The sequence below is a fragment of the Treponema medium genome, from assembly GCF_017161265.1.
GTDB lineage: Bacteria > Spirochaetota > Spirochaetia > Treponematales > Treponemataceae > Treponema > Treponema medium.
This window is the reverse complement of the sequence record NZ_CP031393.1, coordinates 461,371-692,056: the sequence shown is the minus strand read 5'-3', so window position 1 is coordinate 692,056 and position 230,686 is coordinate 461,371. Positions and strand designations below refer to the sequence as shown.

220 protein-coding genes, 10 tRNA genes, 1 other RNA gene and 2 pseudogenes (1 of these 233 cut by a window edge) are annotated in these 230,686 nt (G+C 44.2%); 140 read left to right on the top strand and 93 right to left on the bottom strand.

Features of this window, described 5'->3' with window-relative positions; all coding sequences use genetic code 11:
• The 24 genes and pseudogenes from rplB to DWB79_RS03030 all read left to right on the top strand — a co-directional run.
• Positions 1-411: the end of a 50S ribosomal protein L2 gene (gene rplB, locus DWB79_RS03145; protein ID WP_016522595.1), read on the top strand. Its footprint begins 411 nt before the window's first position; only the last 411 of its 822 coding nucleotides appear in the window; its start codon lies off the left edge, out of view; its stop codon occupies positions 409-411.
• 10 nt (positions 412-421) lie between these two features.
• Positions 422-712 carry a 30S ribosomal protein S19 gene (gene rpsS / locus DWB79_RS03140; RefSeq protein ID WP_016522594.1) on the top strand — a complete coding sequence of 97 codons (291 nt, stop codon included), beginning with the start codon at positions 422-424 and terminating at the stop codon, positions 710-712.
• Between the two features lie 18 nt (positions 713-730).
• Positions 731-1,087, top strand: a complete 357-nt coding sequence (gene rplV / locus DWB79_RS03135; RefSeq protein WP_156831536.1) for a 50S ribosomal protein L22 — start codon at positions 731-733, stop codon at positions 1,085-1,087.
• Between the two features lie 2 nt (positions 1,088-1,089).
• Complete coding sequence (rpsC, locus tag DWB79_RS03130) at positions 1,090-1,830, top strand: 30S ribosomal protein S3 (protein WP_016522592.1); 741 nt, start codon at positions 1,090-1,092, stop codon at positions 1,828-1,830.
• A 3-nt stretch (positions 1,831-1,833) separates the two neighbouring features.
• Positions 1,834-2,253: a 50S ribosomal protein L16 gene (gene rplP / locus DWB79_RS03125; protein WP_016522591.1), complete on the top strand. Its 420-nt coding sequence runs from the start codon at positions 1,834-1,836 to the stop codon at positions 2,251-2,253.
• A 15-nt stretch (positions 2,254-2,268) separates the two neighbouring features.
• Positions 2,269-2,475: a 50S ribosomal protein L29 gene (gene rpmC, locus DWB79_RS03120; protein ID WP_016522590.1), complete on the top strand. Its 207-nt coding sequence runs from the start codon at positions 2,269-2,271 to the stop codon at positions 2,473-2,475.
• Positions 2,476-2,485: 10 nt separating this feature from the next.
• Positions 2,486-2,758, top strand: coding sequence for a 30S ribosomal protein S17 (gene rpsQ, locus DWB79_RS03115; protein ID WP_006188379.1), 273 nt, complete (start codon positions 2,486-2,488; stop codon positions 2,756-2,758).
• Positions 2,759-2,779: 21 nt separating this feature from the next.
• A complete protein-coding gene (gene rplN / locus DWB79_RS03110) occupies positions 2,780-3,148 on the top strand; it encodes a 50S ribosomal protein L14 (protein WP_016522589.1) in 369 nt (122 codons plus the stop codon).
• A 15-nt stretch (positions 3,149-3,163) separates the two neighbouring features.
• Positions 3,164-3,478, top strand: a complete 315-nt coding sequence (gene rplX / locus DWB79_RS03105) for a 50S ribosomal protein L24 (protein ID WP_006188381.1) — start codon at positions 3,164-3,166, stop codon at positions 3,476-3,478.
• Complete coding sequence (gene rplE, locus DWB79_RS03100; RefSeq protein WP_006188382.1) at positions 3,478-4,029, top strand: 50S ribosomal protein L5; 552 nt, start codon at positions 3,478-3,480, stop codon at positions 4,027-4,029. The genes rplX and rplE overlap by 1 nt, the downstream gene beginning before the upstream one ends.
• 11 nt (positions 4,030-4,040) lie before the next feature.
• Complete coding sequence (locus tag DWB79_RS03095; RefSeq protein ID WP_081984397.1) at positions 4,041-4,226, top strand: type Z 30S ribosomal protein S14; 186 nt, start codon at positions 4,041-4,043, stop codon at positions 4,224-4,226.
• Between the two features lie 10 nt (positions 4,227-4,236).
• Positions 4,237-4,636, top strand: a pseudogene (rpsH, locus tag DWB79_RS03090) (30S ribosomal protein S8).
• 9 nt (positions 4,637-4,645) lie between these two features.
• Positions 4,646-5,188 carry a 50S ribosomal protein L6 gene (gene rplF, locus DWB79_RS03085; RefSeq protein ID WP_016522588.1) on the top strand — a complete coding sequence of 181 codons (543 nt, stop codon included), beginning with the start codon at positions 4,646-4,648 and terminating at the stop codon, positions 5,186-5,188.
• A gap of 11 nt (positions 5,189-5,199) precedes the next feature.
• Positions 5,200-5,562: a 50S ribosomal protein L18 gene (gene rplR / locus DWB79_RS03080; protein WP_016522587.1), complete on the top strand. Its 363-nt coding sequence runs from the start codon at positions 5,200-5,202 to the stop codon at positions 5,560-5,562.
• Between the two features lie 8 nt (positions 5,563-5,570).
• Entirely contained in the window at positions 5,571-6,092 is a 522-nt protein-coding gene (gene rpsE, locus DWB79_RS03075) for a 30S ribosomal protein S5 (protein WP_016522586.1), read from the top strand.
• Positions 6,093-6,095: 3 nt separating this feature from the next.
• A complete protein-coding gene (rpmD, locus tag DWB79_RS03070) occupies positions 6,096-6,281 on the top strand; it encodes a 50S ribosomal protein L30 (RefSeq protein ID WP_006188388.1) in 186 nt (61 codons plus the stop codon).
• Positions 6,281-6,733, top strand: a complete 453-nt coding sequence (gene rplO, locus DWB79_RS03065; RefSeq protein ID WP_016522585.1) for a 50S ribosomal protein L15 — start codon at positions 6,281-6,283, stop codon at positions 6,731-6,733. The genes rpmD and rplO overlap by 1 nt, the downstream gene beginning before the upstream one ends.
• Positions 6,734-6,750: 17 nt before the next feature.
• Positions 6,751-8,070: a preprotein translocase subunit SecY gene (gene secY / locus DWB79_RS03060; protein WP_016522584.1), complete on the top strand. Its 1,320-nt coding sequence runs from the start codon at positions 6,751-6,753 to the stop codon at positions 8,068-8,070.
• 42 nt (positions 8,071-8,112) lie between these two features.
• Positions 8,113-8,226: a 50S ribosomal protein L36 gene (gene rpmJ / locus DWB79_RS03055; protein ID WP_002672206.1), complete on the top strand. Its 114-nt coding sequence runs from the start codon at positions 8,113-8,115 to the stop codon at positions 8,224-8,226.
• A 16-nt stretch (positions 8,227-8,242) separates the two neighbouring features.
• Positions 8,243-8,608 carry a 30S ribosomal protein S13 gene (gene rpsM / locus DWB79_RS03050; protein WP_016519026.1) on the top strand — a complete coding sequence of 122 codons (366 nt, stop codon included), beginning with the start codon at positions 8,243-8,245 and terminating at the stop codon, positions 8,606-8,608.
• A gap of 16 nt (positions 8,609-8,624) precedes the next feature.
• Positions 8,625-9,008 carry a 30S ribosomal protein S11 gene (gene rpsK / locus DWB79_RS03045; protein WP_006188392.1) on the top strand — a complete coding sequence of 128 codons (384 nt, stop codon included), beginning with the start codon at positions 8,625-8,627 and terminating at the stop codon, positions 9,006-9,008.
• A gap of 15 nt (positions 9,009-9,023) precedes the next feature.
• Positions 9,024-10,079: a DNA-directed RNA polymerase subunit alpha gene (locus tag DWB79_RS03040; protein ID WP_016522583.1), complete on the top strand. Its 1,056-nt coding sequence runs from the start codon at positions 9,024-9,026 to the stop codon at positions 10,077-10,079.
• Positions 10,069-10,512, top strand: coding sequence for a 50S ribosomal protein L17 (rplQ, locus tag DWB79_RS03035; RefSeq protein ID WP_016522582.1), 444 nt, complete (start codon positions 10,069-10,071; stop codon positions 10,510-10,512). Before DWB79_RS03040 ends, rplQ begins: the two co-directional genes overlap by 11 nt.
• 3 nt (positions 10,513-10,515) lie before the next feature.
• Positions 10,516-10,704, top strand: coding sequence for a hypothetical protein (locus DWB79_RS03030; protein WP_006188395.1), 189 nt, complete (start codon positions 10,516-10,518; stop codon positions 10,702-10,704).
• 698 nt (positions 10,705-11,402) lie between these two features.
• Here DWB79_RS03030 and DWB79_RS03025 read toward each other — a convergent pair.
• Positions 11,403-13,493 (bottom strand): methyl-accepting chemotaxis protein, encoded by a 2,091-nt coding sequence (locus DWB79_RS03025; RefSeq protein WP_016522581.1) that lies wholly within the window; start codon positions 13,491-13,493, stop codon positions 11,403-11,405.
• Positions 13,494-14,366: 873 nt separating this feature from the next.
• Between DWB79_RS03025 and DWB79_RS03020 the strand changes: the two genes are divergently transcribed.
• On the top strand, positions 14,367-15,587 hold the full coding sequence (locus DWB79_RS03020; protein ID WP_016522580.1) for an SAM-dependent methyltransferase: 1,221 nt from the start codon (positions 14,367-14,369) through the stop codon (positions 15,585-15,587).
• Positions 15,588-15,665: 78 nt separating this feature from the next.
• Here DWB79_RS03020 and DWB79_RS03015 read toward each other — a convergent pair whose 3' ends face one another.
• The 4 genes from DWB79_RS03015 to DWB79_RS03000 all read right to left on the bottom strand — a co-directional run bounded on the left by DWB79_RS03015 (position 15,666) and on the right by DWB79_RS03000 (position 20,074).
• Positions 15,666-16,943, bottom strand: a complete 1,278-nt coding sequence (locus DWB79_RS03015) for an S-methyl-5-thioribose kinase (protein WP_016522579.1) — start codon at positions 16,941-16,943, stop codon at positions 15,666-15,668.
• 76 nt (positions 16,944-17,019) lie between these two features.
• Entirely contained in the window at positions 17,020-17,757 is a 738-nt protein-coding gene (locus DWB79_RS03010; protein WP_016522578.1) for a WecB/TagA/CpsF family glycosyltransferase, read from the bottom strand.
• Positions 17,739-18,563 (bottom strand): RsmE family RNA methyltransferase, encoded by an 825-nt coding sequence (locus DWB79_RS03005; protein WP_016522577.1) that lies wholly within the window; start codon positions 18,561-18,563, stop codon positions 17,739-17,741. The genes DWB79_RS03010 and DWB79_RS03005 overlap by 19 nt, the downstream gene beginning before the upstream one ends.
• Positions 18,564-18,580: 17 nt before the next feature.
• Positions 18,581-20,074 (bottom strand): S41 family peptidase, encoded by a 1,494-nt coding sequence (locus DWB79_RS03000; RefSeq protein ID WP_016522576.1) that lies wholly within the window; start codon positions 20,072-20,074, stop codon positions 18,581-18,583.
• 82 nt (positions 20,075-20,156) lie between these two features.
• On the opposite strand from DWB79_RS03000, the gene DWB79_RS02995 reads away from it, so the two are divergent.
• Together DWB79_RS02995 and DWB79_RS02990 are read left to right on the top strand one after the other, a co-directional pair.
• Positions 20,157-20,378 (top strand): hypothetical protein, encoded by a 222-nt coding sequence (locus DWB79_RS02995; protein ID WP_040858977.1) that lies wholly within the window; start codon positions 20,157-20,159, stop codon positions 20,376-20,378.
• A gap of 169 nt (positions 20,379-20,547) precedes the next feature.
• Entirely contained in the window at positions 20,548-20,988 is a 441-nt protein-coding gene (locus DWB79_RS02990) for a Dps family protein (RefSeq protein ID WP_016522575.1), read from the top strand.
• Between the two features lie 73 nt (positions 20,989-21,061).
• Here DWB79_RS02990 and DWB79_RS02985 read toward each other — a convergent pair whose 3' ends face one another.
• The 9 genes from DWB79_RS02985 to DWB79_RS02950 form a co-directional block, all read right to left on the bottom strand.
• Positions 21,062-21,508, bottom strand: a complete 447-nt coding sequence (locus tag DWB79_RS02985; protein WP_245541288.1) for an alpha/beta hydrolase — start codon at positions 21,506-21,508, stop codon at positions 21,062-21,064.
• A gap of 174 nt (positions 21,509-21,682) precedes the next feature.
• Entirely contained in the window at positions 21,683-22,681 is a 999-nt protein-coding gene (locus DWB79_RS02980; RefSeq protein ID WP_206181039.1) for an alpha/beta hydrolase, read from the bottom strand.
• A gap of 18 nt (positions 22,682-22,699) precedes the next feature.
• Positions 22,700-23,299 (bottom strand): flavodoxin, encoded by a 600-nt coding sequence (locus DWB79_RS02975; RefSeq protein WP_016522572.1) that lies wholly within the window; start codon positions 23,297-23,299, stop codon positions 22,700-22,702.
• 28 nt (positions 23,300-23,327) lie between these two features.
• A complete protein-coding gene (locus DWB79_RS02970; protein WP_016522571.1) occupies positions 23,328-24,122 on the bottom strand; it encodes a prolyl oligopeptidase family serine peptidase in 795 nt (264 codons plus the stop codon).
• Complete coding sequence (locus DWB79_RS02965) at positions 24,122-24,601, bottom strand: flavodoxin (protein WP_016522570.1); 480 nt, start codon at positions 24,599-24,601, stop codon at positions 24,122-24,124. Before DWB79_RS02965 ends, DWB79_RS02970 begins: the two co-directional genes overlap by 1 nt.
• Positions 24,602-24,637: 36 nt before the next feature.
• Positions 24,638-25,252, bottom strand: coding sequence for a flavodoxin (locus DWB79_RS02960; RefSeq protein ID WP_252722493.1), 615 nt, complete (start codon positions 25,250-25,252; stop codon positions 24,638-24,640).
• Positions 25,228-26,328: an alpha/beta hydrolase gene (locus DWB79_RS02955; RefSeq protein ID WP_016522568.1), complete on the bottom strand. Its 1,101-nt coding sequence runs from the start codon at positions 26,326-26,328 to the stop codon at positions 25,228-25,230. Before DWB79_RS02955 ends, DWB79_RS02960 begins: the two co-directional genes overlap by 25 nt.
• 19 nt (positions 26,329-26,347) lie before the next feature.
• Complete coding sequence (locus DWB79_RS12305) at positions 26,348-26,695, bottom strand: aldo/keto reductase (RefSeq protein ID WP_245541287.1); 348 nt, start codon at positions 26,693-26,695, stop codon at positions 26,348-26,350.
• Complete coding sequence (locus tag DWB79_RS02950; RefSeq protein WP_016522567.1) at positions 26,611-27,204, bottom strand: aldo/keto reductase; 594 nt, start codon at positions 27,202-27,204, stop codon at positions 26,611-26,613. The genes DWB79_RS12305 and DWB79_RS02950 overlap by 85 nt, the downstream gene beginning before the upstream one ends.
• Positions 27,205-27,320: 116 nt before the next feature.
• Here DWB79_RS02950 and DWB79_RS02945 point away from each other — a divergent pair, with 116 nt between their 5' ends.
• The gene (locus DWB79_RS02945) at positions 27,321-28,184 is read left to right on the top strand and encodes a LysR family transcriptional regulator (RefSeq protein ID WP_016522566.1); all 864 of its coding nucleotides are present in this window, start codon (positions 27,321-27,323) and stop codon (positions 28,182-28,184) included.
• A 43-nt stretch (positions 28,185-28,227) separates the two neighbouring features.
• Here DWB79_RS02945 and DWB79_RS02940 read toward each other — a convergent pair whose 3' ends face one another.
• From DWB79_RS02940 to DWB79_RS02915, 7 genes and pseudogenes are all read right to left on the bottom strand, one after another.
• Positions 28,228-28,548 (bottom strand): hypothetical protein, encoded by a 321-nt coding sequence (locus DWB79_RS02940; RefSeq protein WP_050770891.1) that lies wholly within the window; start codon positions 28,546-28,548, stop codon positions 28,228-28,230.
• Between the two features lie 349 nt (positions 28,549-28,897).
• Positions 28,898-29,833 carry an acyl-CoA thioester hydrolase/BAAT C-terminal domain-containing protein gene (locus DWB79_RS02935; RefSeq protein ID WP_016522565.1) on the bottom strand — a complete coding sequence of 312 codons (936 nt, stop codon included), beginning with the start codon at positions 29,831-29,833 and terminating at the stop codon, positions 28,898-28,900.
• A gap of 114 nt (positions 29,834-29,947) precedes the next feature.
• Positions 29,948-30,322 carry a hypothetical protein gene (locus DWB79_RS02930; RefSeq protein ID WP_016522564.1) on the bottom strand — a complete coding sequence of 125 codons (375 nt, stop codon included), beginning with the start codon at positions 30,320-30,322 and terminating at the stop codon, positions 29,948-29,950.
• A 14-nt stretch (positions 30,323-30,336) separates the two neighbouring features.
• Positions 30,337-30,480, bottom strand: a pseudogene (locus DWB79_RS12235) (radical SAM protein); the annotation flags it as partial.
• Between the two features lie 24 nt (positions 30,481-30,504).
• Positions 30,505-31,113, bottom strand: a complete 609-nt coding sequence (locus DWB79_RS02925; protein WP_016522563.1) for a Type 1 glutamine amidotransferase-like domain-containing protein — start codon at positions 31,111-31,113, stop codon at positions 30,505-30,507.
• A 71-nt stretch (positions 31,114-31,184) separates the two neighbouring features.
• On the bottom strand, positions 31,185-31,748 hold the full coding sequence (locus DWB79_RS02920; RefSeq protein ID WP_016522562.1) for a YbhB/YbcL family Raf kinase inhibitor-like protein: 564 nt from the start codon (positions 31,746-31,748) through the stop codon (positions 31,185-31,187).
• An 83-nt stretch (positions 31,749-31,831) separates the two neighbouring features.
• Positions 31,832-32,323, bottom strand: a complete 492-nt coding sequence (locus tag DWB79_RS02915) for a prolyl-tRNA synthetase associated domain-containing protein (RefSeq protein ID WP_016522561.1) — start codon at positions 32,321-32,323, stop codon at positions 31,832-31,834.
• 663 nt (positions 32,324-32,986) lie between these two features.
• Here DWB79_RS02915 and DWB79_RS02910 point away from each other — a divergent pair.
• Positions 32,987-33,928 carry a hypothetical protein gene (locus tag DWB79_RS02910; RefSeq protein ID WP_016522560.1) on the top strand — a complete coding sequence of 314 codons (942 nt, stop codon included), beginning with the start codon at positions 32,987-32,989 and terminating at the stop codon, positions 33,926-33,928.
• Positions 33,929-33,980: 52 nt separating this feature from the next.
• Here the strand turns inward: DWB79_RS02910 and DWB79_RS02905 are convergent, their stop codons facing one another.
• The 3 genes from DWB79_RS02905 to DWB79_RS02895 form a co-directional block, all read right to left on the bottom strand.
• Positions 33,981-34,616: a HEAT repeat domain-containing protein gene (locus DWB79_RS02905; RefSeq protein ID WP_016522559.1), complete on the bottom strand. Its 636-nt coding sequence runs from the start codon at positions 34,614-34,616 to the stop codon at positions 33,981-33,983.
• Between the two features lie 74 nt (positions 34,617-34,690).
• The gene (locus DWB79_RS02900; RefSeq protein WP_016522558.1) at positions 34,691-35,083 is read right to left on the bottom strand and encodes a GrdX family protein; all 393 of its coding nucleotides are present in this window, start codon (positions 35,081-35,083) and stop codon (positions 34,691-34,693) included.
• 13 nt (positions 35,084-35,096) lie between these two features.
• A complete protein-coding gene (locus DWB79_RS02895) occupies positions 35,097-37,481 on the bottom strand; it encodes an asparaginase domain-containing protein (protein WP_016522557.1) in 2,385 nt (794 codons plus the stop codon).
• 264 nt (positions 37,482-37,745) lie between these two features.
• Between DWB79_RS02895 and DWB79_RS02890 the strand changes: the two genes are divergently transcribed.
• From DWB79_RS02890 to DWB79_RS02840, 11 genes are all read left to right on the top strand, one after another.
• Positions 37,746-39,176 carry an MGH1-like glycoside hydrolase domain-containing protein gene (locus DWB79_RS02890; protein ID WP_016522556.1) on the top strand — a complete coding sequence of 477 codons (1,431 nt, stop codon included), beginning with the start codon at positions 37,746-37,748 and terminating at the stop codon, positions 39,174-39,176.
• A 36-nt stretch (positions 39,177-39,212) separates the two neighbouring features.
• Positions 39,213-41,390, top strand: coding sequence for a polyphosphate kinase 1 (gene ppk1 / locus DWB79_RS02885; protein ID WP_016522555.1), 2,178 nt, complete (start codon positions 39,213-39,215; stop codon positions 41,388-41,390).
• Positions 41,391-41,638: 248 nt separating this feature from the next.
• Positions 41,639-42,568, top strand: a complete 930-nt coding sequence (locus tag DWB79_RS02880) for an NADase-type glycan-binding domain-containing protein (protein WP_016522554.1) — start codon at positions 41,639-41,641, stop codon at positions 42,566-42,568.
• 273 nt (positions 42,569-42,841) lie between these two features.
• Positions 42,842-43,699 carry a hypothetical protein gene (locus DWB79_RS02875; RefSeq protein ID WP_156831492.1) on the top strand — a complete coding sequence of 286 codons (858 nt, stop codon included), beginning with the start codon at positions 42,842-42,844 and terminating at the stop codon, positions 43,697-43,699.
• Between the two features lie 297 nt (positions 43,700-43,996).
• Positions 43,997-44,752 (top strand): CPBP family intramembrane glutamic endopeptidase, encoded by a 756-nt coding sequence (locus tag DWB79_RS02870; protein ID WP_245541286.1) that lies wholly within the window; start codon positions 43,997-43,999, stop codon positions 44,750-44,752.
• 502 nt (positions 44,753-45,254) lie between these two features.
• On the top strand, positions 45,255-47,225 hold the full coding sequence (locus tag DWB79_RS02865) for a formylglycine-generating enzyme family protein (protein WP_016522551.1): 1,971 nt from the start codon (positions 45,255-45,257) through the stop codon (positions 47,223-47,225).
• Positions 47,226-47,400: 175 nt separating this feature from the next.
• Positions 47,401-47,679: a DUF7724 family protein gene (locus tag DWB79_RS02860; protein ID WP_016522550.1), complete on the top strand. Its 279-nt coding sequence runs from the start codon at positions 47,401-47,403 to the stop codon at positions 47,677-47,679.
• Positions 47,680-48,552: 873 nt separating this feature from the next.
• Positions 48,553-48,798 (top strand): type II toxin-antitoxin system prevent-host-death family antitoxin, encoded by a 246-nt coding sequence (locus DWB79_RS02855; protein WP_016522548.1) that lies wholly within the window; start codon positions 48,553-48,555, stop codon positions 48,796-48,798.
• The gene (locus tag DWB79_RS02850) at positions 48,798-49,118 is read left to right on the top strand and encodes a type II toxin-antitoxin system RelE/ParE family toxin (protein WP_016522547.1); all 321 of its coding nucleotides are present in this window, start codon (positions 48,798-48,800) and stop codon (positions 49,116-49,118) included. The genes DWB79_RS02855 and DWB79_RS02850 overlap by 1 nt, the downstream gene beginning before the upstream one ends.
• A gap of 101 nt (positions 49,119-49,219) precedes the next feature.
• Positions 49,220-49,639, top strand: coding sequence for a hypothetical protein (locus DWB79_RS02845; RefSeq protein WP_016522546.1), 420 nt, complete (start codon positions 49,220-49,222; stop codon positions 49,637-49,639).
• An 88-nt stretch (positions 49,640-49,727) separates the two neighbouring features.
• Positions 49,728-50,891 carry a M20 family metallopeptidase gene (locus tag DWB79_RS02840; RefSeq protein ID WP_016522545.1) on the top strand — a complete coding sequence of 388 codons (1,164 nt, stop codon included), beginning with the start codon at positions 49,728-49,730 and terminating at the stop codon, positions 50,889-50,891.
• Positions 50,892-51,007: 116 nt separating this feature from the next.
• Here the strand turns inward: DWB79_RS02840 and DWB79_RS02835 are convergent, their stop codons facing one another.
• Together DWB79_RS02835 and DWB79_RS02830 are read right to left on the bottom strand one after the other, a co-directional pair.
• Complete coding sequence (locus tag DWB79_RS02835; RefSeq protein WP_016522544.1) at positions 51,008-53,335, bottom strand: heavy metal translocating P-type ATPase; 2,328 nt, start codon at positions 53,333-53,335, stop codon at positions 51,008-51,010.
• 347 nt (positions 53,336-53,682) lie between these two features.
• Positions 53,683-54,054, bottom strand: coding sequence for an ArsR/SmtB family transcription factor (locus DWB79_RS02830; protein ID WP_016522542.1), 372 nt, complete (start codon positions 54,052-54,054; stop codon positions 53,683-53,685).
• A 586-nt stretch (positions 54,055-54,640) separates the two neighbouring features.
• Here DWB79_RS02830 and DWB79_RS02825 point away from each other — a divergent pair.
• Complete coding sequence (locus DWB79_RS02825) at positions 54,641-56,176, top strand: leucine-rich repeat domain-containing protein (protein ID WP_016522541.1); 1,536 nt, start codon at positions 54,641-54,643, stop codon at positions 56,174-56,176.
• Between the two features lie 231 nt (positions 56,177-56,407).
• On the opposite strand, the gene DWB79_RS02820 is transcribed toward DWB79_RS02825, so the two are convergent.
• The 3 genes from DWB79_RS02820 to DWB79_RS02810 form a co-directional block, all read right to left on the bottom strand.
• Positions 56,408-56,575: a GNAT family N-acetyltransferase gene (locus DWB79_RS02820; protein ID WP_245541333.1), complete on the bottom strand. Its 168-nt coding sequence runs from the start codon at positions 56,573-56,575 to the stop codon at positions 56,408-56,410.
• Between the two features lie 513 nt (positions 56,576-57,088).
• A complete protein-coding gene (locus DWB79_RS02815) occupies positions 57,089-58,567 on the bottom strand; it encodes a C69 family dipeptidase (RefSeq protein WP_016522540.1) in 1,479 nt (492 codons plus the stop codon).
• Between the two features lie 471 nt (positions 58,568-59,038).
• Positions 59,039-61,135 carry a methyl-accepting chemotaxis protein gene (locus tag DWB79_RS02810; protein ID WP_016522538.1) on the bottom strand — a complete coding sequence of 699 codons (2,097 nt, stop codon included), beginning with the start codon at positions 61,133-61,135 and terminating at the stop codon, positions 59,039-59,041.
• Between the two features lie 145 nt (positions 61,136-61,280).
• Between DWB79_RS02810 and DWB79_RS02805 the strand changes: the two genes are divergently transcribed.
• Both DWB79_RS02805 and DWB79_RS02800 read left to right on the top strand, forming a co-directional pair.
• Positions 61,281-62,417, top strand: coding sequence for a YibE/F family protein (locus DWB79_RS02805; protein WP_016522537.1), 1,137 nt, complete (start codon positions 61,281-61,283; stop codon positions 62,415-62,417).
• 93 nt (positions 62,418-62,510) lie between these two features.
• Positions 62,511-64,421 (top strand): bifunctional metallophosphatase/5'-nucleotidase, encoded by a 1,911-nt coding sequence (locus DWB79_RS02800; protein WP_016522536.1) that lies wholly within the window; start codon positions 62,511-62,513, stop codon positions 64,419-64,421.
• Positions 64,422-64,622: 201 nt separating this feature from the next.
• On the opposite strand, the gene DWB79_RS02795 is transcribed toward DWB79_RS02800, so the two are convergent.
• The 4 genes from DWB79_RS02795 to DWB79_RS02780 all read right to left on the bottom strand — a co-directional run bounded on the left by DWB79_RS02795 (position 64,623) and on the right by DWB79_RS02780 (position 67,251).
• Positions 64,623-64,880 carry a SemiSWEET family transporter gene (locus DWB79_RS02795; RefSeq protein WP_016522535.1) on the bottom strand — a complete coding sequence of 86 codons (258 nt, stop codon included), beginning with the start codon at positions 64,878-64,880 and terminating at the stop codon, positions 64,623-64,625.
• 158 nt (positions 64,881-65,038) lie between these two features.
• A complete protein-coding gene (locus DWB79_RS02790) occupies positions 65,039-66,442 on the bottom strand; it encodes a potassium/proton antiporter (RefSeq protein WP_252722492.1) in 1,404 nt (467 codons plus the stop codon).
• A 133-nt stretch (positions 66,443-66,575) separates the two neighbouring features.
• Positions 66,576-66,908 (bottom strand): helix-turn-helix domain-containing protein, encoded by a 333-nt coding sequence (locus tag DWB79_RS02785; RefSeq protein WP_016522533.1) that lies wholly within the window; start codon positions 66,906-66,908, stop codon positions 66,576-66,578.
• Positions 66,895-67,251: a type II toxin-antitoxin system RelE/ParE family toxin gene (locus tag DWB79_RS02780; RefSeq protein WP_016522532.1), complete on the bottom strand. Its 357-nt coding sequence runs from the start codon at positions 67,249-67,251 to the stop codon at positions 66,895-66,897. The genes DWB79_RS02785 and DWB79_RS02780 overlap by 14 nt, the downstream gene beginning before the upstream one ends.
• A 394-nt stretch (positions 67,252-67,645) precedes the next feature.
• On the opposite strand from DWB79_RS02780, the gene DWB79_RS02775 reads away from it, so the two are divergent.
• The 4 genes from DWB79_RS02775 (at position 67,646) to DWB79_RS02760 (ending at position 71,326) form a co-directional block, all read left to right on the top strand.
• A complete protein-coding gene (locus tag DWB79_RS02775) occupies positions 67,646-68,893 on the top strand; it encodes an OmpA family protein (protein WP_016522531.1) in 1,248 nt (415 codons plus the stop codon).
• Positions 68,894-68,967: 74 nt separating this feature from the next.
• Positions 68,968-69,885 (top strand): tetratricopeptide repeat protein, encoded by a 918-nt coding sequence (locus tag DWB79_RS02770; RefSeq protein WP_016522530.1) that lies wholly within the window; start codon positions 68,968-68,970, stop codon positions 69,883-69,885.
• 25 nt (positions 69,886-69,910) lie between these two features.
• Entirely contained in the window at positions 69,911-70,558 is a 648-nt protein-coding gene (locus DWB79_RS02765; RefSeq protein ID WP_016522529.1) for a helix-turn-helix transcriptional regulator, read from the top strand.
• 60 nt (positions 70,559-70,618) lie between these two features.
• Positions 70,619-71,326, top strand: a complete 708-nt coding sequence (locus DWB79_RS02760) for a tRNA 2-thiocytidine biosynthesis TtcA family protein (RefSeq protein WP_016522528.1) — start codon at positions 70,619-70,621, stop codon at positions 71,324-71,326.
• A gap of 170 nt (positions 71,327-71,496) precedes the next feature.
• Here the strand turns inward: DWB79_RS02760 and DWB79_RS02755 are convergent, their stop codons facing one another.
• The 3 genes from DWB79_RS02755 to DWB79_RS11985 all read right to left on the bottom strand — a co-directional run bounded on the left by DWB79_RS02755 (position 71,497) and on the right by DWB79_RS11985 (position 74,677).
• Positions 71,497-72,354: a hypothetical protein gene (locus DWB79_RS02755; RefSeq protein WP_016522527.1), complete on the bottom strand. Its 858-nt coding sequence runs from the start codon at positions 72,352-72,354 to the stop codon at positions 71,497-71,499.
• 117 nt (positions 72,355-72,471) lie between these two features.
• Positions 72,472-72,996: a DUF1697 domain-containing protein gene (locus tag DWB79_RS02750; RefSeq protein ID WP_016522526.1), complete on the bottom strand. Its 525-nt coding sequence runs from the start codon at positions 72,994-72,996 to the stop codon at positions 72,472-72,474.
• Between the two features lie 76 nt (positions 72,997-73,072).
• A complete protein-coding gene (locus tag DWB79_RS11985) occupies positions 73,073-74,677 on the bottom strand; it encodes a hypothetical protein (protein WP_016522525.1) in 1,605 nt (534 codons plus the stop codon).
• 389 nt (positions 74,678-75,066) lie between these two features.
• Between DWB79_RS11985 and thiD the strand changes: the two genes are divergently transcribed.
• The 3 genes from thiD (at position 75,067) to recJ (ending at position 79,542) form a co-directional block, all read left to right on the top strand.
• Positions 75,067-75,876, top strand: coding sequence for a bifunctional hydroxymethylpyrimidine kinase/phosphomethylpyrimidine kinase (gene thiD, locus DWB79_RS02740; protein ID WP_016522524.1), 810 nt, complete (start codon positions 75,067-75,069; stop codon positions 75,874-75,876).
• A gap of 180 nt (positions 75,877-76,056) precedes the next feature.
• The gene (locus tag DWB79_RS02735) at positions 76,057-77,388 is read left to right on the top strand and encodes a thymidine phosphorylase (protein ID WP_016522523.1); all 1,332 of its coding nucleotides are present in this window, start codon (positions 76,057-76,059) and stop codon (positions 77,386-77,388) included.
• Positions 77,389-77,409: 21 nt separating this feature from the next.
• On the top strand, positions 77,410-79,542 hold the full coding sequence (gene recJ, locus DWB79_RS02730; protein WP_040858968.1) for a single-stranded-DNA-specific exonuclease RecJ: 2,133 nt from the start codon (positions 77,410-77,412) through the stop codon (positions 79,540-79,542).
• A gap of 218 nt (positions 79,543-79,760) precedes the next feature.
• On the opposite strand, the gene DWB79_RS02725 is transcribed toward recJ, so the two are convergent.
• Positions 79,761-80,354: a hypothetical protein gene (locus DWB79_RS02725; protein ID WP_016522521.1), complete on the bottom strand. Its 594-nt coding sequence runs from the start codon at positions 80,352-80,354 to the stop codon at positions 79,761-79,763.
• 167 nt (positions 80,355-80,521) lie between these two features.
• On the opposite strand from DWB79_RS02725, the gene DWB79_RS02720 reads away from it, so the two are divergent.
• From DWB79_RS02720 to DWB79_RS02705, 4 genes are all read left to right on the top strand, one after another.
• Positions 80,522-81,112, top strand: a complete 591-nt coding sequence (locus tag DWB79_RS02720; RefSeq protein ID WP_016522520.1) for a hypothetical protein — start codon at positions 80,522-80,524, stop codon at positions 81,110-81,112.
• Positions 81,112-81,798: a response regulator transcription factor gene (locus DWB79_RS02715; RefSeq protein WP_016522519.1), complete on the top strand. Its 687-nt coding sequence runs from the start codon at positions 81,112-81,114 to the stop codon at positions 81,796-81,798. Before DWB79_RS02720 ends, DWB79_RS02715 begins: the two co-directional genes overlap by 1 nt.
• Positions 81,785-83,191, top strand: coding sequence for a sensor histidine kinase (locus tag DWB79_RS02710; protein WP_016522518.1), 1,407 nt, complete (start codon positions 81,785-81,787; stop codon positions 83,189-83,191). The genes DWB79_RS02715 and DWB79_RS02710 overlap by 14 nt, the downstream gene beginning before the upstream one ends.
• A 335-nt stretch (positions 83,192-83,526) precedes the next feature.
• Positions 83,527-85,899 carry an adenylate/guanylate cyclase domain-containing protein gene (locus tag DWB79_RS02705; RefSeq protein WP_016522517.1) on the top strand — a complete coding sequence of 791 codons (2,373 nt, stop codon included), beginning with the start codon at positions 83,527-83,529 and terminating at the stop codon, positions 85,897-85,899.
• Positions 85,900-86,095: 196 nt separating this feature from the next.
• Here DWB79_RS02705 and DWB79_RS02700 read toward each other — a convergent pair whose 3' ends face one another.
• On the bottom strand, positions 86,096-87,598 hold the full coding sequence (locus DWB79_RS02700; protein WP_016522516.1) for a Do family serine endopeptidase: 1,503 nt from the start codon (positions 87,596-87,598) through the stop codon (positions 86,096-86,098).
• A gap of 945 nt (positions 87,599-88,543) precedes the next feature.
• On the opposite strand from DWB79_RS02700, the gene DWB79_RS02695 reads away from it, so the two are divergent.
• Both DWB79_RS02695 and DWB79_RS02690 read left to right on the top strand, forming a co-directional pair.
• Positions 88,544-89,545 carry a methionine ABC transporter ATP-binding protein gene (locus tag DWB79_RS02695; protein ID WP_016522515.1) on the top strand — a complete coding sequence of 334 codons (1,002 nt, stop codon included), beginning with the start codon at positions 88,544-88,546 and terminating at the stop codon, positions 89,543-89,545.
• The gene (locus DWB79_RS02690; protein WP_016522514.1) at positions 89,542-90,204 is read left to right on the top strand and encodes a methionine ABC transporter permease; all 663 of its coding nucleotides are present in this window, start codon (positions 89,542-89,544) and stop codon (positions 90,202-90,204) included. The genes DWB79_RS02695 and DWB79_RS02690 overlap by 4 nt, the downstream gene beginning before the upstream one ends.
• Before the next feature lie 112 nt (positions 90,205-90,316).
• Here the strand turns inward: DWB79_RS02690 and DWB79_RS02685 are convergent, their stop codons facing one another.
• The 7 genes from DWB79_RS02685 to DWB79_RS02655 all read right to left on the bottom strand — a co-directional run bounded on the left by DWB79_RS02685 (position 90,317) and on the right by DWB79_RS02655 (position 96,792).
• Positions 90,317-90,541 carry a hypothetical protein gene (locus DWB79_RS02685; RefSeq protein ID WP_016522513.1) on the bottom strand — a complete coding sequence of 75 codons (225 nt, stop codon included), beginning with the start codon at positions 90,539-90,541 and terminating at the stop codon, positions 90,317-90,319.
• A complete protein-coding gene (locus DWB79_RS02680) occupies positions 90,538-90,987 on the bottom strand; it encodes a hypothetical protein (RefSeq protein WP_016522512.1) in 450 nt (149 codons plus the stop codon). Before DWB79_RS02680 ends, DWB79_RS02685 begins: the two co-directional genes overlap by 4 nt.
• 173 nt (positions 90,988-91,160) lie before the next feature.
• Positions 91,161-92,045, bottom strand: a complete 885-nt coding sequence (gene lsrF, locus DWB79_RS02675) for a 3-hydroxy-5-phosphonooxypentane-2,4-dione thiolase (RefSeq protein ID WP_016522511.1) — start codon at positions 92,043-92,045, stop codon at positions 91,161-91,163.
• 82 nt (positions 92,046-92,127) lie between these two features.
• Positions 92,128-93,207 carry a substrate-binding domain-containing protein gene (locus tag DWB79_RS02670; RefSeq protein ID WP_016522510.1) on the bottom strand — a complete coding sequence of 360 codons (1,080 nt, stop codon included), beginning with the start codon at positions 93,205-93,207 and terminating at the stop codon, positions 92,128-92,130.
• Between the two features lie 82 nt (positions 93,208-93,289).
• Complete coding sequence (locus DWB79_RS02665) at positions 93,290-94,282, bottom strand: ABC transporter permease (protein WP_016522509.1); 993 nt, start codon at positions 94,280-94,282, stop codon at positions 93,290-93,292.
• 4 nt (positions 94,283-94,286) lie between these two features.
• A complete protein-coding gene (locus tag DWB79_RS02660) occupies positions 94,287-95,291 on the bottom strand; it encodes an ABC transporter permease (protein ID WP_016522508.1) in 1,005 nt (334 codons plus the stop codon).
• Between the two features lie 61 nt (positions 95,292-95,352).
• The gene (locus tag DWB79_RS02655) at positions 95,353-96,792 is read right to left on the bottom strand and encodes a sugar ABC transporter ATP-binding protein (protein WP_252722491.1); all 1,440 of its coding nucleotides are present in this window, start codon (positions 96,790-96,792) and stop codon (positions 95,353-95,355) included.
• Positions 96,793-97,090: 298 nt separating this feature from the next.
• Here DWB79_RS02655 and DWB79_RS02650 point away from each other — a divergent pair, with 298 nt between their 5' ends.
• The 9 genes from DWB79_RS02650 (at position 97,091) to DWB79_RS02610 (ending at position 106,844) form a co-directional block, all read left to right on the top strand.
• On the top strand, positions 97,091-98,017 hold the full coding sequence (locus tag DWB79_RS02650; RefSeq protein ID WP_016522506.1) for a sugar-binding transcriptional regulator: 927 nt from the start codon (positions 97,091-97,093) through the stop codon (positions 98,015-98,017).
• 203 nt (positions 98,018-98,220) lie between these two features.
• The gene (gene lsrK, locus DWB79_RS02645; RefSeq protein WP_016522505.1) at positions 98,221-99,795 is read left to right on the top strand and encodes an autoinducer-2 kinase; all 1,575 of its coding nucleotides are present in this window, start codon (positions 98,221-98,223) and stop codon (positions 99,793-99,795) included.
• A gap of 18 nt (positions 99,796-99,813) precedes the next feature.
• Complete coding sequence (locus tag DWB79_RS02640; protein ID WP_016522504.1) at positions 99,814-100,203, top strand: cupin domain-containing protein; 390 nt, start codon at positions 99,814-99,816, stop codon at positions 100,201-100,203.
• 136 nt (positions 100,204-100,339) lie between these two features.
• Complete coding sequence (locus tag DWB79_RS02635; protein WP_016522503.1) at positions 100,340-102,115, top strand: hypothetical protein; 1,776 nt, start codon at positions 100,340-100,342, stop codon at positions 102,113-102,115.
• Between the two features lie 199 nt (positions 102,116-102,314).
• Positions 102,315-103,619: an ABC transporter substrate-binding protein gene (locus tag DWB79_RS02630; RefSeq protein ID WP_016522502.1), complete on the top strand. Its 1,305-nt coding sequence runs from the start codon at positions 102,315-102,317 to the stop codon at positions 103,617-103,619.
• Positions 103,620-103,870: 251 nt separating this feature from the next.
• Positions 103,871-104,806 (top strand): carbohydrate ABC transporter permease, encoded by a 936-nt coding sequence (locus DWB79_RS02625; RefSeq protein ID WP_016522501.1) that lies wholly within the window; start codon positions 103,871-103,873, stop codon positions 104,804-104,806.
• A gap of 31 nt (positions 104,807-104,837) precedes the next feature.
• Entirely contained in the window at positions 104,838-105,686 is an 849-nt protein-coding gene (locus DWB79_RS02620) for a carbohydrate ABC transporter permease (protein WP_016522500.1), read from the top strand.
• A gap of 566 nt (positions 105,687-106,252) precedes the next feature.
• Positions 106,253-106,561, top strand: coding sequence for a BrnT family toxin (locus DWB79_RS02615; RefSeq protein WP_016522499.1), 309 nt, complete (start codon positions 106,253-106,255; stop codon positions 106,559-106,561).
• The gene (locus DWB79_RS02610) at positions 106,530-106,844 is read left to right on the top strand and encodes a BrnA antitoxin family protein (RefSeq protein ID WP_016522498.1); all 315 of its coding nucleotides are present in this window, start codon (positions 106,530-106,532) and stop codon (positions 106,842-106,844) included. The genes DWB79_RS02615 and DWB79_RS02610 overlap by 32 nt, the downstream gene beginning before the upstream one ends.
• 52 nt (positions 106,845-106,896) lie before the next feature.
• On the opposite strand, the gene DWB79_RS02605 is transcribed toward DWB79_RS02610, so the two are convergent.
• Positions 106,897-108,861, bottom strand: a complete 1,965-nt coding sequence (locus DWB79_RS02605) for a DEAD/DEAH box helicase (RefSeq protein WP_016522497.1) — start codon at positions 108,859-108,861, stop codon at positions 106,897-106,899.
• A gap of 86 nt (positions 108,862-108,947) precedes the next feature.
• On the opposite strand from DWB79_RS02605, the gene DWB79_RS02600 reads away from it, so the two are divergent.
• The 3 genes from DWB79_RS02600 (at position 108,948) to DWB79_RS02590 (ending at position 111,252) form a co-directional block, all read left to right on the top strand.
• Positions 108,948-109,031: transfer RNA gene (locus DWB79_RS02600), tRNA-Leu, on the top strand.
• Between the two features lie 66 nt (positions 109,032-109,097).
• On the top strand, positions 109,098-110,150 hold the full coding sequence (locus DWB79_RS02595; RefSeq protein WP_016522496.1) for an S-methyl-5-thioribose-1-phosphate isomerase: 1,053 nt from the start codon (positions 109,098-109,100) through the stop codon (positions 110,148-110,150).
• Between the two features lie 28 nt (positions 110,151-110,178).
• Positions 110,179-111,252 (top strand): DUF2804 family protein, encoded by a 1,074-nt coding sequence (locus tag DWB79_RS02590; protein WP_016522495.1) that lies wholly within the window; start codon positions 110,179-110,181, stop codon positions 111,250-111,252.
• Between the two features lie 62 nt (positions 111,253-111,314).
• On the opposite strand, the gene DWB79_RS02585 is transcribed toward DWB79_RS02590, so the two are convergent.
• Positions 111,315-112,457, bottom strand: coding sequence for a glycosyltransferase (locus DWB79_RS02585; RefSeq protein WP_016522494.1), 1,143 nt, complete (start codon positions 112,455-112,457; stop codon positions 111,315-111,317).
• Between the two features lie 209 nt (positions 112,458-112,666).
• Between DWB79_RS02585 and DWB79_RS02580 the strand changes: the two genes are divergently transcribed.
• The 8 genes from DWB79_RS02580 (at position 112,667) to DWB79_RS02545 (ending at position 119,171) form a co-directional block, all read left to right on the top strand.
• Positions 112,667-113,551 carry a hypothetical protein gene (locus DWB79_RS02580; RefSeq protein WP_016522493.1) on the top strand — a complete coding sequence of 295 codons (885 nt, stop codon included), beginning with the start codon at positions 112,667-112,669 and terminating at the stop codon, positions 113,549-113,551.
• 12 nt (positions 113,552-113,563) lie between these two features.
• Positions 113,564-117,004, top strand: a complete 3,441-nt coding sequence (locus tag DWB79_RS02575; protein WP_016522492.1) for an immunoglobulin domain-containing protein — start codon at positions 113,564-113,566, stop codon at positions 117,002-117,004.
• 267 nt (positions 117,005-117,271) lie between these two features.
• A complete protein-coding gene (locus DWB79_RS02570) occupies positions 117,272-117,490 on the top strand; it encodes a hypothetical protein (RefSeq protein ID WP_016522491.1) in 219 nt (72 codons plus the stop codon).
• A gap of 2 nt (positions 117,491-117,492) precedes the next feature.
• Entirely contained in the window at positions 117,493-117,984 is a 492-nt protein-coding gene (locus tag DWB79_RS02565) for a hypothetical protein (RefSeq protein WP_016522490.1), read from the top strand.
• Positions 117,977-118,150, top strand: a complete 174-nt coding sequence (locus DWB79_RS02560) for a hypothetical protein (protein WP_156831490.1) — start codon at positions 117,977-117,979, stop codon at positions 118,148-118,150. Before DWB79_RS02565 ends, DWB79_RS02560 begins: the two co-directional genes overlap by 8 nt.
• 38 nt (positions 118,151-118,188) lie before the next feature.
• The gene (locus DWB79_RS02555; protein WP_040858961.1) at positions 118,189-118,401 is read left to right on the top strand and encodes a hypothetical protein; all 213 of its coding nucleotides are present in this window, start codon (positions 118,189-118,191) and stop codon (positions 118,399-118,401) included.
• Positions 118,402-118,609: 208 nt separating this feature from the next.
• Complete coding sequence (locus tag DWB79_RS02550) at positions 118,610-118,927, top strand: BrnT family toxin (protein WP_016522489.1); 318 nt, start codon at positions 118,610-118,612, stop codon at positions 118,925-118,927.
• Entirely contained in the window at positions 118,899-119,171 is a 273-nt protein-coding gene (locus DWB79_RS02545) for a BrnA antitoxin family protein (protein ID WP_016522488.1), read from the top strand. Before DWB79_RS02550 ends, DWB79_RS02545 begins: the two co-directional genes overlap by 29 nt.
• Before the next feature lie 60 nt (positions 119,172-119,231).
• Here DWB79_RS02545 and DWB79_RS02540 read toward each other — a convergent pair whose 3' ends face one another.
• Entirely contained in the window at positions 119,232-120,113 is an 882-nt protein-coding gene (locus DWB79_RS02540; RefSeq protein ID WP_016522487.1) for an Rpn family recombination-promoting nuclease/putative transposase, read from the bottom strand.
• Positions 120,114-120,376: 263 nt separating this feature from the next.
• Here DWB79_RS02540 and DWB79_RS02535 point away from each other — a divergent pair, with 263 nt between their 5' ends.
• From DWB79_RS02535 to DWB79_RS02525, 3 genes are all read left to right on the top strand, one after another.
• Positions 120,377-121,324, top strand: a complete 948-nt coding sequence (locus DWB79_RS02535) for an L-lactate dehydrogenase (RefSeq protein WP_016522486.1) — start codon at positions 120,377-120,379, stop codon at positions 121,322-121,324.
• A gap of 46 nt (positions 121,325-121,370) precedes the next feature.
• On the top strand, positions 121,371-121,691 hold the full coding sequence (locus tag DWB79_RS02530; RefSeq protein ID WP_156831488.1) for a hypothetical protein: 321 nt from the start codon (positions 121,371-121,373) through the stop codon (positions 121,689-121,691).
• Between the two features lie 455 nt (positions 121,692-122,146).
• Positions 122,147-123,646, top strand: a complete 1,500-nt coding sequence (locus tag DWB79_RS02525) for an NAD(P)-dependent malic enzyme (RefSeq protein WP_016522485.1) — start codon at positions 122,147-122,149, stop codon at positions 123,644-123,646.
• Between the two features lie 73 nt (positions 123,647-123,719).
• On the opposite strand, the gene DWB79_RS02520 is transcribed toward DWB79_RS02525, so the two are convergent.
• Entirely contained in the window at positions 123,720-124,130 is a 411-nt protein-coding gene (locus DWB79_RS02520; RefSeq protein ID WP_016522484.1) for a single-stranded DNA-binding protein, read from the bottom strand.
• A 244-nt stretch (positions 124,131-124,374) separates the two neighbouring features.
• Between DWB79_RS02520 and DWB79_RS02515 the strand changes: the two genes are divergently transcribed.
• The 14 genes from DWB79_RS02515 (at position 124,375) to DWB79_RS02450 (ending at position 130,831) form a co-directional block, all read left to right on the top strand.
• Positions 124,375-124,459, top strand: a tRNA-Ser gene (locus tag DWB79_RS02515).
• Between the two features lie 68 nt (positions 124,460-124,527).
• Positions 124,528-124,614, top strand: a tRNA-Ser gene (locus DWB79_RS02510).
• A 74-nt stretch (positions 124,615-124,688) separates the two neighbouring features.
• A tRNA-Arg gene (locus DWB79_RS02505) sits at positions 124,689-124,763 on the top strand.
• 18 nt (positions 124,764-124,781) lie between these two features.
• Positions 124,782-124,856, top strand: a tRNA-Arg gene (locus DWB79_RS02500).
• 18 nt (positions 124,857-124,874) lie between these two features.
• Positions 124,875-124,949, top strand: a tRNA-Arg gene (locus DWB79_RS02495).
• An 18-nt stretch (positions 124,950-124,967) separates the two neighbouring features.
• A tRNA-Arg gene (locus DWB79_RS02490) sits at positions 124,968-125,042 on the top strand.
• Between the two features lie 7 nt (positions 125,043-125,049).
• Positions 125,050-125,134 (top strand) — tRNA-Ser (locus tag DWB79_RS02485).
• A gap of 94 nt (positions 125,135-125,228) precedes the next feature.
• Positions 125,229-125,315, top strand: a tRNA-Ser gene (locus tag DWB79_RS02480).
• An RNA gene (gene ffs / locus DWB79_RS02475) (signal recognition particle sRNA small type) lies at positions 125,316-125,414 on the top strand.
• A gap of 213 nt (positions 125,415-125,627) precedes the next feature.
• On the top strand, positions 125,628-126,794 hold the full coding sequence (gene metK, locus DWB79_RS02470) for a methionine adenosyltransferase (RefSeq protein ID WP_016522483.1): 1,167 nt from the start codon (positions 125,628-125,630) through the stop codon (positions 126,792-126,794).
• Positions 126,795-126,801: 7 nt separating this feature from the next.
• Positions 126,802-128,739: a hypothetical protein gene (locus DWB79_RS02465; protein WP_016522482.1), complete on the top strand. Its 1,938-nt coding sequence runs from the start codon at positions 126,802-126,804 to the stop codon at positions 128,737-128,739.
• Positions 128,740-128,822: 83 nt separating this feature from the next.
• Positions 128,823-129,326, top strand: coding sequence for a Smr/MutS family protein (locus DWB79_RS02460; RefSeq protein WP_016522481.1), 504 nt, complete (start codon positions 128,823-128,825; stop codon positions 129,324-129,326).
• A gap of 288 nt (positions 129,327-129,614) precedes the next feature.
• Complete coding sequence (locus DWB79_RS02455; RefSeq protein WP_016522480.1) at positions 129,615-130,379, top strand: threonine/serine exporter family protein; 765 nt, start codon at positions 129,615-129,617, stop codon at positions 130,377-130,379.
• Positions 130,379-130,831, top strand: a complete 453-nt coding sequence (locus DWB79_RS02450) for a threonine/serine exporter family protein (protein WP_016522479.1) — start codon at positions 130,379-130,381, stop codon at positions 130,829-130,831. The genes DWB79_RS02455 and DWB79_RS02450 overlap by 1 nt, the downstream gene beginning before the upstream one ends.
• A 15-nt stretch (positions 130,832-130,846) precedes the next feature.
• On the opposite strand, the gene DWB79_RS02445 is transcribed toward DWB79_RS02450, so the two are convergent.
• Positions 130,847-132,013 carry an ISAs1 family transposase gene (locus tag DWB79_RS02445; RefSeq protein WP_016522120.1) on the bottom strand — a complete coding sequence of 389 codons (1,167 nt, stop codon included), beginning with the start codon at positions 132,011-132,013 and terminating at the stop codon, positions 130,847-130,849.
• A gap of 154 nt (positions 132,014-132,167) precedes the next feature.
• On the opposite strand from DWB79_RS02445, the gene DWB79_RS02440 reads away from it, so the two are divergent.
• Both DWB79_RS02440 and grdB read left to right on the top strand, forming a co-directional pair.
• Positions 132,168-133,457 carry a glycine/sarcosine/betaine reductase component B subunit gene (locus DWB79_RS02440; protein ID WP_016522478.1) on the top strand — a complete coding sequence of 430 codons (1,290 nt, stop codon included), beginning with the start codon at positions 132,168-132,170 and terminating at the stop codon, positions 133,455-133,457.
• A 10-nt stretch (positions 133,458-133,467) separates the two neighbouring features.
• Entirely contained in the window at positions 133,468-134,757 is a 1,290-nt protein-coding gene (grdB, locus tag DWB79_RS02435) for a glycine reductase complex selenoprotein B (protein ID WP_084762261.1), read from the top strand.
• Positions 134,758-134,866: 109 nt separating this feature from the next.
• On the opposite strand, the gene DWB79_RS02425 is transcribed toward grdB, so the two are convergent.
• Complete coding sequence (locus tag DWB79_RS02425; protein ID WP_016522476.1) at positions 134,867-135,727, bottom strand: PHP domain-containing protein; 861 nt, start codon at positions 135,725-135,727, stop codon at positions 134,867-134,869.
• A gap of 124 nt (positions 135,728-135,851) precedes the next feature.
• Between DWB79_RS02425 and DWB79_RS02420 the strand changes: the two genes are divergently transcribed.
• The 3 genes from DWB79_RS02420 (at position 135,852) to mfd (ending at position 141,516) form a co-directional block, all read left to right on the top strand.
• Positions 135,852-136,853, top strand: coding sequence for a cyclic nucleotide-binding domain-containing protein (locus DWB79_RS02420; RefSeq protein ID WP_016522475.1), 1,002 nt, complete (start codon positions 135,852-135,854; stop codon positions 136,851-136,853).
• Positions 136,846-137,499 carry a Crp/Fnr family transcriptional regulator gene (locus DWB79_RS02415; RefSeq protein WP_016522474.1) on the top strand — a complete coding sequence of 218 codons (654 nt, stop codon included), beginning with the start codon at positions 136,846-136,848 and terminating at the stop codon, positions 137,497-137,499. Before DWB79_RS02420 ends, DWB79_RS02415 begins: the two co-directional genes overlap by 8 nt.
• 417 nt (positions 137,500-137,916) lie before the next feature.
• On the top strand, positions 137,917-141,516 hold the full coding sequence (gene mfd / locus DWB79_RS02410; RefSeq protein ID WP_016522473.1) for a transcription-repair coupling factor: 3,600 nt from the start codon (positions 137,917-137,919) through the stop codon (positions 141,514-141,516).
• A gap of 27 nt (positions 141,517-141,543) precedes the next feature.
• Here the strand turns inward: mfd and pyrE are convergent, their stop codons facing one another.
• From pyrE to DWB79_RS12160, 8 genes are all read right to left on the bottom strand, one after another.
• Positions 141,544-142,221 (bottom strand): orotate phosphoribosyltransferase, encoded by a 678-nt coding sequence (pyrE, locus tag DWB79_RS02405; protein WP_206181037.1) that lies wholly within the window; start codon positions 142,219-142,221, stop codon positions 141,544-141,546.
• A gap of 238 nt (positions 142,222-142,459) precedes the next feature.
• Positions 142,460-143,740 (bottom strand): dihydroorotase, encoded by a 1,281-nt coding sequence (locus DWB79_RS02400; protein ID WP_016522471.1) that lies wholly within the window; start codon positions 143,738-143,740, stop codon positions 142,460-142,462.
• A gap of 156 nt (positions 143,741-143,896) precedes the next feature.
• A complete protein-coding gene (gene pyrF, locus DWB79_RS02395) occupies positions 143,897-144,658 on the bottom strand; it encodes an orotidine-5'-phosphate decarboxylase (protein ID WP_016522470.1) in 762 nt (253 codons plus the stop codon).
• 69 nt (positions 144,659-144,727) lie between these two features.
• The gene (locus DWB79_RS02390; protein WP_016522469.1) at positions 144,728-145,702 is read right to left on the bottom strand and encodes a dihydroorotate dehydrogenase; all 975 of its coding nucleotides are present in this window, start codon (positions 145,700-145,702) and stop codon (positions 144,728-144,730) included.
• A 15-nt stretch (positions 145,703-145,717) separates the two neighbouring features.
• Complete coding sequence (locus DWB79_RS02385) at positions 145,718-146,557, bottom strand: dihydroorotate dehydrogenase electron transfer subunit (protein ID WP_016522468.1); 840 nt, start codon at positions 146,555-146,557, stop codon at positions 145,718-145,720.
• A 12-nt stretch (positions 146,558-146,569) separates the two neighbouring features.
• Positions 146,570-147,028, bottom strand: a complete 459-nt coding sequence (locus DWB79_RS02380; RefSeq protein WP_040858957.1) for an aspartate carbamoyltransferase regulatory subunit — start codon at positions 147,026-147,028, stop codon at positions 146,570-146,572.
• A gap of 65 nt (positions 147,029-147,093) precedes the next feature.
• Complete coding sequence (pyrB, locus tag DWB79_RS02375) at positions 147,094-148,014, bottom strand: aspartate carbamoyltransferase (protein ID WP_016522466.1); 921 nt, start codon at positions 148,012-148,014, stop codon at positions 147,094-147,096.
• Between the two features lie 193 nt (positions 148,015-148,207).
• Complete coding sequence (locus tag DWB79_RS12160) at positions 148,208-148,336, bottom strand: hypothetical protein (RefSeq protein ID WP_276588727.1); 129 nt, start codon at positions 148,334-148,336, stop codon at positions 148,208-148,210.
• A gap of 226 nt (positions 148,337-148,562) precedes the next feature.
• On the opposite strand from DWB79_RS12160, the gene DWB79_RS02370 reads away from it, so the two are divergent.
• Positions 148,563-149,261 (top strand): hypothetical protein, encoded by a 699-nt coding sequence (locus DWB79_RS02370; RefSeq protein ID WP_016522465.1) that lies wholly within the window; start codon positions 148,563-148,565, stop codon positions 149,259-149,261.
• A 126-nt stretch (positions 149,262-149,387) separates the two neighbouring features.
• Here the strand turns inward: DWB79_RS02370 and DWB79_RS02365 are convergent, their stop codons facing one another.
• The 5 genes from DWB79_RS02365 to fabV all read right to left on the bottom strand — a co-directional run bounded on the left by DWB79_RS02365 (position 149,388) and on the right by fabV (position 154,350).
• Positions 149,388-150,320 (bottom strand): acetyl-CoA carboxylase carboxyltransferase subunit alpha, encoded by a 933-nt coding sequence (locus DWB79_RS02365; RefSeq protein WP_016522464.1) that lies wholly within the window; start codon positions 150,318-150,320, stop codon positions 149,388-149,390.
• A gap of 1 nt (position 150,321) precedes the next feature.
• Entirely contained in the window at positions 150,322-151,104 is a 783-nt protein-coding gene (gene accD / locus DWB79_RS02360; protein ID WP_016522463.1) for an acetyl-CoA carboxylase, carboxyltransferase subunit beta, read from the bottom strand.
• Positions 151,104-152,426 (bottom strand): acetyl-CoA carboxylase biotin carboxylase subunit, encoded by a 1,323-nt coding sequence (locus DWB79_RS02355; protein ID WP_016522462.1) that lies wholly within the window; start codon positions 152,424-152,426, stop codon positions 151,104-151,106. The genes accD and DWB79_RS02355 overlap by 1 nt, the downstream gene beginning before the upstream one ends.
• Positions 152,427-152,428: 2 nt before the next feature.
• Complete coding sequence (gene accB, locus DWB79_RS02350; protein WP_040859352.1) at positions 152,429-153,019, bottom strand: acetyl-CoA carboxylase biotin carboxyl carrier protein; 591 nt, start codon at positions 153,017-153,019, stop codon at positions 152,429-152,431.
• A 134-nt stretch (positions 153,020-153,153) separates the two neighbouring features.
• Entirely contained in the window at positions 153,154-154,350 is a 1,197-nt protein-coding gene (gene fabV / locus DWB79_RS02345) for an enoyl-ACP reductase FabV (protein ID WP_016522460.1), read from the bottom strand.
• Between the two features lie 409 nt (positions 154,351-154,759).
• Here fabV and rsxC point away from each other — a divergent pair, with 409 nt between their 5' ends.
• The 7 genes from rsxC (at position 154,760) to era (ending at position 160,976) form a co-directional block, all read left to right on the top strand.
• Positions 154,760-156,136 carry an electron transport complex subunit RsxC gene (rsxC, locus tag DWB79_RS02340; protein WP_016522459.1) on the top strand — a complete coding sequence of 459 codons (1,377 nt, stop codon included), beginning with the start codon at positions 154,760-154,762 and terminating at the stop codon, positions 156,134-156,136.
• Between the two features lie 3 nt (positions 156,137-156,139).
• Positions 156,140-157,153, top strand: coding sequence for an RnfABCDGE type electron transport complex subunit D (locus DWB79_RS02335; RefSeq protein WP_016522458.1), 1,014 nt, complete (start codon positions 156,140-156,142; stop codon positions 157,151-157,153).
• Positions 157,150-157,728 (top strand): RnfABCDGE type electron transport complex subunit G, encoded by a 579-nt coding sequence (locus DWB79_RS02330; RefSeq protein WP_016522457.1) that lies wholly within the window; start codon positions 157,150-157,152, stop codon positions 157,726-157,728. The genes DWB79_RS02335 and DWB79_RS02330 overlap by 4 nt, the downstream gene beginning before the upstream one ends.
• An 11-nt stretch (positions 157,729-157,739) precedes the next feature.
• A complete protein-coding gene (rsxE, locus tag DWB79_RS02325) occupies positions 157,740-158,573 on the top strand; it encodes an electron transport complex subunit RsxE (protein ID WP_016522456.1) in 834 nt (277 codons plus the stop codon).
• The gene (locus DWB79_RS02320; RefSeq protein ID WP_016522455.1) at positions 158,560-159,132 is read left to right on the top strand and encodes an electron transport complex protein RnfA; all 573 of its coding nucleotides are present in this window, start codon (positions 158,560-158,562) and stop codon (positions 159,130-159,132) included. The genes rsxE and DWB79_RS02320 overlap by 14 nt, the downstream gene beginning before the upstream one ends.
• A gap of 18 nt (positions 159,133-159,150) precedes the next feature.
• Entirely contained in the window at positions 159,151-159,993 is an 843-nt protein-coding gene (locus DWB79_RS02315) for an RnfABCDGE type electron transport complex subunit B (protein ID WP_016522454.1), read from the top strand.
• Between the two features lie 95 nt (positions 159,994-160,088).
• Positions 160,089-160,976 (top strand): GTPase Era, encoded by an 888-nt coding sequence (era, locus tag DWB79_RS02310; RefSeq protein WP_040859351.1) that lies wholly within the window; start codon positions 160,089-160,091, stop codon positions 160,974-160,976.
• A 422-nt stretch (positions 160,977-161,398) separates the two neighbouring features.
• On the opposite strand, the gene DWB79_RS02305 is transcribed toward era, so the two are convergent.
• The 3 genes from DWB79_RS02305 to DWB79_RS02295 form a co-directional block, all read right to left on the bottom strand.
• Positions 161,399-162,196 carry a metal ABC transporter permease gene (locus DWB79_RS02305; RefSeq protein WP_016522452.1) on the bottom strand — a complete coding sequence of 266 codons (798 nt, stop codon included), beginning with the start codon at positions 162,194-162,196 and terminating at the stop codon, positions 161,399-161,401.
• A 111-nt stretch (positions 162,197-162,307) separates the two neighbouring features.
• Positions 162,308-163,507 (bottom strand): knotted carbamoyltransferase YgeW, encoded by a 1,200-nt coding sequence (ygeW, locus tag DWB79_RS02300; protein WP_016522451.1) that lies wholly within the window; start codon positions 163,505-163,507, stop codon positions 162,308-162,310.
• A 50-nt stretch (positions 163,508-163,557) separates the two neighbouring features.
• Positions 163,558-164,904 carry a YgeY family selenium metabolism-linked hydrolase gene (locus DWB79_RS02295; protein WP_016522450.1) on the bottom strand — a complete coding sequence of 449 codons (1,347 nt, stop codon included), beginning with the start codon at positions 164,902-164,904 and terminating at the stop codon, positions 163,558-163,560.
• A 450-nt stretch (positions 164,905-165,354) separates the two neighbouring features.
• Here DWB79_RS02295 and DWB79_RS02290 point away from each other — a divergent pair, with 450 nt between their 5' ends.
• Positions 165,355-165,561, top strand: a complete 207-nt coding sequence (locus DWB79_RS02290) for a hypothetical protein (protein WP_016522449.1) — start codon at positions 165,355-165,357, stop codon at positions 165,559-165,561.
• Positions 165,562-165,689: 128 nt separating this feature from the next.
• Here the strand turns inward: DWB79_RS02290 and DWB79_RS02285 are convergent.
• Positions 165,690-165,763, bottom strand: a tRNA-Val gene (locus tag DWB79_RS02285).
• Positions 165,764-166,314: 551 nt separating this feature from the next.
• Positions 166,315-167,442 carry a glycosyltransferase family 4 protein gene (locus tag DWB79_RS02280; RefSeq protein ID WP_016522448.1) on the bottom strand — a complete coding sequence of 376 codons (1,128 nt, stop codon included), beginning with the start codon at positions 167,440-167,442 and terminating at the stop codon, positions 166,315-166,317.
• 332 nt (positions 167,443-167,774) lie between these two features.
• On the opposite strand from DWB79_RS02280, the gene DWB79_RS02275 reads away from it, so the two are divergent.
• The 3 genes from DWB79_RS02275 to DWB79_RS02265 all read left to right on the top strand — a co-directional run bounded on the left by DWB79_RS02275 (position 167,775) and on the right by DWB79_RS02265 (position 171,179).
• Positions 167,775-168,968 carry a DEAD/DEAH box helicase gene (locus DWB79_RS02275; RefSeq protein WP_016522447.1) on the top strand — a complete coding sequence of 398 codons (1,194 nt, stop codon included), beginning with the start codon at positions 167,775-167,777 and terminating at the stop codon, positions 168,966-168,968.
• Positions 168,969-169,206: 238 nt separating this feature from the next.
• Positions 169,207-170,160 carry a beta-ketoacyl-ACP synthase III gene (locus DWB79_RS02270; RefSeq protein WP_016522446.1) on the top strand — a complete coding sequence of 318 codons (954 nt, stop codon included), beginning with the start codon at positions 169,207-169,209 and terminating at the stop codon, positions 170,158-170,160.
• 50 nt (positions 170,161-170,210) lie between these two features.
• Positions 170,211-171,179, top strand: a complete 969-nt coding sequence (locus DWB79_RS02265) for an ACP S-malonyltransferase (protein WP_016522445.1) — start codon at positions 170,211-170,213, stop codon at positions 171,177-171,179.
• A 106-nt stretch (positions 171,180-171,285) separates the two neighbouring features.
• On the opposite strand, the gene DWB79_RS02260 is transcribed toward DWB79_RS02265, so the two are convergent.
• From DWB79_RS02260 to DWB79_RS02240, 5 genes are all read right to left on the bottom strand, one after another.
• Complete coding sequence (locus DWB79_RS02260) at positions 171,286-171,588, bottom strand: hypothetical protein (RefSeq protein WP_016522444.1); 303 nt, start codon at positions 171,586-171,588, stop codon at positions 171,286-171,288.
• 827 nt (positions 171,589-172,415) lie between these two features.
• A complete protein-coding gene (locus DWB79_RS02255) occupies positions 172,416-173,558 on the bottom strand; it encodes a hypothetical protein (protein ID WP_016522443.1) in 1,143 nt (380 codons plus the stop codon).
• A 65-nt stretch (positions 173,559-173,623) separates the two neighbouring features.
• Positions 173,624-175,957, bottom strand: coding sequence for a hypothetical protein (locus DWB79_RS02250; protein WP_016522442.1), 2,334 nt, complete (start codon positions 175,955-175,957; stop codon positions 173,624-173,626).
• A gap of 12 nt (positions 175,958-175,969) precedes the next feature.
• Positions 175,970-176,713 (bottom strand): hypothetical protein, encoded by a 744-nt coding sequence (locus tag DWB79_RS02245; protein WP_016522441.1) that lies wholly within the window; start codon positions 176,711-176,713, stop codon positions 175,970-175,972.
• 67 nt (positions 176,714-176,780) lie between these two features.
• Positions 176,781-177,890 carry a hypothetical protein gene (locus tag DWB79_RS02240; protein ID WP_016522440.1) on the bottom strand — a complete coding sequence of 370 codons (1,110 nt, stop codon included), beginning with the start codon at positions 177,888-177,890 and terminating at the stop codon, positions 176,781-176,783.
• A gap of 276 nt (positions 177,891-178,166) precedes the next feature.
• Between DWB79_RS02240 and fabG the strand changes: the two genes are divergently transcribed.
• The 3 genes from fabG (at position 178,167) to fabZ (ending at position 180,856) form a co-directional block, all read left to right on the top strand.
• Positions 178,167-178,913: a 3-oxoacyl-ACP reductase FabG gene (gene fabG / locus DWB79_RS02235; RefSeq protein WP_016522439.1), complete on the top strand. Its 747-nt coding sequence runs from the start codon at positions 178,167-178,169 to the stop codon at positions 178,911-178,913.
• A 15-nt stretch (positions 178,914-178,928) separates the two neighbouring features.
• Complete coding sequence (gene fabF / locus DWB79_RS02230; RefSeq protein ID WP_016522438.1) at positions 178,929-180,176, top strand: beta-ketoacyl-ACP synthase II; 1,248 nt, start codon at positions 178,929-178,931, stop codon at positions 180,174-180,176.
• 257 nt (positions 180,177-180,433) lie between these two features.
• On the top strand, positions 180,434-180,856 hold the full coding sequence (gene fabZ / locus DWB79_RS02225; RefSeq protein ID WP_016522437.1) for a 3-hydroxyacyl-ACP dehydratase FabZ: 423 nt from the start codon (positions 180,434-180,436) through the stop codon (positions 180,854-180,856).
• Positions 180,857-181,088: 232 nt separating this feature from the next.
• Here the strand turns inward: fabZ and DWB79_RS02220 are convergent, their stop codons facing one another.
• Positions 181,089-181,850, bottom strand: a complete 762-nt coding sequence (locus DWB79_RS02220; protein ID WP_016522436.1) for an alpha/beta hydrolase — start codon at positions 181,848-181,850, stop codon at positions 181,089-181,091.
• A 239-nt stretch (positions 181,851-182,089) separates the two neighbouring features.
• Here DWB79_RS02220 and DWB79_RS02215 point away from each other — a divergent pair, with 239 nt between their 5' ends.
• Complete coding sequence (locus DWB79_RS02215; protein WP_016522435.1) at positions 182,090-183,214, top strand: ISAs1 family transposase; 1,125 nt, start codon at positions 182,090-182,092, stop codon at positions 183,212-183,214.
• 320 nt (positions 183,215-183,534) lie between these two features.
• Complete coding sequence (locus DWB79_RS02210) at positions 183,535-183,792, top strand: hypothetical protein (RefSeq protein WP_040858950.1); 258 nt, start codon at positions 183,535-183,537, stop codon at positions 183,790-183,792.
• 53 nt (positions 183,793-183,845) lie between these two features.
• On the opposite strand, the gene DWB79_RS02205 is transcribed toward DWB79_RS02210, so the two are convergent.
• Positions 183,846-184,685, bottom strand: coding sequence for a hypothetical protein (locus DWB79_RS02205; protein ID WP_016522434.1), 840 nt, complete (start codon positions 184,683-184,685; stop codon positions 183,846-183,848).
• Between the two features lie 110 nt (positions 184,686-184,795).
• Entirely contained in the window at positions 184,796-185,203 is a 408-nt protein-coding gene (locus tag DWB79_RS02200) for a hypothetical protein (protein WP_016522433.1), read from the bottom strand.
• Positions 185,204-185,376: 173 nt separating this feature from the next.
• Here DWB79_RS02200 and DWB79_RS02195 point away from each other — a divergent pair, with 173 nt between their 5' ends.
• The 4 genes from DWB79_RS02195 to DWB79_RS02180 are packed head-to-tail and all read left to right on the top strand — an operon-like array spanning position 185,377 to position 188,800.
• Positions 185,377-185,658, top strand: coding sequence for a type II toxin-antitoxin system RelE/ParE family toxin (locus DWB79_RS02195; protein ID WP_016522432.1), 282 nt, complete (start codon positions 185,377-185,379; stop codon positions 185,656-185,658).
• 11 nt (positions 185,659-185,669) lie between these two features.
• Positions 185,670-185,972 (top strand): HigA family addiction module antitoxin, encoded by a 303-nt coding sequence (locus tag DWB79_RS02190; RefSeq protein ID WP_016522431.1) that lies wholly within the window; start codon positions 185,670-185,672, stop codon positions 185,970-185,972.
• 21 nt (positions 185,973-185,993) lie between these two features.
• Complete coding sequence (locus DWB79_RS02185; protein ID WP_016522430.1) at positions 185,994-187,439, top strand: TldD/PmbA family protein; 1,446 nt, start codon at positions 185,994-185,996, stop codon at positions 187,437-187,439.
• On the top strand, positions 187,436-188,800 hold the full coding sequence (locus tag DWB79_RS02180) for a TldD/PmbA family protein (protein ID WP_016522429.1): 1,365 nt from the start codon (positions 187,436-187,438) through the stop codon (positions 188,798-188,800). Before DWB79_RS02185 ends, DWB79_RS02180 begins: the two co-directional genes overlap by 4 nt.
• Here DWB79_RS02180 and DWB79_RS02175 read toward each other — a convergent pair.
• From DWB79_RS02175 to DWB79_RS02165, 3 genes are all read right to left on the bottom strand, one after another.
• Positions 188,784-189,971 carry an MFS transporter gene (locus DWB79_RS02175; protein WP_016522428.1) on the bottom strand — a complete coding sequence of 396 codons (1,188 nt, stop codon included), beginning with the start codon at positions 189,969-189,971 and terminating at the stop codon, positions 188,784-188,786. The genes DWB79_RS02180 and DWB79_RS02175 overlap by 17 nt on opposite strands.
• A gap of 24 nt (positions 189,972-189,995) precedes the next feature.
• Positions 189,996-191,369 carry an alpha-amylase family glycosyl hydrolase gene (locus DWB79_RS02170; RefSeq protein ID WP_016522427.1) on the bottom strand — a complete coding sequence of 458 codons (1,374 nt, stop codon included), beginning with the start codon at positions 191,367-191,369 and terminating at the stop codon, positions 189,996-189,998.
• A 399-nt stretch (positions 191,370-191,768) separates the two neighbouring features.
• The gene (locus DWB79_RS02165) at positions 191,769-192,353 is read right to left on the bottom strand and encodes a TetR/AcrR family transcriptional regulator (RefSeq protein ID WP_016522425.1); all 585 of its coding nucleotides are present in this window, start codon (positions 192,351-192,353) and stop codon (positions 191,769-191,771) included.
• 185 nt (positions 192,354-192,538) lie between these two features.
• Between DWB79_RS02165 and DWB79_RS02160 the strand changes: the two genes are divergently transcribed.
• The 3 genes from DWB79_RS02160 to DWB79_RS02150 all read left to right on the top strand — a co-directional run bounded on the left by DWB79_RS02160 (position 192,539) and on the right by DWB79_RS02150 (position 197,439).
• Positions 192,539-193,279 (top strand): head GIN domain-containing protein, encoded by a 741-nt coding sequence (locus tag DWB79_RS02160; RefSeq protein WP_016522424.1) that lies wholly within the window; start codon positions 192,539-192,541, stop codon positions 193,277-193,279.
• A 108-nt stretch (positions 193,280-193,387) separates the two neighbouring features.
• Complete coding sequence (locus DWB79_RS02155) at positions 193,388-194,086, top strand: HAD family hydrolase (protein ID WP_016522423.1); 699 nt, start codon at positions 193,388-193,390, stop codon at positions 194,084-194,086.
• 155 nt (positions 194,087-194,241) lie between these two features.
• Positions 194,242-197,439 carry a SpiroCoCo family coiled-coil protein gene (locus DWB79_RS02150; RefSeq protein ID WP_252722490.1) on the top strand — a complete coding sequence of 1,066 codons (3,198 nt, stop codon included), beginning with the start codon at positions 194,242-194,244 and terminating at the stop codon, positions 197,437-197,439.
• A gap of 106 nt (positions 197,440-197,545) precedes the next feature.
• Here the strand turns inward: DWB79_RS02150 and ispF are convergent, their stop codons facing one another.
• Genes ispF through DWB79_RS02135 form a run of 3 tightly spaced genes read right to left on the bottom strand, consistent with a single transcriptional unit; the run spans position 197,546 to position 199,302 of the window.
• The gene (gene ispF / locus DWB79_RS02145; protein ID WP_016522421.1) at positions 197,546-198,019 is read right to left on the bottom strand and encodes a 2-C-methyl-D-erythritol 2,4-cyclodiphosphate synthase; all 474 of its coding nucleotides are present in this window, start codon (positions 198,017-198,019) and stop codon (positions 197,546-197,548) included.
• Between the two features lie 10 nt (positions 198,020-198,029).
• Positions 198,030-198,746, bottom strand: coding sequence for an IspD/TarI family cytidylyltransferase (locus tag DWB79_RS02140; RefSeq protein WP_016522420.1), 717 nt, complete (start codon positions 198,744-198,746; stop codon positions 198,030-198,032).
• Positions 198,706-199,302, bottom strand: a complete 597-nt coding sequence (locus DWB79_RS02135) for a CarD family transcriptional regulator (RefSeq protein WP_016522419.1) — start codon at positions 199,300-199,302, stop codon at positions 198,706-198,708. The genes DWB79_RS02140 and DWB79_RS02135 overlap by 41 nt, the downstream gene beginning before the upstream one ends.
• A 526-nt stretch (positions 199,303-199,828) precedes the next feature.
• On the opposite strand from DWB79_RS02135, the gene DWB79_RS02130 reads away from it, so the two are divergent.
• Positions 199,829-201,538: a methyl-accepting chemotaxis protein gene (locus tag DWB79_RS02130; RefSeq protein WP_016522418.1), complete on the top strand. Its 1,710-nt coding sequence runs from the start codon at positions 199,829-199,831 to the stop codon at positions 201,536-201,538.
• 77 nt (positions 201,539-201,615) lie between these two features.
• Here DWB79_RS02130 and DWB79_RS02125 read toward each other — a convergent pair whose 3' ends face one another.
• Positions 201,616-201,840: a YdbC family protein gene (locus tag DWB79_RS02125; protein WP_016522417.1), complete on the bottom strand. Its 225-nt coding sequence runs from the start codon at positions 201,838-201,840 to the stop codon at positions 201,616-201,618.
• 766 nt (positions 201,841-202,606) lie between these two features.
• On the opposite strand from DWB79_RS02125, the gene DWB79_RS02120 reads away from it, so the two are divergent.
• Positions 202,607-203,071 (top strand): DUF3990 domain-containing protein, encoded by a 465-nt coding sequence (locus DWB79_RS02120; RefSeq protein ID WP_016522416.1) that lies wholly within the window; start codon positions 202,607-202,609, stop codon positions 203,069-203,071.
• Positions 203,058-203,510: a hypothetical protein gene (locus tag DWB79_RS02115; RefSeq protein WP_252722344.1), complete on the top strand. Its 453-nt coding sequence runs from the start codon at positions 203,058-203,060 to the stop codon at positions 203,508-203,510. The genes DWB79_RS02120 and DWB79_RS02115 overlap by 14 nt, the downstream gene beginning before the upstream one ends.
• A gap of 95 nt (positions 203,511-203,605) precedes the next feature.
• On the opposite strand, the gene DWB79_RS02110 is transcribed toward DWB79_RS02115, so the two are convergent.
• Positions 203,606-204,667, bottom strand: a complete 1,062-nt coding sequence (locus DWB79_RS02110) for a helix-turn-helix domain-containing protein (protein ID WP_016522365.1) — start codon at positions 204,665-204,667, stop codon at positions 203,606-203,608.
• Positions 204,668-204,817: 150 nt separating this feature from the next.
• On the opposite strand from DWB79_RS02110, the gene DWB79_RS02105 reads away from it, so the two are divergent.
• The 8 genes from DWB79_RS02105 to DWB79_RS02070 all read left to right on the top strand — a co-directional run bounded on the left by DWB79_RS02105 (position 204,818) and on the right by DWB79_RS02070 (position 211,799).
• On the top strand, positions 204,818-204,967 hold the full coding sequence (locus DWB79_RS02105; RefSeq protein ID WP_206181035.1) for a hypothetical protein: 150 nt from the start codon (positions 204,818-204,820) through the stop codon (positions 204,965-204,967).
• Between the two features lie 216 nt (positions 204,968-205,183).
• Complete coding sequence (locus DWB79_RS02100; RefSeq protein WP_016522414.1) at positions 205,184-206,173, top strand: helix-turn-helix transcriptional regulator; 990 nt, start codon at positions 205,184-205,186, stop codon at positions 206,171-206,173.
• A gap of 401 nt (positions 206,174-206,574) precedes the next feature.
• A complete protein-coding gene (locus DWB79_RS02095; protein ID WP_016522412.1) occupies positions 206,575-206,931 on the top strand; it encodes a hypothetical protein in 357 nt (118 codons plus the stop codon).
• Between the two features lie 246 nt (positions 206,932-207,177).
• Positions 207,178-208,266, top strand: coding sequence for a hypothetical protein (locus DWB79_RS02090; RefSeq protein ID WP_016522411.1), 1,089 nt, complete (start codon positions 207,178-207,180; stop codon positions 208,264-208,266).
• Between the two features lie 28 nt (positions 208,267-208,294).
• A complete protein-coding gene (locus DWB79_RS02085; protein ID WP_016522410.1) occupies positions 208,295-209,146 on the top strand; it encodes a hypothetical protein in 852 nt (283 codons plus the stop codon).
• Positions 209,118-210,062, top strand: a complete 945-nt coding sequence (locus DWB79_RS02080; RefSeq protein WP_206181033.1) for a hypothetical protein — start codon at positions 209,118-209,120, stop codon at positions 210,060-210,062. Before DWB79_RS02085 ends, DWB79_RS02080 begins: the two co-directional genes overlap by 29 nt.
• 1 nt (position 210,063) lies before the next feature.
• Entirely contained in the window at positions 210,064-211,560 is a 1,497-nt protein-coding gene (locus DWB79_RS02075; protein WP_016522408.1) for an AAA family ATPase, read from the top strand.
• Positions 211,557-211,799, top strand: a complete 243-nt coding sequence (locus tag DWB79_RS02070; protein WP_016522407.1) for a hypothetical protein — start codon at positions 211,557-211,559, stop codon at positions 211,797-211,799. Before DWB79_RS02075 ends, DWB79_RS02070 begins: the two co-directional genes overlap by 4 nt.
• Here DWB79_RS02070 and DWB79_RS02065 read toward each other — a convergent pair.
• Entirely contained in the window at positions 211,786-212,136 is a 351-nt protein-coding gene (locus DWB79_RS02065) for a hypothetical protein (RefSeq protein WP_016522406.1), read from the bottom strand. The two genes, DWB79_RS02070 and DWB79_RS02065, sit on opposite strands and share 14 nt — an antisense overlap.
• Before the next feature lie 451 nt (positions 212,137-212,587).
• Here DWB79_RS02065 and DWB79_RS02060 point away from each other — a divergent pair, with 451 nt between their 5' ends.
• The 4 genes from DWB79_RS02060 to DWB79_RS02045 all read left to right on the top strand — a co-directional run bounded on the left by DWB79_RS02060 (position 212,588) and on the right by DWB79_RS02045 (position 217,013).
• Positions 212,588-214,573: an ATP-dependent helicase gene (locus DWB79_RS02060; protein WP_016522405.1), complete on the top strand. Its 1,986-nt coding sequence runs from the start codon at positions 212,588-212,590 to the stop codon at positions 214,571-214,573.
• Positions 214,574-214,620: 47 nt separating this feature from the next.
• The gene (locus DWB79_RS02055; RefSeq protein ID WP_016522404.1) at positions 214,621-215,118 is read left to right on the top strand and encodes a hypothetical protein; all 498 of its coding nucleotides are present in this window, start codon (positions 214,621-214,623) and stop codon (positions 215,116-215,118) included.
• A gap of 10 nt (positions 215,119-215,128) precedes the next feature.
• Positions 215,129-215,956 carry a purine-nucleoside phosphorylase gene (locus DWB79_RS02050; RefSeq protein WP_016522403.1) on the top strand — a complete coding sequence of 276 codons (828 nt, stop codon included), beginning with the start codon at positions 215,129-215,131 and terminating at the stop codon, positions 215,954-215,956.
• A gap of 187 nt (positions 215,957-216,143) precedes the next feature.
• Positions 216,144-217,013, top strand: coding sequence for an RluA family pseudouridine synthase (locus tag DWB79_RS02045; RefSeq protein WP_016522402.1), 870 nt, complete (start codon positions 216,144-216,146; stop codon positions 217,011-217,013).
• Here the strand turns inward: DWB79_RS02045 and DWB79_RS02040 are convergent.
• The gene (locus DWB79_RS02040; RefSeq protein ID WP_016522401.1) at positions 216,979-217,524 is read right to left on the bottom strand and encodes a histidine phosphatase family protein; all 546 of its coding nucleotides are present in this window, start codon (positions 217,522-217,524) and stop codon (positions 216,979-216,981) included. The two genes, DWB79_RS02045 and DWB79_RS02040, sit on opposite strands and share 35 nt — an antisense overlap.
• Positions 217,525-217,576: 52 nt before the next feature.
• A complete protein-coding gene (locus tag DWB79_RS02035) occupies positions 217,577-218,725 on the bottom strand; it encodes a hypothetical protein (RefSeq protein WP_016522400.1) in 1,149 nt (382 codons plus the stop codon).
• Positions 218,726-218,878: 153 nt separating this feature from the next.
• Between DWB79_RS02035 and DWB79_RS02030 the strand changes: the two genes are divergently transcribed.
• A complete protein-coding gene (locus DWB79_RS02030; RefSeq protein WP_016522399.1) occupies positions 218,879-219,313 on the top strand; it encodes a Holliday junction resolvase-like protein in 435 nt (144 codons plus the stop codon).
• Between the two features lie 36 nt (positions 219,314-219,349).
• Here the strand turns inward: DWB79_RS02030 and DWB79_RS02025 are convergent, their stop codons facing one another.
• Positions 219,350-220,210: a sigma-70 family RNA polymerase sigma factor gene (locus tag DWB79_RS02025; protein ID WP_016522398.1), complete on the bottom strand. Its 861-nt coding sequence runs from the start codon at positions 220,208-220,210 to the stop codon at positions 219,350-219,352.
• A gap of 421 nt (positions 220,211-220,631) precedes the next feature.
• Here DWB79_RS02025 and DWB79_RS02020 point away from each other — a divergent pair, with 421 nt between their 5' ends.
• Positions 220,632-220,898 carry a co-chaperone GroES gene (locus tag DWB79_RS02020; protein ID WP_016522397.1) on the top strand — a complete coding sequence of 89 codons (267 nt, stop codon included), beginning with the start codon at positions 220,632-220,634 and terminating at the stop codon, positions 220,896-220,898.
• A gap of 75 nt (positions 220,899-220,973) precedes the next feature.
• Here the strand turns inward: DWB79_RS02020 and DWB79_RS02015 are convergent, their stop codons facing one another.
• The 4 genes from DWB79_RS02015 to DWB79_RS11980 all read right to left on the bottom strand — a co-directional run bounded on the left by DWB79_RS02015 (position 220,974) and on the right by DWB79_RS11980 (position 229,415).
• A complete protein-coding gene (locus tag DWB79_RS02015; protein WP_016522396.1) occupies positions 220,974-221,744 on the bottom strand; it encodes an outer membrane lipoprotein-sorting protein in 771 nt (256 codons plus the stop codon).
• 270 nt (positions 221,745-222,014) lie between these two features.
• Complete coding sequence (locus DWB79_RS02010) at positions 222,015-224,783, bottom strand: efflux RND transporter permease subunit (RefSeq protein ID WP_016522395.1); 2,769 nt, start codon at positions 224,781-224,783, stop codon at positions 222,015-222,017.
• A 107-nt stretch (positions 224,784-224,890) separates the two neighbouring features.
• Complete coding sequence (locus DWB79_RS02005; RefSeq protein WP_016522394.1) at positions 224,891-228,094, bottom strand: AAA family ATPase; 3,204 nt, start codon at positions 228,092-228,094, stop codon at positions 224,891-224,893.
• Positions 228,084-229,415 carry an exonuclease SbcCD subunit D gene (locus DWB79_RS11980; RefSeq protein ID WP_016522393.1) on the bottom strand — a complete coding sequence of 444 codons (1,332 nt, stop codon included), beginning with the start codon at positions 229,413-229,415 and terminating at the stop codon, positions 228,084-228,086. Before DWB79_RS11980 ends, DWB79_RS02005 begins: the two co-directional genes overlap by 11 nt.
• A gap of 280 nt (positions 229,416-229,695) precedes the next feature.
• Between DWB79_RS11980 and DWB79_RS01990 the strand changes: the two genes are divergently transcribed.
• Positions 229,696-230,676 (top strand): metal ABC transporter solute-binding protein, Zn/Mn family, encoded by a 981-nt coding sequence (locus DWB79_RS01990; protein WP_016522392.1) that lies wholly within the window; start codon positions 229,696-229,698, stop codon positions 230,674-230,676.
• Positions 230,677-230,686: the final 10 nt, after the last annotated feature.

The window sequence follows — 230,686 nt, the reverse complement described above, 5'->3', positions numbered from 1 at the left end:
GGTTTTACTGTCCACAATGTGGAGTTGACGCTGGGAAAGGGTGGGCAAATGGCTCGTTCCGCTGGCGCTGCTGCGCTTATCGCTGCAAAAGAAGGTGATTATGTAACGTTGCGCCTTCCTTCAGGTGAGACCCGTTTGGTGCATAAAAAATGCTATGCAACAATCGGTGAGGTTGGAAATGCCGATCACATGAATATCAATTTAGGAAAGGCGGGGCGTGCTCGTTGGCGTGGTATTCGTCCTTCCGTACGCGGTATGGCTATGAACCCTGTCGATCACCCGCTTGGTGGTGGTGAAGGACGCGGAAAGGGGCGTAATCCCGTTACTCCGTGGGGTCAGCCTTGTAAGGGATATAAAACCCGTAAGAAGAAGAATACTTCGGATCGGTTTATTGTTTCACGGCGGAAGTAGGGAGTAGAGAATGTCAAGATCTGTTAAAAAAGGCCCTTTTGTAGAAAAAAGCCTGTACAAAAAGGTTGTTGAAATGAGCAAGACGGGAGATCAGAAAACAAAAAAGATGGTTAAGTCTTACTCCCGGTGCTCCACGATTATACCTGAGATGGTTGGTTTTACTATTTCGGTATATAACGGTAAATCATGGATCCCTGTGTATATCACAGAGGAATTTGTTGGACATAAGCTTGGCGAGTTTGCTCCTACCCGTATTTTCCGCGGGCACGGCGGCTCGGATAAGAAAGCGGCGAAAAAGTAGGTGGAAATAATGGCTGAAATGACTGCAAAAAACGGTTACCGCGCTACGATAAAGTATTTTATTGCTTCTCCGACAAAAGTTCGACCGGTTGCAAATGTGATTAAACGCAAGTCTTATACCGATGCAATGGCGATCTTAGAGCACATACCCAATAAAGGGGCTGCACTGATTTCACAGACGGTTAAGTCGGCTGCCTCGAATGCTTTGAACGGTAATAAAAAATTGGACGAAGATATGCTCTATATTAAAGAGATCCGTATCGATGAAGGACCGAGACTCAAGCGCTTATGGTGCCGCGGCCGCGGACGTGCGGATGTTCAATTAAAACGAATGTGTCACATTACGGTAATAGTTGACGAAAAGGCGGGAGCGTAAGTATGGGACAGAAAGTAAACCCTATCGGGTTAAGACTTGGAATTAACAAAACATGGGCGTCTCGCTGGTATGCAAGTCCGAGAGAATATGCGGATTTATTGCATGAAGACTTAAAGATTCGCGCAATGCTCCAGACGATGCCTGAGTGCAAAAATGCGGATGTTGCCGATATCGAAATTATTCGTCATCCCCAGCGTGTAACGATTGTTATTCATACTGCGCGACCGGGTGTGATCATCGGAACGAAAGGTGCCAATATCGAAAAAATCGGCGCTATTATTCAGAAAGAACTAAATAAAAAAGTTCAGATCAAGATTAAAGAGGTGAAGCGTGCTGAATTGAATGCTTCTCTCGTCGCCCAAAATGTTGCTCGTCAGTTGATGGGACGTACTTCTTTTAGAAAAGCCTTAAAGCAAGGCTGCTTTTCTACGATGAAGGCCGGTGCACAGGGAATTAAAATCCGCGTTTCGGGTCGTCTCGGCGGTGCGGAAATGTCCCGAACCGAAGAAATGAAGGAAGGGCGGATACCCTTGCACACACTCCGTGCAGATATCGACTACGGTTTTGCGGAAGCGCATACCACCTACGGGAAAATCGGTGTAAAAGTTTGGCTCTATAGCGGTATGATGTACGGTAGCGACCAAAAAGATGACGCCGGTTTATTGTTAAAAAAACAGCGCAAGGAACGCGCTCCTCGGTCGGAAAAAGGCCGCGGCGAGCGTGCGGAAGCAGGGAGGGATTAAGCGATGGCTTTAAGTCCTAAGAGAGTAAAATACCGCAAAATTCAGCGCGGTAGAGTTAAGGGAAACGCAACGCGGTGTAATCATATCGACTTTGGTGAATTTGCATTGGTATCGCTTGAACCCTTTTGGCTGACTAATCGCCAGCTCGAAGCTGCTCGTGTTGCTTTAAACAGAAAGGTAAAGCGCGGCGGTAAGTTGTGGATACGTGTATTCCCCGATAAGCCGTATACAAAAAAACCGGCTGAAACACGTATGGGTAAAGGTAAGGGGGCTCCGGAATATTGGGTCGCTGTTGTAAGACCCGGAACGGTGCTGTTTGAGCTTACCGGTATTGATCGCTCGCTTGCGGAAGAGGCTATGCGTTTGGCAGGAAGTAAGCTTCCGTTTAAGACACGCTTTGCCGAGCAGCCGCGCGATAACTAAGATGGAGTTTTCCGAATGAAAAAGCCGAACTATAAAGATTTATCCCTTGCCGAATTGGTGGCAAAGCGGAGCGAACTAAAGCAAAAATATATGGATTTGAGGTTTCAGTTTGTAGTGGGACACGTAGAGAACCCTATGCTGAAACGGTCTATGCGCCGCGAAATTGCAGCGCTGAACACATTTATCCGGCAGAAAGAACTGGCCGGCGTAAGTGCAGAGTAGGAGCAGGCCCGTGGAAGAAACAACGGCAAAAAAGAAATCCGGGAACCGCGAGTTTGTTGGTTTGGTAACCAGCGATAAAATGGATAAAACCATTGTTGTGCAGGTCGCTACCAAGAAACTTCATCGGCTGTATAAAAAGTACGTGCTCAATACAAAAAAGTATAAGGCGCATGACGAACAAAATACAGCTCACATTGGTGATACGGTGCGTATTGTAGAGAACCGTCCGATCAGCAAGGAAAAATGCTGGCGTTTGGCGGAGATTATTGAGCGTGCAAAATAACGAGTAAGGAGCGTCTATATTATGGTTCAAGTAGAAACAAGATTAAACGTTGCCGATAACTCGGGCGCAAAAATTGTAGAGTGTATTAAGGTAATCGGTGGATCTCACCGCCGATATGCCGGTATCGGTGATATTATTGTAGTAGCGGTAAAGGATGCTCTTCCGACTTCTACAATTAAAAAGGGTTCTGTAGAAAAAGCGGTTATCGTTCGCGTTTCTAAAGAATATCGCCGTCCTGACGGGACATATATCCGCTTTGACGATAACGCTTGTGTATTGGTCGATGCGAATAAGAACCCCAAGGGTAAGCGTGTTTTCGGACCTGTCGCGCGTGAACTGCGTGATATGGATTTTATGAAAATCGTATCGCTTGCACCTGAAGTTCTATAAGGAGATTGAGTGTTTATGGAAGGAAAAATCAAGATCCGTAAGAACGATACGGTAGAAGTGATTGCGGGCAGCGAGAAAGGAAAGCGCGGCGCCGTATTGCGTGTTTTACCTGAAAAAAATCAAGTGATTATTCAGGGCATCAATATGGGGAAAAAAGCAATGCGCAAGCGTTCTCAGCAGGATCAGGGCGGAATTGCCGAAATCGAGATGCCGATACATATTTCAAATGTAATGATAGTCGGTAAGAAAAGCGGCGTATCTCGCATTGGATATAAGATGGACGGCGATAAAAAAGTGCGTTTTTGCCGTAAGGGTGGAGAAGTATTATAATGAGCAATTATGTGCCACGGCTTAAGAAAATCTATACGGAAACAATAACGCCTGAGCTTACAAAAGAGTTCGGCTATACTACGGTTATGCAGGTGCCGAAGCTTGTTAAAATCGTACTCAGTATGGGGGTTGGTGAAGCATTGACAAATAAAAAATTGCTTGATGCTGCAGTAACCGATCTCGGTACTATTACCGGCCAAAAAGCGGTAAAAACAAAGGCAAAGAAAAGTATCGCTAACTTTAAACTTCGTGAAGGGCATGAAATCGGGGCGATGGTAACATTGCGCGGTGCTAAAATGTATGAATTTTTGGATCGTTTTATTAATGTTGCGCTGCCTCGTGTTAAGGATTTCCGCGGTGTAAATCCGAACGGATTTGACGGGAGAGGAAATTATTCATTAGGTGTTACGGAACAGATTATTTTCCCTGAAATCGACTTTGATAAAATTGAAAAGATTGCGGGTTTGAATATCAACGTCGTAACGACGGCAAAAACCGATAAAGAGGCACGGGCGCTTCTTTTGAAGTTCGGTATGCCCTTTAGAAAGTAAGAGAGGTTTTCATGGCAACAACAGCAATGATAAATAAGGCAAACAGTACGCCGAAGTATTCCAGCCGCCAATACAACCGCTGCAGAGTATGCGGCCGTCCGCGCGGATATATGAGGAAATTTCAGATGTGCCGTATTTGTTTTCGCAAATTAGCAAGTGAAGGCCAGATACCTGGCGTTACAAAATCAAGTTGGTAGGAGGTAAAAGATGAGCGTTTCAGATCCCGTCGCAGATATGCTTACAAAGATTCGGAATGCAGCGGCAGCCGGTCATGAGAAAGTCGATGTACCTTCTTCAAAGTTAAAACTTGAAATTGTGAAGATTTTAGAAAACCGAAGGTTTTATTAAGAATTTTAAAAGACTTAACGAAGCCGGCGAAAGTACAATCCGGATGTTCTTAAAATATGATGATAATGAATTACCCGTTATCCATGGTATTGAAAAGGTATCTACACCCGGACGTCGCGTATATTCAGGATATAAGATGCTTCCCCGCGTATATAACGGGTACGGTACTCTTATTCTTTCAACTTCAGTGGGCGTTATAACCGGCAAACACGCAAGCGAAAAGCAGGTTGGCGGCGAGCTTATCTGCAAAGTTTGGTAGGAGGCGAGTGTGTCAAGAATTGGAAAACTTCCGGTAGCTGTTCCTGCCGGAGTAAAAGTCAATATTGCCGACGGTTCATTGACCGTTGAGGGTCCCAAGGGGAAACTCTCCCGTACCTATAATTCGCTGGTACAGGTAAAGTTTGAAAACTCCGAGGTTTCCGTAACGCGGGTGAATGAGTCTAAGGAAGCCCGCTCGTTTCACGGGTTGTATCGGAATTTAATTCACAATATGGTCGTGGGCGTCAGTCAGGGCTTTTCTAAAACTTTGATTGTTAACGGCGTCGGTTACCGTGCCGAAGTGCAGGGAAAACTGTTGGTGATGGCTTTAGGCTATTCAAACGATTTTATCGTTTTGATCCCCGAAGGCATCGAGGTAAAGGTTGAACCGCAGGGAAATAAAGTTATTATCTCCGGTATTGATAAGGAAAAAGTCGGCGAATTTGCAGCGCAGATCCGTAAACTCAGATTACCCGAACCCTACAAGGGAAAGGGTATCCGTTATGAAACCGAAGTTATTAAACGCAAAGTCGGTAAGACCGGTGTTAAATAAGGATAGGTACTATGTTTAAAAAGCGAATCGAGAAAGATAGAAAGAGATTTAAGCGTAAAGTTCATATCCGTAAACGGATTTATGGAACAGCTGAACGTCCGCGTATGACTGTGTTCCGCAGTAATAAAAATATTTCGGTGCAGGTTATCGATGATGATGCGCGCATCACCATCGCTTCAGTTTCAACGCTTGAAAAAGATTTTAAGCCGTTGAAGGCAAACACTGAATCAGGAGCAAAGATCGGAGAAGAACTCGGTCGGCGTCTCAAGGAAAAAAATATTACTACGGTTGTTTTTGATCGGAACGGTTATCTGTATCACGGTGTGGTGCAGGCAGTTGCAGACGGCGCCCGGAAAGCGGGAATAAATTTCTAGGAGCGGATATGGATCGTCAGAAAGATTTTAACAGAGACAGTTCGCATCGCGAGAAGGAACTGGTAGAAAAGCTGGTTAAGTTAAACCGGACTGCAAAGGTTGTAAAGGGCGGCCGCCGTTTCTCTTTTTCCGCGTTAACGGTTGTTGGTGATCAGAATGGACATGTGGGATATGGTTTCGGCAAGGCGAATGATGTAAGCCAAGCCATTAAGAAGAGCATTGAAAAAGCAAAAGCTAATATGATTTATATTCCGCTGAAGAATGGCACCATTCCGCATGAAGTGCAGGCTAAGTTCAAGGGTTCTTCGGTATTGCTTCGTCCTGCTCGTTCCGGTACGGGAATTATCGCAGGCGGTACTATTCGTGCGATTATGGAAGCAGCTGGAGCAGCGAATGTTCTTTCAAAATCCTTGGGGTCAAACTCCGCAGTAAATGTCGTGCGGGCAACCTTCGAGGCTGCATCGGAATTAATGGATGCTAAAACGATTGCTAAGAACCGCGGAAAGTCTATTACGGATGTCTGGGGGTAAACTATGGCAAAGAAAATTCGGATTACGTTAGTTAAAAGCACCATTGGACAAAAAAAGCCGGTTCGCGCAACCGTTCGTTCCTTAGGGCTTGGAAAATTGCATTCCGTAGTTGAGCACTCCGCTTCTCCCGCCATCTTAGGTATGGTACGGGCGGTTTCTCACTTAGTTGAAACAGAGGAGCTTGATTAATGTCTGATTTTATATTGAATGCGCCGAAAGGGGCAAATAAGAAAAAGCGCATTGTAGGCCGCGGTTCTTCATCCGGTCGGGGAACGACATCAGGTAAGGGAAACAAAGGCCAGAATGCACGATCCGGCGGCAAAACCTATATCGGTTTTGAAGGCGGACAAATGCCGTTGTATCGCCGCGTTGCGAAAAAAGGCTTTTCTAACTATCCCTTTAAGGAAACATATTCGGTTGTAAATTTATTTATGATCGATGAAAAATATTCCGATGGGGAAACCGTTAATAAAGAAACGCTGAAAGCAAAGGGGCTGCTGAAAAAGCAAACGGCTTTGGTAAAAGTTCTCGCTTCCGGCGATCTTACCAAAAAGTTGACGGTTGATGTAGATAAAGTTTCCGCACAGGCGCAGGCAAAGATTGAAAAAGCCGGCGGGACAGTCGTTAAACAGAACGGCTAAGCAGGCGGGCTTCATACATGGCTAACAATGCACTTGTAAATGTATTTCGGATAAAAGAATTACGCGACCGCATTTTGTTTACGGTTGGAATTTTGATCGTATTTCGCTTGGGATCGGTACTCACTATTCCCGGTATTGATCCCCACGCCTTATCGGCATATTTTCAATCGCAGGTACGGGGAAATGCTTTTGTCGATTATATGGACTTCTTTGTCGGCGGGGCATTCTCCAACTTTTCCGTATTCATGCTTGGCGTTATGCCGTATATCTCAACTCAAATTTTGATGCAGCTTGCGTTATTCGTATTTCCGAGTTTGAAAAAGATTGCGGAAGATGACGGCGGCCGGAAAAAGATACAGGTATGGACGCGAATTCTTACCGTGTTTGTCGCATTGATTCAATCTTATGCGGTAACCTTCTATGCTTATTCGATACCCGGTGCTATCGTGCTTCAAAGCCGGTTTATGTACATCTTTGTTACGATGCTTACCGTAACGACGGGTACCATGATAACGGTTTGGTTGGGCGAGCAGATTACAGCTCGCGGTATCGGAAACGGTATCTCGATGATTATCTTTGCGGGTATTATTGTCCGATTACCCCACGCCGTTTCGCAGATGATCCGGCTGGTGCGGCTTGGTGAATTAAACCTCGTTTTTGTCGTCATCGCATTGATTATGTTTGTCGGTATTATCGTACTGGTTGTTTATGAGCAGCAAGGGCAGCGGAAAATACCGGTGCACTATGCGAAACGGGTTGTAGGGCGGAAAATGTATGGCGGTCAAAACACCTACATTCCGTTTAAGATTAATCCATCGGGTGTTATTCCGATCATCTTTGCATCATCATTTTTGACTTTTCCGATTTCGATTGCGACAACGATAGGGCCGAATGTCCGGTGGCTGAACAGTCTTGCGCATTTTCTGCGTCCGAATGGTTTGTGGTACAATATTTTCTATTTGATCCTTATTGTGTTTTTTGCATATTTTTATACACAGATTTCGTTAAACCCCACAGAAATTGCAAAGCAGATAAGGGAAAACGGCGGATCTATTCCCGGAATTAGAACTGATAAAACCGAGGAATACTTGCAACGGATTTTAAATCGGCTGATTTTACCCGGTTCGTTGTATTTGGCGCTGATTGCCGTCTTGCCGACTGTAATACAGACCATTTTCGGCTTCCCTCAGTCGATTTCGATGCTGATGGGCGGTACCTCGCTTCTCATCTTGGTTGGCGTTGATCTTGATACGATGAGTCAAATCGAAGCGCAGCTTAAAATGCACCATCACGAGGGGTTGGTAAAACGAGGAAAGCTCAGATCACGGAATCTGTAGTATTTCGGGAAAGGTTATTCTTTTGTTAAGGAGAAAAACAATATGAAAGTAAGAACCAGCGTAAAGCCTATTTGCGATAAATGTAAGGTTATTAAACGCAATGGAATTGTGCGGATTATCTGCACTAATCCCAAACACAAGCAGCGCCAAGGCTAATGGAGGAAACTGAAGAATGGCTCGTATTTCTGGGGTCGACCTCCCCAATAAACATGTTAATATCGCGTTGACGTATATCTATGGAATATCTCACTCATCTGCAAAAGCAATTTGCGAAAAATCAAAAATTGATCCGATGCGGATGATCAACGATTTAAATCAGGATGAACTTGCCGCTATCCGTGCCGTTATCGACCAAGATTACAAGGTTGAAGGTCGGCTTCGTACCGAGGTCGCTTTAAATATAAAGCGCTTGATGGATATCGGTTGCTATCGTGGTTTACGACATCGTAAGGGTTTGCCCGTCCGCGGACAACGCACAAGAACCAATTCCCGTACTCGCAAAGGTAAGAAGAAGACCGTTGCCGGTAAGAAGAAGTAATTTTGGAGGATAAGCTGTGGCTACAACTGCAAAAAAACGAAAAGAAAAGAAAAGCGTATATGAAGGAAATGTCTATATTCAGGCAACCTTTAATAATACCATTATTACCATAACCGATTTGAAAGGCAATGCGTTGTCTTGGGCGTCCTCCGGTGGATTAGGATTTAACGGTGCGAAAAAATCGACCCCCTTTGCTGCACAGACGGTCGCAGAAACGGCTGTACAGCGTGTTCAGCAGTATGGATTGCGAGAAGTTCACGTATTTGTGAAGGGACCCGGTGTCGGCCGCGAATCCGCAATCAGAACGCTTGGCGTTATGGGGTTAAAAGTTCGCTCTATTAATGACGTAACTCCTATTCCGCATAACGGTTGCCGTCCCCGCAAGACTCGCCGTATCTAATAAAAAGGAGTTTAAATGGCTCGTAAAAATCTTTTGAAAGGATTCAAAAAACCAAAAGGTCTGGAATTTGCAGCAGATGTCTCAAATGACAGCTATGGTAAGTTTACGGCGTCTCCCTTTGAAACAGGCTTCGGTACAACGATCGGCAATTGTTTGCGGCGTGTTTTGTTGTCTTCAATACAAGGGTATGCTATTTCCGCTGTAAAAATTACCTCTTACGATGCTGATGATGTTCCGCATGGTATCTCAAGCGAGTTTGAAGCAATTCCAAACGTAACCGAAGACACAATGGAAGTTTTGAATAACCTAAAACAAATGCGGCTGCGGCTCCCGAATGAGATTGAACAAGATGTCTTTTTGTTTGATTTTAAAGGCCCCTGTTCTGTTAGTGCGGCCGATTTTGCAAAACCCGGTCAGCTTGAAATTTTATCCGATGATCTCCATATTATGGAGCTGATGGATAATGCTCATGTTGAGATAGAGGTTCAGGTTGATTTCGGCCGCGGTTATGTACCGGCAGAAACGAACGAAAAATATGTCGAAGTTGTCGGGACGATCTCGTTGGATACCATCTTTAGCCCGGTTCGGAAAGTCAGTTATGAAATTCAACCGTGCAGAGTAGGGCAGCGTAACGATTACGACAAGCTTGTGCTTGAAATCTGGACGGATGGCACCATACGACCTGAGGATGCGTTAGCAGAAGCTGCGAAAATTGCGAAAGAACATTTTACCGTTTTTGTCAATTTTAACGAAAATGAATTGATCAGCGATGATGAATCCGATGAAAGCGATGAAATGATAAAGCAATTGCTTGACACACCGATCACCGAACTTGATCTTTCCGTGCGGGCTTCCAATTGTTTGAAAAACGCAAACGTTTCAACAATCCGCGATTTGACAATGATGACCGAGGATGAGATTTCGAAAACTCGAAATGTCGGAAAGAAGAGTTTGCAGGAAATACAAGAAAAGTTGGCGGAACGTAATTTGAGTTTGGGTATGACTGATTACAGTCATTTAAAAAATTCGATCAAGTTATCGAGACAAAAGGAAGAAACAGATGAAGCATAAAAACGGCTTTAATCCGCTTTCACGTACCAGTGCACATCGCCGCGCATTGCATCGTAACATGGTTACATCACTGTTTAAGTACGAGCGGATTACTACGACAAAACAAAAGGCGATGGAGATTCGGAGAACCGCAGAAAAGCTTATTACCCGTGCTAAGGTCGATTCAGTACATAATCGGCGGCAGGCTGCAACCTATATTTGGGATGAGGCAATCTTGAATAAATTGTTCACCGACATCGGTCCGCGTATGAAGGATCGAAACGGCGGATATACCCGCGTGCTTAAATTAGGTTTACGTGAGGGTGATGCCGCACAGGTTGCAATTTTAGAGCTAGTTGACTATACGCTCGATAAGAGCACGAAGAAGTCGGCAGATGCAAAGAAAGACGATGCAGACAAGGGCGCTGCAAAGTCAAAGGCAGCGGAGGGCTAAACTATGTCGAAAGCACATCGCGGAAAGGGAATTAAAAGCGTTCCCAATCATGGGCGGGGGACATGCCCCGTAACCGGCCAAACCGGTGTTAAGCTGTTGTATGAGCAGGAAATTGACGGAAAGAAAGTTAATATCTCAAAAGTCGGCCGTGCAATGCTGAAAAACAAGAAAGCCGCCGAAGCTAAGGCGTAAATAACACTACGCTCTGAACAAAAACGCTCCTTAAAATTCAGCAGCCGAATAAAATATTAATTTTAGAGGATGCTGAATTCGTGCGCGAAAACGCTCGCTCTGCCGAGCGTTTTTTTTATTTTTAGCCGCTCAAATAGTACGTTGGTGATGTCTCAAAAGTTGGTTACTTTTTCGACATCCCCGCGAGTTTAAAATTAAGTCTTTATACAGTAACAACTTAATTTTAAACATTGCATCTAAATCTAAGAAAACTGTCTAAAAACTGTTACGCAATCCGCTTTAGCGGATGTGATAATTCATTTCCTTACAGAAAAAGCCGATAGGCTTTCAGTTTTTGGACGGCCCCTTGCAAGTTTTGCCATGCGGCAAAAACACCGCTATTGCATGGAACCTCCGCCGTCCTTAGCTGTCCTGAAACGCATTTTTCGTAAAAAATCATAATAGCTAAACTTCTGGTTCGGAACTAAGCTCTGGTATCAAAGTGGGTTCTTAGGGCAAAGTCCTAAGCCGTAGTTTTTCTTTTGGGAGTTATAGGGTGTGTTTTCTTTTTATCGGAAAAAACTATTTCCAACGCTTTTGAAAATAGACGGTGTAGACACAAGGAGTTTAGCAAAAGCGAAGCGGAGGCGTACTTGCTGTACGTTGAGCATTCGCTTTTGCGTAACGACGCAGTAGATGCGCCGTATATTTTCAAAAGTCTAGACTTTGAATTTAGACACTTCCTCCGCCAAGCTCTCAATACTCCGCTTATTCTTTTGACTGATCTCATTTACTTCCTGCACGGCATTGCTAATCTGCACCGCGCCGGAGGCCATCTCGTTCATGCTTTCGGTGATGACGCGCGTAAGGTCGTCGAGTTTCCGCATTTCGACTGCAACGCCTTCGCCGCCTTTCAGCATTTCTTCCGAACCTGCCTGTACTTCCACCGTAACGGTGTTGATGCTCTTAATGGCGGTAAGTACCTCTCTGCTGCCGTTTTCCTGTTCCCGCATCGCTTCGGTAAGCCTGTTACTCATATCCTTAACCTGTTCGGCAAGAGTGAAAATCGCATTGAACTTTTCTTCTACCGTTTTTGAAGAAGCGGAGAGGGTTTCGATTTCTCCCGATAAGGTTTTTAGCGTTGTGGTGATGGTTTTACCTTGCGTTGAGGATTCTTCCGCGAGTTTGCGGATTTCGTCCGCAACGACGGCAAAGCCTTTGCCTGCTTCTCCCGCATGAGCCGCCTCAATCGCAGCGTTCATCGCGAGCAGATTGGTTTGAGATGCAATATGCTGAATAACGCTCGATGCTTCCATCAGCGAACCTGATTCTTCTGCAATCTTCTGCGTTACGGTATTGGAGGTAACGAGCGTTGCTTTGCCGTCGCCGGTTGCGGTTGTAAGGCTTTTGATTACGTCGTCGGTTTTGCCGAGCGTCTGTCCGATGGAGGCGATATTCGCAACCATTTCTTCTACAGAAGATGAGGATTGCGCAACGCTCGCTGCCTGCGTTTCGATGCTATTATTCAGCTGCTTAATGGTGCGAACAATTTCTTCGACAGTTGCAGCCGTTTCGGTAACGCTGGCTGCTTGGGTCATTGCCTGCTGCTTTACTCCGTCGATATTGGCGCTGATTTGATTAACGGCGCTGGCCGTTTCGTTCATGTTTGAAGCAAGCTCGTTACCGATATTGGTCATATCTTCACTGCTTTCACCGACGGATTTAATCGCTGCTCCAATTTTTTCAATTGTTTCATTAAAGTATTCCGATAAATCGGTTACTTCGTCGTTGCCGTGCACCGGCAGACGCACCGTTAAATCGCCTTCGCCTTGCGCTATATCTTTGAGGGCGCTAACAACAACATTGATAGGCTTTATCATTGCACGGGCAACAAAAAAGACGATAATCAAACTTACCGCTAAAATGCTGAAACCGATAATAATCATTTCGAGACGCAGCTCGCTTATTGTTCCCATAAACTCTTCAACCGGAGCAGAGATGATTACCGTCCAGCCGGTTGTTTTCATAGTGGCATAGGAGGCTATTTTGCTTATTCCCTTGTATTCATAAAAACCGATTGAAGGCTCGTCGATTTCTACCGCCATTTTTTCAAAGGACGCAATAGATTTGAAAGTCGAATCGGTTTTTACTGTCTCTTGTGCATTCTCCATTTTTTCAACTTCTGTAAAGTCTTTTGAAGCGATGGTCGTTCCCGTAAGACCTAAAATATAACAATATCCTGTTTTGCCAACCACAATATCGTCAATTTGATCGGTGAGCCATAAGCCGTCAACATCGGCACCCAATACTCCGATAATATTCCTATTGTCATCATACACCGGTAAAGAAAAAGTTATAAATATGTTATTTTGTGAATCGATATAGGGTTCCGTCGTATTTTTTTCCCCGTTTATACTTGCTTGAAACCATTTTGTATTATTAAACGCTATCTCAGATCCGTCTAAGTTGTATAAGTTTCCGCTTTTATCGGTGATATATAATTCACTGATAATGGAATTGAATTTTGCTTCTTCGGCAAGTATTGCCATTTTTTCTCTAAATGTAATGGTATTATCGCGCAATACGGGCATTCTGGTTATGCCTTCCAAAAATTGAAAGAATGCATTAACCCGTCCGTCAAGTATTTCGGCAACATCGGTTGCCTTGTCGATAAGGTGTGTTTTTACTTTTTCGGTTACGGCTTTACGTGCTGTACGCACTCCGATAAGCGCAAGAGTGAATCCGGCTACAAAAATCAATGCACCGAATACAAGCATCAATTTGTTCCTAAGTGAAAAGCGATGTTTCATTGTGAACCTCCTTTGTGTAGGGAGCTTTTTTTCTTTTTTTTCGATAAAAAGAAAAAAAGCTCCCTACGACCCTAAAAAAAGAAAAATATCGACCAAAGGGAGTACCCTTTGGAAACCCCTAAAGAATAATATAGAAATGGATTATCCGGAATTGATATTTTTACATCCGTTTATGGATATTTTGATACGTTGAGGATTTTCACCAGCGGCACGGATGCCATCGTTCAGAAATATCCATCCGTGGACATTTCTGAACTTCGAGTTTTTCATAAACGAAAAACTCGATATTGTATGGAACCACTGACATCCTGTCAGAGAAGCGACACAGTAGATGTGCTGTATATTGCGAAAAAAAGTCTTTTGGAAATAGACGATGCAGATGCTAGGAGCGTATAAAAAACACCCGCAGGCATGTTGGACAGCGTACGTCCGTGTACGCTGTCCAACGACAAGTTTTTCTGACGAAAAACTTGCTGCAGCTTGGAACCAGCGGCATCCGTGCCGCTTCTGATACGTCGAGGACTGTTTTTTATGAAGCGACAACGCAGATGCGTCGTATATTTCCAAAAGATGGGGGGGGGGGGTATTATATACATATTTTTCATCTTGTCAATCGTTTTTCCATATAACATAATATTTTTTATGCACATCAACCGTAAACATTGGGTAAAAAAACCGTGTTTACCGACAAATCATTACATAGAAATAATTATACCATGGAAAAGTGCAATCTGCAAGGAAAAATATGTCTATTATTGCAATTTAAGCACTGCATAGTATTTTATGGAATCGCAGACATCTTTCGCCCAAAACGAACAGGGCTGTCCAAAAAGTATAGAGATATGATAGAATCCCAAGCAGCCCAATACTATTATGACGATGGATTTGTGTAAAATTGCCGCTGCAAAACCTTATGGTTCTATTTGTAAGTTAGCCGGTAAGGCATGGATACCGGTAAAAGGTTTTGAATCGCATTTGGATGATGAGTTAGCTTTGCAGGCTAATGGTTTGCCCGGGCGTATGTGGCGTTTTTTTTCCGCTTCCAATGGCTATAGTGATTTTAAGGTGAACAGTGTACCGGTTCAGACAAGCAAGCTTGTGTACTGTGAAGATATACGGCAGGAAGTATTTTGGAAGCAGCTGTGTTGGGAAGAACCGTTTGTGGTGCGGTTCCGCAGTATTGGAGAAGCTGCGGAGCTGTTGCGAGGTATTCAGCGAAATTGGGCGCACTATCCGCTTAACTGTTTTAGGCGGGCGGAATTGATTGGGGCAAAGCTGCCGTATATCAGCAAAAAAGAAAAACCGTTTCCTTATACCGTGCCGCTTGCCGGTATGGGGGTGTGGTCGCTGTTGGATGAACATACCTTGCTTGCGTCTGCAAGAACGTCGTCACCGTTTCCACTTGGCGTTATCCGTTTTACTGAAGACCATCAAAATCCGCCAAGCCGCGCCTATCTTAAATTATGGGAAGCCTTATCCCTGTTGGATTTTTACTATCGGCGCTCTGCCGAAACTCGTGCCACCGAAACCAACTACACTGAAACTCGCATCGCTGAAACACCCGACGCTGAAACACGCAATACCGAAACACACTCCCTGCCTACAAAAGCTGTTGCTGCAGAGCAAAAGGGAGGGGCTGTTTCATCGGTAATACCGGTAGAGTGGGCATTACCTCAGCGCGGCTCACATTGTGTGGATGCGGGGGCCTGTCCCGGCGGTTGGACATGGGTGCTGAATAATCTGAGGGCAGAGATAACTGCTATCGACCGAAGCCCGCTGGCGGATTTTTTGATGCGTGAACCGCGGATTACCTTTATGCAGCATGACGCATTTACATTAACTCCCGAAAGTCTCGGTAAACAGGATTGGGTGTGTTCCGATGTTATCTGTTATCCTCCTCGCTTACTGGAATGGATTGAACGGTGGCGGGCAAGCGGCCTTTGTTCAAAATTTATCTGTACAATCAAAATGCAGGGGGCGCCCGATTTCGATACCATCCGCCGCTTTGCGGAAATTCCCCACTCAAAAATCGTTCATCTTACTGCAAATAAACACGAGCTGACGTGGCTATGTGCTCCGTTTATCGATGGGTGACTGTTACATAATGGTAATGGTTGTTGGTCTGGGGGTATCGCCGATGTCTTTGCAAGTTTAGCGCAAGGCCTTTCTCATTTATACCCTGCTTTTTAAAAGAGCTTTTTTAAAGTATGTAATCGTGAGTGCACCAATATTCGCTTGCCGCCGCCGCTTAATGAGCCTACAGCCTATCTTGATTATGATACGTTCCATAGTAACACGCCGCGGATCTGAACCCATCGCATCGAATTCAGCAGTTTTTGTGTCCCCGATAGTTCGGCGGATGATTTCTGTACCGGCAAAGCCGTAGGCATCGACGAGTATTTCAGCGATCCGTCGCCGGATATACCGTTCGTTGTAGAGCGGGTCGCTTAATGGAACGGTGTTACACCGTTTCAATGCCTTTGCGGTAAAAAGCTGTGGAAGCGCTTCGATTGCAGCAGCCATTCGCTCGATAAAATTATCGGCGGCGGAGAGCTTTTTGCGGGTAAAAGCGGCATACATCCATGCACAATAAAGATTAGCGATAATATTGCCGAGATCATATCCGATTGGGCCGTAAAAGGCAAATTCGGGGTCGATAATTTTCATACATGGCTCGCTTGTCGCATTCCTATCGGGAGTGGTATTCGTATTGATAGGTACGTCGATAGTGTTGCCGATAAAGATCGAACCCGTATGCAAATCACCGTGGATAAGCGCCTCTGCCTTATTCATAAAGATTTCTCGTAACGAAGCAACCTCAGCTTTAAGGACTTCATCATTGTAAAGCGTTTTTTGTACAAAGGCCTCGTTACCGGGGGTGATGCGGTTGCGTTTTTTCCCGTTGCAGTACGGCTCGGAAAATACAAGCGTTTCGGAAATTGCGCACAGCTCGGGATTGATAAAAGCTTTTACCCGCTCCTTTTTTTCTTCCGGCGGCAAAAATAGATCGCTTGTCGGAAAAACTGCATCGGCCAAAAAGGATGCTGCGTTTTCCGCAAAACTCGCCGGAAGCGGACGCCCTGCCATCAGTTCCTTCCGTAAATTACCGCAATAGGAAATATCTTCCATACAGATAGCGCTCATTGTATCGTCGTAGGCGTAAATACGGGGTACGAACTGCGGGGTAAGGGCTGCATAAATGCGGAGTGCGTCCGCTTCTCTCCTACTGCGGGTAATATCGAGCGGACGCCCCGATGATCGGAGCAACCGGTCTGCCTGCTTTACAATAATGCTTTTTCCGCTGGTGCGCGAACGTACACGGAATACATAGTTGATATTTCCGTCCCCGATTTCTTCCGCATCGAGCGGTTCATTCGGCGAAAATAGCCGAAGCTCTTCAACAAGGTAGGTCTTTACGGTTTCCGTATCAAGTAAGTAATGCTCTTTCATGGTTGTATGTATGTCCTTAAAATGCACCGGTCGAACAAAATATGAATTTTGTACCTGCAGCCGAAGTTAGACCGCCTTATGTTCTAAATAGCCGGTAGAACAGCACAATCAGCAAAAAGAGAAGGTAGCGGAATACGTAAAATACTTTAAAAGGATTGCGCAGCAGCTGCGGCCAAAACTCGTGTCCTTTCCGAAATGCAGCGTCCGAAATACGTTTTTTACGTTTTGCAAAGATATCGATGATATCGTTGTCGTGGATAAAGATGCTTGCGGGTAATGTCGCTTTATTCCGATGAATCCATCGAACGCCGCCGGGAATACCGTTTCCGGCAATCAACAGGGCGGGATGGGCTTTGACAATCGAAAGGAGAATATCCGGTTCCATATTCTTGCGGTAAAAGCCGTTAAAACGGCCGACAATACCGATACCCGGAAAGGTTACGTGTACATTACGTTCAGCATCGAGTAGGTTTTGGGCACGTCCGCCCAATAAATAGAGCGTTTTATAGTGAGAATCGATAATATTCAAGATTCTGATAATCATATCAAAGGAGTCGCGTCTAATCGGTACGGGAAGTTTGAGGAACTGCGCCGCTTTTAATAAACTTTTTGAAAGCGGAAGGCAGAGTGCCGCTTGCTTCAGCATTGTACGGAATTCCGTATCACGCCGAGCCCTGAGTAAATCCCAGATTGTGATGAACACAATATGCTGCGGTTCGCCTTTGTCCAACATATCCATTACGGTTTGTTCTATATCTTCGTCGGGGAGAATATCGATGGGGATTGTTAAGAGGTTTATACGGGTAATTGCCATTGGTCAGCCTCGTTTATAATAGTTTGTGCCGCTGCAATCGCATACAGTGCGGCGGTTTCTGCACGTAATACGTTCGTTTTAAAATGAATGGTTTGGAATGCCGCTTCGCGGAGTACCGCTGCTTCCGCGGGGCTTATGCCTCCCTCCGCTCCGATTGCCAGTACGATGTGGGAAGGCTTTTCTGCAAGCAGTTGGTGAAATCCGACGGACGCCTCGGCGGCTTCGCTGCACTGAGCAAACACGGTAGTAGCAGCCGGTACAAGCGTTTTTAAGGTGTTGAGCATTTCGGCAAGCGGCGCCGGTTCCATAACGACGGTACCGACCGGAGAACCGGATTGCTGCCGTGCCTCTTTGATAATGCGCCTGAACCGTTCCAGCTGTGCAGGGTTTTGTTTTTTTGCAATGGAAAATTCGCCAATTACCGGTAAAACGGCGCACACGCCTGCCTCCGTCGCCTGCCTGATAATCGTGTCGGTTTTAGAGCCTTTGAGCACCCATTGCAGCAAGATAAGGTCGGCAGCAGGTGCGGCATACGCAAGCGAACAGTTTGCGGCTTGGTTGGTTGCACCCATAGCAGCTGTTTCAGACACACCGAGTGGCGCTGCTTGCCGCTTTAACCGCAGTGTTTTTTTTGCGGTATTTATCGAATCGATGACCATATCGGCAGCGCCGCTTTGCGGCAGCAGCGCCGGTAGGATATCGCCTTCTCGCATGCGCCGTACCTTTACCAAGTATATAAAAGCTTTGCCGCTCAAGGTGAGCATACCCTTACTATCCGGCTTTTGTTCGATAATAAATTGCTTCATCGCTTCGTAATACCGATTTATGAAGCTTTCTTCAACTCGGCTGCGGCTTTTTCTTGAGCTGCTTCGTCCTGCATTTGACGTACAGTTTTGCTGTTTCGCAGTAGTTGCGGCAAGGTTCCGCTTTTAAGAATTTTGACAGCTTCTTGCAGCGGCGCGTCATATTCAATATCAGCCGCGGGTGCGGTGTGAGTTCTATTATATTCCTGCCGAATCAGAATGCGGAGCAATTCTTTGTTCAGGGAATATTCTTTTGCGAGCGTTTCCGCATATCGGGTAATTTGTACTGCGGTTAAATCCTTGTTCTTCTTGACAAAGTTGGAAAGTTTTTCATCTTTGAACAGTTTTTCCAGCTGTTTTTCGTCATCTGCCGATAACGGCGGGAATAGCACCGCTTCTTTGTCCGGTTTAATGCCGGTTTTGTCGATGTTTGCGTCGCTCGGTGTATAATAGCGCGAAGTCGTCATCTTAAAGGAATCTTTTTGTGTCAAATTGAAGATCTGCTGCACGGAACCTTTTCCGTAGCTGGTTTCCCCGACGAGGTATGCGCGCTTATAGTCCTTTAAGGCTCCCGCCAATATCTCCGAGGCGCTTGCGGAACCTTTATTGATAAGTACAACAAGCGGCACATCCGCAAATACCGCATCGATTGCAGCGTTTGTGTTAAACTCAAGGTTGTACTGAGGAATGCGCGATTTTGTCGAAACAATCAATCCTTCTTTGATAAAAAGGCTCGCCGTATCGACCGCCGCATCAATAAGTCCCCCCGGATTATTTCGGAGATCGAGTACCAATTTGGTTACGCCTTCCGCTTGTAGACTTTCCATTGCTTCCCGTATGCGGCGGCTGCTATTCGGATTAAATTCTATCAGGCGGATATAACCGATATCTTTATCAAGCTTTATGTATTTAATGGTTGGAACTTCAATCCGTGCCCGCACTAGTTTAACCGGAAATTCCATATTCTTTCCGCGTCGGACGGTTACGGTAACGGAGGTACCGATTTTGCCGCGGAGCTTTGCCACGACATCCGCCTGCGTCATCTCGATGGTGGATTCTCCTTCGATTTCGGTAATGAGGTCGTCCGCCTGAATGCCTGCTTTCCACGCAGGGGTTCCTTCGAGGGCAGACGCAACTTCAATATAGGATGGGCGTTCAGCTGCCGAAGCGGTAGGCTTGGTAAAGGTAATACCGATGCCGCCGAAGTAGCCGGTTGTGGTATCCTGCAACCCGACGCCGGTTAGACTGCCGTTGTCGATATACATAGTATACGGGTCTTTGAGTGCATTGAGCATTCCTTCCGCGGCGCCCTGAAAGAGTACCTCCGGATTTACCTCATCGACATAATAGCGTTGAAGCGCCTCATTTAAGTATTGCAGGTATTGCATATACGGTATCGTACTTTGCGTCCGATCCTGCTGAGATTGGGCAAAGATAGACGGTGCATACGATACGGTAGAAATGAGAATAACGGAGAATAAACAGGTAATAATCCAAATTTTTCGAGGTTTCATAGAAAATATTTTCTATTATATTGAGAAATTGTCAAGCCTTTAGCGATTTTGTATCTTTGTTCGCATATTTAAATGAGGTAAAGTGATTGATATATGTGATAGTACAACAAACGATGTCTCCGACGAAACACTTTCTGAGCAGATCAAACAAAAAGTGAGATCACACATTCACTTCTTGTTTGAACGCTTTCTTTTAGAGGGTACCCATGAAAATGATTGGACAGTTCCCGTAAAACGATGGCTGCAAAGGTATGCACGCTCAAAAAACGCCGTTTTGCCGATCGCTCGCTCGCCGCTTACATAATTTGCAGATAGTATGCTTGTTAAAAGAACTTTGATTATTATGCAACACAGAAGTCTATTACGACGAATTTTGTTGACGATTGCCGTTTTTTTATGTATTTTTTTAATACAAAGATGATAATGTATTTCTTTAGAAGTGCAAAACATACATCTTTTAATAGGAGACAATTATGACAAAAGAAATGGAAAAGAAATTAAATCTGTATCTTGCAAATCAACTGGTTGATTATGTCAAAAAGCATAACCTACATTGGAACTTGAAGGGAAGTCACTTTTTTACCCTTCATGCAAAACTTGAAGAATTGTATGACGAAGCGGGTGATATTCTCGACGAAGTTGCAGAACGAATTCTCGCACTTGGCGGCAACCCCGTTTCCAGTATGAAAGAAGCACTGGCAATTGCGATGATTAAAGAATTGGAAGACGGTCCCAAATCAACCGATGCGGTTATTCACGCTCTCGTTTCCGATACCGACTATTGGATTAAAGATTCAAAAGAAATCGTCGAACTTGCCGAAAAAGAAGGTGACGGCGTTACAGCTGATATGTTCAACGGCTATACCAAAGAATATCAAAAATTGGCATGGATGCTGAAAGCATATCAGAGCTAAAAAAACACCGCTTTAAGATTAAAAGCAACACACAAGGAGATTTCAAAGCAATAGGCTTTTGGAATCTCCTTTTTTATTTGATAGGCAACTTGAAAACTCGGCTCGCATTCCGGAAATCATGATGAAATATCCCCAGTTCATCAACACTGCGTGAAAAATCCTGTGGGGCATTATCATTATCAAATGTTGCAGCAACAATGATGAGCGGCTGAATATCCCCTTTTTCAATCATAACATCGAACATATTTTTGATAAAACCGTTCCCTATTGTAAACAGTTCACCGGCTATCCCAGTCCACCCGTGCATATAAAACAGAGTATTATAGCCTTTTATATCATCCGCGTTATACCCGTAAGGAAGATAAACGTATGCTTTCTTTGTAATTGCCGGGCGGGCGGCTTGAGTGTAATCATAGGTAGCATACTCAATCAGATGCACTGTTCCCTGTTTTGCGGCAGTAGAAAAATACGCCTTGGGAATAGCTGTTGTTACTGTATAATTTTGTAACAATGTAGTCATTTTTGTCTCCGCTGAGGTGCAAGATAGCACGCACGTAAAAATCGGCATCATAAGAATGGTCAATTTTTTCATATAGCTTCCTTCATTCGTACAAAGATTATCCCCTGCGTCGGGGGTGTTGATTGAAATTTTGAAACGGTGATAATATACCCATCATTCGGAACATTCAAAAGATTACCGCTTTTGAATGTTCCGCTCCCAAACTTGTACCGCGTTATCGATCCACCCTTCGGCAACTGTGCCGGTTCCCAAGCCAAACCCGTGCGGCAAGCCTTCAAAGATTTCTATTTCCGCGTCGGTTCCGTTCGATTTGATCCGCTGGATGCGATCTTCCATCACCCGAAAACTTGAGATACCATCTGCGGTTCCGACACAGGCGTATGTCGGCGGTTCGTTACCGTGCACTTCCGAAAGTCCTGTGTACTGCATGATGACGGCAGCTGGACGCGGGTATTTTTTTTCGCCGAATCGTTCCGTCCCCAAACTGCCGAGCCATGCTGCCATCCGCGCACCCGCTGAACCGCCCCACAGAGAATAATCTGTGGAATCGAGCTGCAATTCCCCAGCGTGTTCATGAATAAAGACAACCGCTCGAGCTAAATCTTCGCAGGCTGTTTGCGAGCCGGGGCGATAGATGAGGGCAAAGGCATTGTACCCGCGCTTGGAAAGTTCCAGTGCATGAGGGAAACTGTCATGCATTGCCCCGACATATACAAAGCCGCCGCCTGCACTGCAGATTGCACTTTTTGCACCTTTCTTACCACGAAAGAAAAAGAGTCCGGTATTCCGTTTTCGCGGATCGCGCTGTTTTTCCGCTTCCGTGTAGATATCGAAAAAGACCGGCTCGCCCCGGAGGGTTTGAGCTTTAAAATAACGGATGATCTCTACCGTCTTTGCTGCATCGATATGGCTGTACCATCTCAACTGCAAAGTGCCGAGTGTCGCTCCGCTCCAATAACCTGAATCCGCTGGGAAGAGCAGCCTACCCCACGGAGAAAAACCAGTATCGGCGATAACGCGGTCAATCACGGTTTGCGCGGTAATATCTTCAACTTTCATCCGTCCTCCCGATGCGATGTCGGTAGTTTTTACACTGCCGCCTTGCTCCGCCGTTTGTGCCGTACAAGATAACGAAAGGAACAGACTGCATAACAGAGGAAACAGCTTCTTCATCCCACACATCGGTCTACCTTAAAAACCTAAACCTTTCAGCCATGCCTTTACACTTACCTCGCTAAAGCTGCTGGGGAACCGTTCACCTGTCACCCAATTACCGGTTTTGGCAAGTTTTTCAAGACGTTTCCGGCTTTCACCCGTACCGGTCGAAATGGAAGTACAAAATGTGACCACGCTCTTGCCGGTAAAATTATTGTTTTTGACAAACTCATCCACAACCCATGAGGCTTCTCGCCACCAAATCGGATAACCGATAAAAACGGTGTCATAGCTTTCAAAATTCGGGACTGTTGTTGACTCAAGCGTTACAGACACTTTGTCAACACCCATTTCATGTTCTTGAACAACACGGCTGTTTTTATTATTCCAATTCAAATCTGCCGATGTGTAAGGCTGTTTCGGTCTTATTACAAACGTATCAGCTTTCGTCTCCTGTGCAATAATCTTTGCCAAACGTTCTGTTGTACCGGTTGCCGAATAATAGACCACCAGTACTTTTTTCGCATTGACCGTAGTATTTGCGGGACTACCCGGAACAGCACAAGCAGGGACACCCATCGCTAAAAGTACTGCCGCAACAGCAAATACTGCCATCATTTTCTGTGTGAACTTCATCTTTCACCTCCATTTATATTACCGCTTTTTATCGAACTTTAAATAACCAGCCCATAATAGCGGACTCCTTTGCAAAACTTACACCACCCGCGTGGGGGTCGGCATATCCGCGTTGCCTAAAGTATTCATTTTCTTTTAAGTCCAGTACAAGAACACTATCAATGTCTTTTTTCTGCAAGCCTTTTTTACGGTACAGCCCGTACAACTTTCGATACGTTTCGGACACCGATTGGGAGCCGTAATAGCTATCGTTACGTCCTGTAACCATATAGATAGCCGTTTTTGCATTTACAATGGTCTCTATTTTTCCGCTCCATTTGGAACTGACATGTAAAAAAGCCGCATACAATTCAGGACGTTTGCCGATTATGATGGATCCGGTTTCACCGCCTCCGGAATACCCTTCGAGATATACCTTTTTTGGGTCGATAGTGTAATACCTTAGCAGATATTCTGTTAACGCAATTGTTTGATTAGCACTTGTTTCTCCCCAGTCATTCAGCTGGGGAGCGATGATAATCATCTCGTTATTATGGTCACGTGCGGTAAGACCGAAATCTTCTTGCATAATGTTTATACCGATGCCTTGAAAGTACAGACCACCCCATCCCGGCAGTGTTATAAACAAAGCGTACGGCCTGCTTCCATCGTATTCTTTCGGCACATAACTTGAAAAATGAATGTCGCCGAAACGAGCGGAATGCAATACGTTATCGACGAGAAAGCCGCGCCGCGTTTCGGTTCCGGCCGTTACGAAGTCGTCTTGCGCGTAACAGCCGGCGGCAAGAAAAAAGCAAAGAAAAAGTCCTGTTGCCGTTTTCATTATAAACCAAGCCCTTTCGCCCACTCGGCAAGTGTATCCTTGCTCAGCCGTCCATTCAATAATTTGCCTTCCACGATTTTTGCATTCGGTGCACTCGTCTGCAAGTTGGCGACGGCCTTCCCGAAACCGCTTCCGCCCGATGTGGCAAAAAGAACGATTTTCTTACCGGTAAAATCATAGCGTTCAAGAAAGGTGTTGATGATTGTCGGAGCGATATACCACCAAATCGGAAAGCCGATAAAAATTAAATCATAATCGGCGATGTGTGCATCGGTGTCCGCAATAGCGGGGCGCGAATTTTTGTCTTTCATTTCCAATGTGCTGCGCGATTTTTTATCCATCCAGTCCAAATCCGCTTTTGTATACGGAACTGCCGGCTTTATTTCATACAAATCTGCTCCTGCAGCTTCCGCCAATATGCGAGCCGCCTTAGCCGTTATTCCCGACGCGCTGAAAAATGCCACCAGTTTCTTTGCCATAATAGCCTCCTTAATTTCTATAAGCTGTTTCTTGAATTACAGTCCCAGCCCTTTGAGCCATGTTTTTACGGCAGTTTCGGTAAAACTGCTCGGGAAGCGTTCGCCCGCGATCCAATTGCCGGTTTTCGCAAGTCTTTCAAGCCGTTTCCGGCTTTCGCCCGTTCCGGTCGATATCGACGTACAGAACGCAATCACGTTTTTGCCCGTAAAATTGTTATTTTTAACAAAGCCGTCCACAACCCACGAAGCTTCGCTCCACCAAATCGGATAGCCGATAAAAACGGTATCGTAGGATTCGAAATTCGGTATCTTTGCGGTTTCAAGTTCTACCGAAACATTGGCTGCACCCTTTTCGTGTTCCTTAACGACACGGCTGTTTTTATCGGTCCAATTCAAATCCGCCGACGTATAAGGCTTTTTCGGCTTTAACGCAAACAAATCCGCTCCGGTTTCTTTTGCGATTATGTTCGCCAAGCGCCCGGTTGTGCCGGTCGCCGAATAATAAACGACCAGTACTTTTTTAGCGTTTCGCGTATTGTCGTCCGCGGCAAAGGCGGAAACAGCCGCCGTAAAAAACACTGCCGCAGCGGCAAAAACCGCCGCACATTTTTTCATCGATTTCATCATCATAACCCCCTTGTTTTCAACCATGTTTCAACATGATCTGCAATTTCTTTGTTATTCAATTCTTGGAACAGAAAGTGACTATTACCGGTGATACCTACTTTCGGAAGGTCGATAACCGTTGCGTCTCCGCCTTGTGCTCGATAGCTTTCCGCAAATGAATAGCACATCCTACGCATCATCTGCCACATTCCGGTCGCTTGAATCTTAGAATCACCGTTATCAATATAGTCGCCGAAATAGAATGTTACTGGTATTTTTTTAGAAAGCACTGCTTTAAAATCTTCGCTGTCTGTTCCTGGTGCTCCACCCGGTTCAACTGCGACAATTGCAGCAATATGATCGGTGTATTTTGCTGCCGTCCATCCCGGTCCGCCACCTTGGGAATGTGTTACTAAAATTGATTTTTTACCTGTCATTGCAAAGACCCTGTCAATCGTTGCGGCTACAGCTTTTGCAACCATTTCGTTATCAAAGTCAGCCCCCATATCCGATTTCATACCGGTATCGGGTGTCATCTGCCGGAAAAACTGATCCACCGATGCATCATCGTTCGGAAATTGAGACCCTGTATTGACTACAGAGCGTCCGTTTTCCCATCGACCGATTCTAAACTGTGTATACCACCTCTGATCCAATGTCTTTGTGCTGATGGTTCCGCCGACCGAACTCTGTCCCGCTTCACCCCGGCGCGGTTCATCAATTAAAAAAATACTGTGTCCTTTTTTCAAAAAAAGATTGCTCCAGCCTTCACGCCCGTCCGGTGTTGTCATCCAACCCATACGGGACTGTCCATAACCGTGTAAGAACACCATCGGAAGTTCTGTTTCCACCGCCGGAATTTGATACAATACATTTGCGTGATCCGCATGTGTTGTTTGTCCGGATCCGCTTGCCTCCCATTGATTTTCAGGGTTGAACACTCCTGCTGAACGCACCACGATTCCGCCTGAGGAAAACATCCCCTGTTTTGCAATCACAAGATTGTTGTGATTTGTTGTTGCACATCCTGTTAATGATAGTAACAACCCGGCCGATAACAGCACTCCGCACAGGGTACATTTTAGAATAAGCGCATGACCTGTTTTCTTTGTTCTATTCATTATCATCACCTCCGATACATTATTTCTTTTTCCGCTCTTCGATCATCTTTACAAACCATTCCACCATATTCGGATCTGAATGGGAGAAAAACGAGCTTTCAGCCTTGTCCAGTGCAGCTATACGCTGCATATCTTGATCGCTTAAACGGAAATCGAATACTGCAATATTTTCTGCCATACGTTCCACCCGTGCCGATTTTGCAAGTACGACAATATTCCGCTGCAAAAGCCACCGCAACATTACCTGCGCAGTAGTCTTACCATATACTGCACCGATTTCTTTCAGTACCGGATTTTCAAAAAGTCCTCCGCGCCCCTCACCGAACGGAGCCCATGCTTCATGTACAATGTTGTACTTCTCATCCATTTATGCGCTTCAATTTGCTGATGAAGAGGATGTGTTTCTACTTGATTCACCATAGGACGAATCCGGGAAAACGAAGCTATATCCACCAAACGGTCAGGATAAAAATTCGACACACCGATTGCTCTTATTTTACCTTCGTCATATAAATCTTCCAACGCCCGCCACGCACCGTAGTAGTCGTTAAAAGGTTGATGCAGCAGCATAAGATCGATATAGTCAAGCTGCATCTTTGCCAGTGATTTAAGGACGGACGCTCGGCACGCATCATACCCGTAGTGTTCAATCCATACCTTGCTTGTAATAAACAGTTCCTCCCGTGCAACACCAGATTTTTTCACCGCAGCCCCAACGCCTTCTTCATTAAAATACGACTGGGCTGTATCAATTAAACGGTATCCAGCCCGTATTGCATCAAGCACACGCTGTTCCGTTTCTTTTGCATCGATTTGGAACACACCGAAACCGAGAACCGGCATCTTTACACCGTTTGATAACGTCACAAAATCCATCGTTTTCCTCCTTAGTGTATTTGGCTGTTTTCAATATAGCAAAGAGAGTAAACTATGTACAATAAAAGTTTTGCAAGGCGCTATATCAGAAGTGCATAGTGAGATATACTATACCTATGGAACTTTATCAGTTGCGGCAGCTTGTGGCATTTGCAGAATACGGAACGCTTTCTAAAGCGGCAGAGATGGTGCACACGTCTCAGCCTGCTTTAAGCCGCTCTATGCAGAATTTGGAAGCCGAGCTTGGGGTACCGCTTTTTAGTCGTACTAAAAATCATATTGCGCTTACCGAGGTAGGTGTCCTTGCAGCACAGCACGCACACGTTGTTGTTTCTGCACATGATGATATGATTGGTGCTGTTCGAGAAGCAGACCGCAGACTGCGCAATTTTTCTTTCGGCTCGATTGCTCCGGCTCCAATGTGGGAATTGGCACCGATCGCATCAAAAGTTTTTACCGGTAAAACAATACAGAGCGATTTACAGGAAACAGAGGCATCACTTATCCGCGGACTTGATGACGGAACATACAATCTGATTATACTGCTCCACCCGCTTGAAGAAAAAAAGCCTGACGGAACGCCACGCTATATTTGTAAAGCCTTTGTTCGAGAAGAGCTTTCCGTAGTCTTGCCGGTCTCACATCAGCTTGCAAAACGAAAAACGCTGCAACTGCAAGACCTTGCCGGAGAAAAACTCTTGATACACAATAACATCGGTTTTTGGTATTCGGTATGTAAACAAAAAATTCCTGACGCAGTGTTTTTGGAACAAAGCGAGCTTTCGGCTTTGCGTGAAATTGTATATGCCAGCAAATTGCCTTCTTTCATAACAAATATTACGAATACCAATAATGCCATCCCTGATAATAAAGTCGTTATTCCTTTATCCGATCCGGAAGTGAATGTGCAATTTTGGTGTGTCTGTTTAGCGGAAAATGCAAGGGAGTATCAAGCGCTGTTTAAGGCAATAGAAAAATAAAGGCGCAGTCAAGCAGGGCAGTAGATTATCCTCATTTTACATACTACATCTGAAATGCCGTTATCCAAAAACATATTCCAACAATAAGTGAAAGCGGAGTCATAACATATTTTTCTTTCCTACTTTTTGAAATCATGTTCATAATAGTATTCAAAGATAGGTAAGCGGCAAAGAAGAAACAAATATATTTAGTAACCTTAAAAGAAAACCACAAGGAAATAAAACCTCCAGCTTGCAAAATAATTATCATTGCAAAAATTTGGATAGCCACTGAAATAACTGCCGCAACTCTCAATTTCTTAGGTAAGATTTTATGTTGTCCGCCCATTGTAAATTCGCCCAAAGGCAAGCCGCATTTTGTTATACGGTGGCCGGCTTTGACACAAACTCCTTACCGAACTTTTTGTTCGAAGAAAAACACTGCCTTCCACCGGCTCCCCAGTCCCGTCAAACTAGGGTATCACTTTTCACTCGTATTTTCTAATCGTAACAACTCCTTTACAAGGGTCATGCCCTTACTAAAAATGGCGAACTAATGCCCGGGTTCCGCTGAATCACTTCAGCGTATCACATTACCGCTTGTTCGTTTAGTTTTTATCATGCCTCCTTTCCATTTTTTGAATTTTTGACAACAAAAAAGGAAGTATCGGCAATTTGCTTTTGCTTCCTCTTGGTAATATCCTATTTGATTTTTTACTTCGACAAACCGGGATTTATGAAGCTGAATTTATCCACTGCTTTAGTTCCTCCGATAAGCGCTCATCAACATCAATCCTCGTCTGCTTACACTCTTTCGGATACTGCTTTGCCTCCTTAAAAGCCATGCTGATAAACAGCCCGGAACCCACGGGAAGAATGCCTGTTAACATGGTCTGCGGAAATATAAAATGCGTTCCATGTTCATAGGTCATGAGAACTACACTGTTATCCGCGTCCCTTTCTTTCAGCCTGTTTTCCATTCTACGAATGTATTTACAGGTATCCCAAAGTACATCATCCTCCGCACCAATCAGCAGAATGCTGCCCTTTATATTCTCCACCTTTATTTTCTCGGCTTCCTGCACGGGATGCCTTTTCTCCGATTCATCGAACAAATCGCGACTGGCAACCATCGCGCCGCGCCGTTTGGATTCCTCAGATATTTTCTGCCAGTATTCCGGATGGCGATACGCATAGGGCAGATAAGGAAGCGGCTTACCGTGATACGAAACAGATGACTCTCCGTCTCCCGGACGTTCGTGAGCCCCGTCTTTCCCATCCTGATAAAAACCTTCCATCACAAAATCAGAAGGAGAAATGGCTATCGTAAGCGTTATTTCCGAAAAGCATGACGCTGCGACAAGCGCAAGCATACCAGTTGTCGAGGCACCCATAATACCGATTTTTTCATTACCCATCGTCTTCAGAAATGCAAGTGCCTTCTCAAAACGTTCGAGTGGATAGTTATGGTGACCGTAATCTTTTGGGGCCGGTGACATTGTGAGGACATTCAGACCTTTCTTTTGAAGCCATTTGACGCCACCCTTTGCCATCATGTCTTTTGTATCATCACCAAGCATGGCAATCATGCAATATTTACTGCCGTTCGGATTCGGCCAGTATACGCCGTTATATCCATCTTTCTCTATTGTTTTGATTTCTTTCTTCATGGGAAAGTTTCTCCTCTTCAAATTCAAATTTGTCAATTTCTCGTCCATCCTACTATATCACTTTTCTCATATTTTTCCAATTTGACGCACTGTAGATTATCCTCATTTTACATACTACATCTGAAATGCCGTTATCCAAAAACATATTCCGGCAATAAGTGAAAGCGGAGTCATAACATATTTTTCTTTCCTACTTTTTGAAATCATGTTCATAATAGTATTCAAAGATAGGTAAGCGGCAAAGAAGAAACAAATATATTTAGTAACCTTAAAAGAAAACCACAAGGAGATAAAACCTCCGGCTTGCAAAATAATTATCATTGCAAAAATTTGGATAGCCACCGAAATGACTGCCGCAACTCTCAATTTCTTAGGTAAGATTTTATGTTGTCCGCCCATTGTAAATTCGCCCAAAGGCAAGCCGCAAGCAACAAGAACTGTCATAATTGCTATAACTCCAAATAATACTGCACCTAATATTGAAAGCATAAATCAATATTCTCCCTTCTCATAAAAGACGCATAACAATATTTACACACATGTGTACATCCGGTGTATGGATTAACGGAATAATCCGCTACGGGTAAATTTGATTTTGATATTACGCTGCGCACCGCAATGTGTTTGATAATGGGGGCAGCGTTCATCTCATCAAATTCCATACTTGTATTTTACTCTTTCTCTACACTCACAAACTTCCGTACTCCGTCTTTGATACTAAGAGCTTGTGCATTATTGATAGCGCATAGTTCGATATTTGAGAAGGATTGCATAATATCTGCGGTAACTTTTTTGAATGGTGCGGTAAGATAGTGCGGCAGCACATAAAAATTGATGAGTCCTAATCCGGCATAATCACTCTGAGAATAATCTTCCGGAATAGGATCCATTTTTTCAATATAAGAAAGCTCCGGAGCACATACAATAGCGCCTGCTGATTCTCCAATAAATAATTTCCCTTTTTCCAGCTGTTGCTTTAGCAACGTATCCGTACCGGTTTTCCTCAATTGATCAATAAGGAAAAATGCATTACCGCCAGTAAAATAAATAATATCCGCTGTGTCAAACACCTGCGTAATATCGGAAGCGTTTGCAGTTGAAATCTCAATTTCAGTCAGCTCGGCTCCTAATTTTTTGAATACTGTACGGGCAGACCCTACATAGCCTGTATACCCTTCATGTATCGATGCAGTGGGAATGAAAGCAACTCTTTTCCCCGCAATGTGATCTTTAAGAAGAGCGCCTACTTTTGAAAAGTGTGAGCACAAAAATAAATTCATTTCTCTACACCTCCTCGGTGAATGATGAGTTTAGATCATTATAGTATACGGATAATTTTTCACTGCTTTGGTCAGGGGTTATCCTTAGCACCGAACATACCCGTAAGTGAAGCAGCTTCGATTGCGTGCCCCTTAATCGCGGCCTTAAGCTCTTTTACGCTGCTGCCCGCCGGAAGACTCAGATTCATATCGAGCGCATAGAGATAAAAAATATAACGGTGCGTACCGAACGGCGGTTGAGGCCCGTTGTAGCCGCTCGTACCCCAGCTCGTTTCGCCTTCGACGGCATCCGATGGCACATTACCTTCTCCGATCGCCGTTGTTTGCGGCGGAATGTTCCACAGCGTCCAATGATAAAATCCGCCGGGAAGCGGCGCATCCGGATCGTGCACGATAATCGCAAGACTCTTTGTACCCTCCGGTACACCGTCGATTTCGAGCGGAGGAATGTGATTCGCTCCGAGTTTTGCAAATTCTTGGGGCATTTTTTCGCCGTCGGCAAAAGCCGTGCTTGTCAACTTCATAGAACCTCCTTCGGTAAGCGGCTTGATTTCGTCTTTACTTGAGCAGCTTCCGCAGGAAATAACAATCAGCGCCGCCATAAATGGCAGCATTTTCGTATAGATATGTTTCATACCGATATTTTATAACAAAGCCATTTTAAGTCAATATGCCTGATGGTTGCTTCGAGTACACACATCAGGCTGTTTTAATAGTCTTACACAGTGATGATAAAATACTCATGTCCGGTGTTTTTGATAAAACGCTGCAGGTCGCCGGAATCGATAAAAACCGTTGCCGTGTTTTCATTCGGATGAAAGGTTAAAATGCGATATTCGTCAAGCATTGCTTTATCAAAGTATACGGTTACGTCATGCGCGGTATTGTTCAATAGGCCGAACGGCGACACCACTCCGGCTGCAAGGCCGAGTTTTTCTGCTAATAATTCTGCTGACGCAAACTTAAATTCTTTTTCTTCAAGCATTTCCGCACACTTTTTCATATCAAGCCGTTTCATTTCGTCCATAATGAGTAGAATGCACCGTTTTTTATTTCTGTTTCGCAAAAAGAGCGTTTTTGTCCGGCACCCTTCTTTGCCTTCGATGTATTTATCAGCTTCTTCTGTTGTTAAGGCAGGGGGATGTTCAACTACTTCGTAGCTGATACCCATATCCTGTAATGCTTTGTAAACATTTTCAGCCGGTGTCATAAAAATCTCCTTGTGTCTTATCCGGTTTTTAAATACTATAACATAAATAAAAGAAAAGACAACACATTGGCGTTTCCCGGAACATATAAGACAACCTCATTTATTCTGCGGGGCTGATAAAGAATACCTGATACGTTTACCCTGTGATCGCGCTCAGGGCAACCGCATTAAAAATATTTTTAGCGGTTGTCTTCCTTCTGTGCGAAATTTCATAGGTATAAGATGAGCGTCTACAATGCTGCCGCTCATCTTAACCGTCAAGTTTTCTTTCGAAAACTTGCGTATTGACGTGTGCGCCTGAGGCGCACCAATGCAACAGTTTCAAAAATTCATATTTTATTCAACTGTTGCATTTCAGGGAAATAAAATTTCGCTCATTTTTTTGGAGCAGACAGGCAAATGCATCAGGTAGAGTAGATAAAAATCGCGGAAAAATTGAAACTGTGAGACCATTTGAACCGCAAAGAGGTTCAACTCTGGTCGAATAGTATCAATTTTTCCGCGGGGATATTAAAAAAACGCCTGATGCGTTTACCCTGTGATCGCGTTGTCGAGGTCTTGCATAAAAAGCTGCATCCGTGTAGGCTTGATAACGTGCCGTTTTTATGAGCGACATTTTTATGTTATGCTGTCTTGAAAAAACGAGTACGCTAAGGAGTGTTTATGAAGAAACTGATTGCATCGATGATCGGTGCTCTACTGATTCTCGGTACTCTTTCTGCGCAGGAAGAAGGGGCAGAGGAAAAATCAAAGGTAAAATATTCGACAAATATCAATCTGGCTATTACCTATCCTTGGGCAGGTAAGCTGAGTGTAACGGAAGTGATTAAAGTTCCAGTTTTGAACTTTAATAACCCGTTTATGCGCGGTAATAATATTAAATTTAAGCTGGGGGCGGAACTTACGCCGGTTACCCTTGAAGGGAAGTTTGATATCGTGTGGACTCCGATCGCTTTTTTGGAAGTATACGGAGGTGCAAGTATTGGATCAGGTTGGACGCTTGCAGGGTGGCACGGTCTTGCGTTAAATCAGGATAAGGCCGGTGAAACATATAAGCTCCCAATTAACTTTAAGAAAGCGTTTTACACCGCTAATTTAGGCGCCGCTTTGCAATTTGACTTAGGGGCAATTATTCCAAATGATTGGACTCATATAGTTATGAGGATTGATCAGTACTTTTTATATCGAGGTGTTACAGGTGTAGGTCCGCTTACATCATGGGTGTTTCAGAATGATGACGGCGAAAACAGAAACGGCTTTACCTATTGTGCTTCATACGTGCTTGGCTATCAAATGCCCCTACCGATGAATATGATTGCCTTTAGACTGGAAACGGAGAAAACCTTTTTTAAAGTTCCCTCTGGCGCCGATAAACGTAATTGGGGCGAAGATCGTTATAATGTTGTGTTTGGTCCAATCATCAGCTTTAAACCGATTGATCAGCTGACGATTATGTTGATTGCACAATGGAAGACCGCTCATAGCTATACCGTTGGTGATTTAAAAACATTTTATCAAAAACGTACAATCGATAAAAGTAAGCGGGATAAGATAGCCTTTAAGCGGGTAGGGATAATCTTTGATGTGAATCTCCCCAACAACTAATGGGTATCTCTAAAAACTTGGTTAGATTTTTAGCGGTGCCTTGATAAATGGCTTACACCGTCGGGGTTCTGCGCAAGAACGTTTCGATTGTGCGTATGGCTTCGACGGCGTGAGCCTGTGTTGTAGGGGAAGGATCGCGCAGCTTTTCTTTTAACAACACTAGTGAACGTTCAACTATTTCCGGTTCATATTTTCCGATTATGCGAAATATGTCAGGGGCATGTTCGCGTACCCCTTGCCTGTCAGGATCGTCCAACATCCGTTCAAATAAGCCGATGTACGGCTTAAAGACGGCGGCTTTGGCATTAGCAATACTTTGGCACGCATCCAACATTGCAGCCCGGACTTTAGGTACCGGGTCACAATGTAATTGAATAATTTTATCCAATCGGCTTTTTACCGTATTGATATCTGCTCTTCCCGTGCGCCCGATCGCTAAAACAGCTTGTTCTCGAATTTCCCAGTTGCTATCTTTTAATGCAGCAAAGGTTCCGTCTATGAGATGTATAACTTTTTCAGGGCGGTTATTTCCGATGTAGCCGATAGTTGTGTACGCCTGCGCAATCACTTTCTCATTGTTGCTTTTAACGCTTCTGGTAACAAATGCAAGATCATCGCCGGTTAATGTTGCGGGGTTCGTTTGCGCCGTATAGCTGATGGCTTGTAGGCGTTCAATAATTTTGTTCATATTTTTTCCTTTAGGTACTGCTAAGTGTGTGATAAGATGTATCTATTTATTATCCATAGTTATGCGTGTCATATTTACGCGCGAGACACTATACTCTTAAATAGAGAAAAATCAAGAGCTTGGAAATCTTCCAGCACTTTTTCCGAATAATTCGGTGGATTATTGCGTTTTACTCGCTCCATAGCTTGCTCCCACAACTGCAATGAACGGATATCCAATTCCGTGCCCTCCGCTAACACCATACTGCGGTAGGGTTGCTTGTGCAGTTGGATATTCCCATACATCGCATGGTTTTGCAGCTTCCAGTTCCGGTGGATATAGTCGCGTACCTGTGTGTACAGTTCATCTCGCGAAGTGCAGAATATCAGCTCAATATCTGTGGTTTCTTGGTTGTTATTCCATCCTTTACGTTGATTTTCGATATATTCGACGGTTTTAGGGTTGTTGGTGATAATCAGTTGTTTCACAGTTTTTTCCTTTTTATTTTTCGTTTATGAGCGCTGCCGTTTCCATAATGCGATCGAGCTCTTCTTGGCTATCGCATACGAGAGAGGCTGCATAGTAGAGTGCAATGGCTGTTTCGGTTGTAAGCATACCCATCGGTACGGCTCCTTCTTTCCATAAGTTCCGTGCGCTGGCATAGGTGGAAAAATCGATTGATTCTTCCTGTTGAGAAGTGCAGTAAAACCTGCATTGCCGTTTTTTGCCGCGTTTAAGAAATTCCTTTAAGGAATACGGACTGTCTTTCATATTTGCCGTACCGTTTTCGTATAGCTCTAAGAAGAACGTGCGTATATCTTTTTGTAACGAAATAAGCCGGTCACTCCTAATGCCGGGATAGGTTTTTATCAGAAACATATTGTCGGCAGCTTCGCTCAAGAGACTTTCAAAAACGAGACTGTCGCTTTCGTCATAATCCGAAAGCAGACCTTCGCCTCGAAAGAGCGGCGTTTGCATATTCCAGTTTACAAAGCCGATATCGCCGGAATCGACAAACTTGAGATTGAGCGGCGAAAGCACCTTACCGCTAAAAGAAACATAGACACCGTTCTCTTTTTCCCAAGCGAGCTTGATTGCCGCGTTAAAGTTTCGCCGTGCTTCCTCAGACTCCGAAGGGGCGGTGCCGGATGCGGTCAATACGATGGAGACCGGCGTATCGGCAAAAAGCCAGTATATCAGCGGCGCAGTATAAACAAGCGTGTCGGTTCCGTGCGTTATAACGATGCCGTTTGCCGTACCCGAAGCGATTTTTTCACAGATTGTATGGATGAGCCGCGCCCAATCCGCCGGTTCCAGCTCTTCACTAAAAAGTCCATCGGAAATGGTTGGCTCGATACGAATATGCCGCTTTGCAATAGTGGTATCCAAAAGCTCGGATAGAATTTTGGTACTTCCCGCTTTCACCTGTCCATTTTGTATGGTAGCCGAAATTGCCCCGCCCATCGAAAGCACATAGATAATGCGAATATTCAATTCTTCTTTGATGAGTTGCTTTACCAACTGCTGGTCGGCAAACCCCTTTGTCCGTTTCATCACTAACCCGCACAGGATTTCGAGGTATTTCATCGAACCGGTTTTGAGCAGCTCCGCCTCTTTCGGGTGCTTGGAAAGCATATCTTGAACGAGTGTCCGCAGCGTGGTTTCGTCCGATATTTTTATCCATTCATCTTGGGCAAGCAAAGCTGCAGGGTCTGCACCGTCGATGATAATCTTTTGCAGCAGGGTGCGGGCAATCGGATGGTTAATTGTTCCTTCCTGTGCAAGCCGCAAAATACGGGCAAAGTATTCAGGCTGCAAAACAAGGGAGCCGATTGTTTTACCGGCGCGCTTCAGCAGCGGGAGGATATCTTCAAGGATACCGTTTGCAGCGATTTTCGGTTCAATTCCGAATTGCAGCGCCGCTTCAAAAAAATCCGCCAGCCGTGCCTCTGCACATAGCGTCCGTACAATCGGGATGGACAGACCGAAAGATTGAATATAGCGCAGCTTCCGCGATTGCTGATTTTCCGGGGCAGTCTGCAATACCTCTTGCAGCAGCGTATCCGGCGCGGTGTAAAACGTTTGCTCCTCTACCGGTTTTGTTTTAACATAATCGATAAAATCCCGCGACTTATATGGTTCGGTACGTTCCATACGGGCATTCCACAACCGGCTTTCAGAAATCGGCTCATTCCCCTGTTTGAGCATATCTTCCTGCCGCCGTAAATCTTCGTTCACCGCTTTCCGTACAAAGTTAAAAGAGTTGAGGTTTCGCAGCTTTACATAGTGCTGCGGCGGATTGGGAAATTCGGTAGAGGCAACGTAGGCATTGCAGCGGATTTTATGACTGCTGTCGGAATCGGTGAGGAGTCCGATGTACCGCAGCCGGTTGTTCAGTTCGGTTAAAAACATCTCCGCTTCTTCGCCCAGTTCAAGGTTGTTACCGGTTCGTATCCTGATGCTCGGCATTCCCGCAGAACTGTAATCCATAAAAGCCTTGCCGTCGGCGTGCATAAGGCGTCCCGCATCTTCTTCGATACGTATTTCCAAAATATCGATCTGCTTTTTGTGTTTGTGAAATTCGATATCGAGGATGCCTTTTTCTGCAATTTTTACCGAAGCGCCGCAGAGCTGATATTCAGGAGGGAGCGCCGGCATACCTGAAGGGTATTCATATTGAGCTTTTTGGATAAGCGTACAGCCGAGACTTTGGGCAAGCCTGTAAGCATCGCGGGCAATGCGTTCCTTTAAAAGCGGCGGATATCCCGGTGTGCGTGTACAAATAGGACAATTTCCGGCAGAGGAACCTGCTTTGCATGAGCAAAACGCTTTTTCATCCGATAAAATTAAAATGCGGATTTCAAGAAAAACAAATGATTGGTACAAGCGTTCCTCCTGCAACACTGGAATGAAATCTGATATCTCTAAAAAAAATCGATAGGTTTTAGAGATTCTTATCAGAATATACAAAAAACTGAAAAAATTATACAACTATGCGTAAAAATATGATATACTATATAAGCGAAAAATTCGCCAAAATATTTGTATGGTTTTTCTCAGTGTTTAACAGGACGACACTATTTGAATGGTTACCGTTAAAACTGTGCAAAAACGGTGCGGATAAAAGCGGCGGATTGTTGAGGAGCAGTGGTGAACAAGCGCGATTTTCCAAAAGTTCATTTTTATGATCAGGATTTTGTTGATATTTATGATAGAACGTGGTCGTTTATTCAGGATTTTTTATTCAATATAAAAAACGAAAAAGGAATAACTGAAAGTTTTTTTCTGTATCCCGATAACAACGGATGGTTTTTAAATCAGTACGAAACCATTTTTTCATCGTTCTTTTTTGTTTATTCAAACAGAAATTATAATGCAAATCAAGGTTTAGACTTTTTTTATGCACATCAAGAAGAATCGGGAGCAATTCGGTCTCAGTACAATGTCGAAACGGGCGAGCCGGTGTTTTCAAGCGATAATCCCGAAGGTGTTGGTATGCCGCTTTTTGCATGGGCGGAATACAATATGTTCCATAAGACAGCGAATAAAAAACGGGTGAAGGATGTTATGCCGGTACTAACCCGCTATATGAAGTGGTTGGAAACCTCATTTAAACAACCGAACGGATTGTATAGCGTCCCACTCGCAGCCGTAGAAATGTATAATACGCCGCGCAAGAAAGCTGCATATCTGGTAGACTTTAATGCGGCGGTCGCGGTTAATGCGCTGTATATGTCGGTGTTGGGGGATATCCTTAACGACAAGGAATTGAGTTTTCAGTATAAGCGGGTTTATTTTACCCTGAAAACTCGTATCAATGCCCTTATGTGGAATGCCGAAACGGGTTTTTATCACGATATCGATGCGGATGAACAGCAATTACCGCAAAAGACAATCGCCGGTTTTTGGCCGCTGCTTGCCGAAATTCCCAATGAGGATAAAGCCGAACAGCTTTCCGCACACTTGCTCAATCCCGAAACTTTCGGTTCCGATCATCCTATTCCCAGCTTGTCGCTTGATGACCCCGCGTATAACGAGCGTGGTATGGGGGCGTTGGGGAGTGTGTTCCCGCATTTGAACTTTATCGTCATTAAGGGCTTGGAAAAATATGAGCGGTGGGAACTTGCGCGGGAATGTGCTATCCGGCATATCTATTATGTGCTTGACGGACTTGCTCCCGATGGAAACAGCAAAAAAGGCGCGTTGTGGGAAGCGTATTTGCCGCAAAAAGAAGGCCCCGCGCAGTGGCCCGGGCATGAAAATTTTCCACGTAAGCAATATCTTTTTTGGGCAGCGCTTTCGACCATCACGTTGATGATTGAAAATGTGATCGGACTTTCCATCAGCTTCCCACGGAAAACCGTCGATTGGATTATTCCGAATCTTGAAGTGATGGGAATCGAAAACTTGAGCCTGAAACGAAACCTCGTTACCATCCTGTCGTCAAAAACGCAGCGGGGCTGGGAAATCCACATGGAAAGCGAGAAGCTCTATTACTTTACTATCAATATCCTCGGACAAAAAAAGAAAACGCTGCCGATACCCTCCGGTAAGTGCTCGATGCTCATCGATAAACTGTAAGCGGAGCGGCCTGCAAAGTTTCGCGAGACCTTCACGATGATGGACTATCTTAATAGGGAACTTTCATGGATCGATTTTAACGAGCGGGTCTTGGCGGAGGCCTGCTCTTCTGCGGTGCCGCTTTTGGAACGGCTCAAGTTTATCGGCATTGTATCTTCAAACTTTGACGAGTTTTTTATGGTGCGGGTTGCCGGTTTACAGGAGCTTTACAAAAGCGGGCATCCCTCCGATGAGTCGGGTAATTTGTCGGTAGAAACACTGTTAAAGGGTATTGTTCAGAAAACCCGCCGATTGTTTGATATTCAAGAAGCAGTATTAAATACTGAAATCCTTCCTCAGCTTAAAACACAAGGGCTTATTTACCGCAAGCCGGAAGAATGTTCCAAAGTGCAGCAGTGTTTTTTGGAAGATTTTTTTTATCGACACCTCTATCCGATTATTCAGCCGCAGCTGTCCGACGATGAACAAGCTCTTGCGGACAGTGTTGCCAATGTGCGGCTGCATGTCGGGTTTTTGCTTTCGGACGATACAGGCAAACAAAACCGGCTGGCAATTATACCGGTGCCCGAAGTTCCGCGTTTTGTCTTTTTATCACCGGACGGCGGGTTAGCGTCGGCAAAAGGTGAGATCGACTTATCGGAAGAAGGTGCCACTGTACTGAAGGATGAAAATGAACCGCCTATAAATGGAAGAAAAAAATCTGCAAAAAAAGTGGAATTTGTACTAATCGACGAGCTGATTCGGTATTTCGGCGGGGCGTTTTTTTCCGGTTGCCGGATTACCGGAACGGGAATTTTTAAGATTAACCGCTCTGCCAGTATGACGGTTGACGATTCCTCCGATGATGGTTTTATTGAAGCGTTGGAAGAAGTTCTTATCAGGCGCCGATACTCGTTTGTCGTGCGGATGACAAGTACGCATGAATCTTCGGCATTCATTACTCGAATGAGCGAGTTGTTTCAGCTGGAAAAACAAGACGTCTATTTAAGCGAGGCCCCTATCGGGCTTTCCTCATTTGCAAAGATTACGGAAATAAACGGGTTTAAACGGCTGAGAAATGAAAAGTGGAAGCATTTTGCACATCCTGCCTTTCCCTCTGACGGTACGCTGTGGGATAGTATCAAAGCCCGCGATATTCTGCTGCATGTGCCGTATCAGTCATATAAACCGGTTATCAGGCTTTTATCTGACGCCGCGGAAGACCCTGCCGTAACGTCCATCCGTATGACCTTGTACCGTACCAGTAAAAGCTCGCCCGTTGTACGCGCGTTGGTGAATGCTGCAAAGCGAGGAAAACAGGTTACGGTATTTGTGGAATTAAAAGCGCGCTTTGATGAGGAGCGGAATCTCGGCTGGGTAAAGCGGCTGCAAAAACACGGCGTGCGGGTGGTGTACGATCTGCCGCATTTGAAGGTTCACGCAAAACTTTTGTTGATTATGCGGCGTGAGGCGCACGGTGAGCAGGGCTATGTGCACCTGTCGACCGGCAACTACAACGATACCACCGCACGGCTCTATGCGGATATATCGTTGTTTACCGTCAATCCGCGTATGATTGCTGACGCGCACATTATTTTTTCGCGTCTGTGCGGTAAATATACACAAGAGACACCCCGCTATATCATTACCGCGCCTGACGCACTCAAGCGTACTCTGCTGGAACATATCGAGCGGGAAATCGACTTTGCACGACAGCATAAGCCCGCCCGCATTATCGCAAAGATGAATAGCCTTTCTCACCCCGAACTGATTGTCGCCATATACAGAGCTTCGCAGGCGGGCGTTCGTATCGATTTAAACGTGCGAGGTATCTGTATGCTTATTCCCGGGCAGCGCGGTATCAGCGATAATGTCCGCGTGGTCAGTATTATCGACCGCTATTTGGAGCATAGCCGGATATTCTATTTTGAAAACGGCGGTAATCCTGAATGGTACCTTTCCAGCGCGGATTGGATGCCCCGTAATCTTGAACGGCGAGTGGAGCTGTTATTCCCTGTGTTGGATAAACAAAATCAATTACTGCTGGATTATTTTTTTAGCGTGTATTTTGCGGATAACGTAAAGGCCTTTGAGATGCTGCCGGACGGGAGCTGGCGCCGTCAAACTCCGCAAGAGGGACAGCCGCCGGTTCGGGCGCAAGAAGCCTTGCATCGATTTTTTGAACATAAATATTTTAACGGAAAAACAAACTATTGCCCTGAGGGGAAAAAATGAAAAAGAACTGGGCATCTCTAAAAACTCGGTTAGATTTTTAGAGATGCCCGACGAGTTTTTATTTAAGTCTTTAAAATATAATAACTTAAATAAAAACATCGCAAATTAAATCTAAGGAAAACCTCTAAAAACTCAAGTTTTTAGAGGTTCCCAACTGTTTATTAATTGTATTGCTTGGATTTTTGTGTACAAATGTATTTTCGCAAAATTATGACGAGCGAAGAATTCTTTTTGGTGAAAACTATCAAATGATTCAAAAAGTCTCCAAGGAAAGTGAAACGATAATAAAGGCTTCCTATTCAGACGTGCTTGCCTTTGCAAATAAATTTCATTTTTTTTCAGACTCTTCATTGATAGAACATGGTATTTATAAGGAAGTTCATAATTCATTTGTTTTTTATAGGTTTTTATTTACCGACAATCACTCTTATGGAACTTTTGTTTTTAACTATTTACAGATTTTTTGTCTTGCATACAAAAACAAACTTTATATCTTGGATTCTTCTTATTTGCATAAAGAACAATTGATAGAGGAAACGATTCACGGATCTGATGAACATATATATTCAAATTATTCTGTCATTCAAGAGAAGGGCGAATTTGAAATTATCATGCACCAAACAAAAGATAAAACCGAATTCTATGCTGATGAGGAAGGTGATTCCGAAAAAACTATTGAAGTATCAGGAGAAGGAGTCGCATATTTTTATAAATTATCGGATATTCTTAAAAGAATAGAAAAAAGTAATAGTATAGCAGATACTATCACGCAAGTAGAATTGAAAGAGTATAAAACGGTACATTGCGAAAGCACATTGATTGATGCAAAACGTCCGTTTTTATATACAATTCAAAATGCATTTGATAAAAATCCTGAGACAGCTTATGTAGAAAAGAGTGAAGATGATGAAATTAGTATTTCGATAGTGAGTGATAAAAAAATAAAACGAGTCGGTATCATAAATGGGTTTGTAAAAACTCAAAATCTCTATGCAAGTAATAATCGTATCAGAAAAATAGATATTAATTATAAGCTTTTTGAGTTAAAAGATATGCATTCAAAAGATTTCGTGTTTTTCGATATTCCGCTTGCTTCCGACATTTATATTCAAACTGTAGAATTATATAAAGGAACCAAGTATTCCGATACTTGTATTGCAGAAATACAAGTTGAATAGAAACAGGTCTATAACAATGTTTTTAAAACCGGCAAGCGAGATTGTGTCTGTTTGCAGTTTAAAAAGATGGAACTATCCTGAAAATATATAATTAAAAAGGAGTATTTTATGCTATCAGAGGAAATGATGTATTACATTAATATGGCTGTAGGCGATGGAAAATTAGAAAGCAAAGAACTTGAATTTTTAAAGCAAAAAGCAGCCGAACTCGGTGCTAACCCTATCGAAGTAGAAATGACCGCAACGACACTTGCAACACAAGCAAAAAAACACGTGATGATGGAAAAAACTCACTGCCCAAATTGCGGAGCACAATTGAATCAAATGACCGGCAAATGTGAATATTGCAACTTTTCATTTGATGATTCCGGAGATAGTGCGCAATTTTCGCAAGAAGAATTTTCTGAAAAATTACAGGATCTTGCGAAAGAAAAAATACACGGCAAAAAATCATTCGGTACAATACTGTTAACCATCATAAAAATTTTTATGATAGTACTAGTAATCGGTTTAGTCAGCAATGCAGTATCTAAATATTCCACCTATATCAAAATAAAAAGGGGAACACTGGAGTGGTATGCCGGAATAGTATCGGAAAAAAAAGACTCCGATGGATTGATTAGCATTAAAGCAGAAACCGACGAACAAAAACAGCGAGCAGAACCGGAAGGGGAGTATAAGGGAAAAATTCGTTGGCACAATATGACAAAAGAAGAACAGCAAACCTACAAAGAGCATAGAACAAAAGAAATAGCAGATAAGCCGTTAGAAGGTCTGATAACTGATATCATAGTTACTATCATTTTTATAGGTATCTTTTTAAGTCTTATCCGGCCGCCGCGGAAGTCTCCTCGTCAAAAACAATTGGAAGCAGAGATACTTATGTATCCAATTCCAAAACAGCAGAAAGTAATTTTTGATCTTTGTATCCAGCTTGCTTCACAAGTAGAGCCTGTCAATAAAGTACTGTGCTTTATTAGTACGAAAGAGAAAGGAAAAGTACAAAACAATGCATTTTGGATTAAAAAAATTATGCAAGTTTATCAAAAAGCGAAATTGATTTTTAGAAAAGAACCGAAAATTTTGGAACAGCTGAAAAACTTACTGCAAACGCATAATATTACGGTATAAAAAGACTCAGTTCTGGAAAAGGCTGTTAATGGGCATCTGAAAAAAACTCGGTTAGCTTTTTAGAGATGCCTTATAAGCATAGCTGATAACGAGTTTTAATTTAAGTCTTTATAGAACTTTGAGGGATTGGGAAAAGGGATAATATGGAAGTTTCTTATCTTGTAGCAGTTTAGATTGCCGACGAGTAGTTTTGATGGTATTATGAGGAAAGGTCGAAAAGGTGTTAAGTTGATGACGCGCTTTGATGTAGGCGGGGACAGAACCGATTTTTATAATATTTATTCCAACGGAGAAATAATGGGAGATAAAATGAATAAAAAAGTAGTATTTTTTAATTTGGTGAACTTACTAATAACCTTTATTCTTGCTATTATATTCGGAGGTGCTGCACAAAATATCAGAGGTAATGAATTACTATTAGGCTCTGTTACAATGGTTGCAGTACAATTATCTCCATTGATAACAACTTTAATTTTTAGAAAAAAATATAATGAAAAAAGATTTTATGCTTATAAATTAAACAGATACTCAGTAATAGCTATTATATTTCCAATAACACTGGTTTTACTATCTTCATTTATACTTGATTTAATGGGAATGCCGTATGTTAAGTCAGAATACACGGGGTATTTATTACTAATTGGTATTATAGTTACTATTGTCGGATCTATTAGTGAGGAGATTGGTTGGAGGGGAACTTTATTACAGATTTTTGAAAATAAATATACTTCGTTTACCTGTTTACTATTTGTTGGAATACTTTGGGGTGCATGGCATTTATTCAAAATAATGAACGTTGGATTCGTAGGATACCTATTATTTATCCCTACGGTTATTATGCTTAGTATTTTTATCACATATTTTTATAAGAAATCAAAAAATAATATTTTAAATGCGATTTTTTATCATACCGCTTTTAATTTATCAAATATGATTCTTTTATTTAAAAGAGAATCAATACAATTATATTTAACTATATTAGGTGTATCTGCATTGTTACTCATATTATTGTTTATGTATGATAGAGAGTATTTTAAATTAAAAAAAACATAGAAATTTGGGGAATCGGGAAAAGGGATCATATGGAAGTATATAAAAATGTAGACGACAGAAAAAATGGATAAAATTTTTCCTAGTTCCTATAGATAGGATGTGATTTTGCTTTAGCTTGTTTAGTGAGGATTGGCCTAATCTGCTGATTGGTCATGTAGCCAATTAGTTTTTATAGTAGAAAGATTTAATTTCTTATCTTGTAGTAGTTTAGATTGCAAACGGGTAGTTTTGATGGTATTATGAAAGGTCTAAAGGGTGTTAGAACGACAGGCAAAGCCTGCGATTAAAAGTAAAGAACCAAAAATTCACTACCTCTGACAAAAAGTATAGGGGGGACGGTGTTCAACGGTTCTCACTGTATGGTTCTATAAGGTGCTGTGATTGGATTTAATACCTTTTGTTACGGTGTAGGGGCGTTGAACCGTTTATACGAATAAAAATTGTAATTCATGGTAGAAAATACTAATTTTTACCTGTACAATACTTAAATAGGAGGTCTTTTATGAGACTAGGAAAATTGGTGATCATTGCTATGTTCTTTTCCTTATTTTTGTTCTCTTGTGAACAACTAGGGACTAAATATGCCCCTCAAAATAGTGACTCAAAGGAGAGTAAATATGAAAAGCCCAATAATGATCCAAAATTGATGCTTTTATCACTAGAGGTTCATGGAAAAAGCACTACAGATTTAAATAATCCACAATTCACTGTGGGTAGTGATATAACAACTGTTGCCTCTACTAATGTAGTTGCAAAATTCAACTATGGCACTAACACAAATGAGGTAATTCCTGTAACTGTAACATATAAAACAGGGGATTCTTTACAAATAGGCAAGAATATTCTCACTTTAAGTGTTGTAGAAGTGCAAGGGGAATATCAAGCTTGGAGCAAAGAAATAGCAGTAACAAGAGAAGAATCTAAAGCCCCAAAGCTCACACTTTCGTATTTAAAAGTGTTTGATGAAGAAGCCTCTGATTTAAACAATCTCAGCTTTAATGTAGATAACAACATAACGACTATTTCCTCAAGTGATGTGGTTGCAAAATTTAACTATGGCAATAAAACAGGTGAATTGATTCCTGTAATAGTTGAAAATGGAACAATCAATGAGGGGAGCACTACAATAAGGCTTTCAATTGAAGCTGTTAATGGAAAACACAAAGCTTGGAATACTGATATCACGATTAAAAGGATGTATCCTGAATTAAAATTAACTGCAATTAGATTTTATAACTCTTCTTTTTATGAATTTAGAAGATATATGGATATAACACATGGTAGCTTGACTGTTAGTAATGCAATGACAGAAATTACTTCAAATAATATTCATTGCTTTTTTAAAGATGATGATTCATCAAGTTCTACATGTATTGACGTAACTATAGAAAACGGAAAACTAAATGTTGGAAAAAATATTGTGAAGCTTTCTATCCCAGAAGTTGAAGCTTCTGACTATAAAGAAGGACACCAAGCATGGAGCATGGAACTAACTGTTATTAGAAATGCCTTGCCTGATAATAGTTTGATTTCTGTAACACCACCTCAAGAAGGTGTTGTAGGTTCTGCAGCGAATAAAGATGACTTTCCTTTTGTTGGGAGCGTTTATGGATCAGGTCCAGAGCTCATAGAACATTTTCAAGGTGTGTTTATTGAAGGACGCACTGTTATTTTAAGTCCTTTTAATATAGCAGAAACGGAAACCACATATAAGCTCTGGAAAGAGGTGTATGACTGGGCAACTGACGAAGCTCGTGGAGCAAATAAATACACCTTTGCAAATCCTGGTAAAATGGGTGGTGATTGGCGTGGCCTTTATCCATCACCACCTTCAACAGTAGTAACTGAGCTTGAACCCGTAACAGAGATATCGTGGTATGATTGCATTGTATGGTGCAATGCTTACACTGAGAAAACTTATGGCTCAGATTCTGAATGTGTATATCGTAAAAGTGACTCAGATAACACTGTTTTGCGTGATGCAACTAAGCTAATAGAACATTATAGAGCCCCATATTTTGACAAAATAAAAAAAGGCTTTCGTTTACCAACTGAAGCAGAATGGGAATATGCAGCCCGTGTGCAATCTGATGGTACTCTGTGTCCACTAACCTATATGAGTGGAGCAGTGGCTAACTGCGTTCAAGGTGGACGAGAGGTTGTTTTATATGCTGCAATTAATGGAGATGACAAAACAAGTGCAGTGAAATGCAAGGCTGCAAATGCATTAGGTTTATACGATATGTCAGGTAATGTATATGAAATGTGTTGGGATGCAAGAGGTTATGATAGTTTAGTTGATACTGGTACTGTAACAAATCCAGCCCTAAATAATGGTTATATGATTCTTCGTGGAGGCAGTTTCAATTCAAGATATGAATTTGCTCTTGTAGGTGGAATAAAAACCTGTGGAAATAGTAGAAGTGATGGAGATGATGCAGCAGTGGGTTTCCGTGTCTGCCAGTATCGTTAGATGTTATTAGATGCTTGCCGACTACCGATTTTCTCATCTTATTTACAATAAGACTACGCGATAGTATGTAAGTTTATTTGTGTAGAGGAAGTAATAGGAGCTGTCCAAATAGGATGTTTTTACTTATAGGACAGCCCCTATGTTTATTTTATAATTTTTATGCTATAATTGAAATATGAGTAGATTCGATACCGCTTATTTAAGCAATGATGGCTCTTACACATTATTTTCTTTTAATAATACTCGATTAAAATTTGCAGCACCGTATTCGCTGGAAAAATATGAAAAGGTTCTCCATTGGGATAGTGGTTATCTTGAAGTATTAGCTAAATATACTCATAATTCTGAACCGGAAGAAGAATATATTGATTTAGTTCCAATATTAAAAAATTTATATATTGAGGCAGAAGATTTTTTATCTCCAATCAAAAAAGTTGAGGTGCGATATGCTTGATTTATACAAAATTATTCATGAAGCGCAGGAATTTATCAAAGAAAAATATATTCAGATGTATGAAAAATGGTGTGAATACAGTCATGAAAGTTTTTATATTGGAAAATAAGTTCTAACACCCGCTTCAACCTGACATTTGTTTTGTCACGAAAGTTGCTTGGGTGGTAATTGCTAGCGCAATTCCCTTTTTAATGCAACTTTCGCACCAACTTTGCCTTATGCTTTGTATCGGCAAAGGTACAAACGCAGGTTAAGCGAATGTTGAACGGACGCTGCGCGCCCGTTCAACGGAGCGGCGGACTCTCCGTCTGTCGTCCGGCGCACAGCGCCGTCCAACACGCGGATTAAGCTGCTCCGTTAGACGGATGCCTTACGGCACGATAAACTGTAACTTTGAAAAATGGTGTATATTTTTGTAAATTAAAGCTTAAAACCCAAATTAATAGCTTAGGATCTTTGAGTAAAGCGATGTTTTATCATACTGACTAATTAAGTAAGAAAAACAAACTTTTATCTAAGAATTTTAAAACTTATTAAGGGAATCAACGAAATATAAGTTCTCCTACGGACGGTCATGGAGAGGGTTTTATTCACAATTAGTAAAATATATGAGAGTTAGGGATTCCACATTATAAATAAAAACCTATGAAATTTATGTTCTAAATCATCGAAACAGCTCTACGCTTGAAGATATAAAGCCATTTTACGATTAAAAGCTTTGTTTTTTTGTTACGTATAGCAATGGGGTCACTGCATTTTATCTGCAAAAGCTTATAATGCGGAAGCCCTGATATGAGAGTTTAATCTGCTTGACAGTTTATAAGTATTTTAAGATAATTATTTCGTAAAATATTACGAATATTAGAGGTATGTATGATTGCTATAAAACCTGTTTCGGATTTGCGTAATTATAATGAAGTTTTGCAGGATGTTGCTGATGAATCGCCGGTTTTTCTTACTAAAAATGGCAGGGGGTGTTATGCGGTAATTTCCATAAGAGATTACGAAAAATTGACAGCTACGAAAACTCTTTTTTCTGAATTGAAAAAAGGTGAAGAATCTGCTTTGCAAAACGGATGGCTGGACACAACTGAAGTCAGAAAAATGGCAGGACTTTGATGTTTGAGATAAAAATTGCTCCGCAAGCAGCAGCAGACTTACTTGAAATTAAAAATTATATCGAGAATGAACTTCAAAATCCCATAGCAGCACATAATACCATTTCAAAAATTATAGAAACTTATGAAAATTTGACGTTCTCTCCAAATGTAGGGATTTCTGTGGAAAAATATGTTTCGTTTCCTACAGATTATAAGTTTGTACTTGCGAATAATTATTCAATATTTTATAGAATTGAAGACGAAGTTATAAGAATTGTAAGAATTTTGTATTCAAGAAGAGATTTTGTTCGTGTTTTGTTCGGTGAGAAGAGCAAATAGCGTCTAACACCCGCTTCAACCTGACATTACCTTTGTGGCAATGCAGGTTAAGCGGATGTTATGGTGACACTACACTAGGATGCGAGGTTTTATGAAAAGATATGAATGGTTTTAAGGCTATTATCGAATTACAAGATATTCTCTTCCCGAAATTTTATACAGCAATAGATTCTGAAAATAATGAATATATATTTTTAAAAACTCAAGATTCAAAGATAAATTCATTGAATAAAGTATCTGATAAAACACAATTAGAGGCTTATGAAAATCATATTCATATTTGCGGTAAAGTTAAAAAACGTGTTCAACATACAGCCATAACTTCTGCAAAATTAATTACGAAAAATTTAATTGAAAATTTAAAAGCAAGTTTTCCAAATAAAAATTTCTATGTCTATTTGGACTGTGATTTTAACGATCATATTATATTAAGATTTCATCAATTATGGGAAAATGAAGAACCGTATTATGATGTAAAGGATTTTCCAAATATCGAGGTATTTAAAATTGAAGCAAAATAGAATATTTCTTCAGCGAGTCAAGCTTGCTGTAATCATATTTTGGAGGCTCTAAAAACTTAGTGGTTTTTAAGGATAAAGGATAGTACCGATGCAAAACTATTTTGATTATATCGATGATGATGAACTCCGCACGTTTTTTGCAGACGCTGTAAAAATTCCCAGCATCAATCCGCCGGGGAACGAAGCGCCGATGGTGCAATATATAGAGGATTTTTTACAAGCGAATAAGATTGAATATGAACGGATTCCTGTTGAAGGAAACCGTTCTGATATTGTCGCTCGGGTGCGTGGGAAAACCCGTGAAAACAGCATCATCTTTACCGGACATATGGACGTCGTACCGGTTTCTGACGAAGAGCGAGGGCGATGGAACTTTGACCCGTTCGGTGCTGAAATACGGGATGGTGTTTTGTACGGCCGCGGCAGCAGCGATATGAAAAGCGGACTGACCGCTGCGCTTTATGCAATGGCTGTTTTACAGCGGCACGGTATCGTGCCCCCTACCGATATTATCTTTGCTGCGACAATCGACGAAGAAAACTACATGAAAGGTTCGAAGGAGCTTTTATATTCTCCGTTGTTTGACGGAGCCCGCTCGCTGGTGGTGTGCGAACCGACCGATTTAAAGCTGTGTATAAAAGGAAAGGGACGTACATGGGCGGATGTCTGCGTACGAGGCAAAACCGCTCACGGTTCACAGGCCGGTGTGGGCGATAATGCGATTTACACGGCAATCAATTTAATAGAAAAGATTAAGCATACAGAGTTAACGGGCTATTCTTCGGCGGAGAACGGGGCGTCTTTTTGGCGGACGCTGGCAATACAGGCAGGCGTGGAGCCGCAGGTAGTTCCCGACACTTGTGTTTTTACCGTGGATGCGCGGCTTGCCGTTGGGCATCCCATCGATGCAGTATGGGCGCGGTTGGACGAACTGATTGCCGCATTGCGCCAAGAAGTTCCTACCGCCCAAGTGTCGTATACCGTTGTCGATAGGCGTCCTTCGTGGACTACGGCAGAAAGCGATCCTCTGGTACAGCGGTGTAAAACAGCGCTGGAAGCCGTCGGCCTTCCGTATATTCCGGATATCTTTGCAGGTTCTACCGACGGCAGTGTCCTGGTAAAGCAGGGGCTTACTCCCGTTATCATTGGCCCGGGCGATCTTGCCGTCGTCCACCGCGAAAACGAACATATTAAGCTTTCTCAACTTTATCGGGCAGCACGGCTGTATCTGTCAATGATGCTTACCTTTTGAAAATATACGGCGCGTCTATTGCGCCGAACTTGATGATTAACCTATGTGCGTTCCGCGTACGAATGCAACAGTTTTCAAAGTTTATACTTTGGAAACTGTTGCATTTTAATCTCCCTTTATCTCCGTGCGCGCAACGAGTTACACACGGCAAGAAGTGCGACACCGACATCGGCGAACACCGCTGCCCATAATCCAATAATGCCCAAAGCGCCGCCCGCCAAAAAGGCGATTTTAACGACAAACGACATAACGATATTTTGTTTGACGATTTTTCGTGTAAAGCGCGCTGACTTGATTGCCTGCGGAATGAGCTGCGGGTTGTCGGTCATAAGAACGACGTCGGCGGCTTCGATTGCGGCGTCGCTGCCGATTCCGCCCATCGCGATACCCACATCCGCACGGGCAAGAGCGGGCGCATCGTTAATTCCGTCTCCGACAAACACACAGACGGCGCGGGCGTTGCTCTTTTTCCGTTCGTCGCTGATTGCTTCAAAGCGGGCGACCTTTTCATGCGGCAAAAGTTCGCTGCTGCAGCGGTCAAGCTGCAATTCGGCGGCTATTTTTTCGCCCGTACGTTTTGTATCGCCGGTCAGCATCTCAAGATATCCGACCCCAGCGCCGCGCAGTTCCCGTATCGCTTGTGCGGATTGCGGTTTAATGCTGTCGCTGCAAATAATACAGCCGGCATAATGCCCGCCGTAGGAAAGGAATACCTTCGTTCCTTCAATTTGAGCGATGGAAGCAGGCTGTTTTTCCGCATCGCCGAAGATGAACAGCGCGGAACCGGCCGCAAGTTCCTGTCCGTTCCGCAGCATTTTAACGCCGGAACCGGCTTTTTCCGTGTATTGCCGGAGTTCGGCTGCTTCTTTTTCAAACACGGCTATTTTCTCTTTACCGAGCTGCCCTTGAATAGCGCCTTTTATCGCAACGGCAATCGGATGGCCGGAATGATACTCGGCGATATAGGCAAGCTCAAGCAACTCCTCCGTGCTGAATTGTTCGGCAGGAAGAATATGCTGTACCGTTAAAACACCGGCGGTCAGTGTGCCGGTTTTGTCGAATACAACGCTGTCCGTTTTGGCAAGCGAGTCGATAAAATCCGCTCCTTTTATTAATATACCCTTTTTTGCCGCCCCGCCGAGTCCGCCGAAGTAGCCGAGCGGAACGGAGATAACAAAGGCGCAAGGGCAGGATATAACAAGGAATACCAGTCCGCGTGAAATCCACGGAACAAAGGCATTCCACGAAAGCGGGCTGCTATATACAGCTGAAAGTACAAGCGGCGGAAGGAGCGCCAGCACGACTGCACCGATCGTTACAATCGGCGTGTATACCCGCGCAAAGCTCGAAATAAGTCGCTCCGTTTTTGCCTTGCGGTCTTGCGCATGTTCCACCAACTGCAGCATTTTAGCCGCAGCGGTATTTTCTGCCGCTACGGTGGTTTTAATCACCGCAAGCCCGTCCGTATTGACGAATCCTGCCAGTACCGTACCGCCTGCTTCAATAAAACGCGGAACACTCTCTCCCGTCATCGAAGAGGTGTCAAAAGAACACGCTCCTTCGACCAGTATCCCGTCAAGCGGAACCTTCTCCCCCGGTTTTACGAGGATCAGCGTACCGATAGGAACATCTTCCGGGGCTACGATGTCAGGGTCATCCCCTTCATGATGATGCCCGCAGCAGCACTCTTCGGCATGATTATGCGTATGTTCGTGATGATCCACTTCGCCGTGTTCATGCTCGCAATCGCATTCTTCATGTTCGTGATGATGTTCATGGCTATGTTCGTGTCCACACTCGCAGTTTTCCGAATGGGTATGGTGATGTTCACCGTGTTCATACCCGCATTCGCACATCTCGGCGTGAATGTGCTCATGGCTGTGATGGTGGTCATCATCTTCATGTTCATGACCGCAACAACTATGTGCATCGCTGTGTCCCGATTCGGAGTCGGCAGGATTACGATAGAGCCGGACAAATTCGGGGCGCAAGTCCATCAAGTTGGTAATGGAACGGCGGGACTGCTGAACGGCGGCGGCTTGCAGCAGCTCGCCCAAGTTGTAAAACAGCATAACCGCGGCGCCTTCCGACCACTCTCCGAGTATGAACGCACCGAGTGTCGCAAAGGTCATCAAAAAGTTTTCGTCAAAAATACTCCTCTTACCGATGGTCTTCAGCAAGGTTTGAATAACTTCCAGTCCCGCAGCAAGCCACGAACCGACAAAAAGCAATGATGAAAGTGCAATGGAGTAAGAAGCGCCGCTGAACTGAACGGTCATTTTGAAAGGTTCGGAAGCAATTTTCAATACAATCCCGGCGATAAAAAACACCGCCGCTACGCTAAACCGGATAATATCGTGTTTATTCCACAAACTGTCATGATGATGTTCATCATGATTATGCGTTTCGTGTATATGATTACATGCCATACAACTACAAGCCATTTTCTCTCCTCCTTAGGTCATGGCAACCGCATTAAAAATATTTTTAGCGGTTGCCTTCCTTCTGTGCGAAATTTTAAGTAAAATTTCGCACATTTTTTCCGGTAAATGGGTAAATGCATCAGGTAGAGTAGATAAAACCGCGGAAAAATTGAGACTGTGAGACCATTTGAACCATCTTCAACTGTTGTACGTCCATGTACAACAGTTGAAGGCGAGTTTTGTGCCTGCACAAAACATCGCTACTGTATAGAACCCACTGCCATCCTTGGTAGTTCTGGTCGAATAGTATCAATTTTTCCGCGGGGTTATTAAAAAACGACCTGATGCGTTTACCCCGCCCCTTCGGCTCAGCGCCCTTCCAGAATATGCTCCATGCCGACGCTGTATAAGATGCCGACATGATTGTCCTCTATAGAATAGTAGATTTGTTTTCCCACCCGCCGCGAACGCACTATTTTTGCTTGTCTGAGGATACGCAGTTGATGAGAAATTGCCGAAGCGGATATTTCAAGCACCTCCGCAATGTCGGCAACGCACAGCTCACCCGCCATTAACGCGGATACGATCTTGATACGGGTTGAATCGCCGAAGTTCTTAAAAAAATCACTCAATGCGGTCATCGTGTCCTCGTCGGGGATCTTTGAGCGTGCATGAGCTACGGCATCGGGGTTAAAATACTCCGCCGCTTCGTCACTCATCGGTTCTTCTTGGTTTTCCATTGTGCGGCCTCCTTATGTATTCTGATTATCACGCCTGCCGGTCTTGGTCATCCGTCTTCTCAAAACAGCAAGATGATTTTTTATCTGCAAATATATGAACAGATGTTCAGATGTTTATTTGAGTATATATACAACTAAAAACAGTGTCAATATCCTTTTGAAATATACGGTGCATTTACTGCGTCATACAGTAAAAAAGTGTCCTCAACGTATCAAAGATACGCCTGCGGTACTTTTTTACTGTATTCCTTGTATCTACACCGTCTATTTCAAAAGGCTAACGGAAAGGTTTTACAGTATATGCCGCTTCTGAAAATATTCAACGTACCATTTCCGTCATAGATGGCGGGGGTGTTTTATGCAGAAGCAAGTTTGCTTGTAAACTTGCAGGTACAAAATATACTCAGGATGTACATTTTGTACCGTGCCTGTGGTTAATTTGTGCTCGCGCCTCGTAGTTTCAGAACGGACAAGGATGTCCGTGGTTATAAGCAGGAGCGGGATTTGTGTTATGCACAAATCTCGTCGTTAAAAAGGTTGACGGAAAATTATATACCTGATAATTTCTTGAAATGAGGAGGAAACCATGAAAATAAAACTATGGTCTATCGGATTGGTATTACTGCTATGCGGTCTTTCATCATGCTATCCGCCTTTTGGTGCGCCGGTTGATGTTGAATATGCCGATATTATCATTGAGCTGGATACGAAAGTGCACGGCATTGCAGTATTTGCCGACACAGTAAACGGCCAGCCTGCACGTCTTATTGGAGCGAGGACGTATACCGCCGATAAAATGCAGGAGTTGCCGCCTTTTTCTGCAAGAGATAAAGGCTCCTCCCCAATCATACCGCTCAATCAGGAGCGTATCGGTATTGTCGGAGATATAACGCAAATAGAAATAAGAGGGCTTTCTCTTTTTGAAGGTCCCCCCACAACAATAACCGGTTTAGTATTCAAAAACGGAAAACATATCAAAACATTGATATGTGCGCCGCATGAATTTACTGCAATGCCTCATTTTTCTGCACTGACTGAATTGGAGTATCTTGAACTTTCGGGACAGGTATACACTCTTTCCCCTCAAAAGCAAACGCTTGATCTATCGAATAATAAGAAACTTAAAGTACTATCGGCTAACACCTTCGAAAGCATAGCCTTACCTGATTCGCCGCATTTGCAAAAATTGGACATAAGTGTTACGGAAAACGAAAGCTTTAATTTTTCACAATATCCTAACTTAGAAGAACTGTCCCTGCGTTGTAAAACCTCCGTTGATCTTTCCGGTAATCCTAAGTTAAGAATAGTGCAGCTCAGCGGCGCTACGAATGACACGCTCAATTTGCTGCAAAATCCGCGTTTAGAACAGCTCAGTATACACGGTAAACAACTTCATTCACTCATACTGCCGCAGCTGTCTCATTTAAAATATTTGAGTACCTCAGGGTGCACTCTTTTAACCGCACTGGATACTTCGGCTATGCCGAAACTGGAGAAACTTGATTGCAGCCGAAATAGTTTAACTTCGTTGGATGTTTCAAATAACCTTTTTTTACACAACTTATATTGTGACTCCAATGCAAATGAGGACGGTGAGGGCGGTATTAAAACGCTCATCTTAGGCAATTTGCCTGAATTAAAAATACTTAATTGCAGACGGAACAATTTGAACGTACTGGATATAGAAGGCTGTCCGCATTTGGAAATCTTGAACTGCAGCTATAATAACCTGCAAACGCTTGATGTTTCAAAACAGCGGGAATTAGAGAGATTGTTTTGCGCTTGGAATCGCCTGAAAATCCTTGATGTACGAACATGTCAAATACTCAATGATATGACGTGTTCGTACAATGCTTTAACTGAGATAAAAATAGACCCGCACAATTTATCAAAAGCGCCTTTCGGTATTATTACGCTGGACATTAAAAAAAACAGATTGAATCGCGCAACGCTCGATGCACTGTTATACAGCCTTCCTAAAAAAAATGCCGCTTCGTATTGTGAAGTGATTTATCAGGCAGATAAAAATAAACCCGATGCGTATCCCTATGAAAATGAAGAGCCAAGTATCGAAGCCCGTATCACTGCAACGGAAAATAATTGGACAATTATAAAGCGATAGAAATTTTCTGTATTGCTTGCACGAATAAAAGATGTGCTAGGTGTCTATTCTTTTTAATTCTGTAAGGGCTTTATTGCGATAAACTAAATCGTCTCTAACGGAAAAGCCTTCCTTAAAATTGAACAACTGAACAAAGTATCAACTTTGGAAGTTGTTCAATTCGTGCGCGGTAGCGCACACGTCAATAAGTGAGTTTGCCTTGTGGCAAACTCATCGGTTAACGAGGCAGCCTTATTTGGTTGCCGAAGTTATACCTTCGTTTTCCCAAAAGGCATTGCCGTCTTTATTTTTAGTGAATACAACTAATGCGGTTTCGTGAATACCAATATGTTTTAAAGCATTCAACGCCGTGGTGATCAATTGGGAAGCAACCCTTTGTCTCCGCCATTTCGGATGCACAGCAGTATGGTATATGTAACCTCGCCTTCCGTCATTTCCTGCCAATATGGCACCATGGTAAACGCATCAGTCTGATTTTTTTATATCCCCGCGGAAAAATTGAAACTATTCGACCAGAGTTGAACCTCTTCGCGGTTCAAATGGTCTCACAGTCTCAATTTTTCCGCGATTTATATCTACTTTGCCTGATGCATTTACCCCTTGCTGGAAAAATGTGCGAAATTTTATTCGTGCGGAGGGTTTAATACCCCGGACGCTTGCGTCGTAACAAAGGGTATTAAAGCCGACTGCAACCACCTTATAGAACACACAGTGCGAAACGTTGAGCACTGTGCCCCGACGCTTGCGTCGGGGGTGTTGATTTCCTTAAAATGCAACAGTTGAACAAAGTATGCACTTTGGAAACTGTTGCATTAGTGCGCGAAAAGCGCACACGTCAATAAGCGATGTTTACCGGACGGCAAACTCGGTGTGTTTTTAAGCGGCGATATTTAAGTCGCTTAAAATAAACTTTTATTTTTCTTTTGCTACTGACGGTTCAAAGGCTTTTTTAGGAGTTCTGCCTTCGTTCTTTGCTGCAAAACCTACCAGTTCCGGGTATATTTTCTGTGCTTTTTCAAACACATCGGCTGCTTGGTCGTTTCCTAATTTGGTTGCATATTTTGCTGCGGCGGATTCACCTTTTTTGGTATAGAGCCGTGCAATTTCAGCATCTTTGTCTTTCTGCTCTTTAATCAATTTTTGCTCATAGGCTTTCCAATAGCTGCGGACATTCTTTCCGTACATATCCCTGTTTAAAGCTGAAAAGACATTGATAGTCCTCATTACCCAGTAAAACGAATCGGGAGTATACATTTCATTGTCTACTTTATACGCAGAGTAGGTGTCCGTAATGTTGCCATAGAAAGGCAGATACACCGAATGTTCTGCATTTGCCATCGCCATCCACATCACACCGCCGACAGCTTTCGGTAAGGTGTCTTTCATCTGAATGATATGGCACTCCATAGAAGTCGGTGTACCGATTGCGCGAACTCCTGCGTTTTCCGGTAAATTTGCATTTTTATCGGTATCTTCATAGCGGTAGCGCTGCAATTCCATTACATCTTCGACTGTGATTTTTTTATCAGCTTTTCTCCATAAAGAGAATAACTTCGTGTTATACGCAACCTTTGCGGAAGGTGAGAATTTGTTTTGTCCTCCCCAAAGCCGTACACGGTTGTAGTCGCTCATTTCTTCTCCATAAGTAAGCGCCGCATGGAATTTACCGTCAACTTCTTTATAAAAGCCTTTTGCCTTAGGCAAATTGATTAAATCCTTTGATGCGATAACATCTTTACTTGTCATATCGACATAACCGAGCAAGAAGCAATTAGGTACTACCGCATACATATCATCCGGAACCTTAACCGCTGCATATTGATGGCCGGTATAAATTTCCATGTACCAGCTTTCTTTATCGTCTGCGATAAACAGAATGTTACCTTCTGCCGAACCGTAGGTATCTACAATCTTTGCAATCCGTTCAACGCCTTCCCGGGCTGTCGTAATATACGGCAACACAACTGTTGTTATAGACGCTTCCGAAAGGCCATTTTCAACAAGCGGGTCAGCTTCTTCCGCAGCTTTTCCCGGAGATGCCGAAACAGTCGCACTCATCGCAACGCCGTATTCGTTAAAACCGACTTCGTCGTAGATGCCTTCGGATTGTTCGGCATCGCAAATAGCGGTATACCGATAGCTCTCTTTCGGTAATTCGATTTTAAAGCCGATTGAGTCGGTAAACTGTACCGGCTTTCTGTTTTTCTTATGCGGATATACCTTAAAGGTTTTGTTATGGGCGCCACTCAAATCTTCCGTACGCGCAATAATACGAAAGCCGTCGGCTGTTGCGTCCTTTCCTGCAACAAACCCCGTACAGCCAAAAGCATTAGACATTCCTGCCCATACGCCGGCTGCAGCAACTAATAAAAACAGACACATTTTTTTCATAATGTACTCCCTGTTAAAAATAATCCGGTAAACACTACCGAATATAGATATGAAAAGGATTATATCATGCAGTATGAGACTTGTCAAAAATTATTCTTTTTATCGAAAAACTGTTTTTCAGCCCTTTTGCGAAATATCTTAGACACAAATAGAGCGAGTAGATACAAGGCGCGAACAAAAATAAAGCGGAGACACGGCAACGAATGTACATCCTATACATTCGTTGCCTGCGAATTTAGTCTTGCGCCTAAATTCGTTTCTAATTGGCACCCCGTCCATCCGTGGACGTTCTGAAATAGATTATCGTGACAACCCCAACGGCCAAGCTTTTGTATCAGAGCTAAGCTCAAGAACAAAGGCGAGGCATAAGGGGAGATTGTAAAGAGGGGGCTCCCTCTTTACCCGTCATTTTTCTTTTTAGGGGTTGTAGGGGGTATTTTTCGTTTTATCGGAAAAAAAGAAAAATACCCCCTACATGACTTTGAATTTAGAGACCTCGACGGCCAGATTATCGATACTTTGCTTGTTCTTCTGTGTAATCTCGTTTACTTCCTGTACGGCATTGTTAATCTGCACTGCACCTGCCGCCATCTCGTTCATACTGTCAGTTATAATGCGGGTAAGATTATCCAGCTTTCGCATTTCCTGAGCAACACCTTCACCGCCTTTCAGCATTTCCTCAGAACCAGCTTGTACTTCCGTTGTTACCGTGTTGATATTCTTAATAGCTGCCAATACTTCTTTGCTGCCGTGTTCCTGCTCCTTCATTGATTCGGTTAGGCGGGCGCTCATTTCTTTAACCTGTTCTGCAAGGGTGAAGATACTATTGAAATTTCCTTCTACCGTTTTGGATGATGCGGAAAGCGTTTCTATTTCCGATGAAAGCATTTTTAAAGTTGCGGTAATTGTTTTCCCTTGTATCGAAGATTCTTCGGCAAGCTTTCTTATTTCATCGGCAACAACGGCAAATCCTTTCCCAGCTTCGCCGGCATGTGCAGCTTCTATTGCGGCATTCATTGCTAATAAGTTTGTCTGCGATGCAATATGCTGAATGACGCTTGACGCTTCCATTAAAGAACCGGATTCTTCCGCAATTTTCTGTGTTACGGTATTTGATGCAACGAGCGTAGCTTTGCCGTCCGCGGTAGCGGTTGTAAGCTCTTTAATAGCACTATCGGTTTTAGCGAGCGTCTGTCCGATGGAAGCGATATTTGCGACCATTTCTTCTATAGAAGATGAAGACTGCGCAACACTTGCTGCCTGTGTTTCAATACCTGTATTTAATTGCTTAATGGTGCGGACAATTTCTTCGACAGTTGCGGCGGTTTCGGTAACACTTGTCGCTTGAGTCATTGCTTGATGTTTTACGCCATCGATATTTGCACTGATTTGATGCACCGCGCTTGCAGTTTCGGTCATATTGGTAGATAGTTCGTTTCCGATTTCTTCCATCTTATTACAGTTTACGCCTATCGATTTGATCGCGTTTCTTATTTTTGCAATCGTCTCATTAAAATATTCGGATAAGTCTGTTACCTCATCATTTCCCGTCACAGGGAGATTTACGGTTAAATCACCCTCTCCCTGTGCGATATTTTTTAAAGCCGAAACTGTTCGTTTAACCGGTTTTATCATACCTCTGGATACTAAATAGACGATAATAACGGATCCTGCAAAAATAGCGAATCCGATTAAAATCAGACTGAGCCGGAGCGTGTTTACGGTTTCCATAAATTCATGTACGGGCGCACATACGATAGTAGTCCATTCGGCCGACTTCAATTTTGTATAAGCTGCAATTTTGGGAACACCCTCGTACTCATAATAACCGATGCCGGGTTGTGAAGAAGCTATCGCGTTTCTTTCAAATCTTCCGCAAGAATCCAATTCAATATTGCTCTGTCCTTCTTGACTTGGATTGAGCATACTTGTTACCGCATCAATATCCTGATCGGCAATCGTTGCTCCCGTAGGTCCTATAATGTAGCAGTTGCCGCTTTTGCCGATGGTAATGTCTTTGATATTATCTCTGAACCACAAGCCGGCAATATCGGCTGATAAAACACCTATAATACGATGGGTTTCATCGTAAAGCGGAATCGAAAAAGTGCTAATCAGTTTTTGAGTTGTTTTTGAAATCAATAAATCGGAAACGAAACGCTCTCCTTTCATTGAAGCTTTAAACCATTCTCTGGCGCTTACATTTACCGTACCGCTTTTTGCATAACAGATACCTGTGGTATCGCTGATATTGAGTTCCTGTATTGTATTATTGCTCAATGCATTTTTTTGCAGCTGTTCCAATTTTTCTTGATATGAAGCGGTCTGATCATACAGTATCGGGATATGGGATAGGCCTTCTAGAAATTGAAAAAAAGCAGTGATTTTTGCATCGATAATTTCCGCTTCATCCAAAGCCTTATCGATAAGCTGCACTTCCAATTTTTCGATAACGGCTTTCCGTGCAAAGCTGATTGCCAGTGCACCTTCCGTCAGCGAGGCGGCTGCAATGAGAAGTCCGAAAATGATAATCAATTTGTTGCTGATTGAAAAACGCTTTTTTGCCATGTTATATATCCTATTTTAAACAATTTTGAGCTGAGTGGTATGTATACCATATTTTATATCTTTTGAAAATAGGGAAAAAACTATTGACATAGGAAAAAAATATTGACGGGTGGGGGAATCTCACGGTATAATTTCACACTAGAGTATGCAAGAAAAAGTATTCGCAGGAGCAGTGCTGGTTGTTACGGTGCTTCTCTGCATCGGTATGCCGAAAATTTCAAATAAACTCAAGCCCGAATCTCCGTTTACCCAAGAATTTGCTGCGGGTATTGTCGAGGAAGTTTTGGAAGAAGACCTTTCGCCCGATCCTGTTGTGCAAGGAAGATATCGCGGTACGCAGAAACTCCGCGTTAAAATTCTCGAAGGAAAACATAAAAATACGGAATTTGAAGTGTATAATACGTTGAGCAGCTTGCACAGTAACTTTGCGTATAAGGGCTTGAAAGCGGTATTCACATTGCGGGAGAGCGGAGGACAAACTGCCGTGTGGCTTTATAACCTCAAGCGCGACACTTATGTTTTTGTGCTGCTGGGGCTGTTTTTTGCTGCACTGATTATTCTCGGTAGGGGACAGGGCTTAAAGTCTGCACTCGGACTTGTGTTTACCTGTGTGCTCATTGTTACCGTGCTTATTCCCGCCCTGTTTGCAGGGTTCCCGCCCGTACCGGTTTCTATCGGCCTTGTCTCTGTTATGACCATCGTCAGCTTTATTTTGATAGGCGGCTTTACGCGCAAAACATATACCGCTATTGCAGGCACCGTGTCCGGCATTACCATTGCGGGAATTATCTCAAGCGTTGTGTCCTATTCGGCACAGCTTTCCGGTGTTAATATGGACGGTGGCGAGCAGCTGCTTAATTTAGCCCCCGACTATAACCTCAAGCTGGACGGGCTATTGTTCACCTCAATTTTGATTGCTTCGCTCGGCGCCGTGATGGATGTCAGTATGTCCATCGCGTCTTCCATGCAGGAAATTTTAGCCGCCAATCCGCGTCTGAGCAAAAAAGAGCTGTTTCAGGCGGGGTTGACCGTCGGTAAAGATATTACCGGCACGATGAGTAACACGCTCATTCTCGCCTTTGCCGGCTCGTCCCTGCCGCTTGTGATGATGATTTGGGGGTATGGTATGAGCTTTAAGCAGTTTATCAATATACCGCGCATCGTCATAGAAATTATGCACGGTATTTCGGGGAGCATTGGTATTATTGCGGCAGTTCCGTGTACGGCGCTGATCGCACTCTTTATATTGCGGATCCCGGCTGTGGAAAAAATGCGAAAATAGACGGATACCATCCGTACTATTATAGAGAGGGAATTAATCACCGCTCAGTGCAGCTGGTGAAAGAGACCCAAAAAATGAAAAAGGAGTATGCACATGATCAAGAAAAGAATGCTGCATTTTGTGGCTGCATTGGTTTTTGTTTTTTCGCTGACAGCTTGCGTTGAAACAAATTCTGCAGCACGAAGCACGGAACAGAAATCCGCACGCACAGCAAAGGCGCGCGGAAAGCAATCTGATGAGGTAAAACTTACCCACAAGATTATCCAAAAAGGGCAACCGGGGGCGGATGCTGTTACCCTTACCTTCGGTGTAACCGGCGACGTACACGGACGGCTCTATGCCTATGATTACGCAGTTTGTGAAGAGACCGCGGCAGCCGGTTTTGTAAAAACTTATGTACTTGCAAAAGAGCTGCGCGCTCAAAATCCCAACACCGTTTTAATCGATGTCGGCGATACAGTGCAGGACAACAGCGCTGACCTGTTTAACGACCTTGACACCCACCCGATGATTCAAGCGCTCAACTACATGAACTACGATATTTGGGTTTTGGGCAACCATGAATTCAATTTTGAAAAAGAATTCCTTGCTCGCAATATCCGCCACTTCAACGGCTCGGTATTAAGCGCCAATATTAAAAACACAAAGGACGGCAGCCACTTCGTACTACCCTATCAGCTGTTTGACATTGAAGGTGTTCGCGTTGCCGTTATCGGTATGGTGCCGCCTCATATCCCGATGTGGGAAGCTGCCGCACCGTCTCACTTTAAAGGATTGGAATTTGAAGATCCGATAGCTGTTGCGCGCAAAACCGTCGATTCCTTAAAAGGGCAATACGATGTCTTAATCGGTGCGTTCCACCTTGGACGAAACGGTGAATACGGCACCAACAGCGGCGTTATCGAAATGGCAAAACAAATCCCCGAATTCGATTTAATCTTCGGCGGACATGAACACGCTCGGTATGCTACCCTTATAGACGGTCAAAACGGAGATAAAACATGGATCATTGAACCGGGCTGTTACGGCTGGGCATTAGCAGTTGGCGAAGTACAGGTTAAAAAAGATAAGGGTGCATGGAAGGTCGTTTCCGTAAAAGCAGAAAACCGCGAAACCGCCAAGATCGCCGCCGATAAAGCGATGGAAAAAGAGTTTGACTTTGTGCATGATAAGTCCGTTGCGGATGCAAACCTTATCGTCGGAAAGGTTACCGCTGATTTTATCCCGCGCGTAGACTACATTACCGGAGAAGATAAAGTTACCACCATGCCTACCATTCAGCTTGAAGATACCGCACTTATCGACTTAATCAATGATGTACAGTTGTACTACACCAAAGCTGATGTTGCTGCCGCTGCTGCCTTCCGTTCGAGTATGAACCTCAAAAAAGGCGATTTTAAAAAGAAAGATGTTGCCTTTATCTATAAATATTCGAATACGCTGATGGGTGTTAATATGACCGGCGAAAACCTCCTCAAATATATGGAGTGGTCGGCGTCATATTACAACACCGCTAAGGAAGGCGATGTAACGATTTCGTTTAATCCCAATGTACGCGGCTATAACTACGATATGTTTGAAGGTATCGATTACGACATCGATATTTCTCAAGAAGCAGGAAACAGAATCAAGAATGTCAAAATAAAAGGACAAGCCCTTGATCCTAAAAAGGTGTATAAGGTTGCCGTTAACAACTATCGCTTCGGTACACTGCAAAACTTAAAACTTGCAACGCCTCAAGACGTGTATTACGATTCGTATGAGGTAATGCAGGATGCAGGACGCATCCGCGATCTGATTGGTGCGTATGTAAAGAAAGTCGATAAGGGCGTTATTACTCCTAAGGTGAATTACAACTGGAAGATTATCGGTTTTGATCCGAATGTTGAGGGAAAAGACAAGATTTTGGATGAGATCAGAGCAGGAACTATCAAGATTCCGACCTCTGCAGACGGCAGAACCCCGAACATTAAATCTATCAATATCCACGACCTGAAGAAGTAAAAAATGTAATTTGCTGTGTTTCTAATAAGTTCTGTATATTTATAGGCTTATTCGTGCGGCGGGTTTAATACCCGCCGTTTCTCGGCAACGCTCTGCGTCGGGGTTGTTGATTAGAAACTCGCAGTGCATATCTAAAAACTGATGAGATTTTTAGATATGCACTATGCCATTTTCAGTGCTTTAGTTAAAAATGAGCGGCGCTTAAAAAGCGGTAATTGTTGCTATCAACCCGAAAATAATCCCGGGCGCGTTTGCTGCCGCAAGTGGATAATCCCTTTTATCTTTCAGCAATGCGTATAAGACCCATATTGTACAATTAACTGCTGCCGCTAAAGGCTGAATAAAAACGGTTTTATTTCCACTCAAGTTATTCATAATCTGAGGGATATAGGATATGTACATAGTAACCGACAGTGCCGTTCCTATCCAACCGATAATCTTTAATTTATTTTCGTTCATGGTGGCTTCTCCTTACGTAATTCGCAAGTATAAATTGATGGATTTACTATATCCGTTTTATCGGTGTTGAACAATATTTGAGTATACAGGGTAATCGAACCAAAAGCATTTTTAAGTATCCCTCAGAATAATGAAGGCTGTTCACACTCTGCAGCGTTTTACTCACTCGGTTCGTTGAGCTTGTTTGTAATTTCCTTTATTTTTGCCGAATGAGCGAGCACATACAGAATATCGTTTTTTTGAATAACGGTATCGCCCTTAGGAAATATGATTTTACCCTCCCGCACAATTGAACTGATAAGCGTGTCCTTATCCAGATGGAGGCTGCTGATTTTTTGACCGATACTGCCGGAATGATCTTCAATATAAATATCAAAAATATCAATGTCGCTTGCTTTAAGCGAGTACAGCTCGACCGAATACAGAGACTCCGGTTTCTTTGGGTCGGTAAACTTTAAGAGCCGTGCAAGCGGCGCAAGCGTGGTTCCTTGAATAATACAGGAAAGAAAAACGGTAAAGAAGATGGTATCAAAGATAAAGCCGTTCTCGTCCAACCCGTTCGCAAGCGGGTAGGTTGCAAGAACAATGGGAACTGCACCTTTGATGCCTCCCCACATTAAAAAGAATTTTTCTTTCTGTGTATATTGAAACGGAAACGTAGAAATCAATACGGCAAGCGGCCGTGCGATAAACATCATAATGCCGACAATGATGAGCGCTTCTTTCCAGATATGGACAAACCGATGGGGAAACGACAAAAGTCCGAGCATAATAAAGAGCGTGATATTAAAAATAGTAGAAACGCTTTCAAGGAAGCTTCCGACGCTGCGCTTTGCAGGAAAAGCAGTATTGCCGATCCAGTAGCCCATGAAGAATACTGCGATAATCCCGTTTGCTTGGCAAAACTCCGCTGCACCGTATCCAAGCAGTACGCAACCCAGCATCAAAACGTTATAATTTCCTCTATTATCTGACTGCAATCGGTTAAACAGCCATACCGAAATTTGAAAGGCAAAGTAACCGATAATAATGCCGCCGACAAACTGCCAAATGAGCCGTGCAACAGCCAAGGCAGGGGTATCAAATGCTCCGGTTGCAATATGCACAAAGGTGAGGGTCAGCAAAATCGCCATCGGGTCGTTTGCTGCGGATTCAACATTGAGCGTTGCCGCAAGTTTATCCTTAATCGGGTTTGATTTGGTAATCATAAAAACACCGGCAGCATCAGTGGAAGAAATAATAGAAGAAATCAACATTGAGTATGCTAAATCGAATTTAAGGACGAAGTGAATTAAGAACCCGAGTGTTGCCGAAGTAAGCGCAACGCCGAGTATCGCAAGCGTCATCGATGGTCCGGCAACTTTGTGAAACGTATCTTTCGAAATGCAAAAACCGCCGTCAAAAATAATAAAGATCAATAGAATATCAGCAATTTTTTTGGTTAAAAGTGCATTATCAAAATAAAATAGATTTAAGACATCACTGCCAACCAGAACACCGATAAGAATAAAGCCGATAAGGAGCGGCAGCCCGAATTTATCGCTGATTTTGGTTGAAAGCATAGCCAAAATGATAAGAAAGGAGATAAACAGAATCATAGAAACCTCAAAGTTGTAGCTATGCCGATTGTACCGATTTTAGCGGTAAAATCAACAGAGATAATCGCTGATACCGTTTACTTCTAAAGCAATCAAACTATCTTGCAAAATCAATGACCTTAAAATCCTGCAGCATTTTTTTTCCGCCCAATTGAAGCAGCTGTAAAAATCTTTGAGCCATACCCTGCGGTACATTTCTACCTGCTTCCCAAGCCTCTACTGTCTTTGGAGATACGCCAAGTACAAAAGCAAAATTTTTCTGTGTAAGATTTAGCTCCTCTCTAATCTGCTTTATTTCTTTACAATGATATGAAGGTAAGTCTGCAATAGTTATGGATATTTTTCGCGCCTTATTGGGTTTTCCTTTTGCATACTCAAGACTTTCTGAAAGTCCATTCATAATACTTTCAAACACATTAACTTCTTCCATGGGGCACCTCCTTTTCTGCATTTTTTATAGCAGTTACTAAATGCTTCATCTGATTTCTTTCTTCTTTACTGAGGTTTTCTTTTACATTTTTAGGAAAAGCAGTAAGTAAATATATATGTTTTGAAAAAACTATATCAAAATAAATTATTCTTGCTCCACCGCTTTTTCCTTTTCCATCCAAAGCCCAGCGCAATTTTCTTATTCCACCGGTACCTTCCATTACAGCACCGACATTCGGATTTTTACAGAGATAAATTTCTAAAGAGCACAAATCATTATCATCTAAGCCGATCAGTTTCCACATACGATCGAATTCTTTTGTAATGATGAATTCTCTTGTCATGTTTTAAATATAAACCCTATCCAATAGGGTGTCAAGGCTTTTGTTAAATTTATACGTGAGGTAAATACGGCTTCATTTTGTTTTCTAAAAAGAGCGGCCGGATTGCTCGAAGAAAATATTGAGGAATACGGTTGCCGTAACACATCCCGGAACCTGCAACCATGGTAGAGGCGGTAATTATCTTCTTTGTATTTGACGATGATAATAAAAGACACATGGGCATCTCTAAAAACTCGGTTAGCTTTTAGAGATGCCCGACGAGTTTAAAATTAAGTCTTTATACAATCATAACTTAATTTTAAACATCGTAACTAAATCCTCTAAAAACCGAAGTTTTTAGAGGGTCTTATCGGATAAAAGCCGGTGCTGTCAGCGCTTTTTAGAGGAGAACTGAGTGAAACGAACGATACTATCTATTGTCTGTGTATTGATTCCGGTCATTGCGTTTACAGAGAACGGAAGAATTACCATTTCAGAGCGCGCCGACTATTCGGTTTATAAAAACGATACTTATGCGGGGCTTACCTATCGGGAAGCCTATATCTACCGTGATGAAAAAGCTGCCGTTTATAATAATGAGCCGGTCTATCGGTATGAAGGAGAAGCCTTTGTGCTGGAAGAAACCCGCAAGAATATGGTTGGCACAGCAAAAAAACTTGATGAAATCAGACCGATTGCTTTTACGCAGTCGGCTCATCGGGGAACGGACGGCACAAAGATAGCAGCCCTTCACTTTACACAAGATACCGGCTACCCGCTGCTGCGGAATTTTCCGGCAAGTCCTGTACAGCGGCTTGACCAACAAGATAGCGGGAAAAAATGGACAGCTGAAAGCACTATCGTAGTGTGCCCGCAGCAAGGGAAAAATCCTACGAGAATACCGGTGTTGGCTGAATACCAATACATCGGCAAAAAGAAATACAATGGAACCGATACTCATTATGTAAGGGCTGTGTTCGCCTTGCGGTACCACGGTGAAGATCATTTAGGGGATGCTGATATGCTTCGTTCGGAAGGGAGCAGAACGGCGGATATTTATCTGGATGGTCGGAACCGCCCGCTCTTTATTCGGGAAAAAATCGATGAAACATTTTTCTATAAGGATGCTGAAACGATTCGGCAGCGCGGCTTTTTACTGCACTTTTACGATTACGGGCAGCATACCGTTTATAACGGCGGTTCCGTACCGACAACGGCACTACTTGAACGCTCCAAGAATCCGGTAAAAACAGAGAACTCAAACAAGGAGCGCATAAAAGATAAGGGAGGCGGTATTTTTAATGTGCAGGAAACACCGCGCGGTATTCTATTAAATTTAAAAAATTTACATTTCGTTGCGGATAAGGCGGAGTTATTACATGGAGAGGATAAAAAACTCGATGAAATAGCCGCCGTATTAAAAACGCTTACCTTTAAAAACCTTTTTGTTGAAGGCCATACTGCTGATGTCGGCGACAAAAGCACCCAACACGGGCTGTCCCTCCGGCGGGCAAAAACGGTAGTCGATGAATTGACCAAACGCGGTATTCCTGCGGGAGTATTCATCTATAGCGGAGCAGGTGGTTCAAAGCCGATCGCATCGAATACAACCGAAGCGGAACGCGCACTAAACCGGCGTGTCGAAATCACTATCATGGAGTAAAACGGTACCTCTACCTCTGATACTGCCTAAAAAAATCTCTTTGCGATTTGTTAATTTAGTGCTATAATCGTTCTATGCAAAAATTATATCGATATGGATTATTATGTATCGGCTTCTGCTTTGGCTTGATGATGAGCAGCTGCGTTTCTACTTCATCCGCAGGGAAAAACGGCTCATCCGCTGTTCGAAATTCCGATAAGGACATACTACTTATCTTTACCGGTTCAGATTGGTCAAAGGAAGCGGAAGATTTTTCAAAAAATATTCTTACCGAATCATGCAAAACGGAACTAGCAAAGAGCTATGCCGCCCGTTTTATCGACTTATTACATAATCCTTCGGAGAATGAACGGGAGGCTGCGCAAAAGAACTATCTGTTGTTTTCGGAATATGCAGTACCTGATGTCCCTTTTATCGTGCTGCAAACAGCCGAACAGGATATGTATGCATCTGCCGTTATAGAAGCGGATATAAAAACCGAAGCTCAGCTGATCGAAAAAATTAAAGCGTTGACTGCGCAGCGGACAGACGTAGTTGAAGCCCGAAAGCGTATCAGTCACACAAAAGGCGTGAAAAAAGCGCAGGCAATTAATGACTTTTTAAATACGGTCGGCAATCCGGAAGCGCACCGCTATGATTCGTTACGGATGCAAGTACCGGCGCTTGATCCTCATAATCAATCGGGATTAAAAGGCAAATATGTATTGATGAGTGCGGACATACGGGCAAAGAGCTTTGCGCAGCAGGGGAATTATCTTAAAGCCGGCGATGAATATAAAGCCGCTGCTGAAATGGGAGAGCTTTCTCCTGCCGAATTGCAGCTTGCATGGTATTTAACAGCTTATTCCTATTTAATGACGGGAAGTGCCGATACGGAAACGGTCGTCGGATATCTACAAAAGGCGATTGAAGCGGATCCTCAAAACCCCGCGGTGCAGCAACTCAATCAGGCAATACATAAGTTGCAAAATGATGTTCAGTTAAAAAAATAATGAGAGATAAAAGGAATTACACGATATGATGTCCAAACACACTCTTGCGATGCTGCAGCAAATCGCACATGGTATTGCGGTTCACTTCGGTAATAATTGTGAAGTACTTGTGCATGATCTCACCGCCGACTATACCAATAGTTCAATTGTCATTATAGAAAACGGTACTGTTACGATGCGGAAAATTGGCGACGGGCCGTCTCATGTAGTGCTTGAGGCGTTGCATAGCGATCATAAAACGCTGGAAGATAAGCTCAGTTATCTGACAAAAACGAAGGATGGGCGCATTCTTAAATCGAGCAGTATGTTTATCAGAGGCGAAAATAATGCAATCGAGGCAGTGTTTTCGATTAATCTTGATATTACACCGATGCAGATGGCAGAGAACGTGTTGCAGCAGCTGATTTCGCCTATCAGTGCTAAAAATGAACCTGAAAATATTCCGCAGAATGTCAACGATCTATTGGACGAACTTATCGAACAGTCTGTCCGTATTGTAGGTAAGCCGGTTGCATTGATGAATAAAGAAGACAAAATCACAGCAATTAAGTTTTTGAATGGATCCGGCGCTTTTTTAATTACAAAATCCGGCGATAAGATTTCAAACTATTTCGGCATTTCTAAGTACACGCTCTACAGCTATATAGACGCCGGTGCAAACGGGCATCAATGATGCCAAGCCGTATTTTGTACCGGCAGCGGTAATAGGCTTTTGCATTTTCTGCTATTCTCTATGGCAAATCCAAAACTGTTTAGAACAATCGATAAGGCTGTTTCCGAATATAATATGATAGAAGCCGGCGATCGGATTTTAATTGCCGCTTCCGGCGGAAAGGATTCGACCGCCCTTACGGAGTATTTTGCAGCACGGCTCCATCGCCGGCATCCGGTTTTTGAAGCCGCCGCACTTCATATCGCCACGGATATCGGCTCAGCGTTCGCGCCTGAATTGGCGAAGCGTTTTAAAAGCTGGGGAATTGATTTAACCGTTAAAACCATTTCGGTGCTTGAGCGGCTTAAAACCGGCAAAAAGATGAACTGCTGGTGGTGTTCCAGTCAGCGCCGGTTGGAGCTGAGCAAATACGCGCAGGAGCACGGTTTTAATAAAATTGCGCTCGGCCACCATTTGGACGATATCCTCGAAACGGCGCTGATGAATGCGCTGACGAAAGGAGAGCTTGCAGCGATGCCTCCGGTACTGAAGTTCGATAAATTCCCATTGACCTTTATCCGCCCGCTCTGCCTTGCCGACATTCCGATGATTATCCGTCATGCAGAAATGCAGGGGTATATTTCTTCTACCTGTACATGCAGCTATCAGGATAATTCAGGCAGAAAAACCGCTCGTTCCCGCTTGGATAAGCTGACAGACGGCAACTATGAGTTAAAGCGTAAGCTCTTCGATGCGTTGAGGAATATCAATACGGCGTACCTACCCTAGTAACACCTTTTGAAATATACGGTGCATCTACTGCGTCATACAGTAAAAAAGTGTCCTCAACGTATCAGAATGGACAAGGATGTATAACTGCTCAACAGGCTATTTCCAAAAGCGTTGGCGACAGGCGGATGTTCTTCGCTGCCTACAATGAGGATTGCTCTGTTGACAAGTTAGTCGGTGTTGGGTTGCTTTTTCAAAACATCACCGTTTTTCCTTTTTCGATTCATTAATAAAAATGAGATTGTTACCGGTAATATCGGCGCCGATAGAGCATATAGTAATTCAGCCGAAGCTAAAATTGTTTTTCCGTAGATCAAAATCGATAAAGCAGATACCGCATATAAAACAAAATGTTTTAAAATAATTTTACCGGTTCCTGTCATTGCACAAATAAAGGTTGCCGCCAACGGCGCAATAAATTGCCCTAATACCTTGATATTTACTTCGGTTTGATCGATGTCCGCTTTTGCTGCAAAGGCAAATAGTATCGAAATAATAGTATAGCCGAAAAAAGAGATACATGTTGCTGCAAAGGAGTCAATAACGGCAGTTAGATATTTGGGTACTCGATAGTTTTCCGGACATAATTTTCTATGTACCAGCAGACTGAATACCAATGTTTGAAGAACAATTTCCGGCATACCAATCAGATGAAACCATAGCGGAAGTTTTGTATAGATTATTCCTTCGATTGATGCAGGTGAAGCAGCGGGTGTATTAATAATTCCAAACACCAGAAAAACCGACCATAGCAAGAGCCAACCGTTTTTATTGGCTTTTAGAAATTGACGAAAAGGTAATAATACCAGACCGAATAGCAATCCGCGAATAATTTGTATTAAAGGCCCTAAATAAACCGTTTGTGATTCAGTCGGTTTAAAATAATCGGCTATTATCGGCAGAGCGAATAATTGTTTATAATTAAAAACGCTTGATGCAATAATTCCGGCGATAAAATAAGTGATAACATGAAATGCCGTTACGGAAAGAATAAAAGGTATGATATTTTCAGAATCGGATTTTTTCATCAGTCCCCCTCCAACATAAATTCATTAATTATATTTTAGTTAATCAACCTAACAATACCTTTCGCCTACCTTGCGAAGTAATGTCAGGTTGAAGCAAATGCTAGATAATTTTTTTTATTAGTACGATGCAAGATATCGAGCCGTATTAACATTTCGTATGGTCATATCTTTATATACTTTATGTGATATTATTTTATTTAAATGGCTTTTATTATAATCTTCTCGCCGAACATTCCAGATTAACGCACCCTTAACATATATTAATTGTATATATTCCTTTTTTATTGGTAATTCATTTATTATGTTTTCATTATCTATTGATTCAAATAAATACGCTACATCGGTCTTTTGAGCATCATTATTTTGCCACTCACTAGGGATGCTATTTGCTATTTTTACCATCTCACTTTTCGTCTTTACTAATACTTTTACTTCATTCCTAGTCGTTATATGTAATACTTTTTCAATATTCTCTCTGATACTATTTTTCGTGTCATTTGATTTAAAAATGACATTTCCGGAATTGATATATGTTAAAACATTTGAAAAACCACATCGCTCAAATAATGTTCTCAATTCTTTCATGTTAATTTTTACTGAGTTTCCAACATTGATACCTCTGAGCAATGCTATATAATCCATATATTCCGTATGAATTCCGCCATGTGATGGCGGGGTATTCAAAAAAGCGTCTGATGTGTTTACCCCGCCATAGTCGCTATTTTGTGATGCGCGATGCGGCGCTGATAGTGCGGTGGCGTTCTTCCCAAGGAGAGGCGACACGGTTTACATCGGAAACGACGAGGAAGCACTGGGTTGCCTTGCCGAACCAGTCTTTATTGGTTGCATCTTTGCGGAGTACATACTGGCATTTTCTTCCATCGGTAGAGAACGAGCGGCATCCGTTTACCGGCTTTCCTGTTGCATCGATCATTGAACCTGAATCGCGATAGTATTCTTCTCCCGGTACGTCAAAATAGAAATAAGCGTTTTTAACCCGTGAATCATTAATGGAAAAGATAATCTCTATTGTATCGGCGTCGCGGGAAACGGATTGTATAACCGGCATTGTTAGTGCTTGCTGTTCGTTTTCCGCTTTGGCAGTGGGTACAATAAGCGGGGTAACCTTTTTCTTTGCCGTCTCTTTAGTAGCCTTCTTTTCCATAACGGTTTTACCGCCGATTCCAGTTACATTCAATTCTTTTTCAAATGGCTTTTGTCCTGCAAGGGTAACCGATGCGAACCACTTTCCAAGAGCAGCCGCTCCTTCACCTTCACCTGAAGAAAGATGTTTCAGCATCAATAGTTTCTCTTTTTTGTTAATTTCCATCAGCCCTTTTGCACTTTGTTCATCAATACCCCATACATCAGCGGGTGATGCAAAAAAGGCTTCCTTAAAATCTTGAGCTGTTAGATCGCCTTTGTATTTTGCAAGCATAGTAACAAATATTTTTCCCTTACCTTTATGCTGTTTGGAAACAAAAGATGCATCAGCCTGCTCAATCATCCATGAAATATCGGTAATTTGAGCTGCTGCGGTTTGAGCAGCTGTTTCTTTTGTTTTAGCTTCGGCTTTTTTGCTTTCCGGCTGTTTTGCAGGAGCTGCTTTATCGGCAGTACCCTGCTTGGCAGATACCGATTTAGACGTTTCTTTTTTGGCCGCTTCCGGAGATGCAGATTGCTTATTATTTTTTGCGGTTGCTTTAGACTTCGCTGTTTTTTGTTGTGTCGGTTCTTGTTTAGCGGGCTTTGCCTGAGTATTTTTTGCTTGAGTAGCGGTTTTATTTTTAGAAGCGCTTCCCGATTGTGCAGTAGTCTTTTGTGGTGTTTCTTTCTGAACAGATTTTTTCGCCGGAGCTTTTGAGGGCGTAGTCGTTGCCGATTGCTTAGACGTGTCAGTTTTTTTAGCCGATGCACCGGGTGTATTTGACTTCGCAGTTTTCTGCTGTGCCGAACCCTGTTTAGCGGGCTTTGTCTGACTGTTTTTTGCTTGAGGCATGTTTTTAGCAGTGCTTCCCGATTGAGCTGTAGTCTTTCGAGGTGTTACCTTCTGAGCGGGCGCTTGCGTCGACGTAGGCGTTTTTGTTTCAGCTTTTTGAGGCTCGGCTTTTTTAGGTTCGACTGTTTCTGAATTGGAAGGCATAGCCGTAGTAGTCGAGTTTTGCATTGTCTCTGATTTGTTTTCAGTTTGTACGTCCGAGTCAGACGCTTTTGCCGTTTCTACGGGCGTCGGTTCCGGTGTTTTATCTGTCGGAGCTGTTTTACAGCCCGCAGCGACTATGAGTAAGCAAAATAATATAAACGATAATAATGTTTTTTTCATCCAAGATCCTCCCATAAAAAGTCAAGAAGAAAATACCAACTTTCGATTGACTTTTTACGCATGTTCGCAACGAAGTGAGAACGTGCAGATGATATACAAGTTTGCGTTTCATCAAACTTGGGTAAATAAAAGCCGTGCTATTTGTACGACTTTTATTTTACACTCCTTAACGGTAAGGCGTAGTAAGAAAACAAATAGCCGAGCACCTCTAAAAATCTAACCGAGTTTTTAGAGGCGCCTTGTCTTATGGAATGTATCGGTAATTATACCGAAAAGCCTAAGAAGATACCAGAGGGCTATCCCGCAATGATCCATCGTTGATCTTGACTTAACGGGTAAATGTGATATAGTTCTCACTCGTAGATATTTTCATAATTGAGGAGTATAAAATGGTAAAATTAGCGACGATTGCCGGTTCCGACGCATCAGGAGGAGCAGGGCTTGAGGCAGATTTAAAAACATTTCAGGAGTATGGCGGATATGGTATGGCAGCGATTACTTTGGTTGCTACCATGAATCCCCACAAAGATTGGAGCCATGAAGTGTTCCCGATCGGCGAAGATTCGTTGCGTGCTCAGCTCGAAACCATTTTTACCGGCGTCGGCGTTGATGCGGCAAAAACGGGAATGTTGGCAACCCCTTATGCAATCGAACTTGCTGCCGAGTATCTCGGTAAATATAAGGTAGAAAACTATGTTCTTGATCCGGTGATGATCTGTAAAGGCGGAAATTTGCCGCTTAATCCCGAAATCAATGAGCTGTTGATTAAAAAACTGTTGCCGCTTGCAAAGATTATTACGCCGAATGTGTTTGAGGCCGGTCAGATTGCCCATGTTGATACGCCTTCAACGTTAGAAGAAATTAAAGATGCCGCAAAACGGATTTATGATATGGGAGCACCGTATGTATTCATTAAAGGCGGTTCAAAATTGAAAGATGCGGAGACCTCCATCGATGTTTTCTACGATGGTAAGGATTTCCAATATCTCGAAGCTGAGCTGATTAAAACCGAATGGACTCACGGCTGCGGTTGTACCGTTGCTGCTGCAATTACTGCGGGTTTAGGCTTCGGGCTTGAACCCTATGAAGCCGCTCTCCGCGCAAAGAAATTTATTACGTTAAGCCTACGGAACGGTTTTGCCCTCAATAAGTGGGTTGGCCCGGGCAATCCCGCCGCGTGGCGAAAAGCATTCAATTAAAAATCGTCGGGCATCTCTATTTCAAAGGATGCGAAGCAAATCTAACCGAGTTTTTAGAGATGCCCTAAAGATACACGGGGCGAGTCCGAAAGTAACAACCTTTTGGGAAAGCCCTGTGCTCTATAGCGAATATTCCGGTGTTTATCGATTCCGGTACCTTTTTATGTAAGGAAGAAAAACATGCGTGCAGTTGATATCATTATGAAAAAGCGCGGGTTTAGAGAAACCGGCGCAGGAACGCTCTCTCGGGAAGAAATTGCCTTTTTAGTGAACGGATATGTGGCCGGAGAGATTCCCGACTATCAAATGGCCGCATGGCTGATGGCGGTTTACTTTAACGGTATGACATTTGATGAAACCGCCGTTCTTACCGACGTCATGCTGCATTCCGGGGCAGTCATGGACTTGTCGGGGATTGAAGGCCCCTTTGTCGATAAACACTCCACCGGCGGTGTCGGAGATAAGCTTTCTCTGCCGCTTGCACCTATCGTAGCTGCCTGCGGGGTGAAGGTTCCGATGATGAGCGGCCGCGCACTCGGGCACACCGGCGGTACGCTCGATAAACTTGAATCGATTACCGGATATAAGACCGGCCTTTCCGTTGAACAATTCCGAAATTATATTAAAAAAACCGGTTTTGCAATGACGGGGCAGACAAAAGAGATTGTCCCTGCCGACCGGCTGATTTATGCCTTACGCGATGTTACCGCAACCGTCGAATCGGTGCCGCTCATTACGGCGAGTATTCTCTCCAAGAAGGTTGCCGAAGGCGCCGAAGCGCTGGTATTCGATGTCAAATGCGGAAGCGGCGCCTTTATGAAAACGCTGCCCGAAGCTGAAGCGCTCGCAAAGAGCCTTGTCGGTACCGGCACCGCGATGGGTAAAAAAGTTATCGCGATGATAACCAATATGTATGAGCCTTTAGGAAATGCAGTCGGTAACTTCTTGGAAATGGAAGAAACCTACAATGTTCTGAAAGGCACAGGGTCTGAGGATGTAACCAACTTAACATTACAGCTTGCAGGCTGGATGCTCGTGCTTGGTCATAAGGCTGCATCAAAAGAAGAAGGAATTCAAAAAGCGCAAGAGGCGCTTCGCAGCGGCAAAGCGCTTGAGCTGTTTTTAGAAAACATTACGCTGCAAGGCGGCAATGCAGAGCAGTTTGTGGCCGAATGCGGAAAGCGCCGCAGCCCGCACACCTGCCACATTAAAGCGGAACAGGACGGCTTTATCGCGGATATCGATGCGTTCAAAATCGGTATTGCCGGAGTTAATCTTGGGGTCGGCCGCAATAAAACTACCGATGCGGTGTGTCCCGATGCCGGTATGATTCTGCATAAGCACGCAGGCGATGCCGTAAAAAAAGGCGACCTCATCATGGACGTGTACGGTAAGGATGCGGAGTGCCTTCCGGCTGCTTCCGATATGATCAAAACAGCGATACGGTATGCAGCGGAGAAGCCGCAAATGCGTCCGTTAGTGTTCAAAGAAATCTCTGCGGCCGATTTATAGCCGCGCTTCCGGTACCATACAGTGAATTGGGAAAAAAAAGATATAGACCCGAGTGTTGTCCGCTCCATGGCGCAGCAATACGGCTGCACTCCGCTCGTTGCGTCTATTTTGCTGCGGCGCGGTATTGCCGAAGGGCGCGAGGCGTTTTTTCACCTTGAAAACGATCTGCGCTATGTGTACAATCCCTTTCTTTTTGTAAATATGGAGGATGCCGTTGACCGGATCCTCGATGCAAAGGAAGAAGGTGAGCGGGTACTTATTTTCGGAGACCGTGATGTGGACGGGATTACTGCCGTTACCGTGCTCTACGAGGCGCTTACCGATTTAGGCATCCCGACGACATGGCGTATTCCCACCGGCGACGAACCGTACGGACTTTCCTGCGAAGCGGTTGATGCGCATGAAGCCGACGGCGGTACCCTCATCATTACCGTAGACTGCGGTATTTCCAATATTCAAGAAGTCGCCTATGCTGCGGAGAAAGGAATTGATGTTATCGTCATCGATCATCACACCCCGCAGGATACGCTTCCCGATGCCGCAGTCATCATTAACTGTAAGGTGCCGGGGTCGGGCTATCCTAACGAACATCTTTCCGGATGCGCTACGGCGTGGAAAGTTGTTACCGCGCTGCGCTTCGGGCTCCTCGATATTTATAAACAGCAGATTTGCCTGTTGAATGTCCGCCCCGTTAACGATGCCTTTGCAGTGGAAGCGATCCATACCGTCAATTTGGTTGAAACAGCTCGAATCACGGAAACGATTATCCCCGGTATGGTTCCGTTTTCAGATACTCGGCTCGGCAGATTTTTGCAGGGGCAGCAGATTTTTGTCTGGGATAAAGAGCTGCAGCTCAAGCAGCTGGAAAAAGTGTTCGGTAAGTCGGTTGAGTTTTATGTGAGTGATTTTAGACTCGAATGCGCAAAATTTGCGCCTCAGCTTGCCGAGATGAGCCTTTTGCGGTTAAAGAATTTATCGCGGATTGGCAAGTACAACGACACGCCGATGTCCGAACTCGACGGCTTTTTCAATATCTTTATTACGCTTGTTCAACAAGCGCATAACATATACGGTGAAAAAGAAAAGCGTGAATTACAACTTGTCGCGCTTTCGCTGCTTGCAGACTTGATGCAGCTGACCGGAGAAAACCGGATATTGGTAAAGCAAGGCTTAGCAGCCATCAATGCCGCGCCGCGTGCCGGTCTTTCCGAGTTGATGATAAAACAGGGGCTTATCGGTAAGCATATCGGCACCAACGATATTGCATGGAATATTACGCCCGTTATCAATGCAACCGGACGGATGGGTAAACCGGAAACAGCAATTCGGCTCTTCCTTGAGCAAAATGCAGCGGTACGCAATGAACTTGCAGATGCGGTTATTGCGATGAACGAGGAGCGGAAAGAACTCGGAAAGGCCGGCTGGGCAATTGCCGAACCGATTGCGCGGGAAAGTCTTGCAAAATACCGAGGAAAACTCACCGTTGTCGTAAGCGATAAAATCCATCGCGGTATTACCGGTATCCTTTCAAACCGGCTTGCAGATAAGTTTAACGTGCCGAGTATGGTTATCTGTCTTATGGAAGACGGAACCGCAGTCGGCTCGCTTCGTTCCGCCCGCGGCTATCGGGTGCTTTCTTTGCCGGAAGCATATCCCGATTTTTTCCTCGACTATGGCGGACATGCATTTGCGGCAGGATTCAGCTTAATGCAGGAAAAACTTGCGCCGTTTTTAAAGAAAGTTCAGGAATTTACCGCGGCTATCGAATTTGACGAAAACTCCGAAAATCCTTCGCTTTCCATCGATGCGGAACTCCCTCATGATTATTTAACGCCTGATCTTTTAACCGTGCTCGACACCTTTGAACCCTACGGCGAAGGGTTTCCGGCGCTGCAATTTGCCGCTAAAGGAATCAAACTAACCGCCGCCTCAATTATGGGGAAAACCCAACCGCAGCATTTGCGTCTTACGTTCGATTGCGGAACATATAAATGGACAGCGGTGTATTGGCAGGCAGCGGATAAATTGAATGTTGAATTTAAGATCGGCGACAATATCGATGCCGTATTCACACTAAGCCGGAATACCTTTAACGGCAATACGGTACCTCAAATGGTTATTCAGGATATGCGGAAGACGGGCACGGGTATTTAAGCAGCGTCTCTCTTATACACAAAATTTTGAATAAAATTTTGTGTAATTTTTTACGGCGGCAGGGCAAACGCATCAGACAGATAGATCCGATGTCGCAGAATGAGAGGTTGAGCAACCATTTGAACCGCAAAGAGGTTCAATGCTGGTTGAACAGCTCCACTTTTTCTGCGGGAATATTAAACACGCATCTGATGCGTTTACCCTGCGCTTCGTTGGTGTTAGCGCCCCTGCCGAGACAAGGTAAGGTTTGCCAGCTCTTTGGGTAAGTCGCTGCCGGTCAGTGAGAGCGTATTATCATCGTTGCGAGTGTATTGAAGCTTCCATACTGTATTCATGCTTTCGCGGATTTCCTTTTTGGCACCATTTGTCCATGTTTCGGTTTCTTTACTTCTTACGGTAAAGGTGATTTCGGTATCCGTAGACGTCCAGAAACCTTCCCACTCCGTCGATGAAGTAAAGCCTTGCAGCCATTCGATTTCCATACTGCCGTCGCGGTCAAACTCAACCTTGACAGCTTTATTTTCATCGCGGGCAATCCATTTACCCATAACCGAATTCCCCGTTTGTGCAGCAGCATCATTCATCATCGGGCGCCGGTTGAACTCTCCGCCTTTGCCGTCAGGTTGCATTTGGCATTCGTTGAACTCTGCACCTTTACCGTTATGCGGCATCGGACATTCTTTAGCCCCTGCATCATTATGATGTTTCCAATCTTTTGAATTCGATTGGTGCGGTTTTGCAAAAACGGCTCCTACCGATAATACCGCAACGATACCGAATGCCGCAGCCTTTTTTACCATTTGTTTGTTCATTTGTATACTCCTAAAAATGAAGTACGGTTGTTTAAGTTTTCACACCGTCTGTGCACGACTATACCGTATTGTGTTTGCCGTATCATGAAGCCTGCATTGGAAAAAGATTAAAATATTTTAATCGGGAATTTTGACACAAAACGGAAAGAATACGGTATGATACGGTTATGACTACCCGTAAGACATTGAGTGTCTCTATCATATCGGTATTTATCTTTTTGATTATGCACAGTGCACTTTTTGCGGATAAACCGAGGGACGCTAAACATACATTTTCGTACCGCGGTATGCGGATGTCAAATGCCGACGGTCTTTTTTATGTTACAAAAATAGAAACCGAAATCGAGCATTCCGGCATTATCGAAATAGAGATTAAATTCAATATGCCTGCCGATCCGCGTACACTGCAAAAAAAACATATCAGTATAAACGGTCAATTTTTACCTACCGATGCGGTCGATGCACTGGTGGCTTTTAATAAAGCAGGTGATAAAATGAAACTATTGATTCAAGACTCTTTTTTATCTGGCGGAAAAGATATGCCAAATCGTTCGTTTTATATTGATTTACCGGAAGCGAAAAGCTTTAATCATGTTCCGCTCTATCTTTCGCACTTTGATGATATCGAACGCGACAAAGAATATACATTTAGATTTTTAAATATGCCGCCGCAAAAGCCTTCAAAGGAAATGCATGAAGAAATGCATACTCATAATCATCACCATTATGAGTATGTTCGTTTTGAGGAAAAAGATTGATGGTACGGGTATTAATCGTTGAAGATGATTCGGGCATTGCAGAATTCTTACAGCTTGAACTTGCGCACGAAGGATATGATATTCTCTACGCCGCAGACGGCAGAACCGCTTTGGACATTTTTGAAAAGAATGCGCCGGATGTTGTGCTGCTCGACATTATGCTTCCCCAGCTGAACGGACTTGAAGTGTTGCGGCGAATCAGAAAAACGTCGAATACGCCGGTTATTATGCTCACTGCGCGGGGGGATACATTTGATAAGGTGAGCGGTCTTGATTCCGGTGCGGACGACTATCTTGCAAAACCGTTTGAGATTGAAGAGCTGCTTGCGCGGATGAGGGCGGTGATGCGCCGGAATAATGCACAGGGAATAACGCCGTTAAAACTGCGCGGTATCGAACTTAATCCGAACAGTATGGAAGTAACGGTAAACAAAGAACGGGTTATGTTGTCGAAAACCGAATACCTTTTGTTGAAGACATTGCTTGAACACAAGAACACCGTTTTAAGCCGCGATACCATCATCAATACGGTATGGGGTGCAGATCATTACATCGATGAAAATTCGGTCGATGTGTATGTGCGATATTTGCGTGCAAAAATCGATGACAGAACCGGTGAGGAGTACATCTCTACGGTACGCGGCGTCGGCTATGTTATGCGGGACACCGGCAATGCAAGCATCTGATTCACCGGTACGGAAGCTCCGCATATCGACGGTACGGCAGCTTTCACTTCGCTTCTCTCTTTTGTTTGCCGTGATGATTGCCCTTTTTTCCGCCGGTATTATCGTGCTGCTCCGCTCCGGCGTTAGGCAGCAGCAAAACCGCGAACTCATTTCCGCCGCTCGGACTATTGCCGAAGCGCTGAAGGACGGCCGTGTACAAGAAATCGACGCGAATCTTCCGTATTATATTACGTTTTCCGTGTATCAGAGCGGCACGCAGGAAGTGATTGCAACGAACGATCCCTTTTTACCGATGCTGCCGGTAACACCCCGCCGTGCAGAACGCTATACGGCAAAACAATACTTTATCGACGGCGATTTAAATATTCTCTACTATGCAGTACCCGTTCATGCGGGAGGCGATTACGTTATACAGACGGCGTTGAATATGGATTCCGATACGTCGGAGTCCATTATCTCCGGTGTACCGAGCATCCTTGCTGTCGTTACCGTCCCGTTGCTGCTGCTTTCGTACATCGCGGTGTTTTTTATGACAAAACATACGATGCGAAGCGTCCGCGCTATGACCGATGCGGCAAAGAACATTAGCGGCTCCAATTTAACCGACCGGCTTCCCGTTACGGATAGGGGCGACGACTTTGATGTTCTTGCAAAAACATTGAACGATTTGCTTTCCCGCCTGCAAACCGATTTTGAACGGGAACGCCGGTTTACGGCTGATGTATCGCACGAGTTAAAAACACCGCTTGCGGTGATACTCGGTCATGCGAACCTGCTGCGCCGCTGGGGAAAGCACGAGCCCGACCGTTTGGAAAAATCGCTTTCGGCACTGATCCGCGAAGCACATTCGATGGAAGCTATTATCGAAAATTTGCTGCAAATGACCCGACTCGAAAACGGGCATATACGGATTCATAAAACGCCTGTTCCCGTTGCCGAATTTTTTACGCGGCTTATCGACAGTACACAAAGCTACGCACCGAATGTAAGCTTTACCGAAAGTATTGGGGTGCCAACCCTGTATACGGATGAAGCCCTGCTCCATCAAGTATGCACTATTATAATTTCCAACAGCGTAAAATTTGCCGGAGAAACTGCGCATATTGAGCTTTCAATACGACCTCTTTTAGAAGCGGAGCGCCTTCCTGATGCGCCTGCGTCGGAAGGCGCATATATTATCTCGATTTCGGATAACGGCTCCGGAATTGCGCAAGATATACTGCCGCATATCTTTGAGCGCTTTTACCGCGGAGATGCCGCACATACGAGAGGTGCAGGCGGCGCGGGGCTCGGCTTGTCGATAGCGGCAAGCATAATGCAGGCGCTCGGCGGTTCAATTCGTGCCGAAAATAACAACGAGAAAGGTGCATGTATTATGCTGCAGCTGCCGTAATTCCTAATTAAGGCAACCGTATCAGAATTTAAGCGGTTACCTTCCTTTTGTGCAAAACATTGAGCAATGCTCACATGCCGCGTCGGGGCTGTTAAAAAAAATCGCACATTTTTTTAGCAGATGAAACGGGTAAACATATTAGGCAAAGTAGAGCAAAAGAGCAAAATAATTGAGGTTGTTAAAAAAATCGCCTAATACGTTTACCATGGCACGCTGGCGTTCCCTTGACAAAAAATACCGAGAATATACACTATAGGCAATCATTAATATATCGACAGGTCGTTGAAAGACGTCCTTTCCGGTTATAAGCTATTCTAAAAATATAGGACACTGTGATGAGCGAAATTGAAGATGAAAAGTTAGAAACAGTACATACACAGACAGCAAAATTCCCTTGTATGCTGCAAATTGTTTCCCTTGTTATTTTGGCTGCATTGATGTTCATGCCGTTTGGTATGGATAAAATGGATCTGCTCAATTATGAGCAAACTCCGCAGCTCTTGTACCCGTTTACGGTTCTATTCTCAGGGTTAGTACAAAGGAATTTACATTTTTTTTATATAAGCTGTTTCTCCTTTTTTTTATTGCCCATAGCATTTCTCATTATTTTAACTTCTATCTTTAATAAAAAAATAACACAGAATATTGTTATTATTTCTGCTTTTGTTGCAGTAACATTTTATCTTGCAGCTGCTATTTCGGGGATGATGACATTTGCCAACACTATACGCTGGTTTCAGATGTTAAGTATTTTAGTGTACATTGCTTTTTTTACTGCTTTTATTTTTCATGTCTTTTTAATCAGTCGCGGGATTTCTTTGATAAAAGCAAATAATGAGGCGTACTCTGAATACAAGCAGCTGATTTTGGAAGATGAAAAAACGGATAAACTGAATAAACCACAGGTAAGCACTAAATCGGGAACAACGATAGCCGAACAATCGGAATGGAAAAAATTTAATATAAAAAATCAAGTTCAAAATTTGATCGAGCGAGCAAAAGATCCTGACAAGAAAACGCATCTAAAAAATAAAATCGCAGCGGTGATTCTTGTCACAATTATTGTTATTATTTCTGTCTTTATTTATACGGATTTAAAGAACTACAAATTGCTTTTAACGCAAAATGTCAATACAACCGGTAAGAATCAAGCCGAACAGGTTGCGGCCATTTATGATTTTTCAGATGGGCTTCATGCAAAAATAAGCGCCTTTCTTGAAGGCATAAAAAAGACAAATGCATCTTCTCCATTTCCGCATCGCCGTGTAGATATTATTACAACAGACAGTAACGAGCCGGTGTTTCTTGATAAGATTAATGACACTACAGTACTTCCCGATTTCAATGTATTCTCGTATACAACGGAGCAGGGGGCGGTGCGTAATATACCGGCAGAAGAAAAACGCATTACTGCGGAAGAAGCTGCTCTTTACATACAACATTTTCAAAATACACTCACTCGAAGTCAGCCTATTTATAAACCGGAAAAGGGTTCCTGTATATATATATATCCCATAACCTTTTCGCGCAAAGACGGTCAAAGGCTGGTTGGTTTCGCCGTTGTAACATATATGAAAGAAATACTTGAGCGTCCGTATTTTCAAGCAAAAGTATTTATCTTTGCGCTTGCAGCAGTTTTTGCATACGCTGCAATTATCATTACGCTTTTCCTTGCCGATTTTATTGCCGAGCCTATTATTCAGCTTTGCGTAAATATTAGAAAGACGACCAATATATTAAACGAAATATTTTCGGGTAATGCAAAGATTGAGGCAAACAGACTTGTATTTGAAGATAATCTGAAAACACGCGATGAAATAAAAACACTTTCGAAGGAAATAAAAAATATTATTACGCTTGTGCGTGGTATGCTTCCATATATTTCGTTCCATACCCTTCGAAATGCAGAAAAAGATGTCGGTTCAAAAAGTATCTCGCGGAACCTTTGTTTCCTTTTTACCGATATTAGAGGCTTTACGAAACTTTGTGAAAAATTGCCGGCAAGAGAGGTTATATCGATGTTAAATCGCTATCTTAACATCGAAACTAAAATTATTTTTGATAACGGTGGTGATGTTGATAAGTATGTCGGGGACGAAATGATGGCTTTTTTTGCAGGTCCAAGAAAAGAGATAAATGCTTGTAAGGCAGCGATGGAAATACGGGAAGCGCTTTATCGTGAACACCAAGCAGCTATGAAAGTAGGACGAGAAACAATTTCACTCGGTATCGGTATAAATACGGGTTATGTTATATTCGGCCCTGTCGGTTCCGAAACAAGAAAAGATTTCACTTCCATTGGCGATACGGTTAATTTGGCAGCACGGCTTGAAGGTGCGAATAAACAATATGGATCAAAGACTATTATTTCTGAAGCCGTCTACAACAATTTGAACAATGCATTTATTTGCCGTGAACTTGATTATATAACAGTAAAAGGGAAAACAGAAGTTGTGCGTATTTTTGAAGTTTTGCAAGAAACCAAAAAAAATACCAGCGATAAAATTTATGATTTAAAAAAGCTTTTTGAAACAGGACTTGACTATTATAGACAACGCAAATGGAAGACCGCAGAAAAGTATTTTATGGAATGTGTAGAAAAATATAACGATCAACCTGCAAAAGTTTTCTTAGACAGAATAGCTCATTATCGCAGTTCTCCACCTCCGGCAGACTGGAAGGGTGTCTTTGCTATGCGGATGAAATAAACGGCAGGAAAGCTTTTATACACTGCATTTTTTAGAGTTTCTCTGCGATATTTACCAAATATATTACGAGCCAACATCCCCGACGCAGAGCATACGTTGCACAGCAATAAGGGGTTAACCCCTCTGTACGAATAAAAAAGCGCCGATTAATCTTGACGGTTAATCGGCGCTTTTCATTTTCAGCTTTTATCTTAACTTAAAACTTATAGCGTAAAGTCGATAGTGTTTGTCCTTCACGCAGTACATCGAACCACACTTCTTTTTTGACCTTTGATAATTCACGATAGAATTCGCGCATATTGGTTACCGGTACATCATTTACCGCAGTAATAATATCACCTGATTTAAGCCCGATAATAACGGCGGGCGTTTTATTGGTAATGTTGGTTACCAGCACGCCTGTTTGTTTTTTATCAAGCTTTAATTTATCGCGTATTTCATCACTGAGTTCGTAACCGATAAATCCCGGCCATAATTTCGACGAGTCGGTAACGATTTTCTGATCCCGCTCTTCAATCTTTACAGAGAATGTTTGTTCTTTGCCATCGCGGATAACCACAAATTCAGCGGTAGTGTTGCTACGGAGATCGCCGACATCGCGTACCAGCTGATCGACACTCTTTACTTCTTTACCGTTCAGTTTAACAACAAAATCGCCCGGACGGATGCCGCCTTTAAATGCAGGAGACCCTAAGAAGATGTCGATAGCCAAAGCGCCGGTTTTTTCACCGAGCCCCAGAGCTTTCATAACCGTTTCGTCGGCGCTCGTCAGTTGGACACCAACCCATCCATATTTCAATTTACCGTCGGAAATAAGTGAGTCGATTGCTCCTTTGACGTTGTTGATCGGAATGGAAAAACCAAGTCCCTGTGACCCTCCGCTTGATGATGCAATCCACGTGTTAATACCGATAACTTGTCCATAGATATTGACGAGCGGGCCGCCGGAGTTTCCCTGATTGATGGCGGCATCGGTTTGGATAAAGTCGTTGATGTTATTATTCGGACCGCCCGACCGCCCGACTGCGCTGACCATACCGCGGGTAACCGTCGAAACATATCCGAGCGGAGAACCGACAGCAAAGACAATATCGCCAACCTCTACCGCATCGGAATTTCCCAATTCAGCAATAGCAATATCTTTTTCGGTGGATTCAAATGAAACCAGTGCAATATCTCGTCGCTGATCTCCGCCGACCAGTTTTCCTTCTGCGGTATGTCCGTTATATAACTTGACGATAATCTTTTCCGCTGTACCGGTAACATGCTGATTAGTCAGCACATAATAGGTATTGCCGTTCTTACGAACGATAACACCCGAACCCATCCCTTCTGATTTATATTCCTGTTCACCGTTATCGTTCCCTTCGGATTTTTCACCGTTATTCTGATTAGGCATTCCAAAAAAGAACCACGGGAAACCGTCTCCCGAAAGGGGATTGCGGACTTTCTTAATTTCCGTAACCGATAGCGTTACTACTGACGGTAAAATTGCCGCCGATACTTGCCGGTTCGCACTTTGCAGCCCTTCCAACAAGGAAATCGTCTCTTTTGTAATTGCTTCCGAATGCTTTGTGTCAGCATATACTGTTGTTGCAGAAGCAGGACTTGCAGAGCAGGATGATACAAAAATCATTACAACCATGCTCAACAGTGCGGTAAATGACAGTACCGTTTGAAATCTTTGTCTTAAATGCATACGTTTACCTCCAATATGAGAACTTTGTAAAAGATGTAAGTTTTAGAAGCTCTCGTTTGTGTATCAACTGTTTCTTAAACATATAACATACTATTATGATACACGCATCGGCTAGAGCAATCGCATTAAAAAATTTTAACGATTGTCTTCCTTCTGTGCGAAATTCCATAGGTATAAGGTGAGCGTCTACAATGATGCCTTCATCAACTGATGAACATCCCTGTCCATCAGTTGATAACGAATTTTGGCAAAGCCAAAATATCGCTTCTGCTCTAACCACCGCCGTCCGTGGCGGATGTATTAACCGTCAAGTTTTCTTTCGAAAACTTGCGTATTGATGTGTGCGCTTTTCGCGCACGAATGCAACAGTTTCCAAAATTCATATTTTGTTCAACTGTTGCATTTTAAGGAAATAAAATTTCGCACATTTTTCCAGTAGATGGGTAAATGCATCAGACGAATAGAATATAGATCGCAAAATCAGGAGGGTGGGCAAGCATTTGAACCATCTTCAACTGTTGTACATCCGTGTACAACAGTTGAAGGCGAGTTTTGGCTTTGCCAAAACATCGCTGCTGTATAAAACCACTGCCATCCTTGGCGGATGTATTAACCGTCAAGTTTTCTTTCGAAAACTTGCGTATTGATGTGTGCGCTTTTCGCGCACGAATGCAACAGTTTCCAAAATTCATATTTTGTTCAACTGTTGCATTTTAAGGAAATAAAATTTCGCACATTTTTCCAGTAGATGGGTAAATGTATCAGACGAATAGAATATAGATCGCAAAATCAGGAGGCTGGGCAAGCATTTGAACCGCGAAGAGGTTCAACTCTGCTTGAACAGCCTCCTGATTTTGCGGGGTGATCAACAAAACGTCTGATGCGTTTACCCTGAGGCATCGGCAATAACTTGACAGAGCTTTTATATTTTGTTTGTATGTACGGATGATACGGTTAGTAAACGTAAACAAACGGTACGGAGAACTTCAAGCGGTGGATAATATCAGTCTTGAAATTCCTTCCAATACGATTTTCGGGATTATCGGAAAAAGTGGTGCGGGGAAATCGACGCTCGTGCGGCTGATAAGCCTTTTGGAACCGGTGGATTCGGGCGAGATTTACTATGGAGACTCCCGCGTAGACACCTTGACGGGCAAGCTCCTACGCAATCAACATAAAAAAATCGGGATGATTTTTCAGAATTTCAATTTATTTGCATCGCGCACGGCTGCGGGTAATATTGCCTATCCGCTTGAAATTGCCGGAATGCCGAAGCGTGCTATTGCAGCAAAAGTGGAAGAAATGCTGAATGTTGTCGGGCTTGAAGGACGCGGTGATGCGCGGGTAAGTACCCTATCCGGCGGACAAAAACAGCGGGTGGCTATTGCCCGTGCCTTGGCGGTTTCTCCCGATATCCTCTTTTGTGATGAAGCGACAAGCGCACTTGACCCGCAGACAACACGCTCAATTTTGGAGCTGCTCAAGCGGCTGCAAAAGGATATGAATTTAAGTGTTGTGATGATAACGCATCAGATGGAAGTGGTGCGCGACTGCTGCCAGCAAGTGGCCGTTATCGATAACGGCGCCGTGGCCGAAACGGGTTCCGTGCGTGAAATCTTTTCTGCGCCGAAGTCGGAAGTAACCAAAGACTTCTTAATGCATATCAACCCGCTCAATCCCGAAGACACGCAACTTATTCGATGGTCAAAAAGCGACGGCGCCTATACGCTCCGATTCTCCGGTGAACCCACGAGTGAGCCGGTCTTGAGTAAAATTTCCCGCGATTACAATATTGAATTTAACATCTGCGCAGGCGGTATGCAGAAGGTTGGAGAAACGGTGGTCGGAACCCTCTTTGTCGATATTAACGGTTCACCCGAAGATATGCAAAAAGCATTTGCTTATCTTAATCAAAACGGTATCAAAGTAGAGGAGACACATAAATGAGTTCATGGTCAACCTTAGTGCAGCTTGTAGGAACCGCGACGGCGCAAACGCTTATAATGGTATTTTTTTCTACGCTTTTTTCTTTTATACTCGGAGCGCCGCTCGGCGTGCTGTTATGCATCACTGCGGAGGGGAACCTTATGCCGAAACCGGTGTTACACCAGCTTATCGACCGGATAGTGAACGTATTGCGCTCATTCCCGTTTATTATATTGATGATTTTGCTCTTTCCGTTTTCGCGGCTCATCATCGGTACCAGTATCGGAACTGCTGCAACGGTCGTACCGCTTTCCATCGCCGCCGCCCCCTTTGTTGCACGGGTTATCGAAAGCGCTTTGCTGGAAATCGACCGCGGTGTTATCCAAGCGGCTCTCGCGATGGGCTCTTCTACTATGGAGATTATCTTTAAAGTGATGATACCGGAAGCGTTGCCGCCCCTCGTTGCAGGTGTTACGCTTACTATTATCAACCTTATCGGGTATTCGGCAATGGCGGGCGCAATCGGCGGCGGCGGTCTCGGCGATTTGGCAATCCGATACGGCTATCAGCGGTTCCGCAGTGATATTATGCTGGCGGCGGTCATCGTTATTTTAGTGATGGTAGAGCTTATTCAATTTATCGGTACGAGGATCAGTACGGCGCTTGCAAAACGGCGGTAGGAGATACATCGGTATTGTGAAAAACGGAACATTGCCTCAGTAGTAATTCATAATTTTAATTCAAAATTATGAATTACCAAACTGCTATTAATATGATGGCTGTTAAACGTGTTTACCGTCCCATACTTTGAGCGTAAGCTTTTGCGTTATGAACAAAAGTTTCTAAATTCATTTTATCAAAATGTTCGCTTTGCCATTTTGTATAATCGAATCGTTCTCTGCGCACAGCGGCAATAAAGTATTCTGCTTCAACGACCCCCATAGCTTCTACTAGACATTCCATACCACGTGAAAGGAGTTCTATCGTAGTTGGCGGTGCAATCATTTCAGTCATCATTTTTCATTACCTCCATTCAACAAATCTACGAATTCTATTGGGTTAAGTAATTTTACAGTATCACTTTTATATTTCAACATACCTTTGTCCGTACTCAAAAGGTAGTCGCATTTCATCATTTCAGCGCAAACTATATGACAAGCATCCTTCATCTTTACTCCTGTTGCAATCACTATTTTTGCCTTTGTAATGACCTCTTCTGATTTTTCACTACTTACATAATCGGAAACATTGTCTTCCAAAAAGTTCTTTACTGCAATTTTTCTATCCATATATGGGTTGCAAGAATTTTTATATTCCAAAATGAAAGAAGAAGTAAGTTCTAGGTGCTTTTCTTTTATAAGCAATTGAACAAGCAGCTTTGCCTGTGTTTCAAGTGAAATCGGTAGAAAACTTTGATCGTCATATGGTCGATTGTAACAACAGTTATCAAGATAAACTTTCATAGAAATAATTATATTATATTTTGAAAATTTTTGCATTACAATCAACAACCCCGACGTAGGGCATGGAGAATATCCGGAAGCCGATAGGCTTTCAGTTTTTTTGACAGCCCCTTCCTACTAAAAAGCTGAGAGAAAGGGCAAACATGTCAGATTCGTTTGCCCTAGTCCAATGCCTATTTTTTATTAATTTGTTCCGTATAGAATTCAAACGCTTCTTTGTCGGTATATTTGTGGTGAACGATTTTTCCGATTGCATCGGCCATTGCTACAGGATGAGCGCTCTGAAAAATATTACGTCCCATATCAAGCCCTCTGGCTCCGTCGCGGATTGCATGATAAGCCAATTCGAGCGCTTCTTTTTCGGGGAGCTTTTTCCCGCCGGCTACTACAATCGGTACCGGACATGCAGCAACGATTTCTTCAAAATCTTCACAATAATACGTTTTTATGATGTTTGCACCGAGTTCGGCAATAATACGTGTTGCAAGTTTAAAATACTGTGCGGTGCGTTCCATATTCTTACCGACTGCGACTACGCCAAGGGTCGGTATGCTATAACGGATTCCCGCATTAATAACCGCAGAAAGATTATCGATGCTTTCCAGCTGACCGTCGCCGCCGATAAAAGTCTGAACTGCAAGACAGTCGGCATTCATCCTTATCGCATCTTCAATATTGACGGCAACAACTTCATGGGTTAAGTCATCCTGTACCATAGAAGAACCGGAAGACACTCTGAGCGCAATAGCTTTTTTGCAATCAGGGCGTACACAGGTGCGCAATGCTCCTCGTGTTGCCATAAGGACATCGACATGATCATTAAGCTGGGGAATTAAAAGGTCGAGCCGTTCGAGCCCCGAAACGGACCCCATAAAATAACCGTGATCAAATGCGAACATCACGGTATTACCGGTTTGAGGATTAAAAATATTCGAGAGGTGTTTTTTCATACCCCAGTCGAGATTGCCGGCCCCCTTGACATAAAATGCACCGTCAACGGCAAAAGGGACATCCGTGTGATAATCGTGAGCTGTTTTTAAACCGTCTAAATCTGCCATACTATCATTCCTATCATTAAAAGTGATAACAGGGAACCTCTAAAAACGGCTGTGTCTTTAAAGGTTCCCCTATAACCTCTATTTAGAAGTTATACTTATCCATGTTTTCTTTTGTGAATACTGCACGCTCCGGAAGCAATACAACACCGGAATCGTTTGCCGTATAAGATTTCGGATCAAGTACCGTGTTCGGCTGAATAGTTACCTTACCGATGGTAGGAATATCGATTGTGTCGCCGACTTTCATACTGTGTCCTGTTGCTGCCCAGTAGGCGAGGTAACAGGAAATTGCACCTTGAATACCGCAATCCCACAAGCCCCAGCGAGTAAGAATACCTGCACGGCAATAGCCCTTAATCGCATTCGGTGTTGCAAAACCGGTAATGGTTACCTTTTTCTGATTAAGACCAAGGTTTTGTGCGGCTTGGCACTGACCGGGAAGAGCAGTCGAGTCGTTACAAATAATTAAGTCGATATCTTTGTGAGCAGACAGAACCGCTTCTCCAACTGTAATTGCACGCTCCGCATCTTGGTTCGAATAATAGTTATCCGGCGCAACATTAACCCATTTGGGATACTTTTGGCGAATATAAGCTTCGCCTGCGACATGCCATGAATTCTGATCGGTAACCGTTGCCTGAGAATAGTGCCAGCAGTATTTGATAACATCCGTATCGGGATTTTTACCTCTTTCTTTAAGAGAGGTAACGCCCATATCTACAAGCATTTTGCCGAGGATATCGGGGGTTCCCTGAGATGTCATAAGCTGCCGAGCATCAGGATTGGAATCGGAGTCCCATGTCATAACGGCAAGGCCGGCTTTGCGAGCTGCTTTCAATGCTTGATCGACACCGGCTGCATCAACGGTCGAAATTGAGATTGCATCGGCACCTTGCTGAATAGCATTGTTAATGATATTAACCTGATTCGCCACTGCTGCATCGGGGCTGCCGTCATACTTTACGGTAAAACCGACCTGCTTTGCCAGTTTTTGAGCGCCTTCATTTGCTACTTCAAAAAAAGCATTGCCGCTGATTTTCGGAATAAATACGACAACAACGTCTTTCTTTGAACCACCAGAGCCCTGATCACTTGAGCCGCCGGCAAATACCGGTACGCCGACCAAGAGCGCTGCCAACATAATCGACATCAGTTTTTTCATTTTTTACCTCCTGATTTTGTCGTCCGTTGTTTTCACCTATAGACATCTTTAAAAAATAAAATTTGTTTTTTAAAAATGCCCCCTATCGCTTGCGGAAAATACCGGTGAGATTGCTCGAAAAACCTTTCCCGGAAAATCCGCGAGATGCAACAATAATAAGCAGTAACATGCCGACCGGTATATCAAGATACTGAGTATTGACTCCAGCCATCGATAAACCGAATCGCATAATTCCGATTACCAGTGCGGAAAGCGCCGTCCCGAAAATACTGCCGCTCCCGCCGGTAATTGCCGTACCGCCGAGTACGACAGCTGTTATAACCGGCAGGGTTAATTCTTTACCAAAGTCCGCCTTTGCCGTGCCAAGATATGAGGTAAGTACAATCCCGGCGATCGCCGCACCGGCTCCGGAAAGCGCATACGTCGTCATCTTGATAAATCGCGTATTTACCCCGGAAAATTCGGCTGCATTCGAGTTAATACCGCACAAATACACGGAACGTCCGTAGGCAGTACGGTGCAGAATAATATAGGCAATTATCGCCATAATTAAAAACAATAAAATTTGAGAAGGAATAATTCCAAAAAAACGGAACTGCGTAACTGCCGTAAATGCAGCAGGGAAACCGCTGATACCCTTGTACAGTTCAACCTTTGCAATACGGGTAATCGAAACCGCTAAACCGGAATATAAAAACGAACCGCCGAGTGTTACGACCATGGGCGGCACATTGGTATACGCAATAATAAAACCGCTTAACAGTCCGCACAGTATGCCTGCGATAATTGCAAGCAAGCAAGCCGCATAGATATTTACACCGCTTTGAAAGAATACGCCCACAACAATCGACGAAAGCCCGACTATTGAACCTGCCTGAATATCCATCCCGCCGGCAATAATAACCATCGTTACAAAAAGCGAGATGATGCAGATTGAAATAAAGTCATTGATTGAACCGAGCAGTACAATCGGACGTAAAAAGCGCGGGTTCAACATACCGAATAAGATAATTTCGCATACAATAACGGCAATCAACAGTAATTCATTTGTAAAAGCAAACCGTTTCTTTCTCATATAGCTACCTACTCTCCGTTCCGGCTGTCTTTGCTAAGAGGCGCGTTCTCCGCGCCTTTTCAGCCGCATAGTGCTGTACCAATCCGTCTATCGTAACAATCGTAATCAATAAAATACCGGTAATCGTGCTGTCATAATCGGAAGAAAATTTTAAAAATACGAGGATGCGGTCTATCGACGCCATGATGATGGCTCCTATCAGCGCACCGAACAACGAACCTACACCGCCGGACAGACTGATGCCGCCCAGAACACAGGCTGCAATCGCTTTCATTTCGTAACCGTTTCCTGCAATCGGCGTAACAAATCCGATGCGGCTTACATAGATACAACCGGCTGCGGCGGCAAAGAACGAACTGAACACAAAGGCGCTTATCCGCGTACGCTTTACCGGAATACCGACCAGCTCGGCGCCGCCGATATTATCCCCTACGGCATAAAAATTGCGTCCTACGGCAATACGCCGCAGCAATAGTGAACCGCCGACTGCGATAATGAACGTTGTCAAGTAAATGTAAGTGATACCGCCGACAGTCGCTTGACTGATCGCCTTATACTCAAACGGAATGTTTTCAACCCATTTTCCGCCGGTATAGACATAGATAAGACCGCGGATAACACCGTTCATACCAAGTGTCATAATAATGGAAGGAATGCCGAGATATACGAGCCCATAGCCGTTTATGAGTCCGCATACAATACCGATTCCGACGGCCGCTAAAATAGCAAGCGTCCACGGACTACCGTCACGAATTAACGTTGCGCTTACCGCAGCAGTCAACCCCATCACTGCGCCGACTGAAACGTCGATTTCACCGATAATCAGTACAAATGCGATACCGATAGACAAAAGCGCAAATACGACGCTTGAGTTTACCGTCTGCATTAAATTTCGCGTACCGAGAAAATCGGGATTAACGATACCGACAAGAAGAAAAAGTATAACTACTACCGCAAGCGAAAAGAGGCTTCTTGCCTTAAAAATCCGCTTAAAGGATATATACTGCATTTATCCAACCATCCCTTTTTCTACACCGAATGAAGCAGCCATCAGCGCCTGTTCGTTTATTTCATCTTTTGAATTCATGATTAATTCTACCACGGTACATGGTAACGACCCGATCGCTCATCGTAATGATTTCTTCCATATCGGAACTGATCAGTAAGATAGCTACGCCTGTTTTTTTAAGCTCTTTGATAATCGCGTACACATCGCTGCGTGCTCCCGCATCAACACCGCGCGTCGGTTCGTCAAGAATAACAAGGTGCGGATTTGTAGAAAAACATCTTCCGATAATCACTTTTTGCTGATTGCCGCCGGAAAGAGAACCCATTATCTGGCCGTCGCCGGTAACTTTAATATGAAATTCATCGATGTATTTTTTTGCAAGCGATTTTTCTTGTACACTATTGATAAGCATTCGCTTTAACGTTGTAAGTCTTATGGAAGTAATATTATTACGCACCGTTGTCAATTTAAAAATCCCGTTTAAAAACCGGTCTTCGGGAAGATAATTGATCCCCTTTGCAATGATCCGCTTAGTCTTCAACCCCGTAATATCTTCTCCGTTTAAATACACTTTTCCGTCCAGTACCTTATCGCGGCCGTAAAGCGTCGTCGCGAGCTCCGTTTTACCGGCTCCTACGACACCGGTCATACCGAGAACTTCTCCGGGATAGACATCAAGATTGACATCGGCAAAACCGTAACCGCTGAGATTTTTAAGTGAAAGTACCGGTTCTTTTTTTTCAACTTCCGTCGTCTCAATCGTTTCTTCTTCGAGCATTTTTTCGACACTTTCAGGTGCGAGTCCTTTTAACAACATATCGTATGTAAAGTCTTTGGTGTCGCCATCCATCGTAATAGTACCATCTATCAAAAGCGCAATGCGGTTTGCTATAGCAAATACTTCATTTAAACGATGTGTTATATAAATGACGCCGACTTTCTTTTTTTTCAATTCGGCGATAATGTTAAAAAGAGAGTTAACCTCTTCAAACGTAAGTGAAGACGTCGGTTCATCAAAAAACATGATGCGCGCCTCACGCATCAGACCGCGTAAGATTTCTACCAACTGCTGTTCCGCAATCGAGAGCGTACGCGCTGTTCTATCAAAATCGAGCTTCCAGCCGAGCTGCTGCATAATATCCATAAGACGCTTATGAAGTTCTTTCTTTTTACCGGGAATCCCCATCAAAATATTTTCTTCAAGCGTCATATTTGAAAAAAGCATCGGCTCCTGCGGTATAAGATATACTCCCGCATGCAGCGAGGCCGATGGACTTCCGAAATGAATAGGTTTTCCGTCTACAAGGATATCTCCGCTTTCCGGTCTGTTTATTCCCATAATGGTCTTTACCAGCGTGCTTTTACCGGCGCCGTTACCTCCGATAAGGGCAAGGATGTCTCCCGGGTAGACATTAAGATCAACGCCTTTAAGTACGGCATTGGAACCGAAAGATTTATAGATTTTCTTTACCGACAGCAACGGCGCTGCGTTTTCATCCATAGGTTGTTTCCTCTCTCGCTCAAGAGTAAAAATTAAAGAACTTTTGTTCTTGATATGAACATTTATCAATAAATTAAGTATAAGACGAAAAAAACGATTTGTCAAATGTATATTTGATAAAATAGCAAAATTTCAGCGAGATAGAGATTTCTTGCTGTTTTAAAGTTTTATCAATTAATTTATGAAGAAAACGAATATTTAGTCCTAATAATCTGTTAGTTAAATCTTGTTTTTTTAGATCTAATGTGATAATATGTTCATAGTGTGATATTTTGTTCGTTTGGGAGAAAAAAATACAATGGCGGATGATTGGGAAAAAGAGCTTATCGTACGTATTGCATGGTATTATTACATACAAAAGAAAACGCAAAAAGAAATAGCTGATATGCTCGGTATTTCCCGTATGCGTGTTATAAGATTGCTTGAAAAGGCTGAACGGGAAAACGTTGTGCAAATCAGCATTCATAACGATTTTAGAGGCAGGTTGAAAACTGAGCAAGAGCTAATCGATATCTACCGGCTTGATGATGCCTTTGTAATCCCGTCCGATGAACGCCATACCCCCGAAACGCTTAATGATGCGGTTGCGAAGGCGGCTGCCATGTACATCGACGAACACTTTTCCGACACACCCATCATCAATATCGGATATGGTGATACGACCGGACGGTTTATGAACTATTTTTCACAAATTTCAAAAAAGAAACCGACGTATATCTCGCTCACCGGTGGAGTGAGTATTTATCTGCTCAACACACAGCTCTCTGCCGGAAATGCATCACTCTACCTTATTCCGGCTCCTTTCGTTGCATCAACAAAAGAAATTGTTGACGCAATCAAAAAAGAAACGGCCGTTATTGAAATTTCGCGGATGCACCCGACGGCAAGTTGTTCGGTTATCGGCATCGGCGGTATGGATGATAATGCGACTGTTATTAAGTCCGGTATCATACAAAAAAACGATTTCGATTTTCTCAAAATGCGCGGCGCTGCGGGTGATGTGCTTGCTCATTTTTTTGACGAAAACGGAACTTTTATTCCGGTTTCTACCGAAGAACGCCTTATCACATATTCACCGGAAGCATTAAAGAAACTGCACAATGTCATTGCTGTTGCTGCAGGAACGGTCAAACGCACCGCAATCAGAGCGGCGCTTCGGGGACAGTACCCGAATATTCTCATAACGGATGAAGCAACCGCAGAGTGGCTTATCGAAAATAAGTAAAGGAAGGTGAAACGCATCAGACTTTTTTTAGCAGTCCCGCAGAATAAGAGTCTGTTCAACCAGAGTTGAACCTCTTCGCGGTTCAAATGGTCGCCCAGCCTCTTATTCTGCGAATATGTTCTACTCGCCTCTGATGCGTTTGCCTTTATTCTGAAAAAGTTGTGGGAAATTTTAGATAAAATTTCCCACAAAAGGAAGGTACTATGAGTGAAAAGTATTTGATGGCTATAGATGCCGGTACGGGGAGTGTTCGCGCTGTCATTTTTGATGTAAACGGAAATCAAATCGAATGCGTGCAGCAAGAATGGGAACATCTTGAAGATCCGAAATATCCCGGGAGTATGAACTTCGATTGGGAAAAAAATTGGGACTATGCGCGCCGCTGTATCGCCGGGGTAATGGAAAAATCACACATCAACAATGCCGACATCGTTGCCGTTTCGACAACTTGTATGCGCGAAGGGATTATCTTATACGATAAGACAGGAAAAGAAATCTGGGCATGTGCCAATGTCGATGCGCGTAGTACCGACGAAGTGGTACAGCTTAAAAAAAAGTCGCTCTCCCTTGAACATGAACTCTACCTTGAGACCGGACAAACGTATTCGCTCAGTGCGTTGCCGCGTATCCTTTGGGTAAAAAATAATTTGCCGGAAGTATATGAGAACATTGCTTCTATCGGTATGTTTAACGACTGGCTCATCTATAAAATGAGCGGGAAACTGGTTGTGGAACCGAGTAACGGCTCTACAAGCGGGCTTTTTTCATTGACAAAGCGGACATGGGATAAAACGATTGCAGAGCGTTGCGGTCTTAAAAGCGATATCTTCCCGCTGGTACAGGAATGCGGTACGCTCGTTTCCCACGTCAGCAAAGAGGGCGCTAAAGAAACCGGATTGAAAGAAGGAACCCCTATTATTGTCGGCGGCGGAGATGCTCAGCTCGGCACAATCGGAGTCGGCGTAACGGAAGCGAACGAAGCGGCTGTTTTCGGCGGGACATTTTGGCAATATGAATATAACACCGCAAGCGGAAGCATATCGGACGACTGCGATATACGGGTGAACTGCCATGTACAGCCGAACCTTTGGCAGTATGAAGCACTTGCATTTAAGCCCGGCCTGATGATGCGCTGGTACCGCGACGGATTTTGTACCGGAGAACAAAAAGAAGCTGCCGCGCAAGGTAAAGATGTCTATGCGCTGATGGATGAACGCGCCGAAAAAATCCCGGTCGGTTCGAACGGTATGTTCTGCACATTTAGCGATGTTATGAATTTTTCTGCATGGCGCCATGCAGCCCCTACGTTTACGAACTTCACCTTTGAAGCGGAGCTGTTCAATAAATATACCTTTTACCGTTCCATCCTCGAAAGCACTGCGCTGATCACTTACGGTCATATGCAGCTGGTTGCATCAAAAGGCGGCGGAATGCCGTCCGCGGTAACGTTCGGCGGCGGAGCTGCGAAGAGCCGGTTGTGGGCGCAAATCGTATGCGATGCACTCGGCGTTCCTTTGCGCATACCGGTCGTAAAAGAAGCAACCGCGCTTGGGGCGGCAATGCTTGCAGCGACAGGTGTCGGTATATACGGCAGCATAAAAGAAGCGGCGGCGGCGATGGTGAAAATCGAAACGACACTACAGCCGAATATGGAACATCATAAAAAATACATGGAAATGTACAAGATATGGCGGAATATATACGATGCCCAACTCGATTTGAGCGATCGTGGCATCACGCAGTACATGTGGGTTGCGCCGGGCATTACCGGAAAATAGAAATAATAGGAGAATAATATGTTTATAGTAGATGAAAAAGATAAAGAGTATCGTTTTCAGGATCACGGGCCGAAGTATTTGATGAAAGGCCCCCGAATGAATTTTGCGATAGTGCAGTTCCAACCGGGACAGGATTTTAGAGCGCATTATCACGACATAATGGAAGAAAATTTTTATATCCTTGAAGGTGAGGTAGATATTGTTGTCGATAACGTCGTGCATCATCTGGCAAAGGGACAATTCATCCATATTGAACCTAAGGAAGTTCATTATATTATCAATCGATCAAATGCCGTGATGCGTATGGTGTCGACGCTTGCTCCTTATCAAGACAACGATAAGATTGAGGTGGATAATCCGGTTATTGATTCGTGCGGAGGGTTTAATACCCCGACGCTTGCGTCGTAACAAAGGGTATTAAAGCCGACTGCAACCACCTTATAGAACACACAGTGCGAAACGTTGAGCACTGTGCCCCGACGCTTGCGTCGGGGTTGTTGATTGAAATATTTGAAATTAGAAAATTTTTATGGAGGAGGTTTATATGAATAAGTGGAAGAAACAGGGAATCCGACTGATATTTACAGCGGCATTCATCGCAATTCTCGCATCTTGCGTATCGACCCGCGCTACAGTACTGACTGATCGTGTTCGTGTCATTCGAAATCAGGAAGACATGAACGCACTGCTTGGTTTTAACGGCGGGTGGTCGGCAAACAGTACCATCGGTTTTTTGAACGGTGATATCCGCGAATGGAAAGCGGCCGATACGGGTTTGCCGTTTGACGGTGTCGTCATCGAACGCGGTGCAGACGTCAAAGTGTGCGTACCCGGTAAAGTTATATCTTACGGACAAAAAACACTTTTCGTTCCGGCAGGAAAATTTATTAAAGTAAAATCGGGGGCAAAGCTTCAAATATGGAGCGGAAAAACCGTCAATGATTTCGATACGTTTCATTTTATCGTCGGCGGTACCGGAACAAGCAATCCTGAAGTGTCGCAAAAAGCAAATGACACGGCCGCGACAAGTGTTTTAAACGATACGTTCAATCATGCGATCGATGTCGATAAGGGTGGTACGCTCATACTCGGTTCAAACAATGCAAACGCAAACGATTCAGCAGTTCTCTGGCTTGCAGACGGCAGATCCGTCGGAGCAGATGGGAATCCGAGTCCGTACGCGGGGTCAATCCGCATTGACGGTGATCTCCAAATTTCATGCGGTGCCGGTGCAGGCGTTGCCAAAATCCGCACGGTACGAAATCTCAGAGGCGGCAGTTCGACGTTGATAGGGCGAGGTAGATTGTACATTCACGGATTAAATAAAATACACGGAAACGCAATCTTTGCAATCAACGAATTCGACCGCGGAGAATATTCCGACGGTATGGATTGGATTGATGAACCGTTTATTAAACTCGGTACGATCGAAATCGTTGCAGAAGGAATCGAAGGAATTTACAATCCCGATGGTACTGTCGACGGAAGCCCCGGCTACAGAAATAACGCGACGGCAGGCTTTTACTATGTCGCTCCAAGCGGTACAATCGACGTCGATCATATGATCGTAAAATGCAATAATAAAGGAACGACAGCGGATGCAACCGTTGCATTGGCGAATTTTAATACCGCACGCGGTATTCTCGGCGGTAAAGTAACGGAGACAGGACCGAAAGCTCGCTTGGGCAATGTATATGTCTACAATGCAGCCGAAAAAGACAAAGACGGTCCGCTTTCCGCGATATACACCGTGCAAGGTGTTTTCGAGGCGACTGTCGATGGCAAGGTAAAAGTGGAATGTCCAAACAGAGGCGCCGCTGCAATCGTCGCGACGGGGCATAATCGATGGACGGGTGCGGAAAAAACAATTTCGAGGATGGGTTCGGTAGAAGTGACTGCAAAAGGAAAAAACGCATTTTTTCAAAGTGCAGCCTTTGATGGCTTCGGCACCTATGTAAAAGGTGATGTCAAAATCAGCGGATACAATGACGGAAAAATTGCTCCGTTTATCGGCGCGGTACCGCCGGGACCCGATATGGGAAAAGGCGGCAAGCCCGGTATTGCTCCTGAGGCAGAAGACGTACGCAATGAACAGTTTATCGTTCAAGGTGGTATCGTCAATATAGGCGGAAAAGTATCGGTTGAAAATACGAATAAAAATTTCTACGTTCTCGTAAGCAACGAAAAAGGCGCGACAACGACGGTAGGTTCTCTGTCAATCAACGGAACGCCTATCAGTGCAAATGAAAATGCATCGTCAATCGGAGTAACGGGGCAATCTCGCTTTATAAACGAAGGTACATTTACGATTAAACAGTAATCCGCGTATAGAACGAATACTTTAACGCTAACGGCCGTGCATAACGCGCGGCCGTTTTTTTTTATTCGTGCGGTATCTCTTCTTCCCAATGTCTTGTTTTTCTAATTGACCTTTCAGCGATAGTGTGAGAAAATAGAAAAGATGTTCTCAACGTAACAAATAAAATCTACAGATGAGGGCAAGAAGGAGTATGGAACCTATGTTAAAAAAAATGGTTGGCGTTTTGTCTATGGGGCTGATGATTGTAGCTCTTATGTCGTGTACGCAGGAAAAAAAGGAAGAGGGGCCGATTACGCTTCATTATTGGACGCATGAAGATCCCGCCCGTACCGAGCTTGAAACAAAGCTTATCGCCGAATTTGAAAAGGATAATCCGAATATCAAAGTTGAGCGGACAACTCAGGGCGCTGCAAAGCTGATTGAGCTGGTACAGACTGCCTTTGCGGCTAATCAGGGGCCGGATATTTTCAATTTGTCTATTGAAGATGAATATTCTTACGTTGCGAATGGCAGAGTTGCTCCGGTCGATCCCAAAGCTGCCGGTTATGCGGATCAGGCTGCTATCTATGACAGCTATTTGCCGGAAATCCTCAATGCGGTAACGAAAGACGGAAAAGTATACGGTTTGCCGCTTGAAATTACCAACTGGTGTATCTATATCAATAAGAAAATTTTCCGCGATGCCGGTTTGGATCCCGAAAAAGATTATCCCAAAACATGGGAGGATATGGTTGCCGTTTCCGAAAAATTGGTTATCCGCGACGGTGATATTCTGGTACGCAGAGGGTTCGATTTCCGCTATCCGTATTATCTTGTTGCCTTTGTTCCGATGGTGGAACAGCTCGGCGGTCAACTGATCAGCGATGATGGCAAAACAGCGATTGTCGGGGATGAAGCATGGATCAAGTTCCTTACCTTTATGCGCGATTGGGGACCCTCCGGAAAGAACCTCGGTTCTCCTACCTACAAGAGCGCACGTAACCTGTTCAACAAAGACAATAACGATATTGCAATGGCAACGACCGGTTTATACCAGCAGGGACGAATCCGCAAGGATAATCCCGACTTCTATAATAGTGGTGAATGGATGGTTGTTCCGTTCCCTCAATTTAAAGACGCAGTTAAAGAAGTTCCCGCTTGCTATTACGGACATTTCTTAATGGTTAACAACGATATTTCCAAGGCGAAGCAGGAGGCTGCATGGAAGCTCATCGGCTTTTTACTCAAGCACGGGGAAGATTATCTGCGGGAAGGCGGTAACATTATCCAGCCCACCAAGGCCCTGCTCGAATCGCAAACACTCAAAGATATGCCGTATTCCGATGTGTTTATCAACGATATGAACAAAGGTCACATGGTGTACTACGGAGCGAACAGTGCAGAGCTGCAAACAGCAATCCGCTCGGCAGTTGAATCGGTTATGCTGTCCGGCGTAGCTCCCGAAAAAGCGCTGGATTCTTTGCGGGCAACGGCGCAAGAAATTCTTGACGAAGAAAACAAATAGTTAAAACAGTCATTAACAGCCTCTAAAAAACGGTGTTTTTAGAGGCTGTTTTATTCGTGCGGAGGGTTTAATACCCCGACGCTTGCGTCGTAACAAAGGGTATTAAAGCCGACTGCAACCACCTTATAGAACATACCGTGCGAAACATTGAGCACGGTACCTGACGCTTGCGTCGGGGTATGTTGATTAAATCTGTTCGACAACGAAACTATTGAACAGGTCTAGTATTCATCGGTAAAGGAAAAGCGGTTATGTCTAACTCAAAAAAGAGCGGCGGTATCGAAAAAAAAATCGCACGGTGGGGTGTTATCTTCGTTACTCCCGCAGTGTTGTTTTTTACGGTATTCAGTTTTTACCCCATTATAAATGCGTTCATCGAAAGTTTTTTCGATAAGCGTGTACTCAGCAATGTTCCCCCTAAGTTTGTAGGGCTGCAAAATTATTTCTATATTTTTGACGCTTCCCGATACGATAATCCGATGTCCTTCTTAAATTCACTGCGTGCAACGGTTGTGTTTACGCTCGGAACATTTATACCGCTCGTGATATTAAGTCTCTTGTTTGCGGTGCTTATCAGCTCATTGCAGCGGAACAGTTTAAAAAAAGTTTTTCAGATAGCCTATTATACGCCTGCTATTCTATCGTCGGTTGTCGCCGCTGCTATTTGGCTGCTTATTTTTGACCCTCGCGGATTGGGAAATTACTGGATTAATAAACTTCTTTCCACGCCTGGTGTTGACCATCAATGGTTGCTAAACAGTACGATGCTTCAACTTTCTACAATGATTGTATATTTTTGGAAATATATCGGATACTTTGTTATTCTTTTTATTACCGGTCTTTCGACCATCCCTCCGGTAGTATACGAAGCAGCTTTAATCGATGGTGCAAATAGATTCCAAGTCTTTTGGTCGATTACGCTACCGCTCCTGAAACCGACGGTCGTATTGGTTTCAATTATGGCGATGCTGCAGTGTTTAAAAACGTTCAGCACCCAATATCTTTTTACCCAGAACGGAGCCTCGCTCGGACCGATTAACGTTATCACGTTGAATATCTATCAAACCGGTATTAAGTTACAGCGGATTGGTCGTGCAAGTGCAATGAGTATCGTATTATTTTTGATCATGCTCTTTTTAACATGGCTACAATTCCGCTCGTCAAAGCCCGACGAGACGGATTATTAAGAGAGCGCCGCAAGACGCATAGGAGTTAAATATGAAACAATCTATGACGACAGGAGTGCTTTCGGTTATCAAAATAGTATTATTGCTGGCGCTTGCTGCTTTTACCGTAATGCCACTGATTTTTATGTTGACCGCTTCATTTATGTCGGGAAAAGAGATTATGCAGATGCCGTATAAATGGATACCCGACAGCTGGCAGTATGTCAACTTTATAACAGCAATTAAAGGCAATGACGGCAATTACATTTACGTTCGGAATATTATCAACTCGTTTATCGTGGCAATTAGCGTATCATTTACCACGGTTCTGCTCGCATCCATCACCGGTTACGGACTGGCTAAATTCAGATTCCGTGGACGAAACCTCATCTTTATGCTGATTATGGCAACGATGATGATTCCGTTTGAGGCAATTATGATACCGCTGTACATGATTGCGACGAAGCTGCATATCCAAAATACATACACAGGTCTGATATTGCCCTTTATGGTGAGCGCATTCGGTATTTTTATGATGCGCCAATACCTTATTACCTTTCCGAATGAGTTTTTGGATGCGGCGCGTGTGGACGGTATGCATGAGTTTTCCATCTATTCGCATATCGTACTGCCGAATTGTAAACCTGTTATTGCAACGCTCGCAATCCTTTCGTTTAGAACGCAGTGGGATAACCTGCTGTGGCCGTTGCTGGTTTCTCAGTCCGATACGATGAAAACCATCCCGCAGTATATCACCTCGTTTACGGCAGAACGGAGCACCGACGAAGGTGCAATGATGGCAGCCGCCGTTATTGCCAGCATCCCGATGATGCTGATCTTCTTCGGACTTTCCAAATACTTTATTGGGGGGTCGGTTGTCTATGAATCCCGCAAAGGCTAACCACCTTTTGAAATATACGGCACATCTGCGTTGTCGCTACGCCGAAATAAATGCTCAACGTACAGTAAGTACGTCTTCGCTTCGCTTTTGCTAAACTCCTTGTATCTGCGCCGTCTATTTTCAAAAGGCTTACGGCAAAAGCTTTTCAGAACCGCCACGGATGTCGGTGGTTCCACACAGCAGCAAGTTTTTCGTGAGAAAAACTTGTCGTTGAACAGCGTACATGAATGTGCGCTGTTCAACAGGGTATTTTCAAAAGCGCTGGCAGGGGGATACTCTTTTCGTTGCCGCACACAAATTAATCCTCAATACATCAGCATCGCTACGTGGCAAGTTCAAAAATTGACCTCCTTGTCAATTTTTGAACGCGAGTTTTTGCTGTGCAAAAACATCGCTGCTGCTTAGCTTCCCCGCCATCTATGGCGGTGCTGTATATCCAAAGAACGATACTCAACACTCACACGTACTGTATCTCTTTCATAAAAAGCCCTCTTATAATTCTAAGGCTATAAGATGGCTTTTTATGAAAAAATTGACAAAAAGTATTACATATTGTATAGTAAACTATGGAAAACGATAAAATAGCACAGCGTCTTTTTGAATGGGATTATGAAAAAGAACAACGCAATATAAAAATACACAAAATTTCATTTGAGACGGCAAAACTCGTTTTCAATGATAACAATCGTCTCGAATTTTTTGATGCAAACCACAGCGGTATGGAAGATCGCCTTATCACAATAGGAAAAGTAGATAAAATACTATTTGTTGTTTACACCGAACGAGGCGATAAAACACGGATTATATCTGCAAGACCCGCCACTAAAGCGGAAAGGAGACTCTATGGCAATAGTTACATCGGTTTTGTATGGTAATGAAAAACCTACCAAAGAACAAATTGAAGAGATCAGACAAGCTGCAAAAAAGCCTATTGTATACGATGAAGATTGCCCGCCGCTAACCAAAGAGCAACTAAAGGAATTTGCACGTATCGCAAAAGAACAGCGCAAGCTCCGAAAAAAACAGGTTGTAGCAATCCGGCTTTCTCCCGAAACAGCCGAAAAGGTCAAAGCGCTTGGTAAAGGGTATAGTTCAGTTTTAAGCCGCATTATAGACGAAGCATTCCGTAATCCCGAACTTTTGCATAAATGTCTATAATACACAAATCTCGTCGTTGAACAGTGTACACGGACGTACACTGTTCAACAGACTATTTCCGCTTTTTATAGGCGGCGGCGGAGCCTGTGCTGACAGGATGTTTCTTTCTCGTATCCTTTTCGCGGAAAAAGGCTTCGCGCCGGTTCCCTTCACGCAGCTTTCGTGAAGGGCTTTTTTTTGCATAACCGGCTGTGTGCGGGGGCTTTTCGTTTACAGGATCCGATTTTGTGTCGATGTGGATGTGCGGCATATTGGCTTTTTTCTTTGAAAGCCTCAGGGCTTCGTGAGCGGCATCGGCCGGTAAATCCGCAAGCGAAAAGCGGTCGAATAATTCGATACGGTCAACCGCGTGTTCCGGAATGGAAAGCAGCGTACTGAAAAACTGTGCGAGGCTCCGCTTGCTTGTCCCGTCCTTCCTGCCTAATCCGATATAAAGTCGGACGGTATTCCCGCCGGAAGATTTCCCACGCTTGTCTTCGGTACGGGGTACTTTGATATTTCTGTAATGGGAAGCAGACAGCACCGAACCGTAGTGCAGCTGTAGCACGGCGGCAAGCACTTCGACGCTGTCAATATTCTTGGCACTAGATACCGCGGCCTCAGCGCCGAAAGCAACGGCTTCGTCAACGTTTGCAGTATTTGCGGCCGCGCCTATGTTATCGGCGGCGTTTATGCTATCCGCAGGGCTGTCAATATTTTTGACGCCGCTTTCGGTATTCTCGCTGTAGGACACGGCGGCGTTTTCTTCAGTGGCGGCAAAGCTTGCTTTATTTCCGGCTAAGAGTTCCCGGGCAAGTTCGATAAAGGGCTTGTTGATCGTATGTTCGGCTCGGACGGTGTCCAACTGCCGCCGCAGATCGGAAAAGAGCCGCTCCTGTTTTTGCGCGAGGACTTTTTCTATAGAAGGAATTTTTCCTTCCTGCAACTCGCCTCGCGCATGGCGGCGCAAATAGTCGATCCTGCGCCGCTCATTCGGGCGGATAAAGCTTACCGCCGTCCCTTTCGCCCCCGCCCGTCCGGTTCTACCGATACGGTGCGTGTACGTGGGGCCGTCATACGGAATGGAATAGTTGACAACGTGCGTAATCCCCTCGATATCGATACCGCGGGCGGCGACATCGGTTGCAACGAGAATGCGGGTTTTCCCTGCCCGAAAACGGCTCAAGATTTTTTCGCGCTGTCCCTGCGGGATGTCTCCATGCAAAGCGGCGGCTTCGTAATGCCGTTCGTCAAGCTCTTTCGCAACCGCATCGGCGTCAACCTTAGTTTGGCAAAAGACCAGCCCGTAAAAGTTTTCGGCGGTGTCGATCAGGCGCACCAAGGCCTCGCTTTTATCTTCTTCCCTCACCATCCAAAAAAACTGTTCGGTAAGCGGCAGCGGTTCTTCCGACGCCTCTTCTTCTACAATTTCATATTCGCCCATAAAGTCGGCAGCGATTTTCAAAATCTGCTTGGGCATCGTCGCCGAAAACATCAGCACCCGCGAATCGGGATTTGCTTTTTTGAATATCGTTTCGATATCTTCGATAAAGCCCATGTTCAGCATTTCATCAGCTTCATCTAAAATAAAATATTCGATACTGTCCAAATTCAGCGAGCCGCGCTCCAAATGATCGATAACACGGCCGGGGGTTCCGGCAACAATTTCACACCCGCGTTTTAAGTTTCGTAATTGCTCGACAATCGACGCGCCGCCGTATACGGTCGTGATACGGGGATGGGTTCCTTCCTTAAACGATTCTATTTCCGAAGCGACTTGCAGCGCAAGTTCGCGAGTAGGCACCAGTACTAACGCACGCGGTTTTTCTCGCGGTTCCCTCAATTCCTGTACAAGCGGCAATCCGTAGGCGGCGGTTTTACCGGTACCTGTTCTCGCCTTTGCAATAACGTTCGCATCGCCGTTTAAGAGGCGCGGAATTGCCAACACTTGAATGGGCGTCGGCTCTTCAAATCCTTTTGCCGCTACCGCATTCAACACGGACTCATCGAGTCCCAAATCTCTAAAAGATATATCCATAATCGGTGCGAGTATATCAGATACGACGATAAGTTCATAGCCTACTTTACAAAAGAAACTTAATATGCTAAAGTATCCCCTCGAAAGCCGGCGTGGTGAAATTGGTATACACGATAGACTCAAAATCTATTGGGGGCAACTCCGTAAGGGTTCAAGTCCCTTCGCCGGCATGTTCTTCAATTCACCACTTGTTAATCCACCGGTCTTCAATCTATCAAAACTACTAAAAATGAAACATGGAACGAAAAGACGCAGAACTTGCATTTTTATTGCAATACGAAAATGTCGCATGGTATGAAAAAGGACGTGTCAGAATCCTTGACCGGCGCATCTATCCCGAAAAAATAACGTATGTTGAATGTTCTTCGTGGCAGGAAGTCCGACAGGCGATTGCCGATATGGTAACCCAGAGCGCCGGGCCGTACACGGCTGTCGCTATGGGGATGGCGCTTGCTGCATATCAAGTACGGAATGAAGGGGCGGAAAAGCAGCGGCACTTTCTTGAAGAGGCGGCGCAGGGGTTGGCTCATGCCCGTCCGACGACGGCAAACAGAATGGGACAAATTACTGCAGGCAGTCTTGCTGTGGCTGAAAATGCCTTGAACGCGGGGCAAGATGTAGTAACCGCCCTTTTTAACACTGCAATAGATTCGCTGAATCGGCGCTACGGTATAATGGAAAAGGTTGGAAGCTATCTTGCAGAGCTTTTCCCGCAAGGAGGCGGCGTTCTTACCCAGTGCTTTGGGGAAACGATTGTCGGGATGATGCTGAAGGCAGCCCGCGCGCGCAATAATCCCGTTAGAATAATCTGTGCCGAAACGCGGCCGTTCTTGCAAGGCGCCCGTTTAACTGCAAGCTGCGCCGCCGATATGGGGTTTGACACCACCGTTATTACCGATAATATGGTTGCCTATATGATGCAGCAAGGGCAAGTTGATCTTTTTACCTCGGCAGCGGATACCATTACGCGGGACGGGCATATCGCGAATAAAATCGGCACGTTTCAGATAGCCCTGCTTGCAGAACGGTTCGATATACCGTACTATGTAACCGGCATACCGGATGCAGATAAGAAAAGCGCCGCCGATATCCGCATCGAACAGCGTAACCCTGAAGAAACGCTTTCGTGCCATGGAGTACGGCATACTCATCCTGCGGTAAAAGGGATCTATCCCTCGTTTGACATTACTCCGCCTCAGCTTATCCGTGGGGTTGTAACCGATAAGGGGATATACCGTTCCCAAGAACTTGGTGCGTATTTTGATACGCCGCAGGATCGATTCTATTAGATAATTACGAGATTGCTAGGTTATTACTATGGATATACAAAAAGTTCCTTATACCCGCATTATTACTCCGGCTCCTCGCCGCCCCATCGAAAATGCAGTACCGCTGTTTGGGTCGTACTCGGGGATGTTCCATACCTTTGACATACGAGGCGTCAAGAAGCCGTTTGGCGATTTACCGTTTCCTACTTTTCTTACGGATATCCGCATAACCGACACATTGCGGCTCCTTTTTTGCGATGATAACCTTATCGGCGAAATTGAATTTTTTTATGGCGGATATTTTGCTTTTATGGAAACAACGCTGTGGAACCGGCAGACGAACCGCTTGCTTGCCTACCGGCAACTTTTGCCGCTGGGGTTTGTGCATCTGCCTAAATACATTGCATACAGCGTTGCAACTTGCCGCGTTAAACGGCGATATGTTCGCATTTTTTCCCGCCTTTCCAAAGGGATGCTCTATGCCGATTTCGATTTTCTTGCTGCCAACGACCGGCCGTCATGCGAGGGCAGGCTTGATTTTGATTCGCGTTCGTCGCAATGCACCGACTATTCTGCTGTCATTCCTGCTTTTGTGAGCCGCCGGTGCCAAGCCGTGTATTTCCGATCATTTGCCGTAAACGGCTGGGTTACGTTTGGACATAATCAAGATATACAATTAAATAAAACGACCGCGGTCGGCTTTTTAGATTTTAGAAAAACCTATACGCCTCCCCGTACAAAGCGGAGTGTTGTTATCGGACTGGGCATTATTGACGGCACCCAAGTTTCCTTCCATTTAAGTAATTCCATCGCTCCTGATAGCTACAGCTATAACGACAATATTTTATTTTACGGTGGAAAACGCATTCCATTACCGCCGGTGCGTATTACGTACCCGTTCGGTTCTTCTAAGAATTGGATTATTCAAGATACCGAAAGCATGGTCGATTTAACCTTTACCCCCAGTGCAATTTCGCAGCGGAATCTGAATATCCTCGTCTGGCGGCGGGACTATAAAACCATCTGCGGTACTTTTGAAGGCTCTTTTTTAATTGAAGATGGCGTTGTGCTCAAATTAAAAGGGTTTCCCGGTATTGCAAAAAAAGTACGAATGAGGATGTAAGTTTTACTGTATGGTGTATGTTACTCCCGTAGAAACATCTGCCATACTTTCTCTCCCTCATTCTATGCTTCCGGAAAACGATAGATAAAATCGGCAATGGGTTCCAGTCCGTTTTGAATATGCATCGTGTCGATTTTCTGTTCTATAGAGTTCAATATGGAATCATCGGCGATTATCTCTTTTACTTTTTTTATTATCTTTCGTGGTTTCGGAATATACCAGCCGAGATTGTTATTTACAACGTAAAGCATATTCCCGAGTTCCTGTCCGCGGACATAGCTCGCAAGGATTAACGGCTTACCGGCTGACAGTGTTTCCATAACGGTAGCGGGGCCGCCTTTTGTGATGACGCAGTCGGACACATTGATTAAGTCGGGCATAAACGAAACAAAACCGAATACCTGAATATTGGAAATGTTCGTGGTTTTAAGGAGAATTTCCAGTTGCGTTTTTAACACTTTATTTTTGCCGCAGATAACGATTAAATGAGCAGGACAGCGCTGAAAAATAAAAGCGTTGACAATAGCAAGCGTCGCTTTTAACCCTTCTCCGCCGCCGACAACCAGTACAATTTTCTTATCAAGCGGAATGCCGTGTTTTTTCTTAGCGGCATTTTTTTCTTCAAGTGTATATCGCCGATCAAAACTTCGTGAAAGCATAATGGGAAATTGGTGAACTCGTTCCTGCTTAAAGCCGTAGTGTACGACTGCTTCTTTTTGTAGTTTTTGAGAAAAGACAATAAGCTCGGTGTCCTTTGCATAAAACCATGAAGGGTGTGCAGTGAACGGATCCATCACAATAGAAATTAACGGAATGTTCGGGTTTACTCTATCGATTGCAATCCGCGCAAGCGGGATAAGTATTTCGTGTAAACAAATCAGTTTGGTGATTTTTTCGGCTTTAAGAAATGTTACCAGATTTTTTACAATAAACGGGCGCAACAGCCATCTACAAAATGTCAAAACGGTTTTCGATTTTGTTAATTGATAGAATGCGACATAGCCGAGTTCAAAGTAGTTTGAAGTTGCGAGATATCCTTTTTCAAAAAAAATACGCGAAATCCGATTGGAATTCTTGAAGCCGTTTTGCGGTATATATTCGGCATTATCCGGATATTTTTCTTTTAAGCGTGCAATAAGTGCATTTGCGCCGGAAACATGTCCACCGCCTGTTTTTAGATATAAAAAGCCAATACGTTGTTTCATTATCAACACTATATCAAAAAGAGGTTATAAGCGTAAAGACGATGGAGTTAAAGCGTTATAATCGAGTTTTTCCGCTGCCGTCATAAATCGGTTGATTTGACAACGAGTTGGTGTCTTGACAAACTATATATTTTGCCGATAGCATAAACAAGTACTATTTTAAATAGCACGTAGGTATGCCCGGTGGTATCTAAAATGAGGAGAAAACTATGCATTTACATAAAAAAGCAGTTGCGGTGGTACTGTTGACCGTAATTGCTATCCATTTATATGCATTTGATTCCGGCTTTACGCTGGGACTAAAGGCAAATTTAACCGGCTCTCTTACCGATCCTCGGATAAATAAGAAGGATCTGGACTACTTAGGCGGCAACAGAATGAAGGGAATGCTTGGCTATATTACTACCGGCGAAGCTGATTTAACCTATCTTTTTGATTCGATACGCTACTTTCGCTTGCAAGATAACTCGGTATTCGGCGGCTTGGGATGGAGCTTTGCGCTTGGACTTGGGCAAGGCTTTTCGGGACAGATATCCGGTCAATTTAATGATAAGCTGAATGGGGGTAAAGGAAAACAAATCGATGTTTTTTGCCGTGTGCACATGACGCCGGTGCTGACCCTTACCTCAGGGGTTCGTTCATATTTTTTGCGCAACCGTTTGTCATTAGGCTTGAACACCGGCATCAGGATGCCGCTTGATCCGCAGCCTATCTATGAATTGTACACAAACCTTACTCCGGATGAAGTGGAAGAATTAAAAAAAGAAAAGCTTGATTTTTCCAGCGAAACGGGAACGCTCTTAATTACGCAAGAGCAGATGAAAAAAATTAACCCTGTCGGGTTTATCTTTAAGGGTTTTATTGAGTATAATCAGCCATTTCTGTCCAATATGGAAATTGTATTAGGCGGTTTCTTGTCATATACCATATATAAGCCGAAATATGTAACCATGCCGCAAAAGCTTATCGATGCGGCAAAAGCTGGTGGAGCGGCAAAAGGTATCACGGTTGATGTGGTAAATACCCCTATTAATTCATTTTATATGAATTCACTCGATTTTGGTATAACAATCGGGTTGACGTTTAAAGTATAAGGAGGAGTTCTTATGCGTTTGTCTAAAAAGATTATCGATACGATCACTTTAGTATTTTTTGCTGTAGTATCAGCGCTTGTATTTTCAGCATGTAAACCGGCAATCGGTACCCCGTGGTATCCGCGGTCGGCATCCTCCTCTTCCGGCAGTTTTGTTATTACCGGCATACAGGTAAAAGGATTGGATGTCGTCCCTGTTCTGGCGGAAACTCCGACCGATGATGCGGATAAAATAAAGAAATTCTCGGAGGCAAACAGCTATGTCGTTACTGTTCCTGCCGATGTTACAGAAATAACGGCCGAGAACATAACGGTTACGGCGATCAGCTCGTTGTCCCATAAAGAAGCGCTCCCGGTGGAGGTAACGGTTAACGGAGGGAGTGTTCCGTTAAGCGCCGGACAGGTTGTTCCCGTTACTATAAAAATAGCGGATCCTGACGGGAAATATGCTGTTCAGGAAAAAATAATAAATATAACGCAACACGAACCATACGAATTGGAATTAAAACGCCTTACCGTTTGCGGTATCGACGCAATGGCGGGAAGCGTTACGGTTCCTTATAAAGAAAACGTTATTGTTGCTTCCAAAATTCAGGCTGAATTTTTATACGGTGAAACTCAAACCGTAATACCGGTAGAAGTGGAAAACGCCCCCGTGTCTTTAAAGGAGAACGAAGAAACCGAAATCAAACTGTTTGTTAGGGGACTGAAGGGGCAATATAAAGATTTTGCACATGTTATCAGCGTAACCAGAGCCGAAAAACCAGAGAATGGAGAGGAAGCCTTAGAGCTTGAAGCCGTATATGTACGGGGCGTGCCCGGCAATACCGCCGGTAGTATAAGCATACCGGAAAATACGGAGAAGCTTACCGCGGACGATATAATCTTATCGTTTAAGACATTCGGCTATATAGCTGCGGAAATGACGCCGCCGGAACTGGTATTTAAGGGAAAGACCGCATCCGCAAAATTTAAGATTTCTGCAAAAGAAGGAAAATACGAAGAATGGGAGCGCGAGTTTACGTTTAAAAAAGACGCTGCGGCGGTATATAATCCGCGGGATAAGCACGGCAACAAAAAGTACATTGTAAAGGTTACGACCGTAACCGAAGAAGTCAATCCATTTGACCATTACGATGAAAATTATGAGTTCCCCGCGTCCAAATTCGACGAATGGGTTCTGCACATGCCTTCTATGTCGGGTATTATTGCCTCATATAAGTTCCGCACGGGCAGCTGGGGTGGAAGTCCCGAAATGGTCGAAAACATTCCTTCAGGAATCGGTTCGGGGCTTAAAGCAATTTCCAATGTAAAAATCTACCGGTATAAAACCAGAAAAGACCGAGGGAGTGCACACGGTACCGATGCCGAACTTGCACCAAATCCTCATGATAACCGATTCTATTTTTACCGGTTTACCGCAGATGCTTCAATGGGGATAAAAGCCGACAATTCCATGTTCTGTGTAGACCGGTACTCAAAGTTCCTTTTTTATTATAGTGATCCGGCTAAGATAAAAAGTATTGCTGGCAGCAAGCTCCCTACGGAATGGACTGACTATGCTGCTGCTTCTATAGGAGACCACATCCAATTTGCAGAACCGTTTTATATGAGCGACCCTGTCGGCTATGTAAAAGAAGACGGATCTGTTGTTATGTATCAATGGATAAAGGATAATATAAATGCAGCGAATTACCATGCACAGAAAAACCCCGCTTACGACAAACCTGCCGGTAGAAGTCCGGGAAAAGCGGGCTATTCGCCGTATCGAAAAAATATCATAATAAAGAAGACGGAAGTTACCACGGAGGTAAACCCCCATTATACGGTATCGGAACCGGTTATCGTAGGGCAGCCTGCTTCCGTTTATGCGCGAGTGGGAGATGCCGTATCGCTTGAAGTAAAGGTTTTACCTGTTCCGGAAGGAGAGGTGCTTTCATATCAATGGTATAAAAAGGATAAGGAAAGCGGCAGTGTAGAAGAAATTTCAGGGGCAAATGCAGCCGTTTATACGCCGGATACATCCTCTGAAATAAACGCATATTGTTATTGTACCATAAAAAACACGAATTCCGCTAACGAACAGGGTACTGAGGTACAATCGGAATTCGCACGGTTGTATATTTTAAGCGGAACGGGGTCGATAAGCGTTGATGCCGAGCCGCCCAAAATAACAAAACAACCTGAAAGCCAAACCGTTCCGATAAATGTCACTGCCGAAATAAAGCTCGGTATAGAAGCGGTTTCGGTAGACGGTGGTGAACTTTCATATCAATGGCATAAAAACACTACCGATAGTACTGCTGGCGGTACATTGATTGATGGTGCAACAGAGGCTTCTTACAGCTTTACTGTTAATACTGCATCGGTAACGACCGAATATTACTACTGCAAAGTTACCAACACCAATAACACAGTAGACGGCAAGAAAACTGAGTCTGTTTTTACCAAAAGGGCTAAAATAATGGTGGAAGAAGCGTATAAGGTTATCTTTACCGTGGACGGAAACGGCGGCTCTCTTACCGCCCTTTATGACGGAAAGGTAATAGATTCGGGTTCTTACGTAAAAAAAGGCGGTGTGGTTAAATTTATCGCAACCCCCGAGCCGCGGCACATTGTCAAAGAATGGGCAGGTATTATGCCTGAGGCTTCACTGCCGGATAAAACCTTGGCGCAATTAACGGTCGGAAACGAAAATGTCGCCGTTTCCGTCTCTTTTGAGCCGAAGATGCGCCTTACCGTAACACCTAAAATACAGAATGTAGATTTACAGTCATGGTCAACGGCAGGTTGGGCAGATCATAAGAATCATAAATATATTGACGGTGCTCATTTTGCTCATGATCTTGCCGTTACGGTAAATGCAAATGGCGATACGGGCAACATACAATGGAAATACGACTTTCCCTTTGAAGGAAGCGGTTCAGGCGGTTGGTTTGACGGCGGATACGGTGAATATGTGAAAGAGGACGATTACATAAAAGTAGGGGAACATATTCCTAAGGAAGACAATAATGTTGTGCTAGCTAAGGATTTCTCTGATTTTTCAGAAATGGATATTGTATTTAAAACCTATCTGATAAAATCAAACCGGCTTGATTATTGGCGATCGGAATGGACAACGGCTGGCGGTGGACCGGTATACCCCAAGCAGCCCTTAGATAATAACAGCATCATTAAACTTGTCTACAACGAAACTACCGGAACATGGCGTTTAGATGCAGCTGCACTACAACTTAATCAGCCGGAACGTGTAACGATCTCCTGTGACGAAAACTTTGCCCTTGCCGATGGCGAAGAAAAAGACTTTGTTATTACGTATACGGTTAATAACAACGGCTATAAACATGACGAAGACAAAAAATATAAAAATATGGACGATGGTGGAGAGAATGAAGCTAGTACAAGATCAAAGGGTACGGTAAAAGTAATTTATACGATAGGGTGGAAGTAATTTAATTTGTAATATACGAATGGGTAATTGGTAATTTCGTGCCCAGCTAAAAGCCGTTTTATGTTGAAGAAATTCTGCATAAAACGGCTTTTTTTATGGGTAGGGTGCGATTTGCTCCTTTACTAAGGTTTTGGCAGCGGGGTAGGACGAGCTGGTTGTTTTGTTGTATCGCATCAGTTGAGATGTTATAAAAAATTCTACTTGTTTACGCAATACTGTTCATTTTTAATACAATATGTTAAAATAAATTAAATAGGAGAGATTATTATGGCAGAAAAAAGAGAAAAACCAAATAAAAAAATTCCTACTGTTTTACCGTCCGGTTTTGTGATCAGAGTTAATAAAAGAAATATGGCTATGTTAGATTTTGTAGATATAGATTATGAGGATAAGGCAAATGTTATTGGTTCGTATGCTTTAGATAAAAAAATGATAAAAGATTTATCGAAAGCAATACAAGATGTATTGAAAGAAATAAGTGAATAAAAATGCTTAGAAATGTATTAAAAACAAATTATTATGTTCCTCAAAAATACAAGTCTTATTTTAATAAACCTGAAGAATTTTTTACAAGAGAAAGTGAGCTTCTTGAATTCACAATAGTTAAAAGAGAAACTCAAAAGACAATAAGGAAAGGCTCATATATAACTTATAGAAAATTAATTTCTGAAAGATTAAAATATTTATTTGATAATCTTGATGAGGATCAGGATAAAGAAATTTTCAATTTATCAAAGAATACCGTAAATCATTTTATAAAATATATAAAAACAACAAAAACTCCTTTAGTAAGTGTAGACAATGTAGGTAATATATTATTTGAATGGAGAGATTATAACAATTATAATATTATAATGTTGCTGTTTAAAACAAATGATACTATTTCTCTGACAGGGATAAAACAGGACAAATGTGTGATTAAAGTTTCTGGTATTATATCAGAAGTTTCCGATGCATTCTTACGGCTTATAAATGAATAAAGAAACTGATTCAATTATTAGATATTGCAAACCAACGCAGATGCAAGATAATCAAGTTTGTGCAAGCGCTTTTTTTCTTAGAAAGAAAAATATTGATTTAAAAAGGCCGGAAGATGAAAAAGAATTGTCTGTTCATCAATTTGAATTTTTCCAAATGATTCACTAAAAAATTTAAAGGAATATTTACAAAATAATAATTTTAACTTGAAACCTGAAGGCTGTTTTGCAAAAATAAAGTACTCAGAACTTGAAAAGGACATAAAAAATTTCTTATTTTTGGATATTGATATTAAGCAAGATATCAGTTCTCCCCATTGTCTAATATTCAATCTCTATCAACATGATGAAGATGCTGCATATTATTTTATTAAAAATATTGAAAATTTTACAAAAATAAAAGATATAGGAACCTCTTAAAACTTCAATTTTGAGAGGTTTTCCTTAGATTTAGTTGTGATATTGAAATTTGAGAGAGGGCATTATGCAAATATCACTTGCAACGGTAACTGTTGCGAAAGCCCTGTCGCTTGAGCAGATTTCTGCAGGTGGATAATCCTATTAATGAAAAATATTTTCTTTTAATAATATCCTTGACAATATATCCTCATCAATATATATTTTTCTTATGGGAAAAACAATTATAAGTAAAGATAATCGTTTTGAGTGGGACGAAGACAAAAATCTTGCTAATATTGAAAAGCATGGAATAGATTTTGAAGAGATATTGGAAGTATTTGATGACCCAGCCTTTTTAACAGGATATGATTTTGAGCATTCTGAAACAGAAGATAGATATTACGGAATCGGCAATTTGAACGGAATATTGATAGTGTTGGTCTTTTTTACTGAAAAGAAAGACAGAATACGGTTAATATCTGCGCGGCAAGCAGACAAAGACTTGAGGGAGGCATATTATGATTACTTCAAAAAAATTAACGGCTGAAAGATTGGAAGAAATAAAAAATTATCCTATATTGTATGATGAGGATAGTCCAAAACTGACAAAGAAACAAATTGCAAGGCTTAGACCGGCGCATGAAGCATATTGGAATGTAACACCCGTTAAAAAAACAATTTCTATAAAAATAGATGCGGATATTCTTGCTGTACTCCAGTCTTTAGGTAAAGGCTATCAGACGAGAATAAACAGTATTTTAAGAAAAGCTATTACTACAGGTGATTATTAATTCCTCAGCTTCAAGTACGGCATTTGTTTTAGCACGAAAATTGTTTTAAGTTCTCTTTGCTCAAGCAAGCGCCTCCACTTCTGCTTGAGAAAGCCCTGTCGCTTTGGCTATGGTTTCAACTGATAAGCCAAGCCCCAAAAGATTTTTTGCCGTTTCGAGATTTGCTTGATGGAAACCGCGAGCTTCGCCTTCGGCAAGGCCGCGTTTAAGACCGGATTTGAATTGAACCTCAGAAATGGTCGCAATGTCGCTTTTGAGCTTCATCCGCGATTCATATAGTTTCCGTTCCTCAGGATTCAAGCTGAGAACATCTATTTTCTCATTCAGTATTTGTAATACCGGTGAGGTTATTGCTAGCATAGCTCGCTCCTCCTTATCGTCTGTCGCTATAAACCGTAACCAGTTTATCAGTTTTTGCTGTTTTTCGATAGGTTCTTTCTGTATATCAAGCGCTTGCGCTGCCGATAGATTAAGAAAGTGTATCTCTAGTAAATCAGTTAGTTGTTGATAACTCTTTTGCTCAAGTATGCTATAAGCGGAATGAACCGCAGTATTCATATTAAATCCTTGCGAGACCAGATTGATTGTAATACATCTCGTAAGCCCAGTATACGGCTCTCCTTCTTTGAATTCTGCAATGTACATTTTAGACCAATAAAACAAAGTGCGTGGAATAAACTCGGCAGACCAAGAGTTCTGGATTTCAATGTCGATGGCAGTTCCATCCTTCAAACGCAGTTTAACATCAAGAATACCGGTTTTATCGGTTACCGCATCTTTGGTAAGTTCTTTATCCAGCAATTCAAGATCAGCAATAATTCTTGTTGGAATGTCTAGGATACATTCAAGTAAGTCTTGCAAACAGGCTTTATTCTCTTCCGAACCGAGCAAGAGCTTAAATAGGTAGTCGTTTCTCAGTGTAAGTGTTTTTGTGTCATTCATCTTTGCTCCTCCATGAATATATGTTCTATATGCGTCACGAAAGCAAAAATGGCTTGAAAAACGGTCATAATCGGCAAAAATAAGGTATCAATTTTCATTAAAACTTATGCATCGATATTACCAGTTGTCGAACTGTATCTAGTTACAATTAGGCTCTCTATAATTTCTTTCCCCAAAAGTGTATAATACTTGATACATGGAACTGCTTATACTTCTTTGACTGGTAAGCGGTACTTCAATTATTATAGAGGGAGGGTTTTTATATGGATCAAAAAAAACGGAAAGTAACGATTGTCGGTGCAGGCTCTGTCGGGGCTACATTTGCGTATGCGTTGGCTCAAAGCGGTTTTGCCGATGAGATTGCAATAACCGATATGAATAAAAACTTTGCAGAAGGGCAGGCGATGGATCTTGTCCACGGCTTGCCGTTTTTACCGCAGGTTGATATCCACACCGGCAGTCAAACCGATTATGCCGACAGCGATATTATCGTCATAACTGCCGGTGCAAAACAGCAGTCGGGAGAAACAAGAATAGACCTTCTTAAGCGCAATGCTGCCATCATCAAAACTATCGCGACTGAAATCGCCGCAAGCGGCTGCAAAGGCGTCATGCTGCTTGTGAGCAATCCCGTCGATATTCTTACAAAGGTGGCGCTCGAAGCAAGCGGCTGGGATCGCGGAAGGGTTATCGGTTCCGGCACCGTCTTGGATACCGCGCGATTCCGCTACGTACTCAGCAAAGAATGCGGCGTCGATGCCCGTAATATACACGGGTACATTCTCGGCGAGCATGGTGACAGCGAATTTGCCGCATGGTCGATGACCACCATAGCCGGACGGCGCATCGATGAATATTGCGGAAACGGCACGTGCAATTCAGGCATTCACTTTGATAAGCAAAAAATCTTGGACGAAGTACGCCATTCCGCCTATCATATCATCGACTACAAAGGCTCAACCTATTTTGCCGTCGGCTTAGCCCTTACCAGAATAGCCGGCGCCATTCTGCGGAATGAACACAGCATCCTCTCCGTCTCGATGGCTCTAAACGGAGAATTCGGCTTGCACGGCGCTTGTTTGAGCGTTCCCTGCATTGTCGGCAGAAACGGTGTCGAAAAAATCATCGAAGGCGAACTTCCCAAGGACGAACAGTCAGCGCTTGAAGCCAGCGCACAGCGACTTCACGACGCATATCTGTCTATCTGTTAAAAAGCATATTTTTTATGTAGGATTTTATGGCGGCTTTTTGTATCGTGTGCAAGGAAAGAAGCACACGATACAAAAAACGGTCTCCGGCTCCAATCTTCTCCCCTCTACTGTTCATCTTAAAGAGGCTTTTCCGCTGCCCTTCAAAGCCTCTCTCCTGTTTAATTTAATCGGGGAGAAGGATATCCGCCTCCGCCCTGCCGCTGTCCAAGAATTGACCTCCTTGTCAATTCTTGGACACGAGTTTTTGCTGTGCAAAAACATCGCTGCTGCATGGAACCAGCGGCATCTACTGTGCATCCTTACCTCCAACGTTTTTGGAAACAACCTGTTGAGCAGTTATACATCCTTGTCCGTTCTGATACGTTGAGTATTTTCAGAAGCGGCATATACTGTAAAACCTTTCCGTAAGCCTTTTGAAAATAGCCTGTTGAACAGTGTACTTCCGTGTACACTGTTCAACGTCGAGTTTGCGGGGCAAACTCGCTGCTGCTCAATTTCACGGACATCCCTGTCCGTTCTGAAAAGCCTTTTACCGTAAGCCTTTTGAAAATAGGCGGTGCAGATACAAGGCGCCTAGCAAATTCCAACCGGAGGCGTACTTGTTGTACGTCGAGCATTTATTGCAGTGGCGGCATTTACTGTACAGCCTTTCCGTAAGCCTTTTGAAATAGACGATGCAGATACAAGGAATACGGCAAAAAAGTACCGCAGGCGTATCTATGATACGTTGAGGACACTTTTTTACCGTATGACGTAGTAGATGCGTCGTATATTTCAAAAGGATAGCTTGCAGGGACAGTGTAACCATGCTACACTTATCTTATGAAAACTATTAATAAAGATTTACAGACTATTACGGAACATTTTCCTGCCGACTTTACGGAAACTGAAAAAGCAGCGGCGAAAACGCTTTTTTTAAAAAAACTTTCGCTTTTAACGCACGAATTTTACGGCGGAAAGCTGCAAACCGTTCCCAAATGTGGGATTTACGGATTTAACTGGTTCAACGTTTGGTATACGCCGGGCGTATCCGCCGTTTCTACCGGCATCCGCGATAATCACGACAGCTCCTTTATGCTCTCCAATCGAGGAAACCTTGTAGCAGTTGTCAGCGATTCCACTCGCGTACTGGGTGATGGGGACTGTTCTCCTTCCGGCGGACTTGGTGTTATGGAAGGTAAATGTATGCTGATGAAGTATTTAGGCGGTGTTGATGCCTATCCTATCTGCATCGATTCTTACGTCAAGCCGAATGAAGAAAAGAAATACAACTTTCCTGCCGGTAAACATTGCCCTGATAAGATTATCGACTTTGTGAAGATGCTGGAACCGAGCGTCGGCGCAGTCAATTTGGAAGATATTCAGCAGCCGGATTGCTTTAAAGTTCTGGATACGCTGCGGGAAGAATGTGATATTCCCGTTTGGCATGACGATGCCCAAGGGACTGCCTGCATTACGCTTGCCGGTTTGCTGAATGCGTTGAAACTGGCAGGCAAAAAAATTGGAGACTGCCGCATCGTGCTGCTTGGCGCAGGCGCTTCCAACACGACGATTGCTCGTCTCATCCTACAGGACGGCGGAGATCCTGCGAAGATGATTATTTGCGACTCCAAGGGTGCGCTCCATGCAGGTCGGGAAGACATCAAAGCCGACACACGTTATTACCGCAAGTGGGAGCTGTGTCAAGCGACGAACCCCAACCGGATAAACGACTTTAACGAAGCGCTAAAAGGCGCCGACGTGCTGATCGCTCTGTCCAAACCGGGTCCCAACACGGTAACCAAAGAGCAAATTGCCTCTATGGGCGATAAACCCATCGTGTTTACCTGCGCCAATCCCGTCCCCGAAATTTGGCCGCACGATGCCAAAGCTGCCGGCGCCTTTATTACCGGTACCGGACGTGGAGACTTCCCGAACCAGATCAATAACTCCGTCTGCTTCCCCGGAATTTTGAAAGGTGCGTTGTTGGTTCGTGCACGGAAGATTTCCGACGGTATGGCTATCCGCTGTGCGCACTCCATTGCCGACTATTCGGAAAAAAAAGGCATTGATCCCGAAAACATCGTTGTAAAGATGGATGATGAAGATGTCTTTGCCGTCGAAGCGGCCGATGTCGCAATGCAGGCGATAAAAGAAGGTCTTGCCCGTATCACCATTACATGGGATGAAGCGTTTAAACAGGCTAAGGCCGAGATTGCAGAAAGCAGAGCGCTGACACAGCAGCTGATGGATAGCGGGTTTATCAAAGAACCGCCGCAAGACTTTTTTAATCAAGCGATGGATTACGCGATTGAACAAATCAAAAATCAGCGTACCAAATAAGAGCTTTTGAGGCTTTGGAGCATGCCCGTGCTGTCTGCCGGTGTTTCCTTATTCGGAAACATCGGCAGTTCTTTTAGAAAGCAGGTACGACCTCTTTTTCCGGTACGGTTTCTTTACGCATGTCGTCTAACGCATCGGCAGGTTGTTTCCCGTTTTTGAATAAGGGCTTAAATTCGATGTGCTCGGCTACCACTTTAATCTTGCTGTAGTGTTTGCCATCGGTACCTACCCAGCGGTCTTGCTTTAAACGTCCGACAACCCGCACGCCACGGCCTTTCGTGCAATTTTCTCCGCAAAGTTCTGCCAAGCGCGCCCATGTTTCGACATCAAAAAATGAAGTTTCCTGCGTCGTTTGATCTTCCTGCTTAAAAAAACGGTTTGAAGCAATGGAAAACAAACAGAGCGGTGTCCCTTTAGGCGTTGCCTTTACAATGGGGTCGCGAACTACATTTCCCTCAATGATCAATGAATTCAAATTGTGCATAATAGCCTCCTAAAATAAGAGTACCGAATTGCCGCTCTCTGCGGTGCCGGTCTCTTTTGATCTTGTAGTACCTGTTATATAAAGCATTCATTTAAAAATGGCTTGAAATTTACGGTATTTTTGCAAAAAAAATAAAAAAAATTACACATTTCTTTACATGCACTATTATATAGAAAAATCGATACGGTTAGAGCGATAGTCTTGACATTCGCCGTTATTCTAGGCTAATATACAGACCGATTATGGAGCGGTGGCCGAGTGGTTTAAGGCGGCGGTCTTGAAAACCGTTGTGCTGCGAGGTACCGGGGGTTCGAATCCCCCCTGCTCCGTAAAATAGGCGGCACGTTCCTTTATACGTGCATATATAAAACCGATAACTTAGACAGGTAATAACTTTGGAGCGGTGCGAGAGTGGCCGAATCGGGCTCCCTGCTAAGGAGTTGTACCCATCCGGGTACCGGGGGTTCGAATCCCCCCTGCTCCGTAAGATAAAACCGAATAGTATTGTGCATTAAACGATAAAAATACGTTATTGGACAAATCATATCGGGGATATTTGAGATTATAGCTCAGTTGGATTAGAGCGTCAGATTGCGGATCTGAAGGTCGGCGGTTCGAGCCCGCCTAGTCTCATCGGTTATTTTTGTTTTTGAGATTATAGCTCAGTTGGATTAGAGCGTCAGATTGCGGATCTGAAGGTCGGCGGTTCAAGTCCGCCTAGTCTCATCGGTTATTTTTATTTTTGAGATTATAGCTCAGTTGGATTAGAGCGTCAGATTGCGGATCTGAAGGTCGGCGGTTCGAGCCCGCCTAGTCTCATCGGTTATTTTTATTTTTGAGATTATAGCTCAGTTGGATTAGAGCGTCAGATTGCGGATCTGAAGGTCGGCGGTTCGAGCCCGCCTAGTCTCATGCTACTGGAGAGATGCGAGAGCGGTCGAATCGGGCGGTCTCGAAAACCGTTGTACCGCAAGGTACCGGGGGTTCGAATCCCCCTCTCTCCGTTTTTTTAACGGAGCCGCACGTTCAAGCATCTTCTTTATGCACTTTACGAAACACCTTGAAAATTTCAATACTTTCAGGTGCTTTCAACACTTTGGAGAGATGTCCGAGTGGTCGAAGGTACACGATTGGAAGTCGTGTGTGCCCGGAAGGGTACCGAGGGTTCGAATCCCTCTCTCTCCGTACCGGGACCTATGCAAAGAAGGTTTTTCAAACCCCGTCAGATCCGGAAGGAAGCAGCGGTAGATTAATTCTTCTTGTGCCGTAGTGCTCCCGGTTTTTTTATATCCGCTATAAATTTCCTTTCTCAGTTAACCGTATCCCTGCAATTTATTCGTGCAGAGGGGTAATACCTGCCGTTTCTCGGCAATGCTCTGCGTCGGGGGTGTTGATTTTATAAAAAGGGTAAGCCATCGGCAATTATGCTGCTTGTACATTTAGACCGATAACGGTATGATGGCGGTTGCTTTATAACGCTTTATAATAGGAGTAATGATGAACGAACATAAATTGTTTACCTCGGAATCGGTGGGTGAAGGCCATCCCGATAAACTGTGTGATCAAATTTCGGATGCAGTGTTGGATGCTTGTTTGCGTGATGATCCCGGAAGCCATGTCGCATGCGAAACCTTTGCTTCAACTGCGTTAATCCTTATCGGTGGAGAGATTACCACCAATACCTTTGTTGATATACAGCAAACAGCCCGCAATATTGCACGGGAAATCGGCTATACCGATTCCGCATTCGGGCTTGACTGTAACTCTATGGCTGTTTTAACTATGATTCACGCTCAGTCCCCTGATATTGCACAAGGTGTAAATGGCGAAGGGTTAAGCGAGTATCACAACCAAATGGGTGCAGGGGATCAGGGGATGATGTTCGGCTATGCGTGTAAAGAAACGCCGGAGCTGATGCCTGCCCCTATCATGTATGCGCATAAGCTGCTGCGGAAAGCATCGCAATTGCGTAAGTCAAAAGAAATCGATTGGCTGCGTCCCGATGCAAAAAGTCAAGTAACGGTAGAATATGAGGGCGATAAACCCGTGCGTATCGACACGGTCGTTATTTCCCATCAGCACGACCCCGAAATTGCTTATGGTTCATTAAAAGAAGCGATTATCGAAAAGATTGTCAAACCCGTTCTTGAACCGACCGGTTTACTAGATGCAAAAACTAAATTCTTTATTAACCCAACTGGACGCTTTGTTATCGGCGGTCCCTTCGGCGACACCGGTTTAACGGGGCGGAAGATTATCGTAGATACCTATGGTGGTATGGGGAGGCATGGCGGCGGCGCTTTCTCGGGTAAAGACCCGACCAAGGTAGACCGTTCAGCTGCATATATGGCGCGCTATGTTGCAAAGAATATCGTTGCTGCCGGTTTAGCCGAACGGTGCGAATTGCAGCTTGCCTATGCTATCGGTGTACCGTTCCCCGTGTCGATTCGGGTAGATTCCTTCGGTACCGCAAAGGTTCCTGAAGATGCAATCGAAAAAGCCGTTCAGCAGGTATTCGATTTGAGCCCTGCCGGTATTATCAAAACGCTTGATTTACGTAAACCTATTTACCAAGCGACCGCTGCCTACGGACACTTCGGTCGCCCCGAATTCAGTTGGGAAAAAACCGATAAGATTGACGCTCTAAAAGCAGCTATAAAATAGTAGCGACATGCATATCCTGCTGCGGGGCGTTCTTGTTTTAGTTTTTACCTCTTGGTTATGTACCTCTTGTGCCGATTCCGCGTCGTCGGTATCGCTTGCATTGCCGGCAGACAGGGATGATACTGCGGTTTATCTATTAGCTGCATCTGCTTCCGGTATGCAGAGCCGGTGCGTACCGCTCAAGGCTTTAAATACAAATGCCCAAACGGGTACGATAGATGATCCGGAAAAATCTGATGTCATGTGCTTCGCTTTTGAAAAAAGCCCTACGATGTTCGGTTTAACCGGTTCCAATTTATATGCGCTTGAACTGGAGTTTGAACCGCTTACCGATAAACCTGTGCGGAAGATTTCAGCCCCTATTCAAACAGATTCTGTCGAATTTGCCGTAGGGTTGCTGTATGCAAACGATTTTTCCGCTTCCGGTAAGTTAAAAAAAATTGTTCGTCCGCAGCATCCTGTTACGGCAAAGGTACTGCCGCACGGAAGTCTTACCGTCAGCATCGGTTTTGCTGGCATAGCGGTAGGGATGGCGAATATTCGCGGCTTTATGGTTTCGGCGCAGGTAGCGCTCAAGCTGAACAGTGCAGCGATTGTCCCCATTCGGTATGGCTGGTTAAAAGACGGAGCTGCACTGTGGTATGGTACAACTGCCGACGGAGATGTTATCCCGCCGGAATTATGCACCGAATCAAAAGTACCGTTATGTGCGGAATTACCGAAACCGTCGGCAGTAATACAGGCTGGGGATAGCGCAAAAGGCGGCAGGGACCTTATTGCTATTCATTTTGACAAGGCTTTGCCGGTAAATCTGACGGCAGAGCAAAAACAGCCGCGTCTTTCGTTCCAATGCGGGAATAAAAACATATCCGTATACCGCGCGCCGAATATATACCGCCTTACGCTTGATGGAAGCCTCTTTCCCGATGCTTTTTTTACCATTGAGCAAACTGATGAACAATCCCACGCGGAGCGGCTGTCTAATACGGATATGCTTTCTGATACGAGTGAGCAGTCAGATACGGTTGGGTTTGATGATACGCCCGATGCGGCAACCATGGTCTGTGGTATTACGATCGAATATTCTACCCCCTCTCTGATAACTCCTATTACTGCTGATCCGGGGCTTATTCCGGGCTGGCCGCAAGAGCAATGGCGGCAGCCGTCTTACGAGCTGTTTTCATGGGAACAGTTTCCCTCTGTACTTATCTTCGATTTTGCCGACTATTCAGTGCAGGATGCCTATCTTAAACGGCTTTCGTTCTTTGCGGAAAAAAAAGGCTTTACGGGAAGACTGCTTTTTGATGAAGAAATAGCTTCTTTTCATGGGTTTAATGCCCACGACTACAGAGCTAAAACGCTTGCGTCATTCTTTCAAAAAGCTGAAGAAAAACATTTTCCGCTTAACAAATCAGAATTACATTTGCGGACAATCCTTTTCCATAACGGCGTCATCATCCGAACGGAACAGGGGATTGAGGCGGGGGAGGGAGCCATCGTATCTATAAGCCGCCAATCCTCGGCTTATCTCCGCTATCGGTTTATTACTCATGAATGTCTCCATGGTATTTATTTTACGGAAGAAAGTTTCCGCGATAGAGTAACGGAGGTTTTTCGGCAGACAGATCCGCGTGCCGTGCTGTTTTTACGCCGCTATTTTGAAATATATCCGTCGTTGCAATATAACACCGATGATAACTACCTGCTACAAAATGAATTTATGGCCTATCTTCTCCAGCAAGGTAGCGATTTTCTTCAACAATATTACAATCGGATTGCATGGTTTCGGGCGATGAATGAGGCGGAACCTGAGCTTTGCAGGTATATACGGAATACCAATGCGGTAGATTTTATGCAAGCGGCGGCGCAAATGGATTCTTTTTTATATACAACATGGGGAGTAAAAGGTGGAAGAATCTATTTGGCAAATATGGAAACTTTATAAAAAATCGATAAATTTCAATATTGTTGAAACGTTTTTTGTATTTTATGGTTTAACCAATTATCTATATTCCTGTGAGGGAAATTATGAATTTTGAAGAAATCCTGAATCAATGGGAAACGCAAACACAACATCCTTATGGAAAGAAACGGCTGCGCAATGAGGCGAAAAATCCTGTAGCAGTAGCATATACCGTTGAAAATACTCAAACGCTCAATCTAATGGATTATTGGCTCAGGCGTTATGGCGTCTATGATAAAGATGCTAATAGTTCTGAAAATACTACTCTGGTTGATAATCAGGCCGAAAAACGGCGGTTGAGGACAATGCGTCCGCAGGCAGAAATCGACTTACACGGTATGACGCTTGAAGAAGCTTACGGTGCGCTGGTTACTTTTTTCGAAGATTCCGTACGGAGGGATTATCAAAAAATACTCATCATTCACGGTAAAGGGAATCATTCTCAAAACGGACCTGTATTGGCGCGATTCGTACAAAAATTCTTGGAAACAAACACCCATGCAGGAGAAACAGGCCATCCCAAAGGACGCGACGGAGGGACGGGATCAACGTGGGTTATATTGAAATAAATACCTTTGCGTAAAATTTTGCCCAAAATTTTACGCAGTTTATTCGTGTGGAGAGTAAACGCATCAGGTAGAGTAGATTAAAATCGCAGAATATTTGAGATTGGGCAAGCATTTGAGACGCAGCGCGGCGAAACTCTGCTTGACCAGTTGCAAATATTCTGCGGGAATATCAAAAAATACCTGATGCGTTTACCTTGACTAAACTTATTGCCATAACAGTTAAAAAGAATTACAATCAGCAATTATTATGGATACCCAATCGGATATTGTATCTACGGAAAAGACAATATGCTTACTCGGCATGCGTTAGTAATGCAGATAGCGCTCTACGCCGGAGAACTGCTCGTGCGCAATGGTGCGGAAATGTACCGTGCCGAAGAAACGATTATGCGGATAAGTGAAGCGGGCGGGGTACACGATGTTACCCCCTTTGTTACTCCCACCATTCTCTTTATCGCAAAAGGCGAGGGGGAAAACGTACTTTATACAAAGAACATCACAAAGCGAAGTAATAATATCACTAAAATTACACTTGTCAGCGATTTTTCCCGTAAATTTGTGGAAGGTACTGTTGACATATCCGAAGCGATGGACTATTTACGCAAGATAGATGAATACAAAGGCTATTCGTATCCATTTTTGCTATTTGCTGCCGGTATCGGATGCGGTCTTTTTGCGGTCTTAGTAGGCGGAAAATTCGGGGATTTTGTCGCAGCATTTTTTGCTTCATATATTGCTGTTTTTATCAGTGATAAAATAATGGTGCGTTCTCGTACTGTTTTTACCGGCAATTTTGTTGCAAGTATGTTTGTGGGAATTATTTCCATTATCTCTTTTGAAATTAAATTAGTTGACAATCTTGACAATATTATCGTCGGTGCGGCATTGGCTCTTGTCCCCGGTGTTGCATTTACCGCTGGAATTAGGGATTTTATTTCGGGTGATTTACTCTCCGGTATTGCACGTATTGGAGAGGCGATTCTTGTCGCAATTGCCATTGCATTCGGCGTTGGCAGTATTTTAATGCTCTACTCGATTCTAGGAGGACTGTGATGCCGATCTATGCCCATACCGTAATCTCTTTTGTCAGCTGTCTCGGTTTTGGCGTCCTTTTTAATGTTCAGAAGCGGACATTGTTGCTCGCCGCGGTTAACGGCGCAATCGGGTGGACAATATTATTAGTTCTCGATATCCCGCAAGTCAGCTATATTTTTGCAAATTTGCTTTCTGCGATAGTGGTCGGTCTCCTCGCGGAACTCTTTGCCGTTATTCAAAAAACTCCTGCGACCTCTTTTATTGTTATCGGTATTATCCCTTTAGTACCCGGTTTCCGCGTTTACCGGTCGATGCTTTTCTTTGTGAGGGGCGATCTGGATCAGGGGCTTGCAGAGGGGGTTCATTCGTGTTTTATGGCAGTCGCGATAGCAGTCGGCATCATTCTTTCCACCTCCATTGTTCGCATGATTCGACATCCTATCAAAGACTATATCAAGAAGAAAATATAGTATAAATCACGGAAATCAATTTTTGTCTAAAAGCGGTAATAAGTCGTGAGGATTCATAAGCGCGCGGAACATAATACCGTTCAAAGCCAGTTTTGATTGAGTTTCCCGCTTGTATATGCGCACGATATTAAGCGCTACTTTATGGAGCATATTCAGATTCTGCTGTATATTCTTACTCTGAATCCTGCATTTATCTTCGTCAAAATGAACATCAAGCAACCAGTGCATCGATTCTACCGACCATTCAGTTCTCGCATGATGTAAAAGCTCCTCGGCACTCAACACTTTACTTGAAATATAATAGTGCCATTGCTCCGTTACCCCTTTGTCTGTCTCAAATCGTGTATGCACCACTCCAATGCATTTAACAGCCGGCCATACCCTGCCTCCCGGCTGCCATTCAACATCATCAGTAGTATACGCACTTCTCGTTTCTATCCGTCCGTGTCCTTTTTCCGTTTGGGTAACGCTATCCATCGTTGAACGTAGTTTTTCATCTTGGACATACGCTGCTATATCGTTCATCAACTCTTTCTGATTACCTTTCGCACTTAATAAATAGTCGGCTTTTGCATCGATAATTGCCTGTGCAGTCTGTATTTGACAGTTTAAAGCATCGGCAACTACCATGCATCCTTCTATCTCAAGTGTCTTTATCAGCTCTTGTACCGCCGGTATCTCGTTACTCTTTGATTGCACTGTTTCCTGCGCAAGAGTGAGCCCTAGTTCGCCTATCTGCGCGCTGACAATGTGTAACGGACTGTCATACTTCTTCATTTTCCCTGTCGAGCGGATTTCTTTCCCGTCTATTGCAATCGTCAAGCTTTTTTTCTTCTTCTTATTTTGCTCTTCTTCTTCCGCTTCAAGCTTTTCCGCAAGATGCGGTACCAATGAGCTTACCCAGTTTTTCATACACCGATTAAGTGATTCAGGGCTTACCATTGCCAAAAGACTTAACAGCCACCAGTAACACGGTATTCTTTTTATACCGAATTCTTTTTCAAGAAACACTTTTACATGCTCACTCGTTGCCCACGCATGTATTTTCTTTACGCTTTTCAGATCGCAGAGGCTTCCCAAAATAACGATGATAACCGCATCTTTTATGCTGCAAAAATATCCGTCGTACTCCCGCTCGCTTTGAAGCACTTCAAGTGCATCTTCTAATTCTTCCCACCTCATGCTCTCACTTTAGCATTTTTTCTTCTGTTTTAATACCTTCACTCAAAAATTGATTTCCGTGAGTATAAATTGACAGCTTAGATTAATTGCAATAAAATAGTACAGTATACTTAGGGGATAGTCTGCCCCTTTCAAAAAAGTATAGGAGGTCGATATGAAGCTTGAACTGGGAATTATCCCTATTCATGAGATGCGGTTTTCCGATAAAACTGCTATCAAAGGAACTTGTCTTGAAATAAACAAAGATGAGCTGATATCTCTCATTAAAGAAGATCCGCTTATCATAGATGTTTCACTGACAATTACCAAACCGGGCGATAAAACCCGTATTATTTCCGTTAAAGACGTTATTGAACCACGGTGTAAGATTGAAGGCAGCGGTGTATGTTTCCCCGGATTCTTTACCGGTGAGGAAGACACTGTCGGGTCGGGTAAAACTGCCGTACTTCGCGGTGCAGCAGTCGTAACAACCGGTACCGTTGTCGGATTTCAAGAAGGAATTATCGATATGAGTGGTCCCGGCGCCGAATATACGCCGTTTTCCCGCACGGTTAACCTTGTAGTAAAAGGTATTGTCAAAGATGATACTACCCGTGCAGTTAAAGAAAAATCGTTGCGCTTGATGGGGCTGAAAACTGCCCGCTATTTGGGTAACGCCGCAAAGTCCGTTGCTCCGGCAGAAACCGAAGTTTACGAAACCTTGAACCCGATCGAACAGGCCAAGAAATATCCCAATCTGCCGAAAGTCGGTTATGTATATGCACTTCAAAGTCAGGGATTGCTGCATGACACCTACTACTACGGTGTCGATGTTAAGCAGATTGTTCCGACCATTATGTACCCCACAGAGGCAATGGACGGCGCAGTTGTAAGCGGTAACTGTGTTTCTGCCTGTGATAAAAACCCGACGTATGTACACCAGAACAGCCCCGTTATCCACGAACTGTATAAGCGGCACGGAAAGGATTATAACTTTATCGGTGTTATCGTAACCAACGAGAACGTAACGCTTGCCGATAAAGAGCGCTCCTCTTCTCTGACTGCACGACTTGCGGAACAACTGGGTCTCGATGCGGTTATTATCTCCGAGGAAGGTTTCGGTAACCCCGATGCCGACTTGATGATGAACTGCCGCAAGATTGCTGCAAAGGGTATTAAAACCGTATTGTTGACCGACGAATATGCCGGACAGGACGGTGCGAGCCAGTCGCTTGCAGATGCTCATCCTTCTGCGGACGCCGTTGTGTCGAACGGAAACGCCAATCAGGTTATCAAACTGCCTAAGATGGACTTGGTTATCGGCGATCCCCAACAGGCCAATGTTATTGCGGGTGCATGGGACGGCAGCTTACATGAAGACGGAAGTATCGAAGCGGAATTACAGGTTATTACCGGCGCAACCAATGAGCTGGGCTTCTGGAATTTATCTGCATGCGGATTATAAGAGGTAAACAATGAAAAAGATTGTACACTATATCAACCAATTCTTTGCCGGAAAGGGCGGAGAAGATGTTGCCGATTACAAAATTGAAGTGATCGATGGAAATGCCGGTCCCGGTATGGGGATTCAGGCAGCGCTCGGCGACGGGGGAAAAATCGTTAAGACGATTGTCTGCGGTGATAACTATTTTAACGACCACACCGACGAGTGTATGGCATTTATTCAGGATGTTTTAAAGAAAAATGAAGCGGATTTGCTGATTGCCGGTCCCGGTTTTAATGCCGGTCGTTACGGTATGGCATGTGGCGGCGCTGCAAAAGCGGCTGCTGCGCTTGGCATTCCTGCCGTCTCCGGTTTATACGAAGAGAACCCCGGGTACGATGTGTTTAAAGCATTTATGTACACCGTCAAAACGAAAAACTCTGCTGCCGATATGCGTCATGCGGTACCGGCAATCGCAGCTGTCGCAAAAAAAATATTAAACGGTGGAGCTATTGATCCGGCTGCAGACGGTTTATTGCCGCGCGGTATTCGCCAGAATTACTTTGCAAAAGAGCGCGGTGCAAAACGTGCCGTTGATATGCTCGTGCAGAAACTCAAGGGCGAAGCTTTCGTTACCGAATATCCGATGCCGGTGTTTGACCGGGTACCGCCGCACGCACCTATTACCGATATTTCCAAGGCGGTTATCGCGTTGGTTACCTCCGGCGGTGTTGTTCCGAAAGGAAACCCCGATCACATTGAAGCGTCTTCCGCTTCTCACTACGGGGAATACTCTCTGAAAGGTATTTCTGAACTGACTTCCGAAAACAGCGAAACAGCGCACGGCGGTTATGACCCCACCTATTGTAACGCTAACCCCAACCGTGTATTGCCGGTTGATGTATTGCGTGATATGGAACGCGAACATAAAATCGGAAAGCTGCACGAGCTGTATTACACGACGGTTGGTAATGGCACCAGCGTTGCGAATGCAAAGCGTTTTGCGTCCGAAATTGCCGGAAAGCTTGTAAACGCCGGAGTGCAGGCGGTTATTCTTACCTCCACGTGAGGTACCTGTACTCGTTGCGGTGCAACGATGGTTAAAGAAATTGAAAAAGTTTTACCGGTTGTGCATATTGCGACCGTAGTCCCGATTTCAAAAACAGTAGGAGCAAACAGAATTGTACCGGCGGTAGCAATCCCGCATCCGCTCGGAAACCCGACAATGAACGCAAAGGACGAAAAAGAATTACGCCGTGCGCTTGTCGAAAAAGCCTTAAAAGCCTTACAAACACCCATCACAGAGCAGACTGTGTTCTAAAAGACCGGCTAACGGCTTCGGCCGTTAGCTGATGTTGGAAGCAAGAAGTTCTTGTGTGAACGCCCTCTAAAACGCATCGTCTTAGAGGGCGTTTTTATAACGGATGCTTTTACCGATAGTCGGCATTTACGGCAGCAAGCGCGGGGAGCAGGTTATCGGTAAAAAAACGGTCTTCAATCGGGAGATGGGCTGCGGTTCTGCCTAAATACACATCTTTACGGTTCTTACCGTGGAAGTCGCTGCCGGCGGTAACAATCAATCCGAGTTCTTCCGCCAATGCTTGCAGCCGCACACATTCCCCATAACGTGCTCCCGAATGCCATGCTTCAAGGCCTACTAAGCCTTGCTCCTTGAATTGCGCAATCGTTTCGGGCAGTTTTCCCCACGAAAGATAGAGCGACATCGGATGCGCCAAAACGGGAACTCCGCGAGCGGCTTTAATAGCCTCTATCGCTTCCGCAAGCGGTAAACATTCCTTTTCAATATAAAACGGCCGTCCTTTGGCTAGATATTTAAGAAAGGCGTCTTGAATGGATTTTGCTTTTTTTCCCTGTACAAGATACTTCGCAAAATGAGGCCGTCCGATTACCGCCCCTCCGGCAAGTTGGGCAAGCTTTTCTTCATCGATTACAATTCCCGCCTCATTGAATTTTTCTATTATCTTACGGTTCCGTTCCAGCCGCTTTGCCTGCGCATACTGCATAAGACTGCACAGAGTTTTATTTTCAATATCGATTCCAAGTCCGAGTAGATGCAGCTCTCCCGGCTGCCATTCAACGCTGATTTCTATTCCCGGTAAAACACGGATGCCGAGCACTTTACCCGCTTGCTGAGCTTCCGCAACCCCTGCTACCGTGTCGTGGTCGGTAAGGGCAAACAATGAAAGACCGGCTTTATGGGCTTCCGCTGCCAGTTCCGCCGGTGAAAAAGTGCCGTCGGAAGCAGTGGAATGAGTATGCAAATCTATCATAGCGATCATTATAGCAAAAAGATGTATAATACACTAGGTTTTTTCCGCGAGGTGTGGTATAATCATCGCAGGTAGTTCTTACCGTTAATTACAGTTGAGAACTGCGTGTGGTACGGAGGACAAAATGCCAAAGGCTGTTCAATACAGCGCAAATTCAGTAATTTATTTTTCAGGCGATTTTGATGCTCGGGTATTTTTGCTGCATAGCGGACATATTGCACTTAATTCGCTCGATATTGAAACCGGCGCGCAGGTAACGGAGTATATTAAAACCGGTGAGTTTTTTGGGGTGAAGTCCGCACTTGGGAATTATCCGCGGGAAGAAAGCGCAATGGTTTTAACCGATTCGCTCGTATATACCTTCTCGGTTGCCGAATTTGAAAGCTTTGCTCAAACGAATACTCGTATTATCCTTCAAATGTTGAAGGTTTTTTCCAGACAACTGAGAAATATTCATCACCAACTTGAATCGTTGATGGATAGTAAACAGCAAACGAATAACGAAGACGGTTTATTCACGGTTGCAACGGCTTTTTACAAGTCACAGCATTATCAAGCAGCTGCCCAAGTAGCTGCGCGCTATCGGGCGCTCTATCCGGCCGGTAAGTATTTGGCTGCTATCGGGCCGATTATTGCAAATTCGACACAGATGGCAGGGCGCAGCTTCGGTGAGGCACGGCAAACAGGCAGTGTCAATGCCGCGCCCGGCGGCGGAGCTGCTCAACCAGAACAGAGCAATGATGCCTCTGTAGAATTGACGTTCCAACTTGCCGAAGATTTGGCAAAGCAGCAAAAGTGGGCTGATGCGTATAAACAATACCATACGATTATCGAGTTAAAGCAAGGTGCAAATATCGAAGCATCCTATTTAGGGGCAGCCCGCTGTTTATATAAACAAGCGGAATATGTCCGGTGTATTCAACTTGGCACCGGCTTTATCACCCAATTTCCCAAATCTTTAAAACTTGCAGAAATTCTGATGTTCCTCGGCCTCTGCTATCAAGGTATGGATCGCCCCGATAAAGCGTTGCCGTTCTATGATAAAGCTTTGACGATGGCAGGTCCGCTGCTGGTGCCTAAGATTAAAGAATTGCAGGCTACATGCGAAGGAGCTATTCATGCCTGATTTATTTGCCTCGTTTGCCCGTTTTGCAAAAAAATTCCCCAAAGGTTCGGTTATTTTTTCCGAATTTGAACCCGGTGCTTCCTTTTATTTAATTCAATCGGGTCGTGTTCAGTTGATTAAGATCATCAACGGAGCGGAAAAAAATCTCGATATTTTACAACAGGGAGAGATCTTCGGCGAGATGGCTGTTTTGGATAATTCTCCCCGTTCCGCTTCCGCAATCGCGTATGACGATGTTGTTGCGCTCGAGTTTAATAAAGAAAACTTTGAAATTCTGTTAACCGGCAATCCGGCCATTGCAATGCGTTTGTTAAAGACCTTTGTAAAGCGTATTTACGTCCAAAAGCGGCGATTTATGATTTTGACGATACAAGATAATGTTGCCCGTGTCGGCGATGTATTCTTGATGCTTGATGAAACGCAGCCCGATCTTGACCGTTCTACCCAGATGCGTACCTTTATCATTACGCCTGAAGAAGTCGCCCGATGGGCAGGTCTTTCGGCAGAGGCAACCGGCGATGCGCTGCGGAAATTCGCCGATCAGGGGCGGTTAGAGGTATACGGCGACCGTATTATCGTAAAAAATATTGTTGACCTTGCCCGTTTCGTAACGACCCGGCGTACAAAAGACAATTTCTTCGGATAATCAACAACCCCGACGCAGAGCGTTCCTCAAAACTATACATTCGTGTATAGTTTTGACTGCAATGGTGTGGCTCTGTCACACCATTGCTACTCTGACAGGATGTCAGTGGTTCTAAACAGTATTGAGTTTTTCATTAGAAAAACTCAATGTTCAGGAATAAACACGGACGTTCATTCCTGAACGATGGCGTCCGTGGCGCTGTTGACCAGTGTACGTCCGTGTACACTGGTCAACGACAAGTTTTTCTGACAAAAAACTTGCTACTGCTGACAGGACGTCAGTGTTTCCAAGCAGAAACGAGTTTTTCGGTAGAAAAACTCGTAGTTCAAGAATGTGTAAGGACGCACATTCTTGAACGATGGCGTCCGTGGCGGTAAAAAATGGCGGGTATGAAACCCTCCACACGAATCATTGGTGATGAAAGAACATACATTACAAGACAGTATCCATTCTTGGAAGACCATGCAAGACGCTTTTTCCTCTTTGAGGGAAGGGCGTTTTCCGTATCATATACACGGACTTTCAGGTGGTATATTCGCTTTTTTTCTTGCCGAATATGTTCGGCATTTTAACGCTAATCTCTATATCGTCGTACCGACGGAAAAAGAAATAGAAGAGTTACGCGCAGACCTCGATATTGCAGGATTACAAGCTCAGATTTTGCCGTGGTGGGGCAATATGGCATATCGCCCCGTACAAAACTCTGCGCCAGTGTTTGCAGAACGTGCTCAAGTTTTAGCCGAACTCTGCGCAGGGGCACCGGTCTCCGGTTCGGTATCGTCCGGCTTGACGTCAAAGGCGGTGTCCGGATTGGCGGCACCAAACTCAGCGATATCAAACTCGACAGCAAACACAGTAACGGTTATGACCCAGCGGGCATTTCTAACGCCGGTTCCGCCGCCCGACTACCTTAAAACACTTACCTGTACTCTCTATAAAGGTAAGGAAATCGATACGGAAAAAATAGCCTCGCTGTTGGTGCAATGGGGCTATACGCGGGTGCCGCGGGTAAGTGTCCGGGGCGAGTTTGCGCTCCGTGGCGAGGTGCTTGATGTCTGCGCCGCCGCTAACAAAGGGTCGCAACACACCGCTTACCGTATCCAATTCGACTTTACTACTATCGAAAAAATAAAATCCTTCGATATGCACACGCAGGCCTCGGTTGAAGAATTTGACAGCCTTACGCTCTATCCGATGAAAGAAGTTATCTGGGATGATGAGCGGATCGCCGCGTTCGAACGGAATGTGCAGAATATGCCTGAATTTACCGCCGAAGGCATGGAAAAGCTTATTGCGCACTTAAAAGAACACCGTGCTTTTGACGGTGAAGAGCTTTTTTATCCGCTCTGTTTTGAAAAACCTGCGAGCGTCCTTGATTATCTTGAGTATCTGCACGGCGCTGCATCAACACAGCGGAATGCAGATGGCGCTTCAAGACATCAGGGTACAGGCGGCGCTACGAAACCTGCAGTTCTCCTGTATATGGACTACGACCGGCAGCGGAACGCGGTGGAGGCGCTGGAGCGGGAGTATCACGGCTTATATAACAAAATCACCCGTGCCATTGACGACGACCTCAAACATAACCTTTTAATTACCGAATATCCCATGCCGCAGCGCCTTTTGTTGCCCTTTGCGGAGTTGACCGAAAGCTATCCGCAGAGCCTTTTCCTCCGAACGCTGAAAGAATCGGACGAAACCGGAGCGTCGATTGTGTTTAACTGCGACCCGCCGCGCAGTTTTTTCGGCAACATCGTGTATCTAAAAGAAGAATTAACGCATTTGCAGCAGGAAGGCTGGCGTATTTTTGTGTTTGCGGAAAGCGATGCGCAGGCGCTCCGTATCGGCGAATTGCTCAAGGATATTAAAGCTACCGTGCTGCCGCTCACACTTTCTTCCGGCTTCGGCATCCCCGAGCTGAAAATACTCGTTATTCAAGAAAACGAAATTTTCGGCAGGCGGCGGCGCATCCCGAAATCGGTTAAGCAGGTTAGAAGCTCGGTTATCGATACCTTTGTGGAACTCAATCCCGGCGATTATGTTGTCCACGTCAACTACGGTATCGGACAGTTTAAGGGGATTGAACGCGTTAAAACGCTGGGGCATGAGCGCGACTATATCAACCTGCTGTACGCGCAGGACGAAACGGTGTTTATCCCGATCGAGCAGGCGAACCTCGTGCAGCGGTATATCGGCAATGAAGGCGAAGCACCGCGGCTGGATATTATCGGTTCTAAGGCGTGGGAAAACCGGAAAAACAAGGTTAAAAAATCGGTTGAAGATATCGCCGATAAACTCATCGACCTGTATTCCCGCCGTAAAGCCGCCGCCGGTTTTGCCTTTGCGAAAGACAACGAATGGCAAACCGCTTTTGAGGCTGCCTTCCCGTATGAAGAGACCGAAGATCAGCTGACCTGTATTGCCGATGTAAAGACCGATATGGAAAAACCGATACCGATGGATCGGCTCATCTGCGGCGACGTCGGATACGGTAAGACGGAAATTGCAATGCGGGCGGCTTTTAAGGCGGTGATGAGCGGAAAGCAGGCTGCCTTTTTAGCTCCGACCACCATTCTCGCGGAGCAGCACTTTGATACCTTTCAAGAACGCTTTCAAAAATTTCCGGTAAAACTCGCACGGCTTTCCCGCTTTGTTCCCAAGGCTGAACAGAAAAAAGTGCTGACTCAGCTGAAAAACGGCGAACTGGATATCGTTATCGGTACACACCGAGTTATCCAAAAAGACGTGCAGTTTAAAGATTTGGGACTGATGATTGTTGACGAGGAACAGCGGTTCGGGGTTAAAGACAAGGAGCGGCTCAAACAGATGAAGACGAATATCGACTGCCTCTCTTTGAGTGCGACCCCCATCCCGCGTACCCTGCATATCAGTCTGTTAAAAATCCGCGACATGAGCCTTTTAACCACACCGCCGCAAAACCGCCGTCCGGTAGAAACCGTTATTTCTCCGTTTGACCCTGAAAAAATTGCGCAGGCGATCCGTTTTGAAGTTGACCGCGGCGGACAGGTGTTCTATCTGCATAACCGCGTGGAGAGCCTCGAAGAAACACGGTATAAAATCCAGCAGCTCATCCCCGAAGTGCTTATCGATATTGCCCACGGACAGATGAGCGCTACCGAACTTGAAGATATTTTCCGCCGCTTCAACATGGGCGGCTTTCATGTCCTTATCGCGACTACTATCATCGAAAACGGTATCGACATCCCCAATGCGAACACCATCATCATCGACCGCGCCGATATGTACGGCGTTTCGCAGCTGTACCAACTGCGCGGCCGCGTCGGGCGTTCCGACAGAAAGGCATACGCGTATCTCCTCTATCCCGAAAACAAGGCGTTGTCGGAGGTTGCGATGAAGCGGCTGCAGGTTATCTCCGATTTTACGGAACTCGGCTCCGGCTTTAAAATTGCAATGAAGGATATGGAAATCCGCGGCGCAGGGAATCTGTTGGGAAAAGAGCAGTCAGGCGATATTTATTCCGTCGGTTTTGACCTTTACCTTCGCCTGCTGGAAGAGGCGGTGGAACGGCTGCAAAACGCCGGTTACGAGCCTGAGACGGAACCGGTCATAGAGCTTGAGTACACGGGCTTTATCCCCGACAGCTATATCCGCGTGCCGGAAACAAAGATGGAAATATACAAAAAAATCGCCGCCGTCCGTACCGCGGAAGAACTGGATAGGCTCTACGCGGAACTGTCCGACCGGTTTGGCCCCGTTCCGGAAGAAGCAGAAAGCCTGCTTTCTCTTGCCGAAATCAAAATTATCTGTGCAAAACTCGCAATCGCCTCGCTTAAAGAGCGGAACGGCACCGTGCGCATCACCTTTGCGAAGGTCTCAAAGATTTCTATCGATAAATTGCTCCGCATGATAAAAGAGTCGGCCGGGCGGGTTAAACTCGATGCAAAGCAACCGAACGTCATCATGCTCGAAACCGGCTCTATCGGCTTAAAAGAAAAGAGCGAATTTATCAGCGAAAAACTCAATCAGCTGATATAAACCACCGAAAGAAAGGGTTGCTTCCGCTTACCCGCGCCGTACACGGTCAAACCAAGTTTCGGGTTCCTTGTTCCATTCAAGCGCGATAGCGGCTTCTTCGGGGCTTAAATACTTTTCTTTTTGCAAGAGCTCAATTAAAACCGAAAAACGGGAGAGCGATTCAAATGGACAGTTTTCGTTTTTAAAATTGGCATCAGCTTGCGCAAATTGATAAGAAAAAATCGTTTTTAAACTCACCTCGGCGGCTCCGGCTGCACGTAAGGACTTCACCGCACCGAGGCTGCTCTTCCCCGTCGAGATTAAATCTTCGATAAGCGCTATCTTCTTACCTGCAACGGCCGCTCCTTCTATTGTGCTGCCCGTTCCGTGATCTTTCGGCGCGGAACGTACGTAGGCAAGCGGTTTGTTCAAGGCATTTGCAATGAAGGCAGCCCACGGAACCCCTGCCGTAGCGACACCCGCAATCACATCGGTATCGGCAGGAATTAATTGTGTAAAAGCCTCTGTAATGAGAGTGCGCTGTTGAGGCCAACCTAAAAGAGAGCGGTTATCGCAATAGATAGGGCTGCGTATCCCCGAAGCAAAGGTAAAGGGTTCCGCAACGTTAATCTTGACGGCTTTTACCTCAAAGAGCGTGCGGGCAACCGCAATTTCTATTTCTTTTTTATCACGACAAATCGAATTACACACAATACTCATCATCATACTCCTAATCGGGTAAATGCATCAGACTGTTTTCAACGCCCCGCAGAATAAGTGAGGTCGTTCAACCAGAGTTGAACCTCTTCGCGGTTCAAATGGTTTCCCTACCTCACTTATTCTGCGATTCTGATCTATTCTGTCTGATGCGTTTACCCTTCTCTTGAAAAAACTGTACGAAATTTTATTAAAATTTCGTACAGAAGGAAGCCAACCGCTTAAAACAAATTGTGATGCGGTTGCCCTATGTCTGAAATACGAAACGTCCGGCGGGACGTTCCTGTAAATCGGCGGCAAAACGGCCGTCACGGTAGACTATGTTGCCGTTTACAATAGTCATATAATTTTTACCGATAAAGTTCCAGCCCTCAAAAGGCGACCATCCGCATTTCGATGCGATGTCCTTTCGGCCAAGCTGCCAGTGTACCGCGGTGTCGGCAACGGTAATATCGGCATCGGCGCCTTTTGCAAGTACACCTTTGCGCGTTAGCCCGAGGATTGCAGCAGGATTTTCACTCATCAGCTTTTGAAGCAGCGGCAGCGTGATATCTCCTTCCGCCACCGCAGTGAGCATCAGCGCCAGCGAGGTTTCGGCGCCCGGTATGCCGAAAGTCAGCTTTGTCAATTTCTCATCCAGTGTGTGAGGCGCGTGATCGGTGCCGATGGTATCGACGTAGCCGTCCCGAATGGCCTGCATCAAAAATGCAGTATCGGATTGCGCTTTCAGTTCGGGCTTCATCCGCAACAGCATATTGGCTTCGGTACTCGCTTCGCGCATACCGGTGTGTAAAAAAAGATGATGAGGCGTTACTTCCGCATAGATGGGATGCTGCCGGTTATGTAATTCAGGATTTTGCTTCGCCTTGATGACCGTCCGCATCTCTTCTTCGGAAGAAATATGGCAAATATACAGACCGTTCCCATAGCGGGCATTCAGCTCAATCGCTTTGTCGATCATCTCCGCTTCGGCATGCACAAAGACCAAGCCGCCGACCTTAAAAATTTCAGCCAGCAGAGCGGTGTCTTCAATCAGCATAAGACCGGTGCTTACATTCATAAACACCTTCGTACTGCGCGCCTGACCGCTGCCGATAACGCGCCGGATTTCATCAATATTATTGTTTTTTGAAGCGCCGAAGTGAAAGCCGAAATTAACGGCTGAAACCCGCGCCGCCTGTGCAATTTTTTCCGTAAGCGCCTGAGCCGTTACCGTCGGCGGCTGCGTATTCGGCATATCAAAAAAAGTCGTTATGCCGCCTTTTGCACAAGCACGCGAACCGGTATAAAAATCTTCTTTATGAGTAAGCCCCGGATCTCTCATGTGGGTGTGCAGGTCGATAATGCCCGGCATAACGAGGCGGCCTTCCAAATCAATCTCTTGTGAATCCTGTACGGCATCCACTTCTTTTATGCAGTGCTGAGCGGACAGCCCCTGTTTGATGATGATATCTTCAATTATATCGCCGTTGATTACAAGGTCGATAATTTCGTTGCGGACGGTTTTTCCGTTTTTGAGTATGAGCACCGTTTAGCCCTCCGTTGCCAGTCTAGGGCATCTCTAAAAACTCGGTTAGATTTTTAGAGATGCCCGACGAGTTTTTGTTTAAGTCTCTATGTTATAATGACTTAAACAAAGACATCGCAAATAAACTTAAGGAAAACCTCTAAAAAACTGAAGTTTTTAGAGGTTCCCTCTAATTTCCTCCAAAACCGCATATACAGCCTGAACGGGATCGGGATGTTGGGTAATCGGGCGACCGACCACCAAATAATCGGCTCCGTTTTTTACCGCTTCATAGGCAGTCATCACCCGCGCCTGATCTTCTTTGCGGCTTTGAGCATACGAGCTGCTTTGGGTAAAGGCAGGTCGAACTCCCGGACATACGGTAATGAAATTCTTGCCGAAACGCTGTTTAATAGCGCCAGCCTCCTGAGCGGAACAGACAATACCCTGTAAACCGGCATTGCTGACAGCGGCCGCCATCGCTTCGACGGTTGTTTTGACATCGACGGCTGCTCCGTAGAATTGTTGTAAGTCTTGTGCGTTTAAATTGGTTAAGACCGTTACGCCGATGCAAATGCTCCGAGAACCTTTTTCTTTGAGCATCTCGGCGACTGCCCGCATGGTTTTTTCGCTGTTGGAACAATGCACATTGAACATGAACACGTTTTGCTCCGCCGCAAAAAGGCAGGCCTGTACTACCGTGTTGGTAATATCGTGGAACTTTAAATCCAAAAATACTTTTTTGTTTTTTCCGTGCAAATAATCGACAATGGCTCCCTTCGTCCGTAAGAAAATTTCCAACCCAGCCTTATACACCGTAACGCTATCGCCGAGCTGCTCCACGAGGGCGGCTGCTTGGTCGAGCGTGTCATAGTCCAACGCAACAATCAATTTTTCACGAACAGCGCTGCTGATAGTTCCGCATTGTGTCTTTTCCATATTGTAAAACTCCTCCGGGATCAGGGTATCCCAAAAGCTGTTTGCTTTCGAGACTCCCTTACTCTCTTCTTATTGAACGGTACTGCGAACAGTGCCGCGGTGTTTGAGTCTGCTGCGGTATGCAGTTCCTCTATCGGGATGGCTGCGGCCAACCAAATCCGTAACGGCAGTTTGATGCTTTTCACAGTATCGTTCAAGACCGTCAAGTATTTCTACCGCAGCGCAAGGATTGTTAAAAAGACCGCAGCCGACCGCAACTGCCGAAGCGCCTGCAAGTATAAATTCGATTGCGTCCTCGGCAGTCCGTATACCGCCCATTCCGACGATCGGCAGCGACGTAACCTGCGACGCCTGATAGACCATCCTGACCGCGATGGGTTTTACCGCAGGTCCGGACAGTCCGCCGAAAATATTGCCGAGCAGAGGCTTTTGCGTATTGATGTCGATTGCCATACCGGAAACCGTGTTAATCAGCGACAGCGCATCCGCTCCTTGAGCCTCCGCGATGCGGGCAAAAACCGTAATGTCGGTAACGTTCGGCGACAGCTTCACGATGAGCGGTTTCCGGCTTGCCGCCCGTACCAGCGAGACCACCCGCTCCGTTTGCGCCGGATCGGTACCGAAAGCCATCCCTCCATGCTTTACATTCGGGCAGGAAATATTGAGCTCTATGGCCGCAACTTCCGCGATGTCGTTCAGACGGGCGGCAAGTTCCGCATATTCTTCTGCGGTTTTGCCGTTAATATTAATAATCAACGGAATGTGTAGCTGCGGAAGGATTTCCGGCAATACCCGCCGCACAAACTCATCATAGCCGACATTTTCCAAACCGACGCAGTTGAGCATACCGGACGGCGTTTCTGCAATCCGCACTCCTGCATTACCGTCCCGCGGCTCAAGCGTTAAACCTTTCAGCACCGCTGCACCGAGTATATTCGGATCAAAGAAATCCGCATAGTCGGTACCGTAGCCGAAGCAGCCGCTCGCCGTCATCAACGGGTTCGCTAAATGTAAACCTAAAAAATCCAGTGTAAGTTTGCTCATATCATTCTCTCATTGTTACGGCAATTCGTGCGGGAATAAAAGCGAATCGAAAACAGGGCCATCGGCGCATACTTTTTTAACCCCCGCAGCCGTTTGAATGGAACATCCCATACAGGCGCGCACACCGCAAGCCATCCGGCGCTCAAGGGAAAGCTGACAGGGTAACTGCGCCGACTGCGAAAACGCACGTATTTTATTCAGCATTGCAGTTGGCCCGCAGGCATAGATCATCGCAATGTCCGCAGAGGAAGCCCCTCTACTGCGATATTTTTCAATATACGCTGAAAGTACGTCCGGTACAAAGCCATTAATACCGAGGCTGCCGTCATCACTACAAAGGATGAGTTCAATATCCGCAGGCAAAGCAAAAAAATCGATAAGTTCTTGAATATGCCGGTCGCGTCCTCCTGCAAAAAAAATAATGCGCGCTTCCGACTGCCTACTCCGAATCGTCCGTATCAGTTGAGGCAGCGGTGCAAGTCCTATACCGCCGCCCGCAATAATATGACAAGAGCCGGCGGAAGGAACCATAAAGCCGTTCCCCAAGGGGCCTTGAATAGCAAGGCTTTCACCGGCACGGTACTGCGTTAATTCTTGTGTGCCGGCGCCTATGGGGCGATATACAAAGCTCAAAGACCCCTGTTTCTCATCAAATGAATGCAGACTGATGGGGCGGGGTAAAATATGGGATTTATCGTGCAAACTGATCATGTAAAACTGTCCCGCACGGGGAAGATCGGTGCCTTCCAGCCTCCGCGGCAATCGGACGGTAAGACAGTAACAATCGGCTCCCGCATATTCATGGGAAACAATTTCGGTTTTTTCAAAATGCTTTTTTCCGCACCGGTGTTCCATACCGCTTCTCCGCTAATTTAAATTAAGCTTAATGTCGGCGACCGGAGTGACCCGTTCACAGTAAAAACACTTGTAGCAGTCCTGTCCATGCGAATGTACCTTTATAAACCGCGACGGTACCGCTTCATTATTTGAAATACATTTAAAATTTTCGCAGTGTATAAATGCTTCAATTTCATCTGGCAATTCAAGCGGTATTTTCTGTACAACCTTACTGTCTTTAATAATATTCACCGTCGCATGAGGTGCCAACAGCGAAATTTTTGCCAGCTCCGATTTGGTCAATGTTTTATCGGCAATCTTAATCAGGCCTTTTTTATTGTGCGCCTTGCTATGCAAATTAAAACCGACGGTTACCATATCGGTATACTCTTTTAATTTCAGCATTTTGACGATCGCAAAGGTACGCTCCGGCGGTATATGGTCAATCACTATTCCGTTTTCCAATGCAGTTATCTGTAATTCCATCATTCAACTCCTTCTTGTAGTTCCGTTATTCGCACGGACGGTTTAATACCTCATTGCTTCTTGAGCTTTTATTGTTCTAGAGAGAGCATCATCATTGCCTGTCTAATCGGGATGCCGTTCCGCGCTTGTTCAAAATAACGCGCATATTTTGTAGTGTCCAAATCCACATCGATTTCATTCACACGCGGCAGCGGATGCAGGATAATCATATCGTCTTTGCACTTCCCTTCTATGTTGCCCCTATTGATGATATAAACGCCTTTCACCTTTTCGTATTCTTCCGGATCGGGGAAACGTTCGCGCTGAATGCGGGTCATATAAAATACATCGAGTTTATCCAAACAGCCGGTAAAGTTTTCTTCTATATAGTAGGTAACCCCTGCATCATCCAAATCGTCAAGCAGATATTGCGGCATGGCAAGGTTTGACGGAGAAACAAAGTAGATAACCGGATGAAAATGCTTGAGGGCTTTAGCCAACGAATGGACGGTACGCCCGTATTTTAAATCACCGGTAAAAGCAATATGGAGATTTTCCAAAGTGCCTTTTTCTTTCATAATGGTATACAAATCAAGGAGCGTTTGACTTGGATGCTGGTTTGAACCGTCGCCGCCGTTTAACACCGGCTTATGCGAAACGGAAGCTGCAAGGCGCGCCGCTCCGTCCATCGGATGGCGAATAACAATGATGTCCGAATAGGATTCCACCATGCGTATGGTGTCCGAAAAGGACTCCCCTTTTTTAACCGATGAATGTTCCGTATCAAAATAGAGGATATTTGCACCGAGCCGCATCGCAGCCGACTCAAATGACAGTTTTGTTCGCGTGCTCGGTTCATAAAACATAGTTGCGACAATTTTGCCGTGCATCAGCGAAAGTTTTTCTTTATCGGACATTTTTTCTATTGCTTCCGCCTTTTTCAAAATGAGCAGAATTTCTTCTGCGGTGAAATCATTCATTGAAATGATATCCTTCTTTCCGTTTATCATAGAACCTCCCATAAAAAGTCAAGAAGAAAGTATCAACTTTCGATTGACTTTTTACGCGCGTTCGCAACGAAGTGAGAACGTGCATAAGATATACAAGTTTGCGCTTGAGCAAACTTGAGTAAATAAAAGCCGTGCTATTTGTACGGCTTTTATTTTACACTCCTCAAGCAAAAAAAAAGGATACTGTCTTCATTTAGAAAACAGTATCCTTATCGGTTACGGTAATAATGCTTACCGGCAGTTGAAAGGGTGAACCCTTGCGGATTATACCCCCGAATGGTACACAAGGATTATACTGGTGTTGCCGTAAGCGCTTTGTCATTATTGCCTCTTTCAATTTAAATTGCAGGTTTATAACATAAAAAAGAAGGATATGTCAAGTATCCCTGATTTGTGTGATTTCTAACAGTATTGTGGCCTTTGGTTCGTCTACTTTACTTTTCAAAAGAAATTCATTATGCTGTGTTTCGATATTTCAATGTTATCCATCGCAAACAATTACGATGATACGGGAATATCCGAAATTTTCTTTAATAGGAGGAAGGAATATGAAAAAATTCACTTTCGTATTATCGGTTCTTTTTTTGACAAGTGTTCTTGCGTTTGCATCCGGAGCTGCCGATGCTACAGCTTCCAATGCTAAAGCCGATGTCAAAATCGACTTTAGAATGAACATTGCCAAACAAGATTATGAATCCAATTATTTTAATTGGACGCTTGGAAAACAAGAGACGGTGCATGACAAATTCGATGCGGTTTCGGGCGCCAGTTTGAAAGGTTCTACAAAAGCATTTAATGCCGTTCGCTATGCAGGTAATGCTGCAGATAAAAAAGCGGCAATTCCGGCAGCGCTTCGCAGTCTGTTTTTGTTTCCGCTTGCCGATTGGAAATTCGTCGAGGGATACGGACTCCAAGTAACAAACACCGACGGTGCTTTTATAATACGGTTTGCCCGCAAGACAACGGCTTATGAGTTAACGACCGATACAAATGGTGATTTTAACATCCTCACCGGAGCTAAAATTGCAAAAGATATTACTGAAAAGACAGATACCGGTTATGTCATCAAGCCCGAATACCTCAAAGCCGGCGGTGATCCTACAAAAATGTCCGATTTGGATTGGGATAAATTACCGTTGAAAATCGACACTTTTGCTTCCGATGCAGCCTATCATTATGAAGGAACGCTGAAGTTTGCGTTAAAGGATAACATTTTAACAGCTAAGGGTACATTAAACCGTAAATAAGTGATTGACGGGGTTGCCGATGATTAATCGAGCCTCTAAAAACGGTTAGGTTTTTAGAGGCTCTCCTGAATGAATACTTAAAGAAGTAAGAGCCTCTCAACGTTTTTTGTTTGAGAGGTCTTTTTTTTACTCCGAGTAAAGACCGATTGCGTGTATTTTTTTGCGGCGGTAGCGCACCAAGACTTTGGGATCGCGCTTACAAAGATCGGCTAGGTCGTGCAGGATTTGTGCGCGGATCTTATCGGCCGCCTGCTGCGGGTTGGTATGGGCGCCATCGACCGGCTCTCCAATAACGCCGTTAATCAACTTGAGTCCGAGTACCTCGTGGCTGGTAATTTTCAGCATCGCGGCGGCGTCCTTTGCCTTGCTTGAATCCCGCAATAGAATCGATGCACAGCCCTCCGGAGAGATAACCGAGAAAATCGCATTTTCCAGCATATATACCTTATCGCCGACTCCGATGCCGAGTGCACCGCCTGAGCCGCCTTCTCCAATGACAAAGCAGATAACAGGGGCTTTTACACGGCTCAGTTCTCGTAAGTTTACCGCGATAGCTTCGGCGATACCGCGTTCCTCCGAACCGAGTCCCGGATAGGCGCCCTGCGTGTCAACAAAGGTGATAATCGGACGGTGGAATTTTTCCGCCTGTTTAATCAGTCTGAGCGCTTTACGGTAGCCTTCGGGGTTTGCCATACCGCCGTTCCGGTCGATGGTTTCCCGCAAGTTCCGTCCTTTTTGGTTACCGATAACCGTTACCGGTATTCCATTGATAAATGCAATACCGCCTATCAGTGCAGGATCGTCCCCAAAACAACGATCTCCGTGCAGCTCGATAAAGTTATCAAAGATCATATCGATATAATCGAGGGTACGTGGACGGTCATTGTGTCGGGCGAGTTCGATTTTCCGCCACACTTGCGAAATTGCAGAACTTGCTTGCAGTTTTTCATTTATCGTTTTAAGTTCTTTGGTAATATCGAGCCCATATTTGTCTGCAATATCACGGAGACTTGACAGAATTTCACTTTGGTCGGTCAGCTGTTCGTTTTCTTTATTCATGTTACTTCCTTTCCTTGCCGAACGGCGGATTCATGTGCGCGTCGATCATCACAGCAAAAAAGTGTTTTTGCTCGATGCGCGGCACAATGCGGTCAACAAAGCCTTTTTTGAGCTGGAACTCGGCGCGCTGAAAGCCTTCCGGCAGCTGCTGGTGGATGGTACCTTCAATAACACGCGGCCCTGCAAAACCGATAAGCGCATTGGGTTCCGCCGCAATTACATCGCCGAGCATCGCAAAACTTGCTGTTACGCCGCCTGTCGTGGGGTCGCAGAGCATAAGAAAGAAAGGAACTCCCTTGTCGTCCAACTCCGCCGCCGCGCTTGAGGTTTTTGCCATCTGCATGAGCGAAAAAAGCCCTTCCTGCATACGCGCACCACCCGACGTTGCGTAGATAATCACCGGTATCCGTTCCGCTGCACCCTTTAGCATAAGCCGGGAAATTTTTTCTCCGACAACTGAACCCATAGAACCGCCGAGAAAGTCGAACGACATAATGCCCAGCAGTGCATCTCTGCCTTCGATCTTACATTTGCCGGTAACAACGGCTTCATTCATCGAGGTTTTTGCCTCCGCGGCGGAGATTTTTTCTTCATAACCTGCCATTTGAATGGGATTCATCGTCCTAAGCGTTGTATCAAGCTCTTCAAACGTATCTTTGTCGGTAAGATAGGCAATCCGGTCGGGGACATCCATCCGCATGTGGTAGCCGCAGTCGGGGCATACCATTAAGTGTTTCAAAAGTGTTTCTCGTTCATATTGTTTTTTACAATGAGGACATTCCATTATTTTTCTCCCTCAAATAACTGTGCATAGAGACTGGTGCCGAAGGTTCCCGATTGGAATTGAGCAGATCGTAAAATCTTTTTTTGCTCTTCGATATTGGTTTGGATCCCTTCGATGTGTAGCTCATCCAGCGCACACAGCAGTTTTTTAATGGTTTGTGCCCGATCCGCTCCATGCACGATTAGCTTAGCGGTCATTGAATCGTAGAAAGGCACTACCTTATAACCCTGATATAAAAATCCATCGAACCGGACACCATTTCCGCCGGGTACTCGCAAGTTTGTAATCAACCCGGGTGTGCGCGCATTGATACGGGCTTCGATTGCCCAGCCCTTTACCGGTAGCACACCATCGGGAAGCGTCATCTTGCCGCCCGTACACACGGTAATCTGCTCACGGATAATGTCGGTGCCGGTTACCATTTCGGAGACGGGGTGTTCCACCTGTACACGTGCGTTTACTTCCATAAAATAGAACTGCTCGCCGGAAACGAGAAACTCGATGGTACCCGCTCCGCAATAGTTGAGCGTAGAAAAAAGCTTTTTGGCGCCGGAGCACATCGCATCGTACATTGCATCGCTGACTGCCTGAGAAGGGCTTTCTTCTATCAATTTTTGGTGATTCCGCTGTACCGAGCAATCACGTTCACCAAGGATTGCAACACCTCCGGCTCCATCGCCGATAACCTGCAGCTCAACATGTCGCGGGTCGCTCAAGTATTTTTCAATATAGACTGTGCCGTCGGCAAAATTGGCTTCCGCCTCCGAAGACGCGATGGCGAGGTTTTCGGCTAAGTCGGCTTCTTTCCAGACAATACGCATTCCCTTGCCGCCGCCGCCTGAGGCTGCTTTAATGATAACGGGATACCCGCATTTATTTGCGGTTTCTATAGCTTGCTCTTTTGTCGTAATTGCACCGGCAGACCCGGGGGTAATCGGCAAGCCGCTTTTTTGAGCGGTTTCCCGCGCTCTTACTTTATCGCCGAGCATTTCGATAGTGTCGGGTTTTGGTCCAATCCAGAACATACGGGATTTTTCTACCTCACGTGCGAAATCTGCATTTTCTGAAAGGAAGCCGACACCGGGGTGTATCGCATCACAGCCGGTACAGAGGGCGGCGGTAATCAGCGCGTCCTTGTTCAAATAGCTTTTGGAGGAAGGCGGCGGTCCGATACACACTGCATGATCCGCTAATTGCACATGCAGACATTCTTTATCGGCAGTTGAATATACGGCGACCGTTTCAATACCCATTTCACGGCAGGCGCGGATAACGCGGACAGCAATTTCACCGCGGTTTGCAATCAGCATTTTCCGTATCATATCTAAATCCTGATTATAAAGAGCGGCTGGTCAAACTCAACCAAATCACCGTTTACCGCAAGAATTTCTTCAATCGTTCCGTCGTATTCGCACTCAAGGGTGTTCATCATCTTCATTGCTTCGAGGATGCACAGCGGCTGCCCTTTTGAAACCTTAGCCCCCTTTTCAACATACGCGGGAGCATCAGGGGAGGGTGAGCGGTAGAATGAACCGACAATGGGGCTTTTTACCGTTACGAGGTTTGCATCAGTACCGGAGATGGTATTGGCCGCTGCACCTACGGAATTTGCGCTTGTCGGATTGCTTTCTGCCCCAGTCGATATTCCCGTTGCAACTGCGGGGGACATCAGAGCCGCTCCATGAGGAGCCGCTCCGGCGCTCATGGTGCCTGCTGCCGCATATCCGTTTGTGTCCACACCGGCAACAGGCTGCATCGGTGTATTTTGCACTGCAAACGGCACGGCAGCCTGCACATTCTGATACGCCGCTTCTTTTTTCAACGTCAGCTCCGCTTCGCCTTCCTTTATATGGAGCAGCACTGCCGAGCTCTTTTCAAATTTGTCAAAGACATTCAAAATAAATTTTTCGTTCATATTCTTACTCTGTGTCGATGCCGGTTCATCTTCAACTATATCGCCGGCATTGTGTAAAATATCCAACCTGATCCTGTTAACATACACCGGCATAGGTGGTTCCGTACCGTTGTACTCAACAGGAGAGATGGCTCTTATATCCGGTCGAACCGGTCAATCTCGGCATCATAATCGATGCCGGCAATATCAAACCCGTTAATCGCCAAAAAGTCGTGCCGATATTCATCCACATCGGTAAGTTCGCGGCTGGTTTCGTCGGTAACGGTTGCCATAATCGCGGCAACGGCGGACTGCACCCCTTCGTCCAACTCCCAGTCGTCGATGCGGATACGGTGTTCGCTGTCCGTTGGGATAACCCCGTCCACCGTATACAGGCGGCTGTCAAAAAGGCGGTTGATCTGTTCGATACAGCCTTCGTGTGTGCCTTTTTCCTTCATCACCTTAAAAAGGCTAGCCAAATAGAGCGGAATAACCGGAATAACGGCGCTTGCACGGGTTACCAGTCCCTTGTTAACCGACACAAAGGCTTGTCCTTTTAGGGCAGCGAGCTTGGTGTTCAATGCATGGGCGGTGGCTTCCAAGTGTTCCTTCGCTTTACCGATGGTGCCCTTGCGGTACAGCGCTTGTGTAGCTTCCGGCCCAATGTAGGAATACGCAACCGTAATACATCCTTGTGCAAGCAGATCCGCAGCGCCGAGTTTTTCTATCCAACGCTGCCAATCCTCACCGCCCATGACCTTTACGGTAGCGGCGGCTTCTTCGTCAGTTGCCGGTTCTGCGGTAATTTCCGTCAAAGCGCCGGTGAACGGGTCGAGGGTTTTGCCGGTAAACGGCTTTCCGAAGGGCTTGAGCGCCGAGCGGTAGGTAACGCCGGTCTCGGGATCGGTACGCACGGAGCTTGCCACACTGTAGACAATCAAATCAAACTGTATGCCCAGTTTTTTTGCTTCGGCAATGACCTGTTCTTTGATGGTATCGGAGAATGCATCGCCGTCGATGGTAACGGATACAAGCCCCGCCTCTTTTGCAGCGGTATCAACCGCTAAGTTGTTGTACCAACCGGGGGTTCCCCATTTTTTTTCGGAACCGGCTTTTTCATAGGACACGCCGATGGTTGTAGCCCCATAGCCGAACGCTGCCGTAATCCGGCTTGCCAGTCCGTACCCGCCGGAACAGCCGACCACCAACACGTTTTTCGGCACAGCCGTTCCCGCCGGATGGGTAGCAGCTCGCTTTTTTGTATACGCGATTTGATCTTCAACCGCTTTTTTACACCCTTGAGGATGTGCATTTAAACAGATATTGCTCCTCAACATCGGTTTCATACTCATTCTTTCTACTCCTTACCATATAATAAGCCACTGAGCTTTCATAATGCATAATTATGCATTAATTGGCAATGCCGTAATACACGGATTACTCTATTCTCTATATCCCTGTTTATGTCGGCTGTGGCCGTGATACTCTTAATAGTTTAATCAATTTATTAGTTTATCAGTTTTTACCGTTTGCCGATAGTACCTTTCATTTTTCCAGCAAAGAGGGAAAAGCATCAGACGGGTAAATATAAATCGCAAAATCAGGGGGCTGGGCGAGCATTTGAACCGTGAAGAGGTTCAATTCTGCTTGAACAGCGCCCTGATTTTGCGGGGAAATCTGGGAAGGAGTCTGATGCGTTTCTCCTGATTTAATCGTGGATTTTTTCTTGACTGAATATATGATGTTTTATATAATAAAAGAATGAGTACTAAATCATTTAAAGGAGGATGCCATCCTCCCGAGCGGAAATTTATTTCCGCCGAATCCGAAGTCTTGGCCGTTATGCCGTCTACAAAGATGGTGTGGATTCCGGTTACCCAAGGCGGTGCTCCGAATACTCCGTTAGTAAAAGTTGGAGATACGGTTGTACGAGGTCAAAAAATAGCGGAAACGGACAAATTTATGTCTGCACCCGTGCACGCTTCGATCTCCGGTACTGTAAAGAAAATAGAACCCCATCTCGTTACCGGTAACACGGACGCACTTTGTATCGCAATTCAAGCGGGCGAGGACACTTCCGAGTCTTTTATGGAGCCGCTTGATCCCTTCACCTGCACAAAAGAGGACGCTATTAAGCGTATCCGCGAGGCCGGTATAACCGGTATGGGCGGCGCTTCTTTCCCTGTACATGTTAAATTGAGCCCTCCTAAAGATGCTAAAATAGACTACATTTTAGGTAATGCTGCAGAATGCGAGCCGTATCTATGTACCGATGCCGCTTCGATGTATCATTCCGCCGAAACGATTATAGACGGAATGGCGATCATTATGCACATTACCGGCGCCGATAAGGGGATTATTGCGCTTGAAGATAACAAAACACATCTGGTTCCGGTGTTTGAAAAAGCGATTGCAAAGATAAAACAAAATCCTGTCGGGCCGGGCGCCTACGACATTTCCGTTGAATTATGCAAAACAAAATATCCGCAGGGCGGAGAAAAAAGCTTGACGTCTGCTGTTGTCGGTAGAGAAATTCCTTCCGGCGGGCTTCCGTTCCAGATCGGGTGTATTGTTCAGAATGTGGGAACAATGAAGGCGATTTCCGATGCGTTCCGTAAGGGGATGCCATTAATCGACCGTCCGCTTACGATTAGCGGCGGCGCTTGTGAAAATCCGATTAATGCGATAGCTCCGATTGGTACTTGTATCGGCGACCTTATTCCCGAAGTAGTACGTTTAAAGCCGGGCGTTACCAAGATTATTTCCGGCGGTCCAATGATGGGCTTCGCGATGAAAAGCGCCGATTTTCCCATTCAGAAGAATACGTCGGGCGTTCTTTTCTTAACACGGGAAGAAGTCAATATTGATGAAGAAAGTCCCTGTATCGGCTGCGGTAAATGCGTAACAAATTGCAGCTGCCGCCTTTCACCGGTGCTTATTGTTCGCGCTCTAAAAGCAAATAAGCTGGATGAAGCCGTTCGCTACGGGCTTATGGACTGCATTGAATGCGGTGTCTGTTCTTATGTATGTCCTGCTCGTATAAAGCTTGTCCAGCGATTCAAGGTTGGAAAACAGCTGTTACGTGAAGCGAAGCAAAAAGAAGCTGCAAAAGCAGCCGCTGCGCAAGGAGGAAAATAAATTATGGGCGAATCAGACAAGAATGAAATTTACCTTTCCCCCGCACCGCATATTGCAAGTCCCGTAACTTCCAGAAAACTGATGATACACGTACTGATTGCGCTTGCTCCGCTTGCGCTGTACGGTATTTATCTGTATGGGGTGCCGGCGCTCATCCGCATTATTGTTTCGGTAGGCGTTGCAGTCGGTTCCGAAGCGGCATTCCGTAAAGCTATGGGCAAGGATATCCGCATAAAGGATTGCTCTGCTGTGGTAACCGGTTTACTGTTGGCGCTTGTTTTACCGCCGCTTATTCCTATTTGGATTGTGGTTGTTTCCGCAATCTTTGCTATTGTTGTTGCAAAAGAGTTTTTCGGTGGGCTCGGCGCAAATCCGTTTAACCCTGCATTGGTAGGCCGTGCGTTTGCCTTTGTCAGTTTTTCACGCTTGATGACTTCGTGGGTTGCGCCGCATCACGGTTTTGATGCAGTGAGTACTGCCACACCGCTTTCGTACCTTAAAATGTCGGAAGGCGGTATTTCTACCGCAGCTGCAATCGCAGAGAAGATGGGATTATCTTCCTCAAGCGATGTATATCTTAAACTCTTTTTAGGAGATCACGGCGGCTGTATCGGCGAATCGAGCGCAGTGCTTATTCTCATCGGTTTCGTCTACTTGCTGGTTACCCGCGTTATTGAATGGCAAATTCCCGTTTCTATGGTAGTAACAGCTGTGGCGGTAACCGCGCTTGCCGGTATCGATCCGTTGCTCACGCTGTTAAGCGGCGGTTTGCTGTTCGGCGCTGTTTTTATGGCTACCGATTATGCAACATCCCCTGTAACCTTTAAGGGGCAGATTATTTTTGGCGCCGGCTGCGGCTTAATTACCGCCTTGATGCGCCTGTTCGCCGGAATGCCGGAAGGCGTTATGTACAGCATTTTGATTATGAATTCGGTCGTTACATTCTTAAATAGGCTGATTCAGAAGAAATACGGATATGTAAAGCCCGTTAAGGCAGCCAAGGAAGGTGCAAAATGAAACAGATGATGAAATTATCCGTTACGTTGGCGCTCTATACTGTTGTTGCTTGTCTTGCGCTTGCGGCGGTCAATATGCTTACCTCTCCCCGCATTCTCGCCTCAAAGGAAGCAAAAACGAAACTTGCGCTTCAAGCAATTTTTCCCGAGGCGGATTCATTTCGACCTGTTACCGAAGGAATGCCGAAGTTAGTTGATAAAATAGCGTTTGGCGATACTTTTATCGCATTGCAGGGGGATAAGCCTACGGGAATCATCGTAACGGTGAGTGGTCATACCTATGATCAGGCGACTATTCTTATCGGTATCGACACGGAAGAAAAGCTGAGGATGATTCAGTTTTTGGTATTAACCGATTCACCCGGTATCGGAACAAAAGCGAAGGATGAACCGTTTATCGGACAGTTCCGTAATAAGCCTACTACCGATGCTTTTGCGCTGGGAAGCGATGTTCAAGCGATTGCCGGCGCTACGATTACCTCTACGGCTGTTACCCGCATGGTAAAAATCGCCGTCGATGCCGCTTCTTCATACATGAGCAGCCAAGGTCTCGGCGGCTCCGGCAGCGGAAACTAAGGAGAACGGTTATGAAAGAGTATGTACGCATTTTTACAAACGGGTTGGTGAAAGAAAACCCCCTCATTATGCTGATGATTGGACTTTGTTCCGCGCTCGCCATTACCACTTCCGTTGCAAACGGTATTGGAATGGGGCTTGCAATGACTTTCGTTATTGTGTTGAGCGAGATGATTATCAGTATGTTCCGAAAGTTTATTCCGAATGATATCCGTATTCCTATCTTTATTATTGTTATCGCATCGTTTACCACTATCGTAGACCTTCTGATGCAGGCCTTTTTACCGGAGCTCTCCGAATCGATGGGTATTTTTATTAAACTCATCGTTGTAAACTGTATCATTATGGGACGTGTCGAATCGTTTGCTTCAAAGGAATCTCCTTTAAAAGCGATGGCGGATGCATTGGGCATGGGGATGGGCTTTACGTGGGTGCTGGTTGTGATGTCTGCCATCCGTGAGCTTTTGGGTACCGGTACCGTGCTTGGTGTGCGCTTGTTGCCGGATGACTACCTTATTAAGTTCTTTGCGAATTCTCCCGGCGGTTTCTTTGTATTTGGTGTAATGATTGCCTTAACCTATTTGGTACAAGATCAGCAAAAGCAGCGGAAAATACGGAAAGCAGCCGTATTAAAAGAAGCGGCACTGAAAGAGGCTGCCGCATTACGGGAAGCTGAGCTGGCGAAAGAAGCTGCGCTCAAGGCGGAGGCTGCACAAAAAGAAGCCGCGTTAAAGGCTGAAGCGGAAAAACAAGCCGCTGCCCCTGCGACCCAATCTGAGGCTGGTGCCGAACCCGCGGCCGTTGCAGCGCCTGCAAAGGAGGGAACTGAAAATGGAACTGTTTAAGATTTTTCTTGCTGCGGTATTCGTTAAGAATATCGTCTTTATCCGCTTCCTTGCACTGTGTTCGTTTATCGGTATGACCTCCGATGTGAAAAAATCCACCGGTATGGGATGGGCGGTTCTCTTTGTTACGGTTATCGCAACAGCGGCAACTTATCCGTTATATAAGCTTGTGCTGGCACCATACGATCTCGGTTTCTTACAGACATTGCTCTTTATCTTGGTTATTGCGAGTTTGGTTCAGTTGGTAGAGTTCTACTTAAAGAAGTCGGCGCCTGCTCTGTATTCGGCGATGGGGGTGTACTTACCGCTGATTACCACGAACTGTGCCATTCTTGCGGTTACGCTCGATGTTATCGCTGCCGACTATACCTTTATTCAGTCGATGGTATACTCAATCGGTGTCGCAATCAGCTATATGTTGGCAATGGTTTTGTTTGCCGGTTTGCGCGAGCGTATCGACATTGCCCCGATACCTAAGTACCTCAAAGGTACTCCTATCCTGTTTATCGCTGCCGCTCTGTTATCTTTGGCATTCGGCGGCTTTGCAGGCATGATTTAGAGGAGTGTAAAAAAGAGTATGCAAATAATTATTTTAACGCTTATCGTTTCGCTGATTTTATCGTTAGCGATAGGCTTTTTATTAGGCTTTTTTAAAAAGCTGTTTTATGTAGCGCCTGATGAAACGGTTGCGAAAATCCGTGAGGTGCTTCCCGGTGCAAACTGCGGCGCATGCGGTTTTCCGGGCTGTGACGGTTTTGCGGCTGCGGTTGCAAGCGGCAATGCGCCGGTAAACGGCTGTTCCGTCGGCGCCGGTCCCGTTGCGGCGAAAGTCGGTGCGATTATGGGGGTAACTGCTGATGCGGATGCTAAAGTAGCGGTTTTACTTTGCCAAGGCTCCCATGATGTCTGTAAGGAAAAGGCGGATTATGTCGGTGTTAAAACCTGCCGTGCTGCAAAGATTTCCGTAAACGGATTGCGGGAATGCGATTGGGGCTGTATCGGTCTCGGTGACTGCGAAATGGCCTGTCCTTTTGATGCCATCCATGTTGGGGAAGACGGAATCCCGCACGTCGATTATGAAAAATGTACCGGCTGCGCAGTCTGTGTCGCGGCGTGTCCTCAGCACATACTGACAACCGTATCTACTTCCCGGAAAGGTTCCATTGCCCTTTGTTCATGTAGAAATCCGAGAAAAGCCGTTATTATGAAAAATTGTAAGCGCGGCTGTATCAAATGTATGAAGTGTGAAAAGAACTGTCCGAAAGGTGCAATAAAAGTTATCAACGGAATCCCCGAAGTTAATTACGATCTGTGCGATTCTTGCGGTATCTGTATTACGGGCTGTCCGACAAAGGTGCTTGCCTTAGTTGAAGATAAGATTGCAGTGCAGTTGCCATGCAGTACGTGCGAAGCGTGTTAATTTGTGCAAAATATATTAAATTACGGCTTTTACCGGTATGTTTATCGAATGTTCGGTAATATCGAGCGGGACTATTAAATATGCCGGATAAAAAAATGCGGAGCGGCGTCGTATGTATTATCGGACGCCCCTCTGCCGGAAAATCAACATTTCTAAACAGTGTTTGCGGCGGGACAGTATCGATTGTTTCTGCACTGCCGCAGACCACGCGCAGCTCCGTCCGCGGTATCCTTACGGCGGAGCAGGGGCAGATTATCTTTCTTGATACGCCCGGTTATCATATCAGTGAAAAAAAAATAAACCGCCGTATGCAGCTTATTGCGGAAAACCGTCTCCAAGAGGCGGATGCCGTGCTGTATCTTATCGATGCATCGCGTCCGTTCGGCGAAGAAGAGCTGGCTATCTGTGCATTGCTGAAAAATAAACAAGATCGCTTGATTGCCGGTATTAATAAAACCGACAGTCCCGCAGCACGTCCGGGGCAAACCTGCTTGAGTGTGATGCAAGCCTTACCCGAACTACTCCAAGAGCGAATTTTCGAGCTGTCCGCGCAGGAAAAAACGGGACTAGAGCCCGTGCTTGCCGCACTGTTTGCTCTCCTACCCGAAGGTGAACTTTTGTATCCCGAAGACTTTTATACCGACCAGCCGGTGGATTTCCGTATTGCCGAAATTATCCGCGGGCAGGCAATCAGCCGCCTCTACGAAGAAATTCCCCATGCACTGTATGTTGATATTCAGGATATGGAGATGAAAAAGAACGGCAAGGAGCTTTTTGTCCGTGCTTTCCTGTGCGTAGAGCGGGAAAGCCAAAAGGCGATGGTTATCGGTAAAGGCGCAGCGATGATTAAAGCAATCAGGGTAGAATCCCAAAAAGAGCTGCGTAAAATTTTTCCCTATCGGGTACAGCTTGATTTACAGGTGCGCGTCGATAAAAATTGGCGCCAAAAAGACCGAGTGCTGCAGTCTGTGTTACAGGAATAGTACCACTTTTGAAAATATACTTTCCGTTAGCCTTTTGAAAATAGACTGTTGAGAAGCGTACATCCGTGTACGCTTCTCAACGACGAGATTTGTGCATATCACAAATCTCGCTTCTGTTAAATTTCACGGACATCCCTGTCCGTTCTGAAACCACAAGGCGCGAGCAAAAATAAAGCGCAGGCCTGTTGAACAGTGTACGTCCGTGTACACTGTTCAACGACAAGTTTTTCTCGCGAAAAACTTGCTGCTGTGTGGAACCACCGACGTCCTTGTCGGAAATGATACGTTGAGCGTTTTCAGCAGCGGCACGGATGCCGCTCGTATTAAGCAGACACAAGTTTGACACTGGTCAAACTTGTGTTCAGCGAAGTGCATGGACGTACTTCGCTGAACAAGTAACGAAGTAGATGCACCGTATATTTTCAAAAAGGACTTCGAAGCTTTTTGCGTATCAATACAAGCAGCAGCATAAAAACCGAAATAAGCGCGGTAAAGCCGCCGGGGGCGACGTTCAAATAGTACGAGCAGACAAGTCCGAGCATGATATCCGCGATCCCGAAGCAGATTGAGAAAAACACCGTCCGCTTAAAGCCTACGTGCAGCTGGAGCGCTGCTGCAACCGGCAGGGCAATCATCGAGCTGAGTACGAGAATGCCCACTATCTTGATGGAAACGGCAATTGTTGCCGCTACTAAAATCGAAAAAATATAATTGATTGTCTTTACACGGATGCCGATGACATACGCGATGTCTTCATCGAGCGTTATATACAGCAGCTTATGATACAGCACAGCCAATACGGCAACGGCAAAAAAGCTCAATACAATCACGGTGATAACATCGGAGGTTGAAACCGTTAAGATACTTCCGAACAAATAGGCTTCGGCATTGGTGCGTATCAACCCCGAACTCATCAAAGTTATGGCAATACCGACACTGAGCGAAAGGACGATGGAAAGGATGAGATCGCTGTATTCTTTAAAATAGTTTCGCAGCGCTTCGATGAGTGCACCTGCCGCAGAGGTAAAGGTAAAGGCTCCGATGATGGGATTGACACCGGTAACCAGTCCAAGCGTAATCCCCGTCAGCGATGCGTGTGCAAGGGTGTCTCCGATAAGTGAGTACCGCCGTAAAACAAGGAAAATACCGATTAACGGGCAGAGAATGCCGATAAAGAACGACACAATAAAGGCGTTCTGCATAAAAGCATATTTCAACATAGCGGTTATAGTATCAGATTTTATGGATAAGGGCTATCAGGGGGCGTTAAGGAGCGGAATACACAACCGAAGCTGCGTATTCTCAGCTCCTTAACGGTTAATTTTTAACTGCTACAGTCCGGTATGGCGGAGCGTTGCCCGCTTTTCCAGTTCTTCCAGCGTAAGCTGCGGATAGCGTACTTTTGCAAGGAAGATCATTGCGGCGATGATGTACGGCTTAAAGCTTGCTTGCTTGTAGAGCGGCACGCGGTAGCGGTCGAACACCGAACCGGCAACTTCACCTTCTTTGCAGCTGACACCGGTGATATCTGCCGGTAAGCAGTGCAGATAGAGTGCTTTACCGTCTTTGGTCAGCTTCATCATATCTTCGGTGCATTCCCAATCCTTGTGCTTGCCGTTCTGAGCGAGCAGCTCTTTTTCAAGCGCTTTGATACCGTCAAAGTCGCCTGCACCGTAGAGGTTCGTCCGTTTTTCCATTGCGGTAAAGGGCGCCCAGCTCTTGGGATACACAATGTCCGCATCTTTAAACGCTTCTTTCATGCTGTTGGTCTTGGTAAAGGAACCTCCCGATGCCTTTGCCTGTTTTCTCGCGACTTCTTCAACCTCAGGCATTACTTCATATCCTTCCGGATGTGCAAGTACAACGTCCATTCCCAAGCGAGAGAACAGGCCGATTGCTCCCTGCGGAACGGAAAGCGGTTTGCCGTAAGAGGGTGAATATGCCCATGTCATCGCGATTTTCTTACCCTTGAGGTTTTCCAACCCGCCGAACTCGTGGATGATATGGAGAGTATCCGCCATAATCTGAGTGGGGTGATCGATATCGCACTGCAAGTTGACAAGGGTGGGACGCTGTTCGAGCACGCCGTCCTTATTGCCTTCGGCAACCGCATTCATAAAAGTGTGCATGTAAGTATTGCCCTTACCGATGTACATATCGTCGCGGATACCGATAACGTCTGCCATAAACGAAACCATATTAGCGGTTTCACGGACAGTTTCTCCGTGGGCAATTTGAGATTTGCCTTCGTCCAAATCCTGTACTTCCAAACCGAGCAGGTTACAGGCAGATGCAAAGCTGAACCGTGTGCGGGTTGAGTTGTCGCGGAACAGCGAAATGCCGAGACCGCTTTCAAAAATCTTTGTAGAAATGTTTGATTCCCGCAAGGTGCGCAGCGCATCGGCTACCGTCCATGTTGCAAGAATTTCATCGAAGGTCTTTTCCCATGTAAGGAAAAAATCATTGTTGTACATTTTTTTAAAGCTCAAGCTATTGAGCTTTGTAATGTACGGATCCATAATCAAGGCCATAATTACTCCTATCTAGGCATCTCTAAAACTCGAAGTTCCTGAGACTCCTTTTATAACTTTTCAACGTATATGGACGGCAATGCGGCATATACGGCTGCGCAGGTTACCAAGTCCTGTTTCCACGTAATTTCGTTCGGGGCATGAGCCTGTGCTTCCGCGCCCGGTCCGAAACCGATACAGGGAACTTTATTCCGTCCCATGATGGAAACGCCGTTTGTAGAGAATGTCCACTTATCAACGAGCGGGCGTGCTTCGCGCATGGCAAGCTGATCTTTCGGGCCGATACGCTTATCACCGTATAAATTGTTATACGATTCGATCATCGAACGTGCAACGACGTGCTCTTTCGGCAATACCCATGTGGGGAAGAAGCATTCGATCGGGTATTGTTCTCCTGTCCATGAGGGCCGGTCGTAGTTGTACATCGAGACCGTTACGTCTTTTCCGTATTTTTTGACGGCGGGAAGCTGGCGGATTTCTTCCAAGCATGATTCCCATGTTTCTCCGGCTGTCATACGGCGGTCGAGCGAAACGGCGCAGGAGTCCGCAACGGCACAGCGGCTCGGGCTGGTATAGAAAATTTCGGAAACGGTAACGGTTCCGCGTCCGAGGAAGTTTGCTTCTTCCCATTCCTTGTTGTATTTTTTATCCAGCATTTTGACGAGCCCTTTAATTTCAGTGCCGTCAGCCGCATCGTTTTCATTCAACTTGCGTACTTCTTGCAGAATATCGGACATCTTGTAGATTGCGTTATCGCCGCGTTCCGGTGCGGAACCGTGGCAGGAAACGCCTTTAACATCGATGCGGATTTCCATACGTCCGCGGTGCCCGCGGTAGATACCGCCGTCGGTCGGTTCGGTAGAAACAACAAAGTCGGGCTTGCAGAGTTTTTCGTAACCGGGAACTTTGACGTCTTTTTTCAGGATATACTCCCAGCACATACCGTCGCAGTCTTCTTCCTGTACGGAGCCGACTACCATCGCGGTGTATTTATCGTTGAGGATGCCTAAGTCTTTCATGATCTTACAGGCATACATTGCGGAAACAACGCCGCCGGTTTGGTCGGAAACCCCACGTCCGCCGATGAATACATCATCTTCGAATCCTTCATAGGGGTCAAACTTCCAGTTGCTGCGGTTACCGATACCGACCGTATCGATATGACCGTCAAAACAAACGACATGCGGGCCGGTTCCCATCCATCCCATTACGTTACCGAGCGGATCGATCCATGTTTTTGTGAATCCGAGCTCATCCATTTTCTTTTGGATGCGCTTTGCTTTTTCCCCTTCATGGCTGCTTTCGCTGGGAAGGCGGATGATTTCACGAAGGAAGGCCGTCATGTCGGCCTTGTATCCTTCTGCAGCAGTTTTAATCTTGTTAAAATCCAAACTCATGCTTCCTCCTCTATCGTTTTTTCAAGCATATCGCTTGATACGATATTGATATGAAACCCGGCTCCCGTAACAATGTATTTATAGAAGGAACCTTAGGCTAATTTAATTATAGAAGTGAAAAATTCTTCTGTCAAGCATAATCTTCTAAAAATTTTTTAGCCATACTAATTCTTTTTTAGTTTTATAAAAAAGTCAACTGTTAGGAAGTTTTTGGCAGTCCTAGGGAGAATTAAACGCGCAGAAGGGTAGTATCTCTTGTGCCGACGATAGCCGATAGTCAATGGTTTGAGTGTCACAGAATGACAATATATAATGACACCCCTTTTTGGTTATGATATGCTGAAACCGAGACTCAAAAGAATATACTTCCCTTTATCAATAGCCTTCTCCAATGCACCGAAGTAACACAAACCCTAACACGAATTGACGGAGTAAGAAAGGAGACCGTAAGTGAAATATATAGATACATTGCTGCAAGACGTTTCTGTGGAATGGAAACCGCTGGGAGAAGTGGCTACTATCTATGGTTGGTTCACAGGGAAGAGCAAAACCGATTTTGAAAACGGAAATGCATTCTTTATTTCATACAAAAATATATTTGATAATATAGAAATAGACTTCAATAAGCTTGAAAAAGTGAAGATATATCCTATATGAGTGTTCTGATAGTTTTCTTGGTTTTAGCTATTACATGATAATCCATATATAAACTCCCTGCTTGACCTTTTAAAAATCAAGCAAAATCAATAGTTTGATAAGTCTATATATAGCAAGGAAAGGAACTATGGGCGCTGACGGGATCGAACCGCCGACATTTTGGGTGTAAACCAAACGCTCGTACCAGCTGAGCTAAGCGCCCTAATAACAGAGAAGACTATATATAAACCCGATAAAAATGTCAACAGGGTTGTTCCCATTTTATTCGTGCGGAGGGTTTAATACCTGCCGTTCCTCAACCGCCATGGATGGCATCGTTCAGGAATGAACGTCCGTGTTCATTCCTGAACATTGAGTTTTTCATTAGAAAAACTCAATACTGTTTACAACCACTGACATCCTGTCAGAGTAGCAATGGTGTGACAGAGCCACAACTTGAAGTCAAAACTATACACGGATGTATAGTTTTGACGGACGCTCTGCGTCGTAACAAAGAGTATTAAAGCCTGACTGCAACCACCTCGTCAAAAATGTACATCCTTGTACATTTTTTGACTGCGAGTTTTTTGCTTTGCAAAAAACTCGTTCCTGTTTGGAACAACCGGCATCCGTGCCGGATATCCCATACCGTGCGAAACATTGAGCAATACTCACAAGCCGCGTCGGGGTTGTTGATTCTGCGATTTACACCCTGTCTGAAGGGGAAGCAATTGTTTAAAATATTTCTGATGCGAGTGCTCTGATTATCATCAATTATCTAATAGTGTCCAAATAAGCGAGCGTTTCTTCAGCTGTTTTTTTCCAGCTGTATTGTTTTACCCATTCTATTCCGGCATCAATCAGTTTTTGCCGCCGTTCTTTATTTGTACCGGCGGTATCGTTAATAAGGCTGCCGATGACTGCGGCAATCTCTTCCGGCTTATCGGGTGCAAAATAACAAGTGCAGTCGCCTGCAATTTCCGGTAATGCACCTGCACGGACACATGCTGTCGGAATACCGCATGCCATCGCTTCGATTACCGGTAAGCCGACTCCTTCGACGGGAGAAGGAAACACACATAGGTCAGCAGCAGAATAGAGCAGGGGGAGATTTTCATGCGGAAAATATCCGGTAAGCAAGATATCCGATGCAAAGGGGGAGCGAAGGACAGCCTGATGCACCTGTTCTGCCTGTTCACCATCCGCGCCGGCAATCACCAATCGGTGTGGCGCTTTCGTTTTTTGTTTAAAAATTGAAAAAGCGTTAATCAGCTCAACATGGCGTTTTTCCGGATGAATAATCCGTGACGCATAAATGATATACGGACGCCGAATAGCAAAGGGTTTAATCATTAGCGCTTCTTGCGCTTGCAGATTATGTGGATGAAATAGGTCGGTATCGATTCCGTTATGGATAACCTGTATTTTATCTTCCGTGATGCCGTTTTTAAGTAGATTATTCTTGATATAGTTGCTAGGGCTGATGATCCCTTTGATGGATTTGAGCGTTAATTTTGATACAAATGACGATAAGTTTTTTAAATACCCTTGGGAGTTATCCCCAAGTATATTTTGCATGACCAGTACCGCAGGAACTTCAAAACGCATAGGTAAAAGTTTTGTTCCCGACGGGAATAAAACAATGTCATATTGCTGCTTACGGGCAAAGATATTAAAAGAAAGGCGGTGCCATGTCTGTTCCGCAAAAGCAGAATCTCCGACGGAGACGCAGGTATATTTGACCCCTTCAACGCCCGACGTATAGGTATATTTATCCAACTCGTGCCCGAAAAGCTGAATGCTGTGTTCGGTTTTGGGTAAGTTATGTACTAATGAAAGAATATAAGCTCCGATTCCCGACCTGCCGTGATCGCATCCGAACGTATCAATCCCTATTTTCAAAATAAGCCTCTTTTTTTAAGTATCTTAGAACAACCGCACCGGATAAATAAATCACAATCGCAGAATAATCGAGGCTGTGAGACCATCTGAACCGCAGTCCTTTTGAAATATGCGGCGCATCTACTGTGTCGTTACGTAAATTCCAATCCTCAACGTATCATAGATACGCCTGCGGTTGGAATTTCCTATACTCCTTGTATCTACACCGCCTCTTTCAAAAGGCTTACGGAGTAGCCTTCATTATTTTGCGGGGTGATTAAAAGACATCTGATGCGGTTAGCCTGCTGGATATCATTATAGCATTTACCGTAACAATATGCTATCCTTGCCGCATGACAGACTTTTTGGATTTGCCGCTGTATAAGCCGTTCGTTGAAACGCTGGCAGCCGGAGGGATTATACAGCCGACCCCTATTCAAGGAAAAGTGATACCGCTCGCCTTAGAAGGTAAAAGCGTCTTTTTTGAATCCGAAACCGGCACGGGTAAAACCTTTGCCTTTTTGTTGCCGCTTCTAACTCGGCTGATGCAGGATGAGAAAAAGACAACCGCTCCGCGTATTCTTATTTTAAGCCCGACGGTAGAACTCGCATCTCAAATAAAAGAAGCGGCTGCACAGCTGCAAAGAACTGATACTAAATGTTTTAAGACGCTGCTCTGTGTTGGCGGCAGCTCATTAAAACGGCAAATAGACGGATTAAAAGAAAAACCTGCCGTAATTATCGGAACACCGGCACGTATTTCCGATTTAATCGGGCTAAAGAAACTCAAGCTGCAAGAAATAGAGGCGGTAGTAATTGACGAAGCAGACCGCCAGCTTGCACGGGAAAGCAGAGGTGCACTGCAAATCGTTCTTGCAGCACTACCGCAGGATGTGCAGACGCTTGCGTGTTCGGCAACTTTTAACGGAAAAAATAGTGAATTGCTCAACAGTTTTTTGCGGCGTTCGAAAACGGCTGCATTACCGGAACATATTTCGATTGCAAATACGGGCGTGCTGCAAAAGTCCATCGAACATTGGGCGCTTTTTAGCGAGCGTCGGAGCAAAGCCGATACCTTGCGTGCACTGATCCATGCGTTGGACAGTATAACGGCGGATACCCCCAAAAAAATGCTTATTTTTACTGCACCTGCACAGGAAGTTGAAACCCTCGCGCAAAAGCTGCAATATAAAAAGATCAATGCTGTGCCGTTATATGGTAAACTCGAAGGTTCCGAACGAAAACAAATTATTGCACGGTTCAGGTCGGGTAAAACGCGGATATTGATTACCAGCGATTTATCCGCGCGCGGACTTGATATTGCCGATATTGACTACATAGTGCAGATGCAGCTTTCAAAGGATGCGGATGTTTTTATTCATCGCGCGGGCCGTACCGGCAGGGCGGGGAAGAAAGGCGTTAATATTGTTATCGGAGATGAATACGAGCTGTGTATTTTACAAGGCATCGAGAAGAAGCTCGGTATAACGGTGTATCCCAAAATCCTCACCGGTGGAAAAATCGAATCTGCTGCAGAAAACGCATAGGACAGCATTCCCCCTCAGCTGAGTAAGTCAAATGAGCGAAGTGACTATGACTGTTAAGAACAACCTTTCCGCTGGCCTTTTGGCAATGCAGATGTGCCGTATATTTGCAAAAGGGGAAGGTTGACAGCATGGAATTAAAAAATATACTAGTCTAATATAGACTGTATCGAAATACCTAACGCAACCGGCTTTAAATACAGTTCTAAGTTTTTTCTTAATTTATTATTGGAGATAAAATATGGCTATTGTTATTCAGGGATTGGGTAAAGCCCTTCCCTTAAAAGAGATGAAAAATACCGATTTCCCGCCGGAGCTCGGTACATCGGATGAATGGATCAGAAGTCATACCGGTATTGGAGCACGCCGGATTGCCGGTGCAGACGAAACGAGCGCATCGTTGGCATATCAGGCGTGTATGGATGCGCTTAAAAACAGCAAAACGCCCGATCCCGTAACACCGGACAAAATCGACCTTATTATTTGCGGTACTGCAACGCCCGATTTTCCGGGATCTCCGTCAAATGCCTGTCTCATTCAAAACAAGCTGCAAGCCGTACATTCAGTGTGTTTCGATCTGACGGCAGGGTGTTCCGGCTTTATCTATGCGCTGGACACGGCGGCGAGTATGATGGAACGGCACCATTGGCGTTTTGCGCTTGTATGCGGGGCGGAGGTACTTAGTCGTATTATGGACTGGACTGATCGTTCTACATGTGTTTTATTCGGCGATGGGGCTGGCGCAGCATTGCTTGAAAACACATTTGAACCTTCCGGTCTGGGACTTTGCACTACTATACTCGGCACTGACGGAACAGGGGCAGATAAGCTCTACATTGCACCAGACCGCCGTGTACACATGAACGGCAGGGCAGTATACGATTTTGCTGTCAGCCATATTACCGAAACGGTGAAAACGCTGCTTGCAAAGGAACACTTGAAAGCCGACGATCTTGATTTAATCGTATGCCATCAGGCGAACGAGCGGATACTGGAAGCTGCATCAAAACGGCTTAAAATCGACTTCGGTAAATTTGTCCGTAATATTGAAAACTACGGAAACACCTCGGCGGCCTCTATCCCCATCACCCTTACCGAGCTGATAGAACAGGGAAAGCTGCATGGAGGTATGACCATACTGATTACCGGTTTCGGCGCGGGGCTGACATGGGGCGGCGCTATTATCCGGTTCTAATGTCTAATACAATTTTAAGACTACTATAACTGTATTATAGAAGGAAAATAATGGATTATATTTTTTTGTTTTCGGGACAGGGTTCTCAGTTTAAGGGAATGGCTGAAGATATCTGTAAGAAATACCCGTCAGCCCGCACCGTCATCGATGAGATGAGCAAGGCTTCGGGAGAAGATATCGCTTCTTTCTTGTGGAACACGAAACCGGAAGAACTTGCACGCAGCGACCGGAGCCAGATTGCAATCACCGCGATGCAGGCTGCAATTATTACAGTCTTGCAGGAACACGGTATTACGCCGGCCGCCGCCGCAGGGTTCAGCCTAGGCGAATTTTCAGCGTTGTATGCCGCAAAGGTCTTAGACCTTGTAACGATGACAAAACTGGTAACTTTGCGCGGAAAAATCATGCAGAAATACTGCGAAAAACTCGATGAGCAGAGTAAAGCGTCCGGCAGTGGGTGCGGTATGGCGGCGGTACTCAAACTTGATCCTGAGCGGATTGTCGAAATTTTGAAACCGTATTCCGATCCTGCAACGGGGATTGTCTTTGCGGCAAATTTGAATAGTCCGATGCAAACCGTTGTATCGGGAACAGCCGAAGGGCTTGATGTCGCAGAAAAACTCTGCAAGGACGCGGGGGCAAAACGCTTTGTCCGGCTTGCGGTAGCGGGGCCGTTCCACTCGCCGTTGATGCGCGGTGCTGCCGAAGAATTTTCCGCGGTGCTGCATGATGTTCCGTTCAATGATCCCGTCATTCCGATTTTTTCAAATGTTACCGGAAAACGGCTTTTAACCGGCGAAGAAGCGAAAAAGAACGCCGTGCTACACCTAACGCATCCCGTACATTGGCTTGAGGAAGAGCGGGAAATTGCATCGTTAATCGGAACGGCGGAACGTCCGCTATTGGAAATAGGGCCGGGCATGACGCTGTGCAATCTGTGGAGGGACAGCGGCTGCGCAGGAAACTGCCGCCCCACCGGTACCGTGGAACAGCTGACTGGTGTGATACGGGGGGAGTAAGCTACAACGAGAAAGAGAAGGCTGTTTTACACAGTCTTCTCTCGACTGTGCTCTGCATTGAGGGTGTTGCATTTACTAAAATACATCTGATAAAGGCGGCTTGTTTTTAACCTTCATACTTTTCGTTAAAAAAGTATTCGAGCGGTTCTGTTTTGTTGACGCCTACGAATGAAACTGAAACTTCAGTATAATCAGTTATCGAAAAATCTTTATGCCTGCCGTCGGATATTTTTAAATTGGAACTGCTGAGTGTCGCTTTTAACTCTTTTCCTGTTTTTGTAATAAGCGTAAATACCAAATCAGGTGGAGAATCATATTTATCGTAAAAACGGTATGACGCCAAATGACAGTGTTTTCCTTTTTCCAAATTTCCTTTATACAGGTCATTTGTTTCATAATCACGGTACATTAAATCTTTTATAACTGCCGAACTGTTATTGGTAACGGTGAGTATATATAACTTTTCCAGTTGTTTTACGGTATATTTTTTGTCATATATGGTAATATCTGTGTTATTATTAATGACAAGGTCTCTTTCTTTACCTTTTCAAGCACAATAAGTTCGTGCGTTCTGACATCTTTGCGAATTCCTTGTGCATAAGAGTCCGGCATATATGAGTAATCTGACCAGCTCACTTCAAAATGAATATATCCATTTATGCCTTTTCGTAGTTCTTCGGTGAATGAAGCGCTAATTCCGATCCTGACAGAATTAGCATTTTTTTTTCATAGAACATTTCATACCATATAAAACATACTAGCTATATATGAAAATAAAAATAGAACCGGCAGCGAGTAATGCTTACTGCCAAAAAATCGAAATATCATAAATGTATCGTGTCAACAAAAACATACGATAAAAGATACAATAAACCTGTTCGATAACTTTGTTTTCGAACAGGTTTAATAAATAAAAAAATTATTCAGAAAGGAAATAGCGTTACAAATAAAAAACTTAATTCAACGTTACTAAGATTATCTAAATCAAGATAGATCCTTTCCTAAAAAGTGTGTAAATGTCTGCTTATATATTAACAAAAGGAATCCTTTTGCTAAATCATACGGTAAATTGATTAACGGAAATACCCCAACAGTCTATTCAAATAAACTTTTAAGAGTAACAGCTGCTGTTGTGCCTTCCTTTACAACTAACGTATAATCATCAATCGCAAATTCGTAAGGCTTATTACCGCTCACTTCAATCTTCTTCGCCGTGCTACCGATACAGAAACGGTTTTAATACAATGAAGAAAGCTTAACAGGCGTATTTTTTCCATCTTCTACTACCATTGTTGTGTCCGTAAGAGTTATCAAACGCGATGTTCCTTTTTTCAGGAGTATTTTTTCAGCAGTTCTTACAGTAACCCTCTTCCCAAGCGTACCGCTACCAAATTCAAATATAATATACTCTTCGCTTGTACTCCAAAACGTCTTTATCTTATATTCATTGATGCCTAAAACATGGCCGCCGTATACAAAAGATTCATCTCCATATTTGACCTCATACAAATTACGGGTAGTGCCGTTTTCAATTTTGAGAAGCGTATCATTTTTTAATAACTCTGAAATATGAAGAGCTTTGTCATCACTCTCACCGATTTTTACAACCTCTGTCCTATCATCTATAACAATTTCTTTTGCTTCATTTTTTTCAACAGAAAATTTTTCTTTAGTTCTTACCTTATACACCGCACAGCTGTAGTTTTCACCGTGTTCGGTATCCGTCTTGTCATTTGTAACATGATGGTCGCGTTCATGTATTGAAAAATAAACGTATCCATCACAGGGTTCGGTAAAGGCTTGAAGAACTGCAACCCCCTTATTAAATTCTCCGTTTTCTTGTGCAAATATTTTTTCGGCGAATTTTACTTCTTTTAACATACGCGAAGTTTCATTTTTAATTGACACTGTAGTCGAATCTTCATATAAGCTTGAAAGTGTTACAGGTGTATTAGTACCGTTTACTACCACCAGCGTATTATCTGTTACAGTAAACAATTTTGTTTTTCCGCTTTCGGTTGCAATAAGCTCACTAGTACGCACATCATATTTTTTACCTATCCAACCGAATTTTTTACTATACTCTTTTGAATACACGGTGAAACGTAAAAAACTATTCGATTCTTCTGTAAAGTCTTTTACACACGATTTGCCTATAGATAAACATTCAACGTAAGCAAGTTCATCGGTTGAAAAACTTATACTGTCATAATCAGCAAGGGTAAGATGACGAGAACTTTGATTCGTAATTTTAAGCTGCGTCTTATTTCCTTTCTCTTGTGTTTTATCCCCATTATCCGGTTTCGGTGAATTCAACGGACACCCGGCAAATAAACAGACAATTAAAGTTGCCGTAAGAAACGGTAATATTTTTTTCATGGTATTCCTCCTGAATTTAAGTATTTAATACGCGATATCCGTAACAGACGGTGCGGGTATAGTTGTTATTCATTCCAATCTTTAAGCGGTGCTTCGATAGACATTGGTGTATCATAATACTTTTTTATAAACGTATCGTCTGATATAATAAAAGTGTTTTCCTCTCCCTGAATAAGATGTATACTTTTTACTGTTTTAACAATTTTCCATTTTTTGACTGTTTTATATAACCGTTGTATAAAGAACTCTATATTTCCCTCAACATCATTATCAAATTCATACACCTTGCTGTTAGATTTATGAAACCACTCATTATTATCTCTTCCACCCGGTCCATAATTACCTGCATAACATACGTATCTGAAAGATTCCGATGAGTAATTCTTAATGATAAGTTTTGATTTACCGGTTAAAAAATTACTAATTGTAAGACTTCCACCACTTTCTTCAACAATGAGTTTTGTAGCATCAGTAATACTAAACTCAATGCTATCATCCGCAGTAAGTTTAATCGTTTCTTCTGTTTTAACTTTTACTTTCTTTTTAGGTGTTTGCAGTTCAAAAGAGATAGGGAGTGCTGTATCTTTAATGTCCCAATACTTTAATGCATTACCAGCATCTCCATCACTTTCTATCGTAAGATCACCGAAATCGCGATCTCCGTACTTTACATTATATAGTTTGACGGAAGCACTGTTTGTTATTTCTAAGGTTGCAGCATGCAGCACTTTATCTACGGTAGTAGAATCTTGAGCTCCGGAAGGAATAACAGCAGTGGCATCGGTTATGGTAAAAATTTTTTCTTCACCTGAATTAATCGAAATTTTTTTGACAGTCTTAACGGTAATGTCGTTATTTCGTATTTTAAAAGTAAGGTGATCTTGTACCGGTTTAGTGAACTCTACTTCCCACTTGTCGTTTTGAGATACTACCAATGATGTATCTGCCTTCTGTTCTGCATATTGGAAATTCGACAATTTAGCCGTAGTTCCATTCACAACAGTTAAGCTGCTTAATCCGATTACCTTGCCTATTGTAGTTGTAATACCTGTTTCTACATCGATAACTTTCGTTTTATTGGTAAAGGTAAATTTTGTTTTGTCGGAATTTGCAAGTACAATGGGCTCTACTGTTTTAAGTCTTATCAATTTCTCCGGTAATTTTATATCAAATGTAATTTGTGTTGCAGTTGTCGTAAAATCCCAACAATCAACTTGTTCCCATGGTGCTTCCTCTGCTTTACCGTCATAAGCGGCAATGGTTCCGGCATTATAATTATCATACGTAACATTAAGCAGCTCTGCGGAGGATTTATTGGTTATATCCAATAGGGCAGCTTCTACCAGTTTTTGTAATTTAAGCACTTTCGTAAGATCGTCTCCCGTCGTAGGCGCTTCTTCATCAGGATATTTCACTGCCACTACAATCACATCCATATTATTATCTATGGTTATCGTTTTTTCTTCTTTGCTTGCTACAGCGATTTTAGCGCTTGTTTTAACCTTAAAAGTTACAAAAGTTGCCTTTACATAAAATGTCAGATAGTCATCAATGCCATCTTGCAGTTCAAGTTTACAAGTTCCATTTTGCGGTACTGCGGTTGTATGTATTATCTCTCCGTAATGTATGCCCGAAATTTCATCAGCAGAACTGTGATTAATAATATTTAGCACACTACCTCCTAACAGCTGCCGTATTTCTTCCGGTTCCGTTTTCCCTTCCTGTACTGCTAATGTGGTATTGGTGATATGCACTTCCTTTGCTTTACCGATTTCTATTGTAACCGTATCTTTCAATGTAAGACTAACGGTAGTATTGTCTTTTTTCTTCAACAGTGTGAATGTGAGCGCATGCTGCATATTGTCTCCGAATGTCGTTTCCCATTCTTTACCGGAAGCAATAGTCTTTTTATATGTTTTGCCGCCATAACTTATTTCGGTTACATTCCAAGCTGTTTCATTGTACACTTTTAAGATGGCAGGTTTTATCAGGCTCAAAAGTTTGATCGGTTGGGTTTGCCCTGTTTGAATTACTAATGTATTGTCAGTTATCGCAAATATTTCCGTTTTTCCTTTTTCAACAATAATTGTATTATTTGACCTTACAGCGAAAGACGTCTTTTTTATTTCATCATACAAAGTGAAATAGAGATAACTGTTTGCTTTTTCTACAAGCTGTACTGTACAACTTTCTCCAGCAGGTAAAAATTCTTCTGAAAGATTCACTGCTTGACCATTGTATTTTATATTCTTGATGGAAAAAGATGATTGATTTTTAATAGTCAATACGGTGTGTTGTTCTTGCTCTGTATTGTTTTTTTTAACATCATTCTGCATCCGACAGCCCGCAACGAGAACAAGTATCCCCGCTATTATCGGTATAATAGTATATTTTTTCATCGCTATCTCCTTTTAATATGCGATATCCGTAACAGACGGTGCGCTTACGTCCGTTCCATTGCATTGAAAACCGTAGACTTTCCCACGTTCAAGTAAAAACGGTACGACGGTAATGGTGTTTGCACTGTCGGTAACAAAAAATTTAAGCGCCTGCATTGTTTCGGAAGTTTCAAGATCGGAAATATTCAGCTCGTAAAAACCGAATTGACCGCTTGCTAAGTTTAATTCTTCGGTGCCGAGTTTCTTTAAGTAAGAACTGCCCTGTAAAACCTGAAAACTTTTGCTCCCCGTATTCTGCACTTTGATGTAGCAATGTATAAATTTCAGTTGACCGCTTGCAGGTTGAGAAATCGTTTTTGTGTAGGTTTCATCTTTTTTTAGTACAAATGCGATATTGGAAATGTCCCGCTTTGCCTGCACATACAAGGGGGCGCCTGTACCGGAAGTAAAGGTATCGGCAAGCTGTACGTTATACCGCAGATAAAACACATCTCCGATTGTTTGGTCGGCGCTCGGCGGTAGCTTTACTTTTTCCGTAGCGCCTGCATTAACCGTTACAAGCGGGGTTGCCGATGTATCGGACGCCGAAGGATTAATATTTCTATAAATATCAACTTTAAAAGACGATTCATTAAAGAAGTTTACGGTTACGCTGTTAATGTCTTGCCCCTGATTGTTTTTCTTTCCCATGTTGGGAGTATTGCATGCGGCAAAACACATAGCGGCTGCAAGATAGCATAATAGTTTTTTATACATAGCATATCCTTACGCTTGTTCTATGTAAAAGTATTGCCGCCTTGCTTAAAGGCGGCAACGTACGAGCTTACAGCCCGAACAATTTATCGATATCAACCTTTCCTTTTTCTTCTATTGCTTCCAGCGTTAAGTTATCCGCTTCTGTACCCTTAATAGTAATGGTGTATTTTGTATCAAGCTGATAGGTATATTCAGGCAAGGTATTGGGAAATAGCGCTGCACCGATGCGTAACGTGCTCATCTTAAAGCTGTCGGGATACGAACCGTCCGCACCTTTTTGAAACGCGACAAAGAAGGTCGCTTGACTTCCGCTCTTAATCCCTTTAATACCCAACGATGTTTCAAATTCCGTAGAGCCTTTGGTAAAGCGTACTGCAGTATTTGATTGATTGTTGATTGTTAAATAAAATCCGCCGGAAGAAAGCTGCATCGCCGTAGCATCCCAGAGGTTACCTATATTCCACGTATCACTATCGGTAATGGCAAAATCGACCGAAAATGGCTTTTTAGTCGTTTTAAATTTAGGAACAACGCTGTATATTTCGTTATCACGTGCAATATATTTTTTGAACACAGGGTAGAGTGTATAGTCACCCGGATTCATGTTCAGTACGGTATTTGCCGTATATGCGCCTGTATAACCAAGTACTTCGCCTTCGGGAGAATTTACTCTGATTTCAACATTGAAGGGGGAATTGTTTTGCACCGTCAGTTTTGCCTTACCGCCGGAATTGCTGCTGATGGTATACACTAAATCGTTCGTGCCTGTTTTATTATAGAAAGCATATACGCTTGCAAATGGTGAGTTCTTTACGGCAGATAAATTATCTTTGTTCTCGTTATAGACTTTTTCGGTTAAGAAAAGCAGGGCAAAATCTCCCGTTTCACCGAACAAAGACGGATCTTTTTTTAAACCGTGGTTACTTGCGTGAGCTGGAACACCGCTGATAAGCGAACTCGGTTCAATAGAACCCTTAAAAGCAACAAGCCGTTCTCCCGTATTGTTCTTTACGGAAACGGAACGAGGCGAAAAGCTTTCAAACGATACTGTGTTTGTGCCCGGTGTGTTTCCCTGATTACTGTCCTTGCTTTTGTTGCCGAATGCATTACCGCAGGCTGCAGATAAGAGCGCTGCTGCGGTACATAGGATAGCAAGACATAGACTTTTCTTTTTCATTCACTAACTCCTTGTTCTACATATAGTAGACGATTAATTTTTTGCTGCCTTGTAAAGGCCATTCTGTCCAAACCATCGATACCTCATAAACAAAGCGCTTATACAAAAACAGCAATTCCCTTCCATAATACCCCCCCCCCCCCTCAAAAGTCAAGAGGAAATTTTCAAAAAAATTGATATAAATTGATATTTTACAAAAATCCCTGCCATTGCCAAAAGATACAAATCCGGTTTACAATGCCCCATATTTACAAGCACATTTACATTGAGGTTTATATGTTATTACAAGGGAAAAAAGCATTGGTAACCGGTTCTTCACGCGGAATCGGGAGAGAGATAGTCCGTCGCTTTCTGGAAGAAGGAGCTGAGATATGGGGGCTTTGCACAAAACCATCGCAAGGAAAGGCGGAAATGGAAGCCTTCGCCGCACAGCACAATAGCGTATTCCACGAGATATACGCCGACTGCGGAAATGCCGAAGAACTGACCGCTACGGTAAAAGAGGCGCTCAAGCAATCCGGTGGATTCCATATTTTAGTCAACAACGCCGGAATTACGCGGGACGGACTGTCGTTCCGTATGCCGCAGGATGATTGGGACGCTGTATTGCGCGTCAATTTGACTGGGGCTTTTTTAACATCGCAAATTGTCTCTTCCGATATGCTGCGGAAGCGGGAAGGTTCCATTATCAATATGGCCAGTATCGTCGGTCTGCACGGACAAGGCGGGCAGGTTAACTATGCGGCAAGTAAGGCAGGCTTAATCGGTATGACCAAAAGCCTTGCAAAGGAGATCGGCAGCAGAGGGGTGCGTGTCAATGCGATTGCGCCCGGCTATATCGAAACGGATATGACTTCGTCATTACCGGAAGATATGCGGAAGAATTGGATAGAAACGGCTATTCCTCTAAAACGCGGAGGTACGCCGCTTGATGTTGCAAATGCGGCTGTCTTTTTAGCATCCGATTTATCCGTGTATATTACCGCGCAGGTACTCGGTGTAGACGGCGGTATGGGCGCCTAATTGAAGGAGAACATAATGAGAAGAGTTGTAATTACCGGACTTGGCGCCGTTTCCGCTTTGGGAAATACGGTTGCGGAAATATGGGAAGGAATAAAAGCAGGCCGCTGCGGAATCGATAAGATTACCGTCAACTACGACCCCGGAGATGATAGGGTTAGAATTGCGGCTGAATGTAAAGAGTTTGATCCTGCCGCGTTTATGGATAAAAAGGATGCCCGTAAGATGGCGCGCTTTTCGCAGTTTGCAGTGGCGGCCGCGGTACAGGCAGTCGCAGATGCCGGACTTTCAAAAGAAACGATAGAGGGCGACCGTACCGGTGTGATGATCGGAAATGGCATCGGCGGTTTTGAAATCCATGAAAGTTCGTTCAAAAAATACTTTGAAGCGGGTCACTCGCGGATACCGCCTCTCGCTATTCCGCTGCTCATTCCGAACGAGGCAGCAGGCAACGTCAGTATGCATTTCGGACTGCACGGCGTTTCGTGGACAATTACGACGGCCTGTGCTTCCAGTACCGACGCTTTGGGCAATGCACTTGATTTAATCCGTTCGGGTAGAATGGATATGTGTCTTGCAGGAGGAACCGAGGCCGCAATTACAGGGTTCGGTATCAATGCGTTCAGCGTACTGCAAACGCTCGCGTCGGACTATAACGATGAACCGCACAAAGCCTGCTGCCCCTTTGATAAAAAGCGCTCGGGTTTTGTGATGGGGGAAGGCGCAGGTATACTCATTCTTGAAGAATACGAACATGCAAAGAAGCGTGGGGCAAAGATATATGCGGAGCTTGCAGGCTACGGCGGCTCCTCCGATGCATATCATCTGACCAGCCCCGACCCTTCCGGTATCAGTGGCGCTTTGGCGATGACGAAGGCCTTGGAAGACGCGGGGGTAAAACCGGAAGATGTGCAGTATTATAACGCGCATGGAACATCTACTCCGATCAACGACCCCTCCGAAACCGCGATGATTAAAAAAGCTTTCGGGCAACATGCGTATAACCTGAAAATTTCTTCCACGAAGTCGATGATTGGACACTGTTTGGGAGCTGCCGGCGCGTTGGAGGCAATTATCTGCGTAAAAGCAATTGGAGAAGGCTTCTGTCCGCCCACCGTGAACTTAACGGAACCTGATTTGGAAGCAGGGTGCGATTTGAATTACCTGCCGCAAAAAGGCGTTTCCTGCACAATCGATTGCGCCGCATCCGGTTCGCTCGGTTTCGGCGGCCACAACGGCGTGTTAGTGTTCAAAAAAGTAAAATAAGGGAGAACGTATGGCAACCGTACTATGAATTTTTCAAGCGGTTGCCTTCCTTTTGTGAGAAATTTTAAATAAAATTTCTCACTGTTTATTTTAGACGAAGGGCAAACGCATCAGACAAATAGGTAAGAATCGCAGAATATATGGAGATTGTGAGACCATTTGAACCGCGAAGTGGTTCAACTCTGGTTGAACAATCTCCATTATTCTGCGGGACTATCAAAAAATAAGCTGATGCATTTACCCTAAAGGAGAAAACGATGACAAAAGATATTGAAGCTTTGCTTCCGCACCGGAAGCCGTTTTTGTTTGTCGATGAAATTATCCGTGCCGACGATGAGGGCAGCGAAAGTCGGTATACCTTTAAGCCGGAGGAGTTCTTTTTTAAGGGACATTTTCCCGAATATCCGGTAGTGCCCGGTGTCGTGTTAGTTGAAACAATGGCTCAAGCAGGCGGCGCCGCCCTGAGTTCAATGGGTAAGTTTGAAACAGGTGCGCTGTTCTTTTTGGCGACTATTGACAAGGTAAAGCTCCGTGCACAGGTACGCCCGGGAGATACGGTACGCATCGAGGTAAAAAATTTGCGGGTTTCATCCCAGATGATTAAACAATCCGGTAAAATCTATAACGGTGATGCTGTCGCTGCGGAAGCGGAGTGGATGTGCCTTGTCGGAAAGGCCTAGTTTCCTTTTGAAAATATACGGCACATTTCCTTTGACAGAATCTTCGTGGTTATCGCAGTAGCAGGGACTGTCTAAAAGCTGAAAGCCTATCGGTTTTTTCCTGTAAGGTTATATCCGCTAAAGCGGATTGCGAAACAGTTTTTGGCGGTTCCCTTGTTATTAAATAGCGTATACAGATATACGCTGTTTAACAAGCTATATTCAAAAGGCTCACGGAAATGAGCAAAATACGTTATCTATTCAAAAACTCGATAATACGCTGTGCTACCAATTCACGCTCGACATCATCGGTAACGATATGACTGCTTTCTTCCAAGATGACATACTCATTTGGCGCCTTGAGCAGCCGGTCGATGAGTTCTTTTTCCTTAAACGGTACCGACTGATCCGATTTTGATAAAACCGTTATCACCTTTGAACGAATGTTCGGAAGCTGCTGAATAGCCATCTTCTGCAGTTTGTACAAGTCTGCAGCCTTTCCGACGTAATCATAGTTGCAATAGTCTTTGACGCAATCATAGTATTCAGGTTCTTTATAAAAAGTTGACCCTTCCGTCGGAATAGTTTGTACAAAGTATTTTAAGTATGGCGTCAGTTTGATTCGCGAATCGGCGGCCATAAACGCTGGTGCACAAAGGAAGATTTTTTCAGGTTGAAATTTTGCTGCAAGGAGCGCAGTCAACACGCCGCCCATCGAAAGACCACCGATATATACCGTCTGATATGCGTCGGATAAATCGAGGTATTCGTCATACACGCGCCGCAGCCAATCCTTCCACGAACTTGCGATAAAGTCCTCTTTGTTTGTTCCATGCCCCGGCAGGCGCGGAATCGATACGGTGTATCCCGCCTTATGCAGCTGAGAGCCGAGCCAGAGCATTTCCCGCGGAGAGCCCGTATACCCATGTATCAACAAAATAGCTTTATCTCCGCCCTGAAAAAAATGAGGTTTTGTGAACCGATTTATTTTTGCCGGATTATTATCGTAAAACATCTGAAGCTCCTATCATGTTGCATATAAACAATAACCCGTTATCTGCCTTTTGTAAATATACAGCACATCCTTGGAAATAGGAGGTGCCGAGTAAAATTCTGATTTTTATATCCACTCTTAAAATTTTGAAGAAACGCACAAATATTGCTAAATAAATCTTGAAGAAATGCACAAATTCAACCCAGGGATTCCGCATTATAAATAGTGTCAAAAAAACAGTAGCTCACACGGTATAAAAGATGGTAAAATGTTCTTGGGGTGGAACAATGACATTACAAGAATCATTTGAGAACATTAAAGACGAAAGAATCGAAAGATGCAAGAAACACAATCTCGTCGATATACTGATGCTCGTGTTTGTGGGAGTGTTGTGCGGGTATAAAAGCATAGAACAAATACAATTTTATGCGACATTAAGCGAACAAACCCTTAAAAAATATCTGAAACTGGAAAATGGCATCCCCAGCAGCGATACGATTCTGCGAGTGCTTGCAAGGATTGATGCAAAGCAGCTTGAAAAAGTATTCATAGAATATGCACGAGAGACATTCGGCAAGCATATTGCAGAAAATGAAGTATTGGCGATTGACGGAAAAACTATCCGGCGCTCTGAATATGCACCAACCGGCGAAGATAAAAGAGCCCATAAAGCCGCTCATGTTGTTTCGGCTTGGGCGCACTCTCTGGGTGTGTGTTTTGGGCAGGTGAAAACAGAAGAAAAATCAAATGAAATCACCGCCATTCCTGAACTTCTGGATCTGTTAGACTTAAAAGGGATGATTATTACTATAGATGCGATGGGTTGCCAGAAAAAAATCGTTGAGAAAATAGCAGAAAAGGAAGCGGAGTATGTCATTTCTCTGAAAGGAAATCAGCAATCGATCCATCGGGATGTAAAAGAGTTTTTTGAGCACCCTTGTGATGACGCTTATTGTCAGTATTACAATATTCAGCGAGGAGAATATAGCATTGAAATTGGACACGGACGAATTGAAAAACGCACCTGTTATCTTTGCGGGAATATTGATTGGCTTTCAGAAAAAGATGAATGGAAGAATCTCAATGCAGTTGGAATGCTCGTGTGCGAAAGAACGGTAAAGAAGACTGGGAAGAAATCCGTTGAACAAAGATATTTTTTGACCTCACTGACAGATGTGCACAAGGCTGCTTTCGCAATGAGGGCTCATTGGGGGATAGAAAATAACCTGCATTGGGTTCTCGATGCAATTCTCGATGAGGATTATTGTCTTGTGCGAAAAGACAATGCGGCAGCAAACTTAAGCGTCTTACGAAAAATTGTCTTGAATATACTCAAACAGGTTGACTTTTCGGATATCATAAAAGCAAAGAAAATGCTCCTATAAATTCGACAACCGCAGCCTTTATTAAAAGGCGAGGATTGGCGAATTGCCGCACTTTTGCAATGAAATGAAAAAGTGCAATCAATAGACGATGTTTGCCAAATGGCAAACTCGGCATTACAATAAGCCGTACCATCTGGGCGGCTTATTGTAATAGCGCTTCTCCATAAGCAACACCTGTGCAACAAACGAGAAGATTGCCTTGATAGAGTATTGCAGTCGTTATAATGCGGAATCCCTGAAATTCAACCGAACAAATCTTGAAGAAACGCACAATATCCGGTAATATACTAGTATATCTCTATGAAAATGCAGTTGCGCAAATGATTACTACGATAGGCCGTGAACTGTATTATCACACATGGGAAAAAGCGGGGAGTACCCATTACTACGAAGTTGATTTTTTAATTTCAAACCGCAATAAAATATCGGTGTTTGAAGTAAAGTCGTCCGGAACAGGTAAGCACGAATCAATCGGTGCATTTGCAAAAAGTTCTCGGCAAATATCGGCACTCTGTATGTATTGTCTCAAAAAGATGTCGGCACAGAGGGAGCATTGCAAAAAAAGCCGGTATATTTGACACCGTTTCTTATTGAGTAAATAACTAAAAAACTGAGGTTTTTAGAACTTTTCCTATTGTTTTTCGATTTTTATAATTTTTTCATCTTTAATATAAGCGTCTACTGTCATTCCTTCTGTGCTCAATCTTCTGATATATCCTTGATTTTCATAATATTTTTCATTTGCGAGTGCTTGTTGGAGACTAATCTGTTCTCCTTCTGAATCATAATATGTAAGGTACTTCAAATCAAAAACATACGCAATCTCTGTGTAGGTAGTTTCTTTTTGTTTTGAGGAAACGTCTATCCTCCAAATATCATAATGATAGAAAGGAATCGAACTAGAAGGTTCTTTTACATATGGGTTTCCGACATGATATGTGTATTCACTGCTTGTTTTATATACAAAATACCAATTGCCGACAGGAGTGCTATTAAAACGTGCATCTTGATTATTTGTAGGAACGGCATTCAATCTTTTAACTTCAGACCAGAATCGACTAAGTTCGCTTTTTATAACGTGATTGTCATTGCTATGCCTTGGCATAATTACTGTCCCAACAGAAGATGTGCCGCCTGAATAGTGCCCTCTACCGTTTAAGCAAAGGCAGCCGTCATTGTATTCAACAAAATTCAGAGAAAAAATAAGTTGAGGTATTCCCTCTTTATATGTTTTGACTATTGTTTTATCCATATAGATCGTATCTATTTGATTACAGAATCTTACTACTTTATCGTATTCTGTTTTGTTGGATAGTTCGATACCATGGTCGCCAAAATATTTTATTAAATCATTTTCAGTTTTGCCGACAAAATATTGTTCTCCGTGCAGCCGTACACCTAAACTTGTGCAAGAGGTACATAGTAATAGAAATATACAACATACAGATATTACCGCCATTCTCTTTTTCATATCAGACTCCCTTACATTGTCCTTATTAGATATGAGCAGTCCCGAAAGTTCAAACTCAGTGTATCCGTTCTTCCGCCGGTGCGGCAAAACTTTCGGGACTATCTTGTTACTTATTTTTTACTTCCGGAAAATGATACCGTATTAAGTCCGGATACTTGCATTGTACCGTTCACTTTTTTATCTTGTGCTATGGTACCGTCAACAGTAAAAGGCCGTTGTGTCAATGCTGTCTTTCCGGAAGCCGTAAAGCTTCCATCCGACTTTATAGTACCGGTGCAGTTGGACTGTCTGCTGGTTAGCACCTGGAACCAACCGGTCAAATTGCCTTTAGCATCAATAGTGAACTCCCAAGCTCCGAGCCCTGAATCTTCTTCTCCTACCCCTGCATAAGTACCGGTATATGATATACCGCCACCACTGCCGCGGCCGACAGGGTCGGAACAACCAAAAACGGCAAGCATCATAGCACTTACCATGCTGAATACCATAAGTACAGCAATCGTTTTTTTGCTTTTCATAAAAAACTCCTTTTGATACTAGGACAGCTTTTAGAACCTTCTCGGTTAACAGAGCTGTCCGTTCACATATTAAAACTTATCTTCCATAATACCCCCCCCCCCCTCAAAAGTCAAGAGCGTTTTGTCAAAGGTTCAACTTGACAGATGCTAACCACTAATGATAGTATTTCCCTATGATAGTTGATTGGCAAGATAAAGAAGCCCTGAAAATATGGAATATGCAGCCGTCAACGCGATTACCTCCTGAAATACAGCAAAGAGTACGGCAAAAATTAATTCTCATAGATGCTGCAATTTCGTTAAGTGATCTAAAATCTCCGCCGTCAAATAGTTTAGAAGCTTTAAAACATGACAGAAAAGGTCAATACAGTATTAGAATAAATAATCAGTGGCGTATTTGCTTTGAATGGAACAACGGACGAGTTGTTATCGTCGATATTGTCGATTATCATTAGGAGGCATATTGATGGATGTTATACTAAAACCGGTACATGTAGGCGATATACTGTATGAAGAGTTTATGCAGCCGTATCATATAACGGCGTATAGACTTGCGCAAATGACAGGGATTTCGCAAACGCAAATAGGACGGATCATAAAAGGAAAAAGAGGTATTACAGTCGATACGGCATTACGTTTCGCGCAGGTTTTTAGCACAAGTCCTGAATTTTGGCTGAATATTCAAAATAGGTATGAAATTGATAGCATGAAAGCAGAAACAAAAGAAACTATTAAACAAATACAACCAATTACCCATGTGTTTGCTTAACAAATATCGAAGGAGTGTTTTATGAAAGTGAATATACACCGGCTTTTAACGGAAGCGAAGGACGCTGTTCCGCAGGCCGAGTGGATCGGATTACGGCGGGTTACCAATTATCTGACAGGGTTTTCCGCTATCGACGGTAAATTCGACGAGGCGGCCGGAGGCTCCGACGAGGGAGTTATGCTGGAGGTGCTGTACAAGGGAACGTTTAGCTATGCGGCGACTGCCGATCTGAGCAGCGGCGGTATCAAGTGCGCTGCGAAGCAGGCTTTTGCAGCGGCACAGGCAGCGCAGCCCTACGGTATCCACCGTTTTGATCAAACGATGCGCCCCGCCGCGCAGGTACGCTATGCGACAAAGCGTGAAAAATTAAGCGGGATTCCCGCCGCCGAAACGGTTGCGCTCTTGTGCAGTATCTGCGATGCCGCAAAGGTTTCTTCAAAGATTATTCAGACTGCCGCTTCCTGCGAAACGGGTATCTGCGAAACCGAAATGGTTTCTACCAACGGCGCCGACATACGGCAAACCGTCCGGTTCGGCGGTATCAGCATGAATGCCGTTGCGCGGGAAGGAGATGTTATCCAGCAGCGGAGCGCGCACGGACGCTCTGCACTCACTTATCAGGGCGGACGGGAACTGTTCAACCCTGCGGCGCTGCTTGAAAAGGCACGGAAGGCAGGCACGGAAGCAGTCGAGCTGTTGACTGCCGAGCCGTGCCCCAACGGTAAGCGGACGCTCGTGCTGATGCCCGATCAGATGATGCTGCAAATTCATGAAAGCGTCGGGCACGCGCTGGAAATAGACCGCATCCTCGGCGACGAGCGTAACTATGCGGGCGGCAGTTTTATCACACCGGAAGATATCGGCAGTTTCCGCTACGGTTCCCCGTTGATGAACGTCGCCTTTAACCCGACCATCGCGCAGGAGCTGGCAAGCTACGGAGCGGACGATATCGGTAACGCTGCGGTAAAGGAATACCTTATTAAAGACGGCATCTTGATACGGGCGCTCGGCAGCTTGGAAAGTCAAAAGCGGTCGGGACTCCGGGGCGTTGCAAATCAGCGCGCCTGTTCATGGAACCGTCCGCCCATCGACCGGATGGCAAACCTCAATCTCGAAGCGGGAACGAGCAGCTTCGATTCCATCATCGCCTCAATCGAAAACGGCATTCTGATGTTCTCCAACCGTTCATGGTCGATCGACGATTACCGCAATAAATTTCAATTCGGCTGCGAGTATGCCAAGCTGATCGAAAACGGCAAACTGACAAAAACTGTCCGCGACCCGAACTACCGCGGCATTTCACGGTACTTTTGGAACAGCCTCTGCGCAGTCGGCGACGAAAGCACCTTCGAGGTGTTCGGTACGCCGAATTGCGGCAAGGGCGAGCCGAATCAGGTGATACGGGTAGGGCACGCAAGTCCCGTATGCGCATTCAGCGATGTTGAAGTATTTGGAGGCGGAAAATGAGTTGTGATCAAGAAATGATGTGTGAAATGGATTCCGATTTTAAATGGCATTTTGAGTCTCTTGCAGACTTTTTCTTCGATGAGCTGTTACCCACTGAACAAGCGTCTCTAAGCTACGATGCGGAGGACACTTACTTCCTGCGGATGAATCACGCCAAGGTGCGGCAAAACGGTTTTGTGAAACAGGCGGCAATTTCGATTACTCTCTATAAAAACAAGAAAACCTATCGCTTTGCACAAGGGTTGAGCGGCCAGCTTGAGCAGGATAAGGAAACGCTTGCCGCAGCGTTGGAGAATGCACGCAGTATTATCGCGCAGCTTCCCGAAGATCCCTATCAGTCTATTCCTACTGCAAGCGATGATTCCGAAACAATCTATGACGGTGCGTTGCTTTCACAAGAGATAATAGAAAAGACGCTGCTTGAGCCTGTGTCGGATTTGGATTTTGCCGGGCTTTTTTCGCAAGGGATGATATGCCGCGGAGCTGCCAATACGGCCGGCGCACGGCACTGGTTCCAAACAAAGACCTTTACGCTCGACTATTCGATTTGGCTGAAAAACGGACGTGCGGTAAAAGGCTTGTACGCAGGGCGCGACTGGCAGCAGGCAGAATACGAAAAACGCATCGCCGATGCGCGGCAGAGTTTGCAGGTGCTTGCGCTTGAACCGAAAAAAATCGAGCCGGGCAAATACCGCGTTTTTATCGCTGCAGATGCGTTGGTGGATGTCGTAGAGTTTTTCTCGTGGAACGGCTTCGGGGAGCGGGGTATGCAGCAGGGCGAAAGCGCCTATCTTGCATTAAAAGAAGAGCGAGAGCATTTTGCCGATTCCTTTAATTTGACGCAGGATTTTTCCATCGGTGTGGAACCGTCGTTTAATAGCGAAGGAGAATCCGCTCCCGAAAAATTAACTGTTATCGAAAAAGGAAAGCTCATTCATACCATCGTGAGTTCCCGCTCGGAAAAACAGTACGGTACGAAGGCAAACGGCGCCGATTCAGATGAAGGATTCCGTTCCGCAGCTATTGGAGCAGGGACACTTGCCGAAGCGGATGCCCTCAAAGAACTGGGAACCGGCATCTACATTTCGAACTTCCACTACCTTAACTGGAGCGATCCGGCAACCGCTCGCGTAACTGGCATGACCCGTTTTGCCTGCCTCTGGGTGGAAAACGGAAAAGTTACAGCCCCCATTGCGGATATGCGCTGGGATGAATCGCTGTACAATATGTTCGGCGCGAATCTCCTTGCGCTCACCAAAGAACGGAAGCTCTTTGTAGAAACAAGTACCTACGAAGAGCGCGCAGTAGGCGGATGCCTCTTGCCCGGTATCTTGGTCAAGGACTTTAACTGCACGCTGTAGAAGTTGCCGTTTTGGTGAGCATTTTTTCGTGCATAAAGATCATCACAATTAAAATCACCGCCAAATAGAGCGGCATCAGTGCGACACCGATATGATTTGCAACCAACCCGAAGATCGGCGGCATCAGACAAGTTCCGGCATACGCGGACGCCATCTGTACCCCGATCATCGCTTGAGACTTATCTTTTCCGAATTGTGCAGGTGTCGCATGGATAATCGAAGGATAAATCGGTGCACACCCCAAGCCGATAAGCCCTAAACCGAGCAGGGGCAGTACCGTTGTTTTTCCGAACGAAAGGAACAGCAGCACAACACCTGCGCCGATGCCGCTTTGTCCAAGCCGGATCATCTGCGTATCGGTTAATTTGAAGGTTAAAAATCCGCTCAAAAATCTCCCCGCAGTAATACCGATAAAAAAGAGGCTGGCGAGTCCTGCAGCCTCTTTTTCCGGAAGCCCTCGGTGTAAAACCAGATAGCTGCTTGTCCATAAATTTGCGGTTTGCTCTACAGCACAGTAACAGAAAAAGGTAAGCATAATTTCTTTTGCACCGGGAATGGCAATCACCTGTCTTAGGGGGAGCGGCGGCGCTTTTACATCCTCATCCGTAGTGCCATCCGTTTTCGGTTGCTTATTCCAAAGTGGCAGACTCACCAGTAGTACGGCGGTTAAACAGGTCTGTAGCACCGCAATATATCGATAGCCCATATTCCACGGCTGACCGCCGGTCAGAACAGCGCCCATAATGTACGGACCTATTGAGGCACCTATCCCCCACATACAGTGCAGCCAGCTCATGTGCCTGTTGGCATAATGCACTGCTACATAATTGTTGAGGGATGCATCAACACTTCCGGCACCGAGTCCGTATGGTATCGCCCACAGGCACAGTGCACTATAGGAATGACTGACCGAAAAACCGAAGAGTGCCGCTGCTGTTATCAAAACACTGAATGCCGTTACTTTTCCGGCACCGAAAATCTTTGTCAACCGGTCGCTTTGAAGGCTGGAAATAATAGTCCCGCCTGCAATAATCATAAAAATAGCACCGGAATAGGACACGGGGACAGAAAGCTCCCGATACATCGCCGGCCATGCGGAACCTAACAGAGCATCCGGCAGCCCAAGACTGATAAACGCTGCGTAAATAATTGCGAGCAATATATGTATCATAATTTTTTCAGTATACTTCCTTGATTATTTCTTCCGCAATATCAGGATCGAACACGGAGGTATTTGCAGCCCTTTTAACGCTAACGCATCGGAGTGATAGACGCGCCCATCCGTCAAGCTTTCATACTCACCTGCCGGGATGGAATGGAGCGAAACAAAGCCTTGAGCAAAATCGGAATTGGCGATAATCAATAGTTGTTCTTCGTTGCACTCACGCCAAAAGCCGAATTGCCGGTTTGCAATAAACTCCTGCCGGTACGAACCGCGCTGTAAGGCGGGATGCTGTCCGCGTATCTTTGCAAATGTTGTAATCGAGGTGCGGATAAACCCTGCATCAAAACCGGGAGCGGTAAAATCCGGAAGTGCACCGAACGGCGGGAGCGGCGGACGCAGTTCATAATCGCAATTATGGCTCCGAACCCCTCTGATGCCGTACTCACTGCCGTAATAAATAGACGGAATACCGGGAATGGTAAAAAGCAGTCCGTACAAAAGATGGATATGCTGCTCCGGCTTGTTGAGCGTACTGACCGCGCGGTTTACGTCGTGGTTGTCCACAAAATTATACAATGCCGTCTTCCTATACATCCCTCTTTCACTATTGTATTCCCTGTCCAAATTATACGAAAGCTCATACATATTCTGATCATTCAAACACGACCAGAGCGCTTTATACATTTGATAATTTGTTACCGAATCAAGCCTGCCGTTCCGCGTCCATTCGGCATAGTCGCCATGCACCACCTCACCCATCAGCCAAAAATCAGGCTTAATACTTCGGCAAAAAGCCCCCAGCGCATCGAGGAAGTTTTTACTTAACACATCCGCCGCATCAAGCCTGAGTCCGTCTATGCCGAATTCTTCAATCCACATTTTTACCGCACCGAAGAGATGCTCCCGCACTGCGCCGCTATCGCCATTCAGCTTGACCAAATCCTTGCAGCCGGCCCAGCCTTCATACTCAAAGCAATCCCCCTGCGCACTTCGCCGAGAAAAATCAAGATTGACATACCAATCCTTATAGGCGCTGCCGTATCCATGCCGCTGAATATCCTTAAACGCAAAAAAATCCCGCCCCGTATGATTAAACACCGCATCCAGCACCACCGCAAACCCCTTTTCATGGCACAGACGGCAAAACTCCTTAAACCGCTCATTATTCCCCAACCGGCGTTCCACATGATAATAATCCACCGTATCATACCCATGCGCCGTTGACTCAAACACCGGCCCAATCAGCAGCGCATTACACCCCAACGCCCGAATCTCATCCAACTGCCCCGCCAGTTTCTCAAAAAAATCCCCCGCCGGACACGCAAAGTCATTCCGCTTAGGACAATTCCCCATCCCCAGCGCATAAATATGATAAAAAACCTTATCTGAAAATAAATAACTCATATAAAATCCTTTCCGTAAGCCTCTTGAAAATAGGTGGAGCAGACACCCTTGCCAGCGCTTTTGGAAATAGACGGTACAGATGCTAGGCGCCTAGCCGAAATAAAGTGGAGACACGGTGAAAAATGTACATCCATATACATTTTTCACCTGCGAGATTTGCATTTCGCAAATCTCGTTTCTGCATGAATCCACCGCCGTCCATGGCGGTTCTGATACGTTGAGCATTTGCCGCAACAGCATAACATCCCCCTCCTGAAACCTACTTTCCGTAAGCCTTTTGCAAAGAGACGGTGTAGCTACAAGGAGATAGCTGAAAATAAAGCGGAGGCGTATCTATGATACGTTGAGCATTTATTTTCAGCGTACAACGCAGTAGATGCGCCGTATATTTTCAAAAGGTTAAGCGACACCGTAGACAAAGCTATGCACAATCCGATAAATCGTTTGATCATCTCTAGGCAGTTTGTTCTGCACACACAGCAGTGCTACCGAAATGACATTATTGTGGAACAAGATTGAGTACAACTCCTCTTTCCCGCGCATATTGCCGAACTCGTTTGCGGATTTTATAAAAAATTCTGCAAATACCGAATAAAAACGCTGTTTTAACGGCGTGTAGACAGCCTCGGTTTCCGCATTGTCGGGTGCATTTAAGAGTACGCTGTGCAGATTAAAAAAGGCGGGATGCGCAAGTGCAAAATCGATTACTGCGATCAAAATGCGTGTCAGGCTTTTAAGAAAATCGTGCTCGTACACTGCCGCATCACTCAAACGCTGCAGCAGCTCTGCTCCCTTGGAGTCCGCTATTGCCTGCAAGAGCCCCTGCTTGCTTTTGAAAAAATAGTACAGGGTCGGTTTTGTAATACCGGCGTTATCACAAATTTCCTGTACTCCAACTCCCTCATATCCTTTTTGAGAAAAAAGAAGTATTGCCGTGTTGAGAATGTCAGCTCTGCTGTTATCATTTGTTGTTGTATCATTCATAACGTATACCAATCGGTATATTATATACCTATCGGTATACAGATTGTCAATACCTAACGGAAAGTCTATCTCCTATTCTGCAGGATTGTTAAAAAATGGTCTGATGCGTTTACCCTGTTGCGTTAACACGGTTTTTGTCTTAAAGTATTCTGCAGACAAGAAATTTATCATAATAGGATTTTTTTATGAATAAAATAAAAATCAGTATTGTATGCATTGCCCTTACCGCATTGCTTCTGTTTACCGCCAGCAGCTGCTTTATCGTAGTTAATGGTCGTGTCCGTGGAAATGGAACGTTGAAAACGGAAAGCTTTTCCCGAAGTAATTTTGATTCCGTTTCCATCAGTGGCGATTGGACGGTCGACATACGACAGAGTGAAACTTTTTCCGTTACCATTGATGCCGATGAAAATCTCTTCAACTATTTATATGTAGATGTTTCTGATAATATCTTGCATATCGGCTTTCAGCACGGATATGTTATCGGGTGCTCGAACTGCAAAGCTATTATTACCATGCCGGTCTTAATACAATTAACAGCCTCCGGTTCGCTTACCGGTACCGTTTCATCATTCAATATGCCCGGACGTACGATGTCGGTAGTTGTTTCCGGATCCGGTGATGTTGCTGCACGCGATATTACCGTAAAAAAATTAAAGCTGAACATATCCGGTTCGGGTTCTTTTGGAGCAACAGGGAAAGCTCAAAATTTAGAGGGCAGTATTTCCGGTTCCGGCAATATAAAAACTACCCGTCTGGAAACCGAAGATGCCGATATTTCTATTTCCGGCTCCGGTTCTGCAAAAGTATGGGTTACGACGTTTTTACGAGCCGATATCAGCGGTTCAGGTTCGGTCGGTTATAAAGGCAATCCTCTTATGATTGACCGCCGAATATCCGGTTCGGGCAGCATATATCCTCTATAGGGTTCGCAGCAAAAGGGCGAAAAAGAGACTGAAATGAAAACAACTGAGGCTCACATACGTTCTTTTTTATGAATGGACAGGGGGTAATCGGTACGCTATAATAAAAAAATGATTGTAAGCAAAATCCCCGGCATTGAAGCTATTGCATTCGATATAGACGGCACGCTCTATCCTGCATGGAAGCTGACGCTGCGTGCCGTTCCGTTTTTTATCCGTCATATCCGTTTTATGAAAGCTTTTGGAAAAGTTCGTCATATTTTACACGGATATAGTTCATCTGATCCGGATAAAGTGCTGCCGGATTTTTTTAATGTGCAAAACGAATTGTTGGCAACTCATCTTAATATCTCCCCGCAAGAAGTAAGCGATTTTTTAGATAGAGAAATATATAGGGGGTGGAAAAAGAAATTTGTGCGTATCCGTCCGTATCCTTTTGCAAAAGAAGCGATCATACGATTAAAAGAGGCGGGATTTAAAATCGGTATTCTATCTGATTTTCCGCCCGAACAGAAAGGCTCCGTATGGGGCATTCTTCCGCTCTGCGATGTTGCATTGGACTCCGAATCGCTCGGCGCTCTTAAACCTTCCCGAATCCCGTTTCTTAAACTTGCCGAAGCCTTGAACACGCCGTGCGAACGGATACTGTATGTTGGGAATAGTAAAGCCTATGATGTTGCAGGCGCTTCTTCAGTCGGTATGAAGACCGCTTATATCGAAAACCCGCTTGTTTCATTTTTTAAAAAAAAGTCGCCGTATGCGGATATTTCCTTTTCAAACTATCGTCAATTCTTAAACTATGTGTTATAATATTTTATAATAGGTAGGATATTTTTGAAAGCGTCTATTTTCGGATATATCCGATATCATACTATTCATTAAAACAGAATTTATTTTAAGTAAGGGTGGAACTTAGAATGTCAATGCAACTTTTGGCCTCCGCGATAACGCTTATGCTTTCTCTGATGCTGATTCTTTTTTTTCGGCAAATGGATAAAAACAGCCGTTCGATAGAAAAAGCAAAAAAATACGGCGACCGTGTTAAAGATGAAATAGAAGGGTTTGTTAAGGAACGGACGCAGAATTTGCGCGATGCGGCGATCGAGCTTGACGCAAAACTTTCGCAAGCCATTGCGGCTGTTAACCGGCTCGATTCCATATATAACGATTTTATGAAAAAATCCGATGTGTTGACTGCCCGTTCATCATCCATCGATGCAATAGAAAAAAATGTTGCGGGGGCGGAGGAGACTATTAAGACCGTTATGGATATGGCTGCTCTTGCGGAAAAAAATCTAGCGCGGGTTAGTCAGGAATCCGACTTTGTCGATTCGCTTGCAAAAAAAATTACGGATGCACGGAGCGAATTGAATCATATTTCAAAACTGATGCCCGAAATGCAGGATAGCTTTTATAAGCAGAATCGTGAACATCTCCAGATGCTTGAAGAACAGCTTACTGCGGGTTTCAATAATACTATTAGTGCTTTTGAAAACAGGGTTGCCGGCGCAGAGAAAAAAAGTGCGGAGTTGCTTGAGGTAACCTCAATCCAATTGAACGACCTTTATAAAAAGGCGTTTACGGAGGCGAGTAAAAAAGCGCAAAACCTTGGCGATGAATCTTTTGCTAAATTGCAGAACCAGATGGAAATGCAGATGCAGCATTATAAGTCGGTGCTTGATGACCGTTCCGCAGCGCTTGAGGCGGAGATTACCGCCGGTATGGCCGAAAATAAAGCGCTTGCTCAAAAGTTTAAACAGGATTGGCAAGAGGAAGCGGATAAGTTGGAAAGTTCACTACATTCAAAGTTCAGCGCTGCGGAGATTGCCTTTACACAGCGCATCACCAATCTTGAAAAGGGCTTGGAGAAAACCGAGGCGGATATGCAGAATACGAACCGGCAGCTTGATTCGCGGCTTACGGAATTTGAAACGGGATTAAATACCCGCCTCGAAAAAACGGCGGCAAAGGCAGCGCAAAGCCTGACCGCGCTGTCCCAATCGGCAGATACAAAGTTTGCCGAATATAAAAAGCAAGCGACCTACTATTACGAAAAATTTGATAAGTCCATTGCCGGTATCGATAAGCTTTCTGCCGAGATGGAAAAAGCGCAAGAATCGGTAAAAGACCGGCTTTTGCAAGACTTTGGAAAACATACCTATACCATGCAGGAAAAATACAACGGATTCGAAAAACATTTTTCCGAACGGGCGAATGCGCTTGCCAGTCGCTTGCAGGAGATAACCGAACAACTGAACGTTCTGCGTGAAGAATCGCAAGCCGCGCTCTCCGAAAAGCTGCATACTTTTGAAACCGATTTTGCAAGCGAGCTAACCCGCCGCAGCGATGCACTCAGCGGAGACATCCAAAAGCTGCGGAATGATGTTACCGAACGGCTTGCGCTGATGGGATCGGAAAGCGAGTCGGCACGTAGGGATTTGGAAGATGCGTATAAACAGGATTTAAAAGCGCGGCTTGCGCAAACGGCGGAGGAGTACAAGGGGCACTTTGCAAAATTCAAAGAAGATATTGCTGCAATCGAAGAAGGAATTGCCAAACGTATTACGGCAAGCGACGAGGCGCTCTTAGCCTATAACACTCAGTTTAAAAATATGATGGATCAGACAAAGGAAAAAGCTCAAACATATATGCGCAATGAGCTTTCCGGTCTCAAGCTTGAACTGCAAGAATCGATGCGGCAGCAGAGTGTTGAAGTTGAAAATGCTACAAAAGAGGTAAAAAACTGGCTTGATACGGTTAAACAAGAATCAGGCGGGCAGCTCGATGCAGCTAAAGCCGATTTTGAAACATGGAAGGCGCGTATCGATCAACAACTGGCAGAGATGCGGACTACGGTAGACGAAAAGGTTGCTAATTTTACTGCATCGACGGAACGAGCTATCGAAGGCATCGGTTCAAAATACACCTCGTACTATAAAGATTTCAGCGTGAAAAGCGACGAGGCGCTTAAGCTGATGCAGCAGAGAATCAATGATCTGAATGCAAAGGTGCAGAGTGCCGAAGAAGAATTTTCTGCACAGGTGCGCAGCGTTACCGAAACCTTTACGCGCGATGCGGAACAGGCTACCAACGAGCTGGATAAACGGATTAACAACGCGACGGGGGAAGCAAATCATTCGCTTGACAACATACGGGAGCTGGTACACGGCCTGCGCAGTGAAGTGGAAGAAACGCAGCATGATTTATTCGAAAAGATACGGCGCGATTCCGAGCAGCTGACCGAAACCGTAGAAGAAATCGATAAGCGGCAAAACGCCTTTATTACACAGACGCGTGTATTTGATCGTGCAGACGAATTGAAGGCTGATTTGGAACAAAACATCGAAAAATTGAAGGCGGAGGTTACCCGCTTTGAAATTTACCGCAATACAATGGATGATCTGAATCTGAAATACGAAAAGGTAACTCATCTTGAAGAGGAAGCAACACAGAAAATCGCGCGATTTATGGGTGAGCGTAAAAATATTGAAATTTTGGAAAACGATTTTGCAAAACTGAGTGTGCTGTCCGAGTCGATGGATAAAAAGCTTGTTGAGCTTGCTTCGGCTGATGATGAATTACAGCGCTATCAGGTACAGATTCGGCGTATTGAAGAAAGCATTGCCGATGTAAATACCCGCTATGACCGCTTGGAGAAAAAAGGTACCGTGCTCGACCAAACGGTACAGAGCATCGATGCTGCCTTTGAAGATTTAAAGACGGTTGAAAAAGATATTAAGTCGGTACAGAGTAAGCTCTACACCATTCCGCCCGAACTGCAGGATATTCAAGAAAAGATGGAGTATCTTATTTCCAATCAGGAAAAAGCGGAGAAGGCGCGGGAGCAGCTTGATACCATCGATGAATTGCTTGGAGAGCTTGAGGGGCGCATTGAAAAACTGCACAATGCCCGTGAATGGCTTGCCGGTACTGAAACGCGCTTACAAGATATATCGAAGAATTCCGAAAATCAGTTGAAACTGTTGGCGGATTTGGTTAAGACCGAAAAACCGGTGAACAAAACGGAGGGTGCAACGACAGTCGGTACCCGTGAGAATGTGTTAAAGCTCTTTAGAAGCGGATGGACGCAGGACGCTATTGCCAATGCCCTCAATCTATCGCAAGGAGAAGTGCAGCTCATCCTAGAGCTTGCCGAAAAATAGGCTGACGCCGCGCCGCTTAAATACTGCATTTGTTTTCTCCCTCATTCTACCGGTGAGCAGCTTTAAAAATACCGTTAGCTTTTAGAGCTGGTATGAGAGTAGGGAGCTAGCGAGAGAGAAGACAGGTGCACCACACGGCGGCGGCCGTACCGCTGCCGATAATGCCGACCCCTTCGCCGGTTTTTGCTTTGACAAAAATTTGATCGATTTCTACCGATAGAATTTCCGCAATAGACCGGCGGATTGCCTCGCGGTACGGCAGAATTTTCGGCTTTTGAATCGCAATAACGCAATCGGCGTTTTCAAGCTGCCAGCCTGCTGTCAGGATCCGTTCCCACACCGTTTTTAGGAGCATCCGGGAGTCGGCATTCTTCCACTGCGGATCATTCGGCGGGAAAAGCTCGCCGATGTCGCCAAGACAAGCAGCTCCGAGTAAGGAATCCGCAAGCGCATGGAGTAGTACATCCCCGTCTGAATGCCCCGCTTCCCCTTTTTCAAAAGGAATATGAATCCCGCCTAAGATTAACGGTCTGCCTTCAACAAGGGTGTGGAGATCATAACCTAAGCCAATTCGTATCATAGTGTCTTCCTTAAAGGTCTTCGCGATAAGTGATTTTCTTGTTTTCCCGTGATCCGGGGCAGATGTAAACAGTTCCGCAGTATCGTGCGTAGATTTCGCTGTCGTCGGTGTAGGTTTTGCCGTCATTGTAGGCTTGGCGGTGGGCATAAAGCAACGGTTCAAAGCGGAACCCTTGCGGCGTTTGTACGGCGGCGAGCCGGTCTCTTCTAAGGTGCCGGATAATCTTTCCCGTTTCGTCCACTTCTTTTTGTGTATCCGTTACGGATATGGCAGGGACTGCTGCTCCGTATTGCTCGGTTGCCGTTAATACCGAAGTAATCACTTCACCGGAAACCCACGGCCGCGCTCCATCGTGTACCAGTATACAGGTTATGTTTTTATCCGCAAGCGTTAACAGCCCCTTGTACACCGACTCCTGCCGGCTTGTTCCCCCTTCAACGATATCGAGACTACCTTGATGTGTATCGAAAAAAGAGGAGAGCCGTGTATCGGCAGTTAACAGCGAATACGCTGCTTCTACTTGCCCTTGCGGTATGGTTACGACATAACGGCTAAAGCATCCTGTCGATGTAAAAGCATAAAGACAGGCGGACAGTACCGATGTATGCGTATCGGGATGTAAGGGAAGAAATTCTTTTTTTTCTCCAAAGCGTTGGGAACTTCCGGCAGCTGTAATCAGAACAGCATTATTCGTCGTCATCGAAATCGTCTTCGTCGTCCATATCATTCATACCGTTGTCAAATATATCATTGTCAACTTGATTTTGTTTTTCGACAGGAGCGTTTTTACTTAAAACCTCCAGATATGAATGAATCATCGCTTCAATTTCCGACTTCGGTTTTTGCAGTGCATAAGAAAGTTCATCGTAAAAAATGCGATATGCAGAATCGTATAATTTACGCTCTTGGATAGGAAGTTCTTTTATTTTACTGCGGTGGTAGAGCGAGCGGACTATAGAAGCATTGTCTAAAATACTTCCCGTTTTAAATAAATCGAGGTTCATTTGATACCGCATCTTCCAATCACTTGGGATAGGGTCAAACTTTTCGGATAAAAATGCCAGTGCAGCCTGCGCTTCATCGGCAGAAACAATCGTTCTAATACCTAACTCAGTCGCCTTGAGGGCTGGCACAAGAACAGTCATGTCGGATTCATCAAAGTAAATGACGTAATACGTCAGCATTTCATCTTTGAATTTTTTTTCGCTTATTTCGATGATTTCTCCGACACCCTGACCGGGATAGACAACCCGTTCTTTCACTGTAAATGAACATTCAGTCATATATTGCTATTATAGCATAAAAAAAGGCTTTGGTCAAAGGACATAGGGCAAACGCATCAGGTCAGTTTTTCATATCCGCCACGGACGGCGGCGGTGCTAATCAGCAACAAGTTTTTCGTTAGAAAAACTTGACACGAACAGTGTACAAGGACGTACAATGTTCGTGTTACCCGCGGAAAAATTGAGACTATTCGACCAGAGTTGAACCTCTATTCTTCTGCGATTCTTATTTATTTGTCTGATGCGTTTGCCCTTCTTCGCAAAGAAATTGTGCAAAATTTTATTTCCTTAAAATGTAACAGTTGAACAAAATATGAATTTTGGAAACTGTTGCATTCGTGCGCGAAAAGCGCACACATCAATACGCAAGTTTTCGAAAGAAAACTTGACGGTTAAGGTGAGCGGCGTCATTGTAGACGCTCACCTTATACCTATGAAATTTTACACAGCAAGGAAGGTAAACGTATCAGATGGTTCTTAATCAATAAAGGATTATTGTCCGATACTTATACTGAGGCTTACTGTTATGAACATAAAACTGAAAATCGGAATATTATCGGGCATACTGGTGTTGCTATTGCTTATTGCAGCCGGAATTTTTATGCAAATTTCAAAACCGGCTGATACGCTTGAGCATCAGATTGTACAACTTGCTGGTTACGAACGTAATATGCTCTATGTACGAGGGACTATATATCGTTACGGTGCTGCCGGTGTGCATATCCCTTCTTCTGTCATTGGCGCTTTAAGTAAATACGAACCGACGTTAGTTGCCGTAGAATATGCCGCAGAAAAATATATGGAAAAAGATACCGCATTACGGAGCCGCCTTTCTGGGTATTTTACTTCTGCCCGTTCAATAAATGCGGAATTTACTACGCTGATTAATGATTATAATCAGCTGGGTGCGGCAAAACCGAAACCGTTTGATGAAAAAAAAGTGGAAACAATTGAAAAATTGATCGGCACTCATGTTAATGATTTTGACGCAGTATCCAGTGCATTAGAGAGCGCAGCCGTTCGGTATCGGAAACAAGCAGCAATTCTTTCGGGGATATTGATTTCGGTAACATGGTTATTAGGTCTTTTTGTTACATGGGCACTGGTACAAACCATCTATACCATCTTACTTGCCCGTAATGCAAAAAAACGAATTGTGCTGAAAGCGGGGCCAAAAACCGATATTTCTGCGCAAAGATTGCCGAACGGTTCGAGTGGGATACAAAACAAGGCGGATAGGAACGGCTTATATGTTCATAAAACAGATGTGAAATTGACGAATACGGACGGTTCTTTGAAAAACTACGAATCGTCTGATACCGCATCGCAGCTACAACTTGCTTCCGATGTATCCTCTTTCCAGTCGCCTCAATCGGAACAGTCAGCACAACCGGCACGTTTCACGTTCGGTAACCATGAAGCAGGAGTATCTGCAGAATCCGAGGGGGCGATGACATCGTGGGGAGCGAGAAACCGCACTGATATGGGAAGTCACTTTACTGGCAGTACGCAGTCCGATATAAAGAATACTGTTTTTGCTGAAAAACAAGCGGCTCTTCTTGAGCGTAATACTCAGCTGGAACAAAATCTTACCGAGCTTCAACGCAGCTATGATTCACTGGAAAAGAAACATACCGATCTGCAAGCAACATATAAAACAATGCAAGTGACAGCAGAGAAAGAGCGCGACGGATATCATCACTCGGCAGCTCAGATGAAAGAAGTTCTTTCTTCGGTACAGCAAACTGCTGAAAACCATCGTACCGATTCCGAAACGGCAAAAAAATTGGTGGAAACATTTAAAACCGGCCATCAGCTGTTCAAAACAACCCATGAGCATCTGCAGTTTATCATCCAAAACGTTTCAAAAATTCAAGAAATGTCTGAAATTATCGAAAGTATTGCAGAACAAACAAAGATGCTCAGTATGAATGCAGCGATTGAAGCTGCGCATGCCGGTGATGCCGGTAAAGGCTTTGCCGTTGTTGCGGAAGAACTGAGCCGGCTTGCGGCTGCCGCATTGGAAAGCTCTCACGATATCGGCGGAACCATAAAACAAGTAGTAACCGTCATTACCGGCATTGGAGCCACCAGTGATGAACTTGACCAATCTTTTGAAAAAATCCATTTGCAAACGGACGCTATCTATACTTCACTGGTTGACTTTTCATCAATGATTGAAAAAACCGGCGACGATGCAAAAACGGCTTTAATACGCTTTTCTACCTTAGAATAGATGCCTTTAGAGATTGTTTAGTCGTGAGAACCTCTTAAAGCTCAGGTTGGTTTTGAGGTTCTCTTATAAAGAAGATGTTACAGTTGCATACCGTTCAATAACGCTTTGAGCGCAGTCAGTTCTTCCGTAGTGAGTGTAACCCCTTTGCCCATTTTTTCGTGATCGGGAGACCAACTACGGAGGTCATACTTGGGATTGCGCCCGTTCCATGCTACCGAGTTTAATTCCATCGTCCATCCGCTTTTTGAAGTAGAAAGAATTCCATGTTTTTGTGTAATTTCATAGCTGAATTCATCTGCCATACCTACCTCCATGTATATTGAGCAAACGCATTATAAAATTTTAAGCGTTTGCTTTCATTTCTACACAAAATTTTGAACAAAATTTTGCGTATTTTTTCAGGGTAGGGTAAATGCATCAGATAAATAGATAAAAATCGCAAAATAATGTGTTTTGGAGTGAGTTTCCGTTAGCCTTTTGAAAATAGCCGGTGTAGATACAAGGAGATAGCCGAAAACAAAGCGCAGGCGTATCTATGATACGTTGAGCATTTATTTTCGGCGTACGACGCAGTAAATACGCCGTTTATTTTCAAAAGGACAGGTTGCACAGTCTCCATTATTCTGCGGGGATATTCAAGAAATCTCTGATGCGTTTACCCTGCTATCCATGTATGTGTTATAGCATAATCTTATCGATAGGGCTAGCGAATTGAAATCGTTTTTGGAAAACTGAAATTATTTTACTTTTTTGTTATATCTGCTTGACATAAATGTAATCTTTTGCTAACATATCATCATACAAGAAGTTCCTTGTAAGGAGGTCGTTATAAGTCAAAGGCGTTCGTAAAAAGTATTGATAAGTGTGAATGATTTATACTCTATTTTTAAACCGCTCCATCTTGCATACTCCTGGAGCGGTTTTTTTATGTAATCACCACCTCCGGCACAGAGCGTAGGCGAAAAGCCGCACCCGGTTCAAGCAAACCGTTGTTCAGGTTACAGATAATGCAGTATGTTTTCAGAAAGACAAATCTCAATTATAATATTTAGAAAGGAAACCTATTGTATGATACTTTATCACGGAAGCAGGGAAGTTGTAAAAAGCCCGGAAATCCGCATTCTCCGGTATAGTAAAGACTTTTACTTTGGTTTTTATTGTACGCTTATAAGCGAGCAGGCTAAAAGATGGGCAGTGAGATTCTCCGGAAAAGGAATAGTAAACGAATATGAATATGTTCAGAATTTCTCTCTCAAAATGTTGAACTTTCCGGAGATGACAGAAGAATGGCTTGATTTTATCATTGACTGCCGGAGAGGAAAATCTCATGATTATGACGTAGTGGAAGGCCCTATGGCGAACGATACTATCTTCAATTATGTTCAGGATTTCATTGATGGTAAAATCTCCCGATCTGCATTTTGGGAACTTGCAAAGTTCAAGAAACCGACCCATCAGATAAGTTTTCATACAGTGCGAGCATTGGAGACATTAACTTTCAAGACGGCTTACGAGGTATATGATGAAAAATAATAGTTCGTTATTTTATGTGTGTAGTCTGTTGGAATATATCGGCCGCCTCTGCAAAATTGAACGCTCAAATCTTGTACATCAACTTGGGAAAAACAATATAAAAAGACTTTATAAAGATGCAGAGGCACTTCATTGCGAACCGATTGAAAAAATTGCCGATGAAGTTGTATCCATTTATAGTATAACATCCGGAGACTTTGATAATGTTTTACGGTGCCGTTATGAAGTTCCGGATTATTGGACAATCGGCGCAGTATACGAACGCCTTATTGAAGATATTTATGCAGAGAACGAATCTATTGATTTTATTGTTGACACATTGGTTTCTGTTTATTCGTCATGGATTGACGGGGCAATTTCAAATTATAATACTGATTTTTTTTATCAATCCCGTGAGTATATTTTTGAATCGTGGAAAGAGGGAGCACCGCTGCAATAAACAAGCTGATATTTTTTTAACGCGAAGATATTGGAAAAGTGAAATTTTAAAAACAATAAAAATTATGGGATTTGAAGAGAGATGGTATCCCCGCCCTAAGAGGCAAGCAATCTAAATTCATTTTTATACAGATGAAAGAACGTGTCAACCAGAACGGGTTTAAAGTTCAAAACATCGCGGTTAATAAGAGGTGCAGCCTGTTGTAAAAGCTGTACGGGCGAGCCGTTTTTATAGGTATTAAACCGAGTAAAGTTAAAGTGGTTCTGGTACTGATGCGCTTGTTTCAAAAAGTCTTGAGCACTGGAAAAATACCGGCAGGCGTAAAATTCATCTTCGATAAGCCGATGAGAACTTTCCACATCGCTTTGATAGGTCTTAGCCCCGACGGGAATGGTTTTATGCGTAGAAGTAAAAGAAACTTCAATAACTTTGGTAAAAAGTGTTTTTTTGAGACTATTCCATGGAGCAGTAAACTCAGTACCATTGTCGGTTTGGATTGTTATTTCAGCTGGCTTGATGCCATAGTGCTTGAGATGAGTGAACAGCCGATAGATGAAAATGGCGGTACTGGTACTGCTGTGTTGCTGTGTGTAGCCGATAAATAAAGCCCCTGTTTTGATACAACGAGCGGTTATTTGGTATTTTGGTAAGTGGAACTGCATAAAATCGTGATAAAATTCAGGAATATCATCCAAATATTTGATATCTACCTGTATTTTTTCAAATGCACGATATTTATCTTTAACTTCCCGCATATTGCGCTTTTTTTCTCGATGAGTTTTTTTGCTCGGGAGTTTGTAGTATTGTTTTAAATATTTGACAACCGTCTTGAGGGAGTAAGGAATGCCATACTCACGTTTAATCATTACTCCGTTAATACGTTTATTATCTGCGGTTGCCTTTTCTGCTAGAGCTTTTATTTTGAATTGCCAATACTTTTTCATCATGCGAGGGCTTTTTTCAGGTTTTTTAGACCGGTCTTTGAGTCCTACTCCTTTTTGTTCTTGCCAGCGTTTTCTCCATTTTCTGACTGTTTTTATGGTTGTTTGAAAGTGCTGTGCAGCTTTTTTGTTGCCGTACTTTAGCGCGTAGCTGACCAACTCTTTTCTTAACAACGAGGGGTCTTTACTGTTTTTATAAGATGCGTAATAATCCATTTCGATGGTATCTCCTTTGATGTAAATTTGGCTTAATCTATTTTGCCTAACCGGTTTCGTTTAGGCAAGGGGGATACCATCTCTCTTCTTTGTCCAAAACAATAAAAATTATTTCTTGCGTTTTGGTAAAAGCCGAAGTATAATTACATTATGTTATATAAAATAAACGCTGTGCCGCATAAGGGCGGTTTGTACAAGCAGCGTGATATAAATAATAATTTATCGGTTCAGCATTCAGCATTCAGCATTCAGCATTCAGCATTCAGCATTCAGCATTCAGCATTCAGCATTCAGCACTAATTCTATCTTTTGTAGCGGTAGGCAGTAATATGCCGCCGACAGTTCAATCTTCATTTTATATAGTATCTTCTGTTCTCGATTCAGATTTTCTGAATATAACACCACCTATTCTATACAAGCATAAAAATCTCAAAAAACTTTCACCGCCGACACTATTTGTCGGTGTCGGGATGCTACACTGTACGTGCACCATACAAAGGATTTGTAGGCATAGAAATGAACGAAAAAGAAGGTAAAGTGCAGTTTTGGCGGCTGTTGAAAATTGACGAGATGATTCGTGCAAAGCGTTTTCCGACAGTACGCTCCCTTGCAAAAGAATTTGAGGTCAGTAAGAGAACTGTAGAACGGGATATTGAATTTTTGCGTGATCGGTATGAAGCGCCGATTGAATATGATCATAGCAAATGCGGATATGTATACACGCAGGAAACATTCTTTTTAAAGAGTTTGTTTTTGACGGATGAAGAGCTTTTTTCGGCGGCAGTATTTGAGAAAGCATTACGGCAATACCGTAACACGCCGATTGAAGGACGGCTGAAAGCAGTGTTTGCAAAATTGACGGAGCTTCTGCCTGACGATGCAGTTTCGGTGAATACGCTATGGCTGGATGATACTGTTACGTTTATCCCGGAACCATCCCCTGCAATTCGTCCGGAGACTTTTGAGGCGGTATTTACCGGTGTAAAAACACGGCGGACAATCCGATTTTGGTATCGCAGTTTAACCCAAACGGAACCGGCAACGCGAATGTGCGAGCCGTATCATATCGTATGTCAACGCGGGGCGTGGTATGTGATTGGACGGTGTGTCGATAAAAACGAAGAGCGGATTTTTTCGTTCAGTAGGATGAGCGGGATTGAGGTACTGAAAGATAGGCCGTTTGAACTGCCTGTCGGTTTTACGGTGGAGCAATACATTGATAAAAACGTCGGGGTGTGGCTCAACCGGCGGGAACCGTTTACGGTACGGTTGCTTTTTTCTTCTTCGGTCGGAGTGTTTGCCGAGGAGCATATCTGGAACGAAGAGCAGACGGTGCGGGTACATGACGATAAGTCCGTTGAGGTGAGCTTTAAGACAACGCAGTTTGAAGAGATAAAACGATTTGTGCTTGGGCAGGGTGCATCGGTACGGGTATTGGAGCCGCCGGAACTTGCTCACGCGGTGAGGGAGGAGATAGAAAGGATGCGATCGCTTTATCAAAACTAAAAGAAACCAAGAGGAAGACTACGGTGAAAGTTTACACCATGTCAACTGTAAGATTTGTGCGACCATTATCATAACTGATGGAGGAAATAAAGATGATCCGTAATGTTATAGCACCCAAAAACGGTTATCCGGTTATGTATCGATGCAATGACTGCGAACGCCATTTTATAGAAAAAAATATCGCAGCTATTTTCTCTATCGTAGTTATGAAACACAAGACTACATTGTAGAAGATATTTTCGACGGTGATAGAACAGCATCTTACGACAAGTTACGGATGTCGGTGCTAGCAGTCGCCGACTGGTAATCATGTATTACAGTAGATAAAAGCCTTTATGTATGTAAGGGTAAAGATAATATAAGAGCAAAGAAAAATACTTTGTAAAACGAAGGAGTATACTATGACAGACGAAGAAAGAGGAAAGTGCCATGCAATTATTCATAGCGCATCGGCCGCTGCAGCCGCTATCGGCGCAGGGTTAGCACAATTACCTGGTTCGGATAATGCCGCTATCATCCCTATTCAGGTTGGCATGATTATATCGCTTGGTGCAGTATTTGGAAAAAAATTAACTCAATCTGCAGCTCGTGCAACACTTGCGACGGCAACCGCAACAATGGTTGGAAGAGGTGTTTCACAATTTCTTTTCGGATGGATACCCATTGCAGGAAATATCATCAATGCAAGTACTGCTGCAGGTGTAACGGAAACCATAGGTTGGGCAGTAGCAGAAGACTTTGCTGCAAATCGAGAGTAATGGAGGTTTATACTGAAATTGCCACAAGAAACAGATGGCCAGCGTCCGTACAATATTTTGACAAAGCATATTTTTCAACTTGTATTTACATATAAGCTATAGTACAATCTTTATATATTATACAGAAAAGATCGGATTGTACTTTCGTAGGAATTATAGTAATACATAAATATATATCGAATAATTCAGCAGGATTCGGTATAATATAGCTATAAAACAAAATAGAAAATCAGAAGGGATATTTTTATGGACGCATTGGAATATTGTGAAAACTTAACTCCTTATATCGAAAGAACGATTACACCTGAAACGCTTACCGGATTAAATACCTTAGAACGCTTAACCGGTATTGTTGTAGAAGAAACAGGTATAAATAGAGAAACAGCAAATCGCATAGTCAATACCATATTCGATACGATTAATGAAACGGATGCAACCTATCAAGATTTAAAAGCCTTTAAGGTACAAGGTAGAACTACAAATGAATGGCTCCACAGAAAATTAAACGAAATAGATAGTTCTTTTGCACATGAAGGGATGATTTCCGTTACACCCTATGTACTTGACGGTTTTGCAGATTCAAATACTGCGCTTTTATCTGCTATTTCTAAACACGATGGAGAACAAATACCTCATATATCTTATGCAGATCATAAATCACTCGGATTATATGAAGATCTTAATGCTAAGCAATATGTAAAGACGCTGACAGAGGCAGTGATGGACAATCTTTTTCTTTCTCCATTTAAATGTAGGCAAGATAAAACTTTAATAAGCAAAAAAACTAAAGAATATCCGCTTTTAAAGCAATACTTTGAATCGCCTCTTGATTCACCGATAGATTCATCGACAAAAAAAGCAATTAGTATTGCAGTAGCTATAGCCCGTGAAAAAAAGCAGCTGCCTCTACCAATGCAAAGCATCAGTGATGATGAGATAGCATCAATCGTTGATATGAATCTTACAAAAATAAAAACCGCATATAAAGTCGGTAAAAAAGAAATGAGCCTGTTTGATGCGGTTGATTATTTGATTGACCGAATAGTAAGTAGTACAGTAGTGCTTGTCAAACAGGAATGCAAAAGAGTTTCAGAAGAATTAGGAGAAAAGGCTGGTGAGTATATTAAAAATAAAGTGAGAAAAGTGTTTGGAGAAACAGCTGCCGGTTTAGCAAAACAAGTAACTAAAGCAGTAATAGCTAAGGCCGGAGAAACTATAGGTAATATTGCAGGAAAAGGTATTGAATATATCGGTGAAGGACTTAAAAAAACTGGACACTTTATCAGAGATGGCTGGGAGAATTTTAAAGCCGGTTGGCATCGTTTTTTTGCTTAGTACCAATTGATATAGAAGAGAAATAGTGATGGTAAAAGAAATTAAATTCAATTTAATTGTCAATGGAAAAAGTTGTCGCACTATTAAAGACCTAAAAACTAATTTTAATATTGACGATGTATTGAAATTATATGAAGACGGTCGATTGCTCCGCTGGCTTGAGGTTCGAAAATATGATGATTATGCAAAAAAACTGCAGCAGATGGATAATAGCGCTCATTTAGAGCAAAAAGCAAAAGATATATCTAGCATATTCGGTTTTTCTTCCGATATGGTAAAAAAATATACTGCACAGAAAGAATACACTGCGCTAAAAGAAACCATGAAGACTAATTCAAATAATATGGAAAGACTTAAAAAATCAGTAACTTTAATAGAAGAAAAATATATAGAGCAATTTGCTGAGGATTATAAAAACTTTTTTCATGAAATTAATAATACATATCCGCTCATTGTATACCGTCTGTTAATGCATCAAAAAACAAGAGAATATCTGCTGTACAAAAATAAAACTATTTCAACTGTAATTAAGAAAAATTATTGTGATGTTCCAAGTGCTATGAAATTTATGCCGGATATCGAAGATAAATATTCAGATTTGCCTTTGCTATTCAAACCAATATTGTCCATGTTCCAACTACCAATACGATGGCGATATTGTAAGATTTTTCATGGTAACTCCACGAATGGTAAATCGATGACAGTATCAACTAAAAAAGTGATGATTCTTTATATAGAAGGCTGTTCTATCAGTGAAGTATGTGCACTACGACATCAAGTATATAACACTGACCATATAAACGGTTCATTTCGTATCTTTAATGGGGTAGCATATACTTCACAGAGTGCTAATGCAAAAATCATTTACATGGAGATATAATATGCGAAGTAAAACTAATCTTAAATTTCCGCTTTTCATAAACGGCATTGAGATACGCAGTATAGAAAAGCTTCAAGAGAATTTTTGTACTAATACTGTGATAGAATACTATAATAATGGTCGATTATTACAATGGCTTCAAGTCTATCAGTATGATGACTATGCAGAAAAAGTTAGGCAATTGATATATATCGACAATAAAACATTAGTCGAATCGTTGTATACAATATTTAATATTTCTTTTGAACAACAATCGTATGAAAGCTTAAAAAAAACTATAATACAACATGCGAACGATCTTGAGTATATAAAAACAGCTATTACAGAGATGGTAGAAAACTATATAAATTATTTTTCAATAAATTATAAAAGTTTTTTTCTTGAAGTTAAAGATGTTTATCCGCTTATTGTATATGGTTTGTTGATGAATAAAATAACACGCACATATCTTTTACAGAGGGATAGTGAAGTATCGAATAAGGTTGCTGTACAATTTCAAAAAATACCTGAAAATTGTGATTCTGATATTTTAAAGTACTTCAAAATATATGAAGATTATATTGATGAAGATGAATGGATTGACAGTTATCTTGATAAAGAAATCATGATTCTGAGTGTATCAAATATAAATATAAAAGGTAAACAAGATGAGAAAATTTTATGTCCTCAGGATATAAATGGACAATTCTTATTTTTTAAAGGTTTTTTTTACAAACCACTCTATACACAAAAAGAAAAATTAGACTTTGATACACGACTAGATCAAATTATAGAAAGAGAGCATCTTCCGAAAAGAGATGCAAACAATGTTTCGGATGAAGTCTTAGTACAGATACTAGCAAATGAGAAATATGACGATGAATTATACGATGATGATGAATTCCAAGATATAAAAATCATTTACATGGAGGTATAATATGCATAAAAAAAACAATCTTACGTTAAGTTCATATATTGATGCCAATATTCCAATCCTCTATATTAATACTTGTGATTTTCATGCTTTTGATATGATGTTGGAAAATATCAATAAAGATATATGCGCAAAAATATACGAGTTTAACGAAGGAACTGGCTACGTTAATACAAAAACAAAACTTCCTATGAGTGGACAATGGACAGCAGAAAATTTTTTAAGCCTCTTACTTGAGAATACCGATGAGCAGAATTTTATTGTACTAAAAGACTTTCATCACCAACTTGAAAATTCGAAAATTATTGCACTTTTGAAATCAATTGCACTACGTGTAATGAATGATGCTCAATATTGTACCACTGTCTTTATCGTTTCAACAAAAGTAGTCATTCCTGTTGAATTGGAAAAACTCATTACAATGTATGAAATTCCGCTACCGGATAAAGATATCTGTATCTCTATTATTAAAAACTTTGCAAATGATGTTGGGATTAAGATTAGAGAACAAGTAATGCTAACGCTTGCTTCTCATCTTAAGGGGTTTAGTGAGTTTGAAATACGGCAAATATTGACACTTGCATATCAACAATCCGGAGCTCTTGAAGAAAGTGATATTGAATTTATTCGTGGCGAAAAAGAGCATATCATTAAAAAAACAGGGATGTTAAAAATTATGCATTATCAAGATGATATGGAGGCTGTCGGCGGACTTGAAAATTTAAAAGAATGGGTAAAGAAAAAAGCTGAAATTTTTAAAAAACTGGAGCAAGCAATTCAATACGGCGTAGCAATTCCGAAGGGAGTTCTCATTGTTGGAATGCCCGGATGTGGTAAAAGTTTGACCGCAAAGGCAACTGCAAATCTTTTTAATATTCCGCTTTTACAGCTTGATGTTGGAAAACTACTCGGAAAATATATCGGAGAAAGTGAAGAAAATATGCGTCGTGCGTTGAGTATTGCAGAAGCTATTAGCCCGACTGTCTTATGGATTGATGAAATTGAAAAAGCTTTTTCCGGTGTCGGTAGTGAACGTGGTCATGAAGTAACGACACGCTTATTCGGTTATTTTTTAACATGGCTTCAAGAAAAAGATTCTTCAGTATTTGTTGTTGCAACGTCAAATGATATTTCTACATTACCTCCTGAATTTCTACGGAAAGGACGGTTCGATGAGATTTTCTTTGTAGATTTTCCCAATAAAATAGAACGGGAACAAATTATCAAACTCCATCTTCAGAAACGGAATAAACTGCATAATGGTATTAATCTGCAAAAGTTAGCTAATAAAACTGAACAATACACCGGTGCAGATATTGAAGGTGTTATTTTAAATGCAATAGAAAAAGCCTTTTTAGACGGTGCGGCAGAATTGACAACCGATGCTATTATTCAGGAAATTGAGTCGACAAAACCAATGGCAATTGCCTTAAAAGATAAAATAGAAAGATTACAACAATCTCTCGAAAACCTTGACGTAAAACCAGCGAGTATAACATGATGATAGATAACGCTTGTATCCCTCCCAATCCATTCGTGCAAAAGCAACAGTTCCAGTGCAGCAAATGCGGAAAACAATTTACGGCTGTAAATGGCACACTGCAAGAGAACGATTTTGAAGCAAATCCGTTTACGCAACCTACTGAACAGCGACATCTTTTCAAGCAATTAAAGAACGCAATGTTACGCTGTCCTGCCTGCGGAGGGAAACTTGATGCGTGCCGGATTATTTCACGCTGACACTTTCAAACAATAAACGGGTGACTTCTCCATATACATTCATCAAATTTTTTAACACAGTATTGTTGTATGTATTGTTTTTCTTCTTCGGCAAATATTCCATCTGTTTTCGAGGCATAAATACATAAATATCTCCCATATCATCGGCCTTCTTTGTCCGGTTCGTGTGCCTATTTGTCGCTTGAAGATTTTCATCACTATTTGCCAAGTCAGTGCCTTTTAAACCGGCAAGACTTCTGCCTCTATCATCATGTATTTCTTTTGCGGTCATAACATGATCAAGATCGCTTGTGCTGTTTGCATGAACATCTTCGCCCGTATAAGCATCTTTCAACATTCCGGCTTTCCTTTATCCAGCAATAAACATTAGTACAGCGGTGGATGTGATTTTACAGATATCTTTATAAATCAACAACTTCGACGCGGCTTGTGAGCATTACCCCTCTGCACGAATAAAGACGGGGCGTTGCGGGGTATCCTCGCCAAAGACTATACTTCCGTGTATAGTCTTTGGCTGTGAGTTTTTCATTAGAAAAACTCACTACTGCTTAATACCACCGCCATCTATGGCGGTACTGAGGGGGTAGCGGAAAAACAAATGGCGGACACGTACGAGAAAACAGTTGCGGTTGAGGGAACCGAAAACGCAACCGGTAATAGTTCAGAAGTCCGCCGTTTTTTTGGAGCGCAGGGGGAGACTTCCCCCACCAAATAACCGCCTAAACGAATAAAAAGACCTAACTCTTCCATATCTTTTCCCCACGTTTTATGCTATACTCTCCACTCTTATGAATACGGAAAACTTAAATCCTGAGCAGGCGAAGGCGGTCAATACGATTAACGGGCCGGTGCTGATTATTGCCGGAGCCGGTTCGGGGAAGACGCGCGTGATTACGTTTAGGATTGCGCACATGCTGGAAAGCGGGATTCCTCAGTCGCAGATTTTGGCGCTGACCTTTACGAACAAGGCGGCGCGGGAGATGGAGCAGCGGATTAAGGAGCTGACGGGTAAGAAGTTACAGAATTTAACGATTAGTACGTTTCACGCGCTGGGGGTGAAAATCCTGCGGGAATATATTGACCGGCTGGGATGGCGGCAGAATTTTAGCATTTACGATGAGGTAGACCGCAATCAGCTGATTAAGGAGTCGGCGAAGGAACTGAAAATTGCAACGGAAACGCTCGATGTGTACGGAGTGGGGACGCTGTTTTCTCAGATAAAGACGGGGCAGAAAAACTTTACGGCGCAGACGGCGGTGTATCGTCCGTTGTATAACGAATATCAGGCGGGGCTCAAGCTATTCAATGCGGTGGATTTTGACGATTTGATTATGCTGCCGATTAAACTTTTTACCGAACATCCCGATGTGCTTGCGGTGTACAAGAACCGCTACCGGTATGTGATGGTGGATGAGTTTCAGGACACGAGTATTCAGCAGTATCAGATGATGCATTTGATTGCGGATGATAATGTCTGCGTGGTCGGTGATGATGATCAGTCTATTTATTCGTGGCGGGGGGCGAATTATGAAAATATCCGCCTGTTTGAAAAGGATTTTCCGCATCTGGTGGAGATTAAGCTTGAGCAGAATTACCGTTCCACCGGTACGATTTTGGCGGCAGCGAACGGGGTGATTTCGCACAACACTAATCGGAAGGAAAAAGCGCTGTGGTCGGGGAACGGCTCCGGCAAGCCGATTGAAATTTTTATCCCGGAGAATGAGGCGGCAGAGGCTGATTTTATTGCGGACACTATCCTTACGGAGAAGATGCGCGAGAACCGGAGCTATGCGGACTTCGGCGTTTTGATCCGCACCAACGGCTTGGGACGCGCGATTGAAGAAGCTTTCCTCGATGCCAATATTCCGTACCGGATGTCCGGCGGCACGAGCTTTTTTCAGCGCAAAGAAATTAAAGACATTATCAGCTATCTGCGGGTGATTGCGAATCCCGACGATGATATTAACCTCTTGCGGATTATCAACACACCGCGGCGCGGTATTGGGAAAAAAACACTGGAAGTGCTCTCCGCAATCGCAACGGAAAAGGAGTGCTCTATCCGCATGGCGATTCATGCGCTGCTTGAGCGTCCGCCGGACGACTTCCGCGAAAAGAGCCTTGCCGATTTGGAGGAATTTGTTGAGCTGATAAGTTCCGAGCGGAAACAGCTGCTGTCCGGCAAGGGTTTGGCAAATAAGGTGCGGAAACTCGTAGAGCGCATTCAATATTTTGATTATTTGACGCAGGAGTTTCAGAAGAACGAAAAAGCGGCGCGCTTTAAGTTTTTGAATATCGAAAGCCTCTTGCAATCGATCGACACGTGGGAGACAAACCCCGACAACTTTGACCCTTCGCTGTATACTTATCTCAATCGCATCACGCTGTTGAGCCGCGATGATCAAAATGAGGAAGACACCGGCGAGGTGAATATCATGACCATCCACGCAGCGAAGGGATTGGAGTTTCCAGTGGTGTTTATTGCAGGCACCGAGGAAGGCATTATCCCACATGCCCGTAGTATGGAAGAAAATGCAGGGGATGTAGAAGAAGAGCGCCGCCTGTTCTATGTCGCCATTACCCGCGCTCGCGACAAGCTCATTATTACGAGCTGCCGAACGCGGCGTAGGCAGGCGGGTTTGCTTGAGTGCAGTCCCTCGCCTTTCTTGGAAGAAATTCCTGCGGAGCTGGTGCAGTACCATGAGCCGGAAACGGAACCGGAGGAAGAAGATATCGCCAAGATGTTTGCCCAGATGAAGAAGAAGTTTTCTATGTAAGCTGTTTATACTTGTAAAAACCTGCGAACTGATATATAGTGAAGACCATGTTAGTGGATGATAGAATTATCGCTGAAATAATCGTAAGAATTGGGCGGCATTACAATGAAAATATCGCAACGCGCTTCTTACGCCCTTTGTTTGCACAAATTCTTTCTAATATTGATTTATCGCGGCATATCGTTGATTTGACCGAACATTCCGAGGATTTTGTCTTACAAGGTTTCCATCTTGATGACCTTTATTATGACATTATCGCGCTTGCCCGGTTTATTTATTTAGTCCGGCGCGATGTTCTTCCCAATATTAATTCGATTACCGAAGCAAATACCAAAATGGCGACTGCCGATAAAGTGTACCGTAATATGGCTTTCAGTAATTTAGGGCCGAACCTTAACCTATTGGCTTCGATGGTGCTTGAACTTTATCATGCAACGCTCCAATACGATACAAAAATGTCAGGAAAAGGCAAAACCGTTGCAAGCCGTATTGCGGACTTGTCCGACATGGAACGCCTGTTGACAAATGTCGAAGTAGATGCTTAAAGGAAATTATATGACTGCTGAAGAAAAATTGATACAATGTTTTAAAAATCTCAAAGATCACATTCCGTATACTCCTAAAATCGCATTAGTACTTGGATCCGGGCTAGGTGATCTGGCGAACGAATTACAAGTTGACGCGACTATTCCGTATGCCTCCATCCGCAATTTTCCGCTTTCTACGGCACCGGGACACCGCGGCGCATTCGTATTTGCGAAAATAGAAGGGATTCCTACCGTTATTATGCAGGGGAGAATCCACTATTATGAAGGATATCCGATGACCGATGTGGTGCTTCCTATCAGGATGATGAAAATGATGGGGGCGGAAGTTCTCTTCTTAACTAATGCGGCAGGCGGTGCGAACAAAAATTTCAGTGCAGGTAATTTTATGTTGATTACCGATCACATCACATGTCTTGTGCCTTCTCCGCTCATTGGGAAAAACTTTGAAACTCTTGGCGTGCGTTTCCCCGATATGACGCAAGTGTATGATAAAGACCTTCGGATGCATATCAAGGCAGCGGCAGAGTCTTTGCATATTCCTCTGCAAGAGGGAGTGTATTGTCAATTCACCGGCCCTGCTTATGAAACGCCACAAGAGGTACGTCTGGCAGGGATACTCGGCGCCGATGCTGTCGGTATGAGTACTGCTGTAGAAGCGGTCGCTGCCCGCCATGCCGGTATGCGTGTTTGCGGCATCTCGTTCATTTCGAATCTCGCAGCAGGTATGAGCAGCTCATTATTGAGTGAACAAGAAGTGCTGGATGCAGGAAAAAAAGCGGCTCCTCTGTTTAAACAACTGGTGTTAAATAGCATCGGCCGTATGGGAAAAGCATAAAACGGAATTTATTCTTTCGGAAAACGATGCCGGTAGGCGGCTTGACCGTGTAATCAGAAAATTTCTGGCGGATACTCCGCTTTCGACGCTGTATGCAGCAATCCGTAAGGGCTTAATCCGTATCAATGGTAAGCGGACAGTGCTTAATTATCGGACGGTAGTAGGCGATACATTATCGATTTCTGAAATGCTTCTCTCTGCTGAAAAACAGCCGATACGGAAGCAGTCTGCGTCTGGTGAACAAAACCATACCTTCGGCAGACTGTGCCGTGGCTCAAGCCGGTCTGCTTGTATTCCTACCGATATCCCGATCTTATTAAAAACAACCGACTTGCTTATCGTCAATAAGCCCGCGGGAATTCCCGTACACGGGGTGCACAGTATCGATACGCTGCTTTCCGGCGCTGCGCATCTTTGCGGCAATACCCTACAGTGCGACACTACGGTACAGTTATCCCCCAATATACCGTCTACTGTCGGCTTCGCTCGTAATCCTTTGCAAAGTCTTTCTTTTAAACAAGGGCCGCTGCACCGGTTGGATAAAGATACTACCGGCGTGCTCTGTTTTTCGCAGACACTTGCCGGAGCGCAATGGTTTTCTCAATGTCTGCGGGAAAAAACAGTAGGTAAATACTATTTAGGCGTTGTGCGCGGCGCTATGCCGTCACAGCTTATTACCGCCGAAGACGAAAGCGGTAAAACTATCACACAATGTTATTCGCTGAGTTACAATAAAGGGATCGATGCGTCGCTGATATTGTTTAAGCTTATCACCGGTAAAAAACATCAGATACGGAAGCATAGCGCGAGCGCAGGCCATCCGTTGGTTGGGGATCGTAAATACCGCGGGGGGAATCCGTTGCCTGTATGCAAGCGCTACCTGCTCCATGCGTGGCGGTTGTATTTTCCTGCCTCAAGACCGGCGGATATGCCTGCTCTTATTGAAGCTCCGTTTTTTCCCGAAATGGAAACCTGTCTTAATCGATATTTTTCCGGTTGGGAAAAAACAGCTTCTGCTCTTCTTATAAATCAAACTCAAGCAGCTGGCAATTCTTGATTTCCAACCGCAGCAGTTCTTCTGCCGAAAAAGGTTTAAAGTACGTATAGATAGCCGCTGTTAGCACGCCGTGGCAGACAAAGAGGATATTGCCGTCTCCCGTATGCTTATGCTTTACGTCTTCTATAATACTGTATGCACGGTGTGCTACTTTCGCAAAGGATTCACCTTTGGGAAATGTTAAAAAAGGATTTTTATGAATATATAAAAATTCCGGATTGTTCCACGGCTTTCCTTCAAAGTCACCGAAATCGATCTCTTGCAGGCGGATATCCGGCATAGCCGTAAGCTGTAATGCCTGTTCAATATATGCAGCCGTATCTCTTGCCCGTTTAAGTGGAGATACGTAAATCGTTGTGATATTGTTTTTTTCTTTATCTTTTTTTAATCGGCTTGCCAAGTTTTGGGCTTGCATCCGCCCCTTTTCCGTCAACATAGATTCCGAAACACCGCAAGCCAGTTCTTTTACATTTAAATCCGTTTCACCGTGGCGCACAACAAAAAGCTTCATGGTAAAAAGTATAAGCAAATAAAGTTTGAACTGCAAGAGGCATTATTATTGCTTAAAGACTGTAGTTGAATGTTTCGGCGATTACTGTTTCACCAAGATCGGTACGGGCAAGTAAAATTGCTTGAGCTTTTGTTTTAGCTTTTGCAGTATGGGTAAAGGTAAAATGATTTATCTTTCGAGCTTGTTTAAAATCCCAAATCGATATTGCGGCACGTATGGTACAGGTAAAGGTATTATCTTCCGCCGTTTCTACCGAAATATACGTCCTACCGAAAATAAAACGGTCTACAGCCGTGCCGATCTTAGCCTGTGCAACACGGATAACGGAAGCATCATCTGCATTACCAAGTTCACGGTATTCATCCAGCCCGATCCTGCTGAATCCCCGCTTCATTAATCCCGTAAGGAGGCGTGTTGCTGTTATATTACTGGAAAAAATCGGTGTATTATTTTCATCATAATCAAGAATAGCAATAATAGACGGTATCCGTTTCTCTGTTGTTGCAACTTTATAAGGGAAAGAAACAGAGAGATTGTCGGTTGCATCATCAGCTAAGGCGGTATCCTTTCTTATCGGATAAAGACAAAAGAATAGTTTTCCGTCGCATGCTCGGCTGGAAGTAGGAGGTGTAAAGTATAAAAAACCATCGGAATCCGTCCGTACAAGCTCTTTTTTTAAACTGCTGCCTGTACCGGCGGCGGGGTAGAGAACGGTAATAGGATAATTATCAAGCGGAAACTGTTTGTCGGGTGCGGTAATGACGACACGTGCTGTAAACGGCTGTGTGAACGGAGAACCGGCATTTACAGGTGTGGGGGTGCTGACCGCCTCGATAGAAATAGCTTCCAATAACGGTTCTATCCGATTGCGGGCATCGATGAGAATAGTATGATCTTCCTGCCCATTGCACGATTCATAAATAGCATTGAATAATGCAAGCACCTTATGTATATCGTAGTTTTCTACAGCCTGTGTAAGTTCGGGGAGCAGCCGTGCAAGTGTTTGTTCCTCTGATGATATTTCGGTAATCTTGTTACCGGATTCTCCTGTCTGAGGGGATTGTGCTATGTACTCTTGTTCAAGAAACCCTGTCGATTCTGTTACCGGTGATGCGGCACCGCCTTTTGTTGCAGCTGATGCACAAGAGACAGCTAATGATAAAAAAAAGCAACAACAGAGTACAGAACCTATACGATACATATATAACTACGCCTCAATTTAATAAAAAGAAGATTCATTCTTATATCGGATACTTTAATAGGATCCTTTAGGAATACAACAGATAACCGATACTCACAGTAACACAGTACCCGGCATTTTACGCCGATAAAAGCTTTTTCGAGGAGGGAAATTATGTTTGATATGGTAGAAGTAAAACTCTTGCTGCTCATTTTAGCGATTGCAAGTATTTCATTCATTATCGTTGCTTTCTTCCTCGGAACAAAAATAGGGCAACTTACCGCAAGCAAGCATCTTGCTAAAGAGATAAAAATCGCCCGCGAAGATGCCGTTAAACGGTCGCGAGCGGTTTTGAACGGACAGCTTTCCGAACAATTTGCAGCGTTCTTTCCCGGTTTCCCTGCTGATCCGACGGAAATCCGATTTGTCGGAAAACCGGTAGACTTCGTCGCCTTTCCGGGACTTTCTACAGGAACGGTTGATGAAGTGCTGTTTGTCGAAGTAAAAACCGGCAACGCTGCACTTTCAAAAGTGGAACGTTCGCTGCGCGATGCCGTAGAAAAGAAGAATGTCCGCTACACTGAATATCGAATACCGGCACATGCGTAGCTTTTGAAAATATACGTTGCATCTGCTTCGTTTCAATTACGCGACGAAGCTTTCGAGTTCGTGCTGATGACCTATTGACTGCAACCGTTCAAGCGCTTTTTTTTCAATTTGGCGGATGCGTTCTTTGGTCAAGTTAAAACGAACTCCTACTTCCTTTAACGAAAGCTGCTCGTATCCGTTTAAGCCGAAGCGGTAGCGGAGAATTTCCGCCTCCCGTTCAGTCAAGGAAGCAAGCAGCGTATCGATATTTTCGCGTAAATCAATATCGAGCGCATAGCTTTCAGGCTGCATATAGCGGGTATCTTCGACAAAGTCGCCGGTGCTAGCAGTGTTGTTATCATTAAATATCGGCGCATCCAAAGAAACGGGGTCGCGAGCAGCATTCATAATCGTTCGTACCATTTCAGGTTCAATGCGGAGTTCTTGAGCGATAGTGGTTAGCTCTTTATCTTCCGGTTCGTTTCCGCTCTTACCCATAATCTTACGGGCTTTTTCAATTTGAACCAATTCGTTCGCTCTGTTCAACGGAAGCCGAATCATGCGGGATTTTTCGCAGATAGCTTTTAAAATTGCTTGGCGAATCCACCATACCGCATACGAAATAAACTTGTATCCCTTGTCAGGGTCAAAGCGGTCGGCAGCATTCATCAATCCGATATTGCCTTCGCTGATCAAATCCATAATCGGGATATTCTTATTCTGATATTTTTTTGCAACATTTACTACAAAGCGCAAGTTCGATTCAATCAATATTTTTTTTGCCTGTTCATCACCGGCAGCAGCAGCTTTTGCATATTTCACTTCGTCTTCTACCGACAGCAGCGGTATCTTGTTTATTTCTCTTAAATAGGTTGCAAAGACATTATTATCTGCACGTGTATTCTGTATTTTTTCCATAAGTCATCTCCCATAAAGACTTTTGTAGGATGTTTCGGGGCAATGCAACAAACCGCAACTCACCGGTCAATGAGGCATTCTGACGATCACCTTACTTAAACCTTGTATATTAATTATTAAAGCAAATGTTATGCCAACTTTTCAAGATAAAATACAGCACGATGAGAAAGAAAAAAGTGGTAAAAATACTGTATTATGAGCATTTTGGGTATGGAATCATAAAAAAAAGGAAAAAACTTGCCTTTTTACATCTTTGTTTGTATATTTAACATAACCTTATATGGCTTAAATGACACACTCAGTATGAATAAAATTAAAACTGGGTTAAATTGACACAGCTATATCCGGTTAACATGCCCCTGATGTCATCGGGGCATATTTTTTTACTACCGAAAAGTACACTATGATAGGAGGTTCTTACATGAAAGTACGGCCATTAGCAGACCGTGTTTTAGTAAAGGTCGATAAGGTAGAAACTAAAACCGCAAGCGGAATTATTATTCCCGATACCGCACAGGAAAAAACACAGACGGCAGTTGTCGTTGCCATCGGCGATGATAAAGAGAAGATTAAGGTGTCGGTCGGTCAAAAAGTGATGCACGATAAATATGCAGGAACACAGATTAAGATCGATGGCGAAGAATACTTAATTTTAAAGGCAGGCGATATCGTCGCGGTAATTGAATAACAGTTACAGTGATACGCATCTGAATAACCGGTATAGCCAATAGGTATACCGGTTATTTTTTTTATACGATAAAACTTAACGACCTTGCTCCAAATAGCGCGAAGTAAAAATCTTATCAGGGATATTCATATTATATTGCATTTTGATGATATTGATAGTCGTTGATGTATTCGTTGCAAGAGTTGTCATTTTAGTAATCCGAGGGGTATCCACACCTTGTGTTGTCTCGTAATTACTCATTTCCATGATTTTTACCAATACATTTTTCCGATTATAAAAGGCAATCTTTACCAAATGCTTGGAATCTTTTTCTACCCACACATTGGTTTTGGAATACTCGGATTTCGTATCCTTAGGAACGCCCTCGATGACATAGCACAAAGCTCCGCCGTATTCTTCTTCACGTAGTATCTTGTATGTGTCCAAACTGCTGTCCCGTTGCAAATACGACATATCATTATACGAAAAATCAGTACCGAGAAAACTTTCAGTCCCTTCCGATTCGCCGGTAATACGGCGGACTTTGCCGAGTGAGGGTAGATAAACACGCTGATCGGTAACTCCGTCTTTTGCAATCATCAACAACCGTGTACCTTTTACGTTTGCCGGCGCTTTGATTTCCAAAAAGGTGCGGTGATCGTTTTCTTTTTGCACGGAATATTGATCGACCAACAGCTCTGCCATTATCGTTCCATTCCGTTGGATTTCCATCTTTGCCCGCGTTCCGATTGTTTCAATCGTTATTTTGGACGGAGCGCCCTTCATAATGGATTCGGCGGTTTCCTCGGCAAAAAGGACTGCGCCGCTGCAGAGTAATAAAGAACAAAGCATTAGTAGTTTTTTCATTGTTATACCTCCATAAAAATATTTTAGAAAAAATATATGGGCATCTCTAAAAACTGTTTCGCAATCCGCTTTAGCGGATATAATGAATCATTTCCTTACAGGAAAAAACCGATAGGCTTTCAGCTTTTAGAGGTTTCCCTTAGATTTAATTTGCGATATTTTTAATAAGTCATTTATATTTATAGACTTATTAAAAACTCGACGGGCGCCTCTGTTCCGAAGGATGCGAAGCAAATCTAACCGAGTTTTTAGAGGTGCCCATATCAAAGCCTACGGCTCTACACTATCCTCCGGTAGCGGCTTGGTGATAAACCGCGGCTTTACAATTGAAAGGATGGTCGGTAGTACCGTTAAGCTTGCAAAAGAGCTGGTACCCATCACCAACGCAATCAATAGACCGAGTTCGGACAGCATATTAAACTTTGAAAGCATTAAAACGGCGAATCCTGCACCGACCGACACCGCATTAAACAAAATTGCCTTACCGGAACCGTAGAACGTGTGGATAAGGAAATTCCGGTCGTCACGTCGTTTGGTATATTCATGGTGATAGGCGGCTAAATAGTGGATGGTATAATCGATACCGATACCGATTGCAAAACTTGCCACCATTGCCGTACCGATATTGAGTTTTATACCAACGATTCCCATAAAGCCGAAATTCAACGCAACGGAAATCATCAGCGGGATAATGCCGATAATACCCGCGATAATGGAGCGGTAATAGACCGCTAAAATTAAAAACACAATGCCGAACGACACCGCAACGGAAATCAGCTGGGATTGCACCACAAGGGTATTTAACGACTGTTCGATAAACATTGAACCGTTCGGCTCTACGGATATATCCTTGGGAAAATTATCCTTAACGTATGCCATGATTGCTTGCAAGGCCTGTTCGCTGTCTTGTTGACCGAGTGTCCGCAGTTGGATATTTACTTTAAGCGTGGTTGGGGTATATGTATCGTCGATAAAATCCTGTACATTGCCCGCCATAAGAAGTAGGTAGTTTTGAATAAGCGCGGTAAGCTCTTCCTGAGTTTCTTTGCCGTATTTGTGAGGATCCGTAGGAATTTCGTAGTAGGCAGCGCCTTTATAATTGACATCCTTCTTTAATGCATCGATCACCTCGGTCGCGGAAACATATCTGCCGCGGCGGGCTGTTTGAGCCTCGGCAAGTTTTTCGATGATTTCAGAAAAAGTATACACCGGTTCTTTTTGTGTTTCCATTGCAGCGTACCCTGCTTTACCGGAAGCCGAGGCGGATGGCTCCGAATCACTCCATGTGTCAACATCATCAAAACCCCATGAGCTGTCTGCATCTCCGAAGTCGCCGAAATCGCCAAACGAATCTTCTTCTTTTTCGGTGGAGTTCGCACCGGAAACTACAGTCGAGGTAGCAGCTGTTTGTCCGTCGGAGGACGACTGGGGAGTATGCCCTGTAGCTGCCAGTCCTGCTGCCGGAGCATCCGCATTATACACTTGATTGAACCGTTTAATAACGTCCGCCAGCGAGGTAATTTTTCCTACTTCGGGGATATTTTCTTCCGCATACTCGGCAAGAGAATCGATTGCCTGCAACACATCGGGGCGAATAACATCTCCCTGTTTCGTACCCTTGATAACTAAGTTCAGTAATTTTGAACCGCCAAAATTTTCTCGGATAAACGGATCGGCTTTGACAACCTGTACATCCGGTTCAAAGTATTCCATTAATACGTTGTCGATAACGAGTTTTGAAATCCCCAAACCGGCAAAAATAATACAACCGAGACTGACCAAAAGTACACTGCGTTTATGTGCATGAACAATCATCAGTGTATCGGCAATAATCCGATCGATAATACCGCTGTGGCTCGATTTTGCCCCAAAGCGGCCGCCGATGGTCGGATTACGCGGTCCCCGTAAAATAAGAATTGCAGGGATAAGCGTTACCGCAACAATAAAGGCCGAAAGTACGCCAAAGCTCGAAAATATTCCAAACTCGAAAATCGGGACAACGCTCGTAAAGCAGAACGATACAAAGCCTGCAAAGGTTGTAAGTGCTGCTAAAAAGACAGGCGGAATAACCCGCGACATAGCTTCGACAATCTGCGCCGAATGCGTTTCCCGAGAGATTTCCTTGCTCTGCGTTACTTCATCAAAATAGTGATTGATAACATGAATACCATAAGCGCTGCCAACGGCAATCAGAATAACGGGTAGTACCGTCGAAAGAATGGTTAACGGAATTTGCAACAATGCCATTGCACCGATTGCCCAAATGCATGAAATAATAACGGTGAGCAGCGGTAAAAATACGCCGGTAAATCTTCTAAACGAAAAAAATAAGACGCCCGCCACGATGATGACGACGATAGGGACAAGAAACATTAAATCATGACTGGTCGCTTCATTGACAATTTCGCTAAAAACCGGTGCGCCGGTGACGTAGGTAACGGAGTCTGGGAAGTCCCATTCCTCCGTGATGCGCATTATTTCACGGCATACGGAAACCGTTTCCGGGGATCCGCTTTCTTCCTGTTTTATGTTAAGGAAGATAATAGACTGTGTGGCTTTTAAATCATCGGAAACCAAGCTTCGATTATAGGTGTCCATCGAACGGAGCCGTTCGGTAATTGTCTTCAATTCTTCCGGCGAACCGGTTAAGCGTTCCGGCACAAGTTTTTCGTTCACAATTGAATCATCTGCCGCTTCGATATGGGTTGTTGTCGTAAGCGAAACGACATTTTTTACAAGCGGTAATGCAAGCAATTGTTTATCCAGCTCTTGCATTTTTTCTAAAAATTCTCGATCAACGACCGTCGAATAGTGTCGTTGGATTCCGATCAGGAGCGGCACCGAATCGCCGAATATCTTTGCCATTTCGGCATCCGCTATTCGAGAGGGATCGCTTTCCGGTATAAAGCGGAAATTATTATTATCAAATCGGATACGCGGAAGCTGCAATGCAAAGAAGAGCGTGATGCCGAGGATAATGCCTAAAATAATACGCGGATGTTTGTATAGTCTTTTAACCAGTGCGTTTTTCAAATTCATAAGCACCTACTTTGACAAGCGGGATATTCTAAAGCTAAGGTATTTAAAATATCCCAAAAATTAATTAAGAGCCCTTATACTATACCCCCATCCGAGTAAAGTCAAGGTTAAGGTTTTCCTTGTCGGATGGACGAACCCGTTCCGGTTTTTATCACTTCAATCTTTTGCGGGATGCGGCTTTGCAGTTCGCTGACATGCGAGATGATGCCGACCATCCGGTTCCCGCGTATTTCGTCTAAGATGCTGACAGCGTTTTCCAAGGCTTTTTCGTCAAGTGACCCGAAGCCTTCGTCGATGAACATCGAATCTATTCTGATGCCGCCTGCCCGTGCCTGAATGGAATCGGCAAGGCCGAGCGCAAGGCTGATGGAGGCCATAAAGGTTTCCCCGCCGGAGAGGGTCGCAGAGGGGCGGCATTTACCGGTGTAGGCGTCGGCGATTTCCAAGTCGAGGCCTCGGTATGCGTTCCCTGCGCCGTGCTCTTCACTGACTGCAAGCCGGTACCGTCCCTCGCTCATCCGCTCAAGCCGCTTATTTGCAAACACGGTTACTTCGTGCAAAAAGGCGGAAAGAATCCACGTGTCGAACTGGAGTTTTCGCGGATTGCTGCCGCAGAGGTCTTTTGCAAGGGCTACCCAGTTTTGCGCCTCCGCTGTTTTGACTGCGAGGGCTTTTGTCAGTTCCGTATGCTGGGCGTGCAGCTCCTCCAGCTTTGCTTTCTCCGTATTGAGGACTTCGAGCCGCGCCTGTATTTCATCATACCGTTGGCGCAGGGCTTCGACGGCAGTTTCCAGCTCATCGAGGTCGCGCGGCTCCGTCGCGGTAACGTCTTTTTCCAATCCGGCCGCCGCCTGCTTGTATGCCGCGTACTGCTCATAAAAGGTGTCGATTTCGGTTTTCCACTGCGCAACTTCCGGTTCGCTGCACACGGCTTGCTGCAGATCCTCCAAATCGGCAAAACCTTCTTTTATATACGCGGCTTCGAGTTGTGCCGTTTTTTCGCTGCGCTGCTGTGCACGTTCCTGTCCGTGCGTTTCCGCTGTAGACAATTCTCCGCGGATCCGTTCAAGGTTTTGCGTTGCTTCTGAAACATCGGTATGGTAGGCGTTGATAGTCAGTTTGAGCTCTTGCAGCAGCGCTTCGCATTGCTCCAACGCGGTTTCCGCATCGGGGACTTCGTATTGCTCCGGTGCAGTATTGCCGACAGGGGCATCGGGAACTTCGGTTTTGCCGCCGGTTCCCTGTTTGTCTAAAATTTCCGTATCCGCGCTCAGCTGAACGCTGCGCAGATTTTCGGGTAGTTGAGAAAAAGCTTGGTCAAACTGGCGGCGTTTTTCTTGCAGCGCGGCAGAAACTCCGCTTAAGCGTTGTTCCGCGCTATGGTGCTGCTGCGTACATTCCTGCCGCTCCCGCTGCAAACGGCGGGCTTCTTCTTCCAGTGTTTTGTGTTCGGCAAAGGCTTTGCGGGATGCGTTGTACGCTTGCACCGCCTCGTTGATCTGCTGAGCGGTTTCCTTAATGCGGCATTCCGCCGCATCCTTTCCTTCCGGAAAGGGAACCGCGCTGCATTCTTTATACCGCAGCTGTAAATCAGCCGCCGCTGCTACCCGTTCGTCTATTTGTTTTTGATAATTTGTATACGAAGCCTCCGCACCGGCGAGCGCCGTCTGCGCTTTTTCTTTTTCATGTTGCAGTTTTGCTGCGCTCCGTTTTGCCGTTTCTATCCGCTCGTCAAAGCTGAACGCACTTTCTGCAGCTTCTTGAGCCGGTGCGGGGTGATGTACCGAACCGCAGACGGGGCAGGGGCTTCCTTCTTCGAGGTGTTCCGCAAGCGCTGCCGCTGCACGCTGCCGTTCCGCCGCTTTTTTTTCTTCTTCTATTCTATTGATTTGTTCCGTTTGAATATCACAGTCGCGAGTGATCTCCGCAAGCTGTTTCCGCGCATTATCCGCAGCCTGCGCATAGCTGTGCAAAAAGGTAGCAAGCTGCTCTTGTTTGCATAACATATCGTGCAGCTGTTTTTCTATGTCGAGCCGACTTTGCAGGCTGCGGTAGGCGTGTTCCCGCTCGTCAAGCGCATCGACGGCGGGAGCAAGGATGGCGGTTTTTTCCGTAACGGCGGCGAGCTGTGCTTCGATGCGTTGCAGTTGCGCTTGGGCGGCAGCAGCGGCGCGTTTCAGGTTATCTTCTTCGACTTGCTCCGCTCCGATTTCCTGTTCCAACACGGCGGCTTTCCGCAGCGAATCGATGACGGCATAGAGGCTGTCCCGCTGCTGTTCTTTTGCGGTGATCTCGTTGTGCCGTTCCTGCAAAGTGTTCATACGGGCGGTCAGTTCTTCCATGCGTTCCCGTTTTTCCCGTATCTGCCGCTCGTCCGCCGCACATGCCGCTTCCAACTCAAGGAGCTGATTTACGTGGACTGCGAGCGGAGCTGCCCGCTGCGCTTTTTCAATCTTCGCTTTTAAATTGCGGATATCCTCTTCGCGGACGCGGCATGCTTCCAGCTCTTCGGTAACCCGCTCCAGCTCTTTCCGCTTTTCTGCAAGTATTTTTTCCTGCTCAAGCTCGGTGTTCTTTGTCTGTAGGTCAGTAAGAACGCCGCCGTGTTCATCCCTGATACGGTCAATTTCGTTCAGCAGCTCCGCGCGGTCGCTTTCGTAACGGTGGTACACAAAGCGGGTATGCAAGGTTTCAAGGTTTGCTTCTATTGTATGCGCTTCCTGTTGCAGCATATCTGCGCGGAGCTTTGCTTCCTGCATCAAATCCGAGTAGCGTTTAATAGGAAACAAGTGCATCAGCGTCTCTTTTTTATCGCTCGACTGTGCCCGCAAAAACTGAGCAAATTCTCCCTGCGGCAAAAGGACGATGCGGCTGAACTCTTTGTCGGAAAGTTTAATCAGGTTTTGGATTGAAGCATCGGTTTCCCGCTTGTTAGTCGATGAGCGGTTTTCCCAGCTGCCGTTTTCGTAGCATTCGAGGGAGACTTCTTCCGGTGTTTCCAGTTTCCGGCCTTCTTTGGTATACGGCAGCTGCCGTTTTATTCGGTACATCTGCGCTCCGATAAAAAAGGTGAGTATGACATCGGAGACTGCATAGTCGTCCGCAAAGTGGCTCCGCAAGTTCCGCATAACGCCCGATCTTCCGCCGAGCGGCTTTCCGTAGAAGGCGTAGGAAATGGCGTCAAAGAGTGTGGTCTTTCCGGCGCCGGTTTGTCCGTAGATTAAAAAGAGGGAGCCGAGGCTGTCAAAGTTGACGGTATGCTCGCCGGTAAAAGGGCCGATGTTGTGCAGTATCAGTTCTTTAGGTCTCATCAATAGCCTCTTTGCAGAGCTGTTCAAAAAGCTCCTGCTTCATTTGGTTCGCCTCGCCGTTAATAACGATTTCAAACCGGCTAAAATTTTCGGCTAACGTGAGCGGGTCTTCAGCCGTCCGTTCGCGGAGTGTCAGCTGCTCGTCTCCATCCTGCTGTTCCCGATTCATAAAACTCTTTTGCCGGATACTCAGCAAAAACGGAAATTTTTGCCGCAGCAGCTGCATCGGGTGTGCAATAACCTCGGCATCGTTCAGGGTGATTTCCAGATAGCAGCCGCTCCATTCGTCGTAGCGGTTTCCGGTAAAAAACTCTTCAAAATTGCCTTCAAGCCGTTTGAGCGGGCGCTCTGAAATGATGGGTATCCGCTCAATGTTGAGCGGAGCCTTTGTGCCGTCTATAGCAGGCTGGAGGTTCTCCGCATCAAACAGTTCTGTGCGGGAGTTCGTTATCTCCGCATCGAAAAGCTCCGCATGAGCTTTAGCTGTCTCAGTATCGAAGAGTTCCGCTCTAACTTTCGCTTTGTTTTGCTTTCCGGCGGTATTTTGTTTCGGTATACAGTCAATATCTATTGAAAGAACGCACTTGGTATCATCCGATTCATCAAAGGAGTAGGGGAGGGGCGAACCCGAATAATACATTCTGTCGGTTATCCGTTGGCAGCGGTGCAGGTGTCCGAGCGCAACATAATCGAAAAAAGAAAAAAGGTCGGGATTGACATATTCAGCCGTACCGATAAAAGTGCGCTCGCTGGAGGAACTCTGCCCGCCGATGGTAAAAAGGTGCGCCGCTAACAGTGCGGGTATGCCCGGCGGTACCGCTTGTTTCAGTATGTGCGATGCAACCGCCGCCATTTCCGCCTGAGAATCCCCTGCCGTATGATACGCTTCTTTTGTTTCTTCCGAAAAGGCACCAAAGTTTAAAAACGGGAGCAGGTATATCGCAAGTTTTTCCGTGCCCTTGGTAAGAATAACCGGATCGGAAAGCCTGCTTGTATCCTGTGCAATATAGATACGCTGGTTTTGCAGTATCTCGCGAGCAAAGGCGAGCCGCTGCGCGGAGTCGTGGTTGCCGGGAATGATAAGTACCGCCGTATCGGGACAATCCTCCCGTATCCGTGCAAGAAACCGACTGAAAAGCGAAACCGCCTCCGCCGAAGGAATAGCACGGTCATACACATCGCCTGCGATAATCAGCGCTGCATAGTCGTCCCGTGTAAGAATATCGTGAATGTCGTCCAACATTTTTTCCTGCACACCGAGTAGCGGCGTTTCGTGCAGCGTCTTTCCCAAATGCAAATCGGCGGTATGGAGCAGTTTCATCCTTGCTACTGTATGACTAATATCCGGTTCTGTAAAGAGGCGGAAAAATTCCTCAAGTATAAAAAGTATGATATATGGGAACCTCTAAAAACATCAAACCTATCGGCTTGTTCTGTAAGGAAGTGATTTATCATATCCGCAAAAGCGGATTGCGAATCCGTTTTTAAAGGGTTTCTTTAGATTTAATTAGTTTTTATGCTTATTTGCTACTTGCAAACTTTTTGCATTTGTGTATACTTGCAACCGATTTGCAAGTAGTATTGCAAGAGGAGTTTTCTTAATGAAGAAATTGTTTTTTACAGCAGTTTGTATGATGTTTTTCGGCATCGCCGCGGTAAACCTGTTTGCCGGCGGAAAAACCGAAAAAAACATGGGAGGAAAAGTTGCCGTTGCAGCAACCTTTGATGCGATGAAGGAACTCACGGAAATTGTGGGTAAAGATAAGGTGTACGTCCATACGATTATCCCGTCGGGAGTTGAAGCTCATGATTTTGAACCCAAGGCAGGGGATTTAAAGTTCTTAATGCAGGCAAAGGCTGTCGTTTACAACGGGTTCGGTATGGAACCGTGGCTTACGGATGCTCTCCATGCGGTAAAGCAGGATACGATAAAGACTATCTGCGCAAGTAACGGTATTAAACCGATCGAACTCGCAGAAGGACACCATCACCACCACCACCACGAAGATGAGCACGATCATGATGACCACGACGAGCACGACCATGATCATGATCATGATGACGACCACGATGCAGTTGATCCTCATGCATGGCTGAGCCTTGAATCCGCTAAAGTGATGGTCAAGAATATTGCTGACGGTTTAAGCGAGGTAGATCCCGCAAATGCTGCGTTCTATAAGGGGAATGCCGCAGCTTTTATTGCGAATGCTGATGCGCTTTTAGCAAAATACCGCAGTAATTTTGCTAAAGTAACCCATCGCCGTTTTGTTACCGGACATGCAGCGTTCGGCTATCTTTGCCGTGACTTCGGACTTGAACAGAATAGCGTGGAAGATGTATTTTCTGGCGGAGAACCGAGTGCACAACAATTAGCAAAATTAGCAGATTATTGTAACCAATATGGAATTAAAGTTGTTTTCTCGGAAAATGCGGCAAGTCCGCAAGTTTCGGCAACCTTAGCAAAAGAAGTCGGAGCTTCGGTGCAAACAATCTATACGATTGAGTCGGCTGAGGACGGTTTATCCTATATGGAACGGATGACTTCTAATATAGAAAAAATTTACAAAAGCCTTGCACAGTAAGGCAAAACCT

Excerpts from the sequence above, each read along its gene's own strand:
- rpsS (WP_016522594.1), top strand. The coding sequence starts at position 422 with ATGTCAAGATCTGTTAAAAAAGGCCCTTTTGTAGAAAAAAGCCTGTAC.
- rplV (WP_156831536.1), top strand. The coding sequence starts at position 731 with ATGACTGCAAAAAACGGTTACCGCGCTACGATAAAGTATTTTATTGCT.
- rpsC (WP_016522592.1), top strand. The coding sequence starts at position 1,090 with ATGGGACAGAAAGTAAACCCTATCGGGTTAAGACTTGGAATTAACAAA.
- rplP (WP_016522591.1), top strand. The coding sequence starts at position 1,834 with ATGGCTTTAAGTCCTAAGAGAGTAAAATACCGCAAAATTCAGCGCGGT.
- rpmC (WP_016522590.1), top strand. The coding sequence starts at position 2,269 with ATGAAAAAGCCGAACTATAAAGATTTATCCCTTGCCGAATTGGTGGCA.
- rplN (WP_016522589.1), top strand. The coding sequence starts at position 2,780 with ATGGTTCAAGTAGAAACAAGATTAAACGTTGCCGATAACTCGGGCGCA.
- rplX (WP_006188381.1), top strand. The coding sequence starts at position 3,164 with ATGGAAGGAAAAATCAAGATCCGTAAGAACGATACGGTAGAAGTGATT.
- rplE (WP_006188382.1), top strand. The coding sequence starts at position 3,478 with ATGAGCAATTATGTGCCACGGCTTAAGAAAATCTATACGGAAACAATA.
- DWB79_RS03095 (WP_081984397.1), top strand. The coding sequence starts at position 4,041 with ATGGCAACAACAGCAATGATAAATAAGGCAAACAGTACGCCGAAGTAT.
- rplR (WP_016522587.1), top strand. The coding sequence starts at position 5,200 with ATGTTTAAAAAGCGAATCGAGAAAGATAGAAAGAGATTTAAGCGTAAA.
- rpsE (WP_016522586.1), top strand. The coding sequence starts at position 5,571 with ATGGATCGTCAGAAAGATTTTAACAGAGACAGTTCGCATCGCGAGAAG.
- rpmD (WP_006188388.1), top strand. The coding sequence starts at position 6,096 with ATGGCAAAGAAAATTCGGATTACGTTAGTTAAAAGCACCATTGGACAA.
- rplO (WP_016522585.1), top strand. The coding sequence starts at position 6,281 with ATGTCTGATTTTATATTGAATGCGCCGAAAGGGGCAAATAAGAAAAAG.
- secY (WP_016522584.1), top strand. The coding sequence starts at position 6,751 with ATGGCTAACAATGCACTTGTAAATGTATTTCGGATAAAAGAATTACGC.
- rpmJ (WP_002672206.1), top strand. The coding sequence starts at position 8,113 with ATGAAAGTAAGAACCAGCGTAAAGCCTATTTGCGATAAATGTAAGGTT.
- rpsM (WP_016519026.1), top strand. The coding sequence starts at position 8,243 with ATGGCTCGTATTTCTGGGGTCGACCTCCCCAATAAACATGTTAATATC.
- DWB79_RS03040 (WP_016522583.1), top strand. The coding sequence starts at position 9,024 with ATGGCTCGTAAAAATCTTTTGAAAGGATTCAAAAAACCAAAAGGTCTG.
- rplQ (WP_016522582.1), top strand. The coding sequence starts at position 10,069 with ATGAAGCATAAAAACGGCTTTAATCCGCTTTCACGTACCAGTGCACAT.
- DWB79_RS03030 (WP_006188395.1), top strand. The coding sequence starts at position 10,516 with ATGTCGAAAGCACATCGCGGAAAGGGAATTAAAAGCGTTCCCAATCAT.
- DWB79_RS03025 (WP_016522581.1), bottom strand. The coding sequence starts at position 13,493 with ATGAAACATCGCTTTTCACTTAGGAACAAATTGATGCTTGTATTCGGT.
- DWB79_RS03020 (WP_016522580.1), top strand. The coding sequence starts at position 14,367 with ATGACGATGGATTTGTGTAAAATTGCCGCTGCAAAACCTTATGGTTCT.
- DWB79_RS03015 (WP_016522579.1), bottom strand. The coding sequence starts at position 16,943 with ATGAAAGAGCATTACTTACTTGATACGGAAACCGTAAAGACCTACCTT.
- DWB79_RS03010 (WP_016522578.1), bottom strand. The coding sequence starts at position 17,757 with ATGGCAATTACCCGTATAAACCTCTTAACAATCCCCATCGATATTCTC.
- DWB79_RS03005 (WP_016522577.1), bottom strand. The coding sequence starts at position 18,563 with ATGAAGCAATTTATTATCGAACAAAAGCCGGATAGTAAGGGTATGCTC.
- DWB79_RS03000 (WP_016522576.1), bottom strand. The coding sequence starts at position 20,074 with ATGAAACCTCGAAAAATTTGGATTATTACCTGTTTATTCTCCGTTATT.
- DWB79_RS02990 (WP_016522575.1), top strand. The coding sequence starts at position 20,548 with ATGACAAAAGAAATGGAAAAGAAATTAAATCTGTATCTTGCAAATCAA.
- DWB79_RS02985 (WP_245541288.1), bottom strand. The coding sequence starts at position 21,508 with ATGACTACATTGTTACAAAATTATACAGTAACAACAGCTATTCCCAAG.
- DWB79_RS02980 (WP_206181039.1), bottom strand. The coding sequence starts at position 22,681 with ATGAAGAAGCTGTTTCCTCTGTTATGCAGTCTGTTCCTTTCGTTATCT.
- DWB79_RS02975 (WP_016522572.1), bottom strand. The coding sequence starts at position 23,299 with ATGAAGTTCACACAGAAAATGATGGCAGTATTTGCTGTTGCGGCAGTA.
- DWB79_RS02970 (WP_016522571.1), bottom strand. The coding sequence starts at position 24,122 with ATGAAAACGGCAACAGGACTTTTTCTTTGCTTTTTTCTTGCCGCCGGC.
- DWB79_RS02965 (WP_016522570.1), bottom strand. The coding sequence starts at position 24,601 with ATGGCAAAGAAACTGGTGGCATTTTTCAGCGCGTCGGGAATAACGGCT.
- DWB79_RS02960 (WP_252722493.1), bottom strand. The coding sequence starts at position 25,252 with ATGGTTGAAAACAAGGGGGTTATGATGATGAAATCGATGAAAAAATGT.
- DWB79_RS02955 (WP_016522568.1), bottom strand. The coding sequence starts at position 26,328 with ATGAATAGAACAAAGAAAACAGGTCATGCGCTTATTCTAAAATGTACC.
- DWB79_RS12305 (WP_245541287.1), bottom strand. The coding sequence starts at position 26,695 with ATGGATGAGAAGTACAACATTGTACATGAAGCATGGGCTCCGTTCGGT.
- DWB79_RS02950 (WP_016522567.1), bottom strand. The coding sequence starts at position 27,204 with ATGGATTTTGTGACGTTATCAAACGGTGTAAAGATGCCGGTTCTCGGT.
- DWB79_RS02945 (WP_016522566.1), top strand. The coding sequence starts at position 27,321 with ATGGAACTTTATCAGTTGCGGCAGCTTGTGGCATTTGCAGAATACGGA.
- DWB79_RS02935 (WP_016522565.1), bottom strand. The coding sequence starts at position 29,833 with ATGAAGAAAGAAATCAAAACAATAGAGAAAGATGGATATAACGGCGTA.
- DWB79_RS02930 (WP_016522564.1), bottom strand. The coding sequence starts at position 30,322 with ATGCTTTCAATATTAGGTGCAGTATTATTTGGAGTTATAGCAATTATG.
- DWB79_RS02925 (WP_016522563.1), bottom strand. The coding sequence starts at position 31,113 with ATGAATTTATTTTTGTGCTCACACTTTTCAAAAGTAGGCGCTCTTCTT.
- DWB79_RS02920 (WP_016522562.1), bottom strand. The coding sequence starts at position 31,748 with ATGAAACATATCTATACGAAAATGCTGCCATTTATGGCGGCGCTGATT.
- DWB79_RS02915 (WP_016522561.1), bottom strand. The coding sequence starts at position 32,323 with ATGACACCGGCTGAAAATGTTTACAAAGCATTACAGGATATGGGTATC.
- DWB79_RS02910 (WP_016522560.1), top strand. The coding sequence starts at position 32,987 with ATGAAGAAACTGATTGCATCGATGATCGGTGCTCTACTGATTCTCGGT.
- DWB79_RS02905 (WP_016522559.1), bottom strand. The coding sequence starts at position 34,616 with ATGAACAAAATTATTGAACGCCTACAAGCCATCAGCTATACGGCGCAA.
- ppk1 (WP_016522555.1), top strand. The coding sequence starts at position 39,213 with ATGATGGACTATCTTAATAGGGAACTTTCATGGATCGATTTTAACGAG.
- DWB79_RS02880 (WP_016522554.1), top strand. The coding sequence starts at position 41,639 with ATGATTCAAAAAGTCTCCAAGGAAAGTGAAACGATAATAAAGGCTTCC.
- DWB79_RS02870 (WP_245541286.1), top strand. The coding sequence starts at position 43,997 with ATGGGAGATAAAATGAATAAAAAAGTAGTATTTTTTAATTTGGTGAAC.
- DWB79_RS02865 (WP_016522551.1), top strand. The coding sequence starts at position 45,255 with ATGAGACTAGGAAAATTGGTGATCATTGCTATGTTCTTTTCCTTATTT.
- DWB79_RS02860 (WP_016522550.1), top strand. The coding sequence starts at position 47,401 with ATGAGTAGATTCGATACCGCTTATTTAAGCAATGATGGCTCTTACACA.
- DWB79_RS02855 (WP_016522548.1), top strand. The coding sequence starts at position 48,553 with ATGATTGCTATAAAACCTGTTTCGGATTTGCGTAATTATAATGAAGTT.
- DWB79_RS02850 (WP_016522547.1), top strand. The coding sequence starts at position 48,798 with ATGTTTGAGATAAAAATTGCTCCGCAAGCAGCAGCAGACTTACTTGAA.
- DWB79_RS02845 (WP_016522546.1), top strand. The coding sequence starts at position 49,220 with ATGAATGGTTTTAAGGCTATTATCGAATTACAAGATATTCTCTTCCCG.
- DWB79_RS02840 (WP_016522545.1), top strand. The coding sequence starts at position 49,728 with ATGCAAAACTATTTTGATTATATCGATGATGATGAACTCCGCACGTTT.
- DWB79_RS02835 (WP_016522544.1), bottom strand. The coding sequence starts at position 53,335 with ATGGCTTGTAGTTGTATGGCATGTAATCATATACACGAAACGCATAAT.
- DWB79_RS02830 (WP_016522542.1), bottom strand. The coding sequence starts at position 54,054 with ATGGAAAACCAAGAAGAACCGATGAGTGACGAAGCGGCGGAGTATTTT.
- DWB79_RS02825 (WP_016522541.1), top strand. The coding sequence starts at position 54,641 with ATGAAAATAAAACTATGGTCTATCGGATTGGTATTACTGCTATGCGGT.
- DWB79_RS02815 (WP_016522540.1), bottom strand. The coding sequence starts at position 58,567 with ATGAAAAAAATGTGTCTGTTTTTATTAGTTGCTGCAGCCGGCGTATGG.
- DWB79_RS02810 (WP_016522538.1), bottom strand. The coding sequence starts at position 61,135 with ATGGCAAAAAAGCGTTTTTCAATCAGCAACAAATTGATTATCATTTTC.
- DWB79_RS02805 (WP_016522537.1), top strand. The coding sequence starts at position 61,281 with ATGCAAGAAAAAGTATTCGCAGGAGCAGTGCTGGTTGTTACGGTGCTT.
- DWB79_RS02800 (WP_016522536.1), top strand. The coding sequence starts at position 62,511 with ATGATCAAGAAAAGAATGCTGCATTTTGTGGCTGCATTGGTTTTTGTT.
- DWB79_RS02795 (WP_016522535.1), bottom strand. The coding sequence starts at position 64,880 with ATGAACGAAAATAAATTAAAGATTATCGGTTGGATAGGAACGGCACTG.
- DWB79_RS02790 (WP_252722492.1), bottom strand. The coding sequence starts at position 66,442 with ATGCTTTCAACCAAAATCAGCGATAAATTCGGGCTGCCGCTCCTTATC.
- DWB79_RS02785 (WP_016522533.1), bottom strand. The coding sequence starts at position 66,908 with ATGGAAGAAGTTAATGTGTTTGAAAGTATTATGAATGGACTTTCAGAA.
- DWB79_RS02780 (WP_016522532.1), bottom strand. The coding sequence starts at position 67,251 with ATGACAAGAGAATTCATCATTACAAAAGAATTCGATCGTATGTGGAAA.
- DWB79_RS02770 (WP_016522530.1), top strand. The coding sequence starts at position 68,968 with ATGCAAAAATTATATCGATATGGATTATTATGTATCGGCTTCTGCTTT.
- DWB79_RS02765 (WP_016522529.1), top strand. The coding sequence starts at position 69,911 with ATGATGTCCAAACACACTCTTGCGATGCTGCAGCAAATCGCACATGGT.
- DWB79_RS02760 (WP_016522528.1), top strand. The coding sequence starts at position 70,619 with ATGGCAAATCCAAAACTGTTTAGAACAATCGATAAGGCTGTTTCCGAA.
- DWB79_RS02755 (WP_016522527.1), bottom strand. The coding sequence starts at position 72,354 with ATGAAAAAATCCGATTCTGAAAATATCATACCTTTTATTCTTTCCGTA.
- DWB79_RS02750 (WP_016522526.1), bottom strand. The coding sequence starts at position 72,996 with ATGGATTATATAGCATTGCTCAGAGGTATCAATGTTGGAAACTCAGTA.
- DWB79_RS11985 (WP_016522525.1), bottom strand. The coding sequence starts at position 74,677 with ATGAAAAAAACATTATTATCGTTTATATTATTTTGCTTACTCATAGTC.
- thiD (WP_016522524.1), top strand. The coding sequence starts at position 75,067 with ATGGTAAAATTAGCGACGATTGCCGGTTCCGACGCATCAGGAGGAGCA.
- DWB79_RS02735 (WP_016522523.1), top strand. The coding sequence starts at position 76,057 with ATGCGTGCAGTTGATATCATTATGAAAAAGCGCGGGTTTAGAGAAACC.
- DWB79_RS02725 (WP_016522521.1), bottom strand. The coding sequence starts at position 80,354 with ATGAACAAACAAATGGTAAAAAAGGCTGCGGCATTCGGTATCGTTGCG.
- DWB79_RS02720 (WP_016522520.1), top strand. The coding sequence starts at position 80,522 with ATGACTACCCGTAAGACATTGAGTGTCTCTATCATATCGGTATTTATC.
- DWB79_RS02715 (WP_016522519.1), top strand. The coding sequence starts at position 81,112 with ATGGTACGGGTATTAATCGTTGAAGATGATTCGGGCATTGCAGAATTC.
- DWB79_RS02710 (WP_016522518.1), top strand. The coding sequence starts at position 81,785 with ATGCAAGCATCTGATTCACCGGTACGGAAGCTCCGCATATCGACGGTA.
- DWB79_RS02705 (WP_016522517.1), top strand. The coding sequence starts at position 83,527 with ATGAGCGAAATTGAAGATGAAAAGTTAGAAACAGTACATACACAGACA.
- DWB79_RS02700 (WP_016522516.1), bottom strand. The coding sequence starts at position 87,598 with ATGCATTTAAGACAAAGATTTCAAACGGTACTGTCATTTACCGCACTG.
- DWB79_RS02695 (WP_016522515.1), top strand. The coding sequence starts at position 88,544 with ATGATACGGTTAGTAAACGTAAACAAACGGTACGGAGAACTTCAAGCG.
- DWB79_RS02690 (WP_016522514.1), top strand. The coding sequence starts at position 89,542 with ATGAGTTCATGGTCAACCTTAGTGCAGCTTGTAGGAACCGCGACGGCG.
- DWB79_RS02685 (WP_016522513.1), bottom strand. The coding sequence starts at position 90,541 with ATGATGACTGAAATGATTGCACCGCCAACTACGATAGAACTCCTTTCA.
- DWB79_RS02680 (WP_016522512.1), bottom strand. The coding sequence starts at position 90,987 with ATGAAAGTTTATCTTGATAACTGTTGTTACAATCGACCATATGACGAT.
- lsrF (WP_016522511.1), bottom strand. The coding sequence starts at position 92,045 with ATGGCAGATTTAGACGGTTTAAAAACAGCTCACGATTATCACACGGAT.
- DWB79_RS02670 (WP_016522510.1), bottom strand. The coding sequence starts at position 93,207 with ATGAAAAAACTGATGTCGATTATGTTGGCAGCGCTCTTGGTCGGCGTA.
- DWB79_RS02665 (WP_016522509.1), bottom strand. The coding sequence starts at position 94,282 with ATGAGAAAGAAACGGTTTGCTTTTACAAATGAATTACTGTTGATTGCC.
- DWB79_RS02660 (WP_016522508.1), bottom strand. The coding sequence starts at position 95,291 with ATGCAGTATATATCCTTTAAGCGGATTTTTAAGGCAAGAAGCCTCTTT.
- DWB79_RS02655 (WP_252722491.1), bottom strand. The coding sequence starts at position 96,792 with ATGGATGAAAACGCAGCGCCGTTGCTGTCGGTAAAGAAAATCTATAAA.
- DWB79_RS02650 (WP_016522506.1), top strand. The coding sequence starts at position 97,091 with ATGGCGGATGATTGGGAAAAAGAGCTTATCGTACGTATTGCATGGTAT.
- lsrK (WP_016522505.1), top strand. The coding sequence starts at position 98,221 with ATGAGTGAAAAGTATTTGATGGCTATAGATGCCGGTACGGGGAGTGTT.
- DWB79_RS02640 (WP_016522504.1), top strand. The coding sequence starts at position 99,814 with ATGTTTATAGTAGATGAAAAAGATAAAGAGTATCGTTTTCAGGATCAC.
- DWB79_RS02635 (WP_016522503.1), top strand. The coding sequence starts at position 100,340 with ATGAATAAGTGGAAGAAACAGGGAATCCGACTGATATTTACAGCGGCA.
- DWB79_RS02630 (WP_016522502.1), top strand. The coding sequence starts at position 102,315 with ATGTTAAAAAAAATGGTTGGCGTTTTGTCTATGGGGCTGATGATTGTA.
- DWB79_RS02625 (WP_016522501.1), top strand. The coding sequence starts at position 103,871 with ATGTCTAACTCAAAAAAGAGCGGCGGTATCGAAAAAAAAATCGCACGG.
- DWB79_RS02620 (WP_016522500.1), top strand. The coding sequence starts at position 104,838 with ATGAAACAATCTATGACGACAGGAGTGCTTTCGGTTATCAAAATAGTA.
- DWB79_RS02615 (WP_016522499.1), top strand. The coding sequence starts at position 106,253 with ATGGAAAACGATAAAATAGCACAGCGTCTTTTTGAATGGGATTATGAA.
- DWB79_RS02610 (WP_016522498.1), top strand. The coding sequence starts at position 106,530 with ATGGCAATAGTTACATCGGTTTTGTATGGTAATGAAAAACCTACCAAA.
- DWB79_RS02605 (WP_016522497.1), bottom strand. The coding sequence starts at position 108,861 with ATGGATATATCTTTTAGAGATTTGGGACTCGATGAGTCCGTGTTGAAT.
- DWB79_RS02595 (WP_016522496.1), top strand. The coding sequence starts at position 109,098 with ATGGAACGAAAAGACGCAGAACTTGCATTTTTATTGCAATACGAAAAT.
- DWB79_RS02590 (WP_016522495.1), top strand. The coding sequence starts at position 110,179 with ATGGATATACAAAAAGTTCCTTATACCCGCATTATTACTCCGGCTCCT.
- DWB79_RS02585 (WP_016522494.1), bottom strand. The coding sequence starts at position 112,457 with ATGAAACAACGTATTGGCTTTTTATATCTAAAAACAGGCGGTGGACAT.
- DWB79_RS02580 (WP_016522493.1), top strand. The coding sequence starts at position 112,667 with ATGCATTTACATAAAAAAGCAGTTGCGGTGGTACTGTTGACCGTAATT.
- DWB79_RS02575 (WP_016522492.1), top strand. The coding sequence starts at position 113,564 with ATGCGTTTGTCTAAAAAGATTATCGATACGATCACTTTAGTATTTTTT.
- DWB79_RS02570 (WP_016522491.1), top strand. The coding sequence starts at position 117,272 with ATGGCAGAAAAAAGAGAAAAACCAAATAAAAAAATTCCTACTGTTTTA.
- DWB79_RS02565 (WP_016522490.1), top strand. The coding sequence starts at position 117,493 with ATGCTTAGAAATGTATTAAAAACAAATTATTATGTTCCTCAAAAATAC.
- DWB79_RS02560 (WP_156831490.1), top strand. The coding sequence starts at position 117,977 with ATGAATAAAGAAACTGATTCAATTATTAGATATTGCAAACCAACGCAG.
- DWB79_RS02550 (WP_016522489.1), top strand. The coding sequence starts at position 118,610 with ATGGGAAAAACAATTATAAGTAAAGATAATCGTTTTGAGTGGGACGAA.
- DWB79_RS02545 (WP_016522488.1), top strand. The coding sequence starts at position 118,899 with ATGATTACTTCAAAAAAATTAACGGCTGAAAGATTGGAAGAAATAAAA.
- DWB79_RS02540 (WP_016522487.1), bottom strand. The coding sequence starts at position 120,113 with ATGAATGACACAAAAACACTTACACTGAGAAACGACTACCTATTTAAG.
- DWB79_RS02535 (WP_016522486.1), top strand. The coding sequence starts at position 120,377 with ATGGATCAAAAAAAACGGAAAGTAACGATTGTCGGTGCAGGCTCTGTC.
- DWB79_RS02525 (WP_016522485.1), top strand. The coding sequence starts at position 122,147 with ATGAAAACTATTAATAAAGATTTACAGACTATTACGGAACATTTTCCT.
- DWB79_RS02520 (WP_016522484.1), bottom strand. The coding sequence starts at position 124,130 with ATGCACAATTTGAATTCATTGATCATTGAGGGAAATGTAGTTCGCGAC.
- metK (WP_016522483.1), top strand. The coding sequence starts at position 125,628 with ATGAACGAACATAAATTGTTTACCTCGGAATCGGTGGGTGAAGGCCAT.
- DWB79_RS02465 (WP_016522482.1), top strand. The coding sequence starts at position 126,802 with ATGCATATCCTGCTGCGGGGCGTTCTTGTTTTAGTTTTTACCTCTTGG.
- DWB79_RS02460 (WP_016522481.1), top strand. The coding sequence starts at position 128,823 with ATGAATTTTGAAGAAATCCTGAATCAATGGGAAACGCAAACACAACAT.
- DWB79_RS02455 (WP_016522480.1), top strand. The coding sequence starts at position 129,615 with ATGCTTACTCGGCATGCGTTAGTAATGCAGATAGCGCTCTACGCCGGA.
- DWB79_RS02450 (WP_016522479.1), top strand. The coding sequence starts at position 130,379 with ATGCCGATCTATGCCCATACCGTAATCTCTTTTGTCAGCTGTCTCGGT.
- DWB79_RS02445 (WP_016522120.1), bottom strand. The coding sequence starts at position 132,013 with ATGAGGTGGGAAGAATTAGAAGATGCACTTGAAGTGCTTCAAAGCGAG.
- DWB79_RS02440 (WP_016522478.1), top strand. The coding sequence starts at position 132,168 with ATGAAGCTTGAACTGGGAATTATCCCTATTCATGAGATGCGGTTTTCC.
- DWB79_RS02425 (WP_016522476.1), bottom strand. The coding sequence starts at position 135,727 with ATGATAGATTTGCATACTCATTCCACTGCTTCCGACGGCACTTTTTCA.
- DWB79_RS02420 (WP_016522475.1), top strand. The coding sequence starts at position 135,852 with ATGCCAAAGGCTGTTCAATACAGCGCAAATTCAGTAATTTATTTTTCA.
- DWB79_RS02415 (WP_016522474.1), top strand. The coding sequence starts at position 136,846 with ATGCCTGATTTATTTGCCTCGTTTGCCCGTTTTGCAAAAAAATTCCCC.
- mfd (WP_016522473.1), top strand. The coding sequence starts at position 137,917 with ATGAAAGAACATACATTACAAGACAGTATCCATTCTTGGAAGACCATG.
- pyrE (WP_206181037.1), bottom strand. The coding sequence starts at position 142,221 with ATGATGATGAGTATTGTGTGTAATTCGATTTGTCGTGATAAAAAAGAA.
- pyrF (WP_016522470.1), bottom strand. The coding sequence starts at position 144,658 with ATGGAAAAGACACAATGCGGAACTATCAGCAGCGCTGTTCGTGAAAAA.
- DWB79_RS02390 (WP_016522469.1), bottom strand. The coding sequence starts at position 145,702 with ATGAGCAAACTTACACTGGATTTTTTAGGTTTACATTTAGCGAACCCG.
- DWB79_RS02385 (WP_016522468.1), bottom strand. The coding sequence starts at position 146,557 with ATGGAACACCGGTGCGGAAAAAAGCATTTTGAAAAAACCGAAATTGTT.
- DWB79_RS02380 (WP_040858957.1), bottom strand. The coding sequence starts at position 147,028 with ATGATGGAATTACAGATAACTGCATTGGAAAACGGAATAGTGATTGAC.
- pyrB (WP_016522466.1), bottom strand. The coding sequence starts at position 148,014 with ATGATAAACGGAAAGAAGGATATCATTTCAATGAATGATTTCACCGCA.
- DWB79_RS12160 (WP_276588727.1), bottom strand. The coding sequence starts at position 148,336 with ATGACAAAGCGCTTACGGCAACACCAGTATAATCCTTGTGTACCATTC.
- DWB79_RS02370 (WP_016522465.1), top strand. The coding sequence starts at position 148,563 with ATGAAAAAATTCACTTTCGTATTATCGGTTCTTTTTTTGACAAGTGTT.
- DWB79_RS02365 (WP_016522464.1), bottom strand. The coding sequence starts at position 150,320 with ATGAATAAAGAAAACGAACAGCTGACCGACCAAAGTGAAATTCTGTCA.
- accD (WP_016522463.1), bottom strand. The coding sequence starts at position 151,104 with ATGGAATGTCCTCATTGTAAAAAACAATATGAACGAGAAACACTTTTG.
- DWB79_RS02355 (WP_016522462.1), bottom strand. The coding sequence starts at position 152,426 with ATGATACGGAAAATGCTGATTGCAAACCGCGGTGAAATTGCTGTCCGC.
- accB (WP_040859352.1), bottom strand. The coding sequence starts at position 153,019 with ATGAACGAAAAATTTATTTTGAATGTCTTTGACAAATTTGAAAAGAGC.
- fabV (WP_016522460.1), bottom strand. The coding sequence starts at position 154,350 with ATGAGTATGAAACCGATGTTGAGGAGCAATATCTGTTTAAATGCACAT.
- rsxC (WP_016522459.1), top strand. The coding sequence starts at position 154,760 with ATGAGTACTAAATCATTTAAAGGAGGATGCCATCCTCCCGAGCGGAAA.
- DWB79_RS02335 (WP_016522458.1), top strand. The coding sequence starts at position 156,140 with ATGGGCGAATCAGACAAGAATGAAATTTACCTTTCCCCCGCACCGCAT.
- DWB79_RS02330 (WP_016522457.1), top strand. The coding sequence starts at position 157,150 with ATGAAACAGATGATGAAATTATCCGTTACGTTGGCGCTCTATACTGTT.
- rsxE (WP_016522456.1), top strand. The coding sequence starts at position 157,740 with ATGAAAGAGTATGTACGCATTTTTACAAACGGGTTGGTGAAAGAAAAC.
- DWB79_RS02320 (WP_016522455.1), top strand. The coding sequence starts at position 158,560 with ATGGAACTGTTTAAGATTTTTCTTGCTGCGGTATTCGTTAAGAATATC.
- DWB79_RS02315 (WP_016522454.1), top strand. The coding sequence starts at position 159,151 with ATGCAAATAATTATTTTAACGCTTATCGTTTCGCTGATTTTATCGTTA.
- era (WP_040859351.1), top strand. The coding sequence starts at position 160,089 with ATGCGGAGCGGCGTCGTATGTATTATCGGACGCCCCTCTGCCGGAAAA.
- DWB79_RS02305 (WP_016522452.1), bottom strand. The coding sequence starts at position 162,196 with ATGTTGAAATATGCTTTTATGCAGAACGCCTTTATTGTGTCGTTCTTT.
- ygeW (WP_016522451.1), bottom strand. The coding sequence starts at position 163,507 with ATGGCCTTGATTATGGATCCGTACATTACAAAGCTCAATAGCTTGAGC.
- DWB79_RS02295 (WP_016522450.1), bottom strand. The coding sequence starts at position 164,904 with ATGAGTTTGGATTTTAACAAGATTAAAACTGCTGCAGAAGGATACAAG.
- DWB79_RS02275 (WP_016522447.1), top strand. The coding sequence starts at position 167,775 with ATGACAGACTTTTTGGATTTGCCGCTGTATAAGCCGTTCGTTGAAACG.
- DWB79_RS02270 (WP_016522446.1), top strand. The coding sequence starts at position 169,207 with ATGGCTATTGTTATTCAGGGATTGGGTAAAGCCCTTCCCTTAAAAGAG.
- DWB79_RS02265 (WP_016522445.1), top strand. The coding sequence starts at position 170,211 with ATGGATTATATTTTTTTGTTTTCGGGACAGGGTTCTCAGTTTAAGGGA.
- DWB79_RS02260 (WP_016522444.1), bottom strand. The coding sequence starts at position 171,588 with ATGTACCGTGATTATGAAACAAATGACCTGTATAAAGGAAATTTGGAA.
- DWB79_RS02255 (WP_016522443.1), bottom strand. The coding sequence starts at position 173,558 with ATGAAAAAAATATTACCGTTTCTTACGGCAACTTTAATTGTCTGTTTA.
- DWB79_RS02250 (WP_016522442.1), bottom strand. The coding sequence starts at position 175,957 with ATGAAAAAATATACTATTATACCGATAATAGCGGGGATACTTGTTCTC.
- DWB79_RS02245 (WP_016522441.1), bottom strand. The coding sequence starts at position 176,713 with ATGTATAAAAAACTATTATGCTATCTTGCAGCCGCTATGTGTTTTGCC.
- DWB79_RS02240 (WP_016522440.1), bottom strand. The coding sequence starts at position 177,890 with ATGAAAAAGAAAAGTCTATGTCTTGCTATCCTATGTACCGCAGCAGCG.
- fabG (WP_016522439.1), top strand. The coding sequence starts at position 178,167 with ATGTTATTACAAGGGAAAAAAGCATTGGTAACCGGTTCTTCACGCGGA.
- fabF (WP_016522438.1), top strand. The coding sequence starts at position 178,929 with ATGAGAAGAGTTGTAATTACCGGACTTGGCGCCGTTTCCGCTTTGGGA.
- fabZ (WP_016522437.1), top strand. The coding sequence starts at position 180,434 with ATGACAAAAGATATTGAAGCTTTGCTTCCGCACCGGAAGCCGTTTTTG.
- DWB79_RS02220 (WP_016522436.1), bottom strand. The coding sequence starts at position 181,850 with ATGTTTTACGATAATAATCCGGCAAAAATAAATCGGTTCACAAAACCT.
- DWB79_RS02215 (WP_016522435.1), top strand. The coding sequence starts at position 182,090 with ATGGTAAAATGTTCTTGGGGTGGAACAATGACATTACAAGAATCATTT.
- DWB79_RS02210 (WP_040858950.1), top strand. The coding sequence starts at position 183,535 with ATGATTACTACGATAGGCCGTGAACTGTATTATCACACATGGGAAAAA.
- DWB79_RS02205 (WP_016522434.1), bottom strand. The coding sequence starts at position 184,685 with ATGAAAAAGAGAATGGCGGTAATATCTGTATGTTGTATATTTCTATTA.
- DWB79_RS02200 (WP_016522433.1), bottom strand. The coding sequence starts at position 185,203 with ATGAAAAGCAAAAAAACGATTGCTGTACTTATGGTATTCAGCATGGTA.
- DWB79_RS02195 (WP_016522432.1), top strand. The coding sequence starts at position 185,377 with ATGATAGTTGATTGGCAAGATAAAGAAGCCCTGAAAATATGGAATATG.
- DWB79_RS02190 (WP_016522431.1), top strand. The coding sequence starts at position 185,670 with ATGGATGTTATACTAAAACCGGTACATGTAGGCGATATACTGTATGAA.
- DWB79_RS02185 (WP_016522430.1), top strand. The coding sequence starts at position 185,994 with ATGAAAGTGAATATACACCGGCTTTTAACGGAAGCGAAGGACGCTGTT.
- DWB79_RS02180 (WP_016522429.1), top strand. The coding sequence starts at position 187,436 with ATGAGTTGTGATCAAGAAATGATGTGTGAAATGGATTCCGATTTTAAA.
- DWB79_RS02175 (WP_016522428.1), bottom strand. The coding sequence starts at position 189,971 with ATGATACATATATTGCTCGCAATTATTTACGCAGCGTTTATCAGTCTT.
- DWB79_RS02170 (WP_016522427.1), bottom strand. The coding sequence starts at position 191,369 with ATGAGTTATTTATTTTCAGATAAGGTTTTTTATCATATTTATGCGCTG.
- DWB79_RS02165 (WP_016522425.1), bottom strand. The coding sequence starts at position 192,353 with ATGAATGATACAACAACAAATGATAACAGCAGAGCTGACATTCTCAAC.
- DWB79_RS02160 (WP_016522424.1), top strand. The coding sequence starts at position 192,539 with ATGAATAAAATAAAAATCAGTATTGTATGCATTGCCCTTACCGCATTG.
- DWB79_RS02155 (WP_016522423.1), top strand. The coding sequence starts at position 193,388 with ATGATTGTAAGCAAAATCCCCGGCATTGAAGCTATTGCATTCGATATA.
- DWB79_RS02150 (WP_252722490.1), top strand. The coding sequence starts at position 194,242 with ATGCTGATTCTTTTTTTTCGGCAAATGGATAAAAACAGCCGTTCGATA.
- ispF (WP_016522421.1), bottom strand. The coding sequence starts at position 198,019 with ATGATACGAATTGGCTTAGGTTATGATCTCCACACCCTTGTTGAAGGC.
- DWB79_RS02140 (WP_016522420.1), bottom strand. The coding sequence starts at position 198,746 with ATGATATGGACGACGAAGACGATTTCGATGACGACGAATAATGCTGTT.
- DWB79_RS02135 (WP_016522419.1), bottom strand. The coding sequence starts at position 199,302 with ATGACTGAATGTTCATTTACAGTGAAAGAACGGGTTGTCTATCCCGGT.
- DWB79_RS02130 (WP_016522418.1), top strand. The coding sequence starts at position 199,829 with ATGAACATAAAACTGAAAATCGGAATATTATCGGGCATACTGGTGTTG.
- DWB79_RS02125 (WP_016522417.1), bottom strand. The coding sequence starts at position 201,840 with ATGGCAGATGAATTCAGCTATGAAATTACACAAAAACATGGAATTCTT.
- DWB79_RS02120 (WP_016522416.1), top strand. The coding sequence starts at position 202,607 with ATGATACTTTATCACGGAAGCAGGGAAGTTGTAAAAAGCCCGGAAATC.
- DWB79_RS02115 (WP_252722344.1), top strand. The coding sequence starts at position 203,058 with ATGATGAAAAATAATAGTTCGTTATTTTATGTGTGTAGTCTGTTGGAA.
- DWB79_RS02110 (WP_016522365.1), bottom strand. The coding sequence starts at position 204,667 with ATGGATTATTACGCATCTTATAAAAACAGTAAAGACCCCTCGTTGTTA.
- DWB79_RS02105 (WP_206181035.1), top strand. The coding sequence starts at position 204,818 with ATGTTATATAAAATAAACGCTGTGCCGCATAAGGGCGGTTTGTACAAG.
- DWB79_RS02100 (WP_016522414.1), top strand. The coding sequence starts at position 205,184 with ATGAACGAAAAAGAAGGTAAAGTGCAGTTTTGGCGGCTGTTGAAAATT.
- DWB79_RS02095 (WP_016522412.1), top strand. The coding sequence starts at position 206,575 with ATGACAGACGAAGAAAGAGGAAAGTGCCATGCAATTATTCATAGCGCA.
- DWB79_RS02090 (WP_016522411.1), top strand. The coding sequence starts at position 207,178 with ATGGACGCATTGGAATATTGTGAAAACTTAACTCCTTATATCGAAAGA.
- DWB79_RS02085 (WP_016522410.1), top strand. The coding sequence starts at position 208,295 with ATGGTAAAAGAAATTAAATTCAATTTAATTGTCAATGGAAAAAGTTGT.
- DWB79_RS02080 (WP_206181033.1), top strand. The coding sequence starts at position 209,118 with ATGCAAAAATCATTTACATGGAGATATAATATGCGAAGTAAAACTAAT.
- DWB79_RS02075 (WP_016522408.1), top strand. The coding sequence starts at position 210,064 with ATGCATAAAAAAAACAATCTTACGTTAAGTTCATATATTGATGCCAAT.
- DWB79_RS02070 (WP_016522407.1), top strand. The coding sequence starts at position 211,557 with ATGATGATAGATAACGCTTGTATCCCTCCCAATCCATTCGTGCAAAAG.
- DWB79_RS02065 (WP_016522406.1), bottom strand. The coding sequence starts at position 212,136 with ATGTTGAAAGATGCTTATACGGGCGAAGATGTTCATGCAAACAGCACA.
- DWB79_RS02060 (WP_016522405.1), top strand. The coding sequence starts at position 212,588 with ATGAATACGGAAAACTTAAATCCTGAGCAGGCGAAGGCGGTCAATACG.
- DWB79_RS02055 (WP_016522404.1), top strand. The coding sequence starts at position 214,621 with ATGTTAGTGGATGATAGAATTATCGCTGAAATAATCGTAAGAATTGGG.
- DWB79_RS02050 (WP_016522403.1), top strand. The coding sequence starts at position 215,129 with ATGACTGCTGAAGAAAAATTGATACAATGTTTTAAAAATCTCAAAGAT.
- DWB79_RS02045 (WP_016522402.1), top strand. The coding sequence starts at position 216,144 with ATGCTTCTCTCTGCTGAAAAACAGCCGATACGGAAGCAGTCTGCGTCT.
- DWB79_RS02040 (WP_016522401.1), bottom strand. The coding sequence starts at position 217,524 with ATGAAGCTTTTTGTTGTGCGCCACGGTGAAACGGATTTAAATGTAAAA.
- DWB79_RS02035 (WP_016522400.1), bottom strand. The coding sequence starts at position 218,725 with ATGTATCGTATAGGTTCTGTACTCTGTTGTTGCTTTTTTTTATCATTA.
- DWB79_RS02030 (WP_016522399.1), top strand. The coding sequence starts at position 218,879 with ATGTTTGATATGGTAGAAGTAAAACTCTTGCTGCTCATTTTAGCGATT.
- DWB79_RS02025 (WP_016522398.1), bottom strand. The coding sequence starts at position 220,210 with ATGGAAAAAATACAGAATACACGTGCAGATAATAATGTCTTTGCAACC.
- DWB79_RS02020 (WP_016522397.1), top strand. The coding sequence starts at position 220,632 with ATGAAAGTACGGCCATTAGCAGACCGTGTTTTAGTAAAGGTCGATAAG.
- DWB79_RS02015 (WP_016522396.1), bottom strand. The coding sequence starts at position 221,744 with ATGAAAAAACTACTAATGCTTTGTTCTTTATTACTCTGCAGCGGCGCA.
- DWB79_RS02010 (WP_016522395.1), bottom strand. The coding sequence starts at position 224,783 with ATGAATTTGAAAAACGCACTGGTTAAAAGACTATACAAACATCCGCGT.
- DWB79_RS02005 (WP_016522394.1), bottom strand. The coding sequence starts at position 228,094 with ATGAGACCTAAAGAACTGATACTGCACAACATCGGCCCTTTTACCGGC.
- DWB79_RS11980 (WP_016522393.1), bottom strand. The coding sequence starts at position 229,415 with ATGAAACTGCTCCATACCGCCGATTTGCATTTGGGAAAGACGCTGCAC.
- DWB79_RS01990 (WP_016522392.1), top strand. The coding sequence starts at position 229,696 with ATGAAGAAATTGTTTTTTACAGCAGTTTGTATGATGTTTTTCGGCATC.